Annotated in this window: 201 protein-coding genes, 4 tRNA genes, 1 other RNA gene, 1 pseudogene and 1 riboswitch (2 of these 208 cut by a window edge); of the genes and pseudogenes, 124 read left to right on the top strand and 83 right to left on the bottom strand. The window is 71.8% G+C overall.

Annotated features, from left to right (window positions below):
• From H4F90_RS01540 to flgB, 15 genes are all read right to left on the bottom strand, one after another.
• Positions 1–9: the start of a GGDEF domain-containing protein gene (locus H4F90_RS01540; protein WP_182660818.1), read on the bottom strand. 1,824 nt of this gene lie to the left of the window's left edge; the window shows 9 of its 1,833 coding nt (coding positions 1–9); it begins with the start codon at positions 7–9; its stop codon lies beyond the left edge, outside the window.
• Positions 6–2,246: a putative bifunctional diguanylate cyclase/phosphodiesterase gene (locus H4F90_RS01535; RefSeq protein WP_182660810.1), complete on the bottom strand. Its 2,241-nt coding sequence runs from the start codon at positions 2,244–2,246 to the stop codon at positions 6–8. The genes H4F90_RS01540 and H4F90_RS01535 overlap by 4 nt, the downstream gene beginning before the upstream one ends.
• 18 nt (positions 2,247–2,264) lie before the next feature.
• Entirely contained in the window at positions 2,265–2,648 is a 384-nt protein-coding gene (locus H4F90_RS01530) for an Hpt domain-containing protein (protein ID WP_182660808.1), read from the bottom strand.
• Between the two features lie 13 nt (positions 2,649–2,661).
• On the bottom strand, positions 2,662–3,873 hold the full coding sequence (locus H4F90_RS01525) for an EAL and HDOD domain-containing protein (RefSeq protein WP_182660806.1): 1,212 nt from the start codon (positions 3,871–3,873) through the stop codon (positions 2,662–2,664).
• Positions 3,874–3,967: 94 nt separating this feature from the next.
• Positions 3,968–4,894, bottom strand: a complete 927-nt coding sequence (flgL, locus tag H4F90_RS01520; RefSeq protein ID WP_182660804.1) for a flagellar hook-associated protein FlgL — start codon at positions 4,892–4,894, stop codon at positions 3,968–3,970.
• 29 nt (positions 4,895–4,923) lie between these two features.
• Positions 4,924–6,633 (bottom strand): flagellar hook-associated protein FlgK, encoded by a 1,710-nt coding sequence (gene flgK / locus H4F90_RS01515; protein ID WP_182660802.1) that lies wholly within the window; start codon positions 6,631–6,633, stop codon positions 4,924–4,926.
• A 31-nt stretch (positions 6,634–6,664) separates the two neighbouring features.
• On the bottom strand, positions 6,665–7,579 hold the full coding sequence (flgJ, locus tag H4F90_RS01510) for a flagellar assembly peptidoglycan hydrolase FlgJ (RefSeq protein WP_182660799.1): 915 nt from the start codon (positions 7,577–7,579) through the stop codon (positions 6,665–6,667).
• The gene (locus tag H4F90_RS01505) at positions 7,579–8,709 is read right to left on the bottom strand and encodes a flagellar basal body P-ring protein FlgI (protein WP_407926166.1); all 1,131 of its coding nucleotides are present in this window, start codon (positions 8,707–8,709) and stop codon (positions 7,579–7,581) included. Before H4F90_RS01505 ends, flgJ begins: the two co-directional genes overlap by 1 nt.
• Before the next feature lie 198 nt (positions 8,710–8,907).
• Entirely contained in the window at positions 8,908–9,624 is a 717-nt protein-coding gene (locus H4F90_RS01500) for a flagellar basal body L-ring protein FlgH (protein ID WP_182660797.1), read from the bottom strand.
• An 8-nt stretch (positions 9,625–9,632) separates the two neighbouring features.
• Positions 9,633–10,415, bottom strand: a complete 783-nt coding sequence (gene flgG, locus H4F90_RS01495; RefSeq protein WP_182660794.1) for a flagellar basal-body rod protein FlgG — start codon at positions 10,413–10,415, stop codon at positions 9,633–9,635.
• A gap of 95 nt (positions 10,416–10,510) precedes the next feature.
• Positions 10,511–11,242, bottom strand: coding sequence for a flagellar basal-body rod protein FlgF (gene flgF / locus H4F90_RS01490; protein ID WP_182660792.1), 732 nt, complete (start codon positions 11,240–11,242; stop codon positions 10,511–10,513).
• 37 nt (positions 11,243–11,279) lie between these two features.
• Positions 11,280–12,596, bottom strand: coding sequence for a flagellar hook protein FlgE (gene flgE, locus H4F90_RS01485; protein WP_182660790.1), 1,317 nt, complete (start codon positions 12,594–12,596; stop codon positions 11,280–11,282).
• A gap of 28 nt (positions 12,597–12,624) precedes the next feature.
• Positions 12,625–13,293 carry a flagellar hook assembly protein FlgD gene (locus H4F90_RS01480; protein WP_182660788.1) on the bottom strand — a complete coding sequence of 223 codons (669 nt, stop codon included), beginning with the start codon at positions 13,291–13,293 and terminating at the stop codon, positions 12,625–12,627.
• Positions 13,294–13,339: 46 nt separating this feature from the next.
• A complete protein-coding gene (flgC, locus tag H4F90_RS01475) occupies positions 13,340–13,744 on the bottom strand; it encodes a flagellar basal body rod protein FlgC (RefSeq protein ID WP_182660786.1) in 405 nt (134 codons plus the stop codon).
• Between the two features lie 16 nt (positions 13,745–13,760).
• Entirely contained in the window at positions 13,761–14,177 is a 417-nt protein-coding gene (gene flgB, locus H4F90_RS01470) for a flagellar basal body rod protein FlgB (protein ID WP_182660784.1), read from the bottom strand.
• A 160-nt stretch (positions 14,178–14,337) separates the two neighbouring features.
• Between flgB and flgA the strand changes: the two genes are divergently transcribed.
• The 3 genes from flgA (at position 14,338) to H4F90_RS01455 (ending at position 16,066) form a co-directional block, all read left to right on the top strand.
• A complete protein-coding gene (flgA, locus tag H4F90_RS01465) occupies positions 14,338–15,111 on the top strand; it encodes a flagellar basal body P-ring formation chaperone FlgA (protein ID WP_182660782.1) in 774 nt (257 codons plus the stop codon).
• Positions 15,112–15,304: 193 nt separating this feature from the next.
• Positions 15,305–15,655: a flagellar biosynthesis anti-sigma factor FlgM gene (gene flgM / locus H4F90_RS01460; protein ID WP_182660780.1), complete on the top strand. Its 351-nt coding sequence runs from the start codon at positions 15,305–15,307 to the stop codon at positions 15,653–15,655.
• 15 nt (positions 15,656–15,670) lie between these two features.
• Entirely contained in the window at positions 15,671–16,066 is a 396-nt protein-coding gene (locus tag H4F90_RS01455; RefSeq protein WP_182660778.1) for a hypothetical protein, read from the top strand.
• A gap of 156 nt (positions 16,067–16,222) precedes the next feature.
• Here H4F90_RS01455 and H4F90_RS01450 read toward each other — a convergent pair whose 3' ends face one another.
• The 6 genes from H4F90_RS01450 to H4F90_RS01425 all read right to left on the bottom strand — a co-directional run bounded on the left by H4F90_RS01450 (position 16,223) and on the right by H4F90_RS01425 (position 24,754).
• Positions 16,223–18,055 carry a hypothetical protein gene (locus tag H4F90_RS01450; RefSeq protein WP_182660776.1) on the bottom strand — a complete coding sequence of 611 codons (1,833 nt, stop codon included), beginning with the start codon at positions 18,053–18,055 and terminating at the stop codon, positions 16,223–16,225.
• Between the two features lie 290 nt (positions 18,056–18,345).
• Positions 18,346–19,773, bottom strand: a complete 1,428-nt coding sequence (locus tag H4F90_RS01445; RefSeq protein WP_182660774.1) for a copper oxidase — start codon at positions 19,771–19,773, stop codon at positions 18,346–18,348.
• An 11-nt stretch (positions 19,774–19,784) separates the two neighbouring features.
• Entirely contained in the window at positions 19,785–21,227 is a 1,443-nt protein-coding gene (locus H4F90_RS01440; protein ID WP_220486029.1) for a TolC family protein, read from the bottom strand.
• Entirely contained in the window at positions 21,224–21,682 is a 459-nt protein-coding gene (locus H4F90_RS01435) for a hypothetical protein (protein ID WP_182660772.1), read from the bottom strand. The genes H4F90_RS01440 and H4F90_RS01435 overlap by 4 nt, the downstream gene beginning before the upstream one ends.
• A 79-nt stretch (positions 21,683–21,761) precedes the next feature.
• Positions 21,762–22,274, bottom strand: coding sequence for a hypothetical protein (locus H4F90_RS01430; protein ID WP_182660770.1), 513 nt, complete (start codon positions 22,272–22,274; stop codon positions 21,762–21,764).
• 122 nt (positions 22,275–22,396) lie between these two features.
• On the bottom strand, positions 22,397–24,754 hold the full coding sequence (locus tag H4F90_RS01425) for a heavy metal translocating P-type ATPase (RefSeq protein WP_182660769.1): 2,358 nt from the start codon (positions 24,752–24,754) through the stop codon (positions 22,397–22,399).
• 438 nt (positions 24,755–25,192) lie between these two features.
• Between H4F90_RS01425 and hsdR the strand changes: the two genes are divergently transcribed.
• The 5 genes from hsdR to H4F90_RS01400 are packed head-to-tail and all read left to right on the top strand — an operon-like array spanning position 25,193 to position 34,345.
• Positions 25,193–28,696 (top strand): type I restriction-modification system endonuclease, encoded by a 3,504-nt coding sequence (gene hsdR / locus H4F90_RS01420; RefSeq protein ID WP_182660767.1) that lies wholly within the window; start codon positions 25,193–25,195, stop codon positions 28,694–28,696.
• A gap of 42 nt (positions 28,697–28,738) precedes the next feature.
• Positions 28,739–30,193: a class I SAM-dependent DNA methyltransferase gene (locus H4F90_RS01415; RefSeq protein WP_182660765.1), complete on the top strand. Its 1,455-nt coding sequence runs from the start codon at positions 28,739–28,741 to the stop codon at positions 30,191–30,193.
• Positions 30,190–31,581 (top strand): restriction endonuclease subunit S, encoded by a 1,392-nt coding sequence (locus H4F90_RS01410; RefSeq protein ID WP_182660763.1) that lies wholly within the window; start codon positions 30,190–30,192, stop codon positions 31,579–31,581. Before H4F90_RS01415 ends, H4F90_RS01410 begins: the two co-directional genes overlap by 4 nt.
• Positions 31,578–33,254, top strand: a complete 1,677-nt coding sequence (locus tag H4F90_RS01405) for an AAA family ATPase (protein WP_182660761.1) — start codon at positions 31,578–31,580, stop codon at positions 33,252–33,254. The genes H4F90_RS01410 and H4F90_RS01405 overlap by 4 nt, the downstream gene beginning before the upstream one ends.
• On the top strand, positions 33,254–34,345 hold the full coding sequence (locus H4F90_RS01400; RefSeq protein WP_182660759.1) for a hypothetical protein: 1,092 nt from the start codon (positions 33,254–33,256) through the stop codon (positions 34,343–34,345). Before H4F90_RS01405 ends, H4F90_RS01400 begins: the two co-directional genes overlap by 1 nt.
• Before the next feature lie 163 nt (positions 34,346–34,508).
• On the opposite strand, the gene ssrA is transcribed toward H4F90_RS01400, so the two are convergent.
• From ssrA to ompA, 5 genes are all read right to left on the bottom strand, one after another.
• Positions 34,509–34,880: a transfer-messenger RNA gene (ssrA, locus tag H4F90_RS01395) on the bottom strand.
• A 49-nt stretch (positions 34,881–34,929) separates the two neighbouring features.
• Positions 34,930–38,904: a DUF748 domain-containing protein gene (locus H4F90_RS01390; protein ID WP_182660756.1), complete on the bottom strand. Its 3,975-nt coding sequence runs from the start codon at positions 38,902–38,904 to the stop codon at positions 34,930–34,932.
• A 110-nt stretch (positions 38,905–39,014) separates the two neighbouring features.
• Complete coding sequence (locus H4F90_RS01385; protein ID WP_182660754.1) at positions 39,015–39,710, bottom strand: HAD family hydrolase; 696 nt, start codon at positions 39,708–39,710, stop codon at positions 39,015–39,017.
• A gap of 22 nt (positions 39,711–39,732) precedes the next feature.
• Positions 39,733–40,434 (bottom strand): bifunctional 2-polyprenyl-6-hydroxyphenol methylase/3-demethylubiquinol 3-O-methyltransferase UbiG, encoded by a 702-nt coding sequence (ubiG, locus tag H4F90_RS01380; protein WP_407926150.1) that lies wholly within the window; start codon positions 40,432–40,434, stop codon positions 39,733–39,735.
• 129 nt (positions 40,435–40,563) lie between these two features.
• Positions 40,564–41,238 (bottom strand): outer membrane protein OmpA, encoded by a 675-nt coding sequence (gene ompA, locus H4F90_RS01375; RefSeq protein ID WP_182660749.1) that lies wholly within the window; start codon positions 41,236–41,238, stop codon positions 40,564–40,566.
• A gap of 328 nt (positions 41,239–41,566) precedes the next feature.
• On the opposite strand from ompA, the gene gyrA reads away from it, so the two are divergent.
• The 12 genes from gyrA to prfB all read left to right on the top strand — a co-directional run bounded on the left by gyrA (position 41,567) and on the right by prfB (position 55,840).
• The gene (gyrA, locus tag H4F90_RS01370; RefSeq protein ID WP_182660747.1) at positions 41,567–44,218 is read left to right on the top strand and encodes a DNA gyrase subunit A; all 2,652 of its coding nucleotides are present in this window, start codon (positions 41,567–41,569) and stop codon (positions 44,216–44,218) included.
• A complete protein-coding gene (locus H4F90_RS01365; protein ID WP_182660745.1) occupies positions 44,215–44,781 on the top strand; it encodes a DUF2059 domain-containing protein in 567 nt (188 codons plus the stop codon). The genes gyrA and H4F90_RS01365 overlap by 4 nt, the downstream gene beginning before the upstream one ends.
• 67 nt (positions 44,782–44,848) lie before the next feature.
• The gene (gene serC, locus H4F90_RS01360; RefSeq protein ID WP_182660743.1) at positions 44,849–46,003 is read left to right on the top strand and encodes a 3-phosphoserine/phosphohydroxythreonine transaminase; all 1,155 of its coding nucleotides are present in this window, start codon (positions 44,849–44,851) and stop codon (positions 46,001–46,003) included.
• A complete protein-coding gene (pheA, locus tag H4F90_RS01355) occupies positions 45,996–47,105 on the top strand; it encodes a prephenate dehydratase (RefSeq protein ID WP_182660741.1) in 1,110 nt (369 codons plus the stop codon). Before serC ends, pheA begins: the two co-directional genes overlap by 8 nt.
• 66 nt (positions 47,106–47,171) lie before the next feature.
• Positions 47,172–48,068: a prephenate dehydrogenase gene (locus tag H4F90_RS01350; RefSeq protein WP_182660739.1), complete on the top strand. Its 897-nt coding sequence runs from the start codon at positions 47,172–47,174 to the stop codon at positions 48,066–48,068.
• Positions 48,069–48,129: 61 nt separating this feature from the next.
• Positions 48,130–50,217 carry a bifunctional 3-phosphoshikimate 1-carboxyvinyltransferase/cytidylate kinase gene (locus H4F90_RS01345; protein ID WP_182660737.1) on the top strand — a complete coding sequence of 696 codons (2,088 nt, stop codon included), beginning with the start codon at positions 48,130–48,132 and terminating at the stop codon, positions 50,215–50,217.
• 150 nt (positions 50,218–50,367) lie between these two features.
• Positions 50,368–52,080: a 30S ribosomal protein S1 gene (gene rpsA / locus H4F90_RS01340; RefSeq protein ID WP_182660735.1), complete on the top strand. Its 1,713-nt coding sequence runs from the start codon at positions 50,368–50,370 to the stop codon at positions 52,078–52,080.
• A gap of 183 nt (positions 52,081–52,263) precedes the next feature.
• A complete protein-coding gene (locus H4F90_RS01335) occupies positions 52,264–52,590 on the top strand; it encodes an integration host factor subunit beta (protein ID WP_182660733.1) in 327 nt (108 codons plus the stop codon).
• 10 nt (positions 52,591–52,600) lie between these two features.
• The gene (locus H4F90_RS01330; RefSeq protein ID WP_182660731.1) at positions 52,601–52,978 is read left to right on the top strand and encodes a lipopolysaccharide assembly protein LapA domain-containing protein; all 378 of its coding nucleotides are present in this window, start codon (positions 52,601–52,603) and stop codon (positions 52,976–52,978) included.
• Positions 52,968–54,134, top strand: a complete 1,167-nt coding sequence (lapB, locus tag H4F90_RS01325) for a lipopolysaccharide assembly protein LapB (RefSeq protein WP_182660729.1) — start codon at positions 52,968–52,970, stop codon at positions 54,132–54,134. The genes H4F90_RS01330 and lapB overlap by 11 nt, the downstream gene beginning before the upstream one ends.
• A gap of 130 nt (positions 54,135–54,264) precedes the next feature.
• Positions 54,265–54,627 carry a ComEA family DNA-binding protein gene (locus tag H4F90_RS01320; protein ID WP_182660727.1) on the top strand — a complete coding sequence of 121 codons (363 nt, stop codon included), beginning with the start codon at positions 54,265–54,267 and terminating at the stop codon, positions 54,625–54,627.
• A gap of 108 nt (positions 54,628–54,735) precedes the next feature.
• Positions 54,736–55,840 (top strand): peptide chain release factor 2 gene (gene prfB, locus H4F90_RS01315; protein WP_182660725.1). Its coding sequence is split into 2 segments (ribosomal slippage): positions 54,736–54,816 and positions 54,818–55,840, totalling 1,104 coding nucleotides; the frame shifts between segments, so codons are not numbered across the junction.
• A 111-nt stretch (positions 55,841–55,951) separates the two neighbouring features.
• Here the strand turns inward: prfB and H4F90_RS01310 are convergent.
• Positions 55,952–56,770, bottom strand: coding sequence for a flagellin N-terminal helical domain-containing protein (locus H4F90_RS01310; protein WP_182660723.1), 819 nt, complete (start codon positions 56,768–56,770; stop codon positions 55,952–55,954).
• Between the two features lie 467 nt (positions 56,771–57,237).
• On the opposite strand from H4F90_RS01310, the gene flhD reads away from it, so the two are divergent.
• The 13 genes from flhD (at position 57,238) to H4F90_RS01245 (ending at position 70,437) form a co-directional block, all read left to right on the top strand.
• The gene (flhD, locus tag H4F90_RS01305) at positions 57,238–57,561 is read left to right on the top strand and encodes a flagellar transcriptional regulator FlhD (protein ID WP_182660721.1); all 324 of its coding nucleotides are present in this window, start codon (positions 57,238–57,240) and stop codon (positions 57,559–57,561) included.
• Positions 57,562–57,610: 49 nt separating this feature from the next.
• Positions 57,611–58,150 (top strand): flagellar transcriptional regulator FlhC, encoded by a 540-nt coding sequence (gene flhC, locus H4F90_RS01300; protein ID WP_182660719.1) that lies wholly within the window; start codon positions 57,611–57,613, stop codon positions 58,148–58,150.
• 18 nt (positions 58,151–58,168) lie between these two features.
• On the top strand, positions 58,169–59,005 hold the full coding sequence (locus H4F90_RS01295; RefSeq protein WP_235971904.1) for a class I SAM-dependent methyltransferase: 837 nt from the start codon (positions 58,169–58,171) through the stop codon (positions 59,003–59,005).
• A gap of 165 nt (positions 59,006–59,170) precedes the next feature.
• On the top strand, positions 59,171–60,031 hold the full coding sequence (motA, locus tag H4F90_RS01290) for a flagellar motor stator protein MotA (RefSeq protein WP_182660717.1): 861 nt from the start codon (positions 59,171–59,173) through the stop codon (positions 60,029–60,031).
• 135 nt (positions 60,032–60,166) lie between these two features.
• The gene (gene motB / locus H4F90_RS01285) at positions 60,167–61,162 is read left to right on the top strand and encodes a flagellar motor protein MotB (RefSeq protein ID WP_182660715.1); all 996 of its coding nucleotides are present in this window, start codon (positions 60,167–60,169) and stop codon (positions 61,160–61,162) included.
• Positions 61,163–61,193: 31 nt separating this feature from the next.
• Positions 61,194–61,589, top strand: coding sequence for a chemotaxis response regulator CheY (gene cheY, locus H4F90_RS01280; protein ID WP_182660713.1), 396 nt, complete (start codon positions 61,194–61,196; stop codon positions 61,587–61,589).
• Positions 61,590–61,599: 10 nt separating this feature from the next.
• Complete coding sequence (locus H4F90_RS01275) at positions 61,600–62,256, top strand: protein phosphatase CheZ (RefSeq protein ID WP_235971902.1); 657 nt, start codon at positions 61,600–61,602, stop codon at positions 62,254–62,256.
• A gap of 133 nt (positions 62,257–62,389) precedes the next feature.
• Positions 62,390–63,538, top strand: a complete 1,149-nt coding sequence (locus H4F90_RS01270) for an EscU/YscU/HrcU family type III secretion system export apparatus switch protein (protein WP_182660711.1) — start codon at positions 62,390–62,392, stop codon at positions 63,536–63,538.
• Positions 63,539–63,591: 53 nt separating this feature from the next.
• A complete protein-coding gene (flhA, locus tag H4F90_RS01265) occupies positions 63,592–65,700 on the top strand; it encodes a flagellar biosynthesis protein FlhA (protein ID WP_182660709.1) in 2,109 nt (702 codons plus the stop codon).
• Entirely contained in the window at positions 65,697–67,349 is a 1,653-nt protein-coding gene (gene flhF / locus H4F90_RS01260; protein WP_182660707.1) for a flagellar biosynthesis protein FlhF, read from the top strand. Before flhA ends, flhF begins: the two co-directional genes overlap by 4 nt.
• Positions 67,350–67,377: 28 nt before the next feature.
• Positions 67,378–68,241, top strand: coding sequence for a flagellar biosynthesis protein (locus H4F90_RS01255; RefSeq protein WP_182660706.1), 864 nt, complete (start codon positions 67,378–67,380; stop codon positions 68,239–68,241).
• Between the two features lie 55 nt (positions 68,242–68,296).
• Positions 68,297–69,010 (top strand): RNA polymerase sigma factor FliA, encoded by a 714-nt coding sequence (locus tag H4F90_RS01250; RefSeq protein ID WP_182662940.1) that lies wholly within the window; start codon positions 68,297–68,299, stop codon positions 69,008–69,010.
• Positions 69,011–69,057: 47 nt separating this feature from the next.
• Positions 69,058–70,437, top strand: coding sequence for a methyl-accepting chemotaxis protein (locus H4F90_RS01245; RefSeq protein WP_182660704.1), 1,380 nt, complete (start codon positions 69,058–69,060; stop codon positions 70,435–70,437).
• Between the two features lie 60 nt (positions 70,438–70,497).
• Here the strand turns inward: H4F90_RS01245 and H4F90_RS01240 are convergent, their stop codons facing one another.
• Positions 70,498–70,947 carry a cache domain-containing protein gene (locus H4F90_RS01240; protein WP_182660702.1) on the bottom strand — a complete coding sequence of 150 codons (450 nt, stop codon included), beginning with the start codon at positions 70,945–70,947 and terminating at the stop codon, positions 70,498–70,500.
• A 240-nt stretch (positions 70,948–71,187) separates the two neighbouring features.
• The gene (gene fliE, locus H4F90_RS01235) at positions 71,188–71,496 is read right to left on the bottom strand and encodes a flagellar hook-basal body complex protein FliE (RefSeq protein ID WP_407926165.1); all 309 of its coding nucleotides are present in this window, start codon (positions 71,494–71,496) and stop codon (positions 71,188–71,190) included.
• A gap of 161 nt (positions 71,497–71,657) precedes the next feature.
• On the opposite strand from fliE, the gene fliF reads away from it, so the two are divergent.
• From fliF to fliR, 13 genes are all read left to right on the top strand, one after another.
• On the top strand, positions 71,658–73,382 hold the full coding sequence (fliF, locus tag H4F90_RS01230) for a flagellar basal-body MS-ring/collar protein FliF (protein WP_182660698.1): 1,725 nt from the start codon (positions 71,658–71,660) through the stop codon (positions 73,380–73,382).
• Between the two features lie 39 nt (positions 73,383–73,421).
• A complete protein-coding gene (fliG, locus tag H4F90_RS01225) occupies positions 73,422–74,417 on the top strand; it encodes a flagellar motor switch protein FliG (protein WP_182660696.1) in 996 nt (331 codons plus the stop codon).
• The gene (locus H4F90_RS01220) at positions 74,404–75,222 is read left to right on the top strand and encodes a FliH/SctL family protein (protein ID WP_182660694.1); all 819 of its coding nucleotides are present in this window, start codon (positions 74,404–74,406) and stop codon (positions 75,220–75,222) included. Before fliG ends, H4F90_RS01220 begins: the two co-directional genes overlap by 14 nt.
• Positions 75,219–76,676 (top strand): flagellar protein export ATPase FliI, encoded by a 1,458-nt coding sequence (fliI, locus tag H4F90_RS01215; RefSeq protein WP_182660692.1) that lies wholly within the window; start codon positions 75,219–75,221, stop codon positions 76,674–76,676. The genes H4F90_RS01220 and fliI overlap by 4 nt, the downstream gene beginning before the upstream one ends.
• 35 nt (positions 76,677–76,711) lie before the next feature.
• Positions 76,712–77,185 (top strand): flagellar export protein FliJ, encoded by a 474-nt coding sequence (gene fliJ / locus H4F90_RS01210; protein WP_182660690.1) that lies wholly within the window; start codon positions 76,712–76,714, stop codon positions 77,183–77,185.
• A gap of 21 nt (positions 77,186–77,206) precedes the next feature.
• Positions 77,207–78,649, top strand: a complete 1,443-nt coding sequence (locus H4F90_RS01205) for a flagellar hook-length control protein FliK (protein ID WP_182660688.1) — start codon at positions 77,207–77,209, stop codon at positions 78,647–78,649.
• A 171-nt stretch (positions 78,650–78,820) separates the two neighbouring features.
• Complete coding sequence (locus tag H4F90_RS01200) at positions 78,821–79,426, top strand: flagellar basal body-associated FliL family protein (protein WP_182660686.1); 606 nt, start codon at positions 78,821–78,823, stop codon at positions 79,424–79,426.
• A gap of 43 nt (positions 79,427–79,469) precedes the next feature.
• The gene (gene fliM, locus H4F90_RS01195; protein WP_182660684.1) at positions 79,470–80,471 is read left to right on the top strand and encodes a flagellar motor switch protein FliM; all 1,002 of its coding nucleotides are present in this window, start codon (positions 79,470–79,472) and stop codon (positions 80,469–80,471) included.
• Positions 80,464–80,907, top strand: coding sequence for a flagellar motor switch protein FliN (gene fliN, locus H4F90_RS01190; RefSeq protein WP_182660682.1), 444 nt, complete (start codon positions 80,464–80,466; stop codon positions 80,905–80,907). The genes fliM and fliN overlap by 8 nt, the downstream gene beginning before the upstream one ends.
• Before the next feature lie 21 nt (positions 80,908–80,928).
• Positions 80,929–81,264 (top strand): flagellar biosynthetic protein FliO, encoded by a 336-nt coding sequence (locus H4F90_RS01185; protein ID WP_182660680.1) that lies wholly within the window; start codon positions 80,929–80,931, stop codon positions 81,262–81,264.
• 29 nt (positions 81,265–81,293) lie between these two features.
• Entirely contained in the window at positions 81,294–82,049 is a 756-nt protein-coding gene (gene fliP, locus H4F90_RS01180; protein WP_182662939.1) for a flagellar type III secretion system pore protein FliP, read from the top strand.
• Positions 82,050–82,065: 16 nt separating this feature from the next.
• Positions 82,066–82,335 carry a flagellar biosynthesis protein FliQ gene (gene fliQ, locus H4F90_RS01175; protein ID WP_182660678.1) on the top strand — a complete coding sequence of 90 codons (270 nt, stop codon included), beginning with the start codon at positions 82,066–82,068 and terminating at the stop codon, positions 82,333–82,335.
• A gap of 10 nt (positions 82,336–82,345) precedes the next feature.
• On the top strand, positions 82,346–83,107 hold the full coding sequence (gene fliR / locus H4F90_RS01170) for a flagellar biosynthetic protein FliR (protein WP_182660676.1): 762 nt from the start codon (positions 82,346–82,348) through the stop codon (positions 83,105–83,107).
• A gap of 24 nt (positions 83,108–83,131) precedes the next feature.
• On the opposite strand, the gene H4F90_RS01165 is transcribed toward fliR, so the two are convergent.
• Positions 83,132–84,118 (bottom strand): alpha/beta hydrolase, encoded by a 987-nt coding sequence (locus H4F90_RS01165; RefSeq protein ID WP_182660674.1) that lies wholly within the window; start codon positions 84,116–84,118, stop codon positions 83,132–83,134.
• Between the two features lie 190 nt (positions 84,119–84,308).
• On the opposite strand from H4F90_RS01165, the gene H4F90_RS01160 reads away from it, so the two are divergent.
• Positions 84,309–84,974 (top strand): hypothetical protein, encoded by a 666-nt coding sequence (locus H4F90_RS01160; RefSeq protein WP_182660672.1) that lies wholly within the window; start codon positions 84,309–84,311, stop codon positions 84,972–84,974.
• Between the two features lie 18 nt (positions 84,975–84,992).
• Here H4F90_RS01160 and H4F90_RS01155 read toward each other — a convergent pair whose 3' ends face one another.
• The gene (locus tag H4F90_RS01155; protein WP_182660670.1) at positions 84,993–85,634 is read right to left on the bottom strand and encodes a TetR/AcrR family transcriptional regulator; all 642 of its coding nucleotides are present in this window, start codon (positions 85,632–85,634) and stop codon (positions 84,993–84,995) included.
• Between the two features lie 62 nt (positions 85,635–85,696).
• Between H4F90_RS01155 and H4F90_RS01150 the strand changes: the two genes are divergently transcribed.
• Genes H4F90_RS01150 through H4F90_RS01140 form a run of 3 tightly spaced genes read left to right on the top strand, consistent with a single transcriptional unit; the run spans position 85,697 to position 91,453 of the window.
• Positions 85,697–87,124, top strand: a complete 1,428-nt coding sequence (locus tag H4F90_RS01150) for an efflux transporter outer membrane subunit (RefSeq protein WP_182660668.1) — start codon at positions 85,697–85,699, stop codon at positions 87,122–87,124.
• A gap of 49 nt (positions 87,125–87,173) precedes the next feature.
• Positions 87,174–88,307 carry an efflux RND transporter periplasmic adaptor subunit gene (locus H4F90_RS01145; RefSeq protein ID WP_182660666.1) on the top strand — a complete coding sequence of 378 codons (1,134 nt, stop codon included), beginning with the start codon at positions 87,174–87,176 and terminating at the stop codon, positions 88,305–88,307.
• Positions 88,304–91,453 carry an efflux RND transporter permease subunit gene (locus H4F90_RS01140; protein ID WP_182660665.1) on the top strand — a complete coding sequence of 1,050 codons (3,150 nt, stop codon included), beginning with the start codon at positions 88,304–88,306 and terminating at the stop codon, positions 91,451–91,453. Before H4F90_RS01145 ends, H4F90_RS01140 begins: the two co-directional genes overlap by 4 nt.
• 13 nt (positions 91,454–91,466) lie before the next feature.
• Here the strand turns inward: H4F90_RS01140 and H4F90_RS01135 are convergent, their stop codons facing one another.
• The 4 genes and pseudogenes from H4F90_RS01135 to H4F90_RS01125 form a co-directional block, all read right to left on the bottom strand.
• On the bottom strand, positions 91,467–92,495 hold the full coding sequence (locus tag H4F90_RS01135; RefSeq protein ID WP_182660663.1) for a cobalamin-binding protein: 1,029 nt from the start codon (positions 92,493–92,495) through the stop codon (positions 91,467–91,469).
• A 58-nt stretch (positions 92,496–92,553) separates the two neighbouring features.
• Positions 92,554–93,483, bottom strand: a complete 930-nt coding sequence (locus H4F90_RS15835; RefSeq protein ID WP_407926164.1) for an ABC transporter ATP-binding protein — start codon at positions 93,481–93,483, stop codon at positions 92,554–92,556.
• Positions 93,466–94,515, bottom strand: a pseudogene (locus tag H4F90_RS15830) (FecCD family ABC transporter permease); the annotation flags it as partial. The pseudogene H4F90_RS15830 and the gene H4F90_RS15835, both read right to left, overlap by 18 nt.
• Positions 94,490–96,328 (bottom strand): TonB-dependent receptor plug domain-containing protein, encoded by a 1,839-nt coding sequence (locus H4F90_RS01125; RefSeq protein ID WP_182660659.1) that lies wholly within the window; start codon positions 96,326–96,328, stop codon positions 94,490–94,492. The pseudogene H4F90_RS15830 and the gene H4F90_RS01125, both read right to left, overlap by 26 nt.
• Positions 96,329–96,420: 92 nt before the next feature.
• A riboswitch (cobalamin riboswitch) is annotated at positions 96,421–96,645 on the bottom strand.
• Positions 96,646–96,911: 266 nt separating this feature from the next.
• Between H4F90_RS01125 and H4F90_RS01120 the strand changes: the two genes are divergently transcribed.
• The 4 genes from H4F90_RS01120 (at position 96,912) to H4F90_RS01105 (ending at position 100,465) form a co-directional block, all read left to right on the top strand.
• The gene (locus H4F90_RS01120) at positions 96,912–97,514 is read left to right on the top strand and encodes a cysteine hydrolase family protein (protein WP_182660657.1); all 603 of its coding nucleotides are present in this window, start codon (positions 96,912–96,914) and stop codon (positions 97,512–97,514) included.
• 97 nt (positions 97,515–97,611) lie between these two features.
• Positions 97,612–99,027 carry a sensor histidine kinase gene (locus H4F90_RS01115; RefSeq protein WP_182660655.1) on the top strand — a complete coding sequence of 472 codons (1,416 nt, stop codon included), beginning with the start codon at positions 97,612–97,614 and terminating at the stop codon, positions 99,025–99,027.
• Positions 99,024–99,647, top strand: coding sequence for a response regulator (locus H4F90_RS01110; RefSeq protein WP_182660653.1), 624 nt, complete (start codon positions 99,024–99,026; stop codon positions 99,645–99,647). Before H4F90_RS01115 ends, H4F90_RS01110 begins: the two co-directional genes overlap by 4 nt.
• 131 nt (positions 99,648–99,778) lie before the next feature.
• The gene (locus tag H4F90_RS01105) at positions 99,779–100,465 is read left to right on the top strand and encodes a hypothetical protein (RefSeq protein ID WP_182660651.1); all 687 of its coding nucleotides are present in this window, start codon (positions 99,779–99,781) and stop codon (positions 100,463–100,465) included.
• Here the strand turns inward: H4F90_RS01105 and H4F90_RS01100 are convergent.
• Both H4F90_RS01100 and H4F90_RS01095 read right to left on the bottom strand, forming a co-directional pair.
• Complete coding sequence (locus tag H4F90_RS01100) at positions 100,356–101,267, bottom strand: hypothetical protein (RefSeq protein ID WP_182660649.1); 912 nt, start codon at positions 101,265–101,267, stop codon at positions 100,356–100,358. The two genes, H4F90_RS01105 and H4F90_RS01100, sit on opposite strands and share 110 nt — an antisense overlap.
• A gap of 91 nt (positions 101,268–101,358) precedes the next feature.
• Positions 101,359–103,170: a glutamine--tRNA ligase/YqeY domain fusion protein gene (locus H4F90_RS01095; RefSeq protein ID WP_182660647.1), complete on the bottom strand. Its 1,812-nt coding sequence runs from the start codon at positions 103,168–103,170 to the stop codon at positions 101,359–101,361.
• Positions 103,171–103,418: 248 nt separating this feature from the next.
• Between H4F90_RS01095 and H4F90_RS01090 the strand changes: the two genes are divergently transcribed.
• Positions 103,419–103,844, top strand: a complete 426-nt coding sequence (locus H4F90_RS01090) for a hypothetical protein (RefSeq protein WP_182660645.1) — start codon at positions 103,419–103,421, stop codon at positions 103,842–103,844.
• 27 nt (positions 103,845–103,871) lie between these two features.
• Here H4F90_RS01090 and H4F90_RS01085 read toward each other — a convergent pair whose 3' ends face one another.
• A complete protein-coding gene (locus tag H4F90_RS01085) occupies positions 103,872–105,428 on the bottom strand; it encodes a helicase HerA-like domain-containing protein (RefSeq protein ID WP_182660643.1) in 1,557 nt (518 codons plus the stop codon).
• A 102-nt stretch (positions 105,429–105,530) separates the two neighbouring features.
• On the opposite strand from H4F90_RS01085, the gene H4F90_RS01080 reads away from it, so the two are divergent.
• The 14 genes from H4F90_RS01080 (at position 105,531) to H4F90_RS01015 (ending at position 116,803) form a co-directional block, all read left to right on the top strand.
• Entirely contained in the window at positions 105,531–106,256 is a 726-nt protein-coding gene (locus H4F90_RS01080) for a YebC/PmpR family DNA-binding transcriptional regulator (RefSeq protein WP_182660641.1), read from the top strand.
• A 42-nt stretch (positions 106,257–106,298) separates the two neighbouring features.
• Positions 106,299–107,582, top strand: a complete 1,284-nt coding sequence (gene purD / locus H4F90_RS01075) for a phosphoribosylamine--glycine ligase (protein WP_182660639.1) — start codon at positions 106,299–106,301, stop codon at positions 107,580–107,582.
• A 64-nt stretch (positions 107,583–107,646) separates the two neighbouring features.
• Positions 107,647–108,630, top strand: coding sequence for an oxygen-dependent coproporphyrinogen oxidase (gene hemF, locus H4F90_RS01070; protein WP_182660637.1), 984 nt, complete (start codon positions 107,647–107,649; stop codon positions 108,628–108,630).
• Between the two features lie 3 nt (positions 108,631–108,633).
• Positions 108,634–109,293 (top strand): nicotinate (nicotinamide) nucleotide adenylyltransferase, encoded by a 660-nt coding sequence (gene nadD, locus H4F90_RS01065; RefSeq protein ID WP_182660635.1) that lies wholly within the window; start codon positions 108,634–108,636, stop codon positions 109,291–109,293.
• Positions 109,294–109,358: 65 nt separating this feature from the next.
• Positions 109,359–110,150 carry a ribosome silencing factor gene (gene rsfS / locus H4F90_RS01060; protein WP_182660633.1) on the top strand — a complete coding sequence of 264 codons (792 nt, stop codon included), beginning with the start codon at positions 109,359–109,361 and terminating at the stop codon, positions 110,148–110,150.
• Positions 110,147–110,617 carry a 23S rRNA (pseudouridine(1915)-N(3))-methyltransferase RlmH gene (gene rlmH / locus H4F90_RS01055; RefSeq protein ID WP_182660631.1) on the top strand — a complete coding sequence of 157 codons (471 nt, stop codon included), beginning with the start codon at positions 110,147–110,149 and terminating at the stop codon, positions 110,615–110,617. Before rsfS ends, rlmH begins: the two co-directional genes overlap by 4 nt.
• Before the next feature lie 42 nt (positions 110,618–110,659).
• On the top strand, positions 110,660–111,280 hold the full coding sequence (locus H4F90_RS01050) for a Maf family protein (RefSeq protein ID WP_182660629.1): 621 nt from the start codon (positions 110,660–110,662) through the stop codon (positions 111,278–111,280).
• Positions 111,281–111,325: 45 nt separating this feature from the next.
• A complete protein-coding gene (rng, locus tag H4F90_RS01045; protein WP_182660627.1) occupies positions 111,326–112,801 on the top strand; it encodes a ribonuclease G in 1,476 nt (491 codons plus the stop codon).
• 97 nt (positions 112,802–112,898) lie between these two features.
• Positions 112,899–114,197 carry a Tol-Pal system beta propeller repeat protein TolB gene (tolB, locus tag H4F90_RS01040; protein WP_182660625.1) on the top strand — a complete coding sequence of 433 codons (1,299 nt, stop codon included), beginning with the start codon at positions 112,899–112,901 and terminating at the stop codon, positions 114,195–114,197.
• Between the two features lie 89 nt (positions 114,198–114,286).
• Entirely contained in the window at positions 114,287–114,862 is a 576-nt protein-coding gene (gene pal / locus H4F90_RS01035; RefSeq protein ID WP_182660623.1) for a peptidoglycan-associated lipoprotein Pal, read from the top strand.
• A gap of 5 nt (positions 114,863–114,867) precedes the next feature.
• The gene (gene ybgF, locus H4F90_RS01030; RefSeq protein ID WP_182660621.1) at positions 114,868–115,692 is read left to right on the top strand and encodes a tol-pal system protein YbgF; all 825 of its coding nucleotides are present in this window, start codon (positions 114,868–114,870) and stop codon (positions 115,690–115,692) included.
• Between the two features lie 73 nt (positions 115,693–115,765).
• On the top strand, positions 115,766–116,563 hold the full coding sequence (locus tag H4F90_RS01025; RefSeq protein WP_182660619.1) for a tRNA threonylcarbamoyladenosine dehydratase: 798 nt from the start codon (positions 115,766–115,768) through the stop codon (positions 116,561–116,563).
• Between the two features lie 70 nt (positions 116,564–116,633).
• A tRNA-Lys gene (locus H4F90_RS01020) sits at positions 116,634–116,709 on the top strand.
• 18 nt (positions 116,710–116,727) lie between these two features.
• Positions 116,728–116,803 (top strand) — tRNA-Lys (locus tag H4F90_RS01015).
• A 97-nt stretch (positions 116,804–116,900) separates the two neighbouring features.
• Here the strand turns inward: H4F90_RS01015 and H4F90_RS01010 are convergent.
• From H4F90_RS01010 to H4F90_RS00980, 7 genes are all read right to left on the bottom strand, one after another.
• Entirely contained in the window at positions 116,901–118,274 is a 1,374-nt protein-coding gene (locus tag H4F90_RS01010) for a capsule biosynthesis protein (protein WP_182660617.1), read from the bottom strand.
• A 186-nt stretch (positions 118,275–118,460) separates the two neighbouring features.
• Complete coding sequence (locus H4F90_RS01005; protein ID WP_182660615.1) at positions 118,461–120,467, bottom strand: capsular polysaccharide biosynthesis protein; 2,007 nt, start codon at positions 120,465–120,467, stop codon at positions 118,461–118,463.
• Positions 120,464–121,204, bottom strand: coding sequence for an SGNH/GDSL hydrolase family protein (locus tag H4F90_RS01000; RefSeq protein WP_182660613.1), 741 nt, complete (start codon positions 121,202–121,204; stop codon positions 120,464–120,466). The genes H4F90_RS01005 and H4F90_RS01000 overlap by 4 nt, the downstream gene beginning before the upstream one ends.
• The gene (locus tag H4F90_RS15720; RefSeq protein WP_182660611.1) at positions 121,201–123,510 is read right to left on the bottom strand and encodes an alginate O-acetyltransferase AlgX-related protein; all 2,310 of its coding nucleotides are present in this window, start codon (positions 123,508–123,510) and stop codon (positions 121,201–121,203) included. The genes H4F90_RS01000 and H4F90_RS15720 overlap by 4 nt, the downstream gene beginning before the upstream one ends.
• 196 nt (positions 123,511–123,706) lie before the next feature.
• A complete protein-coding gene (locus tag H4F90_RS00990) occupies positions 123,707–124,879 on the bottom strand; it encodes a polysaccharide pyruvyl transferase family protein (protein WP_182660609.1) in 1,173 nt (390 codons plus the stop codon).
• Positions 124,876–126,147 carry a glycosyltransferase family 4 protein gene (locus H4F90_RS00985; RefSeq protein ID WP_182660607.1) on the bottom strand — a complete coding sequence of 424 codons (1,272 nt, stop codon included), beginning with the start codon at positions 126,145–126,147 and terminating at the stop codon, positions 124,876–124,878. Before H4F90_RS00985 ends, H4F90_RS00990 begins: the two co-directional genes overlap by 4 nt.
• Before the next feature lie 22 nt (positions 126,148–126,169).
• On the bottom strand, positions 126,170–127,423 hold the full coding sequence (locus H4F90_RS00980; RefSeq protein WP_182660605.1) for a glycosyltransferase: 1,254 nt from the start codon (positions 127,421–127,423) through the stop codon (positions 126,170–126,172).
• Positions 127,424–127,648: 225 nt separating this feature from the next.
• Between H4F90_RS00980 and H4F90_RS00975 the strand changes: the two genes are divergently transcribed.
• Positions 127,649–127,960, top strand: a complete 312-nt coding sequence (locus tag H4F90_RS00975; protein ID WP_182660603.1) for a hypothetical protein — start codon at positions 127,649–127,651, stop codon at positions 127,958–127,960.
• 95 nt (positions 127,961–128,055) lie between these two features.
• Here the strand turns inward: H4F90_RS00975 and H4F90_RS00970 are convergent, their stop codons facing one another.
• From H4F90_RS00970 to H4F90_RS00950, 5 genes are read right to left on the bottom strand one after another with little or no spacing between them, the layout of a single operon-like run.
• Entirely contained in the window at positions 128,056–131,118 is a 3,063-nt protein-coding gene (locus tag H4F90_RS00970) for a glycosyltransferase family 2 protein (RefSeq protein ID WP_182660601.1), read from the bottom strand.
• A gap of 17 nt (positions 131,119–131,135) precedes the next feature.
• Entirely contained in the window at positions 131,136–132,875 is a 1,740-nt protein-coding gene (locus H4F90_RS00965) for a polysaccharide biosynthesis/export family protein (RefSeq protein ID WP_182660599.1), read from the bottom strand.
• 4 nt (positions 132,876–132,879) lie between these two features.
• Entirely contained in the window at positions 132,880–133,989 is a 1,110-nt protein-coding gene (locus H4F90_RS00960) for a capsular biosynthesis protein (RefSeq protein ID WP_182660597.1), read from the bottom strand.
• Positions 133,990–134,022: 33 nt separating this feature from the next.
• Positions 134,023–134,730, bottom strand: a complete 708-nt coding sequence (locus H4F90_RS00955; RefSeq protein WP_182660595.1) for an ABC transporter ATP-binding protein — start codon at positions 134,728–134,730, stop codon at positions 134,023–134,025.
• A 4-nt stretch (positions 134,731–134,734) separates the two neighbouring features.
• Positions 134,735–135,559 (bottom strand): ABC transporter permease, encoded by an 825-nt coding sequence (locus tag H4F90_RS00950; RefSeq protein ID WP_182660594.1) that lies wholly within the window; start codon positions 135,557–135,559, stop codon positions 134,735–134,737.
• Positions 135,560–135,834: 275 nt separating this feature from the next.
• Between H4F90_RS00950 and tadA the strand changes: the two genes are divergently transcribed.
• The 7 genes from tadA to H4F90_RS00915 all read left to right on the top strand — a co-directional run bounded on the left by tadA (position 135,835) and on the right by H4F90_RS00915 (position 142,695).
• On the top strand, positions 135,835–136,374 hold the full coding sequence (gene tadA / locus H4F90_RS00945) for a tRNA adenosine(34) deaminase TadA (RefSeq protein WP_182662937.1): 540 nt from the start codon (positions 135,835–135,837) through the stop codon (positions 136,372–136,374).
• Entirely contained in the window at positions 136,371–137,336 is a 966-nt protein-coding gene (locus H4F90_RS00940) for an LD-carboxypeptidase (RefSeq protein WP_182660591.1), read from the top strand. Before tadA ends, H4F90_RS00940 begins: the two co-directional genes overlap by 4 nt.
• 105 nt (positions 137,337–137,441) lie before the next feature.
• Positions 137,442–140,108, top strand: coding sequence for a TonB-dependent receptor (locus H4F90_RS00935; protein WP_182660589.1), 2,667 nt, complete (start codon positions 137,442–137,444; stop codon positions 140,106–140,108).
• A 120-nt stretch (positions 140,109–140,228) separates the two neighbouring features.
• Positions 140,229–141,050: a MotA/TolQ/ExbB proton channel family protein gene (locus H4F90_RS00930; protein WP_182660587.1), complete on the top strand. Its 822-nt coding sequence runs from the start codon at positions 140,229–140,231 to the stop codon at positions 141,048–141,050.
• A 15-nt stretch (positions 141,051–141,065) separates the two neighbouring features.
• Entirely contained in the window at positions 141,066–141,509 is a 444-nt protein-coding gene (locus H4F90_RS00925) for an ExbD/TolR family protein (protein ID WP_182660585.1), read from the top strand.
• A 28-nt stretch (positions 141,510–141,537) separates the two neighbouring features.
• Positions 141,538–141,987 (top strand): ExbD/TolR family protein, encoded by a 450-nt coding sequence (locus H4F90_RS00920; RefSeq protein WP_182660583.1) that lies wholly within the window; start codon positions 141,538–141,540, stop codon positions 141,985–141,987.
• A gap of 6 nt (positions 141,988–141,993) precedes the next feature.
• Entirely contained in the window at positions 141,994–142,695 is a 702-nt protein-coding gene (locus H4F90_RS00915) for an energy transducer TonB (RefSeq protein WP_182660581.1), read from the top strand.
• A 43-nt stretch (positions 142,696–142,738) separates the two neighbouring features.
• Here H4F90_RS00915 and H4F90_RS00910 read toward each other — a convergent pair whose 3' ends face one another.
• The gene (locus tag H4F90_RS00910) at positions 142,739–145,369 is read right to left on the bottom strand and encodes a [protein-PII] uridylyltransferase (protein ID WP_182660579.1); all 2,631 of its coding nucleotides are present in this window, start codon (positions 145,367–145,369) and stop codon (positions 142,739–142,741) included.
• A 10-nt stretch (positions 145,370–145,379) separates the two neighbouring features.
• Entirely contained in the window at positions 145,380–146,195 is an 816-nt protein-coding gene (gene map, locus H4F90_RS00905; RefSeq protein ID WP_182660577.1) for a type I methionyl aminopeptidase, read from the bottom strand.
• A gap of 155 nt (positions 146,196–146,350) precedes the next feature.
• On the opposite strand from map, the gene purL reads away from it, so the two are divergent.
• The 4 genes from purL (at position 146,351) to H4F90_RS00885 (ending at position 152,572) form a co-directional block, all read left to right on the top strand.
• Positions 146,351–150,424, top strand: coding sequence for a phosphoribosylformylglycinamidine synthase (gene purL / locus H4F90_RS00900; protein WP_182660575.1), 4,074 nt, complete (start codon positions 146,351–146,353; stop codon positions 150,422–150,424).
• The gene (rlmB, locus tag H4F90_RS00895; protein ID WP_182660573.1) at positions 150,424–151,173 is read left to right on the top strand and encodes a 23S rRNA (guanosine(2251)-2'-O)-methyltransferase RlmB; all 750 of its coding nucleotides are present in this window, start codon (positions 150,424–150,426) and stop codon (positions 151,171–151,173) included. Before purL ends, rlmB begins: the two co-directional genes overlap by 1 nt.
• A gap of 138 nt (positions 151,174–151,311) precedes the next feature.
• Positions 151,312–151,662, top strand: a complete 351-nt coding sequence (locus H4F90_RS00890; RefSeq protein ID WP_182660571.1) for a hypothetical protein — start codon at positions 151,312–151,314, stop codon at positions 151,660–151,662.
• Between the two features lie 10 nt (positions 151,663–151,672).
• Entirely contained in the window at positions 151,673–152,572 is a 900-nt protein-coding gene (locus H4F90_RS00885; RefSeq protein ID WP_182660569.1) for a hypothetical protein, read from the top strand.
• Between the two features lie 22 nt (positions 152,573–152,594).
• On the opposite strand, the gene H4F90_RS00880 is transcribed toward H4F90_RS00885, so the two are convergent.
• Positions 152,595–153,800, bottom strand: coding sequence for an MFS transporter (locus H4F90_RS00880; protein ID WP_328700787.1), 1,206 nt, complete (start codon positions 153,798–153,800; stop codon positions 152,595–152,597).
• Entirely contained in the window at positions 153,797–154,816 is a 1,020-nt protein-coding gene (locus H4F90_RS00875; RefSeq protein ID WP_182660567.1) for a D-2-hydroxyacid dehydrogenase family protein, read from the bottom strand. Before H4F90_RS00875 ends, H4F90_RS00880 begins: the two co-directional genes overlap by 4 nt.
• Before the next feature lie 171 nt (positions 154,817–154,987).
• On the opposite strand from H4F90_RS00875, the gene H4F90_RS00870 reads away from it, so the two are divergent.
• Together H4F90_RS00870 and H4F90_RS00865 are read left to right on the top strand one after the other, a co-directional pair.
• Complete coding sequence (locus H4F90_RS00870) at positions 154,988–157,462, top strand: penicillin acylase family protein (RefSeq protein WP_182660565.1); 2,475 nt, start codon at positions 154,988–154,990, stop codon at positions 157,460–157,462.
• Positions 157,463–157,502: 40 nt separating this feature from the next.
• A tRNA-Arg gene (locus H4F90_RS00865) sits at positions 157,503–157,577 on the top strand.
• A gap of 34 nt (positions 157,578–157,611) precedes the next feature.
• On the opposite strand, the gene hemW is transcribed toward H4F90_RS00865, so the two are convergent.
• Genes hemW through H4F90_RS00840 form a run of 5 tightly spaced genes read right to left on the bottom strand, consistent with a single transcriptional unit; the run spans position 157,612 to position 162,103 of the window.
• Positions 157,612–158,820, bottom strand: a complete 1,209-nt coding sequence (hemW, locus tag H4F90_RS00860; protein WP_182660563.1) for a radical SAM family heme chaperone HemW — start codon at positions 158,818–158,820, stop codon at positions 157,612–157,614.
• Positions 158,821–158,856: 36 nt separating this feature from the next.
• Positions 158,857–159,492: a non-canonical purine NTP pyrophosphatase gene (locus H4F90_RS00855; protein ID WP_182662933.1), complete on the bottom strand. Its 636-nt coding sequence runs from the start codon at positions 159,490–159,492 to the stop codon at positions 158,857–158,859.
• A gap of 2 nt (positions 159,493–159,494) precedes the next feature.
• Positions 159,495–160,250, bottom strand: a complete 756-nt coding sequence (gene rph / locus H4F90_RS00850; RefSeq protein ID WP_182660561.1) for a ribonuclease PH — start codon at positions 160,248–160,250, stop codon at positions 159,495–159,497.
• Between the two features lie 58 nt (positions 160,251–160,308).
• Complete coding sequence (locus H4F90_RS00845; protein WP_182660559.1) at positions 160,309–161,124, bottom strand: PP2C family protein-serine/threonine phosphatase; 816 nt, start codon at positions 161,122–161,124, stop codon at positions 160,309–160,311.
• A gap of 10 nt (positions 161,125–161,134) precedes the next feature.
• Positions 161,135–162,103: a serine/threonine protein kinase gene (locus tag H4F90_RS00840; RefSeq protein WP_182660557.1), complete on the bottom strand. Its 969-nt coding sequence runs from the start codon at positions 162,101–162,103 to the stop codon at positions 161,135–161,137.
• 27 nt (positions 162,104–162,130) lie between these two features.
• Here H4F90_RS00840 and H4F90_RS00835 point away from each other — a divergent pair, with 27 nt between their 5' ends.
• The 3 genes from H4F90_RS00835 to H4F90_RS00825 all read left to right on the top strand — a co-directional run bounded on the left by H4F90_RS00835 (position 162,131) and on the right by H4F90_RS00825 (position 164,545).
• On the top strand, positions 162,131–163,054 hold the full coding sequence (locus H4F90_RS00835) for a YicC/YloC family endoribonuclease (RefSeq protein ID WP_182660555.1): 924 nt from the start codon (positions 162,131–162,133) through the stop codon (positions 163,052–163,054).
• Between the two features lie 84 nt (positions 163,055–163,138).
• Positions 163,139–163,786, top strand: a complete 648-nt coding sequence (cysC, locus tag H4F90_RS00830; RefSeq protein WP_182660553.1) for an adenylyl-sulfate kinase — start codon at positions 163,139–163,141, stop codon at positions 163,784–163,786.
• Between the two features lie 60 nt (positions 163,787–163,846).
• Positions 163,847–164,545, top strand: coding sequence for a sulfotransferase family protein (locus H4F90_RS00825; RefSeq protein WP_182660551.1), 699 nt, complete (start codon positions 163,847–163,849; stop codon positions 164,543–164,545).
• Positions 164,546–164,561: 16 nt separating this feature from the next.
• Here the strand turns inward: H4F90_RS00825 and H4F90_RS00820 are convergent, their stop codons facing one another.
• The 3 genes from H4F90_RS00820 to H4F90_RS00810 all read right to left on the bottom strand — a co-directional run bounded on the left by H4F90_RS00820 (position 164,562) and on the right by H4F90_RS00810 (position 170,222).
• Positions 164,562–165,527, bottom strand: a complete 966-nt coding sequence (locus tag H4F90_RS00820) for a response regulator (RefSeq protein ID WP_182660549.1) — start codon at positions 165,525–165,527, stop codon at positions 164,562–164,564.
• Positions 165,508–168,921 (bottom strand): hybrid sensor histidine kinase/response regulator, encoded by a 3,414-nt coding sequence (locus H4F90_RS00815; protein WP_182660548.1) that lies wholly within the window; start codon positions 168,919–168,921, stop codon positions 165,508–165,510. Before H4F90_RS00815 ends, H4F90_RS00820 begins: the two co-directional genes overlap by 20 nt.
• 164 nt (positions 168,922–169,085) lie before the next feature.
• Entirely contained in the window at positions 169,086–170,222 is a 1,137-nt protein-coding gene (locus H4F90_RS00810; protein WP_182660546.1) for a porin, read from the bottom strand.
• Between the two features lie 185 nt (positions 170,223–170,407).
• Between H4F90_RS00810 and urtA the strand changes: the two genes are divergently transcribed.
• The 16 genes from urtA (at position 170,408) to H4F90_RS00730 (ending at position 185,758) form a co-directional block, all read left to right on the top strand.
• Entirely contained in the window at positions 170,408–171,667 is a 1,260-nt protein-coding gene (gene urtA, locus H4F90_RS00805) for an urea ABC transporter substrate-binding protein (protein ID WP_182660544.1), read from the top strand.
• 148 nt (positions 171,668–171,815) lie between these two features.
• Positions 171,816–173,441 carry an urea ABC transporter permease subunit UrtB gene (urtB, locus tag H4F90_RS00800; protein WP_328700786.1) on the top strand — a complete coding sequence of 542 codons (1,626 nt, stop codon included), beginning with the start codon at positions 171,816–171,818 and terminating at the stop codon, positions 173,439–173,441.
• Positions 173,442–173,453: 12 nt separating this feature from the next.
• Positions 173,454–174,644: an urea ABC transporter permease subunit UrtC gene (urtC, locus tag H4F90_RS00795; protein WP_182660540.1), complete on the top strand. Its 1,191-nt coding sequence runs from the start codon at positions 173,454–173,456 to the stop codon at positions 174,642–174,644.
• Positions 174,641–175,510, top strand: a complete 870-nt coding sequence (urtD, locus tag H4F90_RS00790) for an urea ABC transporter ATP-binding protein UrtD (RefSeq protein WP_182660538.1) — start codon at positions 174,641–174,643, stop codon at positions 175,508–175,510. Before urtC ends, urtD begins: the two co-directional genes overlap by 4 nt.
• A 13-nt stretch (positions 175,511–175,523) precedes the next feature.
• Complete coding sequence (urtE, locus tag H4F90_RS00785; RefSeq protein WP_182660536.1) at positions 175,524–176,213, top strand: urea ABC transporter ATP-binding subunit UrtE; 690 nt, start codon at positions 175,524–175,526, stop codon at positions 176,211–176,213.
• An 11-nt stretch (positions 176,214–176,224) separates the two neighbouring features.
• Positions 176,225–177,091: an urease accessory protein UreD gene (locus H4F90_RS00780; RefSeq protein WP_182660534.1), complete on the top strand. Its 867-nt coding sequence runs from the start codon at positions 176,225–176,227 to the stop codon at positions 177,089–177,091.
• Between the two features lie 99 nt (positions 177,092–177,190).
• Positions 177,191–177,493: an urease subunit gamma gene (locus H4F90_RS00775; RefSeq protein ID WP_182660532.1), complete on the top strand. Its 303-nt coding sequence runs from the start codon at positions 177,191–177,193 to the stop codon at positions 177,491–177,493.
• A gap of 13 nt (positions 177,494–177,506) precedes the next feature.
• On the top strand, positions 177,507–177,812 hold the full coding sequence (locus tag H4F90_RS00770) for an urease subunit beta (RefSeq protein ID WP_182660530.1): 306 nt from the start codon (positions 177,507–177,509) through the stop codon (positions 177,810–177,812).
• Positions 177,813–177,906: 94 nt separating this feature from the next.
• The gene (locus H4F90_RS00765) at positions 177,907–178,146 is read left to right on the top strand and encodes a hypothetical protein (RefSeq protein WP_220486028.1); all 240 of its coding nucleotides are present in this window, start codon (positions 177,907–177,909) and stop codon (positions 178,144–178,146) included.
• Between the two features lie 67 nt (positions 178,147–178,213).
• Positions 178,214–179,938, top strand: coding sequence for an urease subunit alpha (gene ureC, locus H4F90_RS00760; protein ID WP_182660528.1), 1,725 nt, complete (start codon positions 178,214–178,216; stop codon positions 179,936–179,938).
• A 58-nt stretch (positions 179,939–179,996) separates the two neighbouring features.
• Positions 179,997–180,797 carry an urease accessory protein UreE gene (gene ureE / locus H4F90_RS00755; RefSeq protein ID WP_182660526.1) on the top strand — a complete coding sequence of 267 codons (801 nt, stop codon included), beginning with the start codon at positions 179,997–179,999 and terminating at the stop codon, positions 180,795–180,797.
• 5 nt (positions 180,798–180,802) lie between these two features.
• Positions 180,803–181,528, top strand: a complete 726-nt coding sequence (locus H4F90_RS00750) for an urease accessory protein UreF (RefSeq protein ID WP_182660524.1) — start codon at positions 180,803–180,805, stop codon at positions 181,526–181,528.
• A gap of 50 nt (positions 181,529–181,578) precedes the next feature.
• Entirely contained in the window at positions 181,579–182,190 is a 612-nt protein-coding gene (gene ureG, locus H4F90_RS00745) for an urease accessory protein UreG (protein ID WP_182660522.1), read from the top strand.
• A gap of 94 nt (positions 182,191–182,284) precedes the next feature.
• Positions 182,285–182,929 (top strand): guanylate kinase, encoded by a 645-nt coding sequence (gene gmk, locus H4F90_RS00740; protein WP_182660520.1) that lies wholly within the window; start codon positions 182,285–182,287, stop codon positions 182,927–182,929.
• A gap of 79 nt (positions 182,930–183,008) precedes the next feature.
• On the top strand, positions 183,009–183,212 hold the full coding sequence (rpoZ, locus tag H4F90_RS00735) for a DNA-directed RNA polymerase subunit omega (RefSeq protein ID WP_182660518.1): 204 nt from the start codon (positions 183,009–183,011) through the stop codon (positions 183,210–183,212).
• 224 nt (positions 183,213–183,436) lie between these two features.
• Positions 183,437–185,758, top strand: a complete 2,322-nt coding sequence (locus tag H4F90_RS00730; RefSeq protein WP_182660516.1) for a RelA/SpoT family protein — start codon at positions 183,437–183,439, stop codon at positions 185,756–185,758.
• Positions 185,759–185,863: 105 nt separating this feature from the next.
• Here the strand turns inward: H4F90_RS00730 and rpsT are convergent, their stop codons facing one another.
• Positions 185,864–186,169 (bottom strand): 30S ribosomal protein S20, encoded by a 306-nt coding sequence (rpsT, locus tag H4F90_RS00725; protein WP_182660515.1) that lies wholly within the window; start codon positions 186,167–186,169, stop codon positions 185,864–185,866.
• Between the two features lie 101 nt (positions 186,170–186,270).
• Here rpsT and murJ point away from each other — a divergent pair, with 101 nt between their 5' ends.
• The 8 genes from murJ (at position 186,271) to galU (ending at position 194,428) form a co-directional block, all read left to right on the top strand.
• The gene (murJ, locus tag H4F90_RS00720) at positions 186,271–187,836 is read left to right on the top strand and encodes a murein biosynthesis integral membrane protein MurJ (RefSeq protein ID WP_182660513.1); all 1,566 of its coding nucleotides are present in this window, start codon (positions 186,271–186,273) and stop codon (positions 187,834–187,836) included.
• A gap of 37 nt (positions 187,837–187,873) precedes the next feature.
• Positions 187,874–188,722, top strand: coding sequence for a SirB1 family protein (locus H4F90_RS00715; protein WP_182660511.1), 849 nt, complete (start codon positions 187,874–187,876; stop codon positions 188,720–188,722).
• 12 nt (positions 188,723–188,734) lie between these two features.
• Positions 188,735–189,796, top strand: a complete 1,062-nt coding sequence (locus H4F90_RS00710; RefSeq protein ID WP_182660509.1) for an AI-2E family transporter — start codon at positions 188,735–188,737, stop codon at positions 189,794–189,796.
• On the top strand, positions 189,786–190,514 hold the full coding sequence (gene hda / locus H4F90_RS00705) for a DnaA regulatory inactivator Hda (protein WP_328700784.1): 729 nt from the start codon (positions 189,786–189,788) through the stop codon (positions 190,512–190,514). The genes H4F90_RS00710 and hda overlap by 11 nt, the downstream gene beginning before the upstream one ends.
• A 67-nt stretch (positions 190,515–190,581) precedes the next feature.
• Complete coding sequence (locus H4F90_RS00700; RefSeq protein WP_182660507.1) at positions 190,582–191,265, top strand: HAD family hydrolase; 684 nt, start codon at positions 190,582–190,584, stop codon at positions 191,263–191,265.
• Positions 191,262–192,911: a polynucleotide adenylyltransferase PcnB gene (gene pcnB, locus H4F90_RS00695; RefSeq protein WP_182660505.1), complete on the top strand. Its 1,650-nt coding sequence runs from the start codon at positions 191,262–191,264 to the stop codon at positions 192,909–192,911. The genes H4F90_RS00700 and pcnB overlap by 4 nt, the downstream gene beginning before the upstream one ends.
• Positions 192,912–192,926: 15 nt before the next feature.
• Positions 192,927–193,445: a 2-amino-4-hydroxy-6-hydroxymethyldihydropteridine diphosphokinase gene (folK, locus tag H4F90_RS00690; protein WP_182660503.1), complete on the top strand. Its 519-nt coding sequence runs from the start codon at positions 192,927–192,929 to the stop codon at positions 193,443–193,445.
• Between the two features lie 110 nt (positions 193,446–193,555).
• Entirely contained in the window at positions 193,556–194,428 is an 873-nt protein-coding gene (gene galU / locus H4F90_RS00685; RefSeq protein ID WP_182660501.1) for a UTP--glucose-1-phosphate uridylyltransferase GalU, read from the top strand.
• A 53-nt stretch (positions 194,429–194,481) separates the two neighbouring features.
• On the opposite strand, the gene H4F90_RS00680 is transcribed toward galU, so the two are convergent.
• Together H4F90_RS00680 and cysM are read right to left on the bottom strand one after the other, a co-directional pair.
• Positions 194,482–194,709, bottom strand: coding sequence for a sulfurtransferase TusA family protein (locus H4F90_RS00680; protein ID WP_182660498.1), 228 nt, complete (start codon positions 194,707–194,709; stop codon positions 194,482–194,484).
• 63 nt (positions 194,710–194,772) lie between these two features.
• Positions 194,773–195,678 carry a cysteine synthase CysM gene (cysM, locus tag H4F90_RS00675; RefSeq protein ID WP_182660496.1) on the bottom strand — a complete coding sequence of 302 codons (906 nt, stop codon included), beginning with the start codon at positions 195,676–195,678 and terminating at the stop codon, positions 194,773–194,775.
• Between the two features lie 95 nt (positions 195,679–195,773).
• Between cysM and H4F90_RS00670 the strand changes: the two genes are divergently transcribed.
• Positions 195,774–195,858, top strand: a tRNA-Leu gene (locus H4F90_RS00670).
• 66 nt (positions 195,859–195,924) lie between these two features.
• Positions 195,925–196,506 carry a rhomboid family intramembrane serine protease gene (locus H4F90_RS00665; protein ID WP_235971897.1) on the top strand — a complete coding sequence of 194 codons (582 nt, stop codon included), beginning with the start codon at positions 195,925–195,927 and terminating at the stop codon, positions 196,504–196,506.
• Between the two features lie 31 nt (positions 196,507–196,537).
• Here H4F90_RS00665 and H4F90_RS00660 read toward each other — a convergent pair whose 3' ends face one another.
• The gene (locus tag H4F90_RS00660; RefSeq protein WP_182660491.1) at positions 196,538–197,455 is read right to left on the bottom strand and encodes an NAD-dependent epimerase/dehydratase family protein; all 918 of its coding nucleotides are present in this window, start codon (positions 197,453–197,455) and stop codon (positions 196,538–196,540) included.
• Positions 197,456–197,645: 190 nt separating this feature from the next.
• On the opposite strand from H4F90_RS00660, the gene H4F90_RS00655 reads away from it, so the two are divergent.
• A complete protein-coding gene (locus H4F90_RS00655; RefSeq protein WP_182660489.1) occupies positions 197,646–198,674 on the top strand; it encodes a CDP-6-deoxy-delta-3,4-glucoseen reductase in 1,029 nt (342 codons plus the stop codon).
• A 45-nt stretch (positions 198,675–198,719) separates the two neighbouring features.
• Here the strand turns inward: H4F90_RS00655 and H4F90_RS00650 are convergent, their stop codons facing one another.
• The 9 genes from H4F90_RS00650 to H4F90_RS00610 all read right to left on the bottom strand — a co-directional run bounded on the left by H4F90_RS00650 (position 198,720) and on the right by H4F90_RS00610 (position 208,092).
• Positions 198,720–199,058, bottom strand: a complete 339-nt coding sequence (locus H4F90_RS00650; RefSeq protein WP_182660487.1) for a hypothetical protein — start codon at positions 199,056–199,058, stop codon at positions 198,720–198,722.
• 83 nt (positions 199,059–199,141) lie between these two features.
• The gene (locus H4F90_RS00645) at positions 199,142–199,864 is read right to left on the bottom strand and encodes an ABC transporter ATP-binding protein (protein WP_182660486.1); all 723 of its coding nucleotides are present in this window, start codon (positions 199,862–199,864) and stop codon (positions 199,142–199,144) included.
• Between the two features lie 28 nt (positions 199,865–199,892).
• Positions 199,893–200,699: an ABC transporter ATP-binding protein gene (locus H4F90_RS00640; protein WP_182660484.1), complete on the bottom strand. Its 807-nt coding sequence runs from the start codon at positions 200,697–200,699 to the stop codon at positions 199,893–199,895.
• Entirely contained in the window at positions 200,696–201,829 is a 1,134-nt protein-coding gene (locus tag H4F90_RS00635) for an ABC transporter permease subunit (protein WP_182662927.1), read from the bottom strand. Before H4F90_RS00635 ends, H4F90_RS00640 begins: the two co-directional genes overlap by 4 nt.
• A gap of 13 nt (positions 201,830–201,842) precedes the next feature.
• Positions 201,843–202,766, bottom strand: a complete 924-nt coding sequence (locus H4F90_RS00630) for a branched-chain amino acid ABC transporter permease (RefSeq protein WP_182660482.1) — start codon at positions 202,764–202,766, stop codon at positions 201,843–201,845.
• Between the two features lie 281 nt (positions 202,767–203,047).
• A complete protein-coding gene (locus H4F90_RS00625; RefSeq protein WP_182660480.1) occupies positions 203,048–204,403 on the bottom strand; it encodes a replication-associated recombination protein A in 1,356 nt (451 codons plus the stop codon).
• A gap of 28 nt (positions 204,404–204,431) precedes the next feature.
• Positions 204,432–205,082, bottom strand: a complete 651-nt coding sequence (lolA, locus tag H4F90_RS00620) for an outer membrane lipoprotein chaperone LolA (RefSeq protein ID WP_182660478.1) — start codon at positions 205,080–205,082, stop codon at positions 204,432–204,434.
• Positions 205,079–207,379, bottom strand: a complete 2,301-nt coding sequence (locus H4F90_RS00615; protein WP_182660476.1) for a DNA translocase FtsK — start codon at positions 207,377–207,379, stop codon at positions 205,079–205,081. Before H4F90_RS00615 ends, lolA begins: the two co-directional genes overlap by 4 nt.
• Before the next feature lie 44 nt (positions 207,380–207,423).
• Positions 207,424–208,092, bottom strand: a complete 669-nt coding sequence (locus tag H4F90_RS00610) for a Crp/Fnr family transcriptional regulator (protein ID WP_182660474.1) — start codon at positions 208,090–208,092, stop codon at positions 207,424–207,426.
• A 273-nt stretch (positions 208,093–208,365) separates the two neighbouring features.
• Here H4F90_RS00610 and trxB point away from each other — a divergent pair, with 273 nt between their 5' ends.
• The 3 genes from trxB (at position 208,366) to rpmG (ending at position 210,014) form a co-directional block, all read left to right on the top strand.
• The gene (trxB, locus tag H4F90_RS00605) at positions 208,366–209,322 is read left to right on the top strand and encodes a thioredoxin-disulfide reductase (RefSeq protein ID WP_182660472.1); all 957 of its coding nucleotides are present in this window, start codon (positions 208,366–208,368) and stop codon (positions 209,320–209,322) included.
• Between the two features lie 247 nt (positions 209,323–209,569).
• Positions 209,570–209,803 carry a 50S ribosomal protein L28 gene (rpmB, locus tag H4F90_RS00600; protein WP_182660471.1) on the top strand — a complete coding sequence of 78 codons (234 nt, stop codon included), beginning with the start codon at positions 209,570–209,572 and terminating at the stop codon, positions 209,801–209,803.
• A gap of 40 nt (positions 209,804–209,843) precedes the next feature.
• On the top strand, positions 209,844–210,014 hold the full coding sequence (gene rpmG, locus H4F90_RS00595; protein ID WP_182660469.1) for a 50S ribosomal protein L33: 171 nt from the start codon (positions 209,844–209,846) through the stop codon (positions 210,012–210,014).
• A gap of 103 nt (positions 210,015–210,117) precedes the next feature.
• Here the strand turns inward: rpmG and H4F90_RS00590 are convergent, their stop codons facing one another.
• The gene (locus H4F90_RS00590; protein ID WP_182660467.1) at positions 210,118–211,047 is read right to left on the bottom strand and encodes a bestrophin family protein; all 930 of its coding nucleotides are present in this window, start codon (positions 211,045–211,047) and stop codon (positions 210,118–210,120) included.
• A 134-nt stretch (positions 211,048–211,181) separates the two neighbouring features.
• On the opposite strand from H4F90_RS00590, the gene H4F90_RS00585 reads away from it, so the two are divergent.
• A complete protein-coding gene (locus H4F90_RS00585) occupies positions 211,182–211,409 on the top strand; it encodes a hypothetical protein (protein WP_182660465.1) in 228 nt (75 codons plus the stop codon).
• A 1-nt stretch (position 211,410) separates the two neighbouring features.
• Positions 211,411–211,767 (top strand): H-NS family nucleoid-associated regulatory protein, encoded by a 357-nt coding sequence (locus H4F90_RS00580; RefSeq protein ID WP_182660463.1) that lies wholly within the window; start codon positions 211,411–211,413, stop codon positions 211,765–211,767.
• A 64-nt stretch (positions 211,768–211,831) separates the two neighbouring features.
• On the opposite strand, the gene H4F90_RS00575 is transcribed toward H4F90_RS00580, so the two are convergent.
• Genes H4F90_RS00575 through H4F90_RS00550 form a run of 6 tightly spaced genes read right to left on the bottom strand, consistent with a single transcriptional unit; the run spans position 211,832 to position 217,047 of the window.
• Positions 211,832–212,287, bottom strand: coding sequence for a GNAT family N-acetyltransferase (locus H4F90_RS00575; protein ID WP_182660460.1), 456 nt, complete (start codon positions 212,285–212,287; stop codon positions 211,832–211,834).
• Positions 212,284–213,270: an alpha/beta hydrolase gene (locus H4F90_RS00570; RefSeq protein WP_235971893.1), complete on the bottom strand. Its 987-nt coding sequence runs from the start codon at positions 213,268–213,270 to the stop codon at positions 212,284–212,286. Before H4F90_RS00570 ends, H4F90_RS00575 begins: the two co-directional genes overlap by 4 nt.
• A 58-nt stretch (positions 213,271–213,328) precedes the next feature.
• Positions 213,329–213,904, bottom strand: coding sequence for a 2OG-Fe(II) oxygenase (locus tag H4F90_RS00565; protein ID WP_182660458.1), 576 nt, complete (start codon positions 213,902–213,904; stop codon positions 213,329–213,331).
• Positions 213,905–213,951: 47 nt separating this feature from the next.
• Positions 213,952–215,874: a 1-deoxy-D-xylulose-5-phosphate synthase gene (dxs, locus tag H4F90_RS00560; RefSeq protein WP_182660457.1), complete on the bottom strand. Its 1,923-nt coding sequence runs from the start codon at positions 215,872–215,874 to the stop codon at positions 213,952–213,954.
• 19 nt (positions 215,875–215,893) lie between these two features.
• Positions 215,894–216,787, bottom strand: coding sequence for a polyprenyl synthetase family protein (locus H4F90_RS00555; protein ID WP_182660455.1), 894 nt, complete (start codon positions 216,785–216,787; stop codon positions 215,894–215,896).
• The gene (locus H4F90_RS00550) at positions 216,784–217,047 is read right to left on the bottom strand and encodes an exodeoxyribonuclease VII small subunit (protein ID WP_182660453.1); all 264 of its coding nucleotides are present in this window, start codon (positions 217,045–217,047) and stop codon (positions 216,784–216,786) included. The genes H4F90_RS00555 and H4F90_RS00550 overlap by 4 nt, the downstream gene beginning before the upstream one ends.
• A gap of 258 nt (positions 217,048–217,305) precedes the next feature.
• Between H4F90_RS00550 and H4F90_RS00545 the strand changes: the two genes are divergently transcribed.
• From H4F90_RS00545 to H4F90_RS00530, 4 genes are all read left to right on the top strand, one after another.
• Entirely contained in the window at positions 217,306–218,433 is a 1,128-nt protein-coding gene (locus H4F90_RS00545; RefSeq protein ID WP_182660451.1) for an aromatic ring-hydroxylating oxygenase subunit alpha, read from the top strand.
• Between the two features lie 98 nt (positions 218,434–218,531).
• Positions 218,532–219,452 (top strand): DMT family transporter, encoded by a 921-nt coding sequence (locus H4F90_RS00540; protein WP_235971892.1) that lies wholly within the window; start codon positions 218,532–218,534, stop codon positions 219,450–219,452.
• A gap of 58 nt (positions 219,453–219,510) precedes the next feature.
• Positions 219,511–220,404 (top strand): sulfurtransferase, encoded by an 894-nt coding sequence (locus H4F90_RS00535; RefSeq protein WP_182660450.1) that lies wholly within the window; start codon positions 219,511–219,513, stop codon positions 220,402–220,404.
• 113 nt (positions 220,405–220,517) lie between these two features.
• The gene (locus H4F90_RS00530; RefSeq protein ID WP_182660448.1) at positions 220,518–220,952 is read left to right on the top strand and encodes a universal stress protein; all 435 of its coding nucleotides are present in this window, start codon (positions 220,518–220,520) and stop codon (positions 220,950–220,952) included.
• Between the two features lie 22 nt (positions 220,953–220,974).
• Here H4F90_RS00530 and purN read toward each other — a convergent pair whose 3' ends face one another.
• A complete protein-coding gene (purN, locus tag H4F90_RS00525) occupies positions 220,975–221,673 on the bottom strand; it encodes a phosphoribosylglycinamide formyltransferase (RefSeq protein WP_182660446.1) in 699 nt (232 codons plus the stop codon).
• An 85-nt stretch (positions 221,674–221,758) separates the two neighbouring features.
• Between purN and H4F90_RS00520 the strand changes: the two genes are divergently transcribed.
• Complete coding sequence (locus H4F90_RS00520) at positions 221,759–222,442, top strand: site-2 protease family protein (protein ID WP_235971891.1); 684 nt, start codon at positions 221,759–221,761, stop codon at positions 222,440–222,442.
• A 20-nt stretch (positions 222,443–222,462) separates the two neighbouring features.
• A protein-coding gene (locus H4F90_RS00515; protein WP_182660444.1) for a tryptophan--tRNA ligase crosses the window boundary here: on the top strand, positions 222,463–222,600 show its 5' end (the start). 1,197 nt of this gene lie beyond the right edge of the window; 138 of the gene's 1,335 nt are visible here — the first part of the coding sequence; the start codon lies at positions 222,463–222,465; the stop codon falls past the right edge of the window.

The raw sequence follows: 222,600 nt of genomic DNA, 5'->3' as shown, positions 1-222,600 counted from the left end.
CGCGTTCATCCGGGATGGGCGCCCGGGCTGCGCGGCCGGACGGAAGGCAGCCGGCGCGGCGCGGCCTGCGGGGCGATGGTCTGCTGCCAGGGCTGATCACCCGCCGTCAGACCGGCCACCCAGGCCTGCAGGGCCGCGGCCGCCATCGGCCGGGCCATCAGATAGCCCTGGGCGCTGTCGCAGCCCAGGTCCAGCAGCGCCTCCAGCTGGCCCAGCGTCTCGACGCCTTCGGCCACCACGCGCAGCGAGAGCGTGCGGGCCAGCGCGACGATCGCCCCGACGACCGCGGCACTCTGCGGCGTGACGCCGAGGTCGCGGATGAAGCTGCGGTCGATCTTCAGCTCGTCGATCGGCAGCGTGGTCAGGTAGGCCAGGGAGGAGTAGCCGGTGCCGAAGTCGTCGATGGCCAGGCCGACGCCGATGGCGTGCAGGCGGTGCAGGGTCGGGATGACGGTCTGCAGGTTCTTCATCAGGCCGGTCTCGGTGATCTCGATCTGCACGGCGCCGGCGGGCACGCCGGCCGCCTCGGCCGCGCTGCCGAGGGTGGCGATCAGGTCGCTGCACTCGAACAGGCGGCTCGGCAGATTGACCGCGATGGGGCCGTCCAGGCCCGCCAGGCCCCGCCAGGCCGCGGCCTGGCGGGCGGCTTCGCGCAGGGCCCATTCGCTCATGGGCACGATCAGGCCGGTTTCCTCGGCCAGCGGGATGAAGTCGCCGGGCGGCACCAGACGGTCGCCGCGCTGCCAGCGCATCAGGGCCTCGACCCCGGCCACCCGGCCGCTGCGCAGATCGATCTTGGGCTGGTAGTGCAGCACCAGCTCGCCGCGCGACAGGGCCATGTGCAGGGCCGTCTCGGTCTGCAGCTGCTCGCGGCCGCCGCCGGCCAGGGTGGGGTGGTAGAGCGTCACCGCATTGCGGCCGGCCTCCTTGGTCGCGCGCATCGCCGCGTCGGCATGGCGCAGCAGCTCGGGGACGGAGGCGCCATCGCGGGGGAACAGGGCCACGCCGATGCTGGCGGTGATGAAGACATCCTGGCCGGCCAGGCTCAGCGGGGCGCGCAGGGCGTCCTGCAGGCGCTGGGCGACCGCGCAGGCGTCACGCTCGCGGCCGGTGCCATTGAGCAGCACCACGAATTCGTCGCCGCCCAGACGGCCGAGCAGGTCGTCGTGGCGGGTGGCGGGCCGTGAACCCTCGGGCGGGTCGACCCCAAGCGCGCCGTGCCGCACGCAAGTCTGCAGGCGGAAGGCGACGCGGCGCAGCAGCTCGTCACCCGCCGCATGGCCCAGGGTGTCGTTGACCAGCTTGACGCGGTCCAGCCCGATCAGCAGCACGGCCAGGGCCTCGCCCTCGCGGCGACCGGCATCGATCGCACGCTCGGCCCGGGCGATCAGCTCGCGGCGGTTCGGGAGGCCGGTCAGGGCGTCGAAATGGGCCAGTTGGTGGATGCGGTCCTCGGCGGCGCGGCGCTCGCCGACGTCCTGCACGATGCCGGTGTAGCCGCTGAGCTGGCCACGCGGATCGAACTGCGGCTCCACCTCGACCTGCAGCAGCAGCTCGGGACCGCCGTCGCGCGCCAGGCGCAGGTCCAGCGTCATCGGCTCGCGGCCGGCCAGGGCCTCGCGCAGCTGGGCCAGCAGGGCCCGGCGGGCCACGGGCTCAAGGCGCCGCAGCACCTGCCGCAGGCCCAGGCGGCTGCCGCTGGGCAGGCCCAGCACATGCAGCGCCTCGGCCGTGCAATCCAGGCCGAAGCGGCCGGGGCGCCAGGCCACGCTGCCGATGCGGGCGATCTGCTGGGCACGGGCCAGCTCGCTGCGCTTGCGCTCAAGCTCGTCGCGCACGCGGGCCGCGCGCAGCAGATGGCGCAGGCGGCCGACGAGCATCGCCCAGCGGCTGGACTTGAGGAAGAAGTCGGTGGCGCCGGCGCGGTAGGCCTGCTCGATCGAGGCCTCGTCGTCCAGACCCGTCAGCATCAGCACCGGCAGCGCCGCCAGGCCAGGCCGGGCGCGCAGCAGGCGGCAGGTCTCGAAGCCGTCCTGGCCGGGCATCAGCGCGTCCAGCACGATCAGATCGGGCCGCCAGCGCTCGAGCAGGGCCAGGGCCTCGGGCCCGCTTTCGACCACCGTGACCTCGAAGCCATGCTGACGCAGCGCAGTGGCGGTCAGCAGCCGGGCGACGGCGTCGTCGTCGATCAGCAGCAGCTGCGGCGGATCGACGGGCTCGTGATCGAGTCGGATGCTGAAGGGCATGCGCGGCAGCGGCGGGTTTCAGGCGCCGGGCTGGCCCAGTGCGGCGATCGCCGGACGCACATGGCCTAGCTCGGCCCGCAGGCGGTCGAGCAGCTCGGGCAGGCCCTCGCGACGCTCCTCGCGCGCCAGGCGCTCGGCCTCCGCGCAGCAGCGCGACAGGGCCAGGGCACCCAGGCTGGCGCTGGAGGACTTGAGGGTGTGGGTCACATGCCGGACGACCGCCAGATCACCGGCCGCCTCGGCCGCGTCGAGCTGCGGCAGCAGGCTGGCCAGCGAGGCCTCGAAGAGGCCGGCAACCCGCGGCAGCAGGCCATGGCGCCCCTGGGGATCCAGCGCGCGGAGCTGGGCGAGGGCGTCGGGGTCGAGCAGGGGGCCTCTTGCGGGCGAGCGTTCGGCGGTCACGGTCGGCAGGGATTCAGCGCAGGCTGGTGGCCCGGGCCAGGGCCGCCAGCAAGGCTTCGTTGGTTTCACCAGCGTAGCTGAAGAGCGAGGCGAAAGCCTCGCGGATCGGATCCAGATCATCCCCCTCCACCGCCTGCACCAGGCGCAGGTAGGGCATGCAGGGCCCCTGGCCCTCGACCAGGGCCTGGCGCACGCGGTCGGGCACGGGCAGGCTGCGGAACAGGGCCTCGAAGGGCTGGTCGAGCAACTGGTCGAGCAGGGAGAACACGCCGCAGATGAAGCATTCGCCGGCCAGTTCCTCGTAGCCACTGCGCTGCAGCAGCTCCTCCATCAGCAGGCCGCGGCGCACGGCGGCGAACATCAGCGGGCGCAGGTTCAGGTCCTCGCTGGCGGTGGCCAGCAGCAGGGCCAGCCAGCGCTGCAGGCGCTGGGTGCCCAGCAGCATCAGGGCGTGGCGGAAGGAACCCACCTCCACCGCCAGGCCGAAGGCCGGCGAGTTCAGGTAGCGCAGCAGGCGGAAGGCCAGGCGCGGGTCCTGGCTCAGCGTCGATTCGAGCGTCTCGACCGAGGCGCCGGACTGCAGCTGCCGCATCATTTCCATGATCACGCCCAGTTCGGCGGAGGGCTGGCCGGCTGCCCGGTCGGCCGGCCGGTGGCGGCGGGCCAGGGCGTCCTGGAAAGGCCAGCCCAGCACGGCCACGGCGCCGCGGGCAAAGCTGGCCTCCATCTCGGCCAGGGTGTGGATGCCGGACTGGACGAAGCCGATGCTGCGCGGCACCGGGCTGGGCTGGCCGGCCGACTCCTTGAGCCGGCGGTCCTCGCCCAGGTCGATGATGGACTGGCGGAAGCAGGGCAGCAGCTCGCGGGGCAGCTCGCGCGACGGCCGGCCCTTGATCAGCAGGGCATTGCCGCGTGCGGCCAGCGCGGCGATGACCGCGGTGTGGGCCGGGTCGGCCGCCATGAAGGCCGGCACCTCCACGCCCAGGTGGCGGGCTGGCTGCGCGGCCATCAGGTCGTGCAGCAGGCTCTCGCTGAGGATGTTGAGCGAGACCTCGCCCGCCCCCTCCGGCCAGACCCCGGCCAGGGCATCGAGCAGCTCGCCGGCGGCCAGGGGCTCGCCGGGCCGCAGGGGGAAGAGCGTGAGCCGGGTCGCGATCACCGCGCGCTGGCGGTCGATCATCGGGGCGTAGCCCAGCGCGACGCGGGCGAGGATGGAGGAGCTCACAGGTCAGCAGGGCGGGTGTCGAAGCCCCATTGTCCGGAGCGGTGCCTGCCGGAAAACCGCGGAATGGCCGGCTTCAGCCACCCGCTTCCGGGCTTCAGCCCTTCAGGTAATCGAAGAGGCTCAGGCGCTGCACCTGGGCATAGGCCTGCAGCGCGGCGTTGTAGCCGGTCTGCTGGTTCTGGAAGTCGGAGATCGCGGCCACCATGTCGAGATCGGTCGCGTCGGACTGCACCTGCTGCGCATCGAGCTGCTGCTGGCCGAGGCGGCTCTCGATGCCCTCGAGCCGGTTCAGGGCCTCGCCGGCCGCGCTGCGCTCGCGGCCCTGCTGGACCAGCACGCGGTCGATCACGCGCAGGGCCTCGGTGTTGGACGCGGCGATCGTCGCGCTGCTGCGGCCGGGGGTCTGCAGGGCATCGGCCATCGCGGCCAGGGCATCGAAGACATTGATCGTCGCGCCGCCGCGGTCGGGCACCGCCGTCCAGGTGCGGTCGCCGTCGACGGCCGAGGTCAGGCGGGCCTCGCCCACCGCCAGCTGGGTGTCGCCCGGCGTGCCGCGGTAGCTGACGCCGCCAGCCCCCTCGACAAAGGGCTCGCCTGCCGAGCCCTGGCCGCCGAACAGGTAGCTGCCGTTGCCGTCACCGCGGTTGGCCAGGTTCAGCAGCTGCTCGCGCAGGCCGCGCAGGCTGTCGCCCAGGGTGGCGCGCTCGGCGTCGGTGTAGGCGCCGTTGCCGGCGTTCACCACCAGGTCGCGGGCCTGCTGCAGCAGCTCGGCGGACTGGCCGAGCGTGCTTTCGCTGAGCGTCAGGTGGGTGCGGCTGGCGTCGAGCGCGCGCAGGCTGGCGGTGCTGATGGCCAAGCTGGCGCTCGCCCGCTCGGCGCGCGCGGCGGCCACGGGATCGTCGGAGGCACGCTCCACGCGCTTGCCGCTGACGAGGCGCTGCTGGGCCTCGCCCAGGGCCTGCTGGCGGCGTTGCAGTTCGCCGATGCCGGCTTCGTAGCGGGAGGCGGTGGTCAGGCGCATGGGGTGGGCTTTCCTTCGGGACGCCGGACTCAGCCGGCAACCTGCAACAGGGTGTCGAACAGGGACTGCGCGACCTGCAGCACCTTGGCCGAGGCCTGGTAGGCCTGCTGGTACTGGATCAGGCGTGCCGCTTCCTCGTCCAGGTTCACGCCCGAGCGCGCGCTGCGCTCGGCCGTGGCCTGCTCGGCCGCGCTGCTCGACAGCTCGGCCAGCGTGCGGCCGCTGTCGACGCGCAGGCCGACCTCGGCGATCAGCTCGGCATAGGCATTGCCGGCGGTCGAGCCCTCGACCAGGGCCTTCTCGCGCAGGCCGACCATGGCCAGGGCATTGCCGTTCTGGTGGCGCAGGCTTTCGGCCACCTCGGCAGCGCTGCCGCTGGGCGGTGCGACGGTGAAGCGGTCGCCGGCCTTGGGGGCCCCCTGCAGGGTCAGCGACCAGCCGAGCGCGGCGCTGTCCGGATCGCCGCCGACGGGGAAGTCCAGCGTCAGCGGCTGGGGCAGGCCGGCCTCGCTGGTCCAGGCGCCGCCGTCGACCCGCCAGCGGTAGCCGGTGGCGGCGGTGCCGGTGGCCGCGCCGGTGAATTCCAGCTCGACCTGGGGGCGGCTCGCGCCATCCCAGCTGCGCACGGCCAGCGCGGCGACCGAGGCGGTACCGAGGTTCGCCGCGCTGGCCGAGGCCGCCACCGGTGCGGCCGCCGCCACGCCCAGCGGGTCGCGCATCGCCACCTGCAGGCCCAGCGCGCCCTGGCCGCCGTCGTCGAAGAAGGGCCCGCCCGGATGCAGGCCGCCGGCCGCGTCCACCGCCACGCCGAGGGCCTGCTGGGCGTTGACGGCCGCCGTGACGCCCGAGACCAGGGCCTCGAAGCGGCTGCGGGTGGCGGGCAGATCCTCGTTCTGGAAGCGCAGCACGCCGCCGAGGCGACCGCCGGCCAGCTGGCTGGTGGCCAGCGGCGCCGCGCTGCCCACCAGGGCCACCTGGCGCAGGCGCGCATCGCTCGGGTCCACCCGCAGCTCCAGGGCACGGGCCTGGCTGCCCATCACCAGGGCCTGGCCGCCGGGCAGCATCACGTTCAGGCCGCCCTGGTCGGTCTCGACGGTGCTCACGGGCAGCAGGGCCGAGAGATCGCGCACCAGCTGGTCGCGCTGGTCGAGCAGGTCGTTGGGGGCCTGGCTGGCCCCCTGGGCGGCCTGGATCAGGCCGTTCACGCGGGCGATGGAATCGATGACCTGGTTGGCCTGGGTGCTCATCACGCCCAGGTCGCTGCGCACGCCGGACTGCATCTGCTCAAGCTGCTCGGCCACCGCGCGGGCGCGGGCCGCGAAGTCCTCCGCCCGCGACACCACGACCTGCCGGGCCGACAGGTCCTGCGGCGCCGAGGCCACGTCGACGAAGGCATTGAAGAGCTGGGTCGCCGCCTGGCCCAGGCCCTGCTCGCCCAGCGGGAACAGGGTGTCGAGCTGCTGCAGCTGCTGCAGCCGGGCCTCGTCCATCGCCGCCTGCGAGCTGCTGCGCTGCTCCTCGCGGACGGCATAGCTGTCGTAGGCCCGGCTCACGCCCGCGACCTCGACGCCCTTGCCGATGTAGCCGGCGCCGCTGAAGGCGCCGGGCGTCGCGCGCAGCAGGATGTCCTGCCGGCTGTAGCCGGCGGTGTTCGCATTGGCGATGTTGTGCCCGGCGACCTGGAGGGCCGTCTGGCTGGCGTTCATCGCACGGACGCCGAGGGAAAGCAGGCCGGACATGGGAAACCTCGTCGGGAAGCGGCGGCCGGACTCAGCCGTTCAGGCTGCGCGCGACGCGCAGCGTGGTGTCGATCACGCGGCCGAGCTTGCTCGCGTAGTCGGGGTCGGTCGCATAGCCGGCCTTCTGCAGGCTGCGCGCGAAGCCCTGCGCGCTGCCGCCCTCGGCCACCACGCGCGCATAGCGCGGGCTCTGGCTCAGCAGGCGGGCATGGTCGGTGTAGGCCTCGGCATAGCTGCCGTAGGCGCGGAAGGTCTGGCGGACCTTGCGCGGCACGCCGTCCACGACCTCGGTCGTGGTCACGGTGGTGGTCTTGCCGGTCCAGCCCGGGCCGGCCTTGATGCCGAAGACGTTGTGCGAGCTGGACCCGTCGGGCATGCGGATCTCGCGGCGGCCCCAGCCGGATTCGTGCGCCGCCTGGGCCAGGATGAAGTCGGCCGGGATGCCGGTGGCCTGCGATGCGGCCTGGGCCGCCGCGCGGTGCTGGGCCACGAACTGCTGCGGCGCGCTGCCCGCGTGCAGCGCCGCGGGCGAGAGCGCCTCGCGCGAGAGGCTGCCGGGCCGGCGCGGGAGTTCGCGGACCGTCCCGGAGGCTGCGGTGGCGGTGGGAGATTCTGAAGATGCCGAGGACGCCGAGGACGCCGGGGACGTGGCCGCAGGCTGCTGCCGGGCCAGCTGGCGCGCGATCTGATCGGCCAGGCCGCCAGGCAGGCCGCTGAGCTGCTGCGCGAACTGCTGGTCCAGCATCTCGGTGCCGAGCTGGGTGCCGCCGTTGTCCATCAGGCCGCTGCTCGGCGTGGCGGCCCGCATGCTCTTCATCAGCTCCTGCATGAAGAGCGATTCGAACTGCCGCGCCGCGGCCTGCACCGCGGCCTTGGGGTCGCGGGCGGCCTCGCCGCGCAGGGCCTGGAGCTGGGTGGCCGGCAGGCTGCCGGGCAGGGCGGCCATCAGATCACCTCCAGCTCGGCGTTGAGCGCGCCCGCGGCCTGGATGGCCTGCAGGATGGCCAGCAGCTCCTGGGGCGTCGCGCCCAGGCTGTTCAGCGCCTTGACCACATCGGTCAGCTGCGCGCCGGCCGGCAGCTGGATCAGCGAGCCGGCGCCCTGCGCCACCGTGATGTCGGACTTCTCGGCCTGCACCGTCTGGCCGGCGCCGAAGGCATTGGGCTGGCTGATCACCGGCTGGGTGCTGATCGTCACGCTCAGCGCCCCGTGGGCCACCGCGCAGGCGCTGAGCGTGACCGCCTGGTTGACCACGATGGAGCCGGTGCGGGCATTGATGACCACCTTGGCGGCCGGCATCTCGCGGGCAATGGGAAGGTTCTCGATGTCGGCCAGCAGGGCCACGCGCGCGCCCGGGTCGGCCGGCATGGCCACCCGCACGGTGCGGCCGTCCAGGGCCTGGGCCAGGGGCTGGCCGGCCCGGCGGTTGATGGCCTCGACCACCGCGCGGGCGGTGGAGTAGTCGGCGCTGTTGAGGTCGAGCTGCAGGCTGTCGCCCTGGTTCAGCGGCGTCGGCACCGCACGCTCGACCAGGGCACCGGCCGGGATGCGCCCCGCGTTCAGCGTGTTGATCTGGACCTTGGAGCCGCCGGCCGAGGCCCCGGCCCCGCCGATCACCAGATGGCCCTGGGCCAGGGCGTAGACCTGACCGTCCGGGCCCTTGAGCGGCGTGGTGATGAGCGTGCCGCCGCGCAGGCTCTTCGCATTGCCCAGCGAGGCCACGGTCACGTCCAGGGCCTGGCCGGGCTGGGCGAAGGGCGGCAGGCTGGCGGTGACCATCACCGCCGCCACATTGCGCACCTGCATATTGGTGCCGGCCGGCACCGTCACGCCGAGCTGCTGCAGCATGGACTGCAGGCTCTGGCCGGTGAAGGGGGTCTGGGTGGTCTGGTCGCCGGTGCCGTCCAGGCCCACCACCAGGCCATAGCCGACCAGCGGGTTGCTGCGCACGCCCTGCACGGCGGCGATTTCCTTGAGCCGCGCGGCCTGGGCCGGGGCCGGCCACCACAGCGCGGCGCTGGCCACCAGGATGCAGAGCGCCAGCGCGAAGCGCAGCAGGGGGCTGAGGGGCTCGATCCGCAGCGCGGTGGCCTCGTCCTCGTCCTCATGCTCGTCCTCGGCGACGGCGGCCGCGGGGGGGCCGGCATGCCGCTGCGCGGCGTGGCGCAACCAGGACAGGCGGGAAGGCGGCTGGGTCAGGATGGCGTTCATGGCGGTGTCGGTCCGCGGGGGCGGAGACGCTCCCCTCCCCCTTCGACACCATTCTGGAAATCTTTAGATCGGCAGAACGCTCAAAAAGAAGCGTGCCAGCCAGCCAATCACCTGCGCGTCGGCGGCGGCCCCGCGGCCGCGATGCTCCAGGCGCACGTTGGCGATCGAGGTCGAGGCCACGCTGTTGCCCGGCTGGATGCTGCGCGGATCGACCTGGCCCGAGAAGCGCAGCACATCGACCGCATCGTTCACGCCGATCTGCTTCTCGCCGGTCACCAGCAGGTGGCCGTTGGGCAGCACCTCGACGACGCTGACGGTCATCGTGCCGGTGAAGTCGTTCGTGCTCTGGGTCGTGCCCTTGCCGCTGTAGGTGTTGCTGGAGTTGCCCGAGGCCGAGGCCCGGTTCAGCACGCTCGGCGGCAGCAGCGGCACCGCGCTGACGCCGGCCGAGACATCGCCCGACTTGTCGATCGCGCTGCTGGAACTGGCGCTGGCCGTGATCTTCTCCACGATCCGCACCTGCAGGGTGTCGCCGACATGCCGCGCACGATGGTCCTCGAACAGCGGCCGGTAGCCGGCCGCTGCATAGAGCGAGCCGGTGGCCGCCGGCGGGTTGGCCGCGGCCACGGCGGCCGGGCGCACCGGCCCGGTGTCGGGCACCTCGACGCGCGGCGACAGGCCGGCGCAGCCTGCCAGCAGCGCGGCGGCCGCCAGTGCGAGGCCGGCCGGGGCCGGCGCACGGCGGCGGCACGGGGGGGGCGGAAGGCGACGGTCGTCCATGGCCGGGCTCAGATCTGGCCCAGACGCTGCAGCATCTGGTCGGCCGTCTGGATGGCCTTGGAATTGAGCTCGTAGGCGCGCTGGGTCTGGATCATGGTCACCAGCTCCTCGACGACGTTGACATTGCTGGTCTCGACGAAGCCCTGGGTCAGGCTGCCCAGGCCGTTGGCGCCGGGCGCGTCGGTGTTGGGCGCGCCGGAGGCGGCCGTCTCGGCAAACAGGTTCTGGCCCAGCGGCTCCAGGCCCGCCGGGTTCTGGAAGTTCGCGAGCTGGATCTGCCCGATCTGCCGCGGCGCGGCCTGGCCCGGCATGCGCGCGGTGACGATGCCGTCGCTGCCGATGGTCACGCCTTGGGCCTCGGGCGGCACGCTGATGCCGTCGCCGAGCAGCTCGCCGTTGTTGGTGACGATCTGGCCCTGGGCATTGAGCTGGAAGGCACCGTCCCGGCTGTAGGCGGTGCTGCCGTCCGGCCGCTGGATCGGGAAGAAGCCCGCGCCCTTGATGGCGACGTCCAGGCTGTTGCCGGTCTGCTGCAGATTGCCCTGCGTGAACTGCCGCGAGGTGGCCACCGCGCGGGTGCCCAGGCCGACCTGCAGGCCGGTCGGCAGCTGGGTCTGCTCCGAGCTGTTGGCGCCGGCCTGGCGCAGGTTCTGGTACATCAAGTCCTCGAAGACCGCGTGCGAACGCTTGTAGCCGTTCGTCGCGCTGTTGGCGAGGTTGTTCGAGATGTGGTCCAGCTGGGTCTGCTGGGCCTCCATCCCGGTCTTGGAAATCCACAGGGCGCGCATCATGGCCTTCTCCTTCGTGCCCGCCGATCGTCGCGCGGACGGCGGGTGGGGCATCGGCGGAAGAAGGGCCGCGCGGGCCGGCTTCTTCCGGCCGCGGCTCAGCGGTCGACCGACAGCAGCTTGGCCGCGTTGTCCTCGTTGCGTTCGGCGTGGCCGAGCAGCTTGAGCTGCTGCTCGAACTGGCGGGCCGCGGCGATCATGGCCACCATCGTGCCGATGGCACTGACGTTCGAGCCTTCCAGCGCCCCGTCCTGCAGGCGCGCGGCGGGGTCGGCGTCGAGCGGGTTGCCGTCGGCGGTGCGGAACAGGCTGTCCTCGCCGCGCTGGAGCGGCGCCTCGGGCGTGACCAGCTTGAGCCGGCCGACCGGAATGAAGCTGCCGTTGGCCTGCCGTGCGCTGACCGTTCCGTCGGGCGCGATGCTGGGCTCGGCCCCCGGCGGCACGGTGATCGGCCCGCCCTCGCCCAGCACCGGCAGGCCGCCCAGGCTCATCAACTGACCCTGGGCATCCACCGTCAGCGCGCCGGCGCGGGTGTAGGCCTCGCTGCCATCGGGCGCCTGCAGGGCCAGCCAGGCGCGGCCCTGCAGGGCCACGTCCAGCGGCCGGCCGGTGGCGGTGACGGGGCCGGGCGCGGGGTCGTAGCCGGTGGTGGTTTCCAGCGCGTAGGCGCGGGTGGTCGCGCCGTCGCCGCGCACCGGCACCGCGCGGAAGGCCTGCAGCTCGGCCCGGAAGCCGGTCGTCGAGGCATTGGCCAGGTTGTTCGAGAGCAGGTCCTGGCGCTGCATCGTCGCCTTCGCGCCCGACATCGACAGGTAGATCATGCGGTCCATGGCGGGCTCCGGGCCTCAGGGGTTCAGGGTGGCGGGCTCAGCGCAGATTGACCAGGGTCTGCAGCACCGAGTCCTGCGTCTTGATCGTCTGCGCATTGGCCTGATAAACGCGCTGGGCGGTGATCATGTTCACCAGCTCGCCGGTCAGGTCGACATTGCTGTCCTCCAGCGCGCCCGACTGCAGATTGCCCAGGTTGCCGAGGCCGGGCGCATTGACGATGCGATCGCCCGAGGCCAGGGTCTGCGCCCAGCGGTTGTTGCCCTGCGGCTCCAGGCCCTGGGGATTGCGGAAGGTCGCCAGTTCGAGGCGGTAGACGTCCTGGTACTGGCCGTTGGAGAAGCGCGCGCGCACCGTGCCGTCGTCCTCCACGCTGACGCTGCTGAGGCCGGCGTAGGTATGGCCGTTCTGGGTCTGCTGCGTGGTGGCCGAGCTGGCCGCGTAGCCGGTGGCCTGCACGCCCAGGGTGATCGGCGACAGGCTGATCGGATCGCCCGCGGCCGAGGTGCCGGTCAGCGCACCGAGGTTGAAGCTGGCCGCGCCGGCCGGCCAGGGGCTGCCGCTGCTGGCGTCGAAGGCCAGGGTGCCGGCCGGCGTGGCCACCGAGGTCGTGCCCGCCGTGGCCGCGAAGACCTGCCAGCGGTCGGTGGCCGGGGTCGGCGGGGTGGTCGTCGCGTCGGCGGCACCGCCGGCGATGCGGCGGAAGTAGAGCGTCATCTCCACCGGCTCGCCGGTGCCGTCGTAGACGGTGATCGGCGTCGAGTGGTTGTAGGTGCTGGGATCGGCCGGGTCCAGCGGCAGGGTGCTGTCGGCGGCCAGGGTGGCGCGGGCGTCGAGGTTCATCTCCAGCGACAGCGTGGTGGTGGCCGCCGCCGCCAGACCGCCGGTGGGCAGGGTGACCGGCCCCAGCGTGGCGCCGGGCAGGCCGTTGGCATTGAGCGGCCGGCCGAGCAGGGCCATGCCCTCGTTGTTGACCACCTGGCCGAAGCGGTCCAGCTTGAACTGGCCATTGCGGCTGAAGTAGGTCTCGCCGCCGAAGGTGGGCGGCGTGGTGCCGGTACCGGCGCCGCTGAGCACACCGAGCTGGAAGAAGCCGCTGCCGTTGATCGCGAGGTCCAGGGGGTTCTCGGTCAGGGTGATGTTGCCCTGGGTGAACTGCTGGGCCACGGCCTGCAGGTTCACGCCGATGCCGATCTGGCCGTTGCCGACGCGGTTGAGCGCGCCCGCATACAGGTCGGCGAACTCGGCCCGCGAGCCCTTGAAGCCGACGGTGCTGGCATTGGCCACGTTGTTGCCGATGACCTCCAGGTTCTTGCTGGAGGCGTTCAGGCCGGACAGGCCTTGCTGGAAGCTCATGGTCGGTTTCCTCGGGGGCGGGGGGGGATCAGGACAGGGCCTTGACGGTGCTCGCGTCGACGCGGCGACCGCTGGCCAGTTCAAGCATCAGCGCATTGCCTTCGGTGGCCACGGCCTGCACGGTGTCGGTGTTCAGGGCGGTCGCGGTGACCTTGGCCGCGCCGGACTGGGCCGTCACGCGGAAGCTGAAACCGGCGGTGCCCGCGGCGGCAGCCTGGGCCTCGGTCGGGGTCCAGCTGAAACCGTGGCGGCCGGCGGACTGCGCACCCAGATCGAGGGTGTCGACCACCTTGCCGCTGGGGCCCAGCACCTCCACGCGCACGCTGTCGGCCGGGCCGGCCAGCTCGACGCCGGCCGTGGCCTTGCCGCTGCTGTCCGGGTCCAGGCGGTTGCCGGCCAGCAGCACCTGGTGGCCCACCAGCTGCGCGCCCTGCAGCGCGCGCAGCTGGCCGAACTGGCCGCTCAGCGTCTGCACCGTGCCGTTGAGCTGCTCGATGCCGGTGACCGTGCTGATCTGCGCCATCTGGCTGGTGACCTGCGCGTTGTCCATCGGGCTCAGCGGATCCTGGTTCTTCATCTGCGCGACGAGCAGCTTGAGGAAGCGCTCGGAGGCATCGGCGGCCGAGGTCGCCGTGGCGCCTGCCGCCCCGGAAGCGGCGGCGGCCGAAGCCGAGGTGGAAGAGATCGCAGTGCTCATGGCATCGGGCCGGACAGGGTGAGGGGGGTGGCGGCGCGCAAGGGGCTCACTGGCCCATCTGCAGCGTCTTGAGCAACAGCGACTTCGCGGTGTTCATCACCTCGACGTTGTTCTGGTAGGAACGCGAGGCCGAGATCATGTTGACCATCTCCTCCACGCTGTTGACGTTGCTGTAGGTGACGTAGCCCTGGCCGTCGGCCTGCGGGTGGCCGGGGTCGTGGACGCGGCGGCCGGGGCTGCTGTCCTCGCGCACTGTGGAGACCTGCACGCCGGCCGAGCCCGCGCCCGCCAGGGGCAGCGTCTGGAAGACCACTTGCCGCGCCTTGTAGGCCTGGCCGTCGGGGCCGGCCACCGTGTCGGCATTGGCCAGGTTGGAGGCCACGGTGTTCAGGCGCTGGCTCTGCGCGCTGATCGCGCTGCCGCTGACCTGGAAGATGTCGAGCATGCTCATCGCGGGGCTCCTGGGCTCACTGGCCGGTGATCGCGCTGGTCAGCGTCTTCACGCTGCCGTTGAGGAAGCGCAGCGTGGCCTCGTAGTGCACGGCGTTGTCGGCGAAGCTGGCGCGCTCGCGGTCCATGTCCACGCTGTTGTCATCCAGGCTGGTCTGGCTGGGCGTGGCGTAGCGCAGCGCGGTGGGGCCGGCCTCGCCGGGCTGCAGCGGCAGGTGCCCCGCGCGCGGCGCGGTCTGGGCCGGCACCAGGCTGGCGCCTGGGTTGGCGTGGCCGGTGGCTTCGCGCAGCGCGGCGGCGAAATCCATCTCGCGGGCCTGGTAGCCCGGCGTGTCCGCATTGGCGATGTTGCTCGCCAGGATGCGCTGGCGCTCGGCGCGCAGGCTCAGGGCCTGGGCCTGGAAGTTCAGCGTGTCGGTCAGGCGGTTCAGCATCGCGGGCTCCGCGGCGAAGGGCCGGCGCTGCAGCACACGACCCGGTGGGGGATGGGCATCGATTGTGGAAAGCGGGGGGCCTGCCATGGCGGGGAATAGCGGCTGCCGGACCCCGCATTTCCCGGCCCTTGCGCCGCGCCCCCCGCCTACAGTGCGGCGCATGCCCCTGCCCTCGTGCGCCGTTCCGCACCCCCCCACCGAGTCCCGCGACCCGCCGCGCGCCCGGCTGGCAGCCACCACGCTGCTCGCCCTGGCGCTGACGCTGCCGGGCGCGGGCGCCCGCGCCGCCGACAGCCCACCGCCCGATCCGCTGGCCGCCGCCCGCAACCAGGCGCTGCAGCAGGTGCAGCAGGCCGCCGAGGCCCTGGCCGAGGGCCGCCGCGTCGAGGTGGAAGCCGGCCCCCTGCCCAATGTGCAGCGCCTGGCCCCCTGCGCCGAGGTGCAGGCCAGCCTGCCACCCGGCTACCGCGCCTGGGGCAGCACCCGGGTCGGCCTGCGCTGCGTGCAGGGCCCCGTGCGCTGGCAGGTCTACCTGCCCGTGACCGTGCGCGTCTGGGGCCCGGCCCTGGTGCCGCGCCAGGCCCTGCCGGCCGGCCGCAAGCTGGCGGCCGAGGACCTGCAGCCCGCCGAAGTCGACCTGGCCGCCCTCCCCTCGCCCGCGCTGCAGGACCCGGCCGAGGCCGAGGGCCGTGTGCTGATGCGCAGCCTGGCCCCTGGCCAGGCCCTGCGCGCCGGCGACCTGCGCCAGCGCCAGTGGTTCAGCGCCGGCAGCCCGGTGCAGCTCACCGCCATCGGCCGTGGCTTTGCCGTCGAAGGCCGCGGCCAGGCCCTGGGCGCCGGCCTGGACGGCCAGCCCGTGCGCGTGCGTATCGACAACGGCAGCATCGTCCAGGGCATCGCCGTCGGCGAAAACCGGGTGGAGCTGAGGTTGTGAGCCCCCGTCCCTCACCGTCCGGCCCAGCGCCTCAGGGCCCGACCCCCCGGGTTTGCGGGGGCCGTGCAGATTCCGCTCAAGCTTGGCCGTGCGCGTCCGAAAGCTCCACCATGTCGCACCTCCGCACGGGCCCCTCCGGGCCCTCCGCCCCCCACCGGTCGGCCTCGGCCGCCCCTGACTTCGGGAGCCTGTCATGAAGATCGGCCCGTCCACCCCGCCCCCGGCCGCCGCCGCGCCGGTGCAGCCTGCCGCCCTCTCGGCCCAGGACACCCAGGCCACGGCCCGCAGCACGCAGGAGCTGTCCGCCCCGGCCCACCGCGCCGCCGGCGCCGCCGCCAGTCCGGCCGGTGAAGGCACCCGGGTCGAGATCTCGGCCGCCGCCCAGATGCTGAGCGGCACCGACGGCGACTTCGACGCCGACAAGGTCGCCGCCCTGCGCCAGGCCATCGCCGACGGCAGCTACCGCGTCGATGCCGGCGCCATCGCCGACAAGCTCATCGCCAACGCCATCGACGTGCTCGGCGGCGGCGCCAAGCGCGGCTGAAGCCCGGGGCCGCCGATGAACCCGCAGCCTGCCGACCCCCTGCCGGCCGCCCCGGCCGGCAACACCCTTGCCTTCGAGCGCGCCCTGGGCGCGCTCGAACACCATCTGGACACCCTCGGCCAGGCCCTGCGCCAGCGCGACAGCGGCACCCTGCTGGAAGCCAGCCGCGCCCTGCAGCAAGCCCTGCCCGCCGCGCTCGACCGCCTGCGCCACGACGCGCCCCACCCCCTGCCGCCCGAACTGCGCGAGCGCCTGCTGCGCGACCGCGGCCGCATCCTGGCCCAGCGCGAGGCCCTGAGCCGCGCCCACGCCGCGGTCGATCGCGCCGTCAGCGTGCTGCTGCCGGGGGAGACTCCCGTCTACCACCCGGCCGGCCTCGCCCGCGGCGAGCGCCATCTCGGTTCGGCCTGAGGGCCCATCGTCGGGGCCTTCTCCGTCATGGGTTCCGCAGTTGCGTTGCGCAGCCCGTGGGGCGCCTCTCGCAACGCCTCACGCGCCATGGCGATCTCACGGGGACTGAAGCTTTTCCCGTGAGGTGAACGCGATGCCCACTGCGCCCGCCCCAGGTCAATTGGAGCCGCCAAAAAAGACGATCCAACCGCTCTTCGTCTTCAGGAAACGGGCTTGAGCCGCACCGCCCGATCCATAGATTGCGGCCATCGTGGGGCCCATCGCACGCGTTATGCCTCCGGATGTCCCGATGATGTAGTCACAAATAAAACCTGGCTTGCCACTTGCTCGATCACAACCCAGCTTTTCGAATTTTGTGATTCGAATGGCTTCACCACCGCCAAGGCCTTTGTTTGCCATGGCCCCGAGACACATCATGGCACCCACAACATCATTACCCTGTGGCCCACTCGCACAATTCTGATTCAGCTCATTGATCTTTGCGGCCTGATCGTCAAAACGCTTTTTGACAAGGTCATACATCACGGATTCACTGGGCTCGCCCTTCGCGAGAGGCTCAGGGCCTTCGTCGTCGGCTTGATCAGTCGCAACCGATGTTTTTTGATTCTTGCCTGCACCGTTCACCTTAGACGAACTTGTATTATTTTTACCTGAAGAGGCCACCTTCTCGGCGGCACTTCCAGCATAAGATGAACCAAGGATGCGACGCTTCTCGATCTCATCTTTTTGCTCAGCAACCTTGGTAAGAAGTGCAGTACCAGCGGCGGTCTGCTGATCCAGCTCGAAAGGTATATATCGAGCAACCAAGGCATTGAGATCTGCTTCACTTGAAGCTTGACTGATGCGCCGACCGAAATCCTGCTGAGCAGCACCAATCATTGCATGCCGCTTCTTTATAAAATCTTCCCAAAGGGCATTGATCGGCCCAATGTGGATATATTTTCTGTATCGCGGTTCAATCTCGTTTGAATACGCAACCCCTCGCTCAAGACCGACCAAGCCGGAGCCGAGGGCATCGACGCGAGCCCGCTCGATCTTTTGCAAATCCAGTGCAATCTCCTCCTGCTTGGCTTCAAGCGCCTTGACCGTGGGGTTGTTGTTTCGAGGTGAGTGCCGTTGCCCGCCCGTGAGCTCAGCAATCAGTGCCTCGATTGCGACCATGCCCTCGTAACCTCGTTGGGTTTCAATGTAACCCCTGGCCAAACGTTCCAGTGCGGGCTTCGCAACCCGCTCGTTCGCCTCGGCCATGACGGGGTCAAACATGTCAAGATCGGCCGCTGACATAAACCCACGCAATCTTGGCGCATCGGCGGCAATCGCTTGATAGGCCTTGTACCCATCATCAGTCGGCGGCAGGCCTCCCAGTGCAGCATAGGCGTCTCGGATTTCCTGCCGCGCAGCCCGGATACTCTGAACCCCCTTGGCGTACTGAGGAAAAATCCCCTGGGAAAATGCGCGCCCGAAGAAGCCCATGTCAACCATCACCCCATCGGGCGTGCGCCCCATCATGCGGCAATCGAAGCCAAGTTTCTGCAAGCCCTGCAAATCAGAAGCGGAGAGCTGATCATACGGCTTGCCGAAACCCGCCACAAATCTGCTATCTTCCAGCAACCAGTTGTCGCGAGGCAAACCGGAAGGCTTGATTTCACCGAGCGGGCCGGTTTTCTCGGGCCGGTAGTTGATTCTTCGTTCGGGCGCACGCCCAGCGGCAGCACCGAAACGACCGTTTTCAGCAAACTCTGGCGGAAGATTGCTTACATCAAGCGCCAACCAATTTGCAGCTTTCGTGCACTGCTGGGCATCAGCCCCTTGCGGCATGTAGGAAGGCGGCCGCCCCGGCACCCCTTGGTCGACGCGAGCCCTGTTGACCGCATCCCGAAATATCTTGCCTAAATCAATCTCGGCCAGCGCAGGATTTGAGCTTTGCAGCACAAAAAAACCAAGCGCCAGCAAGGCATTTCTTATCCTCGCAACATGTTGGCTATTCATAAAAACCTACCCGGCAAGATATATAAATCAGTTAAAAAGACTTCAACCCATAAGCCAGAAATTACCCAGCGATGGACTGCACAGACTTTTACCCGAACAGCAGCTTGCCGGATCTTATTCTGTAGACATACGCAAGCCGCCTGAGTCGGGTCATCGCGACCCGAAAGTGAAGAAGGCTTACAACACCCTCCTTTGCGGGCTTGCGCGGATTTCATCGATGATTTGCCGACTCGGCTGGTCAAACGTACTCTTACTCCTCCGGAGATCTCGCACCTTGTAAGACTGCGCCCTCAATGCCCCCCATGCCCCCCCTGCGGCTTCCTCACCCGCACCTCCACCCCGGGGCTTGAGGCGGCCGGCGGGGTCTGGGGCGCGGCGGCGGGCGGGCTCGCGGCGGGTGCGGCGGCAGCTTCCGGGGCGGCGCCGGTCCAGGGCCGGGCGACGGTGCCGGGGGGGTGCTTCCACCAGCCGGGGTCGCGCGGGTCGCCGGGGGGCTGGTCGGGGCGCACCTTCAGCACGGTGAACATGCCGCCCATGTCGATGGGGCCGAAGGGGCCGGTGCCGGCCATCATGGGGGCGGTGTTGGCGGGCAGGGGCATGCCGGCCATCTCGCTCATGTCGGCCATGCCGCGTTCGCCCATGAGCATGTAGTCGGGCACGAGGCGGTTGATCTTGTCGACGAGGCCGCGGTGGTCCACGCCGATCATCGTGGGCACGTTGTGGCCCATGGCGTTCATGGTGTGGTGGCTCTTGTGGCAGTGGAAGGCCCAGTCGCCCACCTCGTCGGCGACGAAGTCCATCTGCCGCATCTGGCCGACGGCCACGTCCACCGTCACCTCGGGCCAGCGCGAGGCGGGGGGGGTGGGGCCGCCGTCGGTGCCGGTCACGAAGAACTCGTGGCCGTGCAGGTGGATGGGGTGGTTGGTCATCGTCAGGTTGCCCACGCGCAGGCGCACCTTGTCGCCCTGGCGGGCGACGATGGGGTCGATGCCGGGGTAGAGACGGCTGTTCCAACTCCACAGGTTGAAGTCCAGCATGGTCATGACCTTGGGCGTGGCGCTGCCGGGGTCGATGTCGTAGCTGTTGAGCAGGAAGCAGACGTCGCGGTCCACCTCCTGGATCCACGGGTGCCGGCCCTTGGGATGGGTGACCCAGAAGCCCATCATGCCCATGGCCATCTGCACCATCTCGTCGGCATGCGGGTGGTACATGAAGGTGCCGGGCCGGCGGGCGACGAACTCGTAGACCCAGGTCTGGCCCGGCGGCACGGCGGGCTGGGTGAGGCCGGCGATGCCGTCCATGCCATTGGGCAGGCGCTGGCCGTGCCAGTGGATGGTGGTGGCCTCGGGCAGCTTGTTGGTGAGGAAGATGCGGACGCGGTCACCCTCCACCACTTCGATGGTGGGGCCGGGGCTCTGGCCGTTGTAACCCCAGAGGTGGGCGGTGAAGCCGGGGGCCATCTCGCGCACCACGGGTTCGGCGACGAGGTGGAACTCCTTCACGCCGTCCTTCATGCGCCAGGGCGCGGTCCAGCCGTTGAGGGTGAGTACCGGGCGGTAGGGCCGGCCATTGGGCGGGGCCAGCGGGGGCTGGGTGGCGGTGCCGGGGGCGACCGCGGGTTCGGGCAGCGCGGCCATCGCGACACGGCTGACGCTGGCGGCGGCCACGCCGGCGGTGATCGCGCCACCGCCGGCCAGGAAGTTTCTGCGGGAGACCATGGGCTCCTCCATCAATGTCCGCCAGCAGCGGCCGGGGCCGGTGCGGCGGGGGGGGAATCAATCGACACCGGCGCGGCCAGGGGCCGGCCGACCAGGGCTTGCGCGAGGGCGGCGTCGGCACGCCAGAAGGCGCGGCGCGCGTCCATCGCGGCCTCGACCGCGGCGACCTGCGCGCGCGCGTCGGCCAGCAGCTCGAACACGCCGACCAGCATCCCGTTGTAGCGAAGCAGCTGCTCGTCGACGATGCGCTGGGCCAGGGGCAGCAGCTCGGCCTGGTGCAGGGTGGCGATGTCGTGGGCGTGGCGGTAGGCGCCATAGACCTCGCGCACCTCGGAGCGCGCCTCGACGGCCAGCTGCGCCGCCTGCTGCAGCGCGATGCGGTGGCGCGCCTCGGCCTGGGCCAGCCGGGCCTGGCCGGAATCGAAGAGCGGCAGCTCGAAGCGCAGCTCGGTGCCGCGGCGGTCGGGGCCGGTCTCGGGGCGGTCCCGTTCCAGACCCAGCTGCAGGACATTGACCCAGCGGGTCGGCCGGGTCAGGCCCAGGCGGGCCGCCGCCTGCTGGACGGCCTGGCGGGCGGCCTGCAGGTCCAGCCGGGAGGCCATGGCCTGCCGCTCGATGTCCGGCTGCTCGGCGGGCTGGGCGGGCAGCGGCGGCAGGCGATCGGGCAGACGCAAGGCGGTGTCCTCGCCCCACAGGCCGATCGCGCGGATCAGCGCCTCGCGGCGCGCCTGGGCGGCCTGCTCGGCCTGGGCCAGGCGCAGGGTGGCCTCGGCATGGAAGGCCTGCTCGCGGGCGCGGCGCAGGGCGTTGAAGTTGCCGACCTCGGCCATGCGCCGGGCCAGTTCGGCGCCGGCTTCGGCCGCCTCGCGGATCTGGCGGCGGTAGTGCAGGCGCTCCTCGGCAGCGACCGCTTCGATCCAGGCCTGCCGCACAGCCGCCAGGTGGGCCAGCACCTCGGCGGCCAGGGCCTGCTGACGGGCGGCGAAATCCGCCTCGGCCAGCGGTCGCAGCCAGGGGGTCAGGGCCAGGCGGAGCAGGTCGATGCCCAGGCGCAGCTCGATCTCCGTCTCATCGCCCTGCCGGAAGCGGCCGACGCTCAGCGAGGGATTGGGCAGCCGGGTGGCCTGCAGCAGTTCGGCCTGCGCCAGGCCCAGGGCCTCGAAGCGGGCCTGCAGGCCGCGGTGCTTCAGCAGGCTCAGGGCCAGGGCCTGGTCCAGGCCCAGGGGCTGGGCGAGCAGCTCGGCGCTGCGGGCCTCGGCAGCGGCTTCGTCGGCCGGCGTGCGCGGCCAGACGGGCCGCAGCCCGCTGCGCGCCTGCACCTGCTCGGCCACCGGCGCGAAAGCCGCCGGCCCGGAGGGCGCAGCGCAGGCGGCCAGCAGCAGCGGGATCGGCAGGGCCAGCAGGCGCAGGCGAAGGGAGCGACGCGAAGGCCCCAGGGCGCTGGAAGGGCTCATCGTGCCCCCCCGACACCCTGTGGCCCGCCCTGCCCGGCCGGGGCCGCGGACGGGTGGCCCTGGTGGCCCTGGTGGCCGCCGTGGCCCGACGGCCCCGGCTGCGGGTCGGGCGACGGCGTCGCCGGGCCCCCCCTTCCTGCGGCAGCAGCAGGCACCGTGGCACCCGGCGCAGGCGGCTCGCCGGATGCGGGGCCGAGGTGGCCACGCCAGCCGCCGAGGCGACCGACGGTGTCATTGGCCTCGCGCCAGTCGCGGCCGGTGGCGGGCAGGCTGCGGTGCTCGGCCACGGCCGAGCGGTGCAGCAGCGGGGGAACGGGCGCGGCCGGGTCGAGCGGATCGGGCCGGGGCGGCGAAGCCAGGGCGCTGGCCGCCAGCAGGACCAGGGTGGCGGCCGGGGCCAGGCCAGGCCAGCCACGCCCAAGCCGACGGCCGGGCGGGAGAAGCGGGGAATGCATGAAGACCTCAAAGACGGCTGAGGGGGCCGGCCGCACCGGGGCGGCCGACCGGACACGCGCCCCGGGGGGACGCGCGGGCTCAGGCGCTCAGGCTTCGAGGGGGGCGGTCGAGACCGGGCGGCACCCGGTCGGCGGAGGGCAAGGGCGCCGCCTCGGGCTGCGCCTCGCCCGGCATGGGGGCAGCCGGCCAGGCCGGCAGGGCCGCCGGCAAGGCCAGGCCCAAGGTGCAGAGGCTGCACGCGCTGCAACGGTGGCCGCCGCTGCAGTCGCCCAAAGCGCAGGTACCAGGGTCTGCAGCCGGCTCGCCGTGGGCATGCTGGGTGTGATCGGAGGGGCCGGCGGGGTCGACGAAGCGGGTGGGGTCTGCGGAGCCGGCTGGGCCGGCATCGCCAGCGTGACCGGCGTGAAGCTCAGGGGCCGTCGCATGGCCCGGATGGCCTGCGTGACCCGCAGGCCCCGCAGGCCCCGAAAGCCCGCCCACCCCCTGGGCCGGGCCGTTCATCGCGCAGCCCATGGCCAGCACGCGCTGCGCCTGCAGCGGCAGGGCCAGCATCAGCAAGGCCAGCAGGATGAGGCGCAGGCGGGACGACATGGTCGCGAGTCTAGGCCGGACGCGGGCGGCCGATCCGGCGTGGGGGCAGGCCGCCGCGCGGAGCGGCTGGCACGCGCCCACCTCGCCCCCAGCGACCAGGGCAGCCCAAGCCCCCGCGGCCCTCACGCAACCTCCATCGGCGCCGGCCGCCAGCGCTGCAAGCGCCAGGCGTTGGCGACGACGCCCAGGCTGCTGCACGCCATGGCGGTGCCGGCCAGGGCCGGGCTGAGCTGGCCGGCCAGGGCCAGCGGCAGGGCGATCAGGTTGTAGCCGAAGGCCCAGCCCAGGTTCTGGACCAGGGTGCGGCGGGTGCGGCGGGCCAGGGCCAGCGCATCGGCCACGCGACGCGGGTCGCCCTGCATCAGGGTGATGCCGGCGGTTTCCATGGCCAGGTCGGTGCCCCCGCCGATGGCCAGGCCCAGGTCGGCCGCGGCCAGGGCGGGCGCGTCGTTCAGGCCGTCGCCGACCATGGCGACCGGGCCGTGGGCCGCGCGCAGGCGGGCGATGGCCTCGGCCTTGTCGGCCGGCAGCAGGCCGGATGCGCAGCCGTCCAGGCCGAGCTGGCGGGCCAGGGCCTCGGCGCTGGACGCATGGTCGCCGCTGAGCATGACGGTGTGCAGGCCCATCGCGCGCAGGCGGCGCACGGCTTCGGCGGCTTCGGGGCGGACCCGGTCGCCGAAGCTGAGCAGGCCGAGCAGGCGCGGGCGGCCCGCCGGCTGCACCGCCATCAGCCAGGCCAGGCTGCGGCCGGCGGCGGCCTCGCGGGCGGCGGCGGCCTCGAGCGGGGCGGTGTCCAGACCCTCTTCCTGCGCCAGGCGCGGGCTGCCCAGGCGCAGCAGGCGCCCGTCGATCCGGCCTTCGATGCCGCGGCCGGGCAGCGCGCGGGCGTCCTGCGCCTGCGGCAGGGGCGTCGCCAGCGGGCCGATGCCGGCCGCGCCGCCCTGCACCGCCTGGGCGAGCGCGCGGGCCAGCGGATGCTCGCTGCCCTGCTGCAAGGCGGCGGCCAGGCGCAGCAGCTCCTCGGGCGACACGCCGGGCGCGGCCTGCAGGCCGGCCAGGCTCGGCTGGCCGAGGGTGAGGGTGCCGGTCTTGTCGAAGGCGACGACGCGGATCGTCGGCGCCGCCTCCAGCGCCGCGACATCGCGGATCAGCAGGCCATGGCGCGCGGCCACGCCGGTGCCGGCCATCAAGGCCATGGGCGTGGCCAGGCCCAGCGCGCAGGGGCAGGCCACGACGAGCACCGCCACCGCATGCAGCAGTGCGGTGGCCGGCGCGGCGCCGGCCAGCAGCCAGCCCAGACCGGTCAGCAGGGCCAGGCCCAGCACAGCCGGCACGAAGACGGCACTCACCCGGTCGACCAGGTGCTGCACCGGCGGCTTGGCGGCCTGGGCCGTCTCGACCAGGCGGACGATGCGCGCCAGCGTGGTCTCGGCGCCGACGGCGCTGACGCGCAGCTCCAGCACGCCCTCGCCATTGAGCGTGCCGGCGCGCACGCGCTCGCCCGGGCCGCGCGCCACCGGCAGGCTTTCACCGCTGAGGGCGGATTCATCGAGGTGGCTGAGGCCGGCGAGCAGCACGCCGTCGGCGGGCAGGCGCTCGCCGGGCCGCACGCGCAGGCGGTCGCCGACTCGCAGGGCCTCGACCGGGCGGTCCAGCTCGCGGCCATCGTCGAGCAGCAGGCGCGCCCGCGCCGGCCGCAGCGTGGCCAGCGCGCGCAGGGCCTGGGCGGTGCGCTGCTTGGCCCGGCCTTCCAGGGCCTTGCCCAGGCGCACCAGGGCCACGATGACGGCGGCCGACTCGAAGTAGAGCGCCTCGGTCTCGCCCCCCCACCAGAGCACCATCGACAGGCCCCAGGCCGCCGTGCTGCCCAGGGCGACCAGCAGGTCCATGTTGCCGCTGCCGGCCCGCAGCGCGGCCCAGCCGGCCCGGAAGAAGCGCAGGCCCGGCCCGAACAGCACCCCCGTGGCCAGCACCGCCTGCACACCCGCCGGCGGCATGGCGTGCAGGCCGAAAGGCATGGCCAGCATGGGCAGCAGCAGCGGCAGGGTCAGCAGCAGGGCCAGGGCAGTGCCCAGGATGTCGCGGCGCTGGGCGGCTTGGCGGGCGGCGGCGGCGGCTGCTTCGGCGCGGGCCTGGGCAGCGAGGGTCGCGTCGATCGGGGCCTCTTCCGGCACGGGGCCGGCCGGCCTCGGCGCAGGGCCCAGCGTGTCGCTGCCCAGCACCGCGTAGCCGGCCCGCTCGACCGCAGCGACCAAGTCGGCAAGGTCCAGCGCCTGCCCGGCCAATGCCTCGACCCGCGCCTGGTCGTTGACCGGATTCACCGCCACCGCCGCCACCGCGGGCAGGGCCCGCAGCGCGCGCTCCACCCGCAGCGCGCAGGCGGCGCAGGACAGGCCGCCGAGCGCCAGCGTCCAGCCCGCAGCCGACGAACCCGGGCCGCCGGCAGGGCGCACGGGCGAGGGATCGGGCAAGATCGGCATCATGTGGCTTGAGATGTGGGGGCGATGCACTGTGGCGCAAGTCCCCGGCCCGCGGGATGTCGCAGATCAAGCGCGATCCGGCGCGCCGTGGCGCGCGACCGGGCACCGGGCCGCCGTGTGCCGAACAGCTTCGCCGCACCCAAGAAAAAGGGGCTTGCGCCTTCGCGCAAGCCCCTTTGGAGAGATGGTGGCCCAGGGTCAATCACACGCCTCTATGAAAAACGACTCGGAGGCCTTCGAGTTACCCTCACAACAGAACCTGATTCAACCACCATCGGCTGATCAAACCCATCGGATATGTGCCAGCGAGGAAGTCTAGGATGCCTACTATTGCCAATCCGCTGGGTTGACCGCTTCGGCGTGACTCACACCAACGGGCCTCCACGAATCCCGGGGCGGTTCAATTGAGCTTGCAAGGACTCAGGGGAGCAGAGGTCAATGGCGAGAGACATCGCGCAAGGACTCAGCAATTTCAGTTTTCTGGCTGAGCACAGCCCGTTGCTCGCTGATCTTGGGGCAACCGCGGAGCGGCTCTATCCCTTCGATCCTGCCAGCTGCGTGCTCAAGCTACGGTTGCTGGCAGAGTCGATCACGCAGGACGTGGCGTCCCGCATCGGCATACGCCTGCTTCAGCCCACCCAGGCCGAACTGCTGCGTGCGGTGGACCAGCGCCTGGGGCTGGACGCGCAGGTGCGTCAGATGTTCAACCTACTGCGTCACCGGGGCAACGAAGCCGCGCACCAGGCCGATCACCGCATCGGCTACCGTGAAGGGCTGGAAGCACTGAAGGTGGCCCGCGAAGTGGCGCTGTGGTTCCACCGCAGCTTCGGCAGCAATCCCAACTTCAAGCCCAGTCCCTTCATCCTGCCGGACGACCCCAGCCAGCGGCTGCTCACGCTGCAGCAGCAAGTGGCCGACCTCACCCAGAACCTGCAGCAAGCCCAGACCGAGCAGGCGGCCAGAGCCCAGATGGCCGAGCTGCTGGCCGCCCAGGCGGCGCAGGAGCGCGCGCTGGCCGAACGTGCCGCCGAAGAGCGCAGCGTCTACGAAAGCCTAGCTGAAGAGGCCAGCACCCGCTACGCCGCCCTCAAGGCCGAGTTCGACGCCCACCTACAAACCGCCAACGCTGCGCAGTCCGTACCCAGCTCGCAGGACATTCAGGCCTTTGCGCAGCGCACCACCCAGGCGGCACAGAAGGTGGCGATGGACGAAGCGTCCACTCGCCTGCTCATCGATCAGATGCTCAAGGACGCCGGCTGGGAGGCCGACACCCACGAGCTCACCCATGCCAAAGGCGCACGGCCGGAGCGCAACCGCAATTTGGCGATCGCCGAATGGCCCACCGTGGGCAAACAGAGCGCCGATTACCTGCTGTTCGCCGGTCTCACCCCCATCGCCGCGGTCGAGGCCAAGCGCTTGAACGTGAATGTCGCCGGCAAGATCGGCCAGGCCGAGCGCTACGCCCGCGGCTTGCAAATCGAGCCCGAGCACGAAGCCGCCTGGCTGGCTGAAGGCCGCCAGGGCCCCTGGCCCGACGGCCAGGGAGGCGTGTTTCATCTTCCCTTCGCCTACTCGTGCAACGGCCGCCCGCTGGTCAAGCAGAGCCCTGAAGCCAGCGGCACCTGGTTCCGCGATCTGCGCCGCCAGGGCAACCTGGCCAAGCCGCTGCACAGCTTCCATTCGCCCGAGGGCCTGCTCGACCAGCTGCGCCGCAACAAGACCGAGTCCGAAGCCAAGCTGCAACAGGAAGGCTTTGCCTACCTGGGCCTGCGCGACTACCAACAAAAGGCCATCAGCGCGGTGGAAGCCGCGCTGGCCGCCGGCCAGGCCAACTGCCTGCTGGCCATGGCTACCGGTACGGGCAAGACGCGCACCATCATCGGCCTCATCTACCGCTTGCTCAAGGCCGAGCGCTTTCGACGCATCCTCTTCCTGGTGGACCGCACGGCGCTGGGCGACCAGGCCATCGACGCCTTCAACGAAGCACCGCTGGAGCAAAGCCAGCCTCTGTCCAAGATCTACAACATTGCCGAGCTGGGGGACATGGCCGCCGAGGCAGAAACCCGCGTGCAGGTGGCCACGGTGCAGGCCATGGTCAAGCGCATCTTTGGCAGCGACAACCCGCCGCCGCTGGACGCCTTCGACTGCATCATCGTGGACGAAGCCCACCGCGGCTACACGCTGGATCAGGACATGACTGAAGGCGAGCTCGTCCTGCGTGACCAGGCCCAGTACCTCTCCACCTACCGGCGCGTGCTCGACTACTTCGACGCCGTCAAGGTGGGGCTGACCGCAACCCCGGCGCGCCACACCACCGACATCTTCGGCCGACCGGTCTACACCTACTCGTACCGTGAAGCCGTGGCCGACGACTGGCTCATCGACCACGAGCCACCCATCCGCTACCAGACCCTGCTGAGCCAGCACGGCATTCACTTCGACAGCGGCCAGCAGGTCGAGGCTATCAACCTCGGCACCGGCGAAATAGAAACCGCCGAACTGGACGACGAACTGCACTTCGAGCTGGAAAGCTTCAACAAGCGCGTCATCAGCGAACCGTTCAACCGGGTCATCTGTGAACAGCTCGCGCAAGAGCTGGACCCCATGGGCGAAGAGAAGACCATGATCTTCTGCGCCACCGACGCGCATGCCGACATGGTCAAACGGCTACTGGGCGACGCCCTCAAGGCCGTGCACGGCGAGCACTACAACCAGGCCGCGGTGGAGAAGATCACTGGAGCGTCTGACAAGGTGGACCAGCTCATCCGCCGCTACAAGAACGAGCGCTTTCCCACCATCGCCATCACCGTGGACTTGCTGACCACCGGCATCGACGTGCCGCCCATCTGCCACCTGGTGTTCATGCGCCGGGTGCGCTCGCGCATCCTGTACGAACAGATGATCGGCCGCGCTACCCGGCGCTGCGACGAAATCGGCAAGACCGTCTTCAAGATCTACGACCCCGTGGATCTGTACGCGTCGCTGCAGGCAGTCAACACCATGCAGCCGCTCGTGAAGGACCCGAAGGTCACTCTGGAACAACTGTTCGACGAACTGAACAACCCCGCCGCGCACCAAGCCGCGGGCAACGCCCCCGGCCGCAGCCACGCTCACGACGTGCTTGACCAGCTCAACCAGAAGCTCATGCGAGTGCTGCGCGACGCCGCGCACAAGGCCGAGAAGAAGCCCGCCCTCAAAGAGAAGCTGGACCAGCTTGAACAGCAATGGGGCGTGCCGCCGCAGCAACTGCACCGCCACCTGCACCAGATAGGGCAAGAAGGTGGTCCCCAGGCCGCAGCCGAATTTCTGCGCCGCAACACCCGCCTGCTGCTGCAACTCGCCGAGGTCAAGCAGCTCTTGGGCACGGCCTACATGCCCGTCATCGCCACCCAGGCCGACGAACTGCGGGAACGCAGCCAAAGCTGGGGCCTGTACGCCAAGCCCGAGGACTACCTCGACAGCTTCAGCCACTTCGTACGCGAACAGATCAACCAATCGGTTGCCATGGCCACGGTGGTCAACCGCCCCAAGGACCTCACCCGCGAACAGCTCAAGGAAGTGCGCCTGTTGCTTGACGGCGCGGGCTACTCCGAAGCCAGCCTCAAGGCCGCTTGGCGCAAGCACAGCAACCAGGACATCGCTGCCGGCGTCATGGCCTACATCCGCCAAGCGGCACTGGGCGAAGCGCTGCTGCCCTTCGATCAGCGGGTGGCCCAGGCCATGCAGAAGATCTACGCCCAACACGCATGGACACCGGTGCAACGCAAATGGCTGGACCGCCTGGCCAAACAACTCACGCACGAACTGGTCATCGACCAAGCTTTCGTCAACAACGCCTTTGCCAATGATGGTGGTGCAAAGCAGTTGGACAAACTGCTGGGCGGGCAGCTTGACAGTGTGATGGGCGCGTTGGCTGCCGGTCTCTGGCCACGCGCCGCCTGACAATTCAGCGCTTGACGCTCCACAGATTCAAAGAACTCAAAAATGACTACTCAAGATATCGTCCAGAAGCTCTGGAACCTCTGCGACGTGCTGCGCGACGACGGCATCAACTACAGCGACTACGTCACCGAACTCGTCCTGCTGCTCTTCATCAAAATGGAGCACGAAAACACCGAGAGCGGCATCCTGCAAAGCCACAAGCTGCCGGCCTACGCACGCTGGCCCGAGTTGCGCGACAAGAGCGGCCTGAACCTGCTGCGCCACTACCGCGAGACCCTGCTCAAGCTCTCCGCCAGTGACGACCGGCTGATCGCCGCCATCTACGCCGACGCGCAGACCAGCCTGAAAGAGCCGCGCCACCTGGAACAGCTCGTCAAAAGTCTGGACGGCATCGACTGGTTCAGCGCCCGGCAAGACGGCCTGGGCGACTTGTACGAAGGCCTGCTGGAAAAGAACGCCAGCGAAACCAAGAGTGGCGCCGGCCAGTACTTCACGCCCCGCCCGTTGATCGACGCCATCGTCCAGGTCATCAAACCCCAGCCCGGCGAAACCGTTCAAGACCCGGCCGCTGGCACCGCTGGCTTCCTGATCGCGGCCGACCGTTACATCAAAGACCAGACCGACGACCTCTACAACCTCAGCGAAAAGGAGCGGAAGTTTCAGCGTAACCAGGCCTTCCTGGGCATGGAGCTGGTGCCCGGCACCCGCCGCCTGGCGCTGATGAACTGCCTGCTGCACGGCATGGAAGGCGACGCCGAAGGCGTGGTGCACGTGGGCAACACGCTGGGCAGCGCCGGCAGCGGCCTGCCCAAGAGCCACATCATCCTCAGCAACCCACCCTTTGGTACCGCCAAGGGCGGTGGCGGCCCCACGCGCGACGACCTGACCTTTGCCACCAGCAACAAGCAGCTCGCCTTTGTGCAGCACATCGTGCGCCACCTGCGCGACGGCGGTCGCGCCGCCGTGGTGCTGCCCGACAACGTGCTGTTTGAGGCCGGCGTGGGCGCCGACATCCGCCGCGACCTGATGGATAAGTGCCGGCTGCACACCATCCTGCGCCTGCCCACTGGCATTTTCTACGCCCAAGGCGTCAAAACCAACGTGCTGTTCTTTGAGAAGGTCAGCCAGGCCGCCACCGGCAGCACGCAGGAAGTGTGGGTGTACGACATGCGCGCCAACGCGCCCAAGTTCGGCAAACGCACCCCGCTTACCGACGCGCATTTCACTGACTTCATCGCCGCGTACGGCGACGAAGCCAACGGCAAAGCCGCGCGGCAAGACCAGGGCGAACAGGGGCGCTTTCGTCGCTTCAGTCGCGACTGGATCGCCGGCGAGAAGGGCGACAGCCTGGACATCGCCTGGCTCAAGGACGACAGCGCGGAAGACGCAGCCGACCTGCCCGAACCTGCAGTGTTGGCGCGCGAAACGGTGGAGGAACTGAACGGAGCACTGGCGGAACTGGAGGCGATCTTGGCTGAACTGGGCGAACAGCAATGAGCGACCTGCCAAAGAATTGGGAGTATGGAAAGCTCTCCCAAGCTGCCCATGTTGTACGCGGGATTACGTTTCCTGCTGGAGAAAAGCGAAACGACCTTGCCCATGGCTATGTCTGCTGTCTCAGAACGACCAATGTGCAGCAGAGGCTCGAATGGGACGATGTGTACTACGTTCCAACGAGCTACGTAAAAAGAGACGAGCAACTTGTTCGCGAAGGTGATGTGCTGATGTCCATGGCCAACAGCTATGAGCTCGTTGGCAAGGTGGCACGTGCCATCAATGTTCCGCAACCTGCAGCATTCGGGGCTTTCCTCGCTGCTGTACGTCCAACACACGCGATAGATGGCGGCTACCTATATCACTTCCTGCGTAGCAGCAATGTTCAGAGCAAGTTGCGTGAGGGTTCCAGTCAAACGACCAATATCGCCAACATTTCTGTAGGGAAGCTTTCCGAACTGACTGTTCCGCTCGCACCTTGGAATGAGCAAAAACGCATCGCCGACAAACTCGACACCGTCCTCTCCCGCGTGGACGCCGTCAACACCCGCCTGGCCCGCGTCGCCCCCATCCTCAAACGCTTCCGCCAGTCCGTCCTCGCCGCCGCCACCTCGGGGCGCCTGACAGTGGATTGGCGCAACGATTCACATCCAGATGTTGGCGATATCCCGCTCAACTGGAAAAGAACAACGTTGCGGCACTGCATCACATCCATGACGGGCGGTGCTAGCCCAAGTGTTGAACACTATGCACCTGCTGGGGTGCTCGCCCTCAACAAGGGAGATATCAAGCTGTATGGAAGGCTTGCGGAAAAGCAGGATCAGAAGCGTGTACCTAAAGAGTTTGCAGAGCTACATGGTACAAAGCTGGTACAGAAGGGCGACTTGTTGGTAACCCTCCGGGACCTCTCCAACAAGGCGGACTTCCTCGGGCTCATTGCACAGTTCATGGGTACGGAGGTTGCCTTGCCCACACAGGGTATGTATGCCCTATCTGTGGCCGACAACACCCTACCCAAGTTTCTCATGTACTTCTCAAATAGCCCCATATATAGAGAGGTGATGAAACGAGAAAAGGTTGGGGCGACCCAGGTCCATCTGAGAAATGATCAGTTCCTTGACATTCCATTAGCGCTTCCTCCTGTCAAAGAACAAGCCGAAATCGTCCGCCGCGTCGAAACCTTGTTCGCCTTCGCCGACCGCCTCGAAGCCCGCCTGCAAGCCGCTCAGACCGCCACCGAACGCCTGACTCCGGCCCTGCTGGCCAAGGCCTTCCGAGGCGAACTGGTGCCCCAAGACCCGAACGACGAACCGGCGAGTGAACTGCTGCGCCGACTGGAGCAGGAAGCACCGTCGACCAGCACAAGACGCGGACGGAAAAGCGCTGTATGAAGCTGCTCTCGATCGAGTTGTTCGGGCAATACAAAGGCCTGAGGGATCAGGCCTTTGACTTCTCATCGGTGAGGGGAGACGTGGCCGTCCTCATCGGCGCCAACGGCTCAGGCAAGTCGCAGGTGATGGAACTCATCGCTGAGGCCTTTGCCTTCCTTGAGCGGCTGCAGCGACAGGACTTCCGGGTACGTGCGCCGCTGGGGTATGACTTTCGCGTTACCTACGAGATGGCTTCGTCTCGCTACGAAGGTTTACGCCGGTTCGCCGTGGACACGCGGGATGGTCTTCGTCTTGCTGTGTATCAGCTCGTTGACCAGCCTCGCGATGGTGTTGCGCAGCCGGCCCGAGGGACATGGAGTGAGATCACGGCGGCTGGCTCATTGGAAGACTTGGCGCTACCGCGGGTCATCGGATACGCCTCTGGCATGTCCGAGAACCTTCAACGAGCCTTCATGCGCAATGCGCTTCAGTACTTTGACGTGATTCGGGTCAGGGCGAACTTGAAGAAAGAGCTTGCGCTGCCTGAAGTGGATGAAAGGGCAACGCTGGCCATCAATGAGCGCTATCTCAGGCGTAACCCGGGAATATTTGCTGCCGAAGGGGAGGATCCCGAATCGGGCCTTTTCAGGCTGCGCGAGACCGATACAGCGATCCCCAGAAACCTCTTCCTCGACTATGACTGCGCAGCGCTGCTGATCGCGTTACTCGGCATGCTCCCACATGCTGATCGTGACGAGGTTTGGGATGAAATCCCTTTCCGCCATCCAACGCGTGTGGTATTGAGATACGACCTGCGTGGGCAGGCGACTGCTTCGGACAACGCTCGCGACATCAAGCGCTTGATCGAATTGGCGGGACCGCACAGGTGTACGCCGATCTCCCCACGAACCAGCGAGCCCGAGTATGAGTTGCTGGAACTCGACTACTTGGCCGGCGACATCGAGATCGATTTCGCGGACCCGGAAGTCATCCGTAGGATGGTTGACAACTCGCGAGAGCCCGACCAGTGGTTCTCGGCCTTGTACAAGCTACAACTGCTGGGCGTCGATGAATGGTCGGGGGCCGTAAAGCGCGCGCTGCGACGCGATAGCTTCCAAGGTCATGTAGAGAAGCCGCTGAAAGGGAAGCTCCCACTGTCTGTGCAGGAGCTCTGGATGTCGGATGGCGAGCGTACCGTCGCGTTTGACGACTTGAGCGATGGAGAAGTACAGCTTCTGTTGACACTTGGCGCCGTGCGACTCTTCGGGGACGATGAGACGCTGTTTCTATACGACGAGCCCGAAACGCACCTGAACCCAAGCTGGCGCACGCGATTTCATTTGGACTTTGAAAAGGCGAATGAGGCCAACGGAAAAGCCCAGGCCATCATCTCCTCGCACTCGCCGTTTCTGGTCTCTTCGCTGCCTCGCGAAGCGGTCTTCCACTTCAGGAAGGTCGACGGTGTGACTCACATGACGAATCCGCCAGGAGAAACCTATGGCGCATCGTTTGACGTGCTGATCAAAAAGCACTTCAACCTGCACGCAACGATCTCCGAGACGGCTGTCCAAGAAATTCGTGAGCGGCTCGCAGATCGGCAATTTTCGAATCAACAGAAGTTGGACTGGCTCGAAGACTCCGTCGGCGAGTCGATGGAACGTTCGTACCTCATCAACAAGTTGCAGGCTAGCTGATGCTGTTTGCAATCAGACCGGACCTTGAGCAGTCGAAGGTTTTTGACGGGCTCAACCTATTTCTCGTGGAGAGGCTGCTGGCCGCGCTGGAAAGCCGACCAGTGGATGAAACACACCTCCCGGTCGGCTTGTGTGCTGCGATAGCGGGAAATCAGCCGACTCGTGCTGCAGTTGATGCCCTGACGGCAAAGCTGACGGCGCTTGGTCAGGGGCAAAAGCAAGCTCTCAGGGACGCGTTGGTATTGAGAACTGATCCCTGTGCTTTCCTGTCTGATCGTGACGCGCCGCTACCAGCCATACCCGAAGCGGTCTTTCCTGCCTTAAAGGCCCTTGCTGTTCACCTCTTCCAGCGCACTGCGAAGCTCAATGGCGTAGAGCAGGCATGTGGTGAGTGCATCGACGACCACTACGCGCGCTTCCGCCAGCGCGACGCGCCGGGCAATGGCAATGTGTGCTGCGTTTGCGGGACGGAATACCTTGCTCAGGTTCGGGCCGACGAGAACGACAACGAGCAGTGGCGCGGCCCGTACGACCATCTTCTGGCAAAGGATCTGTACCCACTATACGGAGTCGATCCCAAGAACTTGCTACCCATCTGCAACACCTGCAACTCCAAAGCCAAGCTGGCCAAGGATTTGGTTCTCAAGGCTGGAGTCCGTCGCCTCAGCTTTTCACCTTGGACCGAGCAAGCGTCGTTGCAAGAGATCGAGGTGGTCGTCGATGACGCGAACGAGCTGTTTCCACGCGTCGTCGTGAACCTCCGGAGCGCTGATCCTGATCGACAAGAGAAGCTTTCCACCTGGGATGACGTCTACGAGATCAAGTCTCGCGTGGAGGGCGAGTTCAAAGAGTTGGCCGCAAAGTTGGCCGAGGATGCTCACGCGCCCAACGATGCATCCTTTCTGCTGAAGCTCCGCGAGGTCCGCCTTGCCAAAGCCCAGGCAGAACGGCTGACGCCCTTCAACTACTGGCGTGCCCGTGTCTACGCGGCGGTGAGCGGCATGAATCCACGAAGCCGTGAGGCTTTGCGTCAGGCGACTACTCCTACGCCGCAAGCGATTCAGGACATGGAGGCGCTGTTCTTTCAATGAACGGTGATCGCCAGCGAGCTCCAAAGAAAAACAGCCCCATGCGGGGCTGTTGAACTTAAGGCTTGCATCTGTGAAATGAACTTGAGGATTGCTCATGGTGCAGTCCAATGCTTGAAGTCATAAAAAAGGGGCTTGCGCCTTCGCGCAAGCCCCTTTGAAGAGATGGTGGACCCGGGGGGGATCGAACCCCCGTCCGCAAGCCATTCCCGGGCAGATCTACATGCTTAGCCGCCTGATTTGGATCTCACGCTGCCGTCGCGCAGGAGCACGCTACGGTCAGCGCCAGTCACCTAGATCTCGCCGAACGCCAAGTAACCCGACGGTCGACCAGCCGATGTGCATGACGTCTCAGCCTTCACCTTGCGGATCGGACCCGGCCCATCGGCCTGCCGTTGAGACGCTCACCGGTGTTTAAGCGGCGAGGGCGAAACGTTCGTCGTTCGCAGTTGGTTTGTTTCAGCTGGATTTACGAGCTCACTGATGCTCGGCATGCCCCGCTCCAAGTCCGCACCCACGTCGAAGCCAGGTCGGGCCCAGGGGGCGGAGTGTAGGCCAGCGGCCCAGCCCGCAGGGCGGGCCGGGCCTCACTGGATGCTGAAGATCACGCGCGGGCCGCCTGCGTCGGCGGCCGCCGGGGCGGATGCTGCGGCAGCAGGCGCCGCCGCCGGCTCGACCAGGCGCGAGCGGGTCAGCAGCACGCGCTCGGCCGGCAGCTTGGCGCTGAGATAGGCCTTGACCTGGTTGCCGCGCTCGTCGGCTAGGGCGCGCAGTTGCGGCTCGGCGGTGGGCACGGCGGCGGCCAGGCGGGCTTCCATCTCCTCGGGCGGCAGGGTCTTCTGCAGGCCGATGAGGTTGCGCGGTTTGCCGGGCAGGTCGGCGGCCTTGTAGGCGACTTCCAGCCACTTCGTGCGCTCGGCGGGATCGACTTCGACGCTTTCGGGTGCGGCGCGGGTGGCGCGGGCCTTGGCGGCACGGATCTGCCGCTCGACCGCCTGCTGGCGCAGGCCCGGCACGTCCACGCCGGGATCGGCCTGGCCGGTGGCCTCCAGCCGCAGGCCCTTGCGGTCGGCCAGGGCCTGGGCGATCTTGTCGAGCCGGGCCCGGGCGGCGGCGTCGAGCTGGGCCGAACCGGGCGCAAAGCGCAGGTCGCCCAGGTCGTCGCCCCCCGGCCCGCCGCTGAAGGCCTTGGCGATCAGGCTGAAGGGCGCGGTGATGGCCTTGCCGATCAAGTTGACGATGACGCGCAGGATCACCCGGCCGACCGAGAACTGCGGATCGTCCAGGCTGCCGCGGATCGGCAGGTCGATGTCGATCACGCCGTTGCGGTCCTGCAGCAGCGAGACGGCGAGCTGGACCGGCAGCTTCAGCGCATCCGGGCTGTCGACCTTGTCGCCGAAGGTGAGCTGGTTGAGCACGATGCGGTTGCTGGCTTCGAGCTGGCCCTGCTCGATGCGGTAGCGCAGCTCGACCGACAGCGTGCCCTTCTCGATGCCGTAGCCGGCATAGCGGCCCGAATAGCTCGACAGGCGGGTCAGCTCGATGCCCTGGGCGCGGGCCGTGAGGTCGGTGGCCAGGCGCGCGCCGAGCGGGTGCACGGTGCCGTCGATGGACAGGGGGGCGCCGCTGTCGACCTTGCCGGCCAGGGCGACGGTGGCGGGCCGCGGGTCGTCCCAGGCCACGGCCGAGACCTGGCCCTGCAGCTCGGTCAGCTGGGCCGAGTAGTTGGGCTTGATGAAGTTGTCGGTGAAGTCGACACGGCCGCCGCGCAGCTCGATGGCCGTCCAGCGCAGCTCGGGCGGCGGGCCGGCCGGCGCGGCAGGGGCCGAGGCGGCGGGTGCTGGGGGCGTTGCGGGCGCTGCGGCGGCCGCACCGGCCGAGGCATCGGGCGTGGTGATCGAACGTTCGCCCTGCTCGCCTTCGCGCTTGACGATGTCGGCCAGGTTCAAGCGTGCATTGGCATTGATGATCACGCGGCCGTAGAAGTCGTCGAGCAGGATGCTGCCGAGGTCGGCCTGCAGGCGCTGCGGCGTCCAGCGGAACTGGCTGCCGCTCAGGCTGAAGCGCTTGAGGCGGACGAACTCGGCGTCGTTGAGCCGGTCCAGCGCGAGCAGGCGATCGACCGAGGCCTGGCCCTTCCAGGCCGCGCGCTCGACCGGCAGCTTGGCACTGCCGTCGAGCTGCAGCTCGCCACGCGCGCCCAGCTCGGCCCGGGCCAGCACGAGGTTCAGGTAAGGGTCGAGGTAGGGCTGCAGCACGGCCAGTTGCAGGGCCGAGAGGTCGACCTTGCTGCGCAGCTGCAGGGGCTGCGGCCGCACGGTGCCGTCGAGCTGCAGGCGCCCGGTGCCCTGGGCGCGGGTGTCGAGCTGGAAACCCAGGCTGCGCCCCAGGTCGGCCCCCAGGCCGCTGAGCTTGAGCTGCAGTCGGTCGAGCGCCACGGTGGCGGTCGGCTGCACGGCCGCATCGTCGAAGCGCAGCGCGCAATCCGTGCAGCGCAGCTCGGCCAGCTGCCAGCGCAGCGGCGGCGCCGCGGCCGCCTGGGGCGCGGGGCGGGCGGTGGCGGGCTTCGCGGCCGGCTCCGGCACCCATCCGGCCAGCCAGGGCAGCGTGGCGCTGCGGGCGCGGGTGGCGGCCAGGTTCAGACCGTCGAGTTCCAGCCGGGCGATGTCGAGCCGGGGCGCGGCAGGGCCGCCCAGGCCCTCGAGCTGAAGGCCCTCGAGCCGCAGCTCGCGCAGGCGCAGGCGGTCCTCGGCCGGTGTGACGGGGCGCAACAGGGCGCTGCGCGGCGCGGCGGCACGGGCCGGCGGGGCCGTGCGGGCGCCGGCACGGCCCGGACGCAGCGCCGGTGCGGGCGGCTCGGCCGTGGGGACCGCGGGCGAGACATCGAGCTGGGCCAGGCGCAGCTTTGCGTCCTGCACGGCCAGGACGGCGGGCCGACCGGCTTCGGCGGGGGCCTGGACGATGCGGGCCTGCAGACCCAGACGGCCCTGGGACAGCCGGACCGGCAGCGGCTGCGGCAGCAGCGGGGCCAGGGCCTGCAGCCAGGGCGCAAGGCCGAGGTCCTGCAGTTCGGCCTCCAGCTGCAGGGCGCCGCCCAGGGGCTGCAGCGTGCCGCCGAGCTGCAGGCGGGCGCCGCGGCTGTCGACGGCATGCAGGCTGAGGCGGGCCGGCGGGGCATCGGCCGCACTGCGCAGGCCCAGCAGTTCGACGGCCAGGCCCTGCAGACGCAAGGGCCCCTCCGGGTCCTGGACGGTTTCCAGGGTCTCGACCTCGGCCTGCGCGAGGGCCGCGGGCGGAGCGGCGGGTGCGCTCGCGGCAGATGCCGCCGCGGTGCCAGCCGGCGCGGCGGCGCCCAGGGCCAGCGGCGGCGGCGGCTTCAGGGCCGGCAGCTCGCCACCGAGCTGCAGCCGGCCGTCGTCAAGCCGAAGACGGTCGATCGTCCACTGCCACGGAGCACGGGGGGCGGCCGGGGCCGCTGGCGCCGCCGCTGCGTCCATCCCCGGGGCGGCCGGAAGCGGCCGCGCGAGCGCATCGCGCAGCCTGGCCAGGTCCAGGCCCAGGGCCGGACCCTGCAGGCTCAGCTCGGCCAGGCTCAGGCGCTGAGCCAGGGGCTCCAGGTCCAGGCCACGCAGGTGCAGGCGCTGCCAGTGCAGCAGGCCGCCATGGCCGGGCGCGGCGATCTGCAGGCCGTCGACCGCCAGCTCGCCCAGCACCTGCACGCGCGGCGTGGCGGCGGCCTCGGCCGGGGCCTGGAAGACGAGGTCCAGCGCGAGGTCGAGCCGACCGGCCTGCACGCTGGCCGGCAGGGGCTGCGGCAGCAGGGGCCGGGCCAGCGGCAGCAGGGCCTCGGCCCACCAGGCCAGGTCGACCTGCTGCCAGGCAAGGTGCAGGCGGGCCTCGGGCCGGGCGCCGAAGGGCAGGGCCTGGGCGCGGGCCGCGAAATCGCTGCCGTTGATGCGGGCCGAGAGCTCGGGCTGCACCTCGATGGCGACCTGGCTCGGCAGATTGGAAAGGAAGGGCAGACCGATGCGCAGGGCCTCGATGCGGTGGGTGGCGCCGCTGATCGCGTCGCGGAAGCGGACGTCGCCGTCGATCAGGCTGAGGTTGTTGAGCGCGTAGCGCAGCGGCTCGCCCGGGGGCGGCGGCGCATCGGCTGGGGTGGCCAGCTTGTCGAGCAGCGGCGCGATGTTGAGTCGGCCGTCGGCCTCGCGCGCCAGGTCGATGCGCGGGCCCTGGACCTGCAGGCGGTCGAGCACGGGCGCCAGCCGCCAGATCGACTCGCTGGACAGGTTCAGCTCGAGCGCCTCGACGGCGAGCCAGGGCTGGCCCTCGGGCCCGACTTCCAGGCCCTCCAGCCGCACGGCCAGGGCCCAGGGCGTGATGCGCAGGGCCTGCAGCCGCACCGGCGCGCCCAGGGCCTGGCTGGCCGCGTCGAGCAGCTGCGGGCGCAGCACGCGCGGCAGGATCAGGCTGGCGACCAGCGTCCAGGCCAGGGCGGCGATCGCCAGCGCGAGCAGCAGGCGGCGATGCCGCTGCAATCGGGCCCGGAGGCGAGCGGGCAAGTCATGCGGCAGGCGGAGCATGGCGGCAGGCGGTGAGGCGGGGGATGCGGCGGCGCAGTGTCGCCAGCGGTCGGGCCAGGGTCAAACCGGGATCGGCCCCGGGACGGTGCTCAGGACGGCTCGGCAGCGAGCAGGTCGAGCAGCTCGAGGGGCCGGTCGATGGCCGCTTCGGCCCCCCACGCGGCCAGGGGCGTGCCCAGGCCGAGGTAGCCGTAGGCGGCAGCGACCCCGGGCATGCCGGCGGCATGGGCGGCCTGGATGTCGCGCTCGTCGTCGCCGACGTAGACACAGTCGGCCGGCGCCAGGCCCAGGGCCGCGCTGGCGGCCAGCAGCGGCGCAGGATGGGGCTTGGGATGCGGCGTGCTGTCGCCGGCCACGAGCACGGCGCAACCCCCCAGGCCCAGGCCCTGGACCACCGGCTCGGCATAGACCATGGCCTTGTTGGTGACGATGCCCCAGCGCAGACCGCGAGCCGCCAGGGCCTGCAGCAGCTCGGCCACGCCGTCGAAGAGGCGCGAGTCGCGGGTCAGCGCGCCGGCATATTCGTCGAGAAAGGCCAGGCGCAGGGTCTCGTAGTCGGCGTCGCCGGGATGGCGGTCGAGGCCGTAACCGATCATGCCGCGCGCGCCCGACGAGGCCACCCGGGCCAGCTCGGCGATCGGCAGGGGGGGCAGGCCGGCACGGGCCCGCAGGCGGTTGAGGGCGCCGCCCAAGTCGGGGGCGGTGTCGGCCAGCGTGCCGTCCAGGTCGAAGAGCACGGCGCGCGCGGGGAAGACCGGCCGCCGGGCAGGGGCAGAGGAACTCATCGGTGCAGGACGGCGGCAGCGCTCAGGGTCGGCGGAAGGCGAGCATGTAGTTCACGCTCTGGTCCTCGCTGAGCCAGTAGCGGCGGGTCAGCGGGTTGTATTCGAGACCACAGCCGGCGACCGCATCGAGCCCGGCCTCGCGCGCATGGCGGGCGAGCTCGCTCGGGCGGATGAACTTCGCGTACTCGTGGGTGCCGCGCGGCAGCATGCGCAGCACGTACTCGGCACCGACGATCGCGAACAGGAAGGCCTTGGCGTTGCGGTTGATCGTCGACGCGATCACCCAGCCCCCCGGCTTGACCAGCTGGGCGCAGGCACGCACCGTGGACGCCGGATCGGGCACGTGCTCCAGCATCTCCATGCAGGTGACGAGGTCGAAGCTGCCGGGCTGCTCGGCCGCCAGGGCCTCTGCGGCCACCTCGCGGTAGGCCAGACCCTGCACCCCGGCTTCCATCGCATGCAGCTGCGCCACCTTCAGCGGCTTGCCCGCCAGATCGATGCCGAGCACCTGGGCCCCGCGGCGGGCCATGGACTCGGCCAAGATGCCGCCTCCGCAGCCGACGTCGACGGTGCGCTTGCCCGCAACACCGCCGACCCTCGCATCGATCCATTCGAGGCGCAGCGGGTTGATCTGATGCAGCGGGCGGAACTCGCTCTCGGGGTCCCACCAGCGGTGGGCGAGCTCGCTGAATTTCGCCAGCTCCTGGGGGTCGACATTGCTCATGGGCAGCATGCTAGCGGCTGGGATCGGCAGGCCGGCCGACACGCCGCATTACCCGCCCTCTTCGCCGGGACCAAGAAAAAACCCCGCCGGAGCGGGGTTTCGCGGTGAGCGGGGCTTGCGCCCCGGAACTCACTTGTTGCGGGTGCCGACGACCTCGATCTCGACGCGGCGGTTCTGCGCGCGGCCGGCCTTGGTCTTGTTGTCGGCGACCGGCGAGGTCTCGCCCTTGCCTTCGGTGTAGATACGGTTCTTCTCGATGCCCTTGTCGACCAGATAGGCCTTCACGGCGTCGGAGCGACGCAGCGACAGCTTCTGGTTGTAGGCGTCCGCACCGACCGAGTCGGTGTGGCCGACGGCGATGATGACTTCCAGGTTCAGGCCCTGGGTCTTGGCGACCAGATCGTCCAGCTTGGCCTTGCCTTCGGGCTTCAGCACAGCCTTGTCGAAGTCGAAGAAGGCATCGGCCGCATAGGTGACCTTCTCGCTGACCGGGGCGGGCGCCGGGGCCGGCACGACGGCGGGGGCCGGAGCGGGCGCCGGGGCCGGGGCGGGCGCAGGCTTCGGCGCGGGGGCCGGAGCCGGAGCGGGCGCAGGCGCCGGGGCCGGCACGCCATCGCAACCCTGGACGCCGGTGGCCGGGGTCCAGAAGGCATCACGCCAGCAGTGTTCGTTGGAACCGTTCTTCCAGACGGTGCCGTCGGCCGCACGCCAGTTGTCGATCGTGCCGGGGGCCGGGGTGCCGGTGGCGCAGGCGCCGAGGGCCGCCGAAACCACCACCATTGCGATCTTGTTCAGTTTGTTCATGATGCTCCTTGGGCTGTTCGCAGGCGCCGCCACGAACGTCAGAGGGTTGTGCAAGCCGGAATGAAGCCGAGCTGCAAGGCATTTCGCCTGCCGGAAAGATTCTGCCATAGGCCTTTTGCCCGGCAAGTGAGGGCTTCATGACAGCACCTGCCCAGGCTCGCATGTTGCCCTCGGGCGACAAGCGACGCACCTTACACTCGCTGGTCCAGGGCCGGGTTGGCGGCCTGCCTCCGGTGCGTCCGGAAGTCGGCGGCCCGGTGGCTTGCGCGGCGACCGCGCCCACCCTCCGGCCCCGGCGGCCGCCCCTTCGAGTCTTGCCCTTTGCTGCATGAGCGCCTTCGCCAAGGAAACCCTCCCGATCAGCCTTGAGGAGGAGATGCGCCGCTCCTACCTCGACTACGCGATGAGCGTGATCGTGGGGCGGGCCCTGCCGGACGCACGCGACGGCCTGAAGCCGGTGCACCGGCGCGTGCTGTTCGCCATGCACGAGCTCAACAACGACTGGAACCGGCCCTACAAGAAGTCCGCCCGCATCGTCGGCGACGTGATCGGTAAGTACCACCCGCACGGCGACACGGCGGTCTACGACACCATCGTGCGGATGGCGCAGGACTTCTCCCTGCGCCACATGCTGGTCGACGGCCAGGGCAACTTCGGCTCGGTCGACGGCGACAACGCGGCGGCCATGCGGTACACCGAAATCCGCCTGGCCAAGATCGCCCACGAGATGCTGGCCGACATCGACAAGGACACCGTCGACTTCGGCCCCAACTACGACGGCTCCGAGAAGGAGCCGCTGGTGCTGCCCACCCGGCTGCCCAACCTGCTGGTCAATGGCTCGGCCGGCATCGCGGTCGGCATGGCCACCAACATCCCGCCGCACAACCTCAACGAGATCGTCGATGCCTGCCTGCACCTGCTGAAGGTGCCCGAAGCGACGATCGAGGAGCTGATGGAGATCGTGCCCGCGCCCGATTTCCCCACCGCCGGGATCATCTACGGCACGAACGGCGTGCGCGAGGGCTACCGCACCGGCCGCGGCAAGGTGGTGATGCGCGCCAAGGTGCATTTCGAGGACATCGACCGCGGCCAGCGCCAGGCGATCATCGTCGACGAGATCCCCTACCAGGTGAACAAGAAGACCTTGCTCGAGCGCATCGCCGAGCTGGTCCACGAGAAGAAGATCGAGGGCATCAGCCACATCCAGGACGAGTCGGACAAGTCCGGCATGCGGGTGGTGATCGAGCTCAAGCGCGGCGAGGTGCCCGAGGTTGTGCTGAACAACCTCTACAAGCAGACCCAGCTGCAGGACAGCTTCGGCATGAACATGGTCGCGCTGATCGACGGTCAGCCGCGCCTGTGCAACCTGAAGCAGCTGCTCGACATCTTCCTGGAGCACCGCCGCGAAGTGGTGACCCGCCGCACCGTCTTCGAGTTGCGCAAGGCCCGCGAGCGCGGCCATGTGCTGGAAGGCCTGGCGGTGGCGCTGGCCAACATCGACGAGTTCATCCGCCTGATCAAGGAGTCGCCGACCCCGCCGCTGGCCAAGGCCGCGCTGATGGCCCAGGCCTGGGATTCGAGCCTGGTGCGCGAAATGCTCGCCCGCGCCGCCGACCAGGCCCCGGGCGGCCGCGAGGCCTTCCGCCCCGAGGGCCTGCCCGCCGCCTTCGGCCTGCAGGCCGACGGGCTCTACCGCCTGTCCGAGGACCAGGCCGGCGAGATCCTGCAGATGCGCCTGCAGCGCCTGACCGGCCTGGAGCAAGACAAGATCGTCGGCGAGTACAAGGAGGTCATGGCCCAGATCGCCGACCTGCTCGACATCCTCGCCCGCCCGGAGCGGGTCACGACGATCATCGGCGACGAACTGATCGCGCTGCGCCAGGAATTCGGCCAGACCAAGGTCGGCGCCCGCCGCAGCGTGATCGAGCACAACGTGCAGGAGCTCGGCACCGAGGACCTGATCACGCCGACCGACATGGTCGTCACGCTCAGCCACACCGGCTACATCAAGAGCCAGCCCCTGGCCGAGTACCGCGCCCAGAAGCGTGGCGGCCGCGGCAAGCAGGCTGCGCAGACGAAGGAAGACGACTGGATCGACCAGCTCTTCATCGCCAACACGCACGACTGGATCCTGGCCTTCTCGGACCGCGGCCGTGTCTATTGGCTGAAGGTCTGGGAGGTGCCGCAGGGCGGCCGAGCCAGCCGCGGCAAGCCCATCGTGAACATGTTCCCGCTGCAGCCCGGCGAGAAGATCACCGTCGTGCTGCCGCTGACCGGCGCCTTCCGCAGCTTCCCGGCGGACCACTACATCTTCATGGGCACCGCGTTGGGCACGGTCAAGAAGACCGCGCTGGACGAGTTCAGCAACCCGCGCAAGGCCGGCATCATCGCCGTGGACCTGGACGAGGGCGACCACCTCATCGGCGCAGCCCTGACCGACGGCCAGCATGATGTGATGCTCTTCAGCGACGGCGGCAAGGCCGTGCGCTTCGACGAAGGCGATGTGCGGCCCATGGGCCGCACCGCCCGCGGCGTGCGCGGCATGGCGCTGGAGCCGGGCCAGACCGTGATCGCCATGCTGGTGGCCGAAGACGAGACGCAGAGCGTGCTGACGGCCACCGAGAACGGTTTCGGCAAGCGCACCAGCATCGTCGAGTACACCCGCCATGGCCGCGGCACCAAGGGCATGATCGCCATCCAGCAGAGCGAGCGCAACGGCAAGGTCGTGGCGGCCACCCTGGTCCGTGCGCATGACGAGATCATGCTGATCACCGACACCGGCGTGCTGGTGCGCACGCGGGTCGGCGAGATCCGCGAGCTCGGCCGCGCGACCCAGGGCGTGACCCTGATCGCGCTCGATGCGGGGGCCAAGCTCAGCGGCCTGCAGCGCATCGTCGAGAACGACGCCCAGGACGGCGGCGCCCCCGAGGGCGAGGCCGGCGGCGGTGACCCCTCTTCCCCCTCCGGAGACTCGGCATGAACCGCCCTGCCCTCTCGCTGCGCCCGCTTGCCCTGAGCCTGGGCCTGATGCTGCTCGCCCAGCCGGCCCTGTCGGCCAGCCGTGAGAACGCGCAGAAGCTGCTGGCCATCCAGCAGAGCACGCTGGACGCGGTGGCGCGGGGCTTGGTCGAGAACCCGGTGCGGCAGCTGCTCAGCTCGGCGGAGACGGTGCTGCGCGCGCGCGTGCCGGCCGACAAGCGCGAGGCCGCGGCCCGGCAGATCCAGGATGCGGCGCGCAAGTACATGGACGACACGCTGCCGGTGGCCCGCCGCCGCGCCGCCGACCTCGCGCAGCAGCTGCTGCTGCCGCAGATCGAGCAGAAGTTCAGCGACGAGGAGATCCGCCAGATCGTGGTCTTCTACGAATCGCCGGTCGCCAAGAAGATGCAGACCGTGCTGCCGGACATCAACAAGGTGCTTGCCGAGCGGCTGCTGAGCGACATGCGCGGCGAGCTGCAGGAGCGCATCAAGCTGCTCGACCAGCAGATGAGTGCCGCGCTGGGGCTGAACCTCAGCCCGCCGGCCAGCGCACCCAAGCCCTGAGCCCCCGACGGGCCCCTGCCGCCGGGCCGGTGGCGCCCCTCCGACCGAGTCGACCCATCCCTTCGCGATGAACGCTCCCCTCACCTCGCAGGCTGCCTTGGCCGCCAACGCACTTGCCCCGCGGCGCATCTTCAACTTCTCGCCCGGCCCCTCGACCATGCCCCAGGTCGTGCTGGAGCAGGCCGCCGCCGAGATGCTGGACTACCGGGGCAGCGGCGTGAGCGTGCTGGAGATGAGCCACCGCAGCGCCGCCTTTGAAGGCATCCTGGCCGCAGCCGAGGCCGACCTGCGGGAGCTGCTGGCCATCCCGGCCCATTTCAAGGTGCTGTTCATGCAGGGTGGCGCGATCGGCCAGAACGCGATCGTGCCGCTGAACCTGGTGGCGCGGCGCCCGGCCCGCAAGATCGACGTGGTGCTCACCGGCGAATGGAGCCGCAAGAGCTGGACCGAGGCGCAGCGCTACGGCGACGTGGCCCTGGCCGCCAGCACCCTGGACAGCGGCCACACCCACATGCCGCCCGCCGCCGGCTGGACGCTGCGGCCGGACGCGAGCTATGTGCACGTGTGCAGCAACGAGACCGTGCATGGCGTCGAGCTGCACGAGCTGCCGGACCTGCGCGCGCTCGGCAGCGAAGCCCCGCTGGTGATCGATGCCTCGTCGAACATCGCCTCGCGGCCGATCGACTGGACCCGGGCCGCCCTGGTCTTCGCCGGTGCGCAGAAGAACCTCGGCCCCTCGGGCATCACCGTCGTCATCGTCCGCGATGACCTCATCGGCCAGGCCCTGCCGATCTGCCCCAGCGTGTTCGACTACCGGGTGACGGCCGAGCAGCGCTCGATGTTCAACACCCCGCCGACCTACCCGATCTACCTGCTGGGCCTGATGCTGCAGTGGCTGAAGGGCGAGGGCGGCGTGGCTGCCATCGAGCGGCGCAACCTCGCCAAGTCGGGCCGGCTGTACGCAGCCATCGACGGCTCGGGCGGCTTCTACCGCAACCCGGTCGCGGTGGCCGACCGCTCGCGCATGAATGTGCCCTTCTTCCTGCCCAGCACGGCCCTGACCGATCGCTTCGTGGCCGAGGCCGAAGCCGCCGGTCTGAGCGCACTGCGCGGCCACAAGGTGGTCGGCGGCCTGCGCGCCTCCATCTACAACGCCATGCCGGAAGCCGGGGTCGAGGCCCTGGTCGCCTTCATGCAGGATTTCCAGCGCCGCCATGGCTGACACCCCGACGCCGGCCAACCCGGCCCTGCTGGCCCTGCGCGACCAGATCGATGCGGTCGACCGCGAGCTGCTGGCCCTGCTGAACCGCCGCGCGACGCTGGCCGGCGAGGTCGGCGAGCTGAAGAAGCGCGAAGGCTCGGTCGTCTTCCGCCCCGAGCGCGAAGCCCAGGTCATCGACGGCCTGAAAGCCTGCAACCCCGGACCGCTGAAGAACGACAGCGTCGCGCCGATCTGGCGCGAGATCATGAGCGCCTGCCGTGCGCTGGAGACGCCCACCCGCGTGGCCTACCTCGGCCCGGCCGGCACCTTCAGCGAGCAGGCGGCGCTGGGCTACTTCGGCAGCTCGATCGCGCGGGTCGACTGCACCAGCATCGACGAGGTCTTCCGCAGCACGACGGCCGGCGCCGCCGACTTCGGCGTGGTGCCGGTCGAGAACTCCACCGAAGGCGTGGTCGCCCGTTCGCTCGACCTCTTCCTGACCACGCCGCTCTTCATCATCGGCGAGACCAGCCTCTTCGTCCGCCACAACCTGCTGCGGCGCGAGAACAGCCTGCAGGCCATCGAGGCGGTCTGCGCCCATCCGCAGGCCCTGGCGCAGTGCCATGGCTGGCTGTCCAACCACCTGCCGGGCGTGGAGCGCCGGCCGGTGGCCAGCAATGCCGAGGGGGCCCGCCTGGCCGCGGCCGATCCGCGTCTGGCCGCCATCGCCAGCGAGCGCGCGGCCAGCGAGTGGGGCCTGCACATCACCGCGCCGGCCATCCAGGACGATCCGAACAACCGCACCCGCTTCGTCATCGTCACCCACCCGGACCGCCACCCGGCGCCGCGGGCCTCGGGCCACGACTGCACCAGCCTGGTCGTCTCGGTGACGAACCGGCCCGGTGCCGTGCACGACATGCTGGTGCCGCTGAAGCAGCATGGCGTGTCCATGTCGCGCTTCGAGTCGCGCCCGGCACGCACGGCCGACCAGTGGGCCTACTACTTCTACATCGACCTCCAGGGTCACCCCGACCAGCCCGAAGTGGCCCAGGCCCTGCGCGACCTGCGCGGCGTCTGCGACTACTACAAGCTGCTCGGCACCTATCCGCTCGACGTGCACTGAACCGGCCGGCGCGTCGCTGGCCGGTGCCCGGCCCGCTGCGGCCCTCCCCCTTCGCTTCCCTGCCCCATGTTCCAGCAGCTCGGCCTGATCGGTTGCGGCCTGATGGGCGCCTCCTTCGCGCTGGCGCTGCGCGAGGCCGGCCTGGTGCGGCGCATCGTCGGCCACAGCGCCTCGCCGGCCACCGTGCAGAAGGCGCTGGCGCGCGGCGTGATCGACGCCGGCGCGGCCAGCCCGGCCGAGGCCGCCGCCGGCAGCGACCTGCTGCTGCTGGCCGTGCCGGTGGCCGCCACCGCGTCCAGCCTGGCCGCCCTGGCGCCTGCGATCGAGGACGGCGCCCTGCTGATGGACGTGGGCTCGACCAAGCGCGATGTGGTCGCCGCGGCGCGGCGCAGCCTGGGTCCGAGGCTGGCCCACTTCGTGCCGGCCCATCCGATCGCCGGCAAGGAGAAGGCCGGCCTGGACCATGCCGAAGCCGGGCTCTACCGCGAACGCACGCTCATCCTCACCCCGCTGCCGGAGAACCCGCCCGCCCGGGTGGAGGCCGCCGCCGCGCTGTGGCGCGCGCTCGGCAGCCGCGTGTGCCAGCTCAGCCCGGAAGCGCATGACGCGCATTTCGCGGCCGTCAGCCACCTGCCGCACCTGATCGCCTTCGCCGCCTTCCAGGCCGTGGCCGCCCAGCCCGATGGGGCCGCCCACCTGGCCCTGGCCGGGCCGGGCTTCCGCGACTTCACGCGCATCGCCGCCAGCGACCCGGCCGTCTGGCGCGACATCCTGGCCGCCAACCGCGACGAGGTGCTGCGCCAGCTCGACTTCTTCGAGGCCGAACTCGCCCGCCACCGCCAGGCCCTGCAGGCCGGCGACGCCGCCGCGCTGGAGGCGCTGATCCGCACGCCCGCAGCCGGCCGCAGCGCCTGGACGATGGGTGGCCCGGCCGCCTGCCCGCCCGCCGCAGCGGGCGACTGAAGTCCTTCCCCCGATCCCGCACGCGGCCGGCCCGGCTGCGCGCCCCGTGAACTGCCCGCCGATGTCCGCCTCCGCCGACCGCCCGCCCTTCCTCGACCTGCCGCCCCTCGTCGCCCTCGGCGGCACGGTGCGCCTGCCGGGCTCCAAGAGCATCTCCAACCGCGTGCTGCTGCTGGCCGGCCTGGCCGAGGGCACGACGCTCGTGCACGACCTGCTGGCCTCGGACGACACCGCCGTCATGCTGGACGCGCTGCGCACCTTGGGCTGCACCGTCACGCCCAGCGCCACGCCGGGCGGCCCGCTGGCCGTCACCGGCCTGGGTGGCCGGCTGGCGGTGAAGGAGGCCGACCTCTTCCTCGGCAATGCCGGCACGGCCATGCGCCCGCTGGCCGCGGCCCTGGCCCTGCTGGCCGCCCGTCAGGGCACGACGGGCGCCGGCTTCCGCCTGCGCGGCATCCCGCGCATGCACGAGCGGCCGATCGGCGACCTGGTCGAGGCCCTGCGCCCGCTGGGCTGCCAGGTGGCCTGCACCGGCACCGAAGGCTATCCGCCCCTGGCCCTGAGCGGCCCCGGCGCGCTGGCGCTGGACGCGTCGATCCGCGTGCGAGGCGACGTCTCCAGCCAGTTCCTCACCGCCCTGCTGCTGGCCCTGCCCCTGGTCGCCGAGGACCGGGCGCTGCAGGTGGAGGTGCAGGGCGAGCTGATCTCCAAGCCCTATGTGGAGATCACGCTCAAGCTGCTGGCGCGCTTCGGCATCGCGGTCGAACGCGAGGGCTGGCAGCGCTTCACCCTCCCGGCCGGCAGCCGCTACCGCTCGCCCGGTGCGGTGCATGTGGAGGGCGATGCCTCCTCGGCGTCCTACTTCATCGGCGCGGCGGCGATCGCCGCGGTCGACGCGCCGCTGCGCATCGAGGGTGTGGGGGCCGACTCCATCCAGGGCGACATCCGCTTCGTCGACGCCGCCCGCGCCATGGGCGCCGACGTGACGATGGAAGCCAATGCCCTGCTCGTGAAGCGCGGCGCCTGGCCGCTGAAGGCCGTGGATCTGGACTGCAATGCCATCCCCGATGCGGCCATGACCCTGGCCGTGATGGCGCTCTATGCCCAGGGCACGACGCGGCTGTCGAACATCGCCAGCTGGCGCGTCAAGGAAACCGACCGCCTGGCCGCCATGCGGGCCGAGCTGACGAAGTTCGGCGCGACCGTGATCGAGGGGCCGGACTTCCTGGAAGTCACGCCGCCGGCCGGCGCCTGGCAGCGCGCGGCCCTCCACACCTACGACGACCACCGCATGGCCATGTGCGCCTCGCTGGCGGCCTTCAACCCGCTGGCACCCGGCGCCGCCGGCCAGCCGGCCGTGGCGGTGCGCGTGCTGGATCCGGGCTGCGTGGCCAAGACCTACCCGGACTACTTCGCCGACTTCCTCGCCCTCGTCACGCCACAGGCCGGCGCGGTGCCGGTGATCACCATCGACGGCCCGACGGCCTCGGGCAAGGGCACGCTGGCCTCGCGCGTCGCGCAGCGGCTGGGCTACCACCACCTGGACTCGGGCGCGCTCTACCGCGCCTGCGCGCTCGCCGCGCAGCGCGCCGGCATCGCCCCGGACGACGAGCCGGCCCTGGCGGCACTCGCCGCCGCGCTGCCGCTGCGCTTCGAGGGCGGCCGGGCCTGGCTCGGCACACCGGGCGAGGACGTGACGGATCGGCTGCGCGAGGAGGCCATCGGCCAGATGGCCTCGCAGATCGCCGCGCTGCCGGCGCTGCGCGCCGCCCTGCTCGACTGGCAGCGCCGCTGCCGCCGTGCCCCGGGCCTGGTGACGGACGGCCGTGACATGGGCACCGTCATCTTCCCGGACGCGCAGCTCAAGGTCTTCCTGACCGCAAGCGCCGCGCAGCGCGCCGAGCGCCGCCACCGCCAGCTCGCCGCCGCAGGTGTCTCGGCTACACTACCGGCCCTTCTGGCTGACCTTGAGGCGCGCGACGCGCGGGACCGTTCCCGCAGCAGCGCCCCGCTGAAAGCGGCCGAGGATGCGCGCCAACTCGACAACTCGGCGCTGTCGATCGAAGCCTCGGTCGAACAGCTGCTGCGATGGTGGGATGACGCGCAGGGTGGGGCCCCGCACGGCCCGGAGCACGCTCCGGCCGCCTGAGGCCCGACCCGCAGGATGGGCGGCCTCACCGCCGCCCAGGGCCCGCGCCCCTCCCTCCCTGGCCCGACGGGCCGCCCGGGGGCGCGGATTCAACCATCAACCGCCGTCTCCGCGGCGATACCGCCGGCGCCCGCCGGCCCGGAAGACCCCATGCCCCAAACCGCTCCCGCCTACCAAGGCTCGGAATCGTTCGCCGCGCTCTTCGAGGAGTCGCTCCACAAGTCCAACATGCGCGCCGGCGAGGTCATCTCCGCCGAGGTGGTGGCTGTCGAGCACAACTTCGTGGTCGTGAACGCCGGCCTGAAGTCCGAAGCCTATGTGCCGATCGACGAGTTCCGCAACGACCAGGGCGAGCTGGAAGTCCAGGTCGGTGACTTCGTCGCGGTGGCCATCGACGCCATCGAGAACGGCTACGGCGACACCATGCTGTCGCGCGACAAGGCCAAGCGCCTGGCTTCGTGGCTGTCGCTGGAAACCTCGCTGGAGTCCGGCGACTTCGTGACCGGCACGGTGAGCGGCAAGGTCAAGGGCGGCCTGACGGTGCTGGTCAACGGCATCCGCGCCTTCCTGCCGGGCTCGCTGCTCGACACCCGCCCGGTGAAGGACATGACGCCCTTCGAGGGCAAGACCATGGAGTTCAAGGTCATCAAGCTCGACCGCAAGCGCAACAACGTTGTGCTGTCGCGTCGCGCGGTGGTCGAGGCCTCGATGGGCGAAGAGCGCGCCAAGCTGCTCGAGACGCTGCGCGAAGGCGCGATCGTCAACGGCGTGGTCAAGAACATCACCGAATACGGTGCCTTCGTCGACCTCGGCGGCATCGACGGCCTGCTGCACATCACCGACATGGCCTGGCGCCGTGTCCGTCACCCGACGGAAGTGGTGCAGGTCGGCCAGGAACTGACCGCCAAGGTCCTGAAGTTCGACGCCGAGAAGATGCGCGTCAGCCTGGGCCTGAAGCAGATGGGCGACGATCCCTGGATCGGCGTCTCGCGCCGCTACCCGAACAGCACCCGCCTGTTCGGCAAGGTCACCAACATCGCCGACTACGGTGCCTTCGTCGAGATCGAACCGGGCATCGAAGGCCTGGTGCACGTCTCCGAGATGGACTGGACCAACAAGAACGTCGCCCCCAGCAAGCTGGTGACGATGGGCGAGGAAGTCGAAGTCATGGTGCTGGAGATCGACGAAGACAAGCGTCGCATCTCGCTGGGCATGAAGCAGTGCCGCGCCAACCCCTGGGAAGAGTTCGCCCAGAACCACAAGCGCGGCGACAAGCTGTCGGGCCCGGTCAAGTCGATCACCGACTTCGGCGTCTTCGTCGGCCTGGCCGCCGGCATCGACGGCCTGGTGCACCTGTCGGACCTGTCCTGGCACGAGCCGGGCGAGGCCGCCGTGCGCAACTACAAGAAGGGCCAGGAAGTCGAGGCGCTGGTGCTGGCCATCGACGTGGACCGCGAGCGCATCAGCCTGGGCATCAAGCAACTCGACGGTGACCCCTTCGCCACCTTCACGACGATGAACGACCGCGGCGCGACCGTGACCGGCACCGTCAAGACCGTGGACGCCCGTGGCGCCGAGATCCAGCTGACCCCGGACGTGACCGGCTACCTGCGTGCCAGCGAGATCTCCCGCGACCGCGTGGAAGATGCCCGCAACGTGCTGAAGGAAGGCGACGAAGTCACCGCCCTGATCATCAACGTGGATCGCAAGACCCGTTCGATCCAGCTGTCGATCAAGGCCAAGGACAGCGCCGAGCAGCAGGAAGCCATGCAGCGCATCTCGCAGTCGAACGAGCGTGAGAACGCCGGCACGACCAGCCTGGGTGCCCTGCTGAAGGCCAAGCTGGACCAGGGCAACAACTGATCCGCACCGCAGGGCCCGGCGCCGGGCGGCCTTCGGGCCCCCGGTCGTCGCGGACCGGCTGCAACGGGGGCTTCGGCCCCCGTTGTCGTTTCCGGAGCCCCCACCGCGCGCGGTAAGCTGCGCGCCCGCGTGGCCCGCTCCGAGGCGCGAGGCCCTGCAGGATCCCCCCCGATCATGATGACCATGACCCGTTCCGACCTGGTGAACCTGCTGGGCGAGCGCTTTCCCCAGCTCACCCACCGCGACGCCGAGTTCGCGGTGAAGACCATGCTCGACGCGATGAGCGACGCGCTCGCCCAGGGCCACCGCATCGAGATCCGCGGCTTCGGCAGTTTCTCGATCAACCGCCGGCCGCCGCGCATGGGCCGCAACCCGCGCTCGGGCGAACAGGTGCCGATTCCCGAGAAGCTGGTGCCGCATTTCAAGCCCGGCAAGGCCCTGCGCGAATCGGTCGATGCAGCCGGTGCCCGCGCCGCCGCCGCCGCCGAAGAGGCGGGAACCGAAGCCTAGAATCCGGCGCATGCGGGTCCTGACCTGGCTCCTGCGGGCCTTCCTCTTCTTCACGCTGTTCGCCTTCGCGCTGAACAACCAGGAGGAGGCCGTGGTCCGCTGGTTCTTCGGCCATGAGTGGCGGACCGCGATGGTCTACATCGTGCTGGCCGCCTTCGCGCTGGGCTGCGCCCTGGGCGTGCTGGCCATGCTGCCGAGCTGGCTGCGTCTGCGCCGCCGCGTCCAGGAACCGCCCGTCGAGGTGACGCCGACCGCAGGCTCCCCGGCGGCCCCCCGCGCCGGGGAGGCCGCCACGACGGCCGACCTCGACAGCCGACCCCCTCCCCTCCCCGACCTGCCGGCCCTGGGGCCGCGCGACAGCCTGCGCGGCACCCCCGATGGATCTTGATCCCACCCTGCTCTCCCTGCTGCCGCTGGCGGTGATGGCCGCCTTCGGCTTCGGCTGGCTTGCCGCCCGCTTCGATCTGCGCCAGTGGAAGCGCGAGCAGGCCGATTCGCCCAAGGCCTATTACCGCGGCCTGAACCTGCTGCTCAATGAACAGCAGGACAAGGCCATCGATGCCTTCATCGAGGCGATGCGCCAGGATCCCGGCACGGCCGACCTGCACTTCGCGCTGGGCAATCTGTTCCGCCGCCGCGGCGAATACGAGCGGGCCGTGCGGGTGCACGAACACCTGCTGGCGCGCAGCGACCTGGCCGAGTCCGAGCGCGCCCGCGCGCAGTTCGCGCTGGCGCAGGACTTCCTGAAGGCCGGCCTCTTCGACCGCGCCGAGGCCGCCTTCCGCGCGCTCGACGGCAGCGGCTTCGCCACCGATGCGCGGCTGGAACTGCTCGGCCTCTACGAACGCTCGCGGGACTGGCATGCCGCCATCGAGACCGCGCGCAAGCTCGAGGCCAGCGGGGCCGGCTCCTTCGCCACCCGAATCGCCCACCATGCCTGCGAGCTGGCCCAGGAAGCCGATGCGCGCCAGCGTCCCGAGGAAGCCCGTGCCGCCCTGGCCCGCGCTCGCGAAGCCGCGCCCCAGGCCCCGCGCCCGCAGGTGCTGCAGGGCCTGGCCTTGGCCCGCGCCGGCCGGGCCGCCGAAGCCCTGGCCGCCTGGCAGCCCCTGCTGGTCAGCCAGCCCAGCATCGCGGCCCTCGTGGCCGGCGAGATCGCGGCAGCGGCCCGGGCCGCCGGCCAGGTCGAAGCCGTGCGCACCCGGCTGCACGAGGCCTACCGCCTCGCGCCCAGCCAGGACCTGCTGAACGCGATCTACCAGCTCACCGACGCGCCGGCCGACCAGCAGACCCTGCTGGACGAGGCGCTGGCCAGCCGGCCCAGCCTGTCGGGCGCCGCGGCCCTGCTGCGGCATCAGGCGGCCCAGGGTGAGGCCCTGACGCCCGCCCGGGCCGATGCCCTGGCCCGGGTCGTCAGCAACGGCGCCCGGCCGCAGCAGCGCTACCGCTGCGCGGCCTGCGGCTTCGAGGCGCAGAACTACTTCTGGCAATGTCCGGGCTGCCAGACCTGGGACAGCTACCCCCCGCAGCGCCTGGAAGACGCCTGAGGCCCGACGGCCTGCAAGCTGGGGAGGCACGACCCACTTCCGAGGGACCGTGGCCGGCCTGCGCGGAACGCGGTCTGCCTAGAGTGGCCTGCAGCCGGCACCTTTGCCGGCGCCACCTGGGAGACAAGGCATGCACACCTTCCTGCGTCGAAGCCTGGCCGGGCTGCTGGTCCTGACGGCCGGCACGGTCTGGGCCGCCGTTGAAGTCAACCGAGCGGACCAGGCCAGCCTGGAGTCGGTCAAGGGCATCGGGCCCGCGCTGTCGGGCAAGCTGCTGGCCGAGCGGCAGAAGGCCCCCTTCCGCGACTGGGGGGACCTGATCGGCCGCGTCGGCGGCGTGGGTCCCGGCAGCGCGCAGCGCCTGTCGGACGCCGGGCTCACGGTCGAGGGCAAGCCCTTCGCCGCCCCTGCGGCGGGCCCGAACCCGGCGCCGACCCGGGCGGTCCCGAAGGCCGCGGCACCGAACCCGGCGCGACCGGCGGCCAGCCGCTGATCGCCGCACGCCGGGCCGCCGGGAGGGCGGCGCCCGGCGACGGTGCGAAAATCGCGGGTTTCCGGCCCGCTGGGGGCCGGCCCGCCGCGACCCACCGCCCGAGACCCCATGGACATCGAACGCATCAACGCCATCGGCACCCGACTGGCCGACCTGACCCACCGGACCGCCGAACTTCGGAGGTATCTTTGACTGGGATGAAAAGTCCCGTCGACTGAGCGAGGTCAATGCCGCGCTCGAGGATCCGACCGTCTGGAACGATCCCAAGAACGCCCAGGCCCTGGGCCGCGAGAAGAAGTCGCTCGAAGCGGTGGTCGAGACCATCGCCAGCCTGGAGCGCAACCTGGCCGACAACAGCGAGCTCTACGAGCTGAGCAAGGCCGACGAGGATCTCGATGGCCTGGCCGTGATCGAGGCCGAGACCGGCCCGCTGGCCGAGCAGGTCGAGGGCCTGGAGTTCCGCCGGATGTTCAACAACCCGGCCGATCCCATGCCCTGCTTCCTGGACATCCAGGCCGGCGCCGGCGGCACCGAAGCCTGCGACTGGGCGCAGATGCTGCAGCGCCAGTACCTGCGCTACTGCGAGCGCAAGGGCTTTGCCGTCGAGGTGATGGAAGAAACCGAGGGCGACGTGGCCGGCATCCGCAGCGCCACGCTGAAGATCAGCGGCGACTACGCCTTCGGCCACCTGCGCACCGAGACCGGCGTGCACCGGCTCGTCCGCAAGAGCCCCTTCGACAGCTCGGGCGGACGGCACACCAGCTTCGCCAGCGTCTTCGTCTACCCCGAGGTCGACGACTCGATCGAGATCGAGATCAATCCGGCCGATGTGCGCACCGACACCTTCCGCGCCAGCGGCGCCGGCGGCCAGCACATCAACAAGACCGATTCGGCCGTGCGGCTCACCCACGTCCCGACCGGCATCGTCGTGCAGTGCCAGAACGATCGTTCCCAGCACCGCAACCGCGACGAGGCCTGGCAGATGCTGCGCGCCCGCCTGTACGAGCACGAGATGCGCAAGCAGCGCGAGCAGCAGCAGAAGCTGGAGGACAGCAAGACCGACGTGGGCTGGGGCCACCAGATCCGCAGCTACGTGCTGGACCAGAGCCGCATCAAGGACCTGCGCACCAACGTCGAAGTCTCGGCCACCCAGAAGGTGCTCGACGGGGACCTGGACGGCTTCATCGCCGCCAGCCTGAAGCAGGGCGTCTGAGCCTGCGGGCTCAGACCCTGAGCCCCCCCAAGCACCGAAGCCCCTGCCGGCGCGATGCCGGCAGGGGCTTGCTGCTTTCGGGGTCCGGGCCTTGCGTGCCCGGGGGGCCGATCAGCGCAGCAGCGACAGCACCTGCTGCGGCAGTTGGTTGGCCTGGGCGACCATGGCGGTGCCGGCCTGCTGCAGGATCTGGGCCTTCGACAGGTTGGCCGTCTCGGCCGCGAAGTCGGCATCCATGATCCGGCCGCGCGCAGCCGAGGTGCTTTCCACGCTGACCTGCAGCTGCGAAATCACGGCCTCGAAGCGGCTCTGGAAGGCACCGGCCTGGGAGCGGGCCGTGTTCAGCGTGTCCAGGTCGGTGTCGATGTCGCTGATCACCGAGGTCGCGGCGCCGGCAGTGCTGATGTCGGCCGCCGCATAGGCGGTCAGCGCGGTCATGTCGAAGTCGGTGGCGGCGGTGATCACGTCGGTGCCGTCGGCGCCGATCTGGAAATCGGTGCTGGTGAAGCTGCCGTCCAGCAGGTTGATGCCGTTGAACTTCGCGTTGTCGCCGACGCGGGCGATTTCCTCAACGAGCTGATCGGCTTCCGACTGCAGGTTCGCACGGTCGGCATCGCTGATCGAGCCGCTGGCCGACTGCACGGCCAGCTCGCGGATGCGCTGCAGGTTCTCGCCGATCTTGCCCATCGCGCCTTCGGCCGTCTGGAACAGCGAGATCGCGTCATTGGCATTGCGCTGGGCGACGTTCATGCCGCGGACCTGGGCGTTCATGCGCTCGGCGATGGCCAGGCCGGCCGCATCGTCCTTCGCGCTGTTCACCCGCAGGCCGGAGGACAGGCGCTGCATCGCGGTGGCCAGGGTGGACTGCGAGCCCCCGAGGTTGCGCTGGGCGTTGAGCGAGTAGTTGTTGGTGTTGACGGTCATGACCATGATGGGCTCCTTGACGGGATGAGAAACCCGGCTTGCGCCGGCGATAGAAGGACGGTGATGCAGGTTCCAGGGGCAACCGGCATGCACCGAGCTGCCTGCCCGCCGACCGGGCCGAAGCCCGTCCGGAAGGCGCTCGCCCGACGCAAGGGGCCTGCGTGCCACCGGTCCTTGTCGGGCGGCTGCAGGGGTCCTTGCCGGACCGCGGAATCGATCGTTCGACCCGTTGGCTGCTTATCGGACCGGCCCCGCCGGGACTTGAGGGGCCTTCGGAAAAACACCGTGATTCCGCTTGCCGTGTAGGAATTTGTCCGACACGGCTGTCTCCGCGCCAGCACCTCGCAAACAGCGCCAGGCTGATTCAAGCCGGGCGGGGGCCTGCCTACAGTTCATTCCACGGTGATCGCGAAAACAGAGCGCCGATCGCCCGCCAGATCCCTCCCCGCCACCCGCCACGCCAGGAAGCCGCCATGACCACCGAACAGATCCTGATGGAGATCCGCGAAGCCAACCTCTCCTACCTGATGCTGGCGCAGAGCCTGATCCGCCGCGACCGCGAGGAGGCGCTGTTCCGCCTGGGCCTGTCGGAGGAAGCCGCCGACCTGCTGATCACGCTGAGCCCGGCCCAGCTGATGAAGGTCGCGTCGGGCAACCAGCTGCTGATGCGCATGCGGGTGGACGACGAGATGGTCTGGGGCCTGCTGACCAACCACGGCCGCAGCGCCGCCAACGAGGGCGTCAGCCGCCTGCACGCCAGCATCCTGATGGCCGGCCGGCACCAGGAAGCCGCCTGAGTCCGCTCCGCACGAGACCCTGAACCAGAACCTGAACCGGGAGCCCGCCATGAGCCGCAGCAAGAGCCTTCTGACCGAAGCCAAGCAGATCGAGACCGCCGTCACGCTGATCCAGCTCGGCGCCCGCCTGCAGGTGCTGGAGTCGGAAACCGACCTCTCCTACGAGCGTCTGCTGCGCCTGTACAAGGAAGTCGCCGGCAAGTCGCCCAGCAAGGGCCAGCTGCCCTTCAGCACCGACTGGTTCATGACCTGGCAGCCCAACATCCACGCCAGCCTCTTCCTGAACATCCACGAGTACCTGAACAAGAGCGCGGCCCTCGACGAGATCGAGACCATCATCAAGGCCTACCGCCTCTACCTGGAGCAGATCCAGACCCAGGGCCTGGAGCCGCAGCTCTCGATCACCCGCGCCTGGCGCCTGGTGAAGTTCATCGACAACGGCATGCTGACCATGACGCCCTGCAGCCAGTGCGGCGGCCACTTCGTCACGCATCCGCACGAGATCGCCAAGCACTACGTCTGCGGCCTGTGCAACCCGCCGGCCCGGGCCGGCAAGGGCAAGGCCAGCGGCGCGCTGCAACTGCACTGAAGCCGGCCGGCGCGCACCATGTCCGCGAACGCTTCCTGCCTGCCCGAGCGCCAGGCCATGCGACCGGCCGCACGCCTGACCCTGGCCTGGCCGCTGCCGGCCGTGGCCGCCTGGACCAGCGCCTGGGCCCTGCAGATCCTGCTGGGCCATGCCGGACTCGGCCCCCGGACCGCCGCCCTGCTGGCCTGCCTCCTGCCGCTGGTCTTCCTGCCCGGCACCGACAGCCGCATGCGCCAGGTCTGTCTGCTGCTCGGCTACCCGGTGATGCTGCTCGGCGGCCTGCTCGCCGGCCTGCTGCCGGCCTGGGTCTGGCTGCTGCCGCTGGGCCTGCTGCTGCTGCTCTACCCGCGGGCGGCCTGGCGCGATGCCCCGCTCTATCCGACGCCCGCCGCGGCCTTCGACGAGCTCGCCCGCCAGCTGCCCCTGCCGCCGGATGCCCGCATCCTCGATGCCGGCTGCGGCCTGGGGGACGGCCTGCGGGCACTGAAGCGGGCCTATCCACTGGCCCGGCTGGAGGGCATCGAAGCAAGCCGCCCGCTGAGCTGGATCGCCCGCCTGCGCTGCCGGGGGGCCCGCATCGAGCGGGGTGACCTGTGGGCGGCCGACTGGCGCGGCATCGACCTGGTCTACCTCTTCCAGCGTCCCGAATCGATGCCCGAGGCCCTGGCCAAGGCCCAGGCCGAACTGGCCCCGGGGGCCTGGCTGCTGAGCCTGGCCTTCCCCCTGCCCGGGCAGCGGGCCGACCTGCGGATGCCGGCGGGCGGGCACACCCTCTATGCCTATCGCGCGCCCTTCCGGCCGGCCAGCGTGCGGCCGCAGACACGCGGGCTGCAGCGGCCGCCGGAGGGTGGCTGAGCCGGTCTTCCCCTTCCTTGTCTCCTGGTGGCGTTTGGAGCGCCTTGACGGCGGATCAGTCCCTGATCCGCCGCTTTTTTTGGGCTCTTGCCGCGCAGGGCTTCGGGGGACCATGGGCCCGAGCTTCCCGCCCCTTTCCTTCCCCCAACAGCGAGTCCGCGCACCATGTTCGTCCTGATCGGCTGGGCCGTCGCCATGGCCTGCATCTTCGGCGTCTTCATCGCCCACGGCGGCAACATCGGCGTGGTGCTGCATGCGCTGCCCTTCGAGATGACCACCATCGGCGGTGCCGCCGTGGGTGCCTTCGTGGCCAACAACCAGCCCAAGGTGCTCAAGGCCACGATGAAGGGCCTGGGCCAGTGCTTCAAGGGCAGCAAGTACACCAAGGCGCGCTACATGGCGCTGATGGCCCTGCTCTACGACATCCTGCAGAAGGCCCGCAAGGACGGGCTGATGGCCATCGAGAAGGATGTCGAGGACCCGCACAGCTCGCCGCTGTTCCAGAAGTACCCGGAAGTGGGCAACGACCACCACGTGGCCGAGTTCATCACCGACTACCTGCGCATGATGGTCAGCGGCAACCTGAACCCGCACGAGATCGAATCGCTGATGGACAGCGAGATCGAGACCCATCACCACGAGGCCCATGCCGCCGTCGGCGCGCTGCAGCGCCTGGCCGGTGCGCTGCCGGCCTTCGGCATCGTGGCGGCGGTGCTGGGCGTGGTGAACACCATGGGCTCGGTGGGCCAGCCCCCGGCGGTGCTGGGCGGCATGATCGGCTCGGCCCTGGTCGGCACCTTCCTCGGCATCCTGCTGGCCTATGCCTTCGCCGAGCCCCTGGCCGGCCTGCTGGAGCAGAAGGTGGAGGAAGGCAGCAAGGAGCTGCAGTGCATCAAGACCACGCTGCTGGCCTCGATGCAGGGCTACGCCCCGGCCATCGCCATCGAGTTCGGCCGCAAGGTGCTCTATTCCACCGAGCGCCCGACCTTCGCCGAACTCGAAGGCCACGTCAAAGGCAAGAAATGAGTCCCCCCCCGGAGCGCCTGCGGCGCACCCCCCCGAGGGGGGCGACGCCAGCGGACCGGCGAAGCCGGATCCGCGGCGTCTGCTGGAAGTCGGCCTGGCTTCGCCGGCCGGATCCATTGAGGTCGGAGGCCTGCCATGGCCGGTGATGCCAAGAAGCTTCAGCCCATCATCATCAAGCGCATCAAGAAGGGCGGCCATGCGGCGCACGGCGGGGCCTGGAAGATCGCCTACGCCGACTTCGTCACGGCGATGATGGCCTTCTTCCTGCTGATGTGGCTGCTGGGCTCGACGACCGAGGGCGACCGCAAGGGCATCCAGGACTACTTCGCCAATCCGGTGAAGATCTCCATGCTCGGCGGCTCGGGCTCGGGCGATTCCTCCTCCGTCGTGCGCGGCGGCGGCGAGGACCTCAGCCGCCAGGGCGGCCAGGTCAAGAAGGGCGAGACCGAGCAGAAGCGCAGCAGCTACACCCTGGCCAAGCTCGAGTCGCTCAAGGCGGAGCAGGCCGAGGCGGAACAGGCGCGGCTGAAGATGCTGCGCGACAAGGTCGAGGAGGTGCTGGTCGCCAGCCCGCGGCTGACCGAGTTCAAGTCGCAGATCAAGCTCGACCTGACGCGCGACGGCCTGCGCATCCAGATCACCGATGCCCAGAACCGGCCGATGTTCGCCAGCGGCAGCGCCACGGTGCAGCCCTATCTGCGCGAGCTGCTGCGCACCCTGGGCAGCGTGCTCGGCGAGGTGCCGAACCGCCTGACGCTGGAGGGCCACACCGATGCCGCGCCCTTCACCGGCGGCGCCGCCGGCTACAGCAACTGGGAGCTTTCGGCCGACCGGGCCAATGCCTCGCGGCGCGAGCTGATCGCCGGCGGCCTGGACGATGCCCGCATCCTGCGCGTGCAGGGCCTGGCCGCCAGCCAGCCCTTCGTGAAGGACGAGCCGCTGGCGCCCACCAACCGCCGCATCAGCATCGTGGTGATGAACCGCGAGGCCGAGGACCGTTTCTTCCGCGGGGCCGAGCGCGAGGACGCGCCGCTCGACGTGGACAACGCCCGACACCCCCCCGAGGCCGGCGCGCTGGTCCAGCGTCTGCCGCTCCCACGGCCATCAAGTCCGCCGGCCTCCGGCCGATAAGCAGCGAACGCCCCCTCCCCGAGGACGCCCCATGAGCACCCCTGAGCTGAAATTCCTGATCGTCGACGACTTCTCGACCATGCGCCGCATCGTGCGCGGCCTGCTCAAGGAGATCGGCTACCAGCAGGCCGAGGAAGCCGAGGACGGTGTCGTCGCGCTGCAGATGCTGCGCAACGGCCACTTCGACTTCGTCGTCAGCGACATCAACATGCCCAATATGAACGGCTTCGAGCTGCTCAAGGCCGTCAAGGCCGACGAGGCGCTCAAGCACCTGCCGGTGCTGATGGTGACGGCCGAGGCACGCAAGGAGGACATCGTGCTGGCCGCCCAGATCGGCGCGGCCGGCTACATCGTCAAGCCCTTCACCAAGGCCACGCTGGAGGAGAAGGTGCAGAAGATCATGCAGAAACTCGCCACCGCGGCCTGAGGAGCATCGCATGAGCCCCACCCTCCTGCCGGCCGAGATGCTGAGCCCGCTGCAGCCCCAGGGTGCCTCGCCCGAGGTCTACCAGAAGCTCGGCGAGCTCACCCGCATGCTGCACGACGCGCTGCACCAGCTCGGCTATGCGCCGCGCCTGCGCGATGTGGCCGACAACCTGCCCGATGCCAAGAGCCGCCTGCAGTACATCGCGCAGAAGACGGCTGACGCGGCCAACAAGGTGCTGAACTCGGTCGACCAGGCCAAGGCCGATCACGAGGCCATCGCGACCCAGACGCGCGAGATGGCGCGCAGCATCGTCGCCGACCCGGTCAAGGCCGTGGCCAGCGGCGCGGTGATGAACTTCGTCGGCGATGTCGAGGCCGCCTCGCGCCGCATCGACGCGCACCTGACCGACATCATGATGGCCCAGGACTTCCACGACCTGACCGGCCAGGTGGTGGCCCGGGTGGTGGGCCTGGCCTCGACCATCGAGGACCAGCTCGTCGAACTGCTCAAGGCCACCGCACCGGCCGAGCTGGCCGCCCTGCCGTCGGCGCCCCCCCGTGGCGAGACCAGCAGCCTGCAGGGCCCGGTGGTCGATGCCGAGGGCCGGACCGACATCGTCCACAGCCAGAGCGAGGTCGACGACCTGCTGGCCAGCCTCGGCTTCTGAGCCTCGGCGGCGGTCCCGGCCGCCGCCAGGCCGCGCCCCCAGCAGCCGATAAGGGCAGGGCCGGCACCGCTTATCCGGCCCCGGGCGCGGGCTGCGCTGGGAAGAATCCCCTGCCAAGGGACTCCTTCCAGCCATGGCCCAGAACGACGCACAGGACCGCCACCTTCCCGCCTCGGCACGCCGGCTCAAGCAGGCGCGCGAGGACGGGCAGGTGCCCCGCTCGCGCGACCTCGGCCATGCCCTGGCCGTCGGTGCCGGCCTGCTGCTGGCCCTGATCCTGCTGCCGCGGGCCTTCGGGCCGCTGTCCGACATCCTCGTCGGCGGCCTGCGCTTCGACGCCCAGAGCCTGCGCACGCCCGGCGTGCTGGAGGCCCGCCTCGGCACCGCGCTGGGCCAGTTCCTGCAGGCCGTGCTGCCGGTCGGCGCGGCCCTGCTGGCGGTGGCGGTGCTGGGCGGTCTGGCCCTGGGCGGCTGGAACTGGACGCTCAAGCCCCTGCAGCCGAAGTTCGACAAGCTCAACCCCCTCAGCGGCCTGGCCGGGCTGTTCTCCAGCGACAAGCTGGTCGACACGCTCAAGGCCTGCTGCCTGGCCCTGGCCATCGTCACGGTGGCCGGCTTCTTCCTGGCCCAGGGCCTGGAGCGCTTTGCCGGTACGCTGCAATTGCCGCTGCCGGCTGCGCTCGGCCACCTCGGCGGCCTGCTGCTGCGCGGCCTGGGCGCGGTGCTGGGCCTGCTGCTGCTGTTCGCGCTGGTCGACGCGCCGCTGCAGCACTTCCAGCATGCCAAGCGCCTGCGCATGAGCCACCAGGAGGCCAAGCAGGAGCACAAGGAGCAGGAGGGCAGCCCCGAGGTCAAGGGCCGCCTGCGCCAGCTGATGCGCCAGCGCGCGCAGCAGCGCATGTTCAGCGCGCTGCCGACGGCCGACCTGGTGGTGACCAACCCCACGCACTACGCGGTGGCGCTGAAGTACGAGGAGGGCTCGGCCGGCGCGCCGCGCATCGTCGCCGTCGGCGCCGACCTGGTCGCCCTGCGCATCCGCAAGATGGCCGCCGAGCACGGCGTGCCCGTGCTCGAAGCCCCGCCCCTGGCCCGCGCCCTGTGGGCCCATGGCGAACTCGACCGCGAGATCCCGGTGGCCCTCTACGCCGCCGTGGCCCAGGTGCTGGCCCATGTCTACCAGCTCAAGGCGGCCCTCGCCGGCCAGGCCCCGATGCCCGGCAGCCTGGCCCCGGTGCCGGTGCCGGCCGGGCTGGACCCGCACACCGCCCCCGCGGCCGGCTGAGCCGCGCCGCGCCCTTCCCGCCGTTCTGACCCTCCCCGCCCGGACCCGCCCCGATGAATCCCGCCCTGCGTCAACTGCAAGCCTGGCTGGGCCCGCAGGCCCGCCTGCTCAGCGGCCTGGCCGCGCCGCTGCTGGTCCTGCTGGTGCTGGCCATGATGGTGCTGCCGCTGCCGGCCTTCGCGCTGGACCTGCTGTTCACCTTCAACATCGCGGTGGCGCTGATGATCATGATGGTCGCGGCCAACATGCTGCGGCCGCTGGATTTCGCGGCCTTCCCCAGCGTGCTGCTGCTGTCCACCCTGCTGCGCCTGTCGCTGAACGTGGCCTCCACCCGCATGGTGCTGATGGAAGGCCACACCGGCACCGGCGCGGCCGGCCAGGTCATCGAAAGCTTCGGCCATGTGCTGATCGGTGGCAACTTCGCGGTCGGCCTGGTCGTGTTCGCCATCCTCGTGGTCATCAACTTCATGGTGGTGACCAAGGGCTCGGAGCGCATCGCCGAAGTCAGCGCGCGCTTCACGCTGGACGCGATGCCCGGCAAGCAGATGGCGATCGACGCCGACCTGAACGCCGGCCTGATCGACGAGAAGGAGGCCAAGCGCCGCCGCGCCGAGGTGGGCGAGGAGGCGGAGTTCTTCGGCTCGATGGACGGCGCCAGCAAGTTCGTGCGCGGCGATGCCATCGCCGGCATCCTGATCCTCTTCATCAACATCGTCGGCGGCATGCTGATCGGCATGGTCCAGCACGGCCTGTCGGCCGGCGAGGCCGCCGACAACTACATCCTGCTGGCCATCGGCGATGCCCTGGTCGCGCAGATCCCGGGCCTGCTGATCTCGGTGGCCGCCGCCATGGTGGTCTCGCGCGTGGGCAAGGGCGAGGATGTCGGCCAGCAGATCGTCGGCCAGATGTTCCGCAGTGCGAAGTCGATCGGCGTGGCCGCCGGCGTGATCGGCACCCTGGGCCTGATCCCCGGCATGCCGCACCTGGTCTTCCTGCTGATGGCGTCCGGCCTGGGCACCCTGGCCTGGGCGCAGCAGCGCCGCGCGGCCGAGGCCCGCGCCGCAGCCGCCGCGGCACCGGCCGAGGAGCTCAAGCCCGTCGACCCGAACGCCGAGGCGAGCTGGGACGATCTGCAACCCGTCGACACCCTGGGCCTGGAGCTGGGCTTCCGCCTGATCCAGCTGGTCGACAAGGCCCGCGGCGGCGAGCTGCTCGGCCGCATCAAGGGCGTGCGGCGCAAGTTCGCGCAGGACGTGGGCTTCCTGCCGCCGCCTGTGCACATCCGCGACAACCTGGAGCTGCGCCCCGGCGCCTACCGCCTGACCCTGCGCGGCGCGGTGATCGGCGAGGGCGAGGCCTATCCCGCCATGCTGCTGGCGATCAACCCGGGCGGCGCGCAGACGCCGCTGATCGGCACCCGCACCAGCGACCCGGCCTTCGGCCTGCCGGCGGTCTGGATCGACGAGGGCCAGCGGGAAGCAGCGCAAATGGCCGGCTACACCGTCGTTGATTGCTCGACCGTGGTGGCCACCCACCTTTCACACTTGATGCAAACCCAGGCCGCCCGCCTGCTGGGCCGCAGCGAGACGCTGGCCCTGGTCGAGCACCTGAGCCGCCTGGTCCCCAAAGTCATCGAAGACGTGATCCCCAAGATGGTCCCGATCGCCACGCTCCAGAAACTGCTGCAGCTGCTGCTGGAGGAGGGCGTGCACATCCGCGACATGCGCTCCATCGTCGAGACGGTGGCCGAGCATGTCGGGGCCAACAGCAGCCTCGCCACCGACCCCGCCGAGCTGGCGCGGCGCGTGCGCATCGCCCTGGCGCCGGCCATCGTCCAGCAGATCTACGGCCCGGTGAAGGAGCTGGACGTGATCGCCATCGAGCCCGAGCTGGAACGCCTGCTGGCCCAGGCCCTGGGCGGCGGCACCGGGCCGATGCTGGACCCCGGCGTCGCCGATGCGCTGAGCCGCGGCGCCGCCGACAGCGCCAAGCGCCAGGAGAACCTGGGCCATCCCGCCTGCCTGCTGGTGCCCGACGCGATCCGCGTGCCGGTGGCCCGGCTGCTGCGCCGTGCCGCGCCGCGGCTGAAGGTGCTGGGCCACAGCGAGATCCCTGAAACCCATTCCATCCGTATCGGTTCCGTCATCGGAGGCACCGCATGAACGTCCAGCGCTACACCGGCCGCAGCTCCCGCGAGGCCATGCAGAAGATGCGCGCCGCGCTGGGCGAGGAGGCCGTCGTCCTCTCGACCCGCCAGACCGCCCAGGGCGTCGAGATGCTGGCCATGGCCCCCCAGGCCCTGGCCGCCGCCCACCGGCTCGCGGCGCAGGCCGATGCGGGCGATGCGGCCGAGCCGCCTGCAAGCGCCGCCACGGCCCCGGCGGCCGGCGACGAGGTCGCCCAGGATGTGCAGAAGCTGGCGATGAGCACCCTGTCCTTCCAGGACTATGTGCGTGAACGCCTGCTGCGCAAGCGCCAGGCGGCCTTGCAGCCGTCTGCGTCCGTCGCCGCGGCACCGGCCACCCCGCCGCAGGCCCGGCCCGAGGCCGCAGCCCGCCCGCCGGCCAGCCCGCCCGCAGCGCGCCGCGCGCCGGCTGCGGCCGAAGCCCCGGACCGGCCTGAGGCCAGCCCCCGCCGCGCGCAGCCCGCGCCCGGCTCAGGCGATGAGCTTCGTGCCGCCGGCACGCGCCGTGCGCCGCCGGCCCCGCCCGAGCACCTGCCCCTGCTCGCCGATCCGGTCGACATGGCCATCCATGCCGTGGAGCAGCGCGTCGCGCGCCGCCAGGTCGCGACCATCGCGCCCGAGCCGGCGCCGGCCGAAGCCGCCCGCCCGGCCGCGCCGAGCCACGGCGAGTCGGCCATGATCCACGAGCTGCGCGCGATGAAGGGCCTGATCGAGGAGCGCTTCGGCGCCCTGGCCTTCATGGAGCGCCTGCAGCGCCATCCGGCCCAGGCCCGCCTGACCCAGCGCCTGCTGGACTGCGGCTTCTCGACCGCGCTGATCCGCAAGCTCGTCGACGCCCTGCCCGCCACGCCGGCCGAGGCCGACGAGATCGGCTGGGCCAGCGGCGTGCTCGAACGCAATCTCCTGACCGGCGAGCGCGAGGCCGCGCTGGAGGAGCAGGGTGGCATCTATGCCCTGATCGGCTCGACCGGCGTCGGCAAGACCACGTCCACCGCCAAGCTGGCCGCGGCCTTCGCCACCCGCCACGGCGCCTCGCAGCTGGGCCTGATCACGCTCGACGCCTACCGCGTCGGCGCGCAGGAGCAGCTGCGCAGCTACGGCCGCATCCTGGGCGTGCCGGTGCACACGGCGCATGACCGCGCCTCGCTGGAGGACCTGCTCGACCTGCTGTCGGCCAAGAAGATGGTGCTGATCGACACGGCCGGCGTGGCCCAGCGCGACAGCCGCACCCACGAGCTGCTGGAGATGGTGGCCCATGCCTCGATCCGCCGCCTGCTCGTGCTCAATGCCTCGGCCCAGGGCGAGACCCTGGAGGACGTGGTGCAGCGCTACCGCGGCGCCCGGGTGGAAGGCGTGGTGCTCAGCAAGCTCGACGAGGCCGTCAAGCTCGCCCCCGCGCTCGATGCGCTGATCCGCCACCGCATGAAGGTGCTGGCCATCGCCAACGGCCAGCGCGTGCCGGAGGACTGGCACCGCCTCAGCGCGCAGGCCCTGGTGCAGCGCGCCCTGCGCGGCGGCGGCAGCGCGGCCTGGCGCTACGACAGCAGCGAGATGAACCTGGTCTTCGCCGCGCCGCTGCCGGCGCGCGAGCCGGCCTCGCGCCTGTTCAGCCCGCCCGCCCGCTGAAGCCCGCTGCCCTGCCGAGGACCCCGCCGTGAGCGCCTCCGCCCGCTTGCCCGAAGACCAGGCCGCCGGCCTGCGCCGCCGCTTCGCGACACCGACGCTGCGCATCCTGCCGGTGATCGCCAACCCGGCCCTGGCCTGGGGCGGCCTGCTGCTCGAGCGCCTGGCCAGCGCCGCGGCGCGGCTGGACCGCCGCACCCTGGTCGTCGATGCCGGCCTGCATGCCCGCGAGCCCGACGCGCTGGCCCGCTTCGACCTGGCTGCGGCCATCGAGCCGCTCGACAGCCACCTGGCCTACCTGGCCGCGCGCGGCCTGCCGCAGCAGCATGTCGATGCCGGCGGCTCGACCGAGGCCTTTCTCGACGCCCTGGCCGAGGCGGCCCCCGAGGCCGAGCTGATCCTGCTGCATGCCCCCGCCGCCGATCTGGCACGGCTTTTCGGCCGCGCGGTGCGCGACGGCCGGGCACCGCAGCTGCGCCCGCTGGTGCTCTGCGACGACTCCAGCGCCACGCTGACCGAAGCCTATGCCGCGCTCAAGCTGCTGGCCCTGCGCGCCGGCCTGCGCACCCACGAACTGCTGCTGGCCGCACCAGCCGGCTCGCGGCTGGCGCCGCGCATCGCCGCCAGCCTCGCGCGCTGCGCCGACGGCTTCCTGGGCGGCGTGCAGCAGCACTGGCTGAGCGTCGATCCCGCCGAGCCGCCCGAGCAGCCCCCGGCCGCCGCCCTGGTGCAGCGCCTGGACGCGCTGCTGGCCTGCGCCTACGCGCAGCCGGTCGGCGAGGCCCCGCGGCCGCGCGCCGACCGCCCCGGCCACGCAGCGCTGGCGCCGCTGCCGGCGCTGGCCCGCGAAGCCGGCCGGGCGCGGGCCGCCGCCCCCTCTTCCGCGATGCGCTGAGACCGCCATGAGCCCCTTTGCCTCGCCCTCCCGCAGCCCCCTGCCCGCCGCCGCCATGTACACCGCCACCGGCCGCCCCGACACGAATGCGGTGCTGCGGCAATACAGCCCGCTGGTGCGCCGACTGGCGCATCAGATGATTGCCAAGCTGCCGGCCAATGTGCAGCTCGACGACTTGATCCAGGCCGGCATGATCGGCCTGGCCGATGCCTCGCAGCGCTTCGACCTGGCGCAGGGCGTGCAATTCGAGACCTTCGCCAGCCAGCGCATCCGCGGCGCCATGCTCGACGAGCTGCGCGGCAGCGACTGGGCCAGCCGCGGCACGCGCAAGAGCCAGCGCGAGATCGAGACCGCCGTGCAGCAGCTGGAGCACCGCCTCGGCCGCGCGCCGCAGGAAAGCGAGATCGCCGCGGCCATGGGCCTGTCGCTGACCGACTACCAGGGCCTGCTCGGCAAGGTGCGCGGCACCCAGCTCGTGCACCTGGAGGACATGAGCGGCGACGAGGGCGACGAGGACTTCCTCGACCGCCACGTGCCCGACAGCGGCGAGACGCCCATGAGCCGCCTGCAGGACCGCCGCATGCGCGAGGCCCTGGTGCAGGCCATCGAGCAATTGCCCGAGCGCGAGAAGCTGGTGATGAGCCTGTACTACGAGCAGGACCTCAACCTCAAGGAGATCGCCGCCATCCTCGGCGTGACCGAGAGCCGCGTCTGCCAGCTGCACAGCCAGAGCATCGCCCGGCTGCGCGTGAAGATGCGCGAGCACTGAGCGCCGGGCTGCCCCTCCCCCCTTCCCCCTTCCCGTCAAGGCCGAGCATGTTGACCCCCTTCCTGAACCGCCTGGGCCGCAAGGCCGTGGCCGCCCCCAGCCTGGTCGAGACCGGCTCCGCCGGCAGCTCGCGCGAGGCCATCGAGCTGCGCTCGGCCGTCACCTCCATCGCCAAGCTGGCCTCGCGCCTGGGCCAGGATGCCGCGCAGGTGCGCGGCGAGATCGACGATGCCGCGCGGGTCGGCCAGCAGGGCGCGGCCGCCGTGCAGGCCCTGGGCGTGCAGGTGCGCGAGGTGCAGGCCTCGCAGACCGGCATCGCCACCACCACCGAGGCCAGCCATGCCGCGGTCGGCCGCGCGCGCCGCGCGGTCGAGCAGGTCGGGCAGGAGGTGGCGGCCATCGTCGACACGCTGCGCCATGTCTCCGACGCGGCCGGACAGATCACGCAGATCGCGCTGCAGACGCGGCTGGTGGCCTTCAACGCCAGCGTCGAGGCCAAGCGGGCCGGCGAGGCCGGCCGCGGCTTCGGCGTGGTGGCCGATGCGGTGAAGGATCTCTCGGCCCAGGTCGAGACCTCGTCCAAGGCCATCTTCAGCACCGTGGCCGAGCTGGACCAGCGCATCGGCGCGCTGGCCCGCGAGATCCAGACGCGCGAAGGCCAGACGGCCGCCAGCCAGGGCGCCTTCCACCGGGCGCTGGCCGAGGTCGAGGACGGGGTCGGCCGCATCGGCGACGCCGCCGCCGAGAGCCGCAGCATCTGCACCCGGCTGGCCGAGCAGATGGGCGGCATCGAGCGCGAGATGCAGCAGGCCGTGGCCACGCTGGGCCAGGCCAACCAGCGCAGCGAGGCCTTCCTGAAGGCCGGCGAATCGCTGATCGAACTGGTCGCCGACTGCGGTGTCGAGACCGAGGACAGCCCCTTCATCCGTGCCGCGCAGCAGGCGGCCGGCGAAGTGGCCGAGGCGCTGGAGGACGCCCTCGCCCGCGGCGAGCTCAGCGAAGCCCAGCTCTGGGACGAGGCCTACCGACCGGTCGAGGGCAGCACGCCGCAGCAGCACCTGACGGCCTACAACGCGGTGACCGATCGCCTCTTCCCGGCCATCCAGGAGCGCTTCCTGGCCCTGGATCCGAAGGTGGTGTTCTGCATCGCGACCGACCGCAACGGCTACATCCCGACGCACAACCGCATCTACTGCCAGCCGCAGCGCGCCGGCGATGTCGCCTGGAACACGGCCAACAGCCGCTGGCGCCGCATCTTCAACGACCGCACCGGCCTGGCCAGCGCCCGCAACACCCGACCCTTCCTGCTGCAGACCTACCGCCGCGACATGGGCGGCGGCCATTTCGTGCTGCTCAAGGAAGCGGCGGCCCCGATCGTCGTGCAGGGCCGCCACTGGGGTGGCATGCGCATGGCCTTCAAGTTCTGAGGCCCGGGCCGGACCGGCCGCGCCGCGCACCGTCCCGGTCGCGGCGCCGGCCGGAAGGACTCACTTGTAGTAGCCGACTGCGCAGACCTGGTCGCCGACCTTGGTCACGTAGCTGAGCTTCTGGACCGGCTCGGTGCTGCCGGGCCGCGGCCACATATAGGCCACCTCGCCCACCTTGCCTTCGGCGGCCGTCTGGTAGAGGGCCTCGCCCAGGGCCTTGCCGGACTTGTCCTTCAAGTCCTTCAGGCTCTTGCCGGTCAGGGTGGGATGGGCCGTGAAATGGCCGTCGGGGCCGCCGCAGAAGGGATAGAGGTCGCGGTCCTTGAAGCCGCCTTCGCCCTTGGCGAACTGGTCCAGGGCCTTGGCCTTGTCGGCCTTCACGGCGGCCACGGCCTTGTCGAGCATCGCGCGGGCCTCGGCCGCGCTGCCGAAGTCACTCGCCTGGCTCAGGCCGCTCAGCAGCAGGCCAGCGGCGAGCACGGCGGAACGCAGGATGGTGGGGGTGGGCATGGAAAGGTCTCCTCCTTGATCAGACAGGACCCGCCCAGCGCTCCGCCAGGCCGAGGCAGAGGCGCTTCGGACCGGAGGCGTCGAGGGGGGTGGGACTGCGTCGCGGACCCGGCCTTCAGCCCGATCCGTCGCGCCCTGGCATTGCATCCCTTCGCGCTGTCGCCGGCCTGACCCCAGGCTGGCCGCCGACCCCGGATTTGCCCGGGGCGGGTTCCCCCGGGGCTTGCACAGGCGGGTCGCTCAGACCTGCATGTTCATCACGTCGGAGTAGGCCTGGACCAGCTTGTTGCGCACGGTGAGCGCGGCCTGGAAGCCGATCTGCGCCTTCTGCATCGCGACCATGGTCTGCTCCAGGCTGACCGTGGGGTTGCCGAGCTGGACCTCGCGCTGCAGGGCCGCGACCTCGTTCTGGGCGCCACTGACCTGGCTGAGCGCCAGGCGGAAGCTGTCCTGGAAGTTCACGGCGCCGCGCGCGGCTGGCGCCTGGGCCGCCGTCGCGGCGGCGCTCTCGCGCAGCTTGGCCGCGACCCGATCGGCGACCTGCGACATGCCCGCCCGGGCCGCGGCCTGGGCGAAGTCGAAGGGCTTGAGCTTGACGTCCATGCTGCGCATTGTGCGGAGCGGCCGGGGCGGCAATGGCGGGAACTGCCCCGCTTCGGCGCGACTGTTCCCCGCATGTGGCGGCCGCCCCGTCGGAACAATGCCTCACCATGGAGACCGCCCTGGCTGCCAGCCCCTCGATGCCGCTCGCCGGCCCCACCCCGTCCGGCCCGGCCGGCCTGCTGCAGCGCCTGGGCACGCTGCCGCCGGCGCGCAAGTGGATGCTGGGGGGCGGCCTGATCGCGCTGCTGGCCCTGGCCCTGCTGCTCGGCACGGCCGGCAGCCGGCCCGACTACAAGGTGCTCTACGCCAACCTGTCCGACAAGGACGGCGGCGCCATCCTGGCCCAGCTCTCGCAGATGGGCGTGCCCTACAAGCATGCCGATGGCGGCGCGGCCATTCTGGTGCCCTCGGACAAGGTGCACGACGTGCGGCTCAAGCTGGCCTCGGCCGGCCTGCCCAAGGGCTCGATCGTCGGCTTCGAGCTGATGGACAGCGCGCGCTTCGGCCAGACCCAGTTCCAGGAGCGGCTGACCTTCCAGCGCGGCCTGGAGGGCGAGCTGACCCGCTCGATCTCGGCCCTGTCGGCCGTGCAGGCCGCCCGCGTGCACCTGGCCCTGCCGAACCAGAACGGCTTCTTCCGCGAGCAGCAGAAGCCCAGCGCCAGCGTGCTGCTGACCCTGCATCCCGGCCGCACGCTGGACCGCGCGCAGATCGCCGGCATCGTGCACCTGGTCAGCGCCAGCGTGCCGGAGATGAATCCCAAGTCGGTCAGCGTGCTCGACCAGAGCGGCGCGCTGCTGTCGAGCCCGCCCGAAGGCGGACCGGCCGCCGGCCTGGACGCACAGCAGCTGCAGTACGTGCAGCAGATCGAGCGCAGCTACACGCAGCGCATCACCGACCTGCTGGAGCCGGTGGTCGGCCGCGACAACCTGCGCGCGAACGTGACGGCGGAGATCGACTTCTCCGAGACCGAGGCGACCTCCGAGGAATTCCGGCCGAACCAGGGCGAGAAGGCCGCGCCCGCCGTGCGCAGCCAGCAGACGCTGGAAAGCGGCCCGGGCACCGCCAGCGCCGTGCCGACCGGCGTGCCGGGCGCGGCCAGCAACCAGCCGCCGACGCCAGCCTCGGCCCCGATCAACGGCCCGGCCCAGACCCTGGCCGGCGCCAGCACCGGCAGCACCGGCGGCAACGGCCGGCGCGAATCGACGGTGAACTACGAGATCGACCGCACCGTGCGCGTGACCCGCGGCGCCAGCGGCCAGGTGCGGCGCATCAATGCGGCCGTGGTGCTCAACCACCGCAGCGTGACCGATGCCAAGGGCAAGACGAGCAGCCAGCCGCTCAGCGAGGACGAGCTGGAGAAGCTGACCGCCCTGGTGCGCGAGAGCGTGGGCTTCAATGCTGAGCGCGGCGATTCGGTGAAGGTGGTCAATGCCCCCTTCCGCATCGCCGCCCCCGAGGCCGAGCCGGACATCCCGCTGTGGCAGCGGCCCGAGCTGCAGGAGCTGGTGCGCAGCCTGGCGCTGCCGGTGGGCATCGCGCTGCTGGCGCTGATCATCGTCTTCGGCGCGATCCGCCCGGCGCTGAAGGCGGCGCGGCCGGTCGAGCGGCCGGCCGGCCCGCGGCTCGACACCGTGGTCGACGACGTCGGCACGCTGCCGATGCCCGGCGGCGAGGCCGCGGCCGCGCTGGGCGGCCCGTCGGCCCAGGCCCTGCCGGCCCTGGAAGCCCCGGCCACCGACCGCCGGCTCGACCAGGCCCGTGCGCTGGCCAAGGAGAACCCCGCCGCGGTGGCCACCATCATGCGGCAGTGGGTCAGCAAGGACGCCTGAGCCGGCGGCCTCCCGAACACGCCCCCCAAAGACCCGACCATGGATGACCAGGGACTGGAAGACGCGGCAATCCTGCTGATGTCGCTCGGCGAGGAAGAGGCGGCCGAAGTCTTCCGCCACCTCTCGCCGAAGGAAGTGCAGCGGCTCGGCGAAACCATCGCGCGCCTGAAGACGGTGCCGCGCGAGCGCGTGGAAAGCGTGCTCCAGCGCTTCAGCGACGACGCGGCGGACACCACGCTGCTCGTCAGCGACACCGACGAGTACGTGAAGAGCGTGCTGCGCAAGGCCCTGGGCGAGGACAAGGCCAATCTGCTGATCGACCGCATCCTGCAGGGCGGCGACGTCTCGGGCATCGAGAGCCTGAAGTGGATGGATCCGGGCTCGGTGGCCGAGCTGCTGCGCAACGAGCATCCGCAGATCGTCGCGGCCATCCTCGTGCACCTGGAGTACGACCAGGCCGCCGAGGTGCTCAAGCAGTTCCAGGAACGCCAGCGCAACGAGGTGATGGTGCGGGTGGCCACGCTCGACGGCATCCAGCCCAGCGCGCTGAAGGACCTGAACGAGGTCATGAGCAAGGTGCTGGCGGGCGGCGAGCGAACCAAGAAGTCCTCGATGGGCGGGGTCAAGACGGCCTCCGAGATCATCAACCTGATGGGTTCCAGCGTGGAGACCTCGGTGCTGGACTTCATCCGCGGCGCCGACGCCGACCTGGCCCAGAAGATCATGGACAACATGTTCACCTTCGACGACCTGATGAAGGTCGACGACCGGGGCATCCAGGCCCTGCTCAAGGAGGTGCAGAGCGAGTCGCTGGTCATCGCGCTCAAGGGCGCCACGGCCGAGCTGCGCGAGCGCATCTTCGCCAACATGTCGAGCCGCGCGGCCGAGACGCTGCGCGAGGACCTGGAGTCGCGCGGCCCGGTGCGCCTGTCCGAGGTCGAGGCCGAGCAGAAGGACATGCTGAAGATCGTCCGCCGACTGGCCGACGAAGGCCAGATCGTGCTGGGCGGAGGCGGCGACGATGCCTTCGTCTGACTTCCGTCCGCACCCGCTCGGCTGGCCAGCCGAGCCCGCCCCCCGCCGCGACGAGGAGGCCCAGGCCCGGGCCCGCCGCCGCCTGCACGAGCGCCCGCCCGAGCCGCCCCCGGCCGCCCAGGGGCGCGAGCCCTACGCCCGCTTCATCCCGCGCGAGGAACTGCGCGGCTTCACCGCCTGGCGGCCGGGCCAGCTCGGCCCCGCGCCGCCCGCAGCGCCCGAGCCCGAGCCCCCGCCGCCCGACCTGGAGGCCGAGCGCAGCCTCGCCCGGGCGCAAGGCCGGCAGGAGGGCTATGCCGACGGCTACCGCGACGGCCTGGTCGCGCTGGAGGGCTTCAAGCAGCGCTACGCCCAGCAGCTGACCGAACCGCTGGCCGCGCTGACCCGTCAGTACGGCGAGCAGCTCGACACCCTCCAGGCCCTGCTGGCCGAGCGGGTGGCCGACATCGCCGTGGCCCTGGCCCGCGAGGTCGTGCGCGACACCGTGAGCCGGCGGCCTGAGCTGCTGGTGAAGGTGGCGCAGGAGGCGCTCGATGCCACCCTGGGCTCGGCGCGCCAGATCGTGCTGCGCGTGCACCCCGAGGAGCTGCCGCGCGTGGCCGAGGGCGTCGGCGAGGCCCTGGCCGCCCGCGGCGCGCGGCTGCAGGCCGATCCGCAGATCGCCCGCGGCGGCTGCCGGGTCGACAGCGAGCTGGGCAGCGTCGAGGCCAGCCTGGCCGCGCGCTGGGCGCGGGCCGTGGCCAATCTGGGCCGCGAAACCCCCTGGAGCGTCGCGGCCGAGCCCGGCGACGGAGGCCTCGCATGACGCCCGGCCCCGCCCCCGAGTTCGCCCCCGAGACCGCCGCTCGGACCGCCCCGGCCGCCGTGCTGCCGCCGGCCTGGGCATGCTACCTGAGCGATCTGGAAACCTTCGCCGCCAGCCCGGCGCCGCTGACGGTGCACGGCAGCCTGGTGCGGGTGGCCGGCCTGGTGCTGGAGGCCGCCGGCCTGCGCGTGCCGGTGGGCTCGGTCTGCCAGCTGCAGCCCGACGGCCAGCCCCCCGTGCTGGCCGAGGTGGTCGGCTTCGCCGGCGACCGCGCCTACCTGATGCCGACCGGCGAGGTGCAGGGCCTGGCCAGCGGGGCGCGCGTCGAGCCGCTGGCCGTGCCGGTGCAGCCGCCCCACCTGGGACAGCCCAGCCATCCCTGGCGGCGTCTCGAAGACCGCAGCCGCCACCTGCCGGTGGGCTCCGGCCTGCTCGGTCGCGTGATCGATCCCGAGGGCCAGCCCATGGACCGGCGCGGTCCCCTCGCCCCGGTCCACAACGAACCGCTGCTGCGCCGCCCCATCAACGCCATGGACCGCGATCCCGTGCGCCTGCCGCTGGACACCGGCGTGCGCGCGATCAACGCGATGCTGACGGTGGGCCGTGGCCAGCGCATCGGCCTCTTCGCCGGCTCGGGCGTGGGCAAGTCGGTGCTGCTGGGCATGATGGCGCGCTACACCGCGGCCGATGTGATCGTCGTCGGACTGATCGGCGAGCGCGGCCGCGAGGTCAAGGAGTTCATCGAGGACATCCTCGGCGAGGAAGGCCTCCGGCGCAGCGTGGTGGTGGCCGCACCGGCCGACGCCCCGCCGCTGCTGCGCATGCAGGGCGCGACCTATGCCACCGCCATCGCCGAGCACTTCCGCGACCAGGGCCGCCACGTGCTGCTGCTGATGGACAGCCTGACGCGCTATGCGATGGCGCAGCGCGAGATCGCGCTGGCCATCGGCGAGCCGCCCGCCACCAAGGGCTATCCGCCGAGCTGCTTCGCGAAGCTGCCGGCCCTGGTGGAACGCAGCGGCAACGGCCTGCCGGGTGGCGGCTCGATCACCGCCTTCTACACCGTGCTCAGCGAGGGCGACGACCAGCAGGACCCGATCGCCGACGCCGCCCGCGCCATCCTCGACGGCCACATCGTGCTGAGCCGCGAACTGGCCGAGGGGGGGCACTACCCGGCCATCGACATCGAGCGCTCGGCCTCGCGGGTCATGCACAACGTGGCGGGCAAGGCCCACCTGGATGCGGCCCGCGTGTTCCGCCAGCGCTGGTCGCGGCTGTCGAAGGCGCGCGACCTGATCCAGCTGGGCGCCTACCAGCCCGGCCACGATGCCGAGCTGGACCTCGCCATCAAGCAGGCCGAGCCGATGCGCGCGCTGCTGCAGCAGGACATGCGGGCCGGCGCGCCGCTGGCCGACAGCATCGGTGCGCTGCAGCAGCTGGCCGCCAGCCGCTGAGACCTCCCCCCTTCGCCCGCCGCCCTGGAGCCGCCATGCCGACCCCTAACGATGCCCTCGACACCCTGGCCGCCCGGCTGCGCGAGGAGCGCGACCAGGCCCTGGCCCAGCTGCGCCGCGCCGAGCAGCAGCTGCAGGGCGTGATGCGCCAGTCCGAGCAGCTCGACGGCTTCCGTGGCGAGACGCTGCAGCGCTTCGGCGCCGCCGAGGGCCAGGCCACCTCGCCCGACCAGCTGCGCCATCTGCACCACTTCATCGGCCGGGTCGACGAGGCCCTGCTGCAGCAGCAGGGCGCGATCGAACAGGCCCGCAAGCGCTGCGAGCGCAGCCGCGCGCTGCTGGTCGGGGTCGAGCTGCGGCTGGCCTCGGTCGACAAGCTGCTGGCGCGCCGCGCGCAGCAAGCCGCCGAGATCCAGCGGCGCCGCGAACAGAAGCAGAGCGACGAGTTCGCGAGCCGCAGCGCATGGAATCGCCTGCATGGCGAAGGCGCCGCGCCCGGCCTGCACTGAGAACGCCTGCGCGAAGCCGTCATGACATCGATTGCCAGCACCCCCCTGGCCCGCCCCGCCGCAGGCCGTGGCGCGGGAGGCTCAGAACCTGAGCCCTCGGCCGCAAGCGGGCCCGGCTTCGGCCACTGGCTCCGGCAGGCCCGCGACGATGGCGCCGAGGCCCAGGCCCGGCTGCGCCAGGGCGAGGCCCTGCAGGAGGATCGCCAACGCGAAGATCGCCAGGCCGAGGCCCGGCAGATCGAGACCCGCTCGCTCGACAGCCGCCGGCTCGAGGCCCGCCAGCAGGCCGCCCGGCTCGGCCCGCCCCCGGCCGCGGCCGAGCCGGCAACCGGCGCCGCGCCGCCCGAGGCCGCCGGCCGCGAACGCGCGGCGGCCGCGCCGCAGCCGCGGGCCGGAGAGACGGCTGCGCCCGCCCCCCGACCCGAGCCCCCGAGCGCGACGCGGGCGCCCGCCCTCCGGTCCGGCCGGCCGGCCGCATCCCCCGCGCAAGCCCCCGAAGCGCCCGCCGGCGAGGCCCCGGCGCCGGCCCGCCAGCCAGGCGCAGCCCGTGACGCGGCCGAAGCGGCCGCGGGCATGCCGCCGCCGCAAGCCGAGCCTGGCCGGCCGCCCGCCGGCCAGCCGGCCGCGGCCGAAGGGCTGCAGGCCCGTGCCGTGGAGGCTGTCGACGCGATGCCCGCCCGCACGGCCGGCGGAACCGCGCAGGCCGGGGCCGAGCCCGGGCCGCCGGCCCCGGCGGATGCCGCAGCGGGCCCGGACCCGGCCCATGCCCTGAAACCCGAGGCCGCCAGGACCCTGCCGGGCGCCCTGGAGGCCCTGGCTCCGGCCGGGACCGAGGGCCGGGACAGCCCCCCCCGGCCGGCGACGCGCGAGGGCCCGGACGGTCTCGCGGCCGCTGCCCCTGCGGAACGGGATCGCGACCCGCAGCCCGGTCCGGCCGGGGCCCGGCCGGCCGAGCCATCCACCCCCCCGGGCCTGGCCGCGCCCGCCACGGCCGGCCCCGGGGCCCTGCCCCCGGCGGCCGAGGCGGCGGTGGCCCTGCCGCTGCGCATGCCGACCGAGGCCAGCGACTTCGGCCGGGCGCTGGCCCTGCAGATGCAGACCTTCGTCGACCAGGGCGTGCAGGAAGCCCGCCTGCAGCTGCTGCCCGAGGGCCTGGGCACGGTGGACGTGCGCATCGTGCTCGACGGCCAGCAGGCGCAGATCGACTTCCATGCCACGCAGGCAGCCACCCGCCAGGCCCTGGAGGCCAGCCTGCCGGCCCTGGCCGCCGGCCTGCAGGCCGGCGGGCTCACCCTGAGCGGTGGCGGCGTGTTCGACGGCCGCGAGCCCCCGCCGCCGCCCGAGGCGGCCGGGGGCCCGCGGCGACGCGTCGCGGCGCCGGAGGCCGGACGCGCGGCGGTCGTGCCCCGCGCCTGGCCAGGCAGTGGCAGGGGCCAGGCCGGCGGGCTCGACCTCTACGCCTGAATGCCCGGCGCCGGGGCGGCGCGGGCGTGCGGAAAGCCGCGGTTTCCCGCGCCTTATCGGCCCTTGGTGCGCAGGGGCGGCTCCGAATAATGGCTTCACGACGGACCGCCGTCGCAGCCCTGCCGACGGCAGGGGCCGGCGGACCGCAAGCCGACCCGCAAGGAGCCCCCGATGTCCGCAGCCGCCGCCACCGCCGACGCGGCCTCTCCGCCCGCCAAGAAGGGCAAGAAGAAGCTGGTCCTGATCCTCGGCCTGGTGCTGGTGCTGGCCCTGGGCGGCGGCGCCGCGGCCTTCTTCCTGCTCAAGCCCCAGGCCGAGCCCGAGCTCGACGAATACGGCGAGCCGGTCGAGCACGCCGCACCGGTCAAGCACGAGAAGAAGGCCGAGCATGGCGCGCCGCCGACCTTCCTGCCGCTGGACCCCTTCGTCGTGAACCTGGCCGACCGCGAGAGCGAGCGCTACGCCCAGATCGGCATCACGCTGCAGGTGGACGACCCGAAGGTGGCCGAGGAGCTGAAGGCCTACATGCCGGCGATCCGCAACGGCGTGATCATGATCCTGGCCCACAAGACCGCCGCCGAGCTGCTGAGCCGCGAGGGCAAGGAGCAGCTGGCCGCCGAGATCCGTCGCGAATCGGTGCGGCCGCTGGGCATCGAGATCGAGGACGAAGAGGACGCGCCGGCCGCCGAAGCTGCGCCCAAGAAGCGCAAGAAGCGCAAGGCGCCGGTGCATGTGCCGGTCGAGCAGGTCCACTTCTCCAGCTTCATCATCCAGTGACCGTCCCCCGCCCGCCTGACGAACCTGTCGCGAGAGAGCCGAGATGAACCAGCAGATCCTGTCGCAGGACGAGGTCGATGCGCTGCTTCAGGGCATCACCGGCGAAAGCCAGAAGCTTGACGCCACGCCCGAGCAGAGTGGCGGCATCCGCGACTACAACATCGCGAGCCAGGAGCGCATCGTCCGCGGCCGGATGCCGACGATGGAGATCGTCAACGAACGCTTCTCGCGCAACATCCGCATCGGCCTGTTCAACATGATCCGGCGGACGCCGGAGGTGGCGGTCGGCGCGATCAAGGTGCAGAAGTACAGCGCCTTCCTGCGCGAGATCGTCGTGCCGACGAACTTCAACATCGTCAGCGTGCGGCCGCTGCGCGGCAGCGGGCTCATCGTCTGCGACCCGACCCTGGTCTTCGCGGTGATCGATGCGCTGTTCGGCGGGGCCGGCAAGTTCCACGCACGCATCGAGGGCCGCGACTTCTCGCCCACCGAGCAGCGCGTGATCGCCCGCCTGGTCGAGGTGATCACCACCGAATACCGCAAGGCCTGGCAGGGCGTGTACCCGATCGAGCTGGAGTACCAGCGCTCGGAGATGCAGCCGCAGTTCGCCAACGTGGCCGCGCCCAGCGAGATCGTGGTCTCGACCTCCTTCACGCTGGAGGTGGGCGAGACGACCGGCATGATCCATTTCTGCATCCCCTACGCGACGCTGGAGCCGATCCGCGACACGCTCTACTCGACCGTGCAGGGCGACAGCTCCGAGCACGATCGTCGCTGGGTCAAGCTGCTGACGCACGAGATCCAGGCCGCCGAGGTCGAGCTGGTGGTGGAGCTGGCCCAGGCCCCGGCCACCGTGGAGCAGTTGCTGGCGATGAAGCCCGGCGACTTCATCGAGCTGGACCTCGGTCCGCACATCGAGGCCAAGGTGGACGGCGTGCCCGTCTTCCAGGGCAGCTACGGCACGAGCCGCGGCAAGTACGCGCTGAAGATCGATCAACTCATGACCGGCCAGGCCCTGAGCTGGCTTGGAGACGCCCATGGCTGATGCCACCCCCGACACCGACGCCGAACAGGACGCGATGGCCGCCGAGTGGGCCGCCGCGCTGGAGCAGCAGGCCCCGGCCCGGCCGGAAACCCCGCAGGAGCTGATGCAGGCCGAGACGGTGGCGCCTGCGCCCTTCGCCAGCTTCACGCCCCCGGGCGCCGCGGCGGCGGGCCACGACATCAACATGATCCTCGACATCCCGGTGCAGCTCACCGTGGAGCTGGGGCGCACGCGGATCCCGATCAAGCACATCCTGCAGCTGGCCCAGGGCTCGGTGGTCGAGCTCGATGCCCTGGCCGGCGAGCCGATGGATGTGTTGGTCAACGGCTACCTGATCGCCCAGGGCGAGGTGGTCGTCGTCAACGACAAGTTCGGCATCCGGCTGACCGACATCGTCACGCCGAGCGAACGCATGCGCCGCCTGAGCCGCGGTTGAAACGCTATGGACCTGTCCTCGATGCCTTCCGCACTGTTCGGCTTTGCCCTGACGGTGCTTGCCATCCCGCTGCTGCTGTGGCTGCTCAAGCGCTCGCCGCTGGGCGCGCAGCTGGGGGCGGGCGCCGCACGCAGCTGGCCGGTGCCGGCCCGGCTGATCAGCCGCCTGCCGGTGGGTCCGCAACAGCAGGTGCTGACGCTGGAAGTCGGCCAGGGCGAGGAACGCCGCTGGCTGATCGTCGGCGTGACCCCCCAGGGCATGCAGACCCTGCACACGCTGAACCGTCCGCCGGCGGAATCGGTGGCCCCGCCGCCCGCGCCGGCCGCCCCGGTCATTCGTCTGCACCCGCATCGCTGAGAACCGGAGCGCCCATGCCGCTGAATCGAATGCGCGCACGGCGCAGGGTGGCGGTCGGCCTGCTGCTGGCTGGCCTGGCCGGCCTGGCCACCGCCCAGGGCACGCCGGCCGGGCCCGGCCTGCCCCTGCTCATCGGCCAGTCGGCCGGTGGCAGCAGCTACTCGGTGCCGGTGCAGACCCTGCTGTTCTTCACCGCGCTCGGCTTCCTGCCGGCCCTGCTGCTGATGATGACGGGCTTCACCCGCATCGTCATCGTGCTCAGCCTGCTGCGCCAGGCCCTCGGCACGCCCTCGGCGCCGCCCAACCAGGTGCTGATCGGCCTGAGCCTGTTCCTGACCCTGTTCGTGATGGGCCCGACCCTCGACAAGGTCTACAGCGAGGCCTGGCAGCCCTATGCGGCGCAACAGATCAGCTTCGAGCAGGCGCTGGACAAGGGCCAGGCACCGCTGCGCGCCTTCATGCTCAAGCAGACCCGGCAGAGCGACCTGGCCCTGTTCGAGCGCCTGGCCAAGCTGCCCGAGGACGTGAAACCCGAGGACGCGCCGATGCGCGTGCTGGTGCCCGCCTTCGTGACCAGCGAACTGAAGAGCGCCTTCCAGATCGGCTTCCTGATCTTCATCCCCTTCCTGGTCATCGACATGATCGTGGCCAGCGTGCTGATGAGCCTGGGCATGATGATGCTGAGCCCCGTGATGGTGGCCCTGCCCTTCAAGCTGATGCTCTTCGTGCTGGCCGACGGCTGGAACCTGCTGCTGGGTTCGCTGGCCGCCTCCTTCGCCCCCTGAACCGCGAGCCCGGGCCATGGACCCCCAACAAGTCATCACCTTCGGCCAGCAAGGCCTGATGCTGCTGCTGACCCTGGCCGCACCGCTGCTGCTGACCGTGCTGGCCGTGGGCCTGGTCATCAGCATCGTGCAGGCGGCCACGCAGCTGCACGAGGCCACGCTCTCCTTCGTGCCCAAGCTGGTCGCGGCCTGTGCGGTGCTGGCCCTGGCCGGGCCGTGGATGCTGAACAGCCTGGTCGAGTACCTGCAGCGCATGCTGCAGGCCATCCCCGGCGTGGTCGGCTGAGGCCCAGGCCTTGATCTCGATCAGCGAGGCCCAGCTCGCCGCCTGGATCGGCCCGCTGCTGTGGCCCTTCCTGCGCATGCTGGCGCTCTTCGCCAGCGCGCCGGTGATCGGGGTGAAGGCCGTGCCGATGCGGCTGAAGATCGGCCTGGCCTTCCTGGTGGCCCTGGCCGCGCAGGCCACGCTGCCCGCCAGCGCGACGATTCCGCTCGACAGCGCGGCGGCCGTGCAGGCCGTGGTGCAGAACGTGCTGGTCGGCGTGACGATCGGCCTGGCCGCGCGCATCGTCTTCGCCGCGCTGGAGTACGCGGGCGAGCTGGTCGGCCTGCAGATGGGCCTGAACTTCGCGGCCTTCTTCGACCCGATGAGCGGCAGCCAGTCCACCGCCGTCAGCCGCTTCTACGGCACGCTGGCGGCCTGGATCTTCATCACCGTGCACGGCCACCTGATGCTGAGCGCGGCGGTGATCGACAGCTTCCAGCTCTTCCCGGCCACCGGCTCGCCGCTGGCCGTGCTGCAGCAGCTTCAGCCGCAGGCCTGGGGCGCGGAGATCTTCCGCCTGGGCCTGTGGATCGCGCTGCCCATCCTGGGCATGCTGCTCTTCGTCAACCTGGCCCTGGGCGTGGTGGCGCGGGTCGCGCAGCAGCTCAACATCTTCGCGATCGGCTTCCCGATCACCCTGGGGGTGGGCCTGATCGGCATGGCCCTGACCTTGCCGCTGATGGAAGCGCCCTTCACGATGGCGCTGGAGAAGGCGCTGGCCGTGTTCCGCTGAGCGCGGCCGCCGCCCGTCCCGTGCTCAGCGCCCCTGGAACTTGCGGGCCACGAAGGCCTTGACCGTCTCCTTGGCCTGCAGCTTCAGCTCCGGCGCCTTGGGGGTGGCATACGAGCCCTTGACGCGTACCGCGTCCGCCCGCTTCTTCAGTTCCAGCACGTGGTAGGGATGGTGCGGGCTCGGCGGACCGACCGCCTCGTCGGAATCCACCCAAAGCTCGGGGTCATCGGCTGACAACTGGTCCAGGTAATTCACCCGCTTGCGGTAACTGATGATCCGGGCATCGTTGTAGAACTTGTAGCGATCGAAACGGCGCAAGTCGTAGAGAATCGCCCCGAAATCCGCCATGTGGTCAAGCGAGAAATAGGGGTAGGCCTTGAAGACCAGCTTCTCCCACACCGAACCATCGAGACTGGCCTGCGGCACCGAGGCGACGATGCCGCGCACCCGGGTGGATTGACGCGCGACCGGATCGGCGCTTTTGGGCTGGGCCTGCTCGGACTGCAGGCCGATCCACAAGGCCATGCTGGCGCCGGCCGATCGGCCCTGAAGCACGATGTTGGCCGGCTGGATCTTCAAGGCCGCGGCATGGCAACGGATGAACTGCAGGGCGCGCTGTCCATCGCGCAGGCTGCGCAGGACGCCCTTCTCGGGATCCGCTTCCAGATTCGGATTCTTGGTTCCGGCATTGGCATACCGGTAATTCACGACCGCAACCGCCACCCCCCACGCCTGGTAATCGAGGGCCGTCGATGCATAGCCGCTCTTGTCGCCGTAGAGAAATGCACCTTCATGGTAGAGAACCACCAGCGGATAGTTTGCCCGAACGGCCGCAGGGTAATACAGATCAAACTTCGTGCGGACATCGCCGTCGTAGGCAATATCCTTGTAGACCGATTTCCCGGGCGCCAGCCCGAGACTTTTCCCGGTGCAGGACACCTGGGCCTCGACCGGCAGATGGAGCAGCCCGGCGCATGCGAGCAGCAGGATGCGGAAGAACGACAAGCTCATGAACACCTCGGACAAAACCTGACCCCACGAAGCTGCGGATCGGCTGCCCGCTCTGGCTTGGATTCCCCGGCATGACGTCTGACAGAATGCTTGCAACCAGCATGCCCGAGCGTCTCCTCCAGCGGCGCGACAAGGCGGCCCAGTGCGCCGCTGCGGGTCCGCGTCGCCCATGAAGCTCCCTGGAAACCCCATGGCCCTGCGCACCCCGATCACCCTCGCGGCCTCCCTGGCCCTGCTGAGTGCCTGTGCCGGCTACCGCGGCGGCTGGGAAAGCCTGCCCTACATCGGAGCCATGCCGCCTGCGGCGGGCGTGAATGTAACAGCCGACGAGGCCCGACTTCGGCGCGAACTCGTGCTGCCGGGCCTGCGGCTGCGGGTGAACCTGAACAATGCGGTGCGCACGCATGACACACAGGTCTATGCCGGGGTGCTGCCCCTGGGCATCGACCCGCGAGCGGTCCCGCTGCAGCCGGCGCAGCCCGGACTCACGCAGCTCACGCTGTCGGTGTGGCCGCAGGGCGGACGGTCCTTCCTGCTGCGCCCCGCGCGGGCCCGGCTGAGCGTCGGCGGGCAGACGGTCGCCGCCCAGGCCGCCAGCGTCTGGGGCCAGTGGAATGAAGCGGGCGAGCCGGTCGAGCGGGGCGGTCGCTACGCCGACCGACCGCTGTCCGGGGAACTCCTGCTCGAGGCCCGCGACCGGCCGCATGTGCTGACGCTGACGTTCCCGATCGAGCGGCCCTCGCCCCAGGACGGCGACATCGTGCTGGAGCTGGACGAGGCCCTGAGCAGCCCCGGCACGCCGGCGATTCCGCGCATCCGCTTCCAGCCCAGCCGCTGGACCGAGGGCTACAACTGAGTCCGGCCCGGCCCGGGCTCAGCCCGCGGCCGGTGCGTGTGCGCGCAGGAACAGGGCCACATTGGCCTCGACGGTGGCCGCATCCGCGGCGGCATCCGGCAGCGGCAGGCCGAGCATCGCGGCGCAATGGTCGCGGCCGAGGAAGAGCGCATAGAACTGGTCGGCCGCGCGGGCCGGGTCCGGCACCCGCAGGCTGCCGGCCGCGTGCAGGGTGCGCAGGGCGTCGGCAAGCTGGTCGGTCAGGCGGCGCGGGCCCTGGCCGAAGAAGCTCGCGCAGGCCCCGGGATGCTGGCCGGCCGTCGCGTACAGGGCGCGGTGCATGCCGATCACGCCGGGGTCGCGCATCAGGCTCAGGAAGCTGCGGCCCAGGTGGCGCAGCAGCCGGGCCGGGTCGTGCAGATCCGTCGGCGGCAGGCGGTCGAAGGCAAAGACCTCGTCAATGCGCGCCGCGACGCAGGCTTCGAACAAGTGCTCCTTGCTCGGGAAGTAGGTGTAGATGGTCATCTTGGACACGCCCGAGCGGGCGGCCACCGCGTCCATGCTGGTGCCGGCGAAGCCTTCGCGCTGGAAGTGTTCCGCTGCGGCCTCGAGCACGCGGCGCAGCCGCTCCGGATCGCGCGGACGACCACGCTTGACCGGCGGAGGCGACGCTGATTCCATTACTTGACCGTATAGTAAATCATGGATAGATTACTGTACCAGCAAGTCAAGTTAGGTCATCCATGAAGTTGCCCCACCCCTTCCGCGCCCGCGGACCGCGCGCCCTGCTGGCCCTGGGCCTGATCCTGGCCGGCTGCGCCGGCCCGGCGCCGACACCTGGCGGTCTGGCCGTCCCGGAGGGGGCCTTCCGCCATGCCGAGGGGGAGCCCTTCCGGGCCGAAGGCCCGTGGTGGCGCGATTGGGGAGACCCCGCCCTGACGGCACTGGTCGAGCGCGCCCTCGGGGACAACCTCGACGTGCGCGCCGCCCTGGCCCGTGTGCGCCAGGCCCAGGCGGGCTGGGCGGCCCAGGCCAGCCGGCAGGGGCCGACGGTCGATGCCCAGGGCACGGTGTCCGACCAGCGCAGCGGCCTGCCGGAGGCCGTCAAGCGTGGGCAGCCCGATGTGCGTGCCCTGCGCCTGGGGCTGGACAGCAGCTGGGAGCTGGACCTCTTCGGGGGCGTGCGTGCGGCCGTGCAGGCGGCCGAGCTCGATGCGCAGGCCGCCGCCCTCGGCGTGGACGGTGCACGGCTGCTGGTGGCGGGCGAAACCGCCCGCCACTACCTGCTGTGGCGTGGCGCACGCGAGCAGCTGGCCCTGCTGGACGCCCTGCACGAGCGCCTGCGCGAGGCCGAGGGGCTGCAGGCGCGGCGCCTCGCCGCAGGCGAAGGCAGCGCGCTGGCCCTGCGCCGCGCCGAGGACGAGCGCCTGGCCCTCGACACGCAGCGCCCGCCGCTGCGCACGCTGATCGCTGCGAGCGAAGCCCGGCTGGCCGTGCTCAGCGGCCGTTCCCCGAGCGAAGCCCTGCCCGAGCTGGCCGGGGCGGGCCGCCAGCAGCTGGAACGGCCCCGGCCCGGGCCCGGCCTGCCGTCCGAACTGCTGCGGCGACGGCCCGATGTGCAGGCGGCCGAGCGCCAATGGCGTGCCGCTGGCGCACGCCGTGCCGAGGCCGAAGCCCAGCGCTGGCCGCGGCTCTTCCTGAGCGCGCTGTTCGGCGGCCAGGACCTGACGCTCAACGGTGCGGCCCTCGCCCCCGTGCGCTTCAGCAGCGCCGCCCTGGCCTTCCGCCTGCCGGTCTTCGACGGCGGACGCACCCGGGCAGGCATCGAGCGGGCCGGGGCCCGCGAGGCCGAGGCCGAGCACGCCCTGCAGGCCGCCGTGCTGCGTGCCCTCGAAGAGGTCGAGACCGCCCTGGTCGCCCGCGGGCAGGACGGGCAGCAGCGCGACCTGGCCGAAGCCACCCTGGCCAGCCGACAGGCCCAGCGCGGCCATGCCCAGGCCCTGTGGCAGGCCGGCCAGACCGGTCGCCTGCCGCTGCTGGAGGCCGAGCGCGGCGTGCTGGCCGCGGAGCTCGCGCTGAGCGCGGCCCGCCATCGCGAGGCCCAGACCACCGTGCAACTGATGCTGGCCCTGGGCGGCGGCTGGTCCCTGCCACCGCAGGCCACGCGCTGACCCCGGCCGAAGCCCCTCCTTCCCCCACGCCCGCCGACCCGGAGCCCCCATGCCCGTCGACTCCCTCCCGCACCCGCGCGGCCGCACCCTGTGCAGCCTGCCGGCCCTCGCCAGCCTGCTGCTGGCGGCCTGCAGCGCCGAAGCCCCGCCCCCCAGCCGGCCCCAGCCTGTCTTCGTGAGCTCCGTGCAGGCCGCCGGCGACAGCGAAATCCGGCAGTTCAGCGCCATCCTGCGGCCGCGTGTGGAAAGTGATCTGGGCTTCCGCCAGGGCGGGGCGATCCGGCTGCGGGCCGTGGAGCTCGGCCAGCGCGTGCGGGCCGGCCAGTTGCTGGCCGAGCAGGATCCGGTCGACCTGCAGCGTGCGGTGCAGGCGGCCGAGGCGCAGCTGCGCGCGGCCCAGGTGGACCAGGGCCAGGCCGAGGAGGATGCGACCCGCTTCGCCGGCCTGGCCCGCGACGGCGCGATCGGCCAGGCCGATGCCGAACGCCAGCGCAGCCGCGCCGAAGCGGCCCGGGCCCAGACGGCCCGGGCGCAGCAGGCCTTGCAGCTTGAGCAGCAGCGCCTGGGCCACAGCCGCTTGCTGGCCCCCTTCGACGGCGTGATCACGGCGGTGCGGGCCGAAGCGGGTCAGGTCGTGGGCGCGGGCCAGCCGGTGCTGGGCCTGGCCCGGGAAGGGACGCCCGAGCTGCAGGCCGACCTGCCCGAATCGCTGCCCGGCGGCCCCGCCGCCTGGCAGGCCCGGCTGCTGGCCGGCGGCCAGGCGCCGCTGCCGCTGACCTTGCGCGAGCAGGCGCCCATCGCCTCGGCCCAGGGGCGCACCCTGCGCGTGCGCTACGCCCTGCCGGCCCGCGAAGCCGCCCGGCGCCCCGAGCTGGGCCTGGGCCGCAGCGTCGAGCTGCTGCTGACGCGCCGGGGCACGGCGGCCGAGGCGGGCAGCGTGCGCATCCCCGTCAGCGCGCTGCTGAAGAACGGCGCGGAGGCCAAGGTCTGGCAGGTGGTCGAGACCGCCGCCTCGGCCTCGGCGCCGGCGGGCGCCCGGCTGCAAGCCCGGCCGGTCGAGGTGCTGGCGCATGAGGGCGAGACCCTGCGCGTGCGCGGCTTGCAGCCGGGCGAGCGCATCGTCAGCGTCGGCGCGCAGAAGCTCGACGCCGGCCTCGCCGTGGCCCCGAGGAGCCGGCCGTGAGCGCGGGCCCGCAGACCCCGCCCGGTGCGCCGCGGCCCGCCGCCGGCCCCGCCCCGGCCGAGCGCTTCAACCTCTCGGCCTGGGCCGTGGCCCATCCGGCCCTCGTGCTCTTCATGATCCTGGCGACGCTGATCGCCGGCGTGTTCAGCTTCCAGCGCCTGGGCCGGCTGGAGGATCCGAACTTCAATGTCCCGGCCATGACCCTGGTCGTCGCCTGGCCGGGCGCCAGCGCCGAGACCCTGCGCGGCCAGGTGCTCAACCGCATGGAGCGCGAGCTGCAGGAGATCGGTGGCGTCGACCGCATCCAGAGCTTCGCGCGCCAGGGCTTCGGCGGCATGACGCTGTGGATGGACGGCGGCACGCCCAAGGCCGAGCTGGAAGCCGCCTGGTACCAGGCGCGCAAGAAGATCGGCGATGTGCGCCACGAGTTTCCCGAGGGCGTGCGCGGCCCCTTCTACAACGACGAATACACCGACGTCTACGCAATGCTGGTGGCCCTGCGCGCGCCCGAGCTGACCCTGCCCGAGCAGGGCCGCCTGGCCGAGGAGCTCAAGCGCAGCCTGCGCGCGGTGCCCGGCGTGGCCAAGATCGACATCCTGGGCCGGCAGGCGGAGAAGGTCTTCGTCGAGTTCTCGACCCGCAAGCTCGCCGCGCTGGGCCTGACGCCGCAGCCCATCCTGGACGCGCTGGCGCGGCAGAACGCGCTGGCCCCGGCCGGCGCGGCCGAGCAGGGGCCGGACCGCGTCTTCGTGCGCGTCGGCGGCGCGCTGCGCGACGCCGCCGACGTGGCCGCCCTGCCCATCGAGGTGCGCGGCCCCGAGGGCCCGCGCACCCTGCGGCTCGATGCCCTGGCCACGGTGCGCCGCGGCACCGAGGACCCGGCCAGCTTCAGCATCCGCCGCCAGGGCGAGCCGGTGCTGGCGATCGGCGTGACCATGGTCCGCGAGGGCAACATCCTCGCGCTCGGCCACGCGCTCGATGCACGGCTGGCGACGCTGCAGCGCGAGCTGCCGGCCGGCGTGACGCTGGAGAAGTACGCCGACCAGCCCCAGGTCGTCGACGCCTCGGTGTGGGAGTTCGAACGCGCCTTCCTCGAAGCCCTGGCCATCGTGCTGGCGGTCAGCTTCGTCTTCCTCGGCTGGCGCACCGGCATCGTGGTCGCGGCCTCGGTGCCGCTGGTGCTGGGCCTGGTGGCCATCGTCATGCACGCCCTGGGCTGGGCGCTGGACCGCATCTCGCTCGGCGCGCTGATCATCGCCCTGGGCCTGCTGGTCGACGACGCGATCATCGCCGTCGAGATGATGGTGGTGAAGATCGAGGAAGGCTGGGACCGCGTGCGCGCCGCCAGCTTCGCCTGGACCTCGACCGCCTTCCCCATGCTGACCGGCACCCTGGTGACCGTGGCCGGCTTCATGCCGGTGGGCTTCGCACGCTCGATCTCGGGCGAGTACGCGGGCGGCATCTTCTGGGTGGTGGGCCTGGCGCTGATCGCCAGCTGGTTCGTCGCCGTGGTCTTCACGCCCTACCTGGGCGTGAAGCTGCTGCCGCGCCGCATCGGCAGCGGCCATGCCGGGGCCGACCCGCACGACAAGCCGGTCTACCGCGCGCTGCGCCGCGTCGTCGAGCGGGCGGTCGCGCATCGCGGCAAGGTGCTGCTGGGCACGCTGCTGGCCTTCGTGCTGGCCGCGGCCGGCATGGGCCGGGTGCAGCAGCAGTTCTTCCCGACCGCCTCGCGGCCCGAGCTGCTGGTCGAGCTGCGACTGCGCGAGGGCAGCAGCTTCGCCGCCACCGAAGCCGCGGTGAAACGCATGGAGACGGTGCTGGCCGCCGACCCGCAGATCCAGGGCTACACCGCCTACGTCGGCGCGGGCTCGCCGCGCTTCTTCCTCTCGCTCGCGCCCGAGCTGCCCAACCCGGGCTATGCCCAGTTCGTCATCCAGACCGCCGGCCTGGCCGAGCGCGAGGCCGTGCGCGGCCGCCTGCGCGCCCTGCTCGATGCCGACGAGGCCTTCCCCGAGCTGCGCGGCCGGGTGCTGCGGCTGGAGTTCGGCCCGCCGGTCGGCTTTCCGGTGCAGTTCCGCGTGATCGGCCCCGAGCCCGACACCCTGCGCCGCATCGCCGCCGAGGTCCGCGACCAGATGCGCGCCAGCCCGCTGCTGCGCGATGTGCAGCTCGACTGGAACGAGCAGGTCCGCAGCGTGCAGGTGCAGCCCGATGCGGCCCGCCTGCGCGAACACGGCCTGGCCAGCGCCGACGTGGCCGGCGTGCTGCAGGCCGTGCTCTCGGGCGCACCGGCCACCGCGATCCGCAGCGGCGAGGACCTGGTCGAGGTGCTGGTGCGCGCCAGCCCCGACGAGCGCAGTGCGATCGAGCGGCTGGGCGACGTGCAGCTCTTCGGCCGCGACGGCCGCGCCCTGCCGCTGTCGGAACTGGCGACGATCACGCCGGGCTTCGAGGAGCCGGTGATCTGGACCCGCAACCGCGAGCCCGTGCTGACCGTGCGCGCCGACGTGGTCGACGGCGTGCAGGCCCCCTCGGCCACCGCGGCCGTCTGGCCCACGCTGCAGCCGCTGGTGCAGCGGCTGCCGGCCGGCTACCGCCTGGAGATCGGCGGCGCGAGCGAGGAGAGCGACAAGTCCAACCGCGCGCTCTTCGCCGTCTTCCCGCTGATGTTCCTGGTCACCCTGGGCGTGCTGATGGTGCAGCTGCAGAGCTTCCTGCGGGTCGGCATCGTCTTCCTCACCGCGCCGCTGGGCCTGATCGGCGTGGTGCCGGCGCTGCTGGCCTTCCAGGCGCCCTTCGGCTTCGTTGCGCTGCTGGGCGTGATCGCGCTGGGCGGCATGATCATGCGCAATGCCGTGATCCTGGTCGACCAGATCGACCACGACATCGCGGCCGGCGCGGCCCGCTGGACCGCCGTGGTCGATGCCAGCGTGCGGCGCGCGCGGCCGGTGGTGCTGACCGCCGCCGCCGCCATCCTGGCCATGATCCCGCTGAGCCGCAGCGTGTTCTGGGGGCCGATGGCGATCGCGATCATGGGCGGCCTGGTGGTGGCCACGGCGCTGAGCCTGATCGTGGTGCCGGCGCTCTACGCGGCCTGCTTCCGGGTGCGGCCCGCTGCCACACCGGCGCCGGCCGGGCGCTGAGCGGGGCCGGGCCTCAGGGGCCGGCGCGGCGGGCGCGCACCGCGTCCATCGCCGCGCAGATCGGCCCGACGGTGTCGAGCATGCGCGGCGTCGGCTGGCCCAGCTCGCCACCGTCCAGGCGCAGCAGCTGGCCCCGGGCGACGGCCCGCAGGCCGGGCCAGGCGCGCCAGGGCGCCAGCGGATCGGGCAGGCCGGGCTCGGCGGTCGCGATCATCAGCTCGGGGTCTTCGCGCAACACGGCCTCCAGGCCCAGCTGGGGCACCACCGGGCGCAGGCCGGCGAAGACATTGACGCCGCCGCACAGGCCGATCAATTCGTCGATCAGGTGCCGGCCGCTGACCGTCAGCAGCGGCTGGTGCCAGACCTGGAAGAAGACCCGCACCGGCGGCTTGCCCGCCGCCGCCGCGCGCAGCGCGGCCAGCCGGGCGCGCAGGGCGGCCCCGGCCGCCTCGGCCTGCGGGGCGCAGCCGGCCAGGCGGCCGATGCGCTCGATGCTGTGGGCGATGTCGGCCAGGCGGCGCGGATGGTCGTGGAAGACCGGCAGGCCCAGCGCATCGAGGCGGGCGAGCTGGCGCTCGGGCGTGCCGCCGTCCCAGGCCAGGACCAGGTCGGGCTGCAGGGCCAGGATGCGTTCCAGGTCCAGGCCGTTGCTGTCGCCGATGCGCGGCAGGCGGCGGGCCGCGGCCGGATGCTCGCTGTAGGCGCTGACGCCGACCAGGCGCTCGCCGGCCCCGGCCGCGAAAGCCAGCTCGGCCAGATGCGGCGCGATGCTGACGATGCGCCGCGCCGGCCGCGGCAGGCGCAGGCGCAGGCCGCGGTCGTCGATCACCTCGACCGGGCCGGCGGGGGCGGCCGCGGCGGCGACGCCCCCGCCGGACGCCGTTTCCTCCCGCGCACGCGCACCCGCTCCGGCCGCCGGTGCAACACCGGGCGCAGGACCCGGTGCGGCGGCCCGTCCGGCACCGGCCCAGGCCAGGCCGGCCAGGGCCGCCACGCCACCCAGCAGGCGGCGGCGCGCGGCGGGATCAGAACCGGGCTTCATCGCCGGGCGGCCCGCGGGCCGCAGGGGACGGGGGCAGCGGGGCGCGGCATGCCGCCTCTCACGCCGGCACGAAGACCGGCCCCTGCGGCGTGGCCAGCAGGTGCAGGGGATGGCCGTAGAGGGCCGACAGGGTCTCGGCCCGCAGCACCTCCTCGGCCGGGCCGGCCTGCCAGCGGCCATCGGGCGCCAGCAGCAGGGCATGGCTGGCCCAGCGGGCGGCCTGGCTGGGGTCGTGGAAGCTGGCCATCAGGCTGCGGCCGGCGTCGGCGCGCTCGCGCAGCAGGTCCAGCAGGCGCTGCTGCTGGGGCAGGTCGAGCGCGGCCAGCGGCTCGTCCAGCAGCCAGAGCAGCGGATCCTGCGCCAGCAGACCGGCCAGCGCCACGCGCTGGCGCTCGCCGCCCGAGAGCTCGTCGAGGCGCCGCCCGGCCAGCGCCGCCAGGCCCAGGCGCTGCAGCGCAGCGGCCGTGGCGGCCCAGTCCGCAGGGGTGTCGCGCACGGCCGCGTCGCGGTGCGGATGGCGGCCGAGCAGCACCGCTTCGTCAACCCGCAGGCCAGCCGGCACCAGGGGCTGCTGCGGCAGCAGGCCGCGCAGGCAGGCGGCCTCGCGCAGCGGCCAGTCGGCCAGCGGCCGGCCGGCCAGTTCAAGCCGACCGGCCTGCGGCGGACGCAGGCCGGCCAGGGCCTGCAGCAGGGTGGTCTTGCCGGCGCCGTTGGGGCCGAGCAGGGCCCAGCGCTCGCCGGGGTGCAGGGCCAGGTCCAGGCCGCGCAGCAGCGGCCGGCCGGGGTGGCCGAGGTCGAGCGCGCGGGCCAGCAGGCGGGGGCTGGGGGCGGCGTCGACGGATTCAGCGGCTTCAACGACTTCAACGGCTTCGAAAGCGCTGTGCGCGAGATGCCCCCTGCCGGCGGGCCCGGGGTCCACGGCCTCCACCGCGGGCAGGGCCGGCTCGCCCGCAGGAGCCTCGCCCGACGGCCGGCCCTCGCCACGCATCAGCAGCAGCAGGAAGAGCGGCACGCCCAGCAGCGACAGCAGCGCGCCGACCGGCAATTGGGCGGGCGCCAGCAGGCTGCGCGCCAGGGTGTCGGCCAGCACGACGACGCTGCCGCCAGCCAGGGCACAGGCGGGCAGCAGGCGGCGGGGGTCGGCGCCCAGCAGCAGGCGCAGGCCATGCGGCACCAGCAGGCCGACGAAGCCGAGCGCGCCGGCCGTCGTCACCGCCACCGCCGTGCAGGCCGCACCGAGCAGGCAGAGCGCCAGCCGCAGCCTGAGAACCGGCACGCCCAGCGACTGCGCGCGGGCATCGCCCAGCAGCATGACCTTGAGCGGCGCACCGAGCGCGGTGGCCGCGGCGGTCGCCAGGGCCAGCACGGCCAGGGCGGGCGCCCAGGGCTCGGCGCCGGAGAGTTCGCCGATCAGCCAGAACAGCATGCCGCGCAGCCGCGCCTCGGGCGCCAGCGCGAGGCTGAGGGTGATCAGGGCCTGCCAGCCGGCGGCCAGCAGCACGCCGCTGAGCAGCAGGCGCGAGGGCGCCTCGGCCGCCTCGCCCAGGCCCAGGCCGCGCAGGCCCTGGCGGCCGATCAGCAGCAGGAGCAGCAGGGAGAGCGCCGCCCCGCCCCAGGCCGACACGCCCAGGGCCAGGCCGCCCAGGCCGTAGCCCAGGGCCAGGACCGCGCCGAGCGAGGCGCCGCCTGACACGCCCAGCACATAGGGATCGGCCAGCGGATTGCGCAGCAGCAGCTGCATCAGCGCGCCGGCCAGGGCCAGCAGGCCGCCGACCGCGAAGCCGGCCAGCACGCGCGGCAGGCGCAGGCGTTCGACGATGGCCTGGGTCAGCGCGGCCTCCGGGCCCTCGCCGACCCAGCCCAGGGCCTGCGGCAGGGCGTCGGCCTCGCAGCCGGCGCTGCCGCAGGACAGGCCCAGCAGCAGGCTCAGGCCGACGAGGCCGGCCAGCGCCAGGCCGGCAGCCTGGACGCGGCCGGACCGCCGGCGCGCCGGCTCAGGGGCGCCACTCAAGGCCGACATGCAGCTCGCGACCGGCCGAGGGGTAGCTCAGCACGGTCTGGTAGCGCTCGTCCGTCGCATTCAGCACGCGGCCGGTCAGCCACAGGGCCGGGGCCAGCTTCCAGGCGCCGCTCAGGTTGAGCAGGGTGTGGCGTTCCAGGGTGACGCGGGCCGCGGGGAAGCTGCCGAAGTCCAGGTCGCTGCGGCTGCCGCCATGGACGAGCTGGCCGTTGACGCGCCACTGCGTGGTGTTGCGGCCGATCTCGACGCTGCCGAAGTGGCGGGCGCGGCGGATCAGGGTCTCGCCCTGGTCGTCCTCGGGGCGCTGGAAGGTGGCGCTGGCGCGCAGGCGCCAGCCCGCCCATTCGGTGCTGCCGCTGAACTCCAGGCCCTCGACCTCGGCCCGCGCGATGTTGGTCGCGGGGAAACCGGCGATCAGGTCGCGGTAGCGAGTGCGGAAGAGCGCGAGCCGGCCCAGGCTGGCCCCGGCCGCGGCCTGCAGGCCGAGCTCGACGCTGCGCGCCTTCTCGGGCTTGAGGTCCGGGTTGCTGAAGCCGGGGAAGTAGAGCTGGTTGAAGGTCGGCACGTTGAAGGCATTGGACACGCTGCCGATCAGCTTGAAGGTCTCGTCCAGCTGCCAGCCGGTGGCCAGCAGGCCGGTGGTCGCGCTGCCGACGTCGGAGTGGTCGTCGTGGCGCAGCGCGGCCTGCAGCTGGCCAGGCCCGAAGCTGGCCTGGTAGGCCAGGGCCAGGTGGTCGGTGTCGCGGCGCTGGGCGGTGTAGCCGGTGGTGCTCCTGACCTTCTGGCGCGCGGTGCCGAAGGAGACGGCGGCCTGGCCGGGGCCGAGGTCGATCTCGTGGCGCCATTCGATCTGGTGACCCTCGGTGTCGAAGCGGGTCTCGGCCACGCCGCGGCTCACATCGTGAGACTGCTCCTCGAAGGCGGCCAGGCTCAGCTTGGCGCGCCAGCCGGGCGTGAAGCGTGCATCCCAGTCGAGCGCGAGGTTGCGCAGCGCGGTGTCGAGCAGGTTGACCCGGTCGGTGGGGGCGAAGGCGCTGTCGTACTGCACCCGGCCGTCCTGCAGCAGCAGGCGGGCGGCCAGGCGATGGCGGGCATCGAGCTGGTGGCTGAGGCTGGCATTCAGGCCGACGTTGCGGTAGCCGTCCCGGTCGGGATTCACGCCCGGGGCCTGGCGCGGGTCGATGGCGGTTTCGCCCTCGGTGCGGAAGTGCGAGAGGCCGAGGCTGTAGCGGGTGGCCCCGCCCTCGCCCAGGCTGCCGCCGACGCCGGCCGACACGCGCCGGCTGGCCTGGCTGCCAACTTCGACCAGCGCATAAGGCTGGGTGCCGGGGCGGCCCTGCTTGGTGAAGACCTGGATCACGCCGCCGACGGCATTCGCGCCATAGAGGGCCGAGACATTGCCGCGGACGATCTCGACCCGCTCGATCTGGTCGAGCGGGATCTGCTCGATGGCCGCGCTGCCCACGGTCAGCGAGCCGACGCGCACGCCGTCGACGAGCAGCAGCGACTGGTTGCGCGCGGCGCCGCGCAGGAAGACGGTGCTGACCGCGCCGTGGCCGCCATTCTGGGCGACCTCGAAGCCGGCCAGGCCGCGCAGCAGGCCGGGCAGGTCGGTCTGGCCGCTGGCGCGGATCTCGGCTTCGCCGAGCACGGTGGTGTGGGGCAGCGCCTCGGTGATGCGCTGTTCGAAGCCGCTGGCACTGACGACGACGGGTTCGAGCGGGGTGGCGCCCTGGGCGAGCGCGAAGGTCGGGACGAGCAGGGCGAGGGCGCCTGCGGCCGCCCGGGGGGCCGGAGCCTTGGACAAAGACATGGTGGGACGGAAACAGAGGTTCGGACCTGGATCCCCGCAGGTCGATGGGCCTTGGATGCAGCCGCCGCGCACCCGGGTGGGCGGGGCAGGCCGCATCGTCGATTCCTCAGGCCGGTCTCCGGGCTGACAAGTCTTGATGGGCCGTCTTCCCACGGTGCAGGCACCGCAGTGACAGACCGGCCTCACGGCCGATCGGGGCCCACCCGCACTTGCTTACCGTTGCGGGGGCAGCACAGGTTGGCGGCATGGCCGCGCCCTGTTTCCCGTTTCACCCGCGCGCGCTGCGCGCCGCGGACACCTGGGGAGGGGGTTTGCCGTGCGCCGTGCGCCGGACGAGGACTCCTGCATGAAACCCAAACGGCCCGGCGGGGCGCAGGGCGCCCCGCCGGGAAGAAACCCGATCATGCCAGTCGGATCCTCGGCCCCGCGTGGCCGCCGCACGACAGGCCACCCAGGCACGCCGTTTCATAGGGGATGGCGCGGGCTGGTGGCCGGGCTGCGGCTGCCCTTGAATCGCGGCGCACACTTCGGCCGCGCCCGGTCCTGCCGGCCCGGCCTCTCCCCCTTTGCTGGAAGCCCCCCCATGAGCACACCCTCCCCTGCCCTGCGCGACCTGGTCGGCCTCGGCCAGAGCCCCTGCCGCCTGTCGGAAGCGGCCCTGATCCTGATCGACTGCCAGAACACCTACCGCGAGGGCCTGATGCAGCTCGAAGGCGTCGAGCCGGCGCTGCAGGAGGCCCAGCGGCTGCTGCTGCGCGCCCGGGCCGCCGGCGTGCCGGTCATCCACATCCAGCACGACGCCGGCCCCGGCACGCCTTACGACATCCGGGCCGAGATCGGCGCCATCGCCGAGCCGGTCGCGCCGATCGAGGGCGAGCCGGTGATCGTCAAGCACTACCCGAACAGCTTCGTCGGTACCGACCTCGACGAGCGCCTGAAGGCCCTGGGCGTGAAGCAGCTGGTGCTGGCCGGCTTCATGACCCACATGTGCGTGAACTCGACCGCGCACGGCGCCTTCAACCTCGGCTATGCGCCGACCCTCGTCGCGAGTGCCACCGCCACCCGGGCGCTGACCGGCGCCCAGGGCAAGGTGGTGGCGGCCGCGCAGGTGCACGATGCGGCCCTGGCCGCCACGCGCGACCTCTACGCCGCCATCGCCGACACGGCCGCGGCCCTGCCGGACTGAGCCCGGCACCGCAGGCAACTTGCCTGCGACCGACGGCGCCGCGCGGGGCCGCGGCCGGGCTGCGGCAAGATGAGGCGCCGCCGCGCCGCGCCCCTGCATGTCCGATCTGCCCGCCCCCACCCCGCTGCCCCTGCAACCCGCGCTGGACCTGCAGCGCAGCCTGATCCTGCGCTGGACCGCCCTGGCCCTGGCCCTGCTGCTGGGCCTGGGCCTGTGGGAGGGCTGGCAGCTGCGGCGCAATGCGCTGGCCGAGCTGCCGGCCAGCGCCCAGCTGGCGGTCACCCTGCTGCAGGAGGACATCGCCCGCCGCGCCGGCTCCTTCGACCGCGAGAACCTGGTGCTGCGGCCCGAGGTGCTGGACCCGCTGGCGCGCCGCATCCCCCTGTGCCTGGCGGCCTACAACCTGCGAGGCCCGCTGATGGCCGTTCATTGCGAACCGGTGCGGCCCGAGTCCGCGCTGGACCGCTGGCTCGGCGAACGCCTGCGTCCGGCCGAGGACCTGCGCGACGAACGCACGCTGCTGATGCCGGCCGGCATCGTGGTCGCGCGGGTCGAAAGCCAGGTGCCCTGGGAGCAGGTCGGCCACGCCTGGGCCGAGCGCCTGCGGCTGCTGCTGGCGGTGGCCGCCGGCCTCGGCCTGATGCTGCTGGCCGTGACGCGGCCGGTGCGCCGCGCGCTGGAGCCGACACAGCAGATCCTGGCCGCGCTGGCCCGGCTCGAAGGCGGCGACCGCCGCGTGCGCTTGCCGCTGCCAGCCCTGCGCGAGCTGCGCCATGTCGCGCAGAGCTTCAACCGCCTGGCCGAGGCCTGGGTCGCCCTGATCGAGGAACAGCGCCGCCTGGCCCTGCGCCTGCTGGACGTGCGCGAGGAGGAACGCCGCCGCCTGGCCCGCGAGCTGCACGACGAGATGGCGCAGCGCCTGAGCGCGCTGCAGGCCGAGGCGGCGGTCAGCGCCGCGCTGGCCGAACGCCATGCCGACCCGGCCCTGCTCGGCGGGGCGCAGCGCATCGCCAGCCTGACCGCCCAGGCCCTGGACGGTCTGCAGCAGGTGCTGCACGAGCTGCGGCCGGCCGCCCTCGACCGCTTCGGCCTGGGCCCGGCGCTGCAGGCCCTGGTCGACAGCCCGCGGCGGCGGCCCGATGGGGAGCCGATCGCCTGCCGGCTCGTCCTGCCCGACAGCGGACTCGACCTGGGCCGCTTGCCGGCCGGCCATGCCGTGCATGTCTACCGCATCGTGCAGGAAGGCCTGAGCAATGCCTGCCGCCACGGCCAGGCGACCCAGGTCCAGGTCAGCCTGGGGCTGCGCGAGGACGGCGGCCTGCGCGTCGTCGTGCAGGACGACGGCCGTGGCCCCGGCCCGCAGGGCCTGGCGCCCGGCCACGGCCTGCTCGGCCTGGGTGAACGCGTGCAGGCCCTGGATGGCCGCCTGCAGCTCAGCCTGCCGCCCGGCGGCGGCATGCAGCTGGCGGTGGACCTGCCCCCGCTGCCGGCCGCTGGGGAGGGGGCGCGATGATCGATGTGCTGCTGGTCGACGACCATGCCGTCGTCCGCGAGGGCTACCGGCGCCTGCTGGAGCTGCAGCTCGACATGCGGGTGGTCGGCGAGGCAGGCGACGGCGAGGACGCCCTGCGCCTGTGGCGGGCGCTGCGGCCGGCCGTGCTGGTGGTGGACCTGGCGCTGCCGGGCCTGGGCGGCATCGAGCTGATCACCCGCCTGCGCCAGCGCGACCCCGCCAGCCGCTGCCTGGCCTTCAGCATGTACCGCGACGAGGTCTGGGTGCTGCAGGCCCTGCGTGCCGGCGCACTGGGCTACGTGACCAAGAGCAGCCCGCCCGGCGAGCTGGTGCGGGCCGTGCGCGAGGTGCATGCCGGACGCCGCGTGCTGAGCGCCGATCTCGAGGCAGTGAGCGAGGCCGACACCGGCGAGACCGGCCCGCACGGCCTGAGCCCGCGCGAATTCGAGGTGCTGCGCGCGCTGGTCGGGGGCCGCAGCGTGCGCGAGATCGCCGATCAGCTCTGCCTGAGCGTGAAGACCGTGCACAACATCCACTACCAGATCAAGGCCAAGCTGCAGACGACCAGCGATTTCGACCTGGCCCGCCTGGCCTGGCGACGCGGCTGGCTGGAGGCCTGAGCACAGCGCCCCGCCCCCCCCGGACAGCCGAGCGCGGCACGGGGGCTCTGCGCCGCGGCGCGGCGCGGCGCCTAAAGTCGAGCGGTGCGGGGCTGCGGCCGACCGTGCCGACCGCGTCTGGAGGGCCCGTCATGGATGCCGCGATCCTCAGCCAGCTGCTGCTGCTGGCCGCCCAGCTCAGCGACCTGCCCGCGGGGGACGTCGGCGTCGCGCCGCACGTCGAGCAGCTGCCGCTGGCGCAGCTGCACGCCCGGGTCTGCCCCGACCGGCCGGCGGACTGCCGCGGCATGCAGGCCCACCACGACCCGGCCGAGCGGCGCATCCTGCTGGCCGACACCCTGGACCTGGCCCATCCGGTGGGCCGCTCCTTCCTGCTGCACGAGCTGGTCCACGCGCTGGAGGCCGAGGCCGGCCAGACCCCGGCCGCCGAGGACTGCGAGGCCGTGCTGCGCTCGGAACGCCGCGCCTACCGCGCGCAGGACGCCTTCCTGCGCGATCAGGGGCAGCGCGAGCGCTTCGGTGACCGGATCGAGATGCTGGCCTGCCAGAGCCGCCAGGGGCCGGGCGTGGCCCTGCTGGAACCGGCGCTGCACAGCCCGGGAGGCGAATGGCGGATGCTGCAGCGCTTCATGGAGGATCTCGCCGCCGAGGAAGCCCGCAAGCCCGCCACCGCCCCGCCCGCGGGCCGGCGGGTGCCCGCCGCGGCGATCAAGCCGCCAGGCCGTCCAGCGGCACCTGCTCGCGCAGACAGGCCACGGCATCGAGATGCGCCGGCAAATGGCGGTTCAGGTGATGCCAGGCGCCCGACACGCGAGTGAAGGGCAGGTCGAGCCGCGAGTTCAGGCCGCCGAAACCGTCGAGCGCGCCGAGGAACTGGTGGCGGTGGCGGTAGACCGGCGGCAGATCGCAGACGGCGCCGAAGGTGACGATCCGCAAGCGCTCGAACAGGGGCGAGTCACGGCCCTGGCGGCGCAGCGCGTCGGCATGCCGTTCGAGGGCATGGTCGATCATCAGGCAGCCCTTGCTGTGGCCGACCAGCAGGCGCAGCCGCGGCGGCGCGGCCACGAGCAGGGCGGCCAGGGCGTCCAGATCGGCCAGCGGCGAGACCGGCTTCGCCCTTGCGCCGACCCGGCCGCCCGACGGGGCCGGGGCCGGCGGGGTGGGCGCCTGCAGGCGGCGACCCAGCTCGCGCAGGCCGTGGCGGAAGCGGTCGGTGGCGCCGTAGAAGAACCAGCCCCCCAGGGCCTCGCTGAGCAGATCGGACGCGCCGTAGCCGCTGACCAGGCCCGCCACCTCGATGCCGTAGGCGTCGGCCACATTGCGCGCGAGCGCGGCGGTGCCCAGGGCCGAGCTGCCGACGCCGGCCACGACGAGCGCCTGAACGGTCTCGCCCTCGGCGGCCAGGAAGTGCGCGATGTCGGGATGGTGGCGGATGCGCCGGCCGCTGCCGCCAGGCGGCACGACGATCAACGCACCCTCCTCGTCGGCCCCGGGGCCGACGCCGGCCTGCTCGTCGGGCGTCAGCGCGCCGGTGTCGTAGAACCAGGCATCCAGCCCGGCGTTGCGGCGCTTGAAGGCCGGCGCGAGGCCGGCGACAAGCTGGGTGTCGAGGGTGGACATGAGGGCCTCCGGGCAGCGGGCGGGGAAGACCCGCATCGTGCCGGCAGGCCCCTGCGCCGACCATCCCCCGGAACGCCGGGAGCCGGCTCCCTCACCGGCCGCGGCTGTCCTTCAGGCCGGTGATGCGGTTGAACACCGGCCGGCCGGGCGCATGGTCCTGCCGGTCGCTGACGAAGTAGCCGTGGCGCTCGAACTGCAGGTGCGATTCGGGCGCGAGCGCCGCCAGGCCCGGCTCGACATAGCCCTGCTGCACGCGGCGGCTGGCCGGGTTCAGCACGGTCAGGAAGTCGCGGCCGCCGGCATCGGGCTGGGCCTCGGTGAACAGGCGCTCGAACAGGCGCAGCTCGGCGGGCAGGCCGCCGCCCGCCTCGGGCGCCTGCGCGCCCAGCCAGGTGATGGTGCCCTTGACCTTGACGGCGTCCGCGCCGGGCGTGCCGCTGCGGGTGTCGGGCACGACGTTGGCGGTGACGGCGGTGATGCGGCCCTCGGCATCCTTCTCGCAGCCGGTGCATTCGACGATCAGGCCGTACTTGAGCCGCACCTTGTTGCCGGGGAAGAGGCGGAAGTAGCCCTTGGGCGGCACTTCGGCGAAGTCCTCGCGCTCGATCCACAGCTCGGGGCCGAGGCTGAAGCGGCGCGGCGCCAGCTCGGGCCGCTGCGGATGGGCCGGGGCCTCGCAGGGCTCCAGGTGGCCGGGGCCGTAGACGGCGTCCCAGTTGCTGAGCTTGAGCTTGAGCGGGTCGAGCACGGCCATGGCGCGCGGGGCCCGGCCTTCCAGGTCCTCGCGCAGGGCGGCGTCGAGCGCGACATCCTCGATCCAGGCGTGGTCCTTGGTGACGCCGATGCGCTCGCAGAACAGGCGCAGCGCTTCGGGCGTGACGCCGCGGCGGCGCAGGCCGACCAGGGTCGGCATGCGCGGGTCGTCCCAGCCCTCGACATGGCCTTCGTCGACGAGCTGCCGGAGCTTGCGCTTGCTGGTGACGACGTAGCTGAGGTTCAGGCGCGCGAACTCGTGCTGGTGCGGGCGCGGGGTGGTGATCAGGCCCAGCTCGACCAGCCGATCCAGCAGCCAGTCGTAGAAGGGGCGCTGGTCCTCGAACTCCAGGGTGCAGATGCTGTGGGTGATGCCTTCGAGCGCGTCCTCGATGGGGTGCGCGAAGGTGTACATGGGGTAGACGCACCAGCGGTCGCCGGTGTTGTGGTGCGTCGCATGCTTGATGCGGTAGAGGGCCGGATCGCGCAGATTGATGTTGGGCGAGGCCATGTCGATCTTCGCGCGCAGCACGGCGGCGCCGTCGGGCAGACGGCCGGACTGCATCTCGGCGAAGCGCGCGCGGTTCTCGGCCGGCGTGCGGCTGCGATAGGGGCTGTCGGTGCCGGGCGTGGTGAAGTCGCCGCGGTGGGCGCGCATCTGCTCGGCGCTCTGCTCGTCGACATAGGCCAGACCGGCATCGATCAGGGCCTCGGCGGCGCGGACCATGAAGTCGAAGTAGTCGCTGGCGAAGTAGCGGTGCTGGCGCGGCGGACCGCCGGCCGGATCGGCTTCCTCCCAGCCGAAGCCCAGCCAACGCACGGCCTCGTCGATGGCGTCGACGTACTCCTGCTCTTCCTTCTCGGGGTTGGTGTCGTCGAAGCGCAGGTGGCACAGGCCGCCGTAGTCGCGCGCCAGGCCGAAGTTCAGGCAGATGCTCTTGGCGTGGCCGACGTGCAGGTAGCCGTTGGGCTCGGGCGGAAAGCGGGTGCGGATGGCTGCGGCGTCCAGCGGGCCGGCAGCATGGAGGGCCGCATCGCCAGGCCGGCCGGCAAAGCGGCGGCCGGCGTAAAGGCCGCTGGCGAGGTCGCGCTCGATGATCTGGCGCAGGAAATGGCTGGGCTTGGGCGCGTCGGCGGGCGGTCCGGACATGGGGCGGCAGGATTCGGTCGGGCAAGGCGCCGGCGGGCGCGGCACGGGAGGTCCGCAGACCCGGCGCAGGGGCCGGGCCACCCGGGGAACTGGGCCGCGATTCTATCGACCGGCCCCCGCGGCCCGGGCCGCGGCGGGTGAAGCGGCTTCACACAGCTTTACCTGCGCGCGGTCATCGGCCCGCGCGCGGGCCGCGTTGAGGCGGCACGGGCCCGGAAAGCCCGCCCAGGAGACCTGCGATGCTTGCCATGAACCTTTCTCGCCCGCCGCTGCGGGCCCGTCTGCGCCGCGCCGCGGCGGCCCTCACCCTGGCCGGCGGTGGCCTGCTGGCGGCCGGGGCCGCCGAGGCCGGTTCGGACATCCACTGGTCGATCGGCGTGCAGCTGCCGCCGATTGGCACGGTGATCTCGAACCACCCGCAGCGCGGTTATGGCTACGGGCCGGCGCCGGTGGTGGTCTACCCGGCCCCGGCCGTGGTGTACGGCCCGCCGGCCTACTGGAGCGGCCCGCCGCGCGGACCGGGCTGGCACCGCGACCACGATCGCGGCTGGCGCGAGGGCTACCGCGACGGCCGCCGCGATGGGCGGCGCGACGAACGACGCGAGGAGCGCCACGAACGCTGGGACCGCTGGGACCGGCACGACGAGCACCGCCACGGCCACGGCCACCGCTGAGCGCCCGGGCCTGCGGCCGGTCGGCGCTCAGCGCCGCCTGCCGCCACCGAGCAGGCCGCCCAGCACGCCGCGGATGATCTCGCGGCCCACCGCCGAGCCGACGGTGCGCACCGCGCTCCTGGCCGCCATCTCGGCCAGGCCTTCGCGGCGCCCGCCGCGGGGGCCGGTGGAGCCGAACAGCAGATCACTCAGTCCGCCCAGCAAGCCCCCCGCGGCCGAACCGGCCGCTTCCTGGGCCGCGCCGCCTGCGGTCTGGCCGCCCGCCTGGCCGCCTTCGCGGGCCTGGCGATCACCGGCCTCGGCGCTGGCACCGGCGCGCTGTTTCAGGGCTTCGAAAGCGCTCTCGCGGTCCACCGTCTTCTCGTAGACCCCGGCGACCAGCGAGCCGGCCCGCAGGGCCTGGCGCTGCTCGGCCGTGATCGGGCCGATCTGGCTGCCGGGTGGCAGCACATAGGCGCGCTCGGTGATGCCGGGCCGGCCCTTGGCATCGAGCAGGCTCAGCAGGGCCTCGCCCACGCCCAGCTCGGTGATGGCGGTGGCCACGTCCAGGCCGGGGTTGGCGCGCATGGTCTCGGCCGCGGCCTTGACGGCCTTCTGATCGCGCGGGGTGAAGGCGCGCAGCGCGTGCTGCACGCGGTTGCCGAGCTGGCCGAGCACGCTGTCGGGCAGGTCCAGCGGGTTTTGCGTGACGAAGTACACGCCGACGCCCTTGGAGCGCACCAGACGCACGACCAGCTCGATGCGCTCGACCAGCACCTTGGGCGCATCGGCAAAGAGCAGGTGGGCCTCGTCGAAGAAGAAGACGAGCTTGGGCTGGTCCAGGTCGCCGACCTCCGGCAGGGTCTCGAACAGCTCGGACAGCAGCCACAGCAGGAAGGTGGCGTAGAGCCGCGGGGCGGTCATCAGCTTGTCGGCCGCCAGGATGTTGACCACGCCCTGGCCGTCGACGGTCTGCATGAAGTCGGCGATGTCGAGCATGGGCTCGCCGAAGAAGCGGTCGCCGCCCTGGGCCTCGATGGCCAGCAGGCCGCGCTGGATGGCGCCGACGCTGGCCGCGCTGATGTTGCCGTAGGCGGTGGTGTAGTCCTTCGCGTGCTCGCCGACGTGCTGCAGCATGGCGCGCAGGTCCTTGAGGTCGAGCAGCAGCAGGCCGTGGTCGTCGGCGATCTTGAAGACGATCTGCAGCACGCCCTGCTGGGTCTCGTTCAGCGCCAGCATGCGGCCCAGCAGCAGCGGGCCCATGTCGGACACGGTGGCCCGCACCGGGTGGCCCTGCTCGCCGAACACGTCCCACAGCGTCACCGGGCAGGCCTGCGGGGCCGGAGCCTCCAGACCGCGTTCGGCCAGGATCTTCGCGACCTTCTCGCCGATGCGGCCGGGCTGGCTGATGCCGGTCAGGTCGCCCTTCACGTCGGCCAGGAAGACGGGCACGCCCAGGCGGCTGAAGCCCTCGGCCAGGGTCTGCAGGGTGATGGTCTTGCCGGTGCCGGTGGCGCCGGTGACCAGGCCATGGCGGTTGGCCAGGGCGGGCAGCAGTTCGCAGCGGATGGCCTCGCGGCGGGCCAGCAGGATGGGATCGGGCATGGCGGAAAGACGACTCGGAAGGGGGAGGCCCCGGGGCGACCCGGGGGCCGCGCCTAAAATCACCGCCATCCTAAAGAGAACACGAACCGCAGAGAGAGCACCATGGCCGGACATTCCAAGTGGGCCAACATCCAGCACCGCAAGGGGCGGCAGGACGAGAAGCGGGGCAAGGTCTGGACCCGCGTGATCCGCGAGATCATGGTCGCAGCCCGCCAGGGTGGCGGTGACCCCAATGCCAACCCGCGCCTGCGCCTGGCGGTGGACAAGGCCAAGGCCGCCAACATGCCGGCCGACACGGTCAAGCGCAACATCGACAAGGCCACCGGCAACCTCGAAGGCGTGAGCTACGAGGAGATCCGCTACGAGGGCTACGGCATCGGCGGCGCGGCCATCCTGGTCGACTGCATGACCGACAACCGCGTGCGCACGGTGGCCGAAGTGCGCCACGCCTTCAGCAAGTACGGCGGCAACCTGGGCACCGAGGGCTCGGTGGCCTTCCAGTTCAAGCACTGCGGGCAGATGGTCTTCGCGCCCGGCACCTCGGAAGACAAAGTGATGGAAATCGCCCTGGAAGCCGGGGCCGAGGACGTGGTGACGGACGAGGACGGTGCCATCGAGGTGCTGACCGCCCCGGCCGATTTCGAGGCCGTGCGCGATGCGCTGCAGGCCGCCGGCCTGGTGCCCGAGGTGGCCGAGGTCACGATGCGGGCCGAGAACACCATCGAGCTGCAGGGCGAGGACGCGGCGCGGATGCAGAAGCTGCTCGACGTGCTGGAGGACCTGGACGATGCCCAGGACGTCTTCCACAACGCGGTGATCGACGCTTGACGCGCCGGGCCGCACCAAGCAACACCACAGGGACGGATTCCAATGAAAGTGCTGGTGATCGGCAATGGCGGGCGCGAACACGCGCTGGCCTGGAAGCTCGCCCAATCCAAGCGGGTGCAGACGGTTTTCGTCGCCCCGGGCAATGGCGGCACGGCGCTCGACGCCAATCTCGTCAACCTGCCGCTGCGCGACGTGACGGCCCTGGCCGACTTCGCCGAGGCCGAGAAGATCGGCCTGACCGTGGTCGGCCCCGAAGCGCCGCTGGCCGCTGGCGTGGTCGATGCCTTCCGCGCACGCGGCCTGCGCATCTTCGGCCCCAGCCGGGCCGCGGCGCAGCTCGAAAGCTCCAAGGCCTTCGCCAAGGCCTTCATGAAGCGCCATGCCATCCCGACGGCGGCCTACGAGACCTTCACCGACGCGGCGGCCGCCCATGCCTACGTCGACGCGCAGGGCGCCCCCATCGTCGTGAAGGCCGATGGCCTGGCCGCCGGCAAGGGCGTGGTCGTGGCGATGACGCTTGAGGAAGCGCATGCCGCCATCGACGACATGCTCTCGGCCAACACCCTGGGCGTGCTGCACAACGACGGCGGCGCACGCGTGGTGATCGAGGAATTCCTGACGGGCGAGGAAGCCAGCTTCATCGTGCTGGCCGATGGCCGCCACGTGCTGGCCCTGGCCACCAGCCAGGACCACAAGCGCCTGGGCGATGGCGACACCGGCCCCAACACGGGCGGCATGGGCGCGTATTCGCCGGCCCCGGTGGTCACGCCCAATGTGCATGCCCGGGCGATGCAGGAGGTGATCCAGCCGACGCTCGACGGCATGGCCCGCGACGGCATCCCCTACACCGGCTTCCTCTACGCCGGCCTGATGATCGACGCCAAGGGCGGCGTGAAGACGCTGGAGTTCAACTGCCGCCTCGGCGACCCGGAAACCCAGCCGATCTTGATGCGGCTCAAGAGCGATCTGGTCGATGTGCTGCAGCATGCTGCCGATGGCACGCTCGACCAGGTGGAACTGCAATGGGATCGCCGCTTCGCGCTCGGCGTGGTGATGGCCGCGGCCGGCTATCCCGCGCAACCGCGGGCGGGCGACCGCATCCACGGTCTGCCGGCTGCGTCGGACGATGCCATGATCTTCCACGCCGGCACCGCGCTCGATGCGCAGGGCCATCCGATCGTCAGCGGCGGTCGGGTGCTCTGCGTGACGGCGCTCGGCGACTCGGCCAAGCTCGCGCAGGCGCGGGCCTACGAGGCGCTGTCCGGCATCCACTTCGACGGCATGCAACTGCGTCGCGACATCGGCCACCGCGCGATCAAGCGTTGATCGCGCGCCGGCCGCGGCCTGCGGCGCGTCGCCCGACGTCCCACGGCCTCCGGCCCTTCCTCCGATGAGCACCTCTCCCCTGTCCCCCTCGCCCACCGCCCCGGCGCCGCTGGCCTCGCCCGAAACCGCGGCGGTCCGTGCCTACCTGCTGGACCTGCAGGACCGCATCATCGCGGCCCTGGCGGCCGAGGACGGTGGCACCTTCCTGCGCGACGGCTGGACGCGTGCGCCCGGGGAGCGCCTGCAGGGCGACGGCCTGTCGCGGCTGATCGAGGAAGGCGCCGTCTTCGAGCGCGGGGGCTGCAACTTCAGCCATGTGCGCGGGCCTGCGCTGCCGCCCTCGGCCACCCAGCACCGGCCCGAGCTGGCCGGCGCGCCCTTCGAGGCCATGGGCGTCTCCCTGGTCATCCACCCGCGCAACCCGCAGGTGCCCACCGTGCACATGAACGTTCGCATGCTGGCGGCCCACCGCCCCCTGGCGGACGGCACGACGGAGACCGTCACCTGGTTCGGCGGGGGCATGGACCTGACGCCCTACTACGGCGTGGAAGAGGACGCCGTGCACTTCCACCGCGTCTGCCGCGATGCCCTGGCGCCCTTCGGCGCCGGGCTGCACCCGCGCTTCAAGGCCTGGTGCGACGAGTACTTCTTCCTGAAGCACCGCGGCGAGCCGCGCGGCGTCGGCGGCATCTTCTTCGACGATTTCAACGAACTGGGCTTCGCGCAGAGCTTCGCCATGCTGCGCAGCGTCGGCGATGCCTTCATCCCGGCCTACCTGCCCATCGTGCAGCGCCGCCGCGCCCTGCCCTACACCGAGGCGCAGCGCGACTTCCAGGCCTACCGCCGCGGCCGCTACGTCGAGTTCAACCTGGTCTTCGACCGCGGCACGCTCTTCGGCCTGCAATCGGGCGGCCGCACCGAGGCCATCCTGATGTCGATGCCGCCGATCGTGCGCTGGCGCTACGACTGGAAGCCCGAGGCCGGCACGCCCGAGGCCCGGCTCTACAGCGACTTCCTGCGTCCGCGGGACTGGGCGCAGGGCGGCTGAGGTTTGCAGCGCGCGCCCCGCCGCATCGGCCTGTTCGGCGGCAGCTTCGACCCGCCGCATCTCGCCCACCTCGCCCTCGCCCGCTGCGCGGTCGAGGTGCTGGCGCTCGATGAACTGCGCTGGATCCCCGCTGGCCAGCCCTGGCAGAAGGGCCACCTGGTGGCTTCGGCCGAGGACCGGCTGGCCATGGTGCAGGCCCTGGTCGACACCCTGGCGGACCCACGGCAGCGGGTGGACCGCCGCGAGATCGACCGCGCCGGCCCCAGCCGCACGCTCGACACCCTGCGCGAGCTGCAGGCCGAGCAGCCCGGCGCCGAGCTGTGGCTGCTGATCGGCGAAGATCAGCTCCGCAACTTCCCGAGCTGGCAGGGCGCGGCCGACATCCTGGCCGCCGCGCGGCTGGCCGTGGCCCCCCGGCCCGACCCGGCCGACGGCCCGCCAGCCCGCCCCGCCCTGCCCTGGCCCCCTGAACTGCAGGCCCTGGCCCGCGTGCAGACCCTGCCGATGCCGGTCCACCCGGCCGCCTCGACCGCGTTGCGCGCGGCCCTGGCTGCCGGTGGCACGGCGGCCGCACTGAGCGCGTCCGGCGACGCCGGGTCCGCCCTGCTGGCGGTCCCGGTCGCGCGCTATATAGACTCGCACCGCATTTACCGCGGAACTTGACCCCCCCGGGCCGCAGCGATCCCCGCACGGCGCCCCGAGAACCGCCCCCACCGCCCAGGAGCTGAATGGACATCCGCAAACTGCAACGCGCCATCGTCGATGGCCTCGAGGACGTGAAGGCCCAGGACATCATGGTCTTCAACACCGAGCACCTCTCGCCGCTGTTCGAGCGGGTGATCGTCGCCTCGGGCAGCAGCAACCGGCAGACGAAGGCGCTGGCCGCCAGCGTGCGTGACGCGGTCAAGGCCAAGGGCTTCGCGGTGATGCGCACCGAGGGCGAGGACAACGGCGAATGGATCATCGTGGACTGCGGCGCTGCCGTCGTGCACGTGATGCAGCCGGCGATCCGCACCTACTACCACCTCGAAGAGATCTGGGGCGAAAAGCCGGTCAAGCTCAAGCTGGGCGAAGCCAAGACGCGCCTGGTCAAGGCCAGCGAGCCGGTCGAAGCGGCCCCCGCGCCGAGGCCGCGTCGCAGCGGCTCGGCCGCCGAGGCCCTGGACAAGCCGGCACGCAAGGTCGCCGCCAAAAAGGCCGCAGCCCCGGCCGAGAAGGTCGCAGCCAAGAAGGTCGCAGCCAAGAAGGTGGCGGCCAAGACGGCCGGCAGCGGCGTGGCCGCCAAGAAGCGCAGCGTGCGCCGTGCCGAGCCGGTGCCGGTGGTCGTGAAGGTCGTCGGCAAGCCGCCGGCCAAGAAGGCCGCGGCCGAGCGCAGCCCGGTCGCCCGCAAGGTGGCCGCGAAGAAGGCGGCCCCGCGTCGCACGGCCACGGCCGCCGCGCCGGTGGCCACCGCCCCGGCCCGCAAGGCGCCGGCCCGCAAGACGGTTGGCGGCGCCGCCCCGCGCAAGCCGCGCGCATGAGGCTGACGCTGGTCGCCGTCGGCCAGCGCCTTCCGGCCTGGGCCGACACGGCCTGCGAGGACTACTGGAAGCGCTGGCCCGCCGAATGGCGGGCCGAGCTGAAGACGGTCAAGGCCGAGCCGCGCACCCTGGGCAAGCCGGTGGAGGCGCTGATGGCCGCGGAGGCCGAGCGCCTGCGTGCCGCCCTGCCGCGCGGCGCGCGGCGGGTCATCCTCGACGAACGCGGCGAGCGCCAGACCACCGCCCAGCTTGCCGAGCGCCTGCGCGAATGGGGCCGCGACGGCCGCGATGTCGCGCTGCTGATGGGCGGCCCCGACGGTCTGGACCCGGCCCTCAAGGCCGAGGCCGACGAGCGCCTGCGCCTGTCGGACCTGACCCTGCCGCACGCGCTGGCGCGCGTGTTGCTGATCGAAGCGCTCTACCGTGCCGCCTCGCTGAACGCAGGCCATCCCTACCACCGGGACTGAACGCAGGCGCCCTGCGTCGCCCTTTCGTCCCGCCGCCTGACCATGAGCCGTCCCGAGTGGATCTACCTGGCGTCGCAGAGCCCGCGCCGCCGCCAGCTGCTGGCCCAGATCGGCCTGCGCCATGAACTGCTGCTGCCCGATGCCGAGGAAGACGCCGAAGCCCTGGAAGCCAGCCGGGCCGGCGAGGCCCCCGAGGACTATGTGCAGCGCGTGACCGGGGCCAAGCTGGAGGCTGCGCGCCTGCGCTGGCAACGCCGTGGCCTGCCCGCCGCGCCGATCCTGTGCGCCGACACGACGGTGGTGCTCGGAGACCAGATGCTCGGCAAGCCGGCCGACGACGCCGAGGCCGCGCAGATGCTGCAACGCCTGTCCGGCCGCAGCCACCGCGTGCTGACGGCGGTGGCGCTGCTTGAATCGCCGCATCCCGCCTTCGCGGCGCGCTGTGTACTGCAGGCCTCGACCGTGCGCTTCGCCGCCGTCGACACCGACGAGATCGTGCGCTACGTGGCCAGCGGCGAATCGCAGGGCAAGGCCGGCGCCTATGCCATCCAGTCGCAGGCCGCGGCCTGGATCGAGCATCTGGAGGGCAGCTACTCCGGCGTGATGGGCCTGCCTCTGCACGAAACCGCACAGCTGCTGCGCGGCATCGGCTGGCAGCTCTGACCCCGCGACACGGCGTGGCGGGGGGCGCCACGTAACATGCCGGGCATGCAAGAGATCCTGATCAACTGGGCGCCTCAGGAGACCCGCGTCGCGCTGGTCGAACACGGCGCGGTGCAGGAACTGCATCTGGAGCGCACGCTGGAGCGCGGCCACGTCGGCAACATCTACATGGGCAAGGTGGCCCGGGTGCTGCCGGGCATGCAGTCGGCCTTCATCGAGATCGGCCTGGAACGCGCCGCCTTCCTGCATGTGGCCGACCTGCACCGCAGCGACGGCGCCCCGCATAGCACGCCGCCCCTGCCGATCGAGAAGCAGGTCTACGAGGGCCAGTCGCTGATGGTCCAGGTCATCAAGGACCCGATCGGGAGCAAGGGGGCGCGCCTGTCCACGCAGATCAGCATCGCCGGCCGGCTGCTGGTCTTCCTGCCGCAGGACGATCGCATCGGCATCAGCCAGAAGATCGGCTCGCCCGAGCAGCGCGATGCGCTGCGCCTGCGCATGCAGGCCCTGGCCTGGCCCGGCGGCACGGCCGCCGAGGACCGCCAGGGCGGCTTCATCCTGCGCACCAATGCCGAGGATGCGAGCGACGAGGAACTGGCCGAGGACATCGCCTACCTGCGCAAGATGTGGACTTCGGTGCGCGAGACCGCCTTCAAGGTCGCGCCCGGCAGCCTGCTGCACGAGGACCTGAACCTGGCCCAGCGGGTGCTGCGCGATCTGGTCACCGACAACGTGCAGTCGGTCCGCATCGATTCGCGGGCGCAGTTCGAGGCGCTGCAGGCCTTCGGCCAGCGCTATGCGCCGAGCTCGGTGGCGCGCCTGGCCCACTACACCGGCGAGCGGCCGATCTTCGACCTGGCCAATGTCGACGACGAGATCGCCCGCGCGCTCGCCCGCCGGGTCGACCTGAAGAACGGCGGCTACCTGATCATCGACCAGACCGAGGCGCTGACGACCATCGACGTCAACACCGGCGGCTATGTCGGCGCGCGCAACTTCGAAGAGACCATCTTCAAGACCAACCTCGAGTCGGTGCATGCCATCGCCCGCCAGCTGCGGCTGCGCAACCTGGGCGGCATCATCATCATCGACTTCATCGACATGGGCCGGGAGGAGCACCGCCAGACGGTGCTGGCCGAGCTGAAGAAGCAGCTCGCGCGCGACCGCACCAAGACCACGGTCAGCGGCTTCACCCAGCTCGGCCTCGTCGAGCTGACCCGCAAGCGCACCCGCGAGAGCCTGGCCCACCAGCTCTGCGAGGTCTGCCCGACCTGCCAGGGCCGCGGCCAGATCAAGACTGCCCGCAGCGTCTGCCACGACATCCTGCGCGAGATCCTGCGCGAAGCCCGCCAGTTCAACCCGCGCGAGTTCCGCGTGATCGCCAGCGCCGCGGTCGTCGAGATGCTGCTCGACGAGGAAAGCGCGCACCTCGCCGGCCTGTCCGAGTTCATCGGCAAGCCGGTCTCGCTGCAGGCCGAGCCCGGGATGAACGCGGAACAATACGACATCGTCCTGCTCTGACGCAGCGCCGCGGGGGGGCGCTGGTATCCTCGCCCCGCCGGTCCGGACCGATCCCGCCGGGCCGCCGCCCGCGGGCGAAACCGCTCCCATCCAGCTCATGTCCCTGCCCCACCTCCCCTCGTCGACGCTGCGCCGCCGCAGCCTGCTCGCCCTGCCGCTGGCCGCTGGCCTGCCCGCCGCCCAGGCGCAGTTCCGGGTGGAGATTTCCGGGGTGGGCGAGACCCAGGTGCCGATCGCGATCGCGACCTTCCGCGGCGAAGCCGGCATGCCGCAGCCGATCTCGGCCATCATCCGCGCCGACCTGGAACGCAGCGGCCTGTTCCGCAACCTGGACACCACCGGCGTCGCGCTGGACGAAGGTTCGCAGCCGGCCATGGACGGCTGGCGCAGCAAGGGCGCCGACGCGCTCGTCGGCGGCTCGATCGCCAAGCTGGCGGATGGCCGCTTCGATGTGCGCTACCGGCTGTGGGACGTGGTCAAGGGCACGGATGCCGGTGGCGCCAGCTACGCGGTGGTGGCCGGCGACCTGCGTCTGGTCGCGCACCAGATCGCCGACGCCATCTACGAGAAGCTGACCGGCGAGAAAGGCGTGTTCGCCACCCGCATCGCCTACGTGACCAAGGGCGGCGGCCGCTTCCAGCTGTGGGTGGCCGATGCCGACGGCGAGGGAGCGCAGAGCGCGCTCACCAGCCGCGAGCCCATCATCTCGCCGGCCTGGTCGCCCGACGGCCGGGAACTGGCCTATGTGTCCTTCGAAAAGCGCAAGGCGGTGGTCTACGTCCAGTCCATCGCCAGCGGCCAGCGCCGCGCGGTGGCCGACTTCAAGGGCTCGAACAGCGCGCCGACCTGGTCGCCCGATGGCCAGAGCCTGGTGGTCACGCTGACGCTGGGCGGCGTCTCGCAGCTCTACCGCATCCCGGCCAAGGGCGGAGGCGAGCCGCGCCGGCTCACCCACGGCATCGCCATCGACACCGAGGCGCACTGGACGGCCGACGGCAGCCTGCTGTACTTCGTCAGCGACCGGGGCGGCTCGCCGCAGATCTACCGCATGCCTGCCGAGGGCGGCAACCCGCAGCGCCTGACCTTCAACGGGAACTACAACATCAGCCCGTCCGTCAGTCCCGACGGCAAGAGCCTGGCCTACGTGGCCCGCGAGGACAGCGGCTTCCGGCTCAAGGTCACCGACCTGCTGACCAACAGCACCCGCGACCTGAGCAGCAACGGCGCCGACGAGAGCCCCAGCTTCGCGCCGAACGGCCGCCTGCTGATCTACGCCACCCGCGAGGGCGGCCGCGACCTGCTGATGACGACCACGCTCGACGGCCGGGTCAAGGGCCGGCTGGTGATCTCGCAGCTCGATGTGCGCGAGCCGGTCTGGGGGCCCTTCCGTCGTTGAGGCGGCCCCCGCGCCAGCAGGCGCGTCTCCTGCTAGGCGAAACTGCTCGTTTTCCCCAGTTACTTCCCCTTCTGAACCTGGAGCCCCCCATGTCCCGCCCGTCGAATGCCGCCTCGCGCGGCCTGTCCCTGTCCCTGATCGCCACCGCCCTGGTGCTGGCCGGCTGCGCCTCGGGCGTCAAGCTCGACGAAAGCCAGCCGCCGGTGGAGAACCGCAGCGCCGAAGCGCCTGCCGCCGTCCCGGCAGCGCCGGCCGCCCCGGCCCCGGGCGCAGGCGTCGCCAGCTCCCAGGTGACCTCGGTGGACCTGAACGCCCAGGATGCCGCCGAAGCCGACCGCATCGGCCGCGTCATCTACTTCGGCTTCGACAGCTTCGCCGTCGCCGACAGCTACGCGCCGATGATCGACAAGCACGCCGCGCTGCTGACCCGCAACACCAAGCGCAATGTGATCGTGGAAGGCCACACCGACGAGCGCGGCGGCAGCGAATACAACCTGGCGCTCGGCCAGAAGCGCGCGGACGCCGTGGTGCGTGCGCTGAAGCTGCGCGGCGTGGCCGACGGCCAGCTCGAGGCCAGCAGCTACGGCAAGGAGCGTCCGGCCGAAGCCGGTTCGACCGAAGCCGCCTACGCCAAGAACCGCCGCGCCGAAATCCGCGAGCGTTGATCGCCATGTGGACGTCCGCCCGCCCCCCCGCACCGACCCGATCCGGCCCTTCGCCGCTGCGGCTTGCCGTCCTGCTGCTGGCCCTGGGGGCCGGTGGCGCGGCCCAGGCCCAGCTGTTTGCCGACAACGACGCCCGCAAGGCCATCATCGACCTGCGGGCCCGGCTGGACCAGAACGCGGAGAACCTGCGGGCGTCCCAGACGGCCTCCGAGCGGCTGCGCACCGAGTTGACCGATCTGGTCAAGCAGCTGCAGCGCAGCGTGCTGGAGCTGAACACCCAGAACGAGCAGCTGCGCACCGAACTGGCCGCCCAGCGCGGCAACATCGAGCAGATCCTGCGCGACCTCGGCGAGCTGCAGCGCCGCCTGGCCGACCAGAGCCAGACGCTGGACCAGCGCCTGCGCAAGCTCGAGCCGCAGCGCGTCGGCCTGGATGGCCGGGAGTTCCTGGCCCAGACCAGCGAGACCCGCGACTACAACGACGCCCTGACGCTGTTGCGCCAGGGCGACTTCGTCGCGGCCGCCAGCGCGCTGAAGGCCTTCCAGTCGCGCTACCCCGAGAGCGGCTACCTCAATAGCGTCCGCTACTGGCTCGGCAATGCCCTCTACGGCAAGCGCGAGTACGCCGGCGCGATCGAAAGCTTCCGTGCGCTGGTGCTGACCCAGCCCGATCACCCGCGCGCGCCCGAGGCCCTGCTGGCCGTGGCGAACTGCCAGATCGAGCTGAAGGACAACAAGGCCGCCCGTGCAACGCTGGACGAGCTCGTGCGCACCTTCCCCAAGTCGGAAGCAGCGACCGCAGCGCGCGAACGGCTGAGCACGCTGAAGTGAGGCCCGCCGCAGGACCCGGGCCAGCGCCCGGTCCGCTGCCGGAAGCGGCCTGCGGCTCCCACCGTCCCCGCCGATGAATGCCGTGCTGCCCGAGGGCAAGCCTGCCACGGCCGACGAGGCCGACCTGGAGCGCCGCTTCGGCGGCCTGCGACGTCTCTACGGCGATGCGGCCTATGCGCGCCTGCGCGCGGCGCGGGTGGCGGTGATCGGGCTCGGCGGCGTCGGCTCCTGGGCGGCCGAGGCCCTGGCCCGCTGCGGCGTGGCCAAGCTGGTGCTGGTCGACATGGACCATGTCGCCGAATCCAACATCAACCGCCAGGTGCAGGCGCTGGGCCGCAGCCTGGGCCAGGCCAAGGTCGATGCCCTGGCCGAGCGCCTGGCCGACATCCATCCCGGCTGCCAGTTGCAGCGCGTCGACGACTTCGCCAGCGCCGGGAACTGGCCGGCACTCATCGGCGGGCTGGATGCGGTCGACGGCGTGATCGATGCATGCGACCAGGTCTCGGCCAAGCTGGCCCTGGCGTCCACGGCGCGGGCCACCGGGCATCCCCTGCTGATCGTCGGCGCGGCCGGTGGCAAGCGGCAGGCCCAGCACCTCGAGGTGGCGGATCTGAGCGAAGCCAGCCACGATCCCTTGCTCGCCTCGCTCCGCCAGCGCCTGCGCCAGCGACACGGGGCTCCGCGCAAGGGCTCCATGGGCCTGAGCTGCGTGTTCTCCCGAGAGACCATGAGCCGCCCTGCCCCGGAAGGCGCCTGTGCCTCCGATGGCAGCCTCAACTGCCACGGCTACGGCTCCAGCGTGATGGTGACGGCCAGCTTCGGCATGGCGGCGGCCGGCGCCCTGATCGAGCGGCTGTTGCAGCGGCCTTGAAGATTTTTCAGAAATCGCTTGCGCTTCCTTGTGCGACCTGCCTATACTAGTAGGCTCTATCGCACACAGGGGGTTGTTAGCTCAGTCGGTAGAGCAGCGGACTTTTAATCCGTTGGTCGCAGGTTCAAGTCCTGCACAACCCACCACGGTGGACCGGTTCATCCGGGCTCTTAGCTCAGTTGGTAGAGCAGCGGACTCTTAATCCGTAGGTCGAGTGTTCGAGTCACTCAGGGCCCACCAAACGTCAACGGCCTAGGCATCGCGCCTAGGCCGTTGTTCTTTGTGCGTCGATCGCGTCGCCGTCGCCCCTGCGGCAGCGGCGGACCCGCCGGGCCGTTCAGAAATTGCTGACCCTGCGGGGCCGCTCCGGCGAGCTGCCTCGCCCCTCCTGGGGGGCATTCGGCACGGCAGCCTGCGGAGGCTGGAGACCGTCCCCGGGCAGGTCCCGGGCATCCATGCTGGTGGCCAGATGCACCCCGGGCACGGCGGCGCCCGCCTCATCCTCGCTCAGCGTGGCCATGCGCCGCACCCGATCCAGGCCGGGGGCTCGGGCATAGAAGCTGGCATTGAGCTGGGTCTGCTCGGTCATCACCGCGCGGAAGCGCCAGTAGAGCGCCTTGTCGACCGGCTGGGGCTGGTGCCAGAACTGCTGAAGGGTGCCGCTGTGGGTCAGCCCGGGGATGTCGTAGAAGCAGTCGCCCAGGGTCTTGACCGGGGTGCCGTGATAGAGCGCCTGCAGACCCGCCGTGCTGTTGATCGTGACCACCCCGCGCGCATGGCGCAGCAGGGTCGGCATGTGCTGGTCGTGCAGGTAGTGCACGCGGGCCTCGATGCCCAGCCAGCGCGCCAGGTGCTCGATGAGCGGGCCGTAGTCTTTGTAGGGCCGGTCGAGCGGATGCTGCTTGAGCACCAACTCGACATCGGCCGGGGCATGGGCCGCGAAGGACTGCATCACGTCCTGGATGAAGTCCTCGATGGACTCGAAGGCCGAGTGGAAAAGCACCTGGCTGTCGTTGTGCACCTGCAGCGGCACCAGGAACCAGCGACCACTCAGGGCGGGACTGCAGAGATCCTCCTGCTTGCCGCGCTCGCGCAGCTTGAAGATCTGCTTGCGCCAGCCCGATCGCACCCAGCGCAGGCCCTCGGCGATGGGGTGGAGGGGGCGGTGGTAGCGGTGGTGGCGGAAACGCGGCCAGGCCAGGGCGCAGGCGAGGCTGTAGGCCATGGATGTCCAGGCGATGCCACGGAAGGTCTGCCCCGTCGGCACCGCGAACTGGTCGGCGCGGATGCGCGGGTGGCTGCGGTAGACGGCGGGATCCCGCGACAGGGACGAGTAGGCATTCACGCCATCGCGTTCGAGCGTGACGTAGTCGGGCCGCAGATAGCCTTCCTCGAAGACGTAGAACGCGCAGCCCAGGGCCTGGGCCACCCGGCGAGCGACCCGATGCATCGGCCGCATCTGACCGAAGACCACGATCGCCTGGATGCCCTGCTCCTCGACCAGGCGTTGCAGCCACAGCGGCCAGCCTTCATCCGAGCCGGTGAAGTTCAGGGCGCCAGGCTGGCGGTAGAACAGCGCGTCGCCGCCGTTGAAGTGCACCTTGTGCACCTGCTTGCCATGGGCAGCGAGGCTCTGGGCCAGTCGGTCGAAGAAGCGCCCCATCGGCCCCTGCAGCAGCAGCACCCGCTCGTGCCGGAGCAGGCAATGCATGGAGAGCGGCAGCGCGGGCCCGCGCGCACGCCGGGCCAGGGGGCTGAGCGGGCTGGCCCCGTCCACGCCTTGCAGCCGTGGCGAGCCCTGCGCATGAAGACCGGAGGGGGGAGAAGACTTCACACCCTGTATTGGAGCTGACAGACCCTCACTTCTATCGCTCGAATCAGTGTTGATTCGCTTGACTTACGTCCTTTTACCAAGCGCGATCAACATGCGATAAAGGCGCCGCCAGAGGGGTGTACGGGTTAACCCGACTCTGCGCAGGGCCAGCAAGTCTTCGATCGCCCGCTCGGGTGTGGTGAAACAGCCCGTCGTCCAGCTCACATAGCTCGGATACAGGAGGAGCGTGCCGGCCACCAGCTCGTCCAGGCTCAGCCGGCGGCCGCGGCGGGCCGGCGGCAGACGGTCCTCGGTCAGGCCCCAGCCCGCGTAGAAGGGCTGGCCGTGGGTGACGACCTTGCGCCCGCGCAGCAGGGCCTCGAAGCCGGCCAGGGAGGTCAGCACATGCACCTCGTCGACGGCCGCCAGCAACTGGTGCATCGGCCGGTCGACCACCACCTCGTCGCAGTGGCGCTCGGCCTGGTCCTCGTCCACGCCCGCACGGCGCAGCCGGGCCACCACATCGGGATGGGGCTTGTAGACCAGGTAGGCCTCGGGCGCGGCTTCGCGCGCGGCGCGCAGCAAGCCCAGATTGCTGCGCAGGCCGGGCGCGCCCCAGGCCAGCGAGGCGTCCGATTCGACCTGGCCCGGCACCAGCACCACCCGTCGCGCCCCGGGCGGCCGCTGCCAGGCCCCGGCACCGACGTTGTACTTGGTCAGGCCGAGGTCGACGACGCGCTCGCGCAGCCGGCGCGCGCGCTCGCGCAATGCATCGTCGAAGACCTGCTCGTTCAGCAGGCGCTCCAGTCCGGAGGGTCGGGTCGCGTCGTAGTAGATGCCCTCCTCGTCCACCACCCAGGACAGCGGCCGCACCAGGTCCGCGCCCAGGCCGACCGAACGCAGGAAACCGTCCTCCAGCCGCAGCACCCGGTCCGGGGGGCCGCCGCGCACCGGCAGCGGCTTGCGGCCCCAGACGGCCACCGTGCCGCCGGCCGGCAGGGGCGCACGCGGCCCGGCAAAGCGCACCGTGCTGCCCCCCAGGAAGGCACGCACGATGGGCTTTTTCCAGCGCGAGAAGCCGATGGCCTGCAGCTCAGGCGCAAAGCGCTCGCGCATGCGGCGCTGCAGGGCCAGCCAGTCCAGCAGGCGCTCGGGCGGGCAGCGTGCGCCGGTCTCGGGGTCGATGTAGCGCGGCAGATCCACCAGCGCGGCATGCAGCAGGCGGTGCAGCGGGCGCGGCGCGCGGCGCGCGGGTGCGGCCAGCTCGTCCTGGGTCAGGCCCCAGCCGGCATAGAAGGGCATGCCGAAGGTCCGCACCGGCTTGCCCCAGAGCAGGCCCTCGAAGCCCATCTGCGAGGTGACGGTGTAGACCGCCTCGGCCGCCTCCAGCAGGGCCGGCGCATGCACATCGGCCGTCACCAGATGCACGCGGGCCGCCTGACCCGGCGTGAGCCCGGCCTCGAAGTGCCCGCGCTTGCGGCCGCTGACCACTTCGGGATGCAGCTTCAGCAGCAGCGGCCGGCCGGGATACTCGTCGAGCGCCGCCTCCAGCATGCGCGCGAAGCTGGCCGGCCCGGCCAGGCCACAGCGGATCGAGGCATCGCCGGCCGTCTGGTCGACCAGCAGCACATGGCCACCGGCCACCGGCGGCGGCCGCTCGCGGGCCTGGTTGTATTTGCTGACCCGGCCCGCGCACCAGGCCGCCTGCAGCGCCGCCGCGCGGGCCGGTGCGCCCTCGGGCGCCTCGGCCAGGATGCGGGCCTCCAGCCGCGAGGGCGCGCTCGCGTCGTAGTACACGCCCAGATCGTCGACCAGCAGGCCCAGCGGGCCACCCGCCGCGCCCGGGGCGAGCGAGCGCAGGAAGGCATCCTCGACCCGCCACAGCGGCAGGCCAGCGCGGGCCGCCACGGCCTCGGCCCGGTCTGCACTCGGCTTGCGGCCCCAGGCCAGCACCGCGGCGCTGTCGGCCTGCGGCCGGGCCACCAGGGCGTGATCGTCGAACAGCGCCGCCAGGGTCGGCACCCGGGCCACGCCGCGGGTGGGCACGACCAGGGAGGGCCGCCCGGCCGGCCGATCGCCAGGCCCGCTCATGGCCCGAGGCGCACGCAGCGCCCGCTGCGCAGCCGCGCGCGCACGCGCGCCAGGATCAGCGCATGACCGGCGTCGTTGGGATGCACGCCGTCGCCGGCATCGCGGTCCACGGCCAGGCGACCGTCGGGGCCGGCCAGACCGCTGCGCAACTCGACGAAGCACTCGCCAGCCAGCCGTGCCAGGCGGCGGTCGATCTCGGCCAGCCGCGCCAGCCCGGCCTCCGACAGCTGCCGCGGCTGCGTGCCCAGCACCAGCACGGCCACGCCCCGGGCCTGGGCATGGGCCCGGACGCGTCCGAGATTGGCCACCGTCTCGTCGGCACTCAGGCCCAGGGCGGTGTCGTTGCCGGGATAGGCCAGCAGCAGCAGCCGCGGCGCGAGGGCCAGGGCCGCATCGACATTGCCGGCCGGATCCGGCGCGGCACGCCCGGCCGGAGGCAGGTCGCCCGACGGCCGGGCCGCGTAGGTGGTGCTCCCGCCGACGGCCAGATTGCTCAGGCTCGCCCCCAGCGCCGGCAACTCGGCGGCCAGCTGCTGGGCCCAACCCTGCCGGCCGGTGGCCCCGGCGCCCAGGGCGGTCGACGAGCCCAGCAGCACCCAGCGGCCCGGCGTCACCTGCGGCGGCTCGGTCGCAGGCTCCCCGCCGCCGCCGCCACAGGCCGACAGCATCAGCGCCAGGGCCAAGCCCCCCCAGCCTCCGGGCCCGCGCCGCATGGCGCTCCAGCGTGTCCCGGTCATCGCGGCTCCAGCATGGCGCGGTAGAAGGGTTCGGGGCCGTCCACCTCGGCCCGCAGCGCCTCGATCTGGGCGCGCAAGGCGGCATCGGCCTCGGTCAGTTTGTGGGCCACGGCCGCGCGCAGGTCGAAGCCGGCCGTCGGCGGCTGGACCAGGAAACGGCCGTTGGACTGCAGCAGCATCGCCGCCGGCCGCTCGTGCGCCAGCACGGCCGCATCGATCTGCGCCGCGCTGTGCACGAAGACCGTCCGCGCGAACAGGCGCTTGAGCCCCTTGAGCATGGGGTAGGCCGAAGACGCCCCGAAGACCAGCAGGGTCTCGTCGAGCACCGGCGCCTCGGCACGGAACACGATCACCCGGCCGATGTTCGGCAGCCGGTTGTCGAAGAGCGCACCGTCCTCGGCCGAGGGCCCGTCCAGGAACTCGGTCGGCGCGCTCTGCGGCGGCAGCAGCTTGATGCCGAGGTCGCCGGGATAGGCGAGGGTCTTGTAGCGATCCCCGGCCAGCGCGGCGCGCAGGCGCGCGCCGTCGTAGCCCATGCGCTCCAGCACGGCCAGCAGCGCCACGGTCGCGCCGCGGTCCGTCCAGTGCGTGTCGGTGCGCTTGAAACAGGCGGCCGGATCCGGCTGCGCGCGCAGCAAGGGCGCGGCATCCAGCACCGGGGCCTCGGCGCCGGCCAGCTCGCGCACCTGGTCCAGCACCGTGGTCAGGGCACGGCGGTGCGGATAGTGCTGCGGCAGCACCTCCTCCTTCGAAGGCGCGATCAGCAGCGCATGCCGGCAACCCTGCTGCGCCGCCAGTGCGGCCGCATCGGCCAGGTACTGCCGCCACTGCTGCTGCTGATCGGCCGTCAGCAGCAGGCGGCCGGTGAACTGGTCCACGCTGCGGTTGCTGTCGTTGTCCAGGTACAGCCAGCCTTCGCGGCCCTCGATCACCTGCGAGGTGGGCGGGAAACGCACCTCGGCCGCCTCGAAAACCTGGCCCTCCGGCAGCTCGAAACCCAGCCGCAGGCGCAGCTGGCCCGGCGGCGTTGGCGGCAGCGGCAGGTTCAGCCGGAAACCGCAGCGCAGCTGCGGATGGCCCGCCACCGGCTCGCGCAACGCACGCTCGATCACGTCGCGCCGCTCGCCGTTGAAGGCGTGGCGGCTCGGCTCGACGGCATCGTCCCACCAGCTCAGCAGCACCGGCGGCTGTGTGCCGGCCGTCTTCAGCAGCAGCCAGCCCTGCACCGTCAGCGAACCCGTCGCCAGATCCGCCACCCGGTCATGGGCGGGCGCATCCAGCGCCCAGCGCCAGACCGACTCGGGCGCCTGCGGCGCCCGCCGCACCTGCAGGCCACGCAGCAGGGCCGGCGGCTTCGCGCGGGGCGTGGGCGGCGGCAAGGCCTCCCCCCAGGCCAGGGCCAAGGCCCGCTCGCGCGCGGCGGCCGCCATGCGCTCGCGCCGCGGCGCATCCGCAGCCAGCGCCACGATGGCCTGCACCCAGGCGGCCGGATCGTCCGGCAGCAGCAGACCATCCACCCCGTCGCGCACGAAGCCGCGGTAGGGCGGCACGTCCGAATACAGCCCCACCGCCCCCATGCGTGCGAAATCGAAGAACTTCGTGTGCCCGCGCCCCGCGTTGAAGCGCGAGGGCCGCAGCGGCGCCAGCGCGATCTCTCGCCGCACGCCCGACGTGTAGTCCAGATAGTTCGGCCAGCTCATCGGGTGCAGCACATTCACCCGCGGCAGCTCGCGGAAGCGCTTGTAGACCGCGTGATCGCCAAACACCTCGAAACGCGTGCCCTGCGCCTGTGCCTGCACCTGCTGCATCAGCGGCAGCAGCCAGTCCAGCTCCGCCTGGTGCGAGGCCGTGCCGTGGTAGCAGACCCAGACCGGCGGCCCTGCCAGCAGACTGGCCCGCGCCGGCCGCGGCTCGATCAGCTTGGGCTGCCAGGCCGCGTACTTCTCCGCCAGATAGGGCGTCGACACCCAGAACTCATGGCACAGCGCCTCGATGCGCTTGCGCTGGCCCAGCGCCTCGCGCCGCACCCGGCTGCGGTAAGGCTCGGGCAGCTCGGCGACGGCCTGGGGGTCCATGAGGTCGTCGTCCATGAAATAGGAGACGCGGACGCCCCGCTCGCGCAAGCTGCGCAGCAACTGCTGCCGGCCGGGCGGCAAGTAGCGCAGCACGATCAAGAAACGACAGGAGAGCGCGCCGTCAGCCTGACTGGCGGCCAGAGTGGCCCAGTCGACCATTCGTACATCAAGCGCCGGATCGTGGAAGAAGTAGGCGGCGCTGGCGGAATCGCCCCTCTCGGTCAGTACCAAGCCAGCGGCGCCGCTGAGATCGACCGGGACGAACCGGGAGGACGGGGGCGGGGACAGGGACGGCGGCAACCAACGCCGCCAACCCAAAAAGGGCAGCAGTCGCGCCCAGGCCGCACGTAGCCTCTCCAGGGCCGTCGGGCGCGGAGCGTTCGACGCAAACCGGAGGGGATCCGTTCCGGCGACCGGGACCGGCACGTCAGAGTTCTCCGGCATTGCGCAGCAGGTGATCGGCAGGCTGCAGGCCGTTGGCGCGCAGGAAGTCCGCCAGATCCTGGGCCTTACGATGGCGGACGGTGTCGAATCGTTCAGCATCTTCGGGCGTCCACTGGGCCAGCGCGACCAAGTCAGGAGCCGTGAGACCTTGCCCCTTCAGGGTGTGAGCCGAGATCTGCTTGAGGCCGGTGCCTATACAAAGCTCCTCGGTACGGCCATCGATCGTCAGCACGCAGCCCGGGCGACCAGCCTGAACCGCCAAGGCCACACCGTGGTAGCGCGGACCCAGGGCCAGGTCGCAGCGGCGCAGGGCGCGCAGCCAGCTCGCCGCATCGACATGCACGACGGCATGGCGGCGGTACCACGCCAGCAGGCCGTCAAGGTCGAAGCGCGGGCCGTAGACCGCGAGGAAGCGGGCGACGGTCTCCGGGGTCAGGGCCTCGACCTCACCAAAGGCAAAGGCCAGCATCTCCTGAGGATGCTGAACCACGTAGTCGCCCGCGTACTGCTCGACGACGTCGACCAGAAGGGCTTCCAGCCACGCCGAGGGCCCGTGCCAGGGGTTGCCGGCTGCGACGGCCACGCGCTCGATCTCGCCCCGCTGCGCCTGCCCACGCAGGATGGCTGAGCCCAGGTCGCGGCCGGGCGCGATCTGCAGGGAGGGACAGCCGATCGGGCGCGCTGTATGACCCAGCGCGGCCAGCAGATCGCGGGTGTAATCGCCGCGCACTGCAAGGTTGCTGTCCGCGTCCCCGCGGTGATGGCGCACCACGTCAAGAAAGCGCAGGGTGCCGGCCGGCAAAGCGGGGAAGCGGTCCAGGGTATCGGACTGAGCGCCCAGGCCCAGCAGCGTGACCGGCAAGCCCAGGGCCTCCAAGTGGTCGGCCCACTCGCCCAAGTCCGCATGCGAGCCGAGCTGGTTAGCGCAGCAGATCACCAGATGATCGACCTCGGTGCGCACCGTCGCCGGCCGCTCGCCCCAGACCACCCGCCGCAGCGGATGCCCTAGCACCTTGCGGGCCGCGTGCACAAAAGCCACGTTGCCGGTGTTACCCCCGGTGGCCGCCATGCAGTCTGCGGCGGAGGCGGTCTCGTAGCGATTCGCCAGGAAGTCGGGCAGGTCCTGCAGGTTGTCGATCAGGCCGACGCGTTTCATTGAATCTCCGAAGTCACCAGCACGCTGCCCAGGTGCTCACTGGCGCATTGTTGATGGCTCAAGGGCTTGCGGATGCCCTGAACAAGCGCGTCCCATGCAGCCTCCGGCTGCGCCGCCAGCCGCCGGAAGGTGGCCGCCCACGCCAGCACATTCCCCGCCGGCACATGGAAGCCGTCCACGCCGTCGCGCACCTTCTCGCGCATGCCACCGATGTCCGACACCAGCAGCGGGCGGCCGCAGGTGAAGGCTTCCTGGATGACCATGGGGGAGTTCTCCCACCAGATCGAGGGCACGACGACCCAGTCGACGCCGGCCATGCGGCTGCGCAGTTCGTGCGGCTGGTAGGGCCCCACCCACTGCACGACGCCCTGCTTGATGAGCGGCGCGCGCAGGGTTTCGATCTTCTCGCGGTACTCGGCCGGTTGCCATTCGAGGTTGGCGCCGTGCACTTCCAGCACGATCTTCTTGCGCTCGGCCTTGGGCAGCTCGCTCAGGGCCTGCAACAGCACGTCCAGGCCCTTGTAGGGATTGATCTGGCCGAAGAAGCCGAAGCGATTGCGGCCTTCGCCTTCGGCCAGCGGGCGCGGCGGCAGGGCGGCGGCGTCGGACTGGCCGTTCTCGATGACGACGATCTTCTCGGGCGGGAGGCCCCAGTCGATGTAGCGCTGGCGCAGGAATTCGGAGGGCGAGACGAACTGGTCGACCAGCTCGAAGTGCCGGGTGAAGTAGTGCTTGCGCAGCCAGAAGTCCTCGGCGGTCTTCTCGGGGAAGCACTGCCGGCATTCGTCGTAGCTCTCGCGGCTGCAGAGCTTGAAATTGCCGGTCTTGATCATCTGGCCGTTGTTGCGGCAGATGGCCATGTACTCGTGCAGGGTCATGACGATGCGGATGGACGGGTCCACCTGCTTGATGACCCGCAGGTACTCCAGCCCGAGGTGGGCGTAGTGGTGGGTGTGGACGACGGTGGGCTTGAGCGCGCGGATCAGGTCGGCGAACCAGGTGCTGAGCGATTCCTGGTGGGCGGCCTTCATCAGGTGCCAGTCGTGGATGCCCTGCTCCCACAGGTATTCGTTGGGGCGGCGCAGGCTGATGTGGCCGCTGGTGCCGCGGCCGCGGTCGGCGCGGGCCAGGAACCAGGCTTCCTCGACGCCGGGCTGGCGGCGGTAGGCCTGGAAAAGCGTGTAGGCGGCGATCTCGCCGCCGCCGAGGCTGAAGTCCGGGTGGGCGTGGGCCATCACCAGGATGCGTTGGGCGGAGGATGCGGTCATGGGGGCGTCCGGGTCCGTGGGGTCAGGCGTCGAGCGGCGCAGGGGCCACGGGCTGGTCGATCAGGCCGGCCCAGCGGGTCTGGTGGCGCACGGCGTTGTAGAGGACGACGCGGGTGCGGAACTCGTCCTGGCCGAGCAGCTTGAAGCTCTGCCGCTCCAGGTGGGTGAGCTGCACGTCGGGCAGGTAGGCGATGTCCAGGCCTTCGGCGCGCAGCTTCAGGCAGAGGTCGGAATCCTCGAAGTCGCCGATCAGGTAGCCGGTGTCCCAGCCGCCGATGCGCTCGAAATCGGCCCGGCGCATGGCCAGGCAGGCCCCGGTGATGGCGGGCAGGCGGGTCAGGCCGGCATGCGGGTCGAGCAGGGGATCCAGGCCCATGAAGGGGTGGTGGTTGACCCAGACGCCCAGCTCCTCGCGCCGCATGAATTCCATGCCGGCATGCTGGATGGCACCGTCGGCGAAGGTCAGGCGCGGACCCACGGCGCCGATGCGGGGATGGCGGTCCAGCACGTCCAGCAGGGGCTTGAGCCAGCCGGGCCGCTGCGGGAAGGCATCGCTGTTGAGGAACATCAGCCGCGGGGCGCGGGCCACCCGCACGCCCAGGTTGTTGGCGCCGGAGAAGCCGCGGTTCACGCTGCCCCAGACCCAGCGCATGGGCAGGCGGTAGAGCCGGTGCAGGGATTCGGCCAGGGCCGGGAAACTGTCGAGCAGCTTGGGGTCGTCGATCACGTAGATCAGCTCGGCCTGCTGCTGGAACCCGGGGTCGCGGCTGAATTCGATGAGCTGGTGCTCGACGAAATCGATGCGGCCGTAGAGCGGCACGATGACGCTGACCGCGGGCTCGGCCGGCAGCTGGCCCAGCGCCCGGCCTTCGAGCGGCAGTTCGTCCCAGACGGCCTGGCGGCGTGCGATGAGCGGGCCGAGCAGCGGCTCGTCGATCTGGGGCACGCGGCGGTGCATGTCGGCCAGCGGGGTGCCGACGGCGAACAGCCAGCGCGCGGCGCCGACCGGGTCCAGCGGCAGGGTGCTGCAGCTGATCTCGCTGAGCACGTGCACGCCGGTCTCGGCCACGGCCTTGAGCTGCAGCTTGCTGCCCGCCTTGAGGCCGCGCACGCGGACGATGAAGCCGGCATCGCGGCTGGCATGGCCGAATTCCTGGCCAACGGCGTCGTGCACGTCCTGGCGGAAGCGGCGGAAGGCCTGGGTCAGCGGGTAGGTACGGCCTGTGTCGTCCTCCAGCCAGACGACGGTGCCGGGGGTGTTGACGACCCACCCCACGACGACACCCTCCCGGGTGGTGTCGCAAGCCGCTGAACCTTCGAGAAAGCCCTTGGCCGTCCGGCAGGGGGAGGTGGCGACCGGCGCACGGGCAATCAAATCAAGCCAGCCTGGGCTGTGCGGCTTTTGCGTCAGGGCCAGCAAACCGAGGGCGGGCCCCAGAACGGCGAGGTCTGCACCTGCCGTAGGCACCTTGGTGGTGAATCGCAACGGATCGGAGCTGCCGTGCTGTCCGTCGCGACGCATCTCCCAGCCCAGGCGAACCGTGGTCCCGGGCTCCGCATGGGCCACCAACACAAAGCCGAGGCCTTCACCGCTCGGGAGCGTGAAATGGCTTGCCACGTCAGGTCGGGGGACGGCGACACGACGCCCCTGCAAGGTGTCCGAAGCACTGAGAAGGTTCAGCTCGGCATCTGCCGTACACCATCCGGCGACGATCAGCGCTCCTTTGAATCGGTAGGCTTGATCGATCCAGAGCTTGCCGCCGCCCTCGCCACTGCCCAACTCGACGTGGTGCACTTGCGGATTGACCCCTGAAGGGGCGGGCGGCGGAACCTGGACCGCAGCCTTGGTGACGGCTGCGGCAGGTGGCGTTGGGGTGGGTGGCTTGCCTGGCGTGGAGGAGAAGAGCTTCATGAGGAGGGCGAGTTGTCCAGCCTGTCCGCTGCCCTCAGCGAGAAATCGCGGCGGCTCAGGCTGAGGTTGGGGTTGTAGAAGGGGTCGCGGCGCAGCAGCGGGCCCCAGCGGTCCAGCATGAAGCGGGCCTCGCGCTCGAGGCGGGCGCGCTTGTCGGGCGCGGTGTCGGCGCCGCGGGTCTTGGATTCGTGGTGGTAGAGCTCGGCCTGCGGCGTCCACAGATTGCGGTAGCCGGCCTGCATGACCTTGAGGCAGAAGTCCACGTCGTTGAAGGCCACGGCCAGGTGCTCGGCATCGAGGCCGCCGACCTGCTCGTAGACCGCGCGGCGCACCAGCAGCACGGCCGCCGTGACCGCGCTGACGTTGTGCGCGACGCGCAGCCGGCCGAAGTAGCCCGAGGCCGCCCGCGGGAAGTTCTTGTGCGCGTGATCGGCGACGCCGCCGATGCCGAGGATGACGCCGGCATGCTGCACGGTGTCGTCGGGGTAGTAGAGCTTGGCCCCGACGCAGCCGATCTCGGGCCGCAGGGCATGGCGGACCATCTCGTCCAGCCAGTCGGGGCCGATGACCTCGACGTCGTTGTTGATCAGGCCAATCAGGCTACCGCGGGCCTGGGCGACGGCGGCGTTGTTGAGCGCCGCGTAGTTGAAGGGCTGCGGGTCGTGCAGCACCCGCACGCGTTCGCCCAGGCGCTGCGGGAGGGCGGCCAGGTAGGCCAGGGTGTCGGGCTCGACGGAGCCGTTGTCGACGACCAGGATCTCGTAGTTGGGGTAGGCGGTGCGCTCGACGAGGGATTCGATGCAGGTGCGCAGCACGTCGAGGCCGTCGCGGGTGGGCACGATCAGGCTGACGCGGGGCAACTCGGCCGGCAGCGGCCACAGGCTGCGGTAGAGGCCGGGGCCGACGATGCTGACCTGCACGCCGGGATGCAGCGCGTCGTGGTGGGCCTGCACGGCGCGGCGGCCGGCTTCGCAGGCGTAGTCCTTGGCGTCGTGGCGCAGGGCGGTGGAGCCGGGCACCTGGCGCCAGTGGTAGAGCACCTCGGGCACGTGCAGCACGTCGCGCGGGTCCTGCAGGCGGGCGACGCAGCGCAGCAGCAGGTCATGGTCCTGGCTGCCCTCGAAGCCGGGGCGGAAACCGCCAACGGCCTCGACCAGGCTGCGCCGGTAGACGCCCAGGTGCGAGACGTAGTTCTGCGCGTAGAGCAGGTCGGGGTTGAAGTCGGGCTTGAAGTGCGGCTCGCAGCGCTGGCCCTGGGGGTCGAGCTTGTCCTCGTCGGAATAGACGATCTGCGCCTGCGGCCGGGCCTGCAGCGCGCGGGCCACCGACTGCAGGGCCTGCGGGGCCAGGGTGTCGTCGTGGTCGAGCAGGACGACGAAGTCGCCGCCGGCCCGGGCCAGCGCGCTGTTGCTGGCCTCGACGATGTGGCCGTTGCGCTCGCGCAGGACCAGCCGGATGCGCGGCTCGGCCGCGGCCGCGGCCTGCAGCAGCGCCCGCACGCGCGGGTCGGGCGAGGCGTCGTCGGCCAGGCACAGCTCCCAGTGCGGGTAGTGCTGGGCGCGCACGCTGTCGATGCAGGCCTGCAGCAGCTCGGGGGGCGTGTTGTAGGTGGGCGTGACGATGGAAAAGCGCGGCAGCCAGGCCCAGCCGGCACGCTCGGCGGCCTGGGCTTCGGCGCTCGGCAGGGCCGGCTGCTCGACCCGGGCGATCCAGTCGGCGTAGTGCAGCGCATCCTCGGCCACGGGCTCGAAGAGGCGGTCGTAGGCGGCCCAGAGCGCGGCCTCGTCCCAGGCCGGATCGAGCGGCGCAGGCGCCGGACCGCCCCGGCCCGGGGCGGCCTGCAGCTTGCGGCGCATGCGGTCGCGCGCGAAGTCGGGCTTCACGCGCTTGAGGTGGAAGCGGGTCAGCGCGAAGGCGCCGGGCAGGGTCATCGGATCCAGCCGCAGCCGGGCGCGGGCCGGCAGCCACAGCAGGCGCTTGGCCGGCTGGCCGCTGCGCAGGGGCAGGCCGTGGCTGCCGGCCTCGTGCTCGCCGGCTCCGGTGTCGAGGTAGATCCGGGCCTGGGCACGGGCCACGGGCAGGTCCAGGGCCAGCTCCAGCATGTACCAGCCGGCGGCCAGCGGGGCACGCAGGCGGAAGTGCGGGTCGTCGCCGGTGGCCAGGAAGCGCGGCGCGGCGGGGCCGGGCAGCGGCAGCAGATCGTGGACGGGCTGCAGCTCGTCGGCGTGGCGCTCCAGGCGGAAGGCGTTCAGCCAGTCGCTCAGCTGCCGCAGCAGGCGCGGCAGCGGCGGATGGCGGGGGTCGCAGACCGCCTCCAGCCGGTCGAGGCGGAAGCGGCCGGGCCGGTCCAGCGGATCGAGGCGCCAGCGTTCGCCGGCCTCCAGCCGCGCCAGCTGGCCGGCCCAGTGCTCGGGGCCCAGGGGGTGGAGGGCGACGGCGGTCTCGACCGCATAGCCCCGGCCGGGCCGCGTGCCGTGCACGGAGGGCGGCGGCAGGGCCTGGCTGGCCTCGTCCTCGCGGGCGAGCTGCAGGGCGATCCGCAGCACGCCGCCGCGCGGCAGGCGGCGGAAGCGGATCTGCGGATCGGCCCCGCTGGCGCGCAGCGGCCACCGGGGGTCGTCGGTCCAGTCGATCTCGCGCAGCTCGACCGCGCCCATCGCGAAGAGCCGGGCCAGGTTGTGCAGGGCCGGTGCCAGTTCGGCGTCGGGCGGCGGCTCGCCGGCCTCGACGCCCTGCAGCTCCAGACGCTGCAGGGCCTCGGCCGGTCCGGTCAGGCGCAGCTCGTCGCGGCGATGGGCCAGGAAGACCCAGCAGCCCCCGGCCGCCGCCGACAGCGGCAGCCGCAGGGTGGGCCAGGCCTTGCGGCCGCTGGCCAGCTGCAGCGTCAGGCCGGGCCCGAGGCCGGCCAGGGCCAGCCAGAGCCAGCCGCCGACCCGGTCGCCGGTCTGGCCCCCGGTCAGCACGCGGCTGAAGCCGGCCTCGCCCGGGCGCAGGGGCCCGAGCTGGAAGCCCGCCCGTGCGCGGGGCCGGGCGAGGTGGTCGGGGTCGTCCGGGGCCATGCCTTCGGGGGGCCGGCTCACAGGCCCAGCAGCACGCGGGCCGAGATCGCGATCTGGTAGAGGATTTGCGTGATGCCGCGGGTGACCTCGACACGCTTGCTCTCGATCTTCGGCAGCACCATCAGCTCGTCGCCGGGCTGCAGGCGCGGGCTGGCGCCGGAGGCGGCCTCGGCGACGCTGCCGTCCTGGCGGACGACGACGACGCGTGCGGTGTCGGCCGACTGGCTGTAGCCGCCGGCCTGGGCCACGTAGTCGGCCAGGCTGGCCTTGGCATCGAAGACGAGCGCGCTGGGGAAGAGCACCTCGCCGCTGACCAGCACGGTGTTGCTGCGCTCGGGCACGCGGATCACGTCGTTGTCTTCCAGCAGCGTGCGCGCGGCGGCATCGCGGCCGGCGAGGATGACCTGGCCGCGGGTCTGCACATTGCGGGCGCGCTCGATGAACTGCAGGATCAGGTCGGCCTCGCGGGCGCGCAGGGCCGATTCCTCGCTGGTCGCGCTGCGGGCGGTCAGGGCGGCGGTCTCCAGGCTGCGCAGCGAGCTGTCGAGCAGTTCCTTCTGGCGCGTGGCCACCGAGCGGCGGAAGAGTTGCACCGCCTCCACCTGGGCCTGCGGCGCGGGCTTGAGCCGGGCCAGCGCATCCTTCAGCGTGGCGCCGTAGGGCAGCACCAGGGTGCGCTCGCCCAGGTGGGCGCCTTCCATGCGGACCAGGATGGTGCCGGGGTAGCGGTCGGAGGTGAAGGTGACCTCGTCGCCATCCTCGAGGGTGACCTGCGCCAGCGCGCCCACCGGGTGGTATTCGCTGCGGCGCTCGCTGCCGATGCGGCGGACGATGCTCAGGTGGGTTGCGCCGGCCTTCGGACGGGCGAGGGTCAGCAGCTCGGCGGCCGGCAGGCGCGGGCGGTCGAACTCGAAGACATAGGGGTTGGCGGCCTCGCCCTGCACGGTGACGGTGAACTGGCGCGGGCCGACGACGAGGGTGTCGCCATCCTGCAGCTGCAGGGGCTCGATGCGGCCTTCGAGCAGGAAGCTGTAGAGGTTGATCCGGCCGCGCGAGACCCCGGCGCGCAGCACGTCGACGGCCAGGAAGCTGCCGCGGTCGACGTCGATGCCGCCGGCCTTGTCGAGGTAGTTCAGCACCGAGTCGCTGCTGAGCCCGCCGTACAGGCCCGGGGCGCGGACGAAGCCGGTGACATAGACCTTGACCGGCTGGGCCGCCTCCAGCGAGGCATAGACGCCGACATTCGCGCGGTAGGTGCGCTTGACCGCGGCCTCGACGACGGCATTGAGCTCGGCATTGCGCACCCCGCGCACCTTCACCGGCCCGACGTTGGGAATGAAGACATTGCCCTGCGGATCGACCGGCTGCACGGCCTCGAAGCTGAAAGCCCCCCACATGCGCAGGCTGATGCGGTCGCCGGAGGCGATCTGGTACTCGGCATTGAAGCCGCTGAAGGCCTCGTGGCTGAAGCGGCCGCTGAAGAGCTGGGCCCCGAAGACCACCGGCCGTGCGGCGGTGGCCGGGTCCACGGGCAGGGGCGCGGGTGGCGCCGCCGGCACCCCGGGGGCCGGCGCGGCCACGGCCGCCGCTGCCGCAGCCGCCGCGCGGGCCGCCTGGGCCTGGCTCAGGCCGCGGGGCGCGGCGGCCGCAGGGGGGTCGGGGAAAAGGTGGGTCTGGGCCGGCAGGGCCAGCGGGACCGCCAGCAGCAGGGCGGACAGCAGACGGGCGGCCTGGCGCCGCAGGAGGCAGACGGGCATGGGCTCAGTCCTGATGGTCGCGGATGGTGGCCACCACCAGCCGCGCGGTGACGTAGAGCAGCGTGCAGACGAGCAGGATCGTCAGCAGGCTGTAGATGCGGCGCGGGTAGTACGCGTCCTCGGGCCGCGAGGGGTTGTCGATCACGACCACGCTCTTGAGCTTGCGGCTTGCATCGATGCGCGCGTTCTCGACCGCGGTCAGGGCCAGCTTGTAGGCATCCTGCGCGAACAGCACCCGGGCCTGGAGCTCGTGGAACTGCATGGCCTGTGCATTCAGGCGCTTGCCCTCGGCACCGGCGGGCGCGGTGCCGCGCAGGCGCTCGACGTCGAGCTGCGCGCGCAGCGCGGCGATGCGATTGCGCAGGGCCTTGACCGGATGGGCGTCCTCGTTGAGGTAGCCGAGCGCATCCTTGAGCTCGGCCTCCAGCCGGGTGAGCTGGGCCTGCAGCTCGGTGGTCAGCACGCCGGAGGCCTGGGCCTGGGCGGCCGGGTCGAGCACGCGGTTGCGGGTCTGGTAGTCGAGCAGACGGGCCTGGGCCGCCTGCAGCTGCTCGCTGGCCCGGGCCAGCTCGGTCTCGGCGAAGGCCATCTGCTCGCGCGCCATGCGCTGCGAGAAGGCGTTCACGAAGCGCTCGCTGTGTTCGAGGATGGCGGCGTTCAGGGCCTGGGCGTAGTCGGGGTCGAAGCCCTGCACGCGCAGGGTCAGCAGGCCGGACAGGTCGTCGATGCCCACCTCGACCCGGTTGCGGTAGGCACGCAGGAAGGTCTCCTGCGTGCTGCCGTCCCACAGGCGGTAGAAGGGATCCAGGCGCGGCGAGGCCAGATGCTCGCGCAGCTTGAGCTTGGCATCGAGCACGCGCAGCAGGTCCAGCGAGTGCACGTAGCGCATCAGGTAGAGCGTGTCCTCGCGCGACGGCGGGGTGATGCCGGCCAGCAGCAGGGCCGCACCCGGCACGTGGCTGGCCGTCTGGCTGGCCTGGCGCACGGTGATGACGGATTCGCTGACGTAGCGATCGGCCGCGAACACGCTGTAGTACAGCAGCGCGAGCAGCATCGGCAGCGCCAGCAGCATCAGCTGCAGGCGCCGCGGGGTGGGCAGTTTGAGAGGCTTCATGCGGAATCGGGAGAGGGCCTTGCGGCGTGCGGCTCAGGCCGTGAGCCGGGCAGGAGCCGGCGGGGCGACGGCCGGCTGCGGCGCGACCAGGTTGCGGTAGGCGGCGATGCCGGCATCGACTTCGGGGTAGACCACCGCCTGCCCCTGGTCGACCAGCACGACGACGCTGCAGTACTTCTTGATGTCGCCCATGTTGTGCGAGACCAGGATGAGGTTGGCCCCCTGCAGCCGGGTCTTGAAAGCGTCCTCGCACTTGCGCTTGAAGTGCGCATCGCCCACGGCCATCACCTCGTCGATCAGGTAGTAGTCAAAGTCGAAGGCCATGCTCAGGCCGAAGGCCACCCGCGAGCGCATGCCCGAGGAGTAGGACTTCATCGGCAGGTCGAAGTAGTCGCCGATCTCGGCGAAGTCCTCGACCGCGCGGATCGTGCGACGCATGGCCTCGCCATGGGCCCCGTAGACGTGGCAGACGAAGCGCACGTTCTCGCGCGCGGTCAGCGAGCCCTGGAAGCCGCCCGAGAGGCCGACCGGCCAGGAGATGCGGCGGTCGGTGACGACGGCGCCGCGGTCCGGCGTGTCGATGCCGCCGAGCAGGCGCATCAGGGTGGACTTGCCGGCGCCGTTGCGGCCGATCAGGCCGATGTTGGCCCCGGGCGGAAAGGTGAAGCTCAGGTCGCGGAACACGTAGCGGCGGCCCCGCGGCGTGAGGTAGGACTTGCTGAGCTGGCGCAGTTCGATCATGGCGTCAGGCCGCCGCGCTCAGGCGCAGCCGGCGCAGCCGGTAAAGCGCCAGGGCCAGCACGGTGCAGACCAGGGTCCAGAGCGCGGGGTAGGCCAGGTTGACCTCGGGCAGCATGGGATAGCTGGCGAAGAAGTGGCCGCGGGCCTCCTCGATGAGGTGCAGCACCGGGTTCCACAGCAGCAGGTCGACGACGTCCGGCGGCATGGCATGGATGGGGAACATCACGCCCGACAGCAGGTAGAGCGGGAAGAAGACCAGCCGCACCATCGAGCGCAGGGCGAGGAAGTCGTGGCTGAGCACGGCCAGCAGCGTGCCGAGGCCGAAGCCGAAGAGGCTGAGCAGCGCGAAGACGCCGACGAATTCCAGCGGCTCGTCCGGCAGCGCGCGATCGCCCCACCAGGCCAGCACGGCCAGGGCGAGCACGAAGATCGCGACATGCAGCGCCACCTCCAGCACGGCCCGCGAGACCAGCGGGTCCATGGGCTTGACCTGGCGGTAGCTGAAGAGGGCACGGTTCGCGTCGATGCCCTCCATCAGCCGCATGGTGAGGCTGCGGTAGGTGAAGAAGGGCAGCATGCCGGTGACGACGAAGACGGGGTAGTCGATGCTCGGCGACACCGCCTGGTGCATGACCCCGAACATCGCCACCATCATCAGCACATGGGCCAGCGGCTCCAGCACGAACCAGACGCCGCCGATCCATCGGCCGCCGAAGCGGGTCTTGAGTTCGCGCACCAGCAGTGCGAACAGCACCGCGCGCTGGATCGCCCAGGCCGAACGGGCCGCGGGGCGCGGGACCGGGGCGGGCGGGGCGAGCAGGTCAGGCATCGGCGGAGGACGGCATCGGAAGGGGCGCGGGCGGCGCCCGGGGCGGACGGCCCCGGAGGGCCGGGGCGGGAGGCTGCAGGGATCGTACCCGCACGGTCTTGGTGCCAAGACGTCGAGAAGGCCCCCGGCTGCGGCGCTGCCGCGACGTTTGGGCCGACTCCACCCGGAAGGGTGGGTGGGATGGGTCGGCGGATACTGCCGGGCCCGTCCCCCCTGCCCCCGCCGCCGTGACCCCGCCCCCCTTTCCTTCCCCCGCCGAGGCCGACGGCCTGCACATGGCCGAGGCGCTGCGCCAGGCCGCGCAGGCCGAGGCGGCCGGCGAGGTGCCGGTGGGCGCGGTGCTGGTCTGGCACCGGCCGGACGGGGTGGACGAGGTCATCGCACGCGGTCGCAACCGGCCGATCGGCGACCGCGATCCGACCGCCCATGCCGAGCTGGTGGCCCTGCGCGAGGCCGCCCGCCAGCGCGACAACTACCGCCTGCCCGACTGCAGCCTCTACGTGACCCTGGAGCCCTGCGCCATGTGCGCGATGGCCCTGCTGCATGCGCGGCTGCGGCGCGTGGTCTGGGGCGCGACCGACCCCAAGACCGGCGCCGCCGGCTCGGTGCTCGACCTCTTCGCCGAAGCGCGTCTGAACCACCAGACCGCCGTCACCGGCGGGGTGCTGGCCGAGCCCTGCGGCCAGATCCTGCGCGACTTCTTCGGCCGCCGCCGCGCCGAAGCCCGGGCGGCCCGCCAGGCGGGCGCCCCCTCGAACCCGCCCCCTGCCGCAGCGGCCGCGGGCCCTGAAGCGAGTCTGCCCCCGTCCCCATGAAGCGCCCCACCGCCCCGAAGCCCGCCGTCCCCGAGACCCCGTCCGCCGCCGAACCGCCGCTGCGCCTGCAGCTCTGGTCGCCGGCCGGGGTGGTCGCCCGGCCGCCGGCACTGCGCCGTGCCGCACGCCATCTCGGCACGCTCGGCTTCGAGGTCACGGTCGATCCCGACGCGCTGGCCCGCCACCAGCGCTTCGCCGGCGACGATGCCCAGCGCCTGGCCGCGCTGCACCGCATCGCCGATGCCGCGCCCGATGTGGTGCTGGCCAGCCGCGGCGGCTACGGCCTGATGCGCGTGCTGGACGGCATCGACTGGGCCCGGCTCGGCCGCAGCATCGCAGGCGGCAGCCGCTGGGTCGGCTACAGCGACCTGACCGCCCTGCAGCTCGGCGCCCTGGCCCACCGGGCCGGGCCGATGTGGGCCGGCCCGCTGGCCTGCGACGACTTCGGCCGCACGGCCGAGGAAGGCGGCATCGACGAGATCACCGAGGCCTGTTTCGTCGAGGCCATGCATGGCGAGCTGGAGGCCATCGGCTTCCGCGGCGAGGCCGGCTTCGACGGCCTGGAGGTGCGCGGCACGCTCTGGGGCGGCAACCTCAGCGTGCTGTGCAGCCTGCTGGGCACGCCACACCTGCCGAAGGTGCGCGGCGGCATCCTCTTCCTGGAAGACGTCAACGAGCACCCCTACCGCATCGAGCGCATGCTGCTGCAGCTGGCCCAGGCCGGCGTGCTGGAGGCGCAGAAGGCCGTCGTGCTGGGCAGCTTCAGCGACTGGAAGCCTTCGCCGCTGGACCGCGGCTACACGCTCAAGACCATGGTCGCCGGCCTGCGCAGCCGGCTGAAAGTGCCGCTGCTGAGCGGCCTGCCCTTCGGCCACCAGCGCACCAAGGTCTGCCTGCCGGTGGGTCGGCGGGCGACGCTGGCGGTGGAAGGCCGGGACCATCTGATCGTCTGGGGCCACTGAGGCCGATGGGCCGGGCGGTCTGTGCGATTCGTCACAGACCTGAAGACGCGATGCGACACTCCGCGCCGCTCGGCGAGGCCCTCGCCGCATGGCCGCACCGTCCCGATGTTCCCGTCCCGCTTCGCTTCCCGCCCCCTGGGCTGCCCGCTGCCGCGCCAGGGCTGGCGCCTGCTGCTGGCCCTGGCCGCTGCCGGCCCCCCGGCCTGGGCCCAGGCCCCGCTGCCGCGGGTGGAGGTGACCGGCTCGGCCCTGCGCCAGATCGACGGCGAATCGACCGTGCCGCTGACCGTGCTGCATGCCGACAGCCTGCGCCGCCAGGGCGTGAGCACGCTGGAGCAGGCCCTGGCCCGGCTGGCCGCCAACCAGAGCGCGACGGTGCTGAGCAGCGTCATCGGCGGCGCCAGCGGCGGCGCGAGCTTCGCCGACCTGCGCGGCCTGGGGGCCGACAAGACCCTGGTGCTGCTGAACGGCCGGCGCCTGGCCAACCAGGCGGTCGACGGCGGCGCGGTGGATCTGAACATGATCCCCTTCGCCCTGATCGACCGCATCGAGGTGCTGCGCGACGGCGCCTCGGCGCTCTACGGCAGCGAGGCCATCGGCGGCGTGATCAACCTGATCACCCGCGAGGACGTGGGCGACACGCTGGAGCTGTCGGTCGAGCAGCCCCAACGCGCCGGCGGCCGCAGCCGCGAAGCGAACGCCAGCCTGGGCTTCGGCGACCTCGCCGGGCGCGGCTTCAGCGCCAGCGTGGCCGCCGGGCTGCGGCAGACCACGGCGATCCGCTCCGGCCAGCGCCGCTTCGGCGCGCGCGGCGTCATCCCGGAGCGGGGCGTCGACTACAGCTCCTTCTACACGAACCCGGCCAACTACAGCCAGACCCAGGGCGGCGACACCTTCTACGCCCATCCGCTGGCGCCGGACTGCGCCGCCGCCGGCTTCAGCGGCGACGGCACGAGCTGCTATTTCGACACCGTCCGCGACACCGACCTGAGCCCGCGCAGCGAAAGCCAGTTCCTGCACGCCGAGGCCCGCTTGCGGCTGCCGGGCGCGATGACGCTGAAGCTCGAACAGCTGCTGAGCCGGCACCTGGTCCGCCAGACCCTGGCGGGCACGCCGCTGGCCAGCGGCGACGGCTTCCTGCCCGTGGCCCCGGGCACAGCCTTCTACCCGGGCCAGGGCGGCGTGCCGGCGCCCGACGGCTTCGTGCTCGACCCCAGCCTGCCGGTGGACACGTACTGGCGCGCGCCAGGTCAGCGACAGATCGCCGCCGACAACCGCCAGGGCCGCTGGGTGGCCGAGCTGGCCGGCGCCGTCGGGGCCTGGGAGATGCGCCAGGGCCTGAGCCTGCAGCTCGGCCGGGTCCACGAGCAGCTGCGCGGCGGCGCCTACGACGAGGCGGCGCTGGCCGCCGGGGTCAACAGCGGCCTGCTCAACCCCTTCGGCGCGCAGACCCCGGCCGGCCTGGCCCTGCTGCGCGAGGCCGAGGTGCGCGGCACCCTCCAGCGGGCCCGCGGCCGCGTGCTGGGCCTGGACAGCCAGTGGCGGCGCGAGCTCGCCTGGCCGGGCCTGGCCCGGCCCGCCGGCCTGGCCCTGGGCGGCGAACTGCGCCACGAGGACTACGCCATCGAGGTGGTCGATGCGGTGGCCGGCCGGGTGCCCACCCAGGGCCTGGACCCGGCCGGGGACGTGCAGTCCAGCCGCCGTGCCGGCGCGCTCTGGGGCGAGCTGCAACTGCCGCTGGCTGCCGACCTCGAACTCAACCTGGCCCTGCGCCACGACCAGGTCGGCCAGGTCGGCGGGCAGACCAGCCCCAAGCTGGCCCTGCGCTGGCAGGCCCGCCGCGACGCCCTGCTGCGCGCCTCGGTGGGCCGCGGCTTCCGCGCGCCGACGCTCTACGAGCTGAACCAGCCCGGCTTCGCCACCTTCAGTGCGGCCCCCCTCGACGACCCGCTGCGCTGCCCCGGCGGCACGCCGGTCGATGGCGCGGACCCGGCCCGGGTCTGCGGCCGGCAGTTCGTCGAGCAGGGCGGCGGCCGCAAGTCGCTGCGGCCCGAGCGGGCCGAGCAGGCCAGCCTCGGCCTGGTGCTGCAGGCCGGGCCCCGGGCCAGCCTGTCGGCCGACCTGTGGGCCGTGCGGATCCGCGATGTGATCGTCACGCCCAGCGCAGCCGCCGTGCTGCAGAACGCGGCCGCCAACGAGGCCCTGATCCTGCGCGACGCCGCGGGCGACATCGAAAGCATCGACACCCGCCTCTTCAACGCCAGCGAAATCCGCAGCCAGGGCCTGGACCTGGGGGCGCAGTGGCAGCCGCAGCTGCCGCTGCCCGGCCGGCTGGAGCTGGCGCTGCAGGGCACGCAGGTCTTCTCGCACACCCTGCGCGGCGGCCTGGTGGCCGGCACGGAAGAGCGCGTCGGCCGCCACGGCAGCCAGGGCCCGATCTTCCGCTGGCAGCACAGCCTGAGCGCCAGCTACGCGCTGGGCCCCTGGCGCGCGACCCTGGCCCAGCGCTTCCGCTCCGGCTACCGCGACGAGAACGGCGCGCTGATCGACCCGGCCTTCCACGGCCGGGTCGCCAGCTACAGCGTGTGGGACCTGGGCCTGGCCTGGTCGCCGCAGCCCAGCCTGCAGCTGCTGGCGGTGCTGCGCAATGCCTTCGACCGCGATCCGCCCTTCAGCAACCAGTCCAGCCAGTTCCAGACAGGTTACGACGCGCGCTACACCGACGCGACCGGCCGCGCACTTGGCCTGCGCCTGGTCTGGACCCCGCAGTGAGACCGGCCCGGGCGGCGCGAAGATGAGAACCCCTATCATTCGGCGCGCCCGCGCGGGCCGCCGATCCCCCGGAGCGAGCGGCCCGCGCTGACCCGAACCCTGCCCCTGGAGCCCCGCCGGATGCCCGCCCTGCCCCTGACCCCCTCCCGGCCGACCTGCCGTGCCGGCCGGACGCTGGCCGCCGCCGCGCTGCTGGCCCTGCCGCTGGCCGCCCTGGCCCAGCCGGGGGCGGAGGCCGCCTCGGCAGCCGCCTCGGCCGCGGCAGCGCCCGCCTTGGACAACCCCTATGGCCTGGCCTCGCTGTGGGCTGGCTCGGACGGGATCGCCAAGGGCGTGCTGCTGATGATGGCCCTGATGTCGGTGGGCAGCTGGTACATCCTGATCGTCAAGCTGCTGGAGCAGGCCCGCATCGGCCGCCAGGCGCGCGAGGCCCAGGCCCACTTCTGGTCGGCCGGCAGCGTGGCCCAGGGCAGCACCGCACTCAGCGCCGGCAGCCCCTTCCGCTTCATCGCCGAATCGGCGCTGGAAGCCACCAAGAAGCACGAGGGCCTGCTCGGCCAGATCGACCTCAACGAGTGGGTGACGATGTCGCTGCAGCGCGCCATCGACCGCGTCGGCAGCCGCCTGCAGGACGGCCTGGCCTTCCTGGCCACGGTGGGCTCGACGGCGCCCTTCGTCGGCCTGTTCGGCACCGTCTGGGGCATCTACCACGCACTGACCGCGATCGGCGTGGCCGGCCAGGCCTCGATCGACAAGGTCGCCGGCCCGGTGGGCGAGTCGCTGATCATGACCGCCATCGGCCTGGCCGTGGCGGTGCCCGCGGTGCTGGGCTACAACTGGCTGGTGCGCCGCAACAAGGGTGCGATGGACGAGGTGCGCGCCTTCGGCGCCGACCTGCATGCCGTGCTGCTGGCCTCGGGCCCGCGGGCCGGCCGCGACTGAGCGTCCGCCGCCGCCATGAGCCCCCAGACCAGGACCCGCCTGCGCGGGCCCGAGGACGAGGACGCGGTGATCGCCGCGATCAACACCACGCCGCTGGTCGACGTGATGCTGGTGCTGCTCATCATCTTCCTGATCACCATCCCGGTGGCGGTCACGGCGGTGCCGGTGAACCTGCCCAAGGAACGGGTCGAGGTGCGCGAGACCAAGCCGGAGAACATCATCCTTTCGGTCGATGCCGCGGGCGGCATCTTCTGGAACGAACGGCGCGTCGCCTCCGAGGCGGCGCTGGTCGAGCAGCTCAAGGCCCGCGCGGCGGCGCAGCCGGCACCCGAGGTACAGATCCGCGGCGACCTGGCCTCGCGCTACGAGCCGGTCGGCCGCGTGGTGCTGGCCTGCCAGCGCGCCGGCATCCTGAAGATCGCCTTCATCACCGAGCCGCCGCCGCGCGGCGCGCCCTGAACACCCCGGCATCCGGAGCCCCTGCCCCATGGCCATGCAGATCGGCGCCCCCGGGGGCGCCTCGGACGAGCCCGAGGTGATCCTCGACATCAACACCACGCCGCTGATCGACGTGATGCTGGTGCTGCTGATCATGCTGATCATCACCATCCCCATCCAGCTGCATGCGGTGAACCTGAACCTGCCGCAGCCGCAGCCGCAGCCGCCGCAGGCCCCGCCCGAGGTGGTGCGCATCGAGGTCGACGCGGCCAGCACCGTCTTCTGGAACGGCCTGCCCCTGGCCGACGCCGCCGCACTGGAAGCCCGCCTGCAGGCCGCCGCCGCGCAGCCGGTTCCGCCCGAGATCCACCTGCGCCCCGACGCCGATGCCCGCTATGCCGTGGTGGCCGGCGTGATGGCCGCCACCCAGCGGGCCAAGCTCGACAAGTTCGGCATCGTCGGCAGCGAGCAGTTCCTGAGCCCGGCCGCGCCGCGCTGAATGCCGATGGTCTTTTCCGACGATCCCGAACTGCGGCGCCAAGCCGCCCGCCGCCGCCTGATCGGCGTGGGCAGCGTGCTGGCCCTGCACGGCCTGGTGATCTATGCCCTGGCCTCGGGCCTGGCGCGCGAGGCGGTGGAGGTGATCCAGAAGCCGCTGGTGGCGCGCATCGTCGAGACCTTGCCGCCGCCCCCCCCACCGCCGCCTCCTCCCCCCCCGCCGCCGCCGCCCCCGCGGCCGGTCAAGCTGCCCCCGCCGCCGCCCAGCCCGCCGCCGCCAGCCTATGTGCCGCCGCCGGAGATCCGGCCGGTCGTGGCGCCGCCCCCGCCGATCACGGCCGTGACGGCCGAGCCGCCTCGCGAGCCGCACAAGATCGAGCCGCCCCCCCCGCCCGCACCCCCCGCCCCGCCCGCCCCCCCGGCGCCCCCGGCCCCGTCGCCGCCTCCCGGGCCGGTGAGCCGCGACGTCGGCCTGGCCTGCCCGGTGCAGGTGCGGCCCGAGATGCCGCGCAAGGCCCTGCAGGACGGCATCTCCGGCCTGATCCGCGCGCAGGCACGCATCGTCGGCGGCAAGGTGGTGGACGTGAAGATCCTCACCGGCCCGCGCGTCTACCACCAGGCGGTGATCACGGCGATGAAGCAGTACCAGTGCGTCAGCGACGCGGCCGAGGTGCTGGTGACGCAGGAGTTCGACTTCAAGGTCGAGTGAGGCGCAGCGCGCGTCCCCGCGCGCCGCGCCGCCCGCCCGACGCTCAGGCGATCGCGTCGAGCAGCTGGGTCTCGAACTCGATCTGCTCGCGGTTGCGCTGCAGCGAGTTGCCGTCGATCAGGAAGGTGTCCTCCACCCGCTCGCCCAGGGTGCTGACCTTGGCCAGCTGCAGGTTGATGCCGTGCTGGGCCAGGACGCGGGCGATGGCATAGAGCAGGCCGGAACGGTCGCTGGCCGAGACGGTCAGCAGCCAGCGCTGGCCTCGCTCGTCGGGCTTGAGCGAGATCCGCGGGGTCACCGGGAAGTGCTTGACCCGGCGCGACTGCCGCCCGCGCGAGGGCTCGGGCAGGGGCGCACCGCTGACCAGGGCGGCGGCGAGCTGGTTCTCGACCAGGGCGATCAGGTCGCGGTGCTGCAGCTCGGCCTCGCCGTGCATGGGCGCGAGCACCTGGGGCGAGGTGACCTCGAAGGTGTCGAGCGCATAGCCGTGCCGGGTGGTGTGGACCTTGGCGTCGAGGATGTTGAAGCCGGCGTGGTCGAAGTAGCCGCAGATGCGCGCGAAGAGGTCCTGGCGGTCGCGGGCATAGACCAGCACCTGCAGGCCTTCGCCGACGCTGGACGGCCGCGCGCTGACCACCGGCTGCTCGCTGTCCAAGCGGCGCGACAGGCAGCGCGCATGCCAGGCCAGGTCGGCCGCGTCGTGGCGGGCAAAGTAGCTGATCTCCAGCGTCTTCCAGACCGCTTCCTCGCTGCCGGGCAGCTGGCTGTGCAGGGCCAGGATCTGTCGCGCCTCCTGCTTGCGCGCGTCGATCTCGGCGGCCGCATTCGGCTGGGCCCCGCCCAGGGCGCGCAGGGTGGCGCGGTACAGATCCTCCAGCAGCTTGCCCTTCCAGGCGTTCCAGACCTTGGGGCTGGTGCCGCGGATGTCGGCCACCGTCAGCAGGTAGAGGGCAGCCAGGGTGCGCGTATCGCCCACCCGGCGGGCGAAGGCCTGGAGGGTGTCCGGGTCGGACAGGTCCTCCTTCTGCGCGACGCGGCTCATCGTCAGGTGCTCGCGCACGAGGAACTCGATCAGGCGCGCATCCTCGGGGCCGATGTCGTGCTCGCGGCAGAAGCGCCGCACCTCGTGGCCGCCCAGCTCGGAATGGTCGCCGCCGCGGCCCTTGGCCACGTCGTGGAAGAGCGCCGCCACGTAGAGCACCCAGGGCCGCTCGAAATTGGCGGCGATCTGCGTGCAGAAGGGGTACTCGTGAGCATGCTCGGGCACGAAGAAGCGCCGCACATTGCGCAGCACCATCAGGATGTGCTGGTCCACGGTGTAGACGTGGAAGAGGTCGTGCTGCATCTGCCCGACGATGCGCCGGAAGACCCACAGGTAGCGGCCCAGCACCGAGGTCTGGTTCATCAGCCGGAAGGCATGCGTCTGGCCGCCCGGCGCGGTGAGGATCTGGCGGAACAGGGCGCGGTTGACCGGGTCGCGGCGGAAGGCCGCGTCCATCTGGCCGCGGGCGTTGTAGAGCGCACGCAGCGTGCGCGCCGACAGGCCCTTGATGCCGACGTTCGACTGGTAGACGAGGAAGGTCTCCAGGATGGCGTGGCGGTCGCGCTGGTAGAGATCGTCGTGGGCGACTTCCAGCAGGCCGCCCCGGTCGAAGAACTTGTCGCCGACGGGGCGCATCGGCCCCTCGGCCAGGCCGGCGATGCGCTCCTCGATGTTGAGCATCAGCACCTGGTTGAGCTGGGTCACGGCCTTGGCCGCCCAGTAGTAGCGGCGCATCAGCAGCTCGGAGGCCCGCTGGCCGGGGGTGCTGCGGTCGCCGAAGCTCTCGGCCACGGCGGTCTGCAGGTCGAAGACCAGGCGGTCCTCGCGGCGACCGGCCACGCTGTGCAGGCGGGCGCGGATCAGCTTGAGCTGCGCCTCGTTGCGCTGCAGCTGGCGGGCCTCGAAGGGCGTGACCAGGCCATGGGCCGCCAGCTCGCGCCAGGTGCGACCCAGGCCAGCGGCACGGGCCACCCAGATCACGACCTGCAGGTCGCGCAGGCCGCCGGGGCTTTCCTTGCAGTTGGGCTCCAGCGCGTAGGGCGTGTCCTCGTACTTCTGGTGGCGCTGACGCATCTCCAGCGTCTTGGCGCGCAGGAAGGCGGCCGGGTCCATGACCTCGCGCTGGGCCTGCACGAAGCGTTCGAAGAGCTTGCGGGCGCCGAAAAGGAAGCGGGCCTCCAGCAGCGCCGTCTGCACGGTCACGTCGGCCAGGGCCTCGGCCACGCATTCCTCGACGCTGCGCACGCTCTGGCCGATCTCCAGGCCGACGTCCCAGCAGGCGGTCACGAACTGGCTCAGGCTGGCCTGGATCCCGGGCTCGTCCGAGGACAGGCCTTCGGGCAGCAGCACGAGCACGTCGACATCGGAAGCCGGGAAGAGCTCGCCGCGGCCGTAGCCGCCGACCGCCACCAGGGCCGCGCCGCGCGGCATGCCGCTCAGGCGCCACAGGCGCCACAGGCGCTTGAGCGTCGCATCGACATGCCGGGCCAGCTGCGTGAGCAGCAGGTGGGCGGTGGTGGCCGTGGGCCGGGCGCGCATGAAGCGCTCGATGCGCTCGGCCTTGCCTTCGCGGAAGGCCCGGCGCAGCGCCGGCAGGTCGCTCAGCCCCTGGGGCTCGACGGGCAGCGACATCGCGGCGCGGTCAGGCGGACGCGCCGGCCTGCACGAAGTCCGGCGGCGGCGGGCTGCCGGCCGACAGCGTCAGCACCTCGTAGCCGGTCTCGGTCACGACGATGGTGTGCTCCCACTGGGCGGACAGCGAACGGTCCTTGGTCACGATGGTCCAGCCGTCGCCCAGCTCCTTGATCTCGCGGCGGCCGGCGTTGACCATGGGCTCGATGGTGAAGACCATGCCGGGCACCAGCTCCTCCAGCGTGCCGGGGCGGCCGTAGTGCAGGATCTGCGGCTCTTCGTGGAATTTCTGGCCGATGCCGTGGCCGCAGAACTCGCGCACGACGCTGTAGCCGGCGTTCTCGACGAAGGTCTGGATGCCGTGGCCGATGTCGCCGAGCTTGATGCCCGGCCGCACCTTGGCGATGCCCTTCCACATGGCCTCGTAGGTCAGGCTGCACAGGCGCTTGGCCGCGATCGAGCCCTCGCCCACGATGTACATGCGGCTGGTGTCGCCGTGCCAGCCGTCCTTGATGACCGTGACGTCGATGTTGACGATGTCGCCGTTCTTCAAGGGCCGCTCGTTCGGGATGCCGTGGCAGACCTGGTGGTTGACCGAGGTGCAGATCGACTTGGGATAGGGCGAGTAGCCCGGCGGCTGGTAGTTCAGCGGCGCCGGGACGGCGCCCTGCACCTCCACGATGTGGCGGTGCGCCAGTGCGTCGAGCTGTTCGGTGGTGATGCCCGGCTTGACATGCGGGGTCAGCATGTCGAGGACTTCGGACGCGAGGCGGCCGGCCACGCGCATCGCCGCGATGTCGGCGGCAGTCTTGATGGTGATGCCCATCGGGCGATTATCCAATGCCGATCCGGGCCGACCGGGGGCCGGGGCGGGCCCGGCGGAGGGGCCACCTAGAATTCCGGGTTTGCGAGGAGCCGGCCCCGCCGCCGGCCGCCCTCCCCCGCCGCTTCTGCCGCGGCCCCCAAGGCCCCCCGCCCCGCATGACCGCCTCTGCCTCCGTCATCCTCGCCTTCGAGGGCGGCAACGCCCTGTCCGACTTCCGTGCGCGCGCCCTGCTGGCCGCGCTGCAGGCCGAGGTGCCGCGGATCAGCGCCGTCCACGCCCGCGCCGTCCACTGGGTGGCGCTGGACGCGGCCCCGGCCCGCGAGGCGCAGGACAAGCTCGACGCCCTGCTGCGCTACGGCGAGCCCTATGCCGGCCCCGAGGCCGGCAAGGCGGTCGAGCGCATCGTGGTGATGCCGCGCCTGGGCACCGTCTCGCCCTGGGCGAGCAAGGCCACCGACATCGCCCGCAACTGCGGGCTCGCGGGCGTGCACCGCGTCGAGCGCGTCACCGAGTTCCTGCTCAGCCTGAAGACCGGCCTGCTCGGCGGCGTGCAAGCCCTGAGCGAGGCCGAGAAGCTGGCCTGCGCGCGCCTGCTGCACGACCGCATGACGGAGAGCGTGGCCTTCGAGCGCGAGGCCGCCCGCGCCCTCTTCGACGTGCAGCCCGGCCAGGCGCTGGAGCATGTGGACGTGATCGGCCAGGGCCGCACGGCCCTGGAGGCGGCCAACACCGCCTTCGGCCTGGCCCTGTCGGACGACGAGATCGACTACCTGGTGGCCGCCTTCACCCAGCTCGGCCGCAACCCCAGCGATGTCGAGCTGATGATGTTCGCCCAGGCCAACAGCGAGCACTGCCGCCACAAGATCTTCAATGCCGATTTCGTGATCGACGGCGAGAAGCAGCCGCTCTCCATGTTCGGCATGATCCGCAACACCGAGAAGCTGGCGCCGCAGCGCACCGTCATCGCCTACAGCGACAACGCCGCGGTGATGGAGGGCGGCCCCATCGAGCGCTGGGCGCCGCAGGGCCATGCGAATGCACCGGCCTACGCCGCGCAGCCCGCCACCGCGCATGTGCTGATGAAGGTGGAGACGCACAACCACCCCACCGCCATCAGCCCCTTCCCCGGCGCCTCCACCGGCGCCGGCGGCGAGATCCGCGACGAGGGCGCCACCGGCCGCGGCTCCAAGCCCAAGGCCGGCCTGACCGGCTTCTCGGTCAGCCACTTGCACCTGCCCGGCCTGGCCGAGCCCTGGGAGCGCGACCCGGTCGGCAAGCCCGAGCACATCGCCAGCGCGCGGCAGATCATGAGCGAGGGCCCGCTCGGCGGCGCGGCCTTCAACAACGAGTTCGGGCGGCCCAACCTGGCCGGCTACTTCCGCGTCTACGAGCAGACGGTCGAGGGCGGCCAGCTGGCCGGCCAGGCCCTGCCGCCAGTCCGCCGGGGATATCACAAGCCCATCATGATCGCCGGCGGCCTGGGCCAGATCCTGGACGGGCAGACGGCCAAGATCCCCTTCAAGGCCGGCACCCTGCTGATCCAGCTGGGCGGCCCGGGCATGCGCATCGGCATGGGCGGCGGCGCGGCCAGCTCGATGGCCGCGGGCGTGAACGCCGCCTCGCTGGACTTCGATTCCGTGCAGCGCGGCAACCCCGAGATCGAGCGCCGCGCGCAGGAGGTCATCAACCACTGCTTCGGCCTGGGCGAGGCCAATCCCATCCTGGCCATCCACGACGTGGGCGCGGGCGGCATCAGCAATGCCTTCCCCGAGCTGGTCGACGGCGCGGGCCTGGGCGCCACCTTCGACCTGCGCAAGGTGCCGCTGGAGGAGACCGGCCTGGCGCCCAAGGAGATCTGGTGCAACGAGAGCCAGGAGCGCTACGTCATCGCCCTGGACCCGGCTGGCCTGCCCGCCTTCGACGCCATGGCCGCGCGCGAGCGCTGCCCCTATGCCGTGGTCGGCGTGGCCACCGAGGCGCCCGAGCTGATCCTGGAAGACGGCCCCGGCGGCGAGCGCGTCATCGACATGCCCATGGCCGTGCTGCTGGGCAAGCCGCCGAAGATGCAGCGCAGCGTGCAGCGCGCCACCTGGGACGGCCGGCCGCTGGCGCTGGACGGCGTCGAGCTGGCCGAGGTGGCCCACCGCGTGCTGCGCCACCCCACGGTGGCGAGCAAGCGTTTCCTCATCACCATCGGCGACCGCACGGTGGGCGGCCTGAGCCACCGCGACCCCATGGTCGGCCCCTGGCAGATCCCGGTGGCCGACGTGGCCGTGACCCTGGCCGACCATGCCGGCCTGCGCGGCGAGGCCATGGCGATGGGCGAGCGCACGCCGCTGGCCGCCCTGGACGCGCCGGCCTCCGGCCGCATGGCGGTGGCCGAGGCCATCACCAACCTGCTGGCCGCGCCCATCGAGCTCTCGCGCGTCAAGCTCAGCTGCAACTGGATGGCGGCCTGCGGCGAGCCGGGCGAGGACGCCGCGCTCTACGACACCGTCCGGGCCGTGGGCATGGAGCTCTGCCCGGCCCTGGGCATCGGCGTGCCGGTGGGCAAGGACTCGCTCTCCATGCGCAGCCGCTGGCAGGACGGAGGGGAAACCAAGCAGGTCACCGCCCCGGTCAGCCTGATCGTCACCGGCTTCGTCACGCTGGACGACATCCGCGGCACCCTCACCCCGCAGCTCCAGCGCCTGCCGGCCGCGGCCGGCCGCCCGGCCTGCGGCGACAGCAGCCTGATCCTGATCGACCTGGGCCAGGGCAGGAAGCGCATGGCCGGCTCCATGCTGGCCCAGGTGCTGGGCCAGACCGGCCACCGCACGGTGGACGGCGTGCCCGATGTGGACGATCCGGCCCAGCTCAAGGCCCTGGTCGCGGCCATCAACCAGCTGCGCGCCGAAGGCAAGCTGCTGGCCTACCACGACCGCAGCGACGGCGGCCTGTGGGCGGCGGCCTGCGAGATGGCCTTCGCCGGCCAGCTCGGCCTCAGCCTGAACGTGGACCTGCTGATCACCGAGGGCGATGGCATCCGCGACAGCCGCGCCGAGGTGGGCGATTCGAAGAACTGGGCCACCCAGGTCGGCCCGCGCCGTGCCGAGCAGACCCTGCGCGCGCTCTTCAACGAAGAACTCGGCGCGCTCATCCAGGTCGCCACCGCCGATCGCGATGCCGTGATGGCCACGCTGCGCGCGCACGGCCTGTCGGCCCACAGCCACGTGGTCGGCAAGCCCAACGACCGCGGCGTGGTGGAGGTCTGGCGCGACGCCAAGGCCATCTTCAGCGCGCCGCTGCGTGCCCTGCAGCAGAGCTGGGACGAGGTGAGCTGGCGCATCGCCCGCGACCGCGACCACCCCGAATGCGCGGATGCCGAACATGCCGCCGCCGGGGCCGAGGGCGATCCGGGCCTGCATGTGGCGCTCGGCTTCGACCCGGCCGAGGACGTGGCCGCGCCCTTCATCGCCACCGGCGCCAAGCCCAAGGTGGCCATCCTGCGCGAGCAGGGCGTGAACAGCCAGGTCGAGATGGCCTACGCCATGCACCGCGCCGGCTTCGCCACGCACGATGTGCACATGAGCGACCTGCAGGCTGGCCGCGCGCGGCTCGACGGCTTCCAGGGCCTGGTCGCCTGCGGCGGCTTCAGCTACGGCGACACCCTGGGCGCGGGCGAGGGCTGGGCCCGCTCCATCCTCTTCAACCCGGCGCTGGCCGAGGCCTTCGCGGCCTACTTCCAGCGCAGCGACACCTTCACCCTGGGCGTCTGCAACGGCTGCCAGATGCTGGCCGCCCTGGCCCCGCTGATCCCGGGCGCCACGGCCTGGCCGCGCTTCGTGCGCAACCGCAGCGAGCAGTTCGAGGCCCGGCTCAGCCTGGTCGAGGTGCTGGATTCGCCCTCGATCTTCTTCCGCGGCATGGCCGGCAGCCGGCTGCCGATCGCTGTCTCGCACGGCGAAGGCCGGGCGGACTTCTCGCAGCGTGGGGATGCGAAGGCGGTGGCCGCGGCGATGCGCTTCGTCGACCACCATGGCCAGGCCACCGAGACCTATCCCTTCAACCCAAACGGCAGCCCGGGCGGCCTGACGGCGGTCACCACGGCCGACGGCCGCTTCACGGCCATGATGCCCCACCCCGAACGCGTCTTCCGCAACGCCCAGTTCAGCTGGACGCCGGGCGATGTGGCCGCCGACAGCCCCTGGCTGCGCATGTTCCGCAACGCGCGCACGTGGATCGCCTGATGAGCGCCGCGCGCCTGCTCTACGGCTTCCATGCCGTCACCGTGCGGCTCAAGACCGCACCCGCGTCCATCGTCGAGGTCTACATCGACAGCGCCCGCCGCGACGCGCGCATGAAGGACTTCCTGGCCCGCGCCCGCGAGGCCGGCCTGCGCTGCCACGACAGCGACGACGCGCGGCTGAACGCCCTGGCCGGGAGCCCGCGCCACCAGGGCGTGGTGGCGCGGGTGAAGGAGCTGCCGCAGGCCAAGTCGCTCGATGAACTGCTGGAGGCCGTGGAAGCCCGCGGCGAGGCCCCGCTGCTGCTGGTGCTCGACGGCGTGACCGACCCGCACAACCTCGGCGCCTGCCTGCGCGTGGCCGACGGCGCCGGGGCACATGCCGTGATCGCGCCCAAGGACCATGCGGTGGGCGTGAACGCCACCGTGAGCAAGGTGGCCAGCGGCGCAGCCGAGACGGTGCCCTACTTCATGGTCACCAACCTGGCCCGCACCCTGAACGAGCTGAAGGAGCGCAACGTGTGGATCGTCGGCCTGGCCGACGAGGAAGGCGGCACGCTTTACGACGTCGACCTGAAGCAGCCCGTCGCCCTGGTGCTCGGCGCCGAGGGCCCCGGCCTGCGCCAGCTCACCCGCAAGACCTGCGACCAGCGCGTCGCCCTCCCCATGGCCGGCGCGGTGGAAAGCCTGAACGTGTCGGTGGCCAGCGGCATCTGCCTCTACGAGGCGCTGCGCCAGCGCCGCGCGGGCTGAGGCGCTGCGGCGCCGGGGCGGCCGGCGCCTGCCTGGGCGCGGCCGCCGGGCATGGGGCCGGCCGGCGCCGGGCAGGCCCGAGGCACACTGCACCCACCACCCGCGACCCACGTCCTACGACCGCCCCGGAGCCCCGCGATGAGCTTGCTTCCCCGCCGCGCCGCCACCCTGGCCGCCCTGGCCCTGCCCCTGCTGCTGGGCGCCTGCACCCAGGAAACCCAGAACCAGCTCAAGCGCGACCTGCAGAACTGGACCGGCACCGACGGCATCCTGGAGGTCTATTCCAACGGCGTGGTCGTCAAGCGTTTCCTGAAGATCGACAAGCTGAGCACCGCGCTGGGCACGCAGGACGGCAGCGCGCGCAGCTACCGCTTCGGCTACGGCGTGATCGACCTGAACCTGAACGGCACGGTCGATGCCGGCGAGAAGCGCGTGTACTTCGAGCTGAGCGACTACTCCCAGTACGTCTTCTTCGACAACCCGAACTGAAGTGGTCCGCATGAGCATTGCCGCGCTGCACACGCACTACGACCAGCCGGTCCGCCACTGCCCGGTCTGCGGCAGCGAGGCGCTTCAGGCCTGGTTCCACGGCGACCGCCACCGGCTGGGCCTGCGCCACCTGCGCTGCACGGCCTGCGGCCACGGCCTGCAGGCCCGCTTCCCCTCGCCGCAGGCGCTGAATGCCTTCTACGAGCGCGACTACCGCCGGCTCTACAAGAAGGGCGGCGCCGTCAGCCTCGACGAGATCCTGACCCAGCAGAAGTTCGAGCGCGGCTTCGGCGCCGGCCGCTTCGTAGCCGCCCATGCAGGCGATGCGGGCTTCGATGTGCATGTGGATTTCGGCGCCTCCGATGGCTTCGCCGCCGCCGGATTCAGCCGCTCGGTGCGGGCCCGGCGCACCCTCGGCGTCGAACCCGATGCGCTCAGCGCCACCCTCGGCCGCGAGTACCTCGGCGTCGAGACGGTGCCCGACCTGGCCGGGGCCCGGGCCGAACTGCCCGCGGGCGCCCGCGTGCTGCTGACGATGAACCAGGTCGTGGAGCATCTGCTCGACCTGCGCGGCCCGCTGGACCCGGGCCGCCTGCACGGCCTGGACGCCTGGCTCTACGTCGAGGTGCCGGACGCCGCGCGCTACCGCCGCGCGCGCGACTTCCACATCGCCCACCTGCATCACTTCAGCGCCTCCTCGCTGCGGCATCTGCTCGAAGGCCTGGGCTGGGAACTGCTGGCCCTCGACAGCTACCGGCCGCTGCGCCAGCCCCTGTCGCTGCGTGCGCTGGCCCGCCCGCGTGCAGCCGGCCAGCCGCTGCCTGCGGCTCCGGCCCCCACGCCCCTGCCGCCGCTGCGGCACGCGCGCATCAAGTACCTGCTGCGCGGCCTGCTGCCGGGCCGGGCCTGAGGCCGGCGCGCCGACGCGCGCTTCAGGCGCCGCGGCCGCGCCGCAGCCGCCGTTCGGCCCACACGCTGAGCCCGGCAGCCGACAGGATCCACAGCAGGCCGACCGGCGCGAGCCCGGCATAGCCCTGGGCCGCGACGATCAGGCCCCCGCTGGCCGAGCCGGCGGCATGGCCCAGGTAGATGGCCGAGCTGTTGAGCGCCAGCAGGGCCGGCGCCAGGGCCGGCGCGGCCGCGCTGAGCCGGGCCTGCTGGGCCGAGCTGGTCGCGAAGCCGCCCAGCGCCCAGGGCACGATGACCAGGGCCACCGCGAGCGGCGAACCGGCCAGCGGCCAGATCGCCAGGCTGAAGGCGATCGCACCCAGGGTCAGCAGCACCGCGCGGGGCGGGCCGAGACGGTCCACACGGCGGGTCATCAGCACATTGCCGATCAGGCCGCACAGGCCGGTCCAGAAGAACAGCAGGCTGATGGTGGTGGCGTCGGCGCCGAGCTGCTGGCGGTAGTAGGGGGCGAGATAGGCCTGCACGCCGAACTGCCCGGCGCTCTGCAGCGCGGTGACGGCGACGACGGCCATCAGGGCCGGATGGGTCAGCAGCTCGCGCCAGGCGCTGGCGCTGACGGCTGGGGGGCGGATGCCGTCGGGCACGACCCGCCACAGCCAGCTGGCCGCCACGCCGGCCAGCACGGCCACGAGGGCAAAGGCCGTGCGCCAGCCGAAGGTCTCGCCGATCCAGCTGTGCAGCGGCATGCCCAGCACCAGGGCCAGCGACCAGCCGAGGAAGACGAAGCCGATCGCCCCGCCGCGCTGCGCGGGCGGCGCCAGCACGCCCATGGCCGCGGCCGCCTGCGGGGTGAAGACCGAAGCGGTCAGCACCGTCAGGGCCCGCAGCACCATCAGCACGCCATAGTCCGGCGCGAAGGCACAGAGCAGGTGGCCCAGGGCATACCAGGCGAGGGCGGCGCTCAGCAGGCGGCGGCGGTCGAAGCCCGCGACGATGCCGGCGGCCAGCGGTGCGCTCAGGCACATGGTGGCGGCGGCCAGCGCGATCAGGCGGCCGCCCTCGGCCACGCTGATGCCGAGCGAGCGGGTCAGGTCGTTCAGCGAACCGACGGTGACCATCACGCCGCAGCCGATCGCGAAATTGCCGAACAGCAGGGCCCAGCGGCTGGCCCGCAGCGCGCGGGCCCGGACCTCGGCGCTGCCCGCGGGCGGCGCAGCCGAGGGACTCACCGCTGCGTCACCTTCAGCGCCTCGGGGTTGACGATGCCCGTGGGCGCGCGCTGGATGAAGGCCAGCACATTGGCGAAGGTGGCACCGAAGACGGCCTCGTAGGCGCCGGCCTCGACGTGGCCGATGTGCGGCGTGCAGATCGCGTTCTCCAGCCGCAGCAGCGGATGGCCCTGCAGGATGGGTTCGCTCTCGAACACGTCGATGGCGGCCAGGCCCGGCCGGCCGCGGTTGAGCGCCGAGACCAGCGCGCCTTCCTGGATCAGCTCGGCCTGCGAGGTGTTCACCAGCAGGGCCTCGGGCTTCATGCGGGCCAGATCCTCGGGGCCGATCAGGCCGCGGGTGGCCTCGACCAGGCGCAGGTGCAGGCTCAGTACGTCGCTTTCGGCGAACAAGGCCTCGCGGCTGGGCGCGGCCTCGTAGCCCTCGGCCACGGCGCGGGCGCGCGAAGCCTCGCTGCCCCAGACCTGCACCCTCATGCCGAAGGCGCGGCCGTAGCCGGCCACCCGGCGGCCGACCTGGCCATAGCCCCAGAGGCCGAGGCAGCGGCCCTCCAGCAGGGTGCCGAGGCTGAAGTTGGGCGGCATGGCCGCGGACTTCAGGCCCGACTGCTGCCAGACGCCGTGCTTGAGGTGGGCGATGTACTGGGGCAGCCGGCGGCTGGCCGCCTGCACCAGGGCCCAGGTCAGCTCCGCCGGCGCGGCCGGCCCCTCGCGCGACTCGGCCACCGCGATGCCCAGGCGGGTGCAGGCCTCCAGGTCGATGTGCTCGCCGACCGGCCCCACCTGCGCGATCAGCTTCAGCCGCGGCAGGCGCTCCAGCAGCAGGCGCGGGAAGCTGGTGCGCTCGCGGATGGCGATCACGATGTCGGCATCCCGAAGCCGCACCGAGAGCTGGCCGATGCCCTTGACCGAGTTGGTGAAGACCTTGAAGTTGTATCCCTCCAGCACGCTGGCGCAGGCCAGTTTGCGGACCGCGTCCTGGTGGTCGTCCAGAAGGATGATGTTCAACGTCGCCATGGGCGGCGGATTGTGCCTGCCCGGCCCCCGATCCGGGGCCGGGCGCGGGTCAATGGGGATCGGCCCGGGGACTTGCCCGGGGCCGTCGGGCCGGCGGCACGGGCCAGACTGCGGCGTCCATGCCGCGGCCGGGGTGAGCCGCCGGCCCGTGTCCCGCCCGATGTGCTGCCGATGGTCCTGCTGCGCCGAATCCTCCTCGCCCTGCTGCTGCTGGCCGGCCTGCTGGCCGCCGTGCTTTGGGCCTACACCCTGCGCGCGCAGCCCCAGCGCACGGGCGAGATCAGCGTGCGGGGGCCGCTGTCGCGGCTGTCGATCGAGCGCGACGCCCACGGCATCCCCACCATCCGGGCCGGGGCCGCCGAGGACGCCTGGTTCGGCCTCGGCTTCGCCCATGCGCAGGACCGGCTCTGGCAGCTGGAGCTGCACCGCCGCATCGGCGCCGGCCGCCTGGCCGAGCTGTTCGGCCGCGAAGCCCTGGGCAACGACAAGTTCCTGCGCGCGCTCGGCGTGCGGCGCGCCGCGCAGGAGCAGTGGGCCAAGGCCGATCCGCTCACCCGCCGCGCGCTGGAAGCCTACAGCGCGGGCGTGAACGCCTACGTCGGCGAGCATCTGCGCGCCCGGCCCCCCGAATTCCTGCTGCTCGGCCTGCAGCCCGAGCCCTGGACCCCGGTGGACAGCCTGGCCTGGTCGATCATCATGGCCTGGGACCTCGGCGGCAACTGGCGCACCGAGCTGCTGCGGCTGCGGCTGGGCCTCTTCCTGCCAGCCTCGCGCATCGACGAGCTGCTGCCGGCCTACGACGGCGAGCGGGCCCCGCAGCTGCGCGACTACGGCGAGCTCTACACCCGCCTGAAGATCGCCGGCACCGGCCGCCCCGCGCCGGCGGCCAGCATGCCAGCCGCTGCGGGCTCGGCCTTCTGGGACCCGCTGAGCCATGGCGGCGTCGAAGGCCGCGGCTCGAACAACTGGGCCGTCGCCGGCAGCCACAGCAGCACCGGCTTCCCCCTGGTGGCCAACGACCCCCACCTGCGCCTGAGCACCCCGGCCCTCTGGTACTTGGCCCGGCTCGAGGCCCCGGGCCTGCGCGTGGCCGGGGCCACCCTGCCGGGCCTGCCCATGGTGGTGCTGGGGCAGAACGAACACCTGGCCTGGTCCTTCACCAACACCTTCCCGGACGTGCAGGACCTCTACGTCGAACAGCTCGACCCGACGAACCCGCAGCGCTACCGAAGTGGCGAAGGGCCCGACAGCTGGGCCACCTTCGAGACCTTCCGCGAGCGCATCGCCGTGCGCGGCGAGGACGAGGTCGAGTTCATCGCCCGCCGCAGCCGCCACGGGCCGGTGATCTCCGACGCCGAAGGCCCGGCCACCCTCGGCCTGACCGGCACCCACCCGCCACGGCCCGATGCACCCGGCTACGCGCTGGCCCTGCGCTGGACCGCGCTGGATCCCGACACCGGCACCGTCGCCGCCGGACTGGGCTTCAACCGCGCACGCACCGTCGACGAATTCATCGCCGCCGGCAGCAGCTACGTCGCCCCGATGCAGAACGTCATCGTGGCCGACCGGCGCCGCATCGCCCAGATCAGCGTCGGCCGCGTGCCGCTGCGCAAGGCCGACAACGACCTGCGCGGCCGCGTGCCGGCCCCGGGCTGGGACACCCGCTACGACTGGGCCGGCTTCCTGCCGCCCGCCGAGACCCCGCGTGAACTCGATCCGCGCCGCGGCTGGCTGGCCAGCGCGAACCAGCGCGTCCACGGCCCCGGCTACCCACACGAGATCGGCAGCGACTGGGCCCTGCCCTTCCGCCATCGCCGCATCCAGCAGCTGCTGGCCAGCCGGCCGATGCACGACCTGGACAGCTTCGCCGCGATGCAGCGCGACCAGCACTCCCTGTTCGCCGTCGCGCTGCTCGACCGCCTGCGCAGCGCACGCAGCCCCCATCCGCTGGCGGCCCAGGCCCAGGCCCTGCTGGCTGGCTGGGACGGTCACATGGCGGGCGACGCCGCCGAGCCGCTCATCTTCTGGGCCTGGGTCCGGCACCTGGGCCGCGGCCTCTTCGCCGACCAGATCGGCGCCGAACGCTACGAACGCGAACTCACGCAGCGCAGCTTCCACGACGCCCTGCTGGGCGTGCTGCAACGCAACGACAGCTGGTGGTGCGACGACATGGGCACCCCGCAGCACGAAAGCTGCAGCGACCAGATCGACCGTGCCTTCGGTGCCGCGCTGGACGAACTGGAACGGCTGCAGGGCCACGAACCCGCCACCTGGCGTTGGTCGCGCGCCCACCTGGCGCGGGCCGAACACCGGCCCTTCAGCAAAGTCGGCCTGCTGCGCCGCCACTTCGAGCTGCAGACCCCCGTCGGCGGCGACACCTACACCCTCGACGCCACCCGCGTCTGGCTGGCCAGCGGCCCGGCCGACGCCATGCTGCCCTACCAGACCGAACACGCTGCCAGCCTGCGCCTGCTGATGGACGTCGGCGACCCGCGACGCTCACGCGTCATCCACCCCAGCGGTCAGAGCGGCCTCGTCTTCAGCCCCGGCTACCGCGACTTCCAGCCCCGCTGGGCCCAGGGCCAGACCGTCATGCTCTGGCCCGACACCGAGCCCGGCCAGATGCTGCGCCTGCTGCCCCGCTGAGGCCCTTGCGCCCCTCGGGCACAATCCGGCCGCGTCACGCCTCCCTGTAGTTCAATGGATAGAACGGGGCCCTCCTAAGGCTCAGATACAGGTTCGATTCCTGTTGGGGAGGCCAGTTGCGCAGGGCGGGACTGGCTGCCGGGCCAAGATCAATCCGGCAGAAACATCCCCACCAACTCATTCAGAAAGTCAAAGCCCTTGGCCGTGGGCTGAATCCAGCCTTCGGCGCCGAGTTTCAGCGCCAGCAGGCCGCGCTGCTGCGCGGCGTCGAGGGTCGACAGAATGGCGCCCAGGGGCAGGCCGGTGCGTTCGGCGAAGAGGTTGAGCGGCAGGCCGTCTTTCAGGCGCAGCGCGTTCATCATGAACTCGAAGGGCAGGTCCTTCGGGTCGATCTCGTGCTCGTTCGACACGGCGCGGCCGGCCGGGGCTTCGGCCAGGTAGCGAGCCGGCTCGCGCCAGCGGACCTGGCGGATGACGCGTTCGGCGAAGCTGAGCTTGCTGTGCGCGCCGGCGCCGATCCCCAGGTAGTCGCCGAACTGCCAGTAGTTCTGGTTGTGCACGCAGCGGTGGCCCTCGCGGGCGAAAGCCGAGACTTCGTAGCGGGTCAGGCCGGCGGCCGCGGTGCGTTCGATCAGGCGGTCGAGCAGGGCACTGGCCAGGTCGTCGTCGGGCAGGCCCGCGGGGGGGCGGCGGCCGAAGACGGTGTTGGGCTCCATCGTCAGGTGATAGACGCTGAGGTGCGGCGGGGCGAAGGCCAGGGCCTGGTCGAGTTCGCGGTCGAGCGCCTCCAGCGTCTGGCCCGGCAGGGCATACATCAGGTCCAGGTTCCAGGTGCGGAAGGCGCGGGCGGCCTCCTCCAGCGCGGCGCGGGCCTGGGCGGCATCGTGCACGCGACCCAGGGTGCGCAGCTGGGCGTCGTCGAAGCTCTGCACGCCGACCGACAGGCGGGTGACGCCGGCGTCGGCATAGCCCTGGAAGCGATCGCGCTCGAAGGTGCCGGGGTTGGCTTCGAGCGTGATTTCGGCGCCGGGTGCCAGACGCAGCAGGCTGCGCAGCATGTCGACCAGCGTGCCGATGGCGGCCGGGCTGAACAGGCTGGGCGTGCCTCCGCCGATGAAGACGCTGTGGACGTTGCGGCCCCAGACCAGGGGCAGCGCGGCTTCCAGGTCGGCACGCAGGGCGGCGAGGTAGGCGGCCTCGGGCAGCGCCTCACCCCCCGGCGTGGCGTGGGAGTTGAAGTCGCAGTAGGGGCACTTCTTCAGGCACCAGGGCAGGTGCACGTAGACGGCCAGCGTGGGCGGCGCGGGCAGGCGGAGCGCGCCGGGGTCGCGGTGCAGGGTGAGCGGGCGGGGGTCCATGGCACAGGCTCAGGGCGTGAGATCGGTCGATGCCGCTCAGGCCCCGAGGGCCCAGACCTCGCGCAGCTGGGCGAGCAGCGCTCGCGCGGCCGCGCCGCGATGGCTGAGTGCGGCCTTACGGGCGGCCGGCAGCTCGGCCACGGCGGCGGCTTCGGAGGGGATCCACAGCAGCGGGTCGTAGCCGAAGCCGCCCTGGCCGCGCGGGGCCTGCAGCAGCTCGCCGGCCCAGCAGCCGGTGGCGACGAGGGGCAGCGGGTCGTCCGCATGGCGCACGGCCACCAGCACACAGACGAAGGCGGCGCGCCGGTTTGCCTGGCCCTGCATCGCAGCCAGCAAGCGGGCGTTGTTGGCGGCGTCCTGGGCGGCGCGGCGGGTTTCGCGGTCGGCGAAGTCGGCGGGCGGCAGGGGGGCGTAGACGGCCGAGTCGACGCCGGGCTGGCCGCCCAGGGCGTCGACGCAGAGGCCGGAATCGTCGGCCAGGGCCGCGCCGCCGGCCGCACGGGCGGCGTGGCGGGCCTTGGCCAGCGCGTTCTCGAGGAAGCTGCGGTGCGGCTCCTCGGCCTCGGCGATGCCCAGGCTGCCCTGCGGGACGAGGTTCAGCGGCAGCTCGGCCAACAGGCCCTGCAGCTCGCCCAACTTCTTGGCGTTGTTGGACGCCAGGACCAGGCGCAGGCTCATCGTCCGAGCCCGGCCGTGATGCCCACCTCGGGCCGGGGTGCGGCCAGCGCGGTCTTCTGCAGGCGGACCAGTTCCGCGATGCCCTGCTCGGCCAGTTGCAGCAGGCGGTCCATCTCGGCGCGGCTGAAAGCGACGCCTTCGGCCGTGCCCTGCACCTCCACGTAGTGGCCTGCGCCGGTCATGACGACGTTCATGTCGGTGTCGCAGGCGCTGTCCTCGACGTACTCCAGGTCGAGTCGGGCCTCGCCCTCCAGCAGGCCGACGCTGATCGCGGCCACGTGGTCGCGGATCGGGTTGACGGCCAGCTTGCCGGCGTCGATCAGGCCCTGCACGGCCTCGGCCATCGCCAGCCAGGCGCCGGTGATGGCGGCGGTGCGGGTGCCGCCGTCGGCCTGCAGCACGTCGCAGTCCAGGGTGATGGTGCGCTCGCCCAGGGCCTTGAGGTCGACGACGGCGCGCAGCGAACGGCCGATCAGGCGCTGGATCTCCTGGGTGCGGCCGCTCTGCTTGCCGCGCGCGGCCTCGCGGTCGCCGCGGGTGTGGGTGGCGCGCGGCAGCATGCCGTACTCGGCCGTGACCCAGCCTTCGCCGCTGCCCCGCTTGTGCGGCGGCACGCGGTCCTCGACCGAGGCGGTGCAGAGCACCTGGGTGTCGCCGAAGCCGACCAGCACCGAGCCTTCGGCATGGCGGGTGTAGTGGCGGCTGAGGCGGACGGGACGCAGCGCGTCGGCGGGGCGGTTCTGGGGGCGCATGGGGCGGCGGGGCGGTCGCGGAAGGGGCCGCATGGTCGCATGCCCCGCAGCCGGCCGATCAATCGCCCGGCAGGGGCGGCGCCTTGAGCCGGTGCTCGATGGTGGAGCCCTCGGGCAGGGGGAGGCCCGCCGCGTCGGGGCCGGGCCAGCGCAGGGCCAGCGCACTGACGTTGTCGCAGCGCGGGCCGCCGGCGTCGAGCGCCGCCTCGGCCAGGGCGGGCAGCGCATCCTCGGGCAGGCTGTCGCTCAGCGCGGCGACCAGCAGGTCCTCGTCCAGATTGCCCCAGAGTCCGTCGGAGCACAGCATGAGGCAATCACCGGCCTGCAGCGGCAGCGGGCCGGCCACGTCGACCCGTGGCGGCGTCGGGCTGCCCAGGCAGGTGAAGAGCACGTGGCGGTTCATCTGCGCCCAGTCGGCCAGGTGCTCGGCGGCCTCGGGCGGCATCTCGGCGTAGCTGTGGTCGCGGGTGCGCGCCAGGAGGTGGCCGTCACGCAGCAGGTAGATGCGCGAGTCGCCGCAGTGCGCCCACCAGGCTTCGTCCTCCTGCACGAGACAGGCGACCAGGGTGGTGCGCGGCGTGTCGTCCAGGGCCTGCAGGCGGGCATGCTCGACCAGCTGCCGGTGCGCGGTGTGGACCGCCTCGGCGAGGAAGCTGGCCGGTGCGGCGATGCGCGGCTGCGCGGCGCGGGCGAAGAGCAGGTCCAGGGTCTGCAGCGCCAGCTGGGCCGCCACGTCGCCGTCGGGATGCCCGCCCATGCCGTCGGCCAGCAGCATCAGGGTGGCCTCGCCCCGGCGGGCATGGCCGACACGGTCTTCGTTGCGGCGGCGTCCGCCGCGGTGGCTGATCTGGACGGGGTCGAACCGGTGGGGCACGTGCGGACCTTCAGGACAGCGAGCCCGAGCGCAGGCTCTCGATCTGCAGCTTCAGCCGTTCGGTGAAGCTGAGCCGGGTGTAGCGGCGCTCGGTCTCGCGGGTCAGTTCCTTCTGCAGCGCGAACACGCTCTGCGGGCGGGACAGGGGATCGAGCGCCATGCACCACTCGATCACCTCGATGAGATTGTCCGAATAGACATTGCGCATGCGCGACAGGGAGAGGCCGAGGCGGTCCTTGTCCAGGCGCTGCGGCGCGTCCGGCGGCGGGGTGCCGTGCATGCAGGCATAGAGGCAGGCGCCGATGGCGTACAGATCGGTCCAGGGGCCGAGCGCGCCGTCGCGCTTGTACATCTCCGGCGAGGCGAAGCCCGGGGTGTACATCGGACGGATGAAGGGCCCTTCCTTGCTCAGCACCTCGCGTGCGGCACCGAAGTCGAGCAGCACGGCCTTGTTGTCCTCAGTGATGAAGATGTTGGCCGGCTTGATGTCCAGGTGCAGCATCTTGTGCTGATGGACGATGCGCAGGCCGCGCAGGATCTCGTCGAAGAGGCTGCGGATCGAGCTTTCGCGGAAGACCTTGTCGCGCTTGAGCTCGCGGGCCGTGACGATGAACTCCTGCAGCGTGTCGCCCTGCAGGTGATTCATCACCATGTAGACCGTCTCGTTCTCGCGCAGGAAGTTCAGCACCGCGACCACGCTGGGGTGGCTGATCTGCGCCAGCGCGCGGCCTTCCTCGAAGAAGCTCTTCAGGCCCAGGCGGTAGAGCGCCTGCTTGTCGGGCCGCACCCGCGGCAGCAGCTCGCCGGGTTCCCGCTCGGCCAGCGAGGCGGGCAGGTATTCCTTGATGGCCACGCGGCGACCCTCGCCGTCCTCGGCCAGGTAGACCACGCCGAAACCGCCCGAGGCCAGCTTGCGCAGGACCTGATAACCCCCGACCACGGTGCCGGCCGGCAGGGGCGCGGGCTTCGGCTTTGCCATAATCGGATTTTGCAATGCGATAAATCCATGCCAGTCTACAGCATGACCGGCTACGCCCAGGCCCTGGCCGACGCGTCCGCCCCGAGCGTCCCGGACCCCGCTCCGGCCCCCCGTGCCGGCAGCGGACTGGCCGTCGACATCCGTGCCGTCAACAGCCGTTTCCTCGACCTCGCCTTCCGTCTGCCCGACGAATTGCGCGGCCTGGAACCGGCGCTGCGCGAACTCCTCGTCGGCCGGCTCAAGCGCGGCAAGGTCGAGCTGCGCATCGCCACCCGCGAGGGCAGCGAGACCGCCTGGCCGCAGCCGCAGATGGAGCAGCTCGCCGCGCTGGCGCGGCTCGAAGGCAGCGTGCGCAACTGGCTGCCCCAGGCCGCCCCCCTCAGCGTGCATGAAGTGCTGAACTGGTGCCGCGGCGGCGGCAGCGCCGTGCGCAGCGACGATCAGGTGCTGGCCCTGGCCCGTACGGCCCTCGACGGCCTGGTGGACGCCCGGGCGCGCGAAGGGGCCAAGCTCGTCGAGATCCTGCAATCGCGCATCGCGCGCCTGCGCGAGCTGGCCGCCGAGGCCGGCCCCCTGCTGCCCCAGGTGGTCGCGCGCCAGCAGCAACGCTTCCTCGAACGCTGGCAGGACGCCCTGGCCGCCGCCGACGGCGGCGGCAGCATCCCCGCCGACACCCTGCGCGACCGTGCGCTGACCGAGGCTGCGTCCTATGCCATCCGCATCGACGTGGCCGAGGAGCTCGGCCGCCTGAATGCCCACCTCGACGAGATCGAGCGCCTGCTGAAGAAGGGCGGCGAGCTGGGCAAGCGCCTGGACTTCCTGATCCAGGAACTGCACCGCGAGGCCAACACCCTGGGCTCCAAGTCCGCTGCACTGGAGCTGACCCAGATCTCGGTGGAGATGAAGGTCGCGATCGAGCAGATGCGGGAACAGGTGCAGAACATCGAGTAAGGCCTGCCCGTACCATGCAGCCCGCCCGGCCCCTGCCGGGCCGGTCGCGCCCCGCGCGGAAGTCCAACCCCCCTAGGTGCCTGCATGGCGACATCGACACCGGCTCCCGGCCCGGACCAGCGTCCGGGCGACGGCGGGGGCGAGCTGCACGCGCAAGCCCTGTCCGTCAGCCGGCAGGACCGGGCCGCGCTGCTCGGGCAGACGCCGCGGGTGCTGTGGCTGACCGGTCTGTCGGGTGCGGGCAAGAGCACGATCGCGAATGCCGTCTGCGAGCGCCTGCACCGCCAGGGCCGGATCAGCTACCTGCTCGACGGCGACCACCTGCGCGGCGGCCTGAGCCGCGACCTGGGCTTCTCGGAGGCCGACCGCAAGGAACAGATCCGCCGGGTGGCCGAGGTGGCGCGGCTGATGGTCGACGCCGGCCTGATCGTGCTGACCGCGCTGATCTCGCCCTTCCGCGCCGACCGGGCGCTGGCCCGCGACCGCTTCGCGCCGGGTGAATTCCTGGAGGTCTTCGTGGACGTGCCGCTGGCGGTGGCCGAGGCGCGCGACCCGAAGCGCCTGTATGCCAAGGCGCGTGCCGGCACCCTGGCCAGCTTCACCGGCATCGGCTCACGCTATGAGCCGCCGACCACTCCCGAACTGCACCTGCGCACCGACGAGGAGACGGTGGACGTCTGTGTCGCGCGGGTGCTGGCCCTGCTGGACCGGCCGCCGACGGCGGGGCGCTGAGCCCCGCCCCGGTCCCGACGCCGCCCCCCATCCCCTGCCTGCTGGAAGCGAGCCCCTGCCGTGTCCCTCCTGAAGTCCCTGCTGCAGCGCCTGTTCCGCCCCGCATCCCCCCTCCCGGAGCCAGCGTCTGCACCGCAGGCTGCCGTGCAAGCGCCTGAGCCGACCGCCGCCGTCGAGGCCCCGCTGCCCGCCGGGCATCCGCGCGTCTTCGGCATCGGCCTGAGCAAGACGGGCACGACGACGCTCGGCACCTGTTTCGAGATCCTCGGTCTGGGCCGCCGCTGCAGCTACTCGCTGGAACACACCCTGCGCCTGATCGACGGCGATGTGGAGGGCGTGCTGGCCGCGGCCGACTGCTACGAGGCGCTGGAGGACTCGCCCTGGTTCGCGGTCTACGAGCAGCTCGCGCAGCGCCATCCGCAGGCGCGCTTCATCCTGACGCGGCGCAAGGACGGCGCGGCCTGGGTGCGCAGCGCGCTCAACCACGGCGCCCACAGCCCGGAGGCCGCGCGCGAGCTGGGCCGCCGCTTCTTCGAACGCCTGCTGCCCGGCGTGCCGGTGGACGCCCTCCACGACACGCACAACGCGCGGGTGCGCGCCTTCTTCGCCGAGCAGCCCCATCGCCTGCTGGAGGTCTGCTGGGAGGAGGAAGCCTCCTGGGACGCGCTCTGCGCCTTCCTCGGCCAGCCGCTGCCGGACCAGCCTTTCCCGCACGAGAACCAGGGCGTCTACGCGGCCGCCGCAGCCGACGCCGGCTGAGCCGCCCGGCGGCCGGCTAGAGCCCGGCCGAGGCCAGCACCGCGGCGGCCGAGCGGGTCTCGACCCCGAGCTTCTCGAAGATGTGTTCGAGGTGCTTGGTGACGGTGCGCGGCTTCATGCCGCAGATCTCGGCGATGTCGCGGTTGGTCTTGCCGCGGGCGACCCAGTAGAGGACTTCGGTCTCGCGCGGCGTCAGCGCGGCGCGGCGCAGGCGCGGGTCGCCGCCGGCGGCCTGGGGCCCGGACGCTGCCGCCTCGGCAGCCGGCGTGTCGGTGGCGGCAAGCCGCGGGCCGCGTTCCAGCAGCAGCAGGCGCTCCCCCTCGCCATGGTGGCCGACGCGGCGCACGCGCAGGCCCTGCATGCCGCGCTGCAGCTGCAGCGGCGGCGCGTCCTCGGGTGCCAGGCCGGGCGGCAGCGGCGCGGCCAGCCAGCGGGCCAGGGCTTCGGGCAGGGCCTCGCCGGCCTCGGGAAAGAAGTCGGCCAGCCACTCGGCCGCGCGCGGCGAACGCCAGGGCAGTCGACCCTCGGCATCGACGACCAGCACGGCCTGGCCGGCCAGGTCCAGCGCGTCGCGCGCCTGGCGGATGGCCGCGGCGTTGCGGGTGTGGGTGCGCAGGCGGGCGATCAGCTCCTCGGGCCGCACCGGCTTGGTCACGTAGTCGATGCCGCCGGCGCGGAAGCCCTCGACGATGTGCTCGGTCTCGGTCAGCCCGGTCATGAAGACCACCGGGATGGCGGCATGCGCCGGCTGCGATTTCAGCCGGCGGCAGACCTCGAAGCCGTCCATGCCGGGCAGCATGGCGTCGAGCAGGATGGCATCGACCTCGACCCGCGCCAGGCGCTCCAGCGCCGAGGGACCGTCGAGCGCGACCAGCACGGTGAAGCCGGCCTCGTCGAGCGCCTCGACGAGGAAGGCCAGGGAATCGGGCACGTCGTCGACCACCAGCACGGTGGCCGCGCGCTCATCCAGCGGCGGGGTCATCTTGGAGGGAGGGCGGGCGTTCGGTGTCGGACTGCACACGGGCCAGGTAGGTGTCGAGGTCGAAGCTGCGCAGGGGTTCGCGCAGCCACTGGATGAAAGGGGCCAGGGCGGGGTCGTGGCGTTCCAGCTCGTCGAGCTTGCGGCGGATGGCCATCACATGGCCGATGCGGCCCAGCTCGGCCAGGGTGCTGCGCTCGGCCGGGCCGGGGCGGACCCAGCCGCCCCCGGGCGGGCGAATCGCCGGGTCGGCGGGCGGCGGCTCGGGCTCGTGGCTGCGCAGCTGCCATTCCAGGTCGAGCTGGCGGCCGAGCAGGGCCAGCAGCTCCGATTCCAGCACGGGCTTGTCGATGAAGCCCTGGCAGCCGGCCCAGGCCTTGAGCGCGTCGACATCGGCAAAGATGTTGGCCGAGACCATGATGACCGGGGGCTGCACCGGCAGGTTCAGGGCCCGCAGGGCGCGGCAGGTCTCCCAGCCGTTCATCTCGGGCATCTCCACGTCCATCAGCACGGCATCGGGCGCCAGGGTCTCGACGACGGCCAGGGCCTCGGGGCCGCTGGCGGCCTCCTGCACCTGGAAGCCCAGGGGGGCCAGCAGGCCGGCCAGCAGGTGGCGCTGCATGGGCTGGTCGTCGACGACCAGCAGGCTGCGACGGCGGCCGGCGTAGCCGATCACCTCCTGGCCGGTGGAGGGCTGCTGGCGCGGATTCGTCACCTCGCGCAGGTAGGTGCGCACGCGGAAGGTGCTGCCCTCGCCGGGCCGGCTCTCGACCGTCAGCTCGCCGCCCATCAGCTCGGTCAGCAGGTGGGTGATGGTCAGGCCCAGGCCGGTGCCGGCGCTGGCCCGGCTGCGGCCGGGTGCGCTGCGTTCGAAGGGCAGGAAGATGCGCTCCAGGTCGGCCGCCGGAATGCCGATGCCGGTGTCGATCACCTCGAAGCGCGCGATCTCGCGGCCCCAGGCCACGCGCAGCCGCACCTCGCCGCGGTCGGTGAACTTCACCGCATTGGCCAGCAAGTTGATGAGCACCTGGCGCAGGCGCTTGGCGTCGGTGGAGACGACCGCCGGCAGCCGCCCTTCGATTTCAAAGTGGAAGGCCAGGCCCTTGGCCCGCGCCTCCACGCCGATGAGCTTGACGATCTGCGCGAGGAAGTCAGGAAAGGCCACCTCGGCCTGTTCGAGCTTGAGCTTGCCGGCCTCGATGCGGGCCAGGTCCAGCAGGCCGTCGACGAGCTGCAGCAGGTGCTCGCCGCTGCGGCGGATCACGTCCACCGCCTCGCGGCGGCGCGGCGCCAGGTCGGCGTCGCGCTGCAGGATCTGGGCATAGCCGAGGATGCCGTTGAGCGGCGTGCGCAGCTCATGCGTCATGCCGGTCACGTAGCGGGTCTTGGCCAGGTTGGCGGACTCGGCCTGCTCCTTGGCGGCCTGCAGCTTGGCGTCGGTCGCGCGGTGGGCCTCGATCTCGCGCATGAGCAAGGCGGTCTGGCGGTTGGACTCCTCGTGCGCCACGGCACGGCTTTCCTTCTCCAGCACGATCCACCACGCCCCCACGGCCAGGGCCACGGCGAAGAGCATGCCGGTCTGGAGCAGGGTCTCGCGCAGCAGGCGCTCGACCTCCTGCGCGGCCCCGCCGATCAGCGCCTCCTGCGTCCAGACCAGGGCCAGCAAGGCGGCGGCAAACAGCATCAGCCCGCCGTAGAGCACGGCCCAGTCGCGCACCCGCCGGCTCAGCAGGCCCTGCTGGGCCTGCGGGCCGGGTTCGCCCGGCGGGGCCTTGCAGCGGTCGTGGCAGCGCGCGTCCAGGGTGCAGCAGAGCGAGCAGATCGCGCCGCCGTAGGCCGGGCAGTGGGCCATGTCCTCGGGCTCGTAGGTCTTCTCGCACAGCACGCAGGCGCAGGCATAGCGGGGGGCGCGCTCGGCGCTGCGGGCGATGTACCAGCGCCCGCGCGTGGCCCAGGCGATCAGGGGGCTGAACAGCAGGGCCAGCAGCAGGGCCAGGAAGGGCGCGAAGGCCGCGGCCAGCGGACCGAAGGCGCCCAGGTAGGCCGCGATCGCCACCGCCGCCGCCAGCGCGGTGGAGCCGACACCGACCGGGTTGATCGCATGCAGATGGGCCCGCTTGAACTCGATGCCCGGTGGCGACAGGCCCAGCGGCTTGTTGATCACCAGGTCCGCCACCAGGGCGCCGACCCAGGCGATGGCGAGGTTGGCGTAGAGGCCGAGCACGCGCTCCAGCGCCTCGAACACGCCCAGTGCCATCACCAGCACCGCGACCAGCACATTGAACACCACCCACACCACCCGGCCCGGATGGCTGTGCGTGAGCCGCGCGAAGAAGTTGCTCCAGGCCAGCGAACCGGCATAGGCATTGGTCATGTTGATCTTGACCTGGCTGAGCACCACGAACAGCACCGTGGCCGCAAGCGCCCAGCCCCCCGGACCCAGCACCTGGGTGTAGGCGGCCAGGTACATCCGGGTCGGCTCGATGGCCTTGTCGGCCGCCACGCCGGCCTGCATGGCCAGATGGGCCAGGAAGGCGCCGCCGACCATCTTCAGCGCGCCGGGCACGATCCAGCCCGGGCCGGCGACGATCAGCGCGCCCCACCAGCGCCAGCGCTTGGCGGGGGTGGGCTCGGGCAGGAAACGCAGGAAGTCGACCTGTTCGCCGATCTGCATGACCAGCGCGAACAGCACCGCCGCCGCCGTGCCGAAGAGCAGCGGATCGAAGCCCGGCTGCTGCGGCGAGCGCACCGCGGCCGCGAAGTCGGCATAGGCCCCGGGCGACTGCCAGGCCAGCAGCACGAAGGGCAGCAGCCACAGCAGCAGCCAGGCCGGCAGGGTGAGCCACTGCACGCGGCTGATGAGGGTGATGCCGCGCGTGACCAGCGGGATGATGGCCAGCGAGCTCAATAGATAGGCCCAGCCCAGCGGCAGGCCGGTGGCCAGCTCGATCGCCCGGGCCAGCACCACGCCCTCCAGCGCGAAGAAGATGAAGGTGAAGCTGGCGTAGATCAGCGAGGTGATCGTCGAGCCCAGGTAGCCGAAGCCGGCGCCGCGGGTCAGCAGGTCCATGTCCAGGCCGTGGCGGGCGGCATAGACGCAGATCGGCAGGCCGGTCGCGAAGATCACCAGGCCGACGCTGAGGATGGCCCACAGCGTGTTCCAGAAGCCGTGGGTCAGGGCCAGGGCCGCGCCGATGGCTTCCAGCACCAGGAAGGACATCGCGCCCGAGGCGGTGTTGGCCACCCGCCAGCTGGACCAGCGCCGGCCGCCCTTGGCCGTGTAGCGCAGGGCGTAGTCCTCCAGCGTCTCGTCGGCCACCCAGGTGTTGTAGTCGCGGCGGATCTTGAAGATGCGCTGGGCGGCAGGCAGCTGGGCGGGGGGCGGCAGGGTGGACATGGCGGCAGAGTGTGCAAGTTCCGATCCTGCGCAGGCCGGGGCGGGCGGCCCTCCGCCGCCGAAAAAAGACGGCGGAGGGCCTGCGAGGGCCGCTCCGCCGAATCACTCGCAGCGCATGAAAGGGAAACCGCGCCGGCCGCAGGGGGCCGGAGGCCGGGCCGGGCTCAGTACTGGAACTGAGCGCCGAGCAGGAACTTGTCGATCTTGGTGCCGGTGAGGTCGCTCTCGGTGTTGGTGTAGACGGCCGAGAGGCGGGCGTTGTGGCCGGCGATCACGTAGTTCAGGCCGAGGTCGTAGGCCTTGACCTCGTTGTTCGGGCCATCCGGGCTGCTGCGCTGGTAGCGCACGAAGGGCTGGAACTTGCCCGGGCCGATGGCCTGCGGGAAGAGCCAGGCCGCACCGGCCAGATAGGCCTTGCCGGGGGCCAGGCCACCGACATTGCCCGAAGCGGCCGGCACGTCCACGTTCTTGAAGTCGTACTTGTAGGCCGCGCCTTCGAGGGTCAGCACGCCCGGGCCGAGGTTCTTCTCGAACAGCACGTCGACGTTGTAGCCCAGGTAGTCGTCCTTGTTGCCGGCGGTGCCGACGCCTTGGCTCTGCTGCAGCATGGCCAGGCCGACGGTGAAGATGTCCTTCGCGCCGTAGTAGGTGCTGGCGGTGTAGTAGGCCGGGGCCGGCTCGGCGTCGAGGAAGGCGTAGGCCACGCGGCCGGCGAACAGCAGCTTGGCATCCTCGTTGGACAGGCCGAGCTTGCGGTTGTGGCCCTGGAAGAGACCGAAGGCATAGGTCAGCTTGCCGTCGAGCGGCTTGCCCCAGACGGTCACGCCGTTGTCGCGACCGGCGAACAGCGCCGGGTAGGACGAGACCAGGCCCGGATAGTCCCAGGCCGAGAGGTAGTAGGGGCCGTCGAGGTTGGCGCGGTCGGTGGGCGGCAGCATGCGGCCCATCCAGACGTTGAAGAGCGGCGAGGGCTCGTACTGCGCATAGGCGTCGAGCACCTTCACCTCGTCCTCGGAGCCATTGAGGTTGAAGGTCACGCCGAAGACTTTCTGGATGCGGGCGCTCATGTAGAGGCGCGCGCTCTCCATCGTGAAGTCGTTGCTGCGGCTGGTGCCGCTGGGCGCGCCATCCTCGACCGAGCTGTAGCTCACGCGCAGGCCGCCGCCGATCGAGATCGAGTTGTTCTCGTCGATCTTGAAGGTGGCGCCGGCGTGGGCGGCAGGCAGAGCGGACAGGGCCAGGCCGAGGGGCAGCAGCGCCTGCGCCAGCGGGCGCAGGCGGGCCGGGATCGAAGTCTTCATGGACAAGCTCCTGGGGATCGTGGGCAGGGGAAGGCAGGGGAACGGGACGCACTGTCCGGCCGGCCTGCGCAGGGCGGAATACGACATTCGTCGTATGGCCGCGCCGGGCGGCGCGGGGGATAAACCCGCTGCCAACCGACGGCGGCCGCCCCGCGGCCCTCGATTCATCCCCTGGAGTGCCCCCCATGCAACGTCGCCCCCTGCTTCTGTCCACCGTCTTCGCCGCCGCGCTGCTCGGCGCCGGCCTGACGGCCCAAGCCGCCGAGACCCTCAAGGTCGGTGTGCTGCATTCGCTGTCCGGCACCATGGCCATCTCGGAGACGGTGCTCAAGGACACCGTGCTGATGGCCCTCGACGAGATCAATGCCAAGGGCGGCCTGCTCGGCAAGAAGCTGGAGCCGGTGGTCGTCGACCCGGCCTCGAACTGGCCGCTGTTCGCCGAGAAGGCCAAGCAGCTGATCAGCCAGGACAAGGTGGCCGTCACCTTCGGCTGCTGGACCTCGGTGAGCCGCAAGAGCGTGCTGCCGGTCTTCGAGGAACTCAACGGCCTGCTCTTCTACCCCGTGCAGTACGAGGGCGAGGAACTCAGCAAGAACGTCTTCTACACCGGCGCCGCGCCCAACCAGCAGGCGATTCCCGCGGTGGAATACCTGATGAGCAAGGACGGCGGCAGCGCCAAGCGCTTCGTGCTGCTGGGCACCGACTACGTCTACCCGCGCACGACCAACAAAATCCTGCGCGCCTTCCTCAAGAGCAAGGGCATCCCCGAGTCGGACATCCTGGAGGAGTACACCCCCTTCGGCCACACCGACTACCAGAGCATCATCGCCAAGATCAAGAAGTTCGCCTCCGAGGGCAAGAAGACCGCCGTGGTCTCCACCATCAACGGCGACTCCAACGTGCCCTTCTACAAGGAACTGGGCAACCAGGGCCTGAAGGCGACCGACGTGCCGGTGGTGGCCTTCTCGGTGGGTGAGGAGGAGCTGCGCGGCGTGGACACCAAGCCCCTGGTCGGCCACCTGGCGGCGTGGAACTACTTCATGTCGATCAAGAGCCCGGCCAATGCCGAGTTCACCAAGAAGTGGGCCGCCTACGCCAAGGCCAAGAAGCTGCCCAATGCCGACAAGCCGCTGACCAACGACCCGATGGAGGCCACCTACATCGGCGTGCACATGTGGGCCCAGGCGGTGAAGAAGGCCGGCACGACCGACACCGACAAGGTCATCGCCGCCATGGCCGGCCAGACCTTCCCGGCACCGGGCGGCTTCACCTCGACGATGGACCCGAAGAACCACCACCTGCACAAGCCGGTGTTCATCGGCGAGATCAAGTCCGACGGCCAGTTCAAGGTGGTGTGGAAGACCAAGGGCCCGGTCAAGGCCGAGCCCTGGAGCCCCTACATCCCGGGCAACGACAAGAAGAAGGACGAGCCCGAGAAGAAGTGAGTCCCGGGGCCCGGACCCGGGGGGTTCGGGCCCGATGGGCATCGTCCTTGCTGACCTGTGCCTGAGCCCGGCCGGTGTGCCCACCGGCCGGGCGGTCCAGGCCGTCGCGGCCCCGCCGCGACCCTTTCCGACCGAGCCGAGGATCGCCGTGATTCCCCGACCCCTGAGCCTGCTGGGCCGCCGCCTGGCCACCGGCCTGTTGCTGGTGCTGGCCGCCACCCTGCCCGCCCGTGCGCTGACGCCCGAGCAGGCCCGACGTGCTGCGGCCGACGACAACGAAAGCCGCATCGCCGCCCTCTTCGAGCTGGCCGCCGAGGCCACGCCCGAGGCCCGCCGCTTCCTCGAACGCATGGCCGACGATGCCCTGAAGCTCGACGCCCAGGGCCGCGTGCTAGCGGTGGACGAGTCCGGCGCCCTGGTCGATGCGGTGAGCGGCGCGGCCGTGGCCGGCGACCCGGCTGCGCTCGACGACGTCGTCACCCCCAACCGCGTCGGCGCGGCCGTGCAGGCGGCGCTGGCCGCCTTCGACCTGGTCGCGCCCGAGGCCGCCACCCGCCGCGGCGCGGCCCTGGCCCTGGGCGCCGATCCGCAGCCCGCGCTGCTGCCGCTGGTGCGCCAGGCCGCAGCCCGCGAGGCCGATCCGCAGGCGCTCCAGGCCCTGAACGGCCTGAAGGCCCGGCTGGAACTGGGCGCCCCCGAGGCCACCACCCGCCTGGCCGCCATCGCCCTGCTGGCCGAAAGCCGCGAGCCGGCGGTGCGCGCCCTGCTGGCCGCCCGCCTGGGCGGCGACGACGGCCTGCCGGCCGAGACCGATCCCAAGGTGCGGGCCGCCCTGGCGGCCGGCATCGACACCATTGCCCGCACGCTGAAGCTGGGCGAGACCCTGGGCACCCTGTTCAGCGGCATCAGCCTGGGCAGCATCCTGCTGCTGGCCGCGCTGGGCCTGGCCATCACCTATGGCCTGATGGGCGTGATCAACATGGCGCATGGCGAGCTGATCATGGTCGGCGCCTACGCCACCTGGGCGGTGCAGAACGCGGTGCGTGCCCTGGCCCCCGGCTGGTTCGACTGGTACCCGCTGCTGGCCCTGCCGGTGGCCTTCGCGAGCGCGGGGGCGGTCGGCATCCTGATGGAGCGGCTGGTGATCCGCCACCTCTACGGCCGGCCGCTGGAAACCCTGCTGGCCACCTGGGGCCTGAGCCTGATCCTGATGCAGACCGTGCGCAGCCTCTTCGGGGCGCAGAACGTGCAGGTCGAGAACGCGGCCTGGCTCTCGGGCGGCGTGGACGTGCTGGCCAACCTGACCCTGCCCTACAACCGGCTGGCGATCATCGTGTTTGCCGGCCTGGTGGTGGTGGGCGTGTCGCTGCTGCTGAGCCGCACCCGGCTCGGGCTGGACGTGCGGGCGGTCACGCAGAACCGCCGCATGGCCGGCTGCATGGGCGTGAACACGCCGCACATCGACATGTGGGCCTTCGGCCTCGGCTCGGGCGTGGCCGGCCTGGCGGGCTGCGCGCTGTCGCAGGTGGGCAATGTCGGGCCGGACCTGGGCCAGGCCTACATCGTCGACAGCTTCATGGTCGTCGTGCTCGGCGGCGTCGGCCAGCTGATCGGCACGGTCTACGCCGGCCTGGGACTGGGCCTGGGCAGCAAGTTCCTCGAAGCCTGGCAGGGCGCGGTGCTGGCCAAGATCGCCGTGCTGGTCTTCATCATCGCCTTCATCCAGAAGCGTCCGCAGGGCCTGTTCGCCCTCAAGGGCCGCGTGATCGACTGAGCCCGCCGCACCATGACGTCTCCCCCCCTCTCCTCCCCGGGCGCCGGCTTCGCCGGCCTGCCCCAGGCCCTGCCGCACGCGGCGCGCTTCGCGCGGCTGTTCAGCCCGCGCCAGTGGCTGGCACTGCTGGCCGCGGCGGCCCTGCTCATCGTCGGCCTGCCCCTGGCCAACCTGCTGCTGCCGGAAGGGCACCCGCTGCATGTCTCGGACTACAGCATCACCCTGCTGGGCAAGATCCTCTGCTACGCGCTGGTGGCGCTGGCCATGGACCTGATCTGGGGCTACACCGGCATCCTCTCGCTGGGCCACGGCGTGTTCTTCGCGCTGGGTGGCTACGCGATGGGCATGTACCTGATGCGCTCGATCGGCCGCGACGGCAACTACCAGTCGGACCTGCCGGACTTCATGGTCTTCCTCGACTGGAAGGAGCTGCCCTGGACCTGGTGGAACACCGACAGCTTCCTGTGGTGCATGGTGCTGGTGGTGGCGGTGCCGGGCCTGCTGGCCTGGATTTTCGGCTGGTTCGCCTTCCGCTCGCGGATCAAGGGCGTGTACTTCTCGATCATCACCCAGGCCCTGACCTTCGCCTTCATGCTGCTCTTCTTCCGCAACGAGACGGGCTTCGGCGGCAACAACGGCTTCACCGACTTCAAGCGCATCCTGGGCTTCCCGATCGCCGCAGCGGAGACGCGCGCCACGCTGTTCGCGATCACCGCCTTCGTGCTGCTGGCGGTGCTGGTGGGCGCGCGCTGGCTGGTCACGAGCAAGTTCGGCCGCGTGCTGACCGCGATCCGCGATGCCGAGAACCGCACCATGTTCTGCGGCTACAACCCGCTGGGCTACAAGCTGACGATCTGGACGCTGTCGGCCGTGCTCTGCGGCATCGCCGGGGCGCTCTATGTGCCGCAGGTCGGCATCATCAACCCGGGCGAGATGTCGCCGGCCAACTCGATCGAGATCGCGATCTGGGCCGCGGTGGGCGGCCGCGGCACGCTGATCGGGCCGCTGATCGGCGCCGGCCTGGTCAATGGCTTCAAGAGCGTGTTCACCGTCTGGTTCCCGGAGTACTGGCTGTACTGCCTGGGCCTGCTCTTCGTCGTCGTGACCCTCTACATGCCCAAGGGCGTGATCGGGCTGAAGGCCAGCCTGAGCGCCGCCTGGGCCGAACGCAAGCGCCGCAAGCCGCCGGAGACCCGCGCATGACGCCCGACCTGATGGAAGCCGGCGCCGCCACCCGCGCGCGCCATGTCGAACGCCAGCAGGCCGGCAGCTCGGGCGGCCGCAGCGCAGGCTATGGCCACCTGGTGCAGCCGGGCGTGGTCGATGTCTCGCACGGGCCCATCCTCTACCTGGAGGACATCAGCGTCAGCTTCGACGGCTTCCGCGCGCTGAACCAGCTGAGCCTGGCCATCGACGACGGCGAGCTGCGCTGCATCATCGGCCCGAACGGCGCCGGCAAGACGACGATGATGGACGTGATCACCGGCAAGACGCGCCCCGACCGCGGCAGCTGCTTCTTCGGCCAGACCATCGACCTGACGCGCCTGAGCGAGCCCGAGATCGCGCATGCCGGCATCGGTCGCAAGTTCCAGAAGCCGACGGTGTTCGAGCCGCTCTCGGTCTTCGAGAACCTCGAGCTGGCGATGAAAACCGACAAGCGCGTGGCCGCCGCGCTCAGGGCGCGGCTCGGCAGCGCGGAGCTCGACCGCATCGCCGCCACGCTGGAACGCATCGGCCTGCAGGGCAGCGCGGACCGGCCGGCCGGCCTGCTCTCGCACGGCCAGAAGCAGTGGCTGGAGATCGGCATGCTGCTGATGCAGGAGCCGCGGCTGCTGCTGCTCGACGAGCCGGTGGCCGGCATGACCGATGCCGAGACGGCCAAGAGCGCGGAGCTCTTCGCCTCGCTCAAGGGCGACTATTCGCTGGTCGTCGTCGAGCACGACATGGACTTTGTCGCCGCGCTCGGCGGCAAGGTCACCGTGCTGCACGAGGGCAGCGTGCTGGCCGAAGGGCCGCTGGCTTCGGTGCAGGCGGACCCGCGGGTCATCGAGGTCTACCTCGGCCGCTGAACAGGACGTCCCCATGCTGCAGATCGAATCCGTCCACCAGTACTACGGCGGCAGCCACATCCTGCGCGACGTGAGCTTCACCGTGCCGACCGGCCAGGTCACCACCCTGCTGGGCCGCAACGGCGTCGGCAAGACCACGCTGCTGCGCTGCCTGACCGGCGTGCTGCCGATCCGCTCGGGCGCGATCCGCTTCGACGGCCAGGACATCACCAAGCTCAAGCCCTGGGAGCGGGCCCGCCGCGGCATCGCCTGCGTGCCGCAGGGCCGCGAGATCTTCCCCCGCCTGACGGTGGCGGAGAACCTGGCGATGGGCCTGGCCAATGGCGCGCTCAAGCAGGTGCCCGAGCGGGTCTTCGAGCTTTTCCCGGTGCTCAAGAGCATGCTGCACCGGCGCGGCGGCGACCTCTCCGGCGGCCAGCAGCAGCAGCTCGCCATCGGCCGTGCGCTGACGATGAAGCCGCGGCTGCTGATCCTCGACGAGCCCACCGAGGGCATCCAGCCGTCGATCATCAAGGACATCGAGCGGGCGATCCGCCTGCTGGCCGAGGAGGGCGAGATGGCCATCCTGCTGGTCGAGCAGTTCTACGACTTCGCCGAGTCGCTGGCCGACCACTATGTGCTGATGTCGCGCGGCGAGGTCGTCAAGCAGGGCCCGGGCGCGCGCATGGTCGAGGACGATGTGCGCGGCCTGCTGGCCGTGTAGCCTTCGCCCCCATGCGTCGCGCCGAAACCCATGAGCTGCAGCCCCCCGCCACCGGCCAGGGCTGGGATGCCCAACTGCACCTGGGTTTCGATGCCCTCGACGGCCGCAGCCGCCTGCGACGGGCCCGCCACCAGGGCCCGCTGCGCGTGCAGCGCAGCTTCCATCCCGAGGGCCCGGGCGTCTGCCAGGTGCTGGTGCTGCATCCGCCGGGCGGCATCGCGGGCGGCGACCGGCTGACGATCACGCTCGACAGCGGCCCCGGCGCCTTCGCCCAGCTCAGCACGCCAGGCGCCGGCAAGTGGTATCGCGCCGCCGGCCGCCCGGCCCGGCAGGATCTGCAGGCCACCCTGGCCGAGGGCAGCGTGATCGAGTGGCTGCCGCAGGAAAGCATCGTCTTCGACGGCGCCGAGGCCACGATGCACAACCGCATCCGCCTGGCCGACGGCGCCTGCTGGCTGGGCCTGGAGGTGACCGTGCTGGGCCGCCAGGCCCGTGGCGAACATTTCACCCAGGGCCGCGTGCAGCTCGGCAGCCGCATCGACGACGCGGCCGGCCGGCCGCTGTGGTTCGAGCAGGGCGGCTGGACCGGCGGCGACCCCGGCCTGGCCCGCCCGGCCGGCCTGCACGGCCAGCCGGCCTTCGGCAGCCTGGTGCTGGCGGGCCCGGCGATTGCCGCCGACTGGCTGGCCGCCTGCCGCAGCCTGAGGCCCCCGCCCGGCGTGGAAGCCGGCGCCACCGCCCTGCCGCGCGTGCTGCTGCTGCGCGCGCGCGGCGCCAGCGCGGCGGCGGTGCGCGCCCACCTGCTGGCGGCCTGGGCGCGGCTGCGGCCGCTGGCCCTGGGCCGCGAGGCGCTGCCGCTGCGGATCTGGCAGACCTGATCCGCCGCCGCCCGCCCCCTCCCGCCGCAGCACGATCTGCCAAGATCGCCTCCCCGCTTCGAAGCGACACGGCCCCGTCCCCGCCCTGCCCCGACCGCCATGGACCTGACCCCGCGCGAGAAAGACAAGCTGCTGATCTTCACCGCCGCCCTGCTGGCCGAGCGCCGCCGGGCCCGCGGCCTGAAGCTCAACCACCCCGAGGCGGTGGCCCTGATCACCGCCGCCATCCTGGAAGGCGCGCGCGACGGCCGCACGGTGGCCGAGCTGATGGCCGCCGGCCGCGAGGTGCTGGGCCGCGAGGACGTGATGGACGGCATCGCCGAGCTGATCCCCGAGATCCAGGTCGAGGCCACCTTCCCGGACGGGACCAAGCTGGTCACCGTCCACCAGCCCATCGTCTGAGCGGAGGTCTCCCATGATTCCCGGCGAACTGCTGCCCGCCGAGGGCGAGATCGAGCTGAACGTCGGCCGCCCGACGCTGACGCTGGACGTGGCCAACACCGGCGACCGGCCGATCCAGGTGGGCTCGCACTACCACTTCGCCGAGACCAATCCGGCGCTGGCCTTCGACCGCACGGCCGCACGCGGCTTCCGCCTGAACATCGCCGCCGGCACGGCGGTGCGTTTCGAACCGGGGCAGACGCGGCGCGTCGAGCTGGTGGCCCTGGCCGGCGCGCGCGTGGTGGTCGGCTTCCGGGCTGAGGTGATGGGCCCGCTCTGAGCGGCGCGGGCCGTCCGCGCAGGACCCGGCCCGCCTGTCTTCCCGCCCCCCGCGCCTCCCCCTTCCTTTTCTCTGCCCCTGCATGGAGACCCCAATGGTCCGATTCCGCTCCGCCCTGCCCGCCCTTTTGGCCCTGCTGGCCGTTGCGCCCGGCGCCGCCCTGGCCCACCCGGGCGAGCATCACGGCGGCCTGCTGGACGCGCTGATGCACCTGCTCGGCGAGCCCGACCACCTGGCCATGCTGCTCGGCGCCGTCGTCGCCGGCCTGCTGCTGGCGCGCCGCGGCGCCGCGGCCCGGGCCCGCCGCGAAGCCGGGCGCCACCGCCCGGACTGAAGCGCCGACCGCGAACCCCACCCCGCCCCGAACCGATCCGCCCCGGTCCCCACGAGGAGCCCCCGCCATGGCCCTGAAGATCAGCCGCCGCGCCTATGCCGAGATGTTCGGCCCGACCGTCGGCGACCGCCTGCGCCTGGCCGACACCGACCTGATCCTGGAGGTGGAGCGCGACTTCACGATCCCCGGCGAGGAGGTGAAGTTCGGCGGCGGCAAGGTCATCCGCGACGGCATGGGCCAGGGCCAGGGCCTGTCGGCCGAGGTGGCCGACACGGTGATCACGAACGCGCTGATCGTTGACCACTGGGGCATCGTGAAGGCCGACATCGGCCTGAAGGGCGGACTGATTCAGACGATCGGCAAGGCGGGCAACCCGGACATCCAGCCGGGCGTGACCATCCCCATCGGACCGGGCACCGAGGTGATCGCGGGCGAGGGCCTGATCGTGACGGCCGGCGGCATCGACAGCCACATCCACTTCATCTGCCCGCAGCAGATCGAGGAGGCGCTGATGTCCGGCGTCACCACCATGATCGGCGGCGGCACCGGCCCGGCCACCGGCACCTGCGCGACCACTTGCACGCCCGGCCCCTGGCACATGCACCGCATGCTGCAGGCCGCCGACGCCTTCCCGATGAACCTGGGCTTTCTCGGCAAGGGCAATGCGAGCCGGCCCGAGCCGCTGATGGAGCAGATCGAGGCCGGCGCGATCGGCCTGAAGCTGCACGAGGACTGGGGCACGACACCCGCCGCGATCGACTGCTGCCTGGGCGTGGCCGAGGCCACCGACACGCAGGTCGCCATCCACACCGACACGCTCAACGAGTGCGGCTTCGTCGAGGACACGATCGCCGCCTTCAAGGGCCGCACCATCCACACGTATCACACGGAAGGGGCCGGCGGCGGCCATGCGCCGGACATCATCCGCGCGGCGGGCGAGCCCAATGTGCTGCCCTCCAGCACCAATCCGACGCGGCCCTACACCGTCAACACCGTCGACGAGCACCTCGACATGCTGATGGTCTGCCACCACCTCGACCCGGCCATCGCCGAGGACGTGGCCTTCGCCGAGAGCCGGATCCGCCGCGAGACCATCGCTGCCGAGGACATGCTGCACGACCTGGGCGCCTTCTCGATGATCTCCTCGGACAGCCAGGCCATGGGCCGGGTGGGCGAGGTGCCGCTGCGCACCTGGCAGACGGCGCACAAGATGAAGCAGCAGCGCGGCCACCTGGCGCCGCCGCTGGGCGGCGGCGTCGATGCGCTGGCGCGCAACGACAACTTCCGCATCAAGCGCTACATCGCGAAGTACACGATCAACCCGGCGATCGCCCACGGCGTGGGCCATGTGGTCGGCTCGGTCGAGCCCGGCAAGCTGGCCGACCTGGTGCTGTGGCGGCCGGCCTTCTTCGGCGTGAAGCCCTCGCTGATCCTCAAGGGCGGCATGATCGCCGCGGCGCTGATGGGCGATGCCAACGCCTCCATCCCGACGCCGCAGCCGGTGCACAGCCGGCCGATGTTCGGCAGCTACGGCGGCGCGCTGGCCACCTCGCTGACCTTCGTCTCGCAGGCCGGTCTGGCCAACCCGGCCGTGCAGGGCCTGGGCCTGCGCAAACCGCTGGTGGCGGTGAAGAACACCCGCAACATCGGCAAGAAGGACATGGTCCACAACGCCTGGCAGCCGAGCATCCAGGTCGATCCGGAGACCTATCTCGTGCATGCCGACGGCCAGTTGCTGGTCTGCGAGCCGGCCACCGTGCTGCCCATGGCGCAGCGCTACTTCCTGTTCTGAAGCCCGGTCCGCGCGCCCTGCCGCCACCGCCCGGCGCGCGCTGCGGTCCAATCCGTCCATGTCCCAGATCCCGACCCTGACCCAGACCCTGCCGTCGCCCCCCGCGGACCCGGCCGGCACGAGCACCCTGACCCTGCCCTTCGAGCGGCGCCAGGTCACCCGCCAGCGGGTCACGCTGGACGACGGGCGCGAGGCCCTGCTCGACCTGCCGCGCGGCCGGGTGCTGCGCGATGGCGACTGGCTGGTCGGCCCCGAGGGCGGGCCGCCGGTGCAGGTGCAGGCCGCCCGCGAGGCCGTGGTCCACCTGACGGCGGACGCGCCCGAGCGCCTGATGGCCATCGCCTACCACCTGGGCAACCGCCATGTGGCGGTGCAGGTGGCGGCGCGCTGGCTGCGCATCGCGGCCGACCCGGTGCTCGAAGCGATGGTCCGCGGCCTGGGCGGCCGCTGCCAGCGCCTGCGCGCGCCCTTCGAGCCCGAGGGCGGGGCCTATGGCGGAGGGCACGCGCATGGGCACGATCACGGGCCCGATCACGCCCCGGCCGCCGCGGGCGGCGTGAACCCGCCGCATGGCGCGCCCGGGCATGTGCACGGCCCCGGCTGCTCGCACGGCCACGCGCACGGCCACGGCCACGGCCACGGCCACGGCCACGAGCACGAGCACGAGCACGAGCACGGCCACGGCCACGACCACGCGCACCGCCCGGCCCCCGCCGCGGTGAATCCGCCGCACGGGGCACCGGGCCATGTCCACGGCCCGGGCTGCGGCCATGGGGGGTCGGCGCCGCAGCCGATCACCCTCCAGCGCCGCGGGCCGACCATCCACAGCTACGGCGAAGTGCCGCCGAAGGGGGACTGAGTCGCATGGCCGATGTCCTGCCCCGGCCGGTGGCCGGTCCGGCCCGGGCCGCCGCGCTGGCGCGGCTGATGCAGCTCAGCAGCCCGACGCTGCCGGTCGGGGCCTTCAGCTATTCGCAGGGCCTGGAATCGGCGCTGGAAGCGGGCTGGATCTGCGACGCGGCCACGGCCGGCGACTGGATCGAGAGCCTGGGGGCCGGCCCCTATGCGCAGCTGGAAGCGCCGCTGTGGTGGCGCGCCCATGCCGCCTGGCAGGCCGGCGATGCCGCCGCGCTGCAGGCCGTCAACGACCTGCACCTGGCCAGCCGCGAAGGGGCCGAGCTGCGCGCCGAGGCCTTGCAGATGGGCTGGTCGCTGGCCCGGCTGGCACGCGATCTGGGCGCCTTCGGTCCGGCGCAGCAGGCCCTGCTGCCGGCCATCGAGCCGCCGGGCTTCCTGGTCCTGCACGCCGGCCTGGCCTGGGCCTGGGACCTGGATCCGGAAGAGGCCCTGCTGGGCCACGCTTGGTCCTGGGCCGAGAACCAGGTGATGGCCGCGGTCAAGCTGATCCCGCTGGGCCAGACCGAAGGGCAGCGCCTGCTGCTGCGCCTGGGCGACCGGCTGCCGGACTGGGTGGCCACAGGGCGCACGCTGGCCGGTGGCGGCGAGGCCGCGCTCGGCGGCCTGGCCCCCGGCCTGGGCCTGGCCGCCAGCCGGCACGAAGTGCAGATCAACCGCATTTTCCGCAGCTGAGCCGGCGGGAACGAACCCTCCCCTTCCCTTCACCTTCGAGCAAGCACCCCATGAGCAGCTCCCCCCTGCGCGTCGGCATCGGCGGCCCGGTCGGCTCCGGCAAGACGGCCCTGACCCTGGCCCTGGCGATCGCGATGCGCGAGAAGTACAAGCTGGCCATCGTCGCCAACGACATCTACACCGAGGAAGATGCGGCCTTCCTGGTCAAGCACCAGGCGCTGAGCCCGGACCGCATCCTCGGCGTGGAGACCGGCGGCTGCCCGCACACGGCGATCCGCGAGGACGCCTCGATCAACCTGGAGGCGGTCGACCGCCTGCACCGCCGCTTCCCGGACCTGGACATCGTCTTCATCGAGAGCGGCGGCGACAACCTGGCCGCGACCTTCAGCCCCGAGCTGTCGGACCTGACGATCTATGTGATCGATGTGGCCGGCGGCGACAAGGTGCCGCGCAAGGGCGGGCCGGGCATCTGCAAGTCGGACCTGCTGGTGATCAACAAGACCGACCTGGCGCCCCATGTCGGCGCCTCGCTGGAGGTGATGGCACGGGACGCCCGGGCGCAGCGCGGCAGCCGGCCGGTGGTCTTCAGCGACATGAAGACCGGGCAGGGCCTGGACGCCATCGTCGCGCACATCGAGCACGCCGGGCTGGGCTGCGGCTGAGGGCGGTCGCGGACCGGCTTCGGGCGGGGATACTTCGGCCCCCGGCCCGGCGCACCCTGCGCCGCGCCCGCCCCGCTTCCGCCCCGTCGCCGCGATGTCTCCCAGCCCCCTGCCCCCGACCGCCCTGCCCGGCAACCTCTTCGTCGTCTCGGCCCCCAGCGGGGCCGGCAAGTCCAGCCTGGTCAAGGCCCTGCTGGCGGACGATGCGGGGCTGGCGGTCTCGGTCTCGCACACGACCCGGGCGCCGCGCGGGCAGGAGCAGGACGGAGTGGCCTATCACTTCGTCGACCGTGCGCGCTTCGACGCCATGGTGGCGGCCGGCGACTTCTTCGAGTGGGCCGAGGTGCATGGCAATTTCTACGGCACCTCCCGCGCGGCCATCGAGCAGCGGCTGAGCGCGGGCGAGGACGTGGTGCTGGAGGTGGACTGGCAGGGCGCGCTGCAGATCAAGCGCCTGTTCGCCCATGCGGTGCTGATCTTCATCCTGCCGCCGAGCTGGGACGAACTGGCGCGCCGCCTCCACGGCCGGGGCGAGGACGGGGCCGAGGTCATCGCAACCCGCCTGCGCAATGCGCGCCACGAGGTGGCACAGGCCGAGCACTTCGACTACCTGGTGATCAACGCCGATTTCGGCCGCGCGCTCGAGGACCTGGCGACCGTGGTCCGCGCGCAGCGACTAAGATACGCGGTTCAGCGGCAAGGCAAGCCGCTCGTCTTTGCCGCCCTCGGGCTGGCCTGAGGCGGGCGCCGCGCCCCCGCCGCCCCGGCGCTTGCCGCGCCGACCCGCCGCACGACGGTGCCCCCCTGGAGCGTTCACGATGGCCCGCATCACGGTCGAAGACTGCCTGTCCCGCATCCCCAACCGATTCCAGCTCGTGCTGGCCGCGACCTACCGCGCCCGCATGCTGAGCCAGGGCCACGCGCCCAAGATCGAGAGCAAGAACAAGCCCGGCGTGACCGCGCTGCGCGAGATCGCCGGGGGCCAGGTCGGCCTGGAGATGCTGCGCAAGGTGCCGCTCTGAGCCACGGCCGGCCGGAAGGCCGGTCCGCCAGCAAGCCCGCCTCGAGCGGGCTTTTTTGTGTCCGATGGCGACGGAAACCGGCTGAAACGGCCTGGAGCCATACCGGAGCCCATGGCCCCGGATCGGTGCATGGCGAGGGACGAAGGCCCCAGGCCATGGCGGCCATGCACCGGCGCGGCACCCCTGTGTCGTGGCGGTGACAGGGGCTCCGCTACCATGAGCCCATGCCCTCCCGCGCCGTATCCGCCGTTCGAAAGCAGCTGAGTCGGGCCCTGCCCGCCTTCCTGATGGGCGAGCGTGGCAAGGATCCGGTGCTGGCCCCGCCGCGCCAGGCCGTCGAGGCGCTGGGCAGCCAGCCCGAAGCCAGCAGCTTCGCCCAGCTGCTGGCCAAGCTGGACTACCTGGACGAGACCGAGGTCCAGCGGATACGCCAGGCTTACCGCTTCGCCGACCAGGCCCACCTCGGCCAGATGCGTGCCAGCGGCCAGCCCTACATCACCCACCCGATCGCCGTGGCCGGCCTGTGCGCCGACTGGAAGCTCGATGCGCAGGCCCTGCAGGCCGCGCTGATGCACGACGCGATGGAGGACTGTGGCGTCACCAAGCCGGACTTGATCGAGCGCTTCGGCGCGCCGGTCGCCGAGCTGGTCGACGGCCTCACCAAGCTCGACAAGCTGCAGTTCAGCACCCGCGAGGAATCGCAGGCCGAGAGCTTCCGCAAGATGCTGCTGGCGATGTCGCGCGATGTGCGGGTCATCCTGGTCAAGCTGGCCGACCGGCTGCACAACATGCGGACGATGGATGCGATGGCGCCGGCCAAGCGCGGCCGCATTGCGCGCGAGACGCTGGAGATCTATGCACCGATTGCCTACCGGCTGGGCCTGAACCTGGTCTACCGCGAACTGCAGGAACTGTCCTTCCAGCACGCGCGGCCCTGGCGACATGCCGCGCTGTCGAAGGCGCTGGAGAGCGCCCGCGGCCACCGCCGCGACCTCGTGGACCGCGTGCAGCGCGAGGTCGAGGCCGCCCTGGCCCAGGCGAGCCTGCCGGTGCAGGTCAGCGGCCGCGAGAAGACGCTGTTCTCCATCTACAAGAAGATGGACGAGAAGCATCTGAGCTTCGCCAAGGTCAACGATCTCTTCGGCTTCCGGGTCGTGGTCCGCAGCCTGCCGGAGTGCTACCTGGCGCTGGGCGTGCTGCACCAGCTCTACAAGCCGATGCCGGGGCGCTTCAAGGACTACATTGCGCTGCCCAAGCCCAATGGCTACCAGTCCCTGCACACCACGCTGGTGAACCCGGTCGGCACGCCGGTGGAGTTCCAGATCCGCACGGAGGCCATGCACCTGGTGGCCGAGGCCGGCATCGCCGCGCACTGGCTCTACAAGGTGGGCGGCGCCGGGGCCGGCGATTCGCAGAATCTCAACGCGATGTGGTTGCAGTCGCTGATCGACATCCAGGACGAGACGCGCGACGCGAGCGAGTTCCTCGAGCATGTGCGGATCGATCTGTTTCCCGACTCGATCTACGTCTTCACGCCCAAGAGCAAGATCCTCTCGCTGCCCAAGGGCGCCACACCGGTCGACTTCGCCTATGCGATCCACTCGCGGGTCGGGGATCACTGCGTGGGCGCGAAGGTCAACGGCGAGGCGGTCGTGCTGTCGACCGTGCTGCGCTCGGGCGATGTGGTCGAGATCGTCACCTCCGACGGGGCGCGGCCGAACCCGAACTGGCTGAACTTCGTCCGCACCGGCCGGGCGCGGTCGAAGATCCGGGCCTACCTGCGGACGCTGGAGGGTGAGGAATCGCTGCGCCTGGGCGAACGCCTGCTGGCCCAGAGCCTGCGCGCCGAGGGCCTGCGCATGCCGCCCGGCGATGGCCGCGGCGAAGGCGCCGAGGGCGCGCTCTGGCAGGCGCTGCTGCGCTGGAGCGGCCACAAGAGCCGCGAGGAGCTGCTGGTCGACCTGGTCCAGGGACGCAAGCTGCCGAGCCTGGTCGCCAAGCGCTTTGCCGCGCTGCTGGCCGAGCAGGGCGCACGGCCCGATGCCGTCACGCTCAGCCTCGGCCGCTACAGCAGCGACGACAGCGCCCCCGGCCAGCCGACCGTGGTGATCGACGGCAGCGAAGGGGCCACCCTGCAGCTGGCCGACTGCTGCCACCCGATTCCCGGCGATGCGATCGTGGGCTATCTGGGGCGTGGCGAAGGCCTGGTGGTGCACACCGCCGAATGCCGGGAAGGCAAGCGACAGTTCGAGCGCGACAGCGAGTCGTGGATCCCCGTGGCCTGGTCCGAGTCGCCGGAACGTCCGTTCGAGACCGGCCTGAGCGTGCTGGTCCGCAACGGCAAGGGCGTGCTGGCCCAGGTGGCCAGCGCGGTCAGCGCAGCCGAAGCCGACATCGTCCACGTCGCCATGGGGGAGGAGCGCGCCAGCGAGACCGTGGAGCTGCAGCTGATCGTCGCCGTGCGCGATCGCCTGCACCTGGCCGAGCTGCTGCGCACCGTCAAACGCAGCCCGGCGGTGCTGCGGGCCGCACGGGTCAAGAGCTGAGCTGGATCTCAGTCGGACCGCACCAAGCAAAAAGGGCCTGCTTGCGCAGGCCCTTCTCGGATGCCGGATCGCCAGGGGGCGCCGGCTCCACCCGGACGTCGTCGATCAGGCGGCAGCGGCCGACAGGGCCTTGACCTTGGCCGACAGGCGGCTCTTGTAGCGAGCGGCCTTGTTCTTGTGGAAGATGCCCTTGTCGGCGATCGAGTCGATCACGCGCTGGGCATTCTTGAAGGTGTCCTGGGCGACGGCCTTGTCACCGGCGGCGACAGCCTTCAGCACGCCCTTGATGGCGGTGCGAAAACGCGAGCGCAGCGAGCTGTTGGCGGCGTTGAGCTTGACGTCCTGACGGGCGCGCTTGCGGCCCGACGCGATGCGGACCGTCTTCTTCTTGGCTTTGGCGGAGGTGGCCATGGAAAATCTGTGGTTCCGGGTGGAAAGCCTGCGATATTAACACGAAAGCCGAACTGCGAACCCCTGCCGGATGCGCGCCTGCCGCGCTGCCGGCCCTGCCCATGAACCTGCTGCGCGCCGCCTCCACCGTTTCCCTGCTGACCCTGGTCTCGCGCATCACCGGCCTGGTCCGGGAACAGGCCGTCGCCGCCGCCTTCGGCGCGAGCGCCCTTACCGATGCATTCAACGTCGCCTTCCGCCTGCCCAACCTGCTGCGCCGGCTGTTCGCCGAAGGGGCGTTCTCGCAGGCCTTCGTGCCCCTGCTGGCCGCCTGCCGCGCGCAGGAGGGCGACGAGTCAACCCACCGCCTGATCGATGCCGTCGCCACCGTGCTGTTCTGGGTGCTGATCGCGACCAGCCTGCTCGGCGTGCTGGCGGCGCCCGGCCTGGTCTGGCTGATCGCCTCCGGCTTGAAGGAAGCCGGCAGTTTCGATGCGGCGGTCGCGATGACGCGGATCATGTTTCCCTACATCGCCTGCATGTCGCTGGTCGCGCTGTCGGCCGGCGTGCTGAACACGTGGAAGCGCTTCGCGGTGCCTGCGGCCACGCCGGTGCTGCTCAATGCCTCGGTGATTGGTGCGGCGCTCTATGGCCTGCCCCTGTTTGAGCGCCTGGGCTGGCCCCCGGTGCATGCGCTGGCCGTGGGGGTGATGGTCGGCGGCGTGCTGCAGCTGGCGGTGCAGGGGCCCGCGCTGGCCCGCCTGGGCCTGATGCCACGCCTGGGCCTGCGGCCGGCCACCCTGGCTGCGGCCTGGCGGCACGAGGGGGTGCGGCGGATCTTCCGGGCGATGGGGCCCGCGCTGCTGGGTGTCTCGGTTGCGCAGATCTCGCTGCTGATCAACACGCAGATCGCCACCCAGCTCGGCGCCGGCGCCGTGTCCTGGCTGACCTATGCGGACCGGCTGATGGAGTTCCCGACCGCGCTGCTCGGCGTGGCGCTGGGCGTCGTGCTGCTGCCGCAGCTTGCCGCGGCCCAGGCCGGAGGCGATGGCGGCCGCTACGCCGGCCTGCTGGACTGGGGCCTGCGCCTGGTGCTGATGCTGGCCCTGCCCTGTGCGGTCGCGCTGCTGGTCTTTCCGGAGGCCCTGGTGGCCGTGCTGTACCACCGCGGGGCCTTTGCCGCCGAGGACGTGGCGCAGACCGTGCGCGCGCTGCAGGGCTATGGATTCGGCCTGCTGGGCCTGGTCGCCCTGAAGGTGCTGACCCCCGGCTTCTATGCGAAGGGCGACCTGCGGACGCCGGTCAAGGTGGCCGTCGGGGTGCTGCTGCTGACGCAGCTGCTGAACCTGGTCTTCGTGCCGCGCCTCGGCCATGCCGGGCTGGCCCTGTCGATCGGGGTGGCCGCGCTGGTGAATGCAGGGGCCCTGTTGATCGGTCTGTGGCGGCGCGGCAGCTGGCAGCCCCAGCCGGGCTGGGGGCGTTTCGGCCTGCAGGTCCTGGCGGGCAGTGCCGGCCTGGGCCTGGCGCTGGACCAGGCCGCGCGGCGGCTGGACTGGATCGCGCTCGGCCAGCAGGAGGGCCTGCGCACCGCCTGGCTGGCCGGTGTGCTGCTGGCTGCCGGCCTGGGCTACTTGGCCCTCCTGGCCGGCCTGGGCCTGCGGCTGCGCGCCTTCGCGCGACGTGGCTGAGCGAGCCGGCCCGGACCCCACCCCTACACTCGGCCGCATGCAGTTTGTCGCGCCGACCGCCCTCGACTACTTCGCCAGCCTGGTGGCCGACGACGCCTCCTTCGCCCTGATGGAGGCCGCCGTCGCCGTCGCCCAGGACGAGGAGCCCCAGCTCGACACCCAGGCCGTGCTGGCCGAGATCGACGCGCTGACCGAACGACTGCAGCGCCGCCTGCCCGCCGACAGCTCGCCGATCCAGCGCCTGCGCCTGCTGAACCGCTACTTCTTCCAGGACCTGGGATTCGCCGGCAACGTCAACGACTACTACGCCGTCGACAACAGCTACATCCACCGCGTGCTCGCGCAGCGCAGCGGCATCCCCATCACCCTGGCCCTGCTCTACATCGAGCTGGCGGGCGGCATCGGCCTGCAGGCGCGCGGCATCTCCTTTCCGGGCCACTTCCTGATCAAGGTGAAGATGCCCCAGGGCGAGGTGGTGATCGACCCCTTCAGCGGCCGCTCGCTCTCGCGCGAGGACCTCGACGAGCGGCTGGCGCCCTTCAAGCGCCGCCGCGGCCTGGTCGACGACATGGACATGCCCCTGGGTCTCTTCCTGCAGCCGGCCACGCCGCGCGAGATCGTCGCCCGGCTGCTGCGCAACCTGAAGGAGATCCACCGCAGCGCCGAGGACTGGCCCCGCCTCGTGCAGGTGCAGGACCGGCTGGTCTGCCTGCTGCCCGACGAACCCGGCGAGCGGCGCGACCGCGGCCTGGCGCGGGCCGAGATGGGCCAGGACGCGGCCGCCGCGGAGGATCTGCGCAGCTACCTGGCCGCAGCCCCCGAGGCGGACGATGCCGATGCCCTCCGCGAGCGCCTGCGCGAGCTCGGTCCGCCGCCGCTGCACTGAAGGATCGCTGCGATGAGCCTGAACCGTGCGCAGCGGCAAGGCCTGGCCTGGCTGGCCGTGGCCAGCCTGTCCGTGCTGCTGCTGGCCCTGCTGGGGCCGGTGCTGACCCCTTTCCTGGTGGCCGCCGTGCTGGGCTATGCCCTGCATCCGGTGGTCGAGCGCCTGGTGCAGCGGCGCGTGCCGCGGGTGCTGGCGGTGCTGGGGGTCGAGGCCCTGGCCCTGCTCAGCCTGCTGGCCATCGCCCTGCTGATCGTGCCCATCCTGCTGCGCGAGATTCCGGCGCTGCGCGAGCAGATCCCCGAGCTGCTGGCCCGCGCCTGGGCCTGGGCCGGCCCGCGCCTGGCCGCCGCCGGCCTGCCGGTGGACCCGGACCCGGCAGGCCTCAAGCGCAGCGTGCTCGACCTGCTGAACGCCAATGCCGAGGACTGGCTGCTGCCCCTGCTGCGCTCGGCCCAGCTCGGCGGCAGCGTGGTGCTGGCCTGGGTGGGCACCGCCGTGCTGCTGCCGGTCGTGCTGTTCTACCTGCTGATGGACTGGCCGCAGCTCGTCGCCCGCAGCCAGGCCATGCTGCCGCCGCGCTACCGCGAGGCCGTGCTGGGCTTCGCCGCGGAATGCGACCACGTGCTGGGCCAGTACCTGCGTGGCCAGCTGCTGGTGATGCTGGCCCTGGCCGTCTTCTACGCCCTGGCACTGGCGCTGACCGGGTTGGAGCTGGCCCTCCCGGTCGGCGTGTTCACCGGCCTGGCGGTGGCCATTCCCTACATCGGCTTCGGCCTCGGTCTGGCCCTGGCCCTGCTGGCCGGGCTGCTGCAGTTCGGGCCCGGCGGGGCGCTGGCCGCGGTGGCCGCTGTCTACGCCGTCGGCCAGCTGCTGGAGAGCTTCGTGCTCACGCCGCGCCTGGTGGGCGAGCGCATCGGCCTGCATCCGCTGACGGTGATCCTCGCGCTGATGGCCTTCGGCCACGTCTTCGGCTTCGTCGGCGTGCTGGTCGCGCTGCCGGCCAGCGCGGTCGGCGTGGTCGCACTGCGCCGCCTGCGGCGCTGGTATCTGGAGAGCCCGCTGTATGGCGCCTGAGCTTCGGGCCGCCCGCGGGGCCGCCGGGCCGATGCGGCAACTGACCTTGCCCATCGCGCCCGGCCCCGCGCCGCGCTTCGAGAATTTCCGCATCGGGGCGAATGCCGCGGCCCTGCCGGCGCTGCAGGCCCTGCTGCACAGGCCGCGTCCGTCGACGCCGCTGATGCTGTGGGGCCCGGCCGGGAGCGGCAAGAGCCACCTGCTGCATGCCGTCGAAGCCGCACTGGCGGAAACCGGCCACCGTGCAGGCCGGCTCGATGCCGGCGGCCCCCTGCCTGCCGGCTGGGACGAGCGCTGGGCGCTGCTGATCCTCGACGGCGCCGAAGCCCTGGACCCGCTGCGCCAGCATGTGGCCTTCACCCTCTTCGTCGAGGCCAGCACGCGCGGCCTGCCGGTGCTGAGCGCCGCGCGCCTGCCGCCGGTCGACCTGCCGCTGCGCGAGGACTTGCGCAGCCGCCTGGGCTGGGGTCTGGTCTTCCAGCTTCAGCCGCTGGCCGATGCCGAGGTGCGCGAGGTGCTGCGCGACGAAGCCGCACGGCGCGGTCTGAAACTGCAGGACGAGGCCATCGACTGGCTGCTGCTGCGCCAGGCGCGCGATCTCGGCACGCTGATGGACCTGCTCGACCGGGTCGACGCCTACGCGCTGGAACACCAGCGCGCGGTCACCATCCCCCTGCTGCGTGCGATGCTCGGGGGTTGGACGGAGACGCCGGACTGAGCCCTGCTCCCCGCGACCGCCCCCGACCCGCACCGCCGCCTGCCCCGCCGCATGCCGGCTGCCGACGATGAACCTGACGCTCTTCGACCTCGACCTGACCCTGCTCCCGCTGGATTCCGACCACGCTTTCGGCGGCTTCATGATCCAGCTCGGCTGGGCCGACGGCGCCGATTTCCAGCGCCGCAACGACCGCTTCTACGCCGACTACCAGGCCGGCACGCTGGACATCCACGCCTACGTGGATTTCGCCACCGCCAGCTGGCGCCGCCGGCCGCAGGCCGAATTCGCGGCCGTGCAGGCCCGCTTCATGGCCGAGGTGATCGGCCCGGCGATCCGCCCGGCGGCGCGCGCACTGGTCGAGCGGCACCGCGCTGCGGGGGACCGCCTGGCCATCGTCACCGCCACCAACGAGGGCGTGACCCTGCCGATCGCCCGTGCCTTCGGCGTCGACACGCTGATCGCGATCGATCTGGAGCGCGGCCCGGACGGCCAGCCGACCGGCCGCATCGCCGGCACGCCCTCCTTCCGCGAGGGCAAGGTCGAGCGCATCGACGCCTGGCTGGCCGCCGAGGGCCTGCGGCGCGCGGATTTCGAGCGCATCACCGTCTACAGCGATTCGATGAACGACCTGCCGATGTTCGAGATCGCGACCGAGCCGGTGGCCACCAACCCCTCGCCCGCCCTGGCCGCGCACGCCGCGGCCCGTGGCTGGCGCGTGCTGAACCTGTTCGACCAGGACAACGACAAGTGATCAAGAAGCTGATCGACAAGCTGCTGGGCAAGGGGGCAGGCCAAGCCGTCGCCGGCCGCCCCGCCGCGCCGCCGGTGCCGCTGCGCCCGCGCGCCGAGGACCGCCGCGAGATTCCCGCCAGCGAGCACCGCATCGACCCGAAGCTGCTCGACGAACGCGCGGTGCGCGTGGTCGAAACCCTGCAGCAGGCCGGCCACGAGGCCTACATCGTCGGCGGCGCCGTGCGCGACCTGCTGCTCGGCCTGCGGCCCAAGGACTTCGACGTCGCCACCGACGCCACGCCCGAGCAGGTCAAGGGCCTGTTCCGGCGCGCCTTCATCATCGGCCGGCGCTTCCGCATCGTGCACGTGATCCACGGCCGCGGCCGCGAGCACGAGGTGATCGAGGTCTCGACCTTCCGCGCCCTGCTCGACAGCGCCGACGCCGCCACCGTCCACGGCAACGAGAAGACCGCCAAGCGCGAGCTGGAAGGCCGCCTGGCCGGCCAGGGCCACGTCGTCGATGCCAGCGGCCGGGTGCTGCGCGACAACGTCTGGGGCCCGCAGCACGAGGACGCGGCGCGGCGCGACTTCACCGTCAACGCCATGTACTACGACCCGGTACGCCAGATCGTGGTGGACTACCACGGCGGCTACGCCGACGCGCGGGCGCGCCGGCTGCGCATGATCGGCGATCCGGCCACCCGCTACCGCGAGGACCCGGTGCGCATCGTCCGCGTGATCCGCTTCGCGGCCAAGCTGGGCTGCGGCATCGACGAGGCGACCCGCGCCCCCATCGTCGAGATGGCCGCCCTGCTGGACAACGTGCCGGCCTCGCGGCTCTTCGACGAGATGATCAAGCTGCTGCAGACCGGCCACGCCCTGGCCTCGGTCGAGCAGCTGCGCGCCTTCGGCCTGCACCGCGGCGTCTTCCCCATCCTCGACGTCGCGCTCGACGACCGCAGCCCCCAGCCCGCGCGCGACCGCTTCGTGCAGCTGGCCCTGGCCGACACCGACCGGCGCGTCGGCGAAGGCAAGCCGGTCGCGCCCGGCTTCCTGCTCGCATGCCTGCTCTGGCACGAGGTGCAGGGCCGCTGGCAGGACCGCCGCGATGCGGGCGAGCCGGTCTTCCCGGCGCTGCAGGCGGCCATCGACGAGGTCTTCGAGGCCCGCATCGGCGACATCTCCGGCCGCGGCAAGCTGGCGGCCGACATGCGCGAGATCTGGTCCATGCAGCCGCGCTTCGACAAGCGCAGCGGCAGCGGCCCGCTGGGCCTGGTCGACCAGCCGCGCTTCCGCGCCGGCTTCGACTTCATGCGCCTGCGCGCCGAGGCCGGCGAGATCGATCCGGCCCTGGCCACCTGGTGGGAGGCCTTCTCCCAGGCCCGGCTGGACAACGACAACGAAGCCCAGAACGACCTGCTGCGCGAAGCCCGCCAGCACGAGGAGAACAGCCGCCGCGCCGCGCAGCGCAGCGGCGGCCGCGTGCGGCGCGTGCCGGGTCCCCGCAGCGAGAACGCGTCCGCCAGCCCCGACGCGGCCGGCGAGGAGAGCGCCGGTCCGGAGGACGCATCGGGCGTGGACGGCGAGGCCCCGGCCCGCAAACGCCGCCGGCGGCGCCGCAAGCCGGGCGCCGCCGGTGCGGCCGACGCGCCGGCTGGCGACTGAGGCCGGGCGCACCACATGGACGCAGCCAAGCCGGTGCCCTGGCGTGCCGCCATCGGTCTGGGGGCCAATCTGGGCGAAGCCCGCCAGACGCTGCGCGAGGCCGTGGCTGCGCTGGCCGGGCAGGCCGGTGTGCGTCTGCTCGGCCTGTCCTCGCTCTACGCCAGCGCGCCGGTCGATGCCCAGGGCCCGGACTTCCTCAATGCCGCCGTCCTGCTGGAGACGACGCTGAGGCCGCTGGCCCTGCTCGACGCGCTGCAGGCCCTGGAGCTGGCGCACGGTCGCCTGCGCCCCTACCGCAATGCACCGCGCACCCTGGATCTGGACCTGCTGCTGGGCGAGACGGCGAACGGCACGCTGCTGACCATCGACCATCCGCGCCTGAGCCTGCCGCACCCGCGCTGGGACCAGCGGGCCTTCGTGCTGCGGCCGCTGGCCGAGCTGCTGCCCGCCCAGGTCCCGGCCGCGGCCCTCGCGCGTGTGCAGGATCAGGCGATTCGCATCGCAGAAGCCGGGCCGGCCTGGGGCTTGGCGTAAAAACTGCGTGCCAGAATGGGCCGCCCCATGATGGGGCCGTGCCTGGCGGCGCAGGTCGCCCGCACCCTCCCCTGAATCCCTACTGCCTGCAGGCTCGACCTGCCCCCACCATGCGCGTCAAAAAGGCCATCTTTCCCGTCGCCGGTCTCGGCACGCGTTTCCTGCCCGCCACCAAGGCGATGCCCAAGGAAATGCTCCCGGTCGTCGACAAGCCGCTGATTCAGTACGCCGTCGAAGAGGCTTATGCCGCGGGTATCCGGCAAATGATCTTCGTGAATGGTCGCAACAAGCGTGCGATTCCCGATCATTTCGACACGGCTTATGAACTGGAAGCCGAGCTCGAGAATGCCGGCAAGAAGGAATTGCTGGACGTCGTCCATTCGATCAAGCCGGACGACATGGAGTGCATCTACATCCGCCAGCCGAAGGCCCTGGGCCTGGGCCACGCGGTGCTGTGCGCGGCCTCGGTGGTGGTCAACGAGCCCTTCGCCGTGCTGCTGGCCGATGACTTGATGGTTGGCGAGAAACCCATCCTCAAGCAGATGGTCGAGCAGTATGAGGAATGGCGCGCCAGCATCCTGGCGGTGCAGGAAGTGCCGCAGGAACACACCAAGCGTTACGGCATCGTCGCCGGCACGCCGGTGAATGACCGGGTGATGGATGTCAGCCACATCGTCGAGAAACCGTCGCCGGACAAGGCGCCTTCGCGTCTGGGCGTGGCCGGCCGCTATGTGCTGAGCTACGACGTGTTCGACGAAATCCGTCGCCAGCCGCGCGGCGTGGGCGGTGAAATCCAGCTGACCGACGGCATCGCCGGGCTGCTGCGCCGCCAGAAGGTGTTTGCCTACCGCTACGAGGGCAAGCGCTATGACTGTGGCAGCAAGGAAGGCTTCCTCGAAGCCAATGTGGAGCTGGCGCTCGCCCACCCGACGCTGGGCCCGGGCTTTCGCGACTACCTGACGACGCTCGCCCAGGGCCTCTGAGCCCCTCACCCTGCGGGCGGCGCCGGGCCGGCGCCGGGCCGCAGGGCCGCGCCTCAGCGGCGGCGCAGCACGTGGACGAACTCGGCGCCTGCGCTCTGCTGCTCGACCAGCTCGTTGCCGGTCTGGCGCGCGAAGGCCTGGAAATCCCGGACCGAACCGGGATCGGAGGCCAGCACCCGCAGGGCCTGGCCGCTGCTCATGTCCGCCAGGGCCTTCTTGGCCTTGAGGATGGGCAGCGGGCAGTTCAGTCCGCGGGTGTCGATTTCCTTGGCAATCTCCATGATGGGCTCGCTCGGGCTCCGGGGGAGCCTGCAGTGTCGTGGGATGGACGGGGCGATGGAACCTCAGGCCGGGAAGACCCCGGTCGAGAGGTAGCGGTCGCCGCGGTCGCAGACGATGAAGACGATGGTGGCGTTCTCCACCGTCTCGGCCAGGCGCAGCGCGGCCGAGCAGGCGCCGGCCGCCGAGATGCCGCAGAACAGGCCCTCCTCGCGGGCCAGGCGGCGGGCCATGTCCTCGGCCTCCGCCTGATCGACCTCGATCAGCTCGTCGACGCCGGCCGGCTCGTAGATCTTCGGCAGATAGGCCGCCGGCCACTTGCGGATGCCGGGGATGCGTGAGCCGTCGCTGGGCTGGGCCCCGACGATGCGCACCGCCGGGTTCTGCGCCTTCAGGTAGCGCGAGACCCCGGTGATGGTGCCGGTCGTGCCCATCGCGCTGACGAAGTGGGTGATCTGGCCCTCGGTGTCGCGCCAGATCTCCGGGCCGGTGGTCTCGGCATGGATGCGCGGGTTGTCGGCATTGGCGAACTGGTCGAGCACGCGGCCCTTGCCCTCGCGCTGCATCTGGTCGGCCAGGTCGCGGGCGTACTCCATGCCACCGCCCTTGGGGGTCAGCACCAGCTCGGCGCCGAAGGCCTTCATGGTCTGCGCACGCTCGATGGAAAGGTCCTCCGGCATGATGAGGATCATGCGGTAGCCCTTGATGGCGGCCGCCATGGCGAGGGCGATGCCGGTGTTGCCGGAGGTGGCCTCGATCAGCGCGTCGCCGGGACGGATGTCGCCGCGCTCCTCGGCGCGCTGGATCATGCTGAGCGCAGGCCGGTCCTTGACCGAGCCGGCCGGGTTGTTGCCTTCGAGCTTGCCGAGGATCACGTTGCCGCGGCGGGCTTGGGCCTCGCCGGGCAGGCGCTGCAGCCGGACCAGCGGCGTGTTGCCGATCACGGCATCGAGGGTCGGATAGAGGGGCATGGCAGAGGGCGTCCTTCGGGTGCCGGATTGTGCCCGCCCCGCTGCGGACGCGCGGGTATCATGCACCCCTCGCAAGCAAGCCCGCTCCGCATCCTCCCCGGGTGGCGAAATCGGTAGACGCAGGGGACTCAAAATCCCCCGCCGCAAGGCGTGCCGGTTCGAGTCCGGCCCCGGGGACCATCTCCTGACCCGCCGTGCCCCGCGCACGGACCGCCTGGCCGACCGGCCCGCGAGACCATGCCCCCGATGCCCCCGATCACCAAGGCGCTGATCCTGGCCTGCGTCGGCTTCTTCTGTGCCAGCCTGCTGCTGCCGCCCTGGTTCGAGGGCCTGCTGGCCTTGTGGCCGCTGGCCACCGGCAACTTCCAGCCCTGGCAGCCGATCAGCTATGCCTTCCTGCATGGCAGCCCGGGCCACCTGCTGTTCAACATGCTCGGCCTCTGGAGCTTCGGCAGCGAGCTGGAACGCCTCTGGGGCGGGCGCCGCTACCTGCACTTCCTGATCGCCAGCGTGCTGGCCGCGGCGGTCGTGCAGCAGCTGTGGACGGCGCTGATCGGTTCGCCGGTGCCGACGGTCGGCGCCTCGGGCGGCCTGTTCGGTCTGCTGCTGGCCTTCGGCATGCTGTTCCCGAACCGGCAGATCATGATGCTGATCCCGCCGATGCCGATCAAGGCCAAGCACTACGTGATGATCTTCGGCGGCCTGGAACTGCTGCTCGGCTTCAGCGGCGGCAGCGGCATCGCCCACTTCGCCCACCTGGGCGGCATGCTGGGCGGTTTCCTGATGTTGCGCTACTGGCGCGGCCAGCCGCCCTTCGGCCGGCGCTGAAGCCGGCGCCAAGGCCGGGCCGGCCGCGGACTCAGCCGCCGGCGGCCGGCGGCAGGGCGTCGAGCACGGTCGGGTAGCGCAGCTTCAGGCGCAGCTCGCGCTTCATGCGGCCGTTGTCGAGCCGGCGGGACTCCGACAGGAAGCTCATCGTCATCGGCGACAGCCGGGCCTGCGCCTCGGCCCGGCTCAGGCGCGGCGGGCGTGGCAGGCCGCAGCGCTCGGCCACCGCATCGAAATGGTCGCCCATCGGCAGCTGGCCGTCGTCGCTGATGTGCAGCGCGCGCGGCTTGCGGCCGAGGAAGAGCGCGCGCAGGCAGGCGCGGGCCAGGTCGTCGGCATGGATGTGGTTGGTGTGGACATCGTCCTGCCGCTGCAGCACCGGGCTGCCGCGGGCCACGCGCTCGCGGGGATCGCCGCCTTCACGGTCGAGCGCGTAGATGCCGGGGATGCGCAGCCGTGCCAGGGCCACGCCCCGCTGGCGGCTCCAGTCGCGCAGGCGCTGCTCGGCCGCGACGCGGCGGCGCGCACGGTCGGAGGCCGGGCGCAGCGGGCGGGTCTCGTCAAAGAAGGCGCCGCCCGCGTCGCCGTAGACCCCGGTGGTGCTGCCGTAGACCGCCGTGTGCAGGCCGCCGCGACGGCCCAGGGCGCGCAGCAGCGCGGCGGTGCGCGGATCGTCCTCGCCCTGGCCGGGCGGCGGGGCCAGGTGCAGCAGGCGCGGCGCCAGGCCCGCCAGGCGGCCGAGGCTGGCGGGATCGTCCAGATCGCCCAGCAGCGGCCGCAGGCCGGCGGCGCGCAGCTGGGGCCGGCGCGCGGGCTGTGAGCTGAGCGCGATCACCCGCAGCCGCCCGGCCAGCAGGCGGGCCACGCGCAGGCCGACATCGCCACAGCCCACGATGAGGACGCGGCTGCGGCGGAACACGGCAGGACGGGTTGGCGGAGGCGTGGGCATGGGATCGGCAAAGAGGAGCGCGCTTGGGCACGCGGGACCGGTCGTCTCGCGCCGAGCGGGCGCTCGATCAGGCGCTGAGCCCCTTGGCCGCCCGGCCCGGGCAGGGCGATCGCCGGCCCGGCCGGGCCACCCGGACCCGCGGGGGCACAATCGCGCCCGTTCGAAATCGACAGGGTTCGAGGATAACCAGATGAGCTTCACCGTCACGCTGCAGCCCAGCGGCCGCCAGTTCCAGGTCGCCCGCGACGAGCCCGTGCTCGCCGCGGCCATCCGCGAGGGGGTGGGCCTGCCCTATGGCTGCCGCGACGGCGCCTGCGGTTCCTGCAAGAGCCGGCTGCTCGAGGGCCGGGTGATCCACGGCGCCCACCAGCTCAAGGCCCTGACGGTGGAGGAAGAGGAAGCCGGCTGGATGCTGAGCTGCTGCGCGGCACCGCAGTGCGACCTGGTCATCGAGGCCCGCAGCGTGCCCGGCGCCGGCGAGTTCCCGGTCCAGAAGGTGCCGGTGCGCGTGCGCTCGCTGGACAAGCCCACGGCCGACGTCGCCATCCTGCACCTCCAACTGCCGGCCACCACCCGCTTCCAGTACCACCCGGGCCAGTACGTCGAGTTCATCCTGCGCGATGGCGCGCGGCGCAGCTACTCGATGGCCAATGCGCCGGCGGCCGAGGGCGCCGCCGCCGATGCCGGCCTGGAGCTGCACATCCGCCACATGCCGGGCGGCAAGTTCACCGACCATGTGTTCGGGGCGATGAAGGAGAAGGACATCCTGCGCATGGAAGGCCCCTTCGGCAGCTTCTACCTGCGCGAAGGCAGCAAGCCCATCGTGCTGCTGGCCTCGGGCACCGGCTTCGCGCCGATCCAGGCCATCGTGCAGCAGATGCGCGCCAAGGGCATCGACCGCCCGGCCGTGCTGTACTGGGGCGGGCGCCGCGCAGCCGACCTCTACCGTGACGCCTGGGCGCGCGAGGCGGCGGCGACGATGCCGAACCTGCGCTACGTGCCGGTGCTGAGCGAAGCCGAGCCGGGCTGGACGGGGCGCACCGGCTTCGTCCACGAGGCGGTGATGGCCGACCTGCCGGATCTCTCCGGCCACGAGGTCTATGCCTGCGGCGCGCCGGTGATGGTCAGCGCCGCGCAGCGCGACTTCATCCTGCAATGCCGCCTGCCCGACGAGGCCTTCTTCGCCGACAGCTTCACCAGCGAAGCCGACAAGGCCTGAGCGGCCGCCCGGCGGACGGCGGCCCCAGGCCGCCGGGCCAGCGGTTCAATCCGGCGTGTCGCCGCCCTCCTCGGCCGGCACGGCCAGGGCCTGGCGCGCAAGCTCCTCCTCACTGAGCCCGGGCGCCGGGGCCGCGCCCGCGGCCTGCACGCGCAGCTCCTCGATCAGCTCGGGCGTCGCTTCGGCCAGGCCGAGCAGCAGCTCGTCGAAACCCGGGTGCGGGCCGGGCCGTTCCGCGTGATCGAGCGGCACCGGATGCAGGCCGACCGGGTCCAGCACCGGCAGGCGCACGGCAGCCAGCTCCAGCTGCTCGTCGACGATGCGGGCCAGCACCCCGTCCGGTGCGGCGGGCTGGGCGGACAGGGACGGAAACAAGCGGTTCATGGCGTGATCCTCCGGTCGGCAGGTGACGTCCTCAGTGTGCGCCGCCGGCACGCGGCGCGCCAGCCGGACCGCCCCGGGGCCCCTCAGGCGCCGAGGTAGGCGGCCTGCACGCGCGGATCGGCCAGCAGCTCGGCCGCGGGGCCCTGCATGCCCAGCTCGCCCGACTCCATCACATAGCCGCGGTCGGCCAGGGCCAGGGCGCGGCTGGCGTTCTGCTCGACCAGCAGCACGGTGGTGCCGCGGGCGTGGATGTCGGCGATCACTTCGAAGATGCGATCCACCATGATCGGCGCCAGGCCCATGGAGGGCTCGTCGAGCAGCAGCAGCTCGGGCCGGGCCAGCAGGGCGCGGCCCATGGCCAGCATCTGCTGCTCGCCGCCCGAGAGCGTGCCGGCCAGCTGCTGGCGGCGCTCTTGCAGGCGCGGGAAGCGGGCGAAGACTTCGGCCAGGTCGGCCTCCACGCCGGCCGCATCGCGGCGCAGGTAGGCGCCCATGCGCAGGTTCTCGTCGATGCTCATGCGGGTGAAGGTGCCGCGGCCCTCGGGCACCATCACCAGGCCGGCACGCACGCGGTCCCAGGCGCCCTGCCCGGCCAGGTCCCGGCCCTTGAAGCGGATGCGGCCGGCCTGCGGCGCGAGCAGGCCGGTCAGGGCCTTGAGCGTGGTCGTCTTGCCGGCGCCGTTGGCACCGATCAGGCAGACCAGCTCGCCCGGCCGCACCTGCAGGCTCAGGCCCTTGACGGCCTGGATGCCGCCATAGGCGACGCGCAGGTCCTCGACGTCGAGCAGGGGCTCGGGCAGGCTCATCGCGTGGGCCTCGTGCAGGGCATGGGCTTCATGCAGCGGTGGGCACGGCCGTGTGGCCGGCACCGAGGTAGGCCTCAATCACCCGCGGGTCGCGCTGCACCTCGGCGGGGCGGCCGTCGGCGATGACCTTGCCGTGGTCCAGCACGGTCACGGTGTCGCACAGACCCATGACCAGCTTCACGTCGTGCTCGATCAGGAGCACGGTGCAGCCGTCGTGGCGGATGCGGTCGATCAGGGCGCGCAGGGTGAGTTTCTCGGTCGCGTTCATGCCGGCCGCCGGCTCGTCCAGGGCGAGCAGCTTGGGCTCGGTGGCCAGGGCGCGGGCGATCTCCAGCCGGCGCTGGTCGCCGTAGCTCAAGGTGCGGGCGCGGAGCTCGGCGTGGGCCGCCAGGCCCACATAGTCGAGCAGCTCGCGCGCGCGCTGGGCGATGGCGGCCTCCTCGCGGCGGAAGGCTGGCGTGCGCAGGATGGCGCCCAGCAGCCCGGAGTGGCTGCGCGCATGGCGCCCGACCATCACGTTCTCCAGCGCGCTCATGTCGGCGAAGAGGCGGATGTTCTGGAAGGTGCGGGCGATGCCGGCGCGCGCGACCTCGTGCACCGCCGTCGGCTTGTAAGCCCGGCCATCGAGCAGGAAGCGGCCGGCATCGGGCGCGTAGAGGCCGGTGATCAGGTTGAAGAAGGTCGTCTTGCCGGCGCCGTTGGGGCCGATCAGGCCGTGCACGGTGCCGCGCTGCACGCGCAGCCCCACCCCGCCGAGCGCCTGCAGGCCGCCGAAGCGCTTGCTGGCGTCCTGCACCTCCAGCAGCGGGGCGGCAGCGTCCGGGGCCGCGCTCATGGCGAGCCCCCGGGGCCGGGCCGCGGCAGCTTGCCATGCTCGGGCGCCGGCCACAGGCCGCGCGGGCGCAGCAGCATGATGCCGATCATCGCCAGGGCCACCATCAGCTGGCGCAGGATGGCCGCATCCAGCCGGCCGCCGCTCAGGGCCTGCAGCGGGCCGGCCACATAGCGCAGCACCTCGGGCAGCGCGGCCAGCAGCACGGCGCCGACGATCACGCCCGGCAGGTGGCCGAGGCCGCCCAGCACCACCATGGCCACGATCAGCACCGATTCGTGCAGCGAGAAGGATTCCGGCGAGACGAAGCCCTGGAAGGCCGCGAACAGCACGCCCGCCACGCCGCCGAAGGTGGCGCCCATGCCGAAGGCCAGCAGCTTGAGGTTGCGCACATTCAGGCCCATGGCCTTGGCGGCGATCTCGTCCTCGCGCATGGCCATCCAGGCGCGGCCGATGCGGCTCTTCTCCAGCCGCACGCAGACGATCACGCTCAGCACCGCCATCAGCAGGAAGAGGTAGTAGTAGAGCGTGACCGAGGCCAGGGTGAAGCCCGCCACCTCCAGCGGCCGGCCGAGGTTGAGGCCGAAGACCCGCAGGGGGTCGATGGCCGACAGACCCTTGGGGCCGTTGGTCAGGTTGAGCGGCGCATCCAGGTTGTTCATGAACACGCGGATGATTTCGCCGAAGCCCAGGGTGACGATGGCCAGGTAGTCGCCGCGCAGCCGCAGCACCGGCGCCCCCAGCATCACCCCGGCCAGCGCGGCCAGCGCGGCGCCCAGCGGCAGCACCAGCCAGACGGGGGTGTGCAGGCCGTGGGGCAGCAGCGCGGCGATCGCGGGGAAGGTCTCGAAGAGATGCGGGCTGGCGAGCAGCGCGAACATGTAGGCACCGACCGCATAGAAGGCCACATAGCCCAGGTCGAGCAGGCCCGCATAGCCCACCACGATGTTCAGGCCCAGGGCCAGCAGCACGTAGAGCAGGGCCGTGTCGAGGATGCGCACCCAGGCATTGCCGAAGCCCTGCGCGACCAGCGGCAGCACCAGCAGCAGCACGGCGCTGCCCAGGAAGACGGCGAGGCGGCGCCGCGCCGGATCGGCGGGCAGCAGGCGGGTGGCCCGGTCGGTGAGGCGCATCATGGCCGGGCCTTCATGCACGGTCGGCCACGCGCTCGCCGAGCAGGCCCTGCGGCCGCAGCGTCAGCACCAGGATCAGCACGATGAAGGCGAAGATGTCCTGGTAGTGGCTGCCGAGCACACCGCCGGTCAGCGGGCCGATGTAGCCGGCACCGAGCGACTCGATCAGGCCCAGCAACAGGCCGCCGACCATGGCCCCCGGCAGGTTGCCGATGCCGCCGAAGACGGCCGCGGTGAAGGCCTTGAGCCCGGGCAGGAAGCCCATGGCATGCTGGACCGAGCCGTAGTTGCTGGCCACCATCACGCCGGCCAGCGCCGCCAGGGCGGCGCCGATGGCGAAGGTGGCGGCGATCACCGTGTCGGGCCGCACGCCCATCAGCGCCGCCACGCGCGGGTTCTCGGCCGTCGCACGCATCGCGCGGCCCAGGCGACTGCGGTGGATCAGCAGCATCAGGCCGGCCAGGGTCAGCGCGGTGACGCCGAGGATCGCGATCTGCGTGAAGGTGATGACCGCCCCGCCGACGTGGAAGACCTGGCTGGGCAGCAGCGTCGGATAGGGCTTGTAGCCCGGCTTCCACAGGATCATGGCCAGGGTCTGCAGCAGCAGGCTGACGCCCATGGCGGTGATCAGCGGCGCGAGCCGCGGCGCATCGCGCAGCGGCCGGTAGGCCAGGCGCTCGATGGCCACGTTCAGCACCATGCACACGCCCATGGCCACGGCCAGCGCGATCAGCAGCAGCAGCCCCCCGGGCAGGGCACCGGGGCCGATCAGGGTGATGACCGTCCAGCTCACCATGGCACCGACCATCAGCACCTCGCCATGGGCGAAGTTGATCAGGTTGATGATCCCGTAGACCATGGTGTAGCCCAGGGCCACCAGCGCATAGATGCTGCCGAGGACCAGGCCGTTGATGATCTGCTGGAGGAAGATGTCCATCGCGTGGGTTGGGGCGCGGGCCGGGAGGGCGGAGCCCGCAGGAGGCCCGCGAAAGCAGCCGAGCAAGAAGCCCGCCGCCCCCTGGGGGGCTGCCCTGGCCCGGAGGCGGCGCGAGTGTAGCGGCGGGTTCCGGCGTCCCCGGCCCGGGTCCGCCCGCTGGACAGCGGCGGGAAGGTGAGGGCCCGGTCGTGGTGCGGCCCGGCCCTCCGCCGTGCGCCCCAGCGGGGGCCGGCCGGCCGGTCGGCAGCCGAGCCGGCACGCGACCCGCAGGCCCTGGGGACTCAGCCCCTGCGCTTGCGGGCCTCGGCGTCGAGCTGGCGCAAATGCGCGAGCTTCTCGCCGATCTTGAGCTCCAGGCCGCGCGGCACGGGCTCGTAGAAGCGCGGCTCGGCCAGACCCTCGGGAAAGTAGCGCTCGCCGGCGGCGTAGGCCTCGGCCTCGTCGTGGGCGTAGCGGTAATCCTTGCCGTGCTCGAGCTGCTTCATGAGCTGCGTGGGCGCATTGCGCAGGTGCAGCGGCACGGGCCGGCTGCCGTCCTGCTGGACCAGGCGGCGCGCGGCCTTGTAGGCGGTGTAGACGGCATTGCTCTTGGGCGCGACGGCCAGGTAGATCACCGCCTCGGCCAGGGCCAGCTCGCCTTCCGGGGAGCCCAGGCGCTCGTAGGTCTCGACCGCATCCAGGCACAGGCGCAGGGCGCGCGGGTCGGCCAGGCCGATGTCCTCGGCGGCCATGCGGATCAGGCGGCGGCCGATGTAGCGGCCGTCGGCGCCGCCATCGAGCATGCGCACCATCCAGTAGAGCGCGGCGTCGGGGCTGGAGCCGCGCACGCTCTTGTGCAGGGCGGAGATGCTGTCGTAGAAGGCGTCGCCGCCCTTGTCGTAGCGACGCAGCTGGGCGCCGAGCAGCTTCTCCAGCAGGGCCGCGTCGATGCTGGCGGTGCCGCGCGGCAGCAGGGCCACCACGTTCTCGTAGGTGTTGAGCAGGCGGCGGGCGTCCCCGTCGGCATAGCCGATCAGCCGGGCCTGGGCCTCGGCGGCCAGCGGCGGCGCGTCCAGCAGGGCGCGGCCGCGTTCGAGCAGCACGGCCTGGTCGGCTTCGCCCAGGGGCTGCAGCACGTGCACGGTGGCGCGCGAGAGCAGGGCGGCATTGACCTCGAAGCTGGGGTTCTCGGTGGTCGCGCCGATGAAGGTGAAGAGCCCGCTTTCGACATGCGGCAGGAAGGCGTCCTGCTGGGCCTTGTTGAAGCGGTGCACCTCGTCGACGAAGACGATGCAGCGGGCCGCGGGCGCGGCAGGCGCGGCGGCGGCGCTGAGCAGGTCGGGGGCCGCGGCCGCGCTGACGCCGCGGGCGGCCTGGGCCTGCTCGACCGCTTCGCGGATGTCCTTCACGCCGCCGAGCACGGCCGAGATGGCGATGAAGCGCGCGCCGAAGGCCTCGGCCGTGAGCCGCGCCAGCGTGGTCTTGCCGGTGCCGGGCGGGCCCCAGAGGATCATGGAATGCAGGCGCCCGGTCTCGAAGGCCACGCGCAGCGGCTGGCCGGGGCCGAGCAGCTGCGGCTGGCCGATGACCTCGTCGAGGTGCCGCGGCCGCAGGCGTTCGGCCAGCGGGGCAGCGGGATCGGGGCGGACGGCAGCCAAGGGCGCAGACCAGGCGGGGCGCGCGGCCTCAGGGCCGGATCACGTCCGCGCCCTTGGGCGGCGTGAAGCGGAAGCGCTCGGCCGCCAGCACCGGATTGCTTTCCACCGCGCTGAAGACGATGCGCGAGCGCTGGCCGAAGGCGTCGAGGATCTCGATCTCGCTCAGCGCCTTGCCGCGAAAAGCGATCTTCAGGCTCTGGATGCCGCTGTCGCCGACACGCGGGGTGGCGCGCAGCCACTGCTGGCCGTCGGCATCGGGCAGGGCTTCGAGCTTGAAGTCCTTGTCGACCTTGCCGCCGGCCAGCAGGGCCGCCGGGGTCGCGCCCAGGGCCTGGTTCATGGGCCGCACGGTGACCTGGTCGAGGTCCAGGTCGTGCAGCCAGACCTGCTGGCCGTCGCCGACGATGAGCTGCTCGAAGGGCGCTTCGTAGGCAAAGCGGAAGCGGTTGGGCCGCATGAACTCGAAGCGGCCGCTGCTGCGCTTGACCTTGCTGCCGTCGGGCGAGCTGACGGTCTGGGTGAAGCTGGCACGGCCGGTCTTCACCTCGTCGACGAAGGCCTGCAGCGTGCCCAGGGCATCGGCACGGGCCGGCAGGGCGGCCGCCAGCAGCAGGCCGCAGGCGCCGGCCAGCAGCAGGCGGCGGGGGGTGGACGGGGCGGGGGGGCGAAGGGTCTTCATGCGGATTCGTCGCGGCGCGGCACGATCAGGTCGCGGTTGCCGTTGGTGGACATGGCCGATACGAGTCCGGACTTCTCCATCTGTTCCAGCAGCCGGGCCGCGCGGTTGTAGCCGATGCGCAGGTGGCGCTGCACCAGCGAGATGGAGGCCTTGCGGTTCTGCAGCACGATGGCGACGGCCTGGTCGTACATCGGGTCGGATTCGCCCTCGCCGCCCCCGCCCAGGCCGGTGGCATTGCTGTCGTTGCCGTCCTCGCCGTCGAGCGTGCCGCCTTCGAGGATGCCCTCGATGTAGTTGGGCTCGCCCTGGCTCTTGAGGTAGTCGACCACGCGGTGGACTTCCTCGTCGCTGACGAAGGCGCCGTGCACCCGCACCGGCAGGCCGGTGCCGCTGGGCATGTAGAGCATGTCGCCCATGCCCAGCAGGGCCTCGGCGCCCATCTGGTCGAGGATGGTGCGGCTGTCGATCTTGCTGCTGACCTGGAAGGCGATGCGCGTGGGGATGTTGGCCTTGATGAGGCCGGTGATCACGTCCACGCTGGGCCGCTGGGTGGCCAGGATCAGGTGGATGCCGGCGGCGCGCGCCTTCTGCGCCAGGCGGGCAATCAGTTCCTCGATCTTCTTGCCCACGACCATCATCAGGTCGGCCAGCTCGTCGATGACGATGACGATGTGCGGCAGGCGCTCCAGCGGCTCGGGCGCCTCGGGCGTCAGGCTGAAGGGGTTGGGCAGCCGTTCGCCGCGCTCGCTGGCCTCGTCGAGCTTCTTGTTGTAGCCGGCGAGGTTGCGCACGCCCATCTTGCTGAGCAGCTTGTAGCGCCGCTCCATCTCGCCCACGCCCCAGTTGAGCGCGTTGGCGGCCTGCTTCATGTCGGTCACGACCGGGCAGAGCAGGTGCGGGATGGCCTCGTAGACGCTCATCTCCAGCATCTTCGGGTCGATCAGGATCAGCCGGACATCGCGCGCCTCGGCCTTGTAGAGCAGGCTGAGGATCATGGCGTTGATGCCCACCGACTTGCCCGAGCCGGTGGTGCCGGCCACCAGGCAGTGCGGCATCTTGGCCAGGTCGGCGACGACCGGGCCGCCGACGATGTCCTTGCCCAGGCCCATGGTCAGCAGCGAGGACGCGTCGTTGTAGGCCTGGGAGCCGAGGATCTCGGCCAGGCGGATGGTCTGGCGCCGCGCATTGGGCAGCTCCAGCGCCATGGTGGTCTTGCCGGGGATGGTCTCGACCACGCGGATCGACACCAGGCTCAGCGAGCGCGCCAGGTCCTTGGCCAGGTTGACGACCTGCGCGCCCTTCACGCCGGTGGCCGGCTCGATCTCGTAGCGCGTGATGACCGGACCGGGCGAAGCGGCAACCACGCGCACCTCGACGCCGAAGTCCTTGAGCTTCTTCTCGATCAGGCGGCTGGTCATCTCCAGCGTCTCGGGCGTGACCGTGGTCTGCGCGCCGGGCGCGGCATCGAGCAGGTCGACCTGCGGCAGCTTGGTGTCGCCCAGCTCGCGGAACAGCGGCTGCTGCTTCTCCTTCTGCACGCGCTCGGACTGCCGCAGTTCGGGCGGGGGCGGGTCGATCACGATCGGCGGCAGGGCGGGCAGCGAGGGCTCGCGGTCCAGGGCCAGCTCGACCTCGCGCTCGCGCAGGGCCTGCTCGCCCAGGCGGGCATCCTCGGCCTGCTCGACGCGGTGGCGGCGGTGCTCGCGCAGGCGCTCCAGGCCCGCGCCCAGGGCCTCGGCCACCCGCAGCCAGGAAAAGCCCAGGGCCAGCGGCAGCGCGGCCAGCAGCACGGCGATGCCCAGCGCGCCGGAGGCCGCGTGGCCGAAGGCGGTCAGACCGCCCCGGCCCAGCATCAGCCCGAGCACGCCGCCGCCCTGGGCACCGGGTAGCGCAGCCTCGAAGCGATAGAAGCGGGCCCATTCCAGCGCGCAGCTCGCGGCCAGCAGGGCGACCAGGCCCAGCAGGGTCGACAGGCTGGACCCCGGCGTGCGTCGCAGCAACGTGCGCAGGCCGACCGGCAACAGCCACCAAGCCGAATGGCCGAACAGGAAGAGCAGCAGGTCGGCCAGCCAGGCGCCCATCACCCCGGCCTGGTTGCGGACCGCCCCGCCCCCCTCACCGGAGGTGGACCAGGCCGCATCCAGCGGGCTGTGGCTGCCCAGGGCCAGGGCCAGCCAGAACAGGGCAATCAGGCCGAAGACACGCAGCAAGGGGCGTCGGGCACGCGAGGCGGGCGAGGCGCCCGCGGACTCCGCCGCAGCGGGGGCGGCCCCCAGCGATCCGAGGGGAAAACTCATGCGCGGATTGTGGCCGAAGCCCCCGCGCGGGCCGGCCGCCGACCTCAGGCGCGGGCCAGGCGCTCGCGCAGATTGACCGAGCCGTCGGCCTGGGTCTCGATGTAGCCACGCACCTCCAGATCCTTCATCACGCGGCTGACCATCTCGCGCGAGGCGCCGACGACCTTGGCCAGATCCTGGCGCGAGACCTTGTGGCGGATGCGCTTGAAGTCGCCGCCGTCCTCGGCCATGTCGATCAGCGAGCGGGCGACGCGGCCGTAGACATCCAGCAGGGCCAGCGATTCGATCTGGCGATCGGCCGCGCGCAGGCGCTCGACCAGGCCACGCAGGACGCCGTGGGCAAGGTTGCCCGCCTCGGGCAGGCAGCGCTGGAAAGTGGCCTGGTCGAGGAGGAGGACGTCCGAGGGCAGTTCGGCCCGCACGGTGGCTGAATGCGGGGCCTTGTCGATCAGGCTCATCTCGCCCAGATGCTGGCCGGGCTGCAGCACGGCCAGGATGACCTCGCGGCCGCGCGCCCCCACAGTGACGACCCGGGCGCGGCCGGTCAGCAGGATGTAGAGCGCGCTGTCCTGCTCGCCCTGGCGGACGATGGCCTCGCCGCGCTTGTAGCGACGCTTGACGACCGCCTCGGCAACGAGACGGGCCTGGTCGGACGAAAGCGCGGCAAACAGGGGCACGCGGCGGATCAGATCGAGGTTGGACAGCATGGCCACGATTGGCACTCCCAGGGGCGGACAAGAGAAGAACAGGGGCGGTCCGCCGGAGCGGGGCGAAGGCGATCGCCGCGATAGCCCGGCGTCACGCGCCGGTCGGACGCCGCTCCCTAGAATCCCGGTAAGGTTTTCGGGCTGCAGCGTGACGACCGTCACGAATTGACTCTACGAACTCCCCCCGGTGGCCAAAGGGCCGATAAACCGGGGCGATACCCGCCAGCGGCTTGGATCCCCCAAGCGGCCGCCCTCCTTCCCTGCCGAACCCCTCCGACCATGAGTGCTCCCACCCACGCCCGCGTCCTCATCCTGGGGTCGGGCCCGGCCGGCTACACCGCCGCCGTCTACGCCGCCCGCGCCAACCTCAAGCCGCTGCTGATCACCGGCCTGGCCCAGGGCGGCCAGCTGATGACCACGACCGAGGTCGACAACTGGCCGGCCGACGTGCACGGCGTGCAGGGCCCGGAACTGATGCAGCGCTTCCTGGAACACGCCGAGCGCTTCAAGACCGAGATCGTGTTCGACCACATCCACACGGTGGATTTCTCGCAGCGGCCCTTCACGCTGCAGGGCGACAACGGCAGCTACACCTGCGACGCGCTGATCATTGCCACCGGCGCCTCGGCCAAGTACCTGGGCCTGCCGAGCGAGCAGGCCTTCATGGGGCGCGGCGTCAGCGGCTGCGCGACCTGCGACGGCTTCTTCTACCGCGAGCAGAAGGTCTGCGTGGTCGGCGGCGGCAACACCGCGGTGGAGGAGGCGCTCTACCTGTCGAACATCGCCAGCGTCGTGCACCTGATCCATCGCCGCGACAAGTTCAAGGCCGAGGCCATCCTGATCGACAAGCTGATGGAGAAGGTCGCCGCCGGGAAGATCGTGCTGGAGGTGAACCAGCGTCTCGACGAGGTGCTGGGCGACGCCAGCGGCGTGACCGGTGTGCGCCTGGCCTCGGTCGACGGCAGCGCGACGAAGGAGCTGGCCGTGCAAGGCTGCTTCATCGCCATCGGCCACCAGCCCAACACCGGGATCTTCGAGGGCAAGCTGGCGATGAAGGACGGCTACCTCGTCACCCAGAGCGGCCTGAACGGCATGGCCACGCAGACCAGCGTGCCCGGCGTCTTCGCCGCCGGCGATGTGCAGGACCACGTCTACCGCCAGGCCATCACCAGCGCCGGCACCGGCTGCATGGCGGCGCTGGACGCGCAGCGCTTCCTCGAACAGCAGGGCGCCTGAGCCCCGCGCAGGGGGCGGCTCGCGGCCAGGGCTGTCCCGGTGTCGCGGGCCTGTCTATAATGCGCGTTTTTGTCGGAATCCGACCCGGGCTTTGCAGCCCGAGCAGGACGCGCCGCAAGGCACCGGCAACGCCCCATCGGGGCGCCCGTTTCGGGCGAACCGGGAAGGCAGGGGCCGACATCAGGGCCGCCGATGGGGGCGGGTCCTGCTCTGCAGGTCGATTCGAAACACAGATCGGAGAAGCGTCATGGCACGCGTCTGTCAAGTCACGGGCAAGCGCCCGATGGTCGGGAACAACGTCTCCCACGCCAACAACAAGACCAAGCGTCGGTTCCTGCCCAACCTGCAGTACCGCCGCTTCTGGCTGGAGACCGAGAACCGCTGGGTGCGCCTGCGCATCAGCGGCGCCGCGCTGCGGCTGATCGACAAGGTCGGCATCGACCAGGTCGTCGCCGAGCTGCGCGCCAAGGGCGAGCTCTGAGCCGCATCCCCAACCATCACGCTGAGATTAGGAGCTAGCCATGGCAGCCAAAGGCGGACGCGAAAAGATCAAGCTGGAGTCCACCGCGGGCACCGGCCACTTCTACACCACCACCAAGAACAAGAAGACCACGCCCGAGAAGCTGGAGTTTTCGAAGTTCGATCCCAAGGCCCGCAAGCACGTGGCCTACAAGGAAGTGAAGCTGAAGTGATGCCCGGGCGCTGCCTGCGCAGCGCCGCGAAGCAGGCCAAGAGAAACCCCGCCCGGCTGCATGGCCCGGCGGGGTTTTCTTCGTCCGGGCCCCGGACGCTGCCTCACCGCAGGCAGCCGTCGACGGCCTGGAGCGGTGGCGGGGCCGGTTCGCCCAGGGCCTCGCGAAGGTCGATCTCGATGACGCGACACAGCGCATCGAGCGGCAGATGGTGCGCGCTCAGGCCGAAGGGCTGCTCGATCTCGTCCCCGAGCGCGTCGAGGCCGAAGAAGGTGTAGGCGACGATGGCCACCACGAAGGGCGTCATGAAGCCGAGCTGATCGATCAGGCCGAAGGGCAGCAGGAAGCAGTAGAGGTAGGCCGTGCGGTGCAGCAGGAGCATGTAGGCGAAGGGGATCGGCGTGCCGCGCAGGCGCTCGCAGCCAGCATGGGCCTGGGTCAGCTCGGTCAGCGAGCGATCAATCTCCGCCGCGAGCGCAGGAGCGACCCGGCCTTCCTCCAGGGCGCGGCCGAGCAGGCCGGCATTGCGGCGCAACAGGGCCTCGCTGGGCAGGCGCAGCCGCAGCGCGGCGTCGATCTCCTGCGGATCGAGCAGGCCATCGAGTTCCGGGCCGGGCGTGCTGCCGCGCAGCTGGTGGCGGACCATGTGGGCGTGGGCGATGCAGCGGCGGACGAAGTCGCCATGGGCCTGCCGGCCGGCGGATGAGTCCTCGGCCGGGCGCACCAGACTCAACCACTGGCGCGCAAGCGTGCGCGAGGACTGCACCATCCGGCCCCAGAGCCCGCGCGCCTCCCAGTAGCGGTCGTAGGCCGTGCTGTTGCGAAAGCCGAGGAAGATGGCCAGGGCCAGCCCGATCAGCGAGAAGGGCACCGGCGTCAGCGTGATCTTCCAGTGGAAAAGCACGCCGTGGCTGAGCGTAACGACGACCGCCAGCAGGGTGCAGGTCAGCAGGCTGGGGGCGATGCGCGGCAGGATGGAGCCACGCAACGCAAAGAAGAGACGCAGCGCATTCGGCCGTTCGTAGACGATCATGGGACAGGACAGGCCAGGGCCAGGAAGCGAGAAGGCGGCCCGATGCTAACCAGCCGGTCCGGATGGCCTGGCGATTTGCAGGTCAGCGCCAGTTCAGCTTGGCAAGGACTGTCGCAGTCGAAGACAATAGAGGGATGGCTGCATCCTCCGACACCACCACCAAAGTCGCCGAAAACGGCCTGCGCTACAAAAGCAAGGCTCCCGGCTCCCCCTTCGTGTCCTCTGGTGCTTTCTCCTCGAGCACCATGTCCTGCTTCCTTTGCGGCAAGCACCGCCTGCGGTCCCAGCTGAAGAGCCGGCGCCTGCTGGGCAAGGTGCAGACGGTCTGCGCGCCGAGCTGCAAGGAGCTCGCCAACACCTGACATGGCGGAGTCCTCGCTGACGCCCGAACAGCGCGTGGTGGTCCACCGCATTCGGGCGCTGATGGCGTTCTGGCAGATCACGCCGGACGAACTGACAGACCCTGAGTTCGCCTTGCCAGCTCCCCCGCCAGCTGCCGCGCCGCCCGCGGCCCCGAAGTACCGCCACCCCCGCAGTGGCGAGACCTGGGATGGTCAGGGCTCCCAGCCCGACTGGCTGCGCCAAGCCCTGCTGCGGGAGGGTTTCCTCGTCGAGGAACTGCGGATCGAGGCTGAGGCCGCGGTTGCACTGCCGTCCGAGGCTTCGGATCACCCCACCGGGCCCGACCGACCCAAGGCGCAGACCACCACCTTGCCCTGAAGGGTTACGGGACACGCGGGAGGGTGTCCTTACCCGGCTTTCTCCCGGCTGGAGCGCGGCAAGCTCAGAGACAGAGCCGCATCGTGCGATGTTCGATGCCGGCGTCCAGGTAGACCGGTCCCTCGGCAATCCAGCCTTCCGACGCATAGAAGGCCAGCGCATGACACTGGGCGGACAGGGTCAGCACCCGATCGCCGCGTGCACGCGCCACCTCGCGCAGGGCCCGCAGCATGAGGCGCCCCCAGCCGGCCCCACGCCAGGCCGGCAAGACGGCCATGCGGCCCAGGCGGGCTTCCCCGCCACGCGAGGGCAGCAGACGTGCGGTGGCCAGGGCGCGGCCCGAGGCCTCGACGACGAGGGCGTGCAGCGCCACGGCGTCCTCCGCATCCCATTCCAGCGCGACCGGCACGCCCTGTTCCTCGATGAAGACAGCGCCACGGACGGCGCGGGCCCCCTCCCCCAGCCCGGCCCAGTCTCCGAGCCTGAGCTGCGGCGAGGTCACCGGGACGGCGCAGCTCATTCCGTGAGCCCCAGGGCCTGACGAAGCGCCTCGGCGGCCTCGGCCTGGGCCTGCAGGGCTTCGGGCAAGGCCCGGCCCATCTTCAGGAAGTCGTGGACGACACCTGGCCAGACACGCAGCGTGACGGGTACCCCGGCATGGCGCAGCGCCTCGGCATAGGCACAGGCATCGTCATGCAGGGGATCGCAGGCCGCCAGCCCCATCCACAGCGGTGCGGCACCATGCATCGCGGGGGCCAGCAAGGGGGCGAAGCGCCAGTCCTCGCGTTCGGCGGGATCGGCGTAGTGGTCGAAGAACCAGTCCAGCGTGGTGTCGGACAGCAGATGGTCGCGGCGGTAGGCCGCATAGCTGGCGGTGTGCCGCAGGCGGCCACAGGCCGGGTAGATCAGCAGCTGGAGACGCAGCGCCGGCAAGGCCGGATCGGCCGGCCGGCCCTGGGCATCGCGGCGCGCGGCGATCGCGCAGACGGCCGCCAGCGTGCCGCCCGCACTGTCACCCCCGACGGCCAGGCGCCGAGGATCCAGGCCGAGGCGGGCCGCCTCGCGACCCAGCCAGGCCAGGGCATCCAGCGCATCGTGCACGGCGGTGGGGAAGCGGTGTTCGGGCGCGCGGCGGTAGTCCAGCGCCAGGACGGCCGCACCGCTGCGCAGGGCCAACTGACGGCAGAGGCTGTCGTGGCTTTCGAGGTCACCCAGCACATAGCCGCCGCCATGCAGGAAGAGCAGCACCGGCCGCAGGCCCTCGGCCGGGCCATGGGCATAGAGGCGGGCGGCGATGCGCTGGCCGTCGCGCATCGGCAGCCGAAGGTCCTCGACCCGGTCCAGCGGCGCGCGCGGCAGGTCGAGGATCTCGGCCCCGCGGGCATAGGCCAGGCGGGCCCCCTCGACGCCCAGGCTGGGCAGCGGCGGCCGGCCCGCCCGCTCGATGCGGACCAGCAGCTCGCGCATGCGCGGATTCAGGTCGGGGCGATGCACCTCGGGCATCGGCCCGGTTCCGGCGAGGTCGGCCCCGGTCATGTCAGCCCGCGGCAGGCAGGGACGCTCAGCGCCACTTCGGGCCGTCGAACCAGACCGCCAGGCTGTGGCGCCGGCCGCGGGTCACCGGCCGCAGGGCATGGGGCACGAAGGACGGGAAGACGAAGACCGTGCCCTGGGTGCGGATAGCCTGCTTGTCGGGGTAGGCGCCCCCGAGGTCATAGAGCTCGAAGTCACCGCCGTCGTACTCAGCCGGATCCGTCAGCTGGACGATGACGGTGAGCTTGCGGTGGTAGTGCGGATCGCCATTCATCCAGAACACGTCGTGGTGGCGGTCGTACTTGCCCTCGTAGCTGGCGTCGTACTCGGCCAGCTGGATGTAGCTGAGGTTGGTGATGTGGAAGTTGAACCAGTCGCGGTTCGCGACCAGGCCCAGGCGCCAGACCTCGTCGAAGAGGAACTGGAAATCCGGATCGTTGACCTGGATGAAACGCACCCGCGAACGGCGATGGCTCAGGTCCTTGTTGTCCCCGCCCTTGCCCATCACCGCCTGCTGGTCGGGGATGCGCTGGGCCAGGGCCAGGATGCGTTCGCAGGTCTCGGGGCTGAAATGCCCCTGGAAATAGCACCACTCGCCCTTCATCGCGGCTCCTGGGGACGGGAGGGGACCGGAGCGATCCGGCGCAGGATTCAGGCCGCGGCCTGGCGGCCACCGCCGTCGAGCGCACTCACCGGCAGGAAGCGCTGGCGGATCGAACGCTCGATGCCGGCGGCATCCAGGCCGAGTTGCGCCATCAGCAGCGCGGGATCGCCATGCTCGATGAAGGCGTCGGGCAGGCCCAGCGTCAGCACCGGCTTGACCTGGCCGAGGGCCTGCAGGGCCTCCAGCACCGCGCTGCCCGCACCGCCGGGCAAGCAGCCTTCCTCGACGGTGACCAGGGCCTCGTGCTCGCGGGCCATGCGCTCGAGCAGCGCACGGTCGAGCGGCTTGACGAAGCGCATGTCGACGACGGTGGCGTCCAGCGCCTCGCCGGCCGCCAGCGCCGCCTGCAGCACGGTGCCGAAGGCCAGGATGGCCAGACGCGGACCGGCGCCCTGGCCGCCGGCCGTGCGCCGCACCAGGCCCTGGCCCCAGGGCAGCGGCGTCAGGTCGCTGCCGGCGGCGATGCCGGTGCCGGCCCCGCGCGGGTAGCGAACCGCCACCGGATGGTCCTGCAGGAAGGCGGCGGACAGCGCCATGCGGCACTCGCGCTCGTCGGACGGCGTGATCAGGCTGCAGTTCGGGATGCAGCGGGTGTAGGCGATGTCGTAGGCACCGTTGTGCGTGGCGCCGTCGGCCCCGACGATGCCGGCGCGGTCGAGCGCGAAGACGACCGGCAGGTTCTGGATCGCGACGTCGTGGATCAGCTGGTCGTAGCCGCGCTGCAGAAAGGTCGAGTAGATCGCGACGACCGGCTTCAGCCCTTCGCAGGCCAGGCCGGCGGCGAAGGTGACCGCATGCTGCTCGGCGATGCCGACATCGAAGTAGCGCTGCGGGAAGCGGCGCTCGAACTCGACCAGACCCGAGCCCTCGCGCATGGCCGGCGTGATGCCGACCAGGCGCTCGTCGACCGCTGCCTGGTCGCACAGCCACTGGCCGAAGACCTGGGTGAAGGTGGGCTTGGGCGGCGTGAGCGGCTTGAGCAGGCCGATCGCCGGATCGAACTTGCCGGGGCCGTGGTAGGCGATCGGGTCGGCCTCGGCCCGGTCGTAGCCGAAGCCCTTGCGGGTGACCACGTGCAGGAACTGCGCGCCGGGCTTGTCGCGCAGGTTCTCCAGCGTGGGGATGAGCGCGTCGAGGTCGTGGCCGTCGATCGGGCCGACGTAGTTGAAGCCGAACTCCTCGAAGATCGTGCCGGGCACGACCATGCCCTTGGCATGCTCCTCGAAGCGGCGCGCCAGCTCGAAGAGCGGCGGCGCGTTCTTCAGCACGCTCTTCGCGCCCTCTCGGGCCGAGGCGTAGAACTTGCCGCTCATCAACCGCGCGAGGTATTTGTTCAGCGCCCCGACCGGCGGGCTGATCGACATGTCGTTGTCGTTGAGCACGACCAGGACCTGCGGCACCTTGCCCTGATGCGGCACGCCACCGTTGTTCAGGGCCTCGAAGGCCATGCCGGCCGTCATGGCGCCATCGCCGATCACCGCCACGCAGTGGCGCGACTCGCCGCGGATCTGGGCGGCCAGGGCCATGCCGAGCGCGGCCGAGATCGAGGTCGAGGAATGCGCGGTGCCGAAGGTGTCGTACTCGCTCTCGTCGCGGCGCGGGAAGCCGCTGAGGCCGCCGAGCTGGCGCAGCGTGCCCATGCGCTCGCGGCGGCCGGTCAGGATCTTGTGCGGATAGGTCTGGTGGCCGACGTCCCAGACCAGGCGGTCGTCGGGGGTGTCGAAGACGTGGTGCAGCGCGATCGTCAGCTCGACCGTGCCGAGATTGCTCGACAGGTGGCCGCCGGTGCGCGCCACGCTCTGCAGCAGGAAGTCGCGCAGCTCGTCGGCCAGCTGCTTGAGCTGAGGGCGGCTGAGCCGCCGGACATCGGCGGGGCTGTCGATGGTGGAGAGCAGGGGGTGATCGGTCATCGTCGGCATCCTGCGCAGCTCAGGAGGTGCGGTCCAGCACGCGGTCGGCCAGCAGGCCGAGACGCTCGGTCTGCGGCAGACCGCTGCGGGCCAGGGCGGCATGGGCGCGCGCATGCAAGTCGCGGGCGCGGGTGCGGGCCACCTCCAGGCCGAGCACGGTGACAAAGGTGGGCTTGTTGGCGTCGGCGTCCTTGCCCGCCGTCTTGCCCAGCGTGGCCGAGGCCTGGGTCGCGTCCAGGATGTCGTCGACCACCTGGAAGGCCACGCCGAGGGCCGCGCCGAAATCGGACAGGGCAGCCCAGGCAGCGGGCGACGGCGCGCCACAGGCGGCACCCATCTTCACGCTGGTCTGCAGCAGCGCGCCGGTCTTGCGGCGGTGCATGTCGGCCAGCTGGACCTCGTCAAGCGGCTGGCCGACGCTGCTGAGATCGATGGCCTGGCCGCCGGCCATGCCCTCCTCGCCGGCCGCCCGCGCCAGCAGACCGACCAGCCGGGCCTGCAGCGCAGCGGGCATCTCGCCCTCCGCCGGCGTCAGCACCTCGAAGGCCAGGGCCTGCATCGCATCGCCGGCCAGCATGGCCATGGCCTGGCCGTAGCGCACATGGACGGTGGGCTTGCCGCGGCGCAGGACATCGTTGTCCATGCAGGGCATGTCGTCGTGGATCAGCGAGTAGGCGTGGATCAGCTCGACGGCACAGGCCGCACGCAAAGCCGCCTCGGACGCGGCGGCCCCCACGGCCTCGGCCGCGGCCATCACCAGCAGGGGGCGCAGGCGCTTGCCGCCGTCGAGCACGCCGTAGCGCATCACCTCGCCGAGCCCGGCCGGCGCTTCCAGGCGCACCCAGGTCGTCAGGCCCTGCTCGACGCGGCCGAGGGTCTCGCGCGTCCAGGCCTCGAAGGCGTCGTGCGTCATGCGTCCTTCCAGGGCTTGAGCTGATCGGCTTCCAGCACCTGCACCTGCTGCTCGACGGCCTGGAGCTGCTCGCGGCAGTAGGCGAGCAGTTCGGCCCCGCGGCGGTAGCCGTCGAGCAGGCGGTCGAGCGGCCACTGGCCGGACTCCAGCCCCGAGACCAGCGTGTCCAGCTCGGCCAGCGCCGCTTCGTAGCTGGGCGGCGGATCGGCCGCCACGGGGGCCGCGGCGGAACGGGAAGGGGGCGAAGGAGATCGGGCCATCGTGCAGGGCGCGCGGCCCATCGGAATCGCTCAACAAGGAATCTGGGGGATTGTAGTCAGCGGGCTTTTCGGGACGGGCGCGGGCACAGCCCATCGGCTGCATCCACCCCCCCTGGCTACAATGCGGGCCCCCGTCGTCCCCCGACGGTCCCTTGGTGCAGCTCGGCCGGCATCGACCTGAACAGGTCGCACCGCCCCCCGCCGGAATCGCGAGCTGCTGGGCCCTGCTTGTCCTTCAAGACTGGAGTTGCCCGGACCATGTCCGACCTGAGCATCACCCGCAACGTCCTCGGGCGCAGCCATGCGCAGCTGCCCGTGTCGAGCTATTTCGACGAGGAACTCTACCGTCGCGAAATGGAGGTGCTCATCCGACCTGGCCCGCGCTACCTCGGGCATGCGCTCGCGGTGCCCGAGGTGGGCGACCACCACACCCTGCTGCACGAGGGCGAGGGCCGCGCCCTGGTCCGGACGAAGGAGGGCATCGAGCTGGTCTCGAATGTCTGCCGCCACCGCCAGGCCATCATGCTGCGCGGCCGTGGCAACACGGGCTCGAACATCGTCTGCCCGCTGCACCGCTGGACCTACGACCTGCAGGGCCAGTTGGTCGGCGCACCGCACTTCGCGGAGGACCCCTGCCTGCACCTGCCGCGCTACCCGATCCAGGAATGGAACGGCCTGCTCTTCGAGGCCAACGGCGTCGACGTGGCGGCCGACCTGGGCAGCCTGGGCCCGCGCAGCGCGCTGAACTTCGAGGGCTATGTCTTCGACCGCGCCCACGTGCACCACTGCGCCTACAACTGGAAGACCTTCATCGAGGTCTATCTGGAGGACTACCACGTCGGCCCCTTCCACCCCGGTCTCGGCAACTTCGTGACCTGCGAGGACCTGCGCTGGGAGATGGGCCGCGAGCACTCGGTGCAGACCGTGGGCGTGGCCAACCATGCCGGCCAGGCCCTGGGCAAGCCCGGCTCCGATGTCTACCGCCAATGGCACGAGGCGCTGCTGCGCTTCCGCGAGGGCGAGGCGCCCGCCCATGGCGCGATCTGGCTGACCTACTACCCGCTGACCATGGTGGAGTGGTATCCGCATGTGCTGGTCGTCTCGACCCTGCACCCGCGCGGGCCGCGCGAGACGCTGAACCTCGTCGAGTTCTTCTATCCCGAGGAGATCCACGCCTTCGAGCGTGACTTCATCGAGGCCCAGCAGGCCGCCTACATGGAGACCTGCGTCGAGGACGACGAGATCGCCGAACGCATGGACGCCGGCCGCCTGGCCCTGTACCAGCGCGGCGACAACGACGCCGGCCCCTACCAGAGCCCGATGGAAGACGGCATGCAGCACTTCCACGAGTGGTACCGGCGCAAGATGGGCCCGGCCTTCGGCTGAGCGGCCGGCCTGTCCGTCCCGCACCCCAGCCGCGCCGTCCGCGCGGCGCCCGAGGGGCACGGTCCGCCCGGCCGTGCCCCTTCGTCTTGCCCCCGTCGATGACCCGCCTGCCCCCCGCCGTGGCCATGCTGCTGGCCACCCTGTGCTTTGCGCTGATGAGCGTGGCCGTGAAGTTCGCGAGCCAGCGCTACGGCACCGGCGAGGTGGTCTTCTACCGCGGCCTGATCGGCATGCTGGCCATGGCCACGCTGCTGCGCGCCCAGGGCGGCAGCTGGCGCACGCCGGTGCCCGGCATGCATGTCTGGCGCAGCGCCTCGGGGGTGACGGCCTTGTCGATGTGGTTCATCGCGATCGGCGGCCTGCCGCTGGCCACCGCGATCACGCTGAACTACATGAGCTCGGTCTGGATGGCGCTGTTCCTGATCGGCGGCGCCGTGCTGATGGGCGGGCGGCGCGTCGACGGCCGCCTGGTCGCCTGCGTGCTGCTGGGCTTCGGCGGCGTCGCGCTGATCCTGCAGCCGACGCTGGCGCGCGAGCAGCTGGGCCATGGCCTGATCGGCCTGGCCTCGGGCCTGCTGTCGGCCCTGGCCTATCTGCAGGTCACCGCGCTCGGCCGGGCGGGGGAGCCGGAGGCGCGGGTGGTCTTCTATTTCTCGATGGGCAGCGTGCTCGTCGGCCTGGGCCTGACCCTGCTCGGGCCGCTGCTGGGCCTGGGCGGCGGCTGGACCCGGACCCACACGCCCTTCGGCCTGGCCTGCCTGCTGGCCGTCGGCGGCTTCGCCACCCTGGCGCAGTGGCTGATGACCCGGGCCTATGCCAGCGGCAGCACCCTGGTCAACGCCAGCCTGCACTACCTCGGCATCGTCTACGCCGCCGTCTTCGGCAGCCTGTTCTTCGGCGATGTGCTGAACGCGACGGCGCTGGCCGGCATGGCCCTGGTCGTGGTGGCCGGCCTGGGCGCCACCCTGCTGCGCAGCCGGGCGGCGCCCGATGCCGCGGCCGATCCCGCCGAGGCCTGAACCGGGCCGGCCGCAAGCCGCCAGAATCCGCAGAGGCCGACCCTCCCGGCCCCTGGAGATGCCGATGACCGCCCCCGCCCTGCCCACCCCGCTGATCGATGCCACCGCCCTCGCCGCCCGCCTCGCGGCCGGGGCCGCGACGCTGATCGTCGACTGCAGCTTCGAGCTGAGCGACCCGGCCGCCGGCGAAGCCCAGTTCGCCGAAGCCCACCTGCCCGGCGCGGTGTACGCCCATCTGGACCGCGACCTCGCCGGCCCCAGGCAGGGCCCCGACGGCCGCTTCCGCGGCCGCCACCCCCTGCCCGATCGCGCGGCCTTCGCCGCCACCCTGGGCCGCTGGGGCCTACGCCCCGGCATGGCCTTGGTCGTCTACGACCGCCAGGGCGCCGGCTTCGCGGCCCGGCTGTGGTGGCTGGCGCGCTGGGCCGGCCACGAGGCCGTGGCCGTGCTCGACGGCGGCCTGGCCGCATGGCAGGCGGCCGGCGGCTCGATCGAGCACGGCGGCCTGGCCGACAGCACCGCCCGCCCGGCCACGTCCACGCCCTACCCGCCCGGCCGCACGACGATGCCGACGCTCGATGCCGAAGCCGTGCAGGCCCTGGACGGGCGTCTGACGGTGATCGACGCCCGCGCCGGCGAACGCTTCCGCGGCGAAGTCGAGCCGCTGGATGCCGTGGCCGGCCACATCCCCGGCGCGCTCAACCGCTTCTTCAAGGACAACCTGGGCACCGACGGCCGCTTCAAGCCGGCCGGGCAGCTGCGCGAAGATTTCGCCGGCCTGATCGGCGACCGGCCGCTGGACCAGGTCGTCCATCAGTGCGGCTCGGGCGTGACCGCCTGCCACAACCTGCTGGCCCTGGCCGTGGCCGGGCTCGACGGCAGCCGGCTCTACCCCGGCAGCTGGAGCGAGTGGTGCAGCGACCCGGCCCGGCCGGTGGCCACCGGCGCCTGAGCCGCGGCCCGCGGCCGGGCCGTCTCCTTGATCCCCCTCAAGACAGCCGGCAGCCGGGCGTGCCACGATGGCCGCAGGCCCCCGGCACCGGCGGGGCCTGAAGGAGACCTGCCATGTACAAGCGCATCCTCGTCCCCACCGACGGCAGCGAGATCACGGCCAAGGCCGTGCAGACGGCCGTCGCGATGGCCCGCCTCTTCGGCGCGCGCATCGACGCGCTCACCGTCAAGAAGCCCTTCGACTACGCCGGCATCAGCGAGATGGCGCCGGTCAGCCCCTCGGATTTCCAGGCCACGCAGAACCGCCTGGCCGAGCAGCGCCTGGCATCCATCGTCGAGGCCTGCGCGGCGGCCGGTGTGCCGCACACCGTGACGGCCGTCGAGGCCGACCGCCCGCACGAAGCCATCATCGACCACGCCCAGGCCACCGGCTGCGAGCTGATCGTGATGGCTTCGCATGGCCGGCGCGGCGTCAGCGCCCTGCTGCTCGGCAGCGAGACGCAGAAGGTGCTGACGCACTCCAAGCTGCCGGTGCTGGTGGTGCGCTGAGCCGGGCCCGGCCCGGGGCGCTTCAGTCCTGCGGGTCCAGCACGAAGCCGCGCGGCCGGCCGTCGCGCACCGCATAGTGCACGCGGCCGTCGGCGGCCTGCTCGCGCACCAGGCCGCCGCGCAGCAGGCGGCCGATCAGCTCGGGGTAGAGCCGGTGCTCGGCGCGCAGCACGCGCGCGGCGAGGCGGTCCTCGTCATCGTCGGGCCGCAGCGGCACGGCAGCCTGGCCAAGCAGCGGACCGTGGTCCAGCTCGGCCGTCACCTCATGCACCGTGCAGCCGGCCCAGACCGTGCCCGCCTCCAGCGCGCGGCGGTGGGTGTGCAGGCCGGGGAAGGCCGGCAGCAGCGAGGGATGGATGTTGATCATCCGGCCGGCAAAGCGGGCGACGAAGCCCGGCGTGAGGATGCGCATGTAGCCGGCCAGCAGCACCCAGTCCGGGCGCAGCGCGTCCAGGGTCTCGGCCAGCACGGCGTCGAAGGCCTCGCGGCTGGGGTGGGCGGTGTGGTCCAGCGCGAAGCTCGGCAGGCCGCGGGCGGCCGCCCAGGCCAGGCCGGCGGCTGCGGGTCGGTTGCTGATCACGCCGACGAACTCGGCCGGCCAGGCTTCGCGCTCGCAGGCCTCGGCCAGCACCTGCATGTTCGAGCCCCGGCCCGAGATCAGCACCGCCAGGCGCTGCCGGCGGGTGCCCGGGGCGGGCGTGGAAGAAGGGATGTCGCTCATCGGGCCGCAGTGTAGAAGCCGGCCCCGCGCGCCCCTGGCCCCGCGGGGGGCGCGACGGCACCCCCCACCTAGAATCCGCCGCTCCATGGAAGCCCCCGAGCTCGTCCGCACCCTGGCCGTCTACCTGCTGCCGGTCCTGTTCGCGATCACCCTGCACGAGGTCGCGCACGGCCATGCCGCCTGGCGCCTGGGCGATCCGACCGCCGCCGTGCTGGGCCGGCTGTCCCTGAACCCGCTGCGCCACATCGACCCGATCGGCACGGTGCTGATGCCCCTCTTGCTCTATGCAGGCACCGGCGGCGCCTTCGTCTTCGGTTATGCCAAGCCGGTGCCGGTGGACATGCGCCGGCTGCGACACCCGAAACGCGACATGGTCTGGGTGGCCTTTGCCGGCCCGGCTGCCAATCTGGTGCAGGCCCTGCTGTGGGCCGTGCTGGGCACCGGCCTGATCGTGCTGGGCGTCGAAGAGCCCTTCTTCCGCCTCGTCTGCAAGGCCGGCGTGCTGGTGAACCTGGTGATGTTCGCCTTCAACCTGCTGCCGCTGCCGCCGCTGGACGGCGGGCGCATCGCCGTCGGCCTCTTGCCCCTGCCCCTGGCCCGGCCGCTGGCGCGGGTGGAGCGCTGGGGCTTCTTCCTCGTCGTCGGCCTGGTGCTGATCGGCGTGGTCACCCCCTACTGGATGCTGCCGATCATGCGCTTCGTGCTGAAGCTGATGCGCGAACTGCTGCCGGCCCTGAACACCCTGCTGGCGACCCTGCCCAGCGCCTGAGAAGCCCGAACGAGCCTGTCATGCCCACCCGCGTCCTCACCGGCATCACCACCACCGGCACGCCCCACCTGGGCAATTACGTCGGCGCGATCCGCCCGGCCATCGCGGCCAGTCGCGAAGCGGGAGTGGAGAGCTTCTTCTTCCTGGCGGACTACCAC

The sequence above is a fragment of the Aquariibacter albus genome, assembly GCF_014145335.1.
Lineage (GTDB): Bacteria > Pseudomonadota > Gammaproteobacteria > Burkholderiales > Burkholderiaceae_C > Aquariibacter > Aquariibacter albus.
This window is presented reverse-complemented; position numbering and strand designations above follow the sequence as displayed.

What these genes read in the sequence shown, in the direction of transcription:
- H4F90_RS00640 (WP_182660484.1), bottom strand. Translation starts at nt 200,699, where the DNA reads ATGAGCGCGGCCCCGGACGCTGCCGCCCCGCTGCTGGAGGTGCAGGAC.
- fliG (WP_182660696.1), top strand. Translation starts at nt 73,422, where the DNA reads ATGGATGACCAGGGACTGGAAGACGCGGCAATCCTGCTGATGTCGCTC.
- H4F90_RS01275 (WP_235971902.1), top strand. Translation starts at nt 61,600, where the DNA reads ATGAGCCCCACCCTCCTGCCGGCCGAGATGCTGAGCCCGCTGCAGCCC.
- motB (WP_182660715.1), top strand. Translation starts at nt 60,167, where the DNA reads ATGGCCGGTGATGCCAAGAAGCTTCAGCCCATCATCATCAAGCGCATC.
- H4F90_RS01335 (WP_182660733.1), top strand. Translation starts at nt 52,264, where the DNA reads ATGACCCGTTCCGACCTGGTGAACCTGCTGGGCGAGCGCTTTCCCCAG.
- H4F90_RS15835 (WP_407926164.1), bottom strand. Translation starts at nt 93,483, where the DNA reads ATGCGTGGCGAGGGCCGGCCGTCGGGCGAGGCTCCTGCGGGCGAGCCG.
- H4F90_RS01200 (WP_182660686.1), top strand. Translation starts at nt 78,821, where the DNA reads ATGTCCGCAGCCGCCGCCACCGCCGACGCGGCCTCTCCGCCCGCCAAG.
- H4F90_RS01455 (WP_182660778.1), top strand. Translation starts at nt 15,671, where the DNA reads ATGAACCCGCAGCCTGCCGACCCCCTGCCGGCCGCCCCGGCCGGCAAC.
- H4F90_RS01095 (WP_182660647.1), bottom strand. Translation starts at nt 103,170, where the DNA reads ATGTCCGGACCGCCCGCCGACGCGCCCAAGCCCAGCCATTTCCTGCGC.
- H4F90_RS00750 (WP_182660524.1), top strand. Translation starts at nt 180,803, where the DNA reads ATGGCCGATGTCCTGCCCCGGCCGGTGGCCGGTCCGGCCCGGGCCGCC.
- flhA (WP_182660709.1), top strand. Translation starts at nt 63,592, where the DNA reads ATGAATCCCGCCCTGCGTCAACTGCAAGCCTGGCTGGGCCCGCAGGCC.
- flgL (WP_182660804.1), bottom strand. Translation starts at nt 4,894, where the DNA reads ATGCGCCTGACCACCGCCTCCCGCTACGAAGCCGGCATCGGCGAACTG.
- H4F90_RS01320 (WP_182660727.1), top strand. Translation starts at nt 54,265, where the DNA reads ATGCACACCTTCCTGCGTCGAAGCCTGGCCGGGCTGCTGGTCCTGACG.
- lapB (WP_182660729.1), top strand. Translation starts at nt 52,968, where the DNA reads ATGGATCTTGATCCCACCCTGCTCTCCCTGCTGCCGCTGGCGGTGATG.
- flhD (WP_182660721.1), top strand. Translation starts at nt 57,238, where the DNA reads ATGACCACCGAACAGATCCTGATGGAGATCCGCGAAGCCAACCTCTCC.
- H4F90_RS00635 (WP_182662927.1), bottom strand. Translation starts at nt 201,829, where the DNA reads ATGCGCCTCACCGACCGGGCCACCCGCCTGCTGCCCGCCGATCCGGCG.
- cysC (WP_182660553.1), top strand. Translation starts at nt 163,139, where the DNA reads ATGGCGACATCGACACCGGCTCCCGGCCCGGACCAGCGTCCGGGCGAC.
- gmk (WP_182660520.1), top strand. Translation starts at nt 182,285, where the DNA reads ATGTCTCCCAGCCCCCTGCCCCCGACCGCCCTGCCCGGCAACCTCTTC.
- ureE (WP_182660526.1), top strand. Translation starts at nt 179,997, where the DNA reads ATGTCCCAGATCCCGACCCTGACCCAGACCCTGCCGTCGCCCCCCGCG.
- H4F90_RS01160 (WP_182660672.1), top strand. Translation starts at nt 84,309, where the DNA reads ATGGCCCTGCGCACCCCGATCACCCTCGCGGCCTCCCTGGCCCTGCTG.
- H4F90_RS01450 (WP_182660776.1), bottom strand. Translation starts at nt 18,055, where the DNA reads ATGAATAGCCAACATGTTGCGAGGATAAGAAATGCCTTGCTGGCGCTT.
- H4F90_RS01425 (WP_182660769.1), bottom strand. Translation starts at nt 24,754, where the DNA reads ATGCCGATCTTGCCCGATCCCTCGCCCGTGCGCCCTGCCGGCGGCCCG.
- flhC (WP_182660719.1), top strand. Translation starts at nt 57,611, where the DNA reads ATGAGCCGCAGCAAGAGCCTTCTGACCGAAGCCAAGCAGATCGAGACC.
- H4F90_RS00955 (WP_182660595.1), bottom strand. Translation starts at nt 134,730, where the DNA reads ATGATCGAACTGCGCCAGCTCAGCAAGTCCTACCTCACGCCGCGGGGC.
- H4F90_RS01115 (WP_182660655.1), top strand. Translation starts at nt 97,612, where the DNA reads ATGTCCGATCTGCCCGCCCCCACCCCGCTGCCCCTGCAACCCGCGCTG.
- murJ (WP_182660513.1), top strand. Translation starts at nt 186,271, where the DNA reads ATGAACCTGCTGCGCGCCGCCTCCACCGTTTCCCTGCTGACCCTGGTC.
- H4F90_RS00885 (WP_182660569.1), top strand. Translation starts at nt 151,673, where the DNA reads ATGAGCATTGCCGCGCTGCACACGCACTACGACCAGCCGGTCCGCCAC.
- H4F90_RS01135 (WP_182660663.1), bottom strand. Translation starts at nt 92,495, where the DNA reads ATGAAGCCCGGTTCTGATCCCGCCGCGCGCCGCCGCCTGCTGGGTGGC.
- galU (WP_182660501.1), top strand. Translation starts at nt 193,556, where the DNA reads ATGCGCGTCAAAAAGGCCATCTTTCCCGTCGCCGGTCTCGGCACGCGT.
- H4F90_RS00585 (WP_182660465.1), top strand. Translation starts at nt 211,182, where the DNA reads ATGGCTGCATCCTCCGACACCACCACCAAAGTCGCCGAAAACGGCCTG.
- rph (WP_182660561.1), bottom strand. Translation starts at nt 160,250, where the DNA reads ATGCGCCCCCAGAACCGCCCCGCCGACGCGCTGCGTCCCGTCCGCCTC.
- H4F90_RS00835 (WP_182660555.1), top strand. Translation starts at nt 162,131, where the DNA reads ATGCCAGTCTACAGCATGACCGGCTACGCCCAGGCCCTGGCCGACGCG.
- fliF (WP_182660698.1), top strand. Translation starts at nt 71,658, where the DNA reads ATGGAGACCGCCCTGGCTGCCAGCCCCTCGATGCCGCTCGCCGGCCCC.
- H4F90_RS01250 (WP_182662940.1), top strand. Translation starts at nt 68,297, where the DNA reads ATGTACACCGCCACCGGCCGCCCCGACACGAATGCGGTGCTGCGGCAA.
- urtC (WP_182660540.1), top strand. Translation starts at nt 173,454, where the DNA reads ATGACGTCTCCCCCCCTCTCCTCCCCGGGCGCCGGCTTCGCCGGCCTG.
- H4F90_RS01415 (WP_182660765.1), top strand. Translation starts at nt 28,739, where the DNA reads ATGACTACTCAAGATATCGTCCAGAAGCTCTGGAACCTCTGCGACGTG.
- fliI (WP_182660692.1), top strand. Translation starts at nt 75,219, where the DNA reads ATGACGCCCGGCCCCGCCCCCGAGTTCGCCCCCGAGACCGCCGCTCGG.
- rng (WP_182660627.1), top strand. Translation starts at nt 111,326, where the DNA reads ATGCAAGAGATCCTGATCAACTGGGCGCCTCAGGAGACCCGCGTCGCG.
- H4F90_RS00650 (WP_182660487.1), bottom strand. Translation starts at nt 199,058, where the DNA reads ATGAACCGCTTGTTTCCGTCCCTGTCCGCCCAGCCCGCCGCACCGGAC.
- fliM (WP_182660684.1), top strand. Translation starts at nt 79,470, where the DNA reads ATGAACCAGCAGATCCTGTCGCAGGACGAGGTCGATGCGCTGCTTCAG.
- rpoZ (WP_182660518.1), top strand. Translation starts at nt 183,009, where the DNA reads ATGGCCCGCATCACGGTCGAAGACTGCCTGTCCCGCATCCCCAACCGA.
- H4F90_RS01240 (WP_182660702.1), bottom strand. Translation starts at nt 70,947, where the DNA reads ATGCCCACCCCCACCATCCTGCGTTCCGCCGTGCTCGCCGCTGGCCTG.
- H4F90_RS00965 (WP_182660599.1), bottom strand. Translation starts at nt 132,875, where the DNA reads ATGCCCGTCTGCCTCCTGCGGCGCCAGGCCGCCCGTCTGCTGTCCGCC.
- H4F90_RS00765 (WP_220486028.1), top strand. Translation starts at nt 177,907, where the DNA reads ATGGTCCGATTCCGCTCCGCCCTGCCCGCCCTTTTGGCCCTGCTGGCC.
- H4F90_RS01500 (WP_182660797.1), bottom strand. Translation starts at nt 9,624, where the DNA reads ATGGACGACCGTCGCCTTCCGCCCCCCCCGTGCCGCCGCCGTGCGCCG.
- H4F90_RS00985 (WP_182660607.1), bottom strand. Translation starts at nt 126,147, where the DNA reads ATGACCGCATCCTCCGCCCAACGCATCCTGGTGATGGCCCACGCCCAC.
- H4F90_RS00810 (WP_182660546.1), bottom strand. Translation starts at nt 170,222, where the DNA reads ATGAAGACTTCGATCCCGGCCCGCCTGCGCCCGCTGGCGCAGGCGCTG.
- tadA (WP_182662937.1), top strand. Translation starts at nt 135,835, where the DNA reads ATGGCCGAGGCGCTGCGCCAGGCCGCGCAGGCCGAGGCGGCCGGCGAG.
- H4F90_RS01535 (WP_182660810.1), bottom strand. Translation starts at nt 2,246, where the DNA reads ATGCCCTTCAGCATCCGACTCGATCACGAGCCCGTCGATCCGCCGCAG.
- hemW (WP_182660563.1), bottom strand. Translation starts at nt 158,820, where the DNA reads ATGGACCCCCGCCCGCTCACCCTGCACCGCGACCCCGGCGCGCTCCGC.
- H4F90_RS00590 (WP_182660467.1), bottom strand. Translation starts at nt 211,047, where the DNA reads ATGATCGTCTACGAACGGCCGAATGCGCTGCGTCTCTTCTTTGCGTTG.
- H4F90_RS01080 (WP_182660641.1), top strand. Translation starts at nt 105,531, where the DNA reads ATGGCCGGACATTCCAAGTGGGCCAACATCCAGCACCGCAAGGGGCGG.
- ureC (WP_182660528.1), top strand. Translation starts at nt 178,214, where the DNA reads ATGGCCCTGAAGATCAGCCGCCGCGCCTATGCCGAGATGTTCGGCCCG.
- flgM (WP_182660780.1), top strand. Translation starts at nt 15,305, where the DNA reads ATGAAGATCGGCCCGTCCACCCCGCCCCCGGCCGCCGCCGCGCCGGTG.
- H4F90_RS00655 (WP_182660489.1), top strand. Translation starts at nt 197,646, where the DNA reads ATGAGCTTCACCGTCACGCTGCAGCCCAGCGGCCGCCAGTTCCAGGTC.
- map (WP_182660577.1), bottom strand. Translation starts at nt 146,195, where the DNA reads ATGGGCATCACCATCAAGACTGCCGCCGACATCGCGGCGATGCGCGTG.
- ompA (WP_182660749.1), bottom strand. Translation starts at nt 41,238, where the DNA reads ATGAACAAACTGAACAAGATCGCAATGGTGGTGGTTTCGGCGGCCCTC.
- flhF (WP_182660707.1), top strand. Translation starts at nt 65,697, where the DNA reads ATGAACGTCCAGCGCTACACCGGCCGCAGCTCCCGCGAGGCCATGCAG.
- H4F90_RS00940 (WP_182660591.1), top strand. Translation starts at nt 136,371, where the DNA reads ATGAAGCGCCCCACCGCCCCGAAGCCCGCCGTCCCCGAGACCCCGTCC.
- H4F90_RS00545 (WP_182660451.1), top strand. Translation starts at nt 217,306, where the DNA reads ATGTCCGACCTGAGCATCACCCGCAACGTCCTCGGGCGCAGCCATGCG.
- H4F90_RS01440 (WP_220486029.1), bottom strand. Translation starts at nt 21,227, where the DNA reads ATGAGCCCTTCCAGCGCCCTGGGGCCTTCGCGTCGCTCCCTTCGCCTG.
- rlmH (WP_182660631.1), top strand. Translation starts at nt 110,147, where the DNA reads ATGAGGCTGACGCTGGTCGCCGTCGGCCAGCGCCTTCCGGCCTGGGCC.
- H4F90_RS00630 (WP_182660482.1), bottom strand. Translation starts at nt 202,766, where the DNA reads ATGGACATCTTCCTCCAGCAGATCATCAACGGCCTGGTCCTCGGCAGC.
- H4F90_RS01090 (WP_182660645.1), top strand. Translation starts at nt 103,419, where the DNA reads ATGAACCTTTCTCGCCCGCCGCTGCGGGCCCGTCTGCGCCGCGCCGCG.
- cysM (WP_182660496.1), bottom strand. Translation starts at nt 195,678, where the DNA reads ATGCCCCTCTATCCGACCCTCGATGCCGTGATCGGCAACACGCCGCTG.
- H4F90_RS01295 (WP_235971904.1), top strand. Translation starts at nt 58,169, where the DNA reads ATGTCCGCGAACGCTTCCTGCCTGCCCGAGCGCCAGGCCATGCGACCG.
- H4F90_RS00665 (WP_235971897.1), top strand. Translation starts at nt 195,925, where the DNA reads ATGCCCCCGATCACCAAGGCGCTGATCCTGGCCTGCGTCGGCTTCTTC.
- purL (WP_182660575.1), top strand. Translation starts at nt 146,351, where the DNA reads ATGACCGCCTCTGCCTCCGTCATCCTCGCCTTCGAGGGCGGCAACGCC.
- flgE (WP_182660790.1), bottom strand. Translation starts at nt 12,596, where the DNA reads ATGAGCTTCCAGCAAGGCCTGTCCGGCCTGAACGCCTCCAGCAAGAAC.
- H4F90_RS00870 (WP_182660565.1), top strand. Translation starts at nt 154,988, where the DNA reads ATGGTCCTGCTGCGCCGAATCCTCCTCGCCCTGCTGCTGCTGGCCGGC.
- H4F90_RS00910 (WP_182660579.1), bottom strand. Translation starts at nt 145,369, where the DNA reads ATGTCGCTGCCCGTCGAGCCCCAGGGGCTGAGCGACCTGCCGGCGCTG.
- H4F90_RS00660 (WP_182660491.1), bottom strand. Translation starts at nt 197,455, where the DNA reads ATGCCCACGCCTCCGCCAACCCGTCCTGCCGTGTTCCGCCGCAGCCGC.
- H4F90_RS01125 (WP_182660659.1), bottom strand. Translation starts at nt 96,328, where the DNA reads ATGTCTTTGTCCAAGGCTCCGGCCCCCCGGGCGGCCGCAGGCGCCCTC.
- hemF (WP_182660637.1), top strand. Translation starts at nt 107,647, where the DNA reads ATGAGCACCTCTCCCCTGTCCCCCTCGCCCACCGCCCCGGCGCCGCTG.
- urtA (WP_182660544.1), top strand. Translation starts at nt 170,408, where the DNA reads ATGCAACGTCGCCCCCTGCTTCTGTCCACCGTCTTCGCCGCCGCGCTG.
- H4F90_RS01150 (WP_182660668.1), top strand. Translation starts at nt 85,697, where the DNA reads ATGAAGTTGCCCCACCCCTTCCGCGCCCGCGGACCGCGCGCCCTGCTG.
- serC (WP_182660743.1), top strand. Translation starts at nt 44,849, where the DNA reads ATGAACGCTCCCCTCACCTCGCAGGCTGCCTTGGCCGCCAACGCACTT.
- H4F90_RS01400 (WP_182660759.1), top strand. Translation starts at nt 33,254, where the DNA reads ATGCTGTTTGCAATCAGACCGGACCTTGAGCAGTCGAAGGTTTTTGAC.
- H4F90_RS01445 (WP_182660774.1), bottom strand. Translation starts at nt 19,773, where the DNA reads ATGGTCTCCCGCAGAAACTTCCTGGCCGGCGGTGGCGCGATCACCGCC.
- H4F90_RS00925 (WP_182660585.1), top strand. Translation starts at nt 141,066, where the DNA reads ATGAGCCCCCAGACCAGGACCCGCCTGCGCGGGCCCGAGGACGAGGAC.
- H4F90_RS01010 (WP_182660617.1), bottom strand. Translation starts at nt 118,274, where the DNA reads ATGCATTGCCTGCTCCGGCACGAGCGGGTGCTGCTGCTGCAGGGGCCG.
- purN (WP_182660446.1), bottom strand. Translation starts at nt 221,673, where the DNA reads ATGAGCGACATCCCTTCTTCCACGCCCGCCCCGGGCACCCGCCGGCAG.
- fliJ (WP_182660690.1), top strand. Translation starts at nt 76,712, where the DNA reads ATGCCGACCCCTAACGATGCCCTCGACACCCTGGCCGCCCGGCTGCGC.
- H4F90_RS00570 (WP_235971893.1), bottom strand. Translation starts at nt 213,270, where the DNA reads ATGCCCGAGGTGCATCGCCCCGACCTGAATCCGCGCATGCGCGAGCTG.
- H4F90_RS01245 (WP_182660704.1), top strand. Translation starts at nt 69,058, where the DNA reads ATGTTGACCCCCTTCCTGAACCGCCTGGGCCGCAAGGCCGTGGCCGCC.
- H4F90_RS00730 (WP_182660516.1), top strand. Translation starts at nt 183,437, where the DNA reads ATGCCCTCCCGCGCCGTATCCGCCGTTCGAAAGCAGCTGAGTCGGGCC.
- H4F90_RS00990 (WP_182660609.1), bottom strand. Translation starts at nt 124,879, where the DNA reads ATGAAACGCGTCGGCCTGATCGACAACCTGCAGGACCTGCCCGACTTC.
- flgC (WP_182660786.1), bottom strand. Translation starts at nt 13,744, where the DNA reads ATGAGCATGCTCGACATCTTCCAGGTCAGCGGCAGCGCGATCAGCGCG.
- H4F90_RS01165 (WP_182660674.1), bottom strand. Translation starts at nt 84,118, where the DNA reads ATGAGCTTGTCGTTCTTCCGCATCCTGCTGCTCGCATGCGCCGGGCTG.
- pal (WP_182660623.1), top strand. Translation starts at nt 114,287, where the DNA reads ATGTCCCGCCCGTCGAATGCCGCCTCGCGCGGCCTGTCCCTGTCCCTG.
- rsfS (WP_182660633.1), top strand. Translation starts at nt 109,359, where the DNA reads ATGGACATCCGCAAACTGCAACGCGCCATCGTCGATGGCCTCGAGGAC.
- H4F90_RS01435 (WP_182660772.1), bottom strand. Translation starts at nt 21,682, where the DNA reads ATGCATTCCCCGCTTCTCCCGCCCGGCCGTCGGCTTGGGCGTGGCTGG.
- H4F90_RS01385 (WP_182660754.1), bottom strand. Translation starts at nt 39,710, where the DNA reads ATGAGTTCCTCTGCCCCTGCCCGGCGGCCGGTCTTCCCCGCGCGCGCC.
- rpsA (WP_182660735.1), top strand. Translation starts at nt 50,368, where the DNA reads ATGCCCCAAACCGCTCCCGCCTACCAAGGCTCGGAATCGTTCGCCGCG.
- H4F90_RS00615 (WP_182660476.1), bottom strand. Translation starts at nt 207,379, where the DNA reads ATGAGTTTTCCCCTCGGATCGCTGGGGGCCGCCCCCGCTGCGGCGGAG.
- flgG (WP_182660794.1), bottom strand. Translation starts at nt 10,415, where the DNA reads ATGATGCGCGCCCTGTGGATTTCCAAGACCGGGATGGAGGCCCAGCAG.
- flgK (WP_182660802.1), bottom strand. Translation starts at nt 6,633, where the DNA reads ATGTCCGGCCTGCTTTCCCTCGGCGTCCGTGCGATGAACGCCAGCCAG.
- gyrA (WP_182660747.1), top strand. Translation starts at nt 41,567, where the DNA reads ATGAGCGCCTTCGCCAAGGAAACCCTCCCGATCAGCCTTGAGGAGGAG.
- H4F90_RS00710 (WP_182660509.1), top strand. Translation starts at nt 188,735, where the DNA reads ATGAGCCTGAACCGTGCGCAGCGGCAAGGCCTGGCCTGGCTGGCCGTG.
- rlmB (WP_182660573.1), top strand. Translation starts at nt 150,424, where the DNA reads ATGAGCGCCGCGCGCCTGCTCTACGGCTTCCATGCCGTCACCGTGCGG.
- H4F90_RS00550 (WP_182660453.1), bottom strand. Translation starts at nt 217,047, where the DNA reads ATGGCCCGATCTCCTTCGCCCCCTTCCCGTTCCGCCGCGGCCCCCGTG.
- fliE (WP_407926165.1), bottom strand. Translation starts at nt 71,496, where the DNA reads ATGTCGCAGGTCGCCGATCGGGTCGCGGCCAAGCTGCGCGAGAGCGCC.
- H4F90_RS01185 (WP_182660680.1), top strand. Translation starts at nt 80,929, where the DNA reads ATGCCTTCCGCACTGTTCGGCTTTGCCCTGACGGTGCTTGCCATCCCG.
- H4F90_RS00960 (WP_182660597.1), bottom strand. Translation starts at nt 133,989, where the DNA reads ATGAAGCCTCTCAAACTGCCCACCCCGCGGCGCCTGCAGCTGATGCTG.
- H4F90_RS00540 (WP_235971892.1), top strand. Translation starts at nt 218,532, where the DNA reads ATGACCCGCCTGCCCCCCGCCGTGGCCATGCTGCTGGCCACCCTGTGC.
- H4F90_RS01365 (WP_182660745.1), top strand. Translation starts at nt 44,215, where the DNA reads ATGAACCGCCCTGCCCTCTCGCTGCGCCCGCTTGCCCTGAGCCTGGGC.
- H4F90_RS00565 (WP_182660458.1), bottom strand. Translation starts at nt 213,904, where the DNA reads ATGAAGGGCGAGTGGTGCTATTTCCAGGGGCATTTCAGCCCCGAGACC.
- purD (WP_182660639.1), top strand. Translation starts at nt 106,299, where the DNA reads ATGAAAGTGCTGGTGATCGGCAATGGCGGGCGCGAACACGCGCTGGCC.
- cheY (WP_182660713.1), top strand. Translation starts at nt 61,194, where the DNA reads ATGAGCACCCCTGAGCTGAAATTCCTGATCGTCGACGACTTCTCGACC.
- H4F90_RS01430 (WP_182660770.1), bottom strand. Translation starts at nt 22,274, where the DNA reads ATGTCGTCCCGCCTGCGCCTCATCCTGCTGGCCTTGCTGATGCTGGCC.
- flgB (WP_182660784.1), bottom strand. Translation starts at nt 14,177, where the DNA reads ATGCTGAACCGCCTGACCGACACGCTGAACTTCCAGGCCCAGGCCCTG.
- H4F90_RS00580 (WP_182660463.1), top strand. Translation starts at nt 211,411, where the DNA reads ATGGCGGAGTCCTCGCTGACGCCCGAACAGCGCGTGGTGGTCCACCGC.
- motA (WP_182660717.1), top strand. Translation starts at nt 59,171, where the DNA reads ATGTTCGTCCTGATCGGCTGGGCCGTCGCCATGGCCTGCATCTTCGGC.
- flgJ (WP_182660799.1), bottom strand. Translation starts at nt 7,579, where the DNA reads ATGGCCGCCCTGCCCGGCAGCCTGCCGGCCACCCAGCTCCAGGCCCTG.
- ubiG (WP_407926150.1), bottom strand. Translation starts at nt 40,434, where the DNA reads ATGAGCAATGTCGACCCCCAGGAGCTGGCGAAATTCAGCGAGCTCGCC.
- H4F90_RS00840 (WP_182660557.1), bottom strand. Translation starts at nt 162,103, where the DNA reads ATGGCAAAGCCGAAGCCCGCGCCCCTGCCGGCCGGCACCGTGGTCGGG.
- H4F90_RS01105 (WP_182660651.1), top strand. Translation starts at nt 99,779, where the DNA reads ATGGATGCCGCGATCCTCAGCCAGCTGCTGCTGCTGGCCGCCCAGCTC.
- fliN (WP_182660682.1), top strand. Translation starts at nt 80,464, where the DNA reads ATGGCTGATGCCACCCCCGACACCGACGCCGAACAGGACGCGATGGCC.
- H4F90_RS00770 (WP_182660530.1), top strand. Translation starts at nt 177,507, where the DNA reads ATGATTCCCGGCGAACTGCTGCCCGCCGAGGGCGAGATCGAGCTGAAC.
- H4F90_RS01480 (WP_182660788.1), bottom strand. Translation starts at nt 13,293, where the DNA reads ATGAGCACTGCGATCTCTTCCACCTCGGCTTCGGCCGCCGCCGCTTCC.
- H4F90_RS01120 (WP_182660657.1), top strand. Translation starts at nt 96,912, where the DNA reads ATGAGCACACCCTCCCCTGCCCTGCGCGACCTGGTCGGCCTCGGCCAG.
- H4F90_RS00555 (WP_182660455.1), bottom strand. Translation starts at nt 216,787, where the DNA reads ATGACGCACGACGCCTTCGAGGCCTGGACGCGCGAGACCCTCGGCCGC.
- H4F90_RS01205 (WP_182660688.1), top strand. Translation starts at nt 77,207, where the DNA reads ATGACATCGATTGCCAGCACCCCCCTGGCCCGCCCCGCCGCAGGCCGT.
- H4F90_RS00575 (WP_182660460.1), bottom strand. Translation starts at nt 212,287, where the DNA reads ATGAGCTGCGCCGTCCCGGTGACCTCGCCGCAGCTCAGGCTCGGAGAC.
- folK (WP_182660503.1), top strand. Translation starts at nt 192,927, where the DNA reads ATGGACGCAGCCAAGCCGGTGCCCTGGCGTGCCGCCATCGGTCTGGGG.
- flgA (WP_182660782.1), top strand. Translation starts at nt 14,338, where the DNA reads ATGCCCCTGCCCTCGTGCGCCGTTCCGCACCCCCCCACCGAGTCCCGC.
- H4F90_RS00935 (WP_182660589.1), top strand. Translation starts at nt 137,442, where the DNA reads ATGTTCCCGTCCCGCTTCGCTTCCCGCCCCCTGGGCTGCCCGCTGCCG.
- H4F90_RS00930 (WP_182660587.1), top strand. Translation starts at nt 140,229, where the DNA reads ATGCCCGCCCTGCCCCTGACCCCCTCCCGGCCGACCTGCCGTGCCGGC.
- H4F90_RS00530 (WP_182660448.1), top strand. Translation starts at nt 220,518, where the DNA reads ATGTACAAGCGCATCCTCGTCCCCACCGACGGCAGCGAGATCACGGCC.
- rpmB (WP_182660471.1), top strand. Translation starts at nt 209,570, where the DNA reads ATGGCACGCGTCTGTCAAGTCACGGGCAAGCGCCCGATGGTCGGGAAC.
- H4F90_RS00535 (WP_182660450.1), top strand. Translation starts at nt 219,511, where the DNA reads ATGCCGATGACCGCCCCCGCCCTGCCCACCCCGCTGATCGATGCCACC.
- H4F90_RS01005 (WP_182660615.1), bottom strand. Translation starts at nt 120,467, where the DNA reads ATGAGCGGGCCTGGCGATCGGCCGGCCGGGCGGCCCTCCCTGGTCGTG.
- H4F90_RS01345 (WP_182660737.1), top strand. Translation starts at nt 48,130, where the DNA reads ATGTCCGCCTCCGCCGACCGCCCGCCCTTCCTCGACCTGCCGCCCCTC.
- ybgF (WP_182660621.1), top strand. Translation starts at nt 114,868, where the DNA reads ATGTGGACGTCCGCCCGCCCCCCCGCACCGACCCGATCCGGCCCTTCG.
- trxB (WP_182660472.1), top strand. Translation starts at nt 208,366, where the DNA reads ATGAGTGCTCCCACCCACGCCCGCGTCCTCATCCTGGGGTCGGGCCCG.
- flgF (WP_182660792.1), bottom strand. Translation starts at nt 11,242, where the DNA reads ATGGACCGCATGATCTACCTGTCGATGTCGGGCGCGAAGGCGACGATG.
- urtD (WP_182660538.1), top strand. Translation starts at nt 174,641, where the DNA reads ATGACGCCCGACCTGATGGAAGCCGGCGCCGCCACCCGCGCGCGCCAT.
- hda (WP_328700784.1), top strand. Translation starts at nt 189,786, where the DNA reads ATGGCGCCTGAGCTTCGGGCCGCCCGCGGGGCCGCCGGGCCGATGCGG.
- H4F90_RS01085 (WP_182660643.1), bottom strand. Translation starts at nt 105,428, where the DNA reads ATGCCCGATCCCATCCTGCTGGCCCGCCGCGAGGCCATCCGCTGCGAA.
- H4F90_RS01310 (WP_182660723.1), bottom strand. Translation starts at nt 56,770, where the DNA reads ATGGTCATGACCGTCAACACCAACAACTACTCGCTCAACGCCCAGCGC.
- H4F90_RS01110 (WP_182660653.1), top strand. Translation starts at nt 99,024, where the DNA reads ATGATCGATGTGCTGCTGGTCGACGACCATGCCGTCGTCCGCGAGGGC.
- H4F90_RS01100 (WP_182660649.1), bottom strand. Translation starts at nt 101,267, where the DNA reads ATGTCCACCCTCGACACCCAGCTTGTCGCCGGCCTCGCGCCGGCCTTC.
- H4F90_RS00815 (WP_182660548.1), bottom strand. Translation starts at nt 168,921, where the DNA reads ATGTCCACCCTGCCGCCCCCCGCCCAGCTGCCTGCCGCCCAGCGCATC.
- H4F90_RS01050 (WP_182660629.1), top strand. Translation starts at nt 110,660, where the DNA reads ATGAGCCGTCCCGAGTGGATCTACCTGGCGTCGCAGAGCCCGCGCCGC.
- H4F90_RS00920 (WP_182660583.1), top strand. Translation starts at nt 141,538, where the DNA reads ATGGCCATGCAGATCGGCGCCCCCGGGGGCGCCTCGGACGAGCCCGAG.
- tolB (WP_182660625.1), top strand. Translation starts at nt 112,899, where the DNA reads ATGTCCCTGCCCCACCTCCCCTCGTCGACGCTGCGCCGCCGCAGCCTG.
- fliQ (WP_182660678.1), top strand. Translation starts at nt 82,066, where the DNA reads ATGGACCCCCAACAAGTCATCACCTTCGGCCAGCAAGGCCTGATGCTG.
- H4F90_RS01220 (WP_182660694.1), top strand. Translation starts at nt 74,404, where the DNA reads ATGCCTTCGTCTGACTTCCGTCCGCACCCGCTCGGCTGGCCAGCCGAG.
- urtE (WP_182660536.1), top strand. Translation starts at nt 175,524, where the DNA reads ATGCTGCAGATCGAATCCGTCCACCAGTACTACGGCGGCAGCCACATC.
- H4F90_RS01000 (WP_182660613.1), bottom strand. Translation starts at nt 121,204, where the DNA reads ATGACCGGGACACGCTGGAGCGCCATGCGGCGCGGGCCCGGAGGCTGG.
- H4F90_RS00715 (WP_182660511.1), top strand. Translation starts at nt 187,874, where the DNA reads ATGCAGTTTGTCGCGCCGACCGCCCTCGACTACTTCGCCAGCCTGGTG.
- H4F90_RS01270 (WP_182660711.1), top strand. Translation starts at nt 62,390, where the DNA reads ATGGCCCAGAACGACGCACAGGACCGCCACCTTCCCGCCTCGGCACGC.
- H4F90_RS00780 (WP_182660534.1), top strand. Translation starts at nt 176,225, where the DNA reads ATGCGTCGCGCCGAAACCCATGAGCTGCAGCCCCCCGCCACCGGCCAG.
- fliP (WP_182662939.1), top strand. Translation starts at nt 81,294, where the DNA reads ATGCGCGCACGGCGCAGGGTGGCGGTCGGCCTGCTGCTGGCTGGCCTG.
- H4F90_RS00700 (WP_182660507.1), top strand. Translation starts at nt 190,582, where the DNA reads ATGAACCTGACGCTCTTCGACCTCGACCTGACCCTGCTCCCGCTGGAT.
- rpsT (WP_182660515.1), bottom strand. Translation starts at nt 186,169, where the DNA reads ATGGCCACCTCCGCCAAAGCCAAGAAGAAGACGGTCCGCATCGCGTCG.
- lolA (WP_182660478.1), bottom strand. Translation starts at nt 205,082, where the DNA reads ATGAAGACCCTTCGCCCCCCCGCCCCGTCCACCCCCCGCCGCCTGCTG.
- H4F90_RS00645 (WP_182660486.1), bottom strand. Translation starts at nt 199,864, where the DNA reads ATGAGCCTGCCCGAGCCCCTGCTCGACGTCGAGGACCTGCGCGTCGCC.
- H4F90_RS00970 (WP_182660601.1), bottom strand. Translation starts at nt 131,118, where the DNA reads ATGGCCCCGGACGACCCCGACCACCTCGCCCGGCCCCGCGCACGGGCG.
- H4F90_RS01350 (WP_182660739.1), top strand. Translation starts at nt 47,172, where the DNA reads ATGTTCCAGCAGCTCGGCCTGATCGGTTGCGGCCTGATGGGCGCCTCC.
- H4F90_RS00875 (WP_182660567.1), bottom strand. Translation starts at nt 154,816, where the DNA reads ATGGCGACGTTGAACATCATCCTTCTGGACGACCACCAGGACGCGGTC.
- hsdR (WP_182660767.1), top strand. Translation starts at nt 25,193, where the DNA reads ATGGCGAGAGACATCGCGCAAGGACTCAGCAATTTCAGTTTTCTGGCT.
- H4F90_RS00915 (WP_182660581.1), top strand. Translation starts at nt 141,994, where the DNA reads ATGGTCTTTTCCGACGATCCCGAACTGCGGCGCCAAGCCGCCCGCCGC.
- H4F90_RS01025 (WP_182660619.1), top strand. Translation starts at nt 115,766, where the DNA reads ATGAATGCCGTGCTGCCCGAGGGCAAGCCTGCCACGGCCGACGAGGCC.
- H4F90_RS00950 (WP_182660594.1), bottom strand. Translation starts at nt 135,559, where the DNA reads ATGCCTGACCTGCTCGCCCCGCCCGCCCCGGTCCCGCGCCCCGCGGCC.
- H4F90_RS01410 (WP_182660763.1), top strand. Translation starts at nt 30,190, where the DNA reads ATGAGCGACCTGCCAAAGAATTGGGAGTATGGAAAGCTCTCCCAAGCT.
- H4F90_RS01405 (WP_182660761.1), top strand. Translation starts at nt 31,578, where the DNA reads ATGAAGCTGCTCTCGATCGAGTTGTTCGGGCAATACAAAGGCCTGAGG.
- rpmG (WP_182660469.1), top strand. Translation starts at nt 209,844, where the DNA reads ATGGCAGCCAAAGGCGGACGCGAAAAGATCAAGCTGGAGTCCACCGCG.
- H4F90_RS00820 (WP_182660549.1), bottom strand. Translation starts at nt 165,527, where the DNA reads ATGACCCCGCCGCTGGATGAGCGCGCGGCCACCGTGCTGGTGGTCGAC.
- H4F90_RS01330 (WP_182660731.1), top strand. Translation starts at nt 52,601, where the DNA reads ATGCGGGTCCTGACCTGGCTCCTGCGGGCCTTCCTCTTCTTCACGCTG.
- H4F90_RS00680 (WP_182660498.1), bottom strand. Translation starts at nt 194,709, where the DNA reads ATGGAGATTGCCAAGGAAATCGACACCCGCGGACTGAACTGCCCGCTG.
- H4F90_RS00890 (WP_182660571.1), top strand. Translation starts at nt 151,312, where the DNA reads ATGAGCTTGCTTCCCCGCCGCGCCGCCACCCTGGCCGCCCTGGCCCTG.
- ureG (WP_182660522.1), top strand. Translation starts at nt 181,579, where the DNA reads ATGAGCAGCTCCCCCCTGCGCGTCGGCATCGGCGGCCCGGTCGGCTCC.
- H4F90_RS00775 (WP_182660532.1), top strand. Translation starts at nt 177,191, where the DNA reads ATGGACCTGACCCCGCGCGAGAAAGACAAGCTGCTGATCTTCACCGCC.
- H4F90_RS00520 (WP_235971891.1), top strand. Translation starts at nt 221,759, where the DNA reads ATGGAAGCCCCCGAGCTCGTCCGCACCCTGGCCGTCTACCTGCTGCCG.
- H4F90_RS01145 (WP_182660666.1), top strand. Translation starts at nt 87,174, where the DNA reads ATGCCCGTCGACTCCCTCCCGCACCCGCGCGGCCGCACCCTGTGCAGC.
- H4F90_RS01155 (WP_182660670.1), bottom strand. Translation starts at nt 85,634, where the DNA reads ATGGAATCAGCGTCGCCTCCGCCGGTCAAGCGTGGTCGTCCGCGCGAT.
- dxs (WP_182660457.1), bottom strand. Translation starts at nt 215,874, where the DNA reads ATGACCGATCACCCCCTGCTCTCCACCATCGACAGCCCCGCCGATGTC.
- pheA (WP_182660741.1), top strand. Translation starts at nt 45,996, where the DNA reads ATGGCTGACACCCCGACGCCGGCCAACCCGGCCCTGCTGGCCCTGCGC.